Genomic DNA, 230,686 nt, shown 5'->3' with positions numbered 1-230,686 from the left:
TGAGAAATATAATATTTTCAATGCCCGCCGCGATGGCCTACAGGCCAGCTATGTCAGTACACTGAATAACCAACGGCAGCCGCTGGCCGGCCATATATTGCGTACCGTAGAAAGCCTGGCGTCGTTTACCCACAGCGATGAGGATAATTATGTTTTGCAATATATCGCCAAATACGTCAGGAAAGGCGTCAACGACTCGGACAGAATACGCCATATGATCAAGCGCGCGGTGGGTTTGAACACCGTGATGGAAAGGATGCGAAAAATGCTTTTATCCGCACCGAGGAATTACAAAAAATAACGTTTATCCAAGGGCCGAAGCCGGTTATTCGGCCCTTTTCTTTAACGGCGCATATGAACGGTCACGTTTTTAAATAATTATTTTCTACGGCTCGCAATAATTCCCTCCGCCACATTATGCGGCGCTTCTGCGTAATGATGGAACTCCATGTTATAAGTTGCGCGGCCCTGGGACATGGAACGCAACGTGGTGGAGTAGCCAAACATCTCGGAAAGCGGCACATCGGCGCGAATGACATGGCTACCCAGCCTTTCGTCCATGCCCTGAACCATGCCGCGCCGTGAGGCGAGATCCCCCATCACGTTACCGGCGTATTCTTCCGGCGTTTCCACCTCTACGTGCATGACCGGCTCCAGAATAACCGGGTCGGCCCGGCGGGCTCCCTCCTTAAAGCCAAAAATAGCCGCCATTCTGAAGGCCATTTCCGAGGAGTCCACGTCGTGATACGAGCCAAAAGTCAGCGTCACTTTGACGTCCACGACCGGATAACCCGCCAGCACGCCGCTGTTCAGCGCTTCGCGCACGCCTTTCTCAACGGAAGGGATAAACTCACGCGGCACCACGCCGCCTTTGGTTGCATCTTCAAAGAAGAAGCCTTTCCCCGCCTCAAGCGGTTCAATCGTTAACACGACGTGGCCATACTGACCTTTACCGCCCGACTGGCGAACAAATTTCCCTTCCACATCTTTCACCATTTTGCGCAGGGTTTCGCGATAGGTGACCTGCGGACGACCGATATTCGCCTCCACGCCAAACTCGCGCTTCATACGATCGACAATGATTTCCAGATGCAGCTCGCCCATGCCGGAAATAATGGTCTGCCCGGATTCCTCGTCGGTGTGTAAGTGGAACGACGGATCTTCCGCGGCCAGCCGTTGCAGAGCGATGCCCATTCTTTCCTGATCCGCCCTGGTCTTCGGCTCAATCGCCAGCGAAATCACCGGCTCAGGGAACTCCATACGTTCCAGCGAAACCACGGCGGTTGGATCGCAGAGCGTATCGCCCGTGGTGACATCTTTCAGCCCCACGCAGGCGGCAATATCACCGGCACACAGCTCATCCACCTCGTGCCTGTCGTTGGCATGCATCTGCACGATGCGTCCGATACGCTCTTTCTTTTCCTTCACCGGGTTGTAAACCGAGTCGCCTTTTTTTAGCACGCCAGAGTAAACGCGAATAAACGTCAGCTGTCCCACGTAAGGGTCGGTCATCAGTTTGAACGCCAGCGCAGAGAACGGCTCGCTGTCGTCGGGATGTCGCTCAACCGTTTGTCCTTTCTCATCGATACCCTGAATGGAAGGAATATCAAGGGGAGAAGGCATCAGTTCTACTATGGCGTCGAGCATGCGCTGCACGCCTTTATTTTTAAAAGCGCTGCCGCAGAGCATCGGCTGAATTTCACCGGCAACGGTGCGCGCACGCAGGCCTGCGACAATGTCCTCTTCGCTCAGCTCGCCTGCTTCCAGATAGTTGTCCATTAGCGTTTCGCTGGCTTCCGCCGCCGCCGACACCATTTTCTCGCGCCATTTTTGCGCGGTTGAAAGCAGTTCATCCGGTACGGGCACGTAGTTAAACGTCATTCCCTGCGTTGCGTCGTCCCACAAAATAGCGCGCATTTTGATGAGGTCCACCACGCCGGTGAAATGTTCTTCCGCACCAACAGGGATAACGATCGGCACCGGATTAGCTTTCAGCCGATCAATCATCATCTGCACCACGCGGAAGAAGTCTGCTCCCTGGCGATCCATTTTGTTAACGAAAGCCAGGCGCGGCACATGGTATTTGTTGGCCTGCCGCCAGACGGTTTCGGACTGCGGCTGAACGCCGCCTACGGAGTCGTACACCATCACCGCCCCGTCGAGCACGCGCATGGAACGTTCCACTTCTATCGTAAAATCGACGTGCCCTGGGGTATCGATAATGTTGATACGATGCGGCTCATAGCCGCGATCCATCCCCGACCAGAAGCAGCTTACCGCCGCCGAAGTAATGGTGATCCCGCGCTCCTGCTCCTGCGCCATCCAGTCCGTCGTTGCTGCGCCATCGTGAACTTCGCCCAGTTTATGGCTCATGCCGGTATAAAACAGGATGCGCTCGGTCGTCGTCGTTTTACCGGCATCGATGTGGGCGGAAATACCGATGTTGCGATAGCGTTCAAGAGGAATGGGTCGGGGCATGATGTATCCTTAGTCTCTTTGACGGTGAGCGGCAGGAATTGCCGCTGTTCGGTGACAGACCGGGCCGTAACGGCAACGGCCAGCACAGAAAGAGTATGATCGCCAATCATCCCAAAAGAGAACAAATCCGCCTGGAAAATGTGCTTTTTGCGCCAGGCAACCTTCTGCGGCTGGAAATAGTGAAAACGCTCGCGGGCGGCAGCGAGCTGTCCCGCGGCACGCTGCGTAAAGACGTGGCAAAAGCAACCATGACGCATCACTGGCAGGTGCTGAGAGACAGCGGAGTTATCTGGCAGCGCCCACCAGCACGGGAGAATCCGATCTCGCTAAGGCGTGAAGATCCGGATACGCGTTTTCCTGGGCTGCTGGCGGCGCTATTGCAGGTGATGCAGGAAGAAAATTGAAAACCGGTGGATGGCGCTGCGTTTACCACTCAACCTGAATCAGGAATTTTGTAGGGCGGGTAAGCGAAGCGTCACCCGCCGTTAATTTATTTCCCCGCTGGAAGCTCAATATTACTGCCCGCCAGCGTGCCCATATTGTTATGCATCGCGCAGGCGGCATCGACGATATGCATGGCCAGCGCCGCGCCGCTGCCTTCGCCTAAGCGCATGCCCATATGCAGATACGGTTCCAGATCCAGATGCTTCAGGGCAAGCTGTGCGCCCTTTTCTGCCGATAAATGCGAGGGGATGAGGTAGTCGCGCACGCCGGGCGCAATGCGGCAGGCTGCAAGCGCGGAGGCATAAGAGAGATAGCCATCGAGCACCACCGGCAGCCCAGCCGCTGCCGCACCCAGCATGACGCCGGTCATACCAACCAAATCAAATCCGCCTACTTTTGCCAGCACGTCGATACCCTCTTGCGCATCGGGCTGATTGACCTCCAGCGCCTGACGCACCACGGCGATTTTATGGCCGATTTTATCGCTGGGCAGATTTGCCCCCATTCCTACAGTATCGGTTGGGTCGCTGCCGGTAAACACGCTGACCATCGCTGCCGCTGGCGTGGTATTCGCCATGCCCAGTTCGCCCACGCCAAACAGCCGCACGCCTTCCGCTGCTTTGGCGATGGTCAGCTTTGCCGTCGCCAGAAGCAATTCTTCCGCCTGCTGGCGCGTCATCGCCGGGCCTTTGGCTATATTGCCGCTGCCGCGCGCCATCTTCATATTCAGCACGCCGGGCAGTGGATCGCTGTCAACGCCGACGTCTACAATCGTTACCTCCGCTCCGGCAAGCGCGCCCAGCACGCAGACGCCGGTATTGTGGCGCGTCATATTCATGGTCTGAATCGTCGTTACCACCTGCGGCGCAACCGCCACGCCTTCAGCGTAAACGCCGTGGTCAGCGCACATTACCAGAATTGCTTTGCGGCTCGTGTCCAGACCATCTTTTAAACCCGGCATTCCCGCAAGCTGTACAGCGAGCGACTCCAGCCTTCCCAGGCTGCCCGGCGATTTTAACAGGCCGTCGATATGCTGCTGCGCATTGTTCATTGCGTCACGATTGAGTGGGGCAATTGCCGCCAGAAGAGTAGCCAGTGCCTGCATTTATTTATTCTCTGAATGGTTAGTCTGACGCTACAAAAGCGCCAGCAAAAAAATAACTTCGCCCAGTTCGATAGCCGCGCCCAGCGTATCGCCGGTGTGTCCGCCAAGCGTGCGCTTCAACGTCCAGGCCAGCGCCATAACGACAACGAGCATCACCGCAAAGGCAAAAATGCCCGCCGCTGGCACCAGCAGCACGGAAAGTAACGCTCCGCCAGCCAGGGTCACCGCCGTCTGTTTCCCGTTTACCTTGCCGATAAACAGATTGCCCAGACCGCTTTGTCGGGCGTACTTCTGACGATACATCAGCAGCACGCAGGCGCTACGCCCGGCGACAGAAGCCGCGGCCAGTACGGCAAGCATGTTAGCGCCGCGCAGGGATAATTCGCTGACCACCAGCACTTTGGCGACGAGGACAAAAATCAACGCCAGCCCGCCGTGCGTGCCCAGGCGGCTGTCGCGCATAACTTCCAGCATGCGTTCGCGAGTGCGGGCCGAAAACACGCCGTCGCAGGTGTCCGCCAGGCCATCAAGGTGAAAGCCGCCCGTCAGCAAAGCCAGCGCCAGCACGTAGCCCAGCGCCGCCAGCGGCAGGCCGCACCATGGCTGCAACACAACGAAGACCAGCCCTGCAATGGCACCCAACAGCAGACCCACGAAAGGAAAGGTGATAACGCCGCGCACGTACTGATCCACTTCCAGCCCTTGCGACCAGCGGCCCGGCACCGGTAAACGGCTCATGAATTGCAGCGTGGCAAAGTACAAACGGAAGATCATTTTATTTTTACTCCAATTCCGGATACTACCAGCCAGACTCCCTGCGCCTGGGCCGCCAGGCGTTGATTCACGCGCCCGGCTATATCGCGAAAGTGCCGGGCCAGACGATTCTCCGGCACGATACCCATCCCTACTTCGTTGGTCACGAGATAAACCGGCGACGGGCAAACCGCGCAGGCGGCCAGCAGTCTGTCAATCTGCTGATTTACCTGCTGCTCGATTGCCACGAAATCCCATTCATCTTCAGGCGCATCGCCCGCTGCATCAAACATAATGTTGGTAATAAGCGTGGTGATACATTCCAGCAGTATCGCCTCCTGCGGGTCGTTCTCCGCGCCGATAATGCTATGCAAATCACGGTGCTGTTCTACGGTGCGCCAGTGCGTCGGACGGGAATCGCGGTGATGCTGAATGCGGGCCGCCATTTCCTCATCGAATATTTTCGAGGTGGCGATATACAACACGCGCTCGCTCGAGGCGGCCAGCCGTTCCGCATGGCGACTTTTGCCGCTGCGTGCCCCGCCGGTAATCAGATACATAATTGCTCCTGATGTTCACGCATAATCTGGTAAATACTTTCGATATCAATATGTTCACGCATGGCGCTGGCGAGGATATCGAACTGCTGATGTTTATGCTGCTGGTAATCAAACAGCTCGCCTTCCCAGGCTTTCAACCCTTTTCGTTCACGCAGGCCGTTGAGCAACGCACGGGTAAATTCACCGTTATCAAACACGCCGTGCAAATAGGTTCCCAGCGCGTTGCCGTCTGCGCTTACCGCGCCGTCAAGGCTGTCGTAAGGTTGAGCGTTGCATTCACTCAGGCGAACAAAAGGTTCAACGTGCGCGCCGCGCTGCGTTTCGCCCATATGAATTTCGTAGCCCTCCAGGCTGAGCACGGCGCAGGCATTGAAGAAGCCAGGCAATGCCGGCAGCGTTTTGCCCGCTACGCGGGTCGTGGTTTTTTCACTGGCGAAACGGGTTACCACGTCCAGCAGGCCGATACCCGGCATTTCATCCAGACCGGACTCCACCGCGTCGAAGATATGTTCACCAAGCATCTGGTAACCGCCGCAAATGCCCAGAACCGCACCGCCCTTCCGATGATGCGCCAGCAACGCTTTTTCAAAGCCGCTCTTACGGACCCAGAGCAGATCGCTTAACGTGTTTTTGCTGCCGGGCAGAATAACCAGGTCGCAGCCCTGGAGCTCATATGCCTGGCTGACATAACGCAGGCGAACGTCCGGCTGGGCAGCCAGCGCGTTAAAATCGGTGAAGTTGGACATGTAGGGCAACTGGATCACCGCGATATCCAGATCCTTCGGCGTGTCGGCATCGTATTTTCCGCGTTCTAAGACAACGCTGTCTTCGTCTTCCAGATCCACTTTAAGCCACGGCATTACGCCCAGTACCGGCACGCCGGTCAGGGCTTCGATTTGCTCAACGCCGGAGTAAAGCAGCGCTTTATCGCCGCGAAACTTGTTGATGATGACGCCTTTTACGCGCCGCTTTTCGTGTTCGGCCAGAAGCGCAATGGTGCCGTAAATCGCGGCGAATACGCCGCCACGGTCGATATCCGCCACCAGGATCACCGGACATTCTGCCAGTTCAGCCATGCCCATATTGACGATATCGCGGTCGCGAAGGTTAATTTCCGCCGGGCTTCCCGCCCCTTCCAGCACCATCACTTCGTGCCCGGCCGCAAGGCTGCGGTAGACTTCCTGAATCTGGCTGCGCAACCGGGGTTTGTAATTGTGAAAAGTGACCGCATCCATGTTGGTGGCCACCTTGCCCATCAATATCACCTGCGCTTTACAGTCGCTGGTGGGCTTTAACAGCACGGGATTCATGCGTACATCCGGCGCAATCCCGGCGGCTTCGGCCTGAAATATCTGCGCGCGTCCCATCTCTTTGCCGTCTGGCGTGATACCCGAATTGAGGGCCATATTCTGCGACTTAAACGGCGCGACGCTAAGCCCGTCCTGGGCAAAAATGCGGCACAGTCCGGCTACCAGCACGCTCTTTCCGACGTCTGAAGCGGTTCCCTGGATCATTACTGCAAGGGCCATCATGCCTCCTTATCGTTATGCCGCGCCAGAAGCTGGCAGGCGAAAAAAAACCGCCCTGGATCAAAGGCGGTTTTAGAAATATGCTGCGACCAAAGCTTATTCTGGCTTCAGTTCACCCATTGCTTTGAGTTTTTTGGAAATCTCGCGACGTTCTTTGGAAAGCTCGGCATTTTTGATGATGTAGTCATCAACGCGGTCTTCGTAGTCGGTCTTCATGCTGGCGATGATGCCCTGAATGGCTTCGATGCTCATGCCCGGCTTGATGTAATCGCTCAGGTTATCAAGCAGCAGAACGCGTTTTGAGTTGTCACGGATCTTTTTCTCTACGTCCTGGATTTCACGTTGCAGTTTGTTCTTACGACGGAACAGACGCACGAACTCCAGCACGTCCTGAAAAGAAGGCTTAGTATTTTCCATTTTTACACCCCTGCTAAATTCAAACTCGGATTCGTTAAGACAACTGCCCTAACCATAAAGGTAGCGGTTGCCGTTGACAATGATTTATCGGTCGCTTGTCCTATCTTAACCGCAAATAAGGCTGAATCGAAACCAGCATCGTAAAAGCCGACGCCCATCCGTCACTTACGCAGCGCCCGGCAGATAAGCTGTGACAGTAATTCCAACTGGCGGGCCAGCTCCAGACTTAGCCATACATAGCCGTAGATGGGCGTTTCCTGCGGCGCGCTACCCTGTCCCTCCTGCATCAACTGGCGCAGCTCGCTGACAATTTCGCTGAGCTTTTCGGTATTGGCAGAGATGGGTGACGGATTGCCCTCCTGCAAGGCAAGCGCAATGGCGCTGAGGGTTCTTTGTGTCATTTGCTGCGTATCGCGCAGCGTGCGCGCGTTAAGCATCAAAAAGTGGCTGGCCCGTGACGTCCAGTAAGCGTTAATTTGCAGCTCAAGCGTACACACCATATTGCGGCTCACTTTCTGAATCGCTTCAAAAATCGATTTCTGAATGCGCGTTTCTTTGCTGCCGGGGCCAATCAAGGCGCGCATTTTTACAACGTCGTTAAGGATGGTTTGCAGCGGTTTTTCCAAACGCGGACGCTCAAGCAGGTTTGGTGAAAACCCCGCGTTACAAAGGCGTCCAAATGCCGTCACGAAGCTTGCCATCTGGATCCGCCAGTGGATAAATGCCCGTTGAGGATAGATGCTGGTATACAGCATCGCCAGTAGCGATCCGAAAATGACGTCGCCGCTTCGCCACAGCGCGGTTTCCATATTTCCCGCAGGCGCTCCCACCACCACAGAAAGCGTGATGCCAATCAGCAAGGCCTGGTAAGGGCGTTTGCCAAGCGCCAGGAAACCGCATAAGAACATGGCGATAGCGCACCAGAGCAGCATAAGCGGCAGAGAATAAAGCTCTAATTTAAGGGCAATAAGCCCGAGCGCCGCGCCAAATATAGTCCCGCCGATGCGCTCAAAAGCACGGGGGATAACATTTCCCCAAAATGAGATAGGTCCCATGACCACCACGAGGGTGATCAGCGGCCAGGTGCCTTCCGGCACCTTGAGTATGCGAACAAGCATAAAGGTGAGAATAAAAGCCAGCGCGATACGGATGCCGTGTACCGTGCGGTAGTGGCTGTAAACACGCATTTCAAACGGGCTAAGTGATTTGTCGGGGCGCACACCCGTCTCCTGAAACCAAAAGCGCGATTGTAGCAGACTACTGCCAGACACCCGATAAACGAGCTCCCGAACGTTTGGCATAGATCAACACAAATGACAATATAATCATCGCCGTTTCTCTCCGATTTTAACGCTTGCCAACAACCGGAATGTACATATCAAGTTCCCAGACGCCGCTTTCTGAGCCGTCGTTAAGATAGCGTTCAAAGCAGGGCTTGCCGGTCATCTGATAACGTTCGTCAGCCGCCAGGCTACCGAGGAACTGCATCCAGGGTTCGGCAAAATCGTTGTCATCGACGCGCGCCCGCGCAACGGCATAGTCGCCGCCTTCAATACGGGTAACGATGACGCCTTCGCTGGTTTCCGGCACGACAAAATCTTCCGGCACACGAAGCACCGTATCGCAGCGCAGTTTCTGCGCGGGCACTTCATCGGGGTTGTCGTAATAAATCGCCAGCCATTCGGTCCCGGTAATGTTATGGGATTTTACCCACAGGGCGAGCTGCTCAAATCCCTGATGAACGGTTTGTTCCCAGGGACCAACCATATGGAAACCGGCAACTTTCTGTTCTGATACCTGCTGAATCTTGAATTCCATACCTTCTCCTGACTGGGTTAATAGCGTAGATGCCTGTCTGAAAAGTATATTTCTCTTTCTGGAGTATATTTGCCCTTCGTCGTTAGCAGTACCTCTTAGCCTTCAAATTGTGCACCCGGTTATCTATTTTCGCTCAGTTTTCTGCGGCATTGCTGCCGGCAATAACGGCTCATTCCCGCGTTAAAAACCAGCCCAGGAAACCTCTTAAAGCGGTGAGATTTATTTTACAGACAGCGCTGTTTCACCGATTGAACTACGCTTAATTACTGCTGCAGTATGAAGCAAATTTGCTATTTACTCTGGTTTAGTACCGGGAAACAAATAGCAATCAATGCCTTCTGAGCGCGGTTTAACACTCTCTTTTTGATGTTATCCGTATCGAGAATTTACTGGCGCAGGGCATTAGCGTTTTCGCTGACGTTGGGTGATTAAGCTGTACCAAATCCGCAACTTACGCCTGAGCCGTACTCTGCCGGGCATTTACCTACTAAGAGGTGACAAACATGACATACGAAGAAAACTATCTGGATTGGGTAAGAGACGCGTACGCCATGGAAAAGCAGGCGGAAAGCATGCTTGAAAAAATGGCCGACCGCCTTGAGCACTACCCGGATCTCAGAGCCCGCATCGTGCAACACATCGAAGAAACCCGTAGCCAGCAGGCGCTGGTGAAGTCCGTTATCGAGCGCTATGACACCTCAAGTTCGGTCTTTAAAGACGCCGTCGGCAAGCTAAGCGCCCTGGGCCAGGCGATGGGCGGCATGCTGGCTGAAGATGAAGTGGTGAAAGGCGCTATCAGCGGCTATGTCTTTGAGAACCTTGAGATAGCCAGCTATACCTCGCTGATTGCCGCCGCCGAACTGATAGGCGATCACGAGGGTGCCCGTATCTTTGGGCAGATCCTTGAGCAGGAAGTCGCGATGGCCGAATGGCTGTCAACCCATCTGCCGGAAGTAACCGAACAGTTTATGGTGCGATCTGCCGAACCGGGCGTTGAGGCAAAAAAATAATCAAATACCGGCGAGCGACCTGCCTCAGAGCAGGCGCTCACTTACTGTGTACTAAATGGAGTGAGCCATGTTCAGACACGTCAAACAACTGCAATACACCGTACGCGTCGCTGGTCCAAACCCGGGCCTTGCTAACCTTCTTCTTGAACAGTTCGGCGGCCCACAGGGCGAGCTTGCCGCAGCCTGTCGTTACTTTACTCAGGGTCTGGGTGATGACGATCCGGGGCGCAAGGATATGCTGATGGATATCGCCACCGAGGAGCTTAGCCACCTGGAAATCATTGGTTCGCTGGTGGGAATGCTCAACAAAGGCGCCAAAGGCGATCTCGCGGAAGGCACGGAGCAGGAAGGCGAACTGTATCGCACCATCACCGGCAACGGTAATGACAGCCACTTGACGGCCTTGCTTTATGGCGGCGGCCCGGCGCTTACCAATTCGGCGGGCGCTCCCTGGACTGCGGCTTACATTGATACCATCGGTGAAGTGACGGCCGATCTGCGTTCAAATATTGCGGCCGAAGCTCGCGCAAAAATTCTCTACGAACGCCTCATTAATATGACCGACGATCCGGGCGTAAAAGATGCTCTGGGCTTCCTGATGACGCGTGAAGTCGCGCACCAGATTTCTTTTGAGAAAGCGCTGTACTCCATCCGCAATAATTTCCCGCCGGGCAAACTTCCGCCTGTCGAGCAATATGCGAACGTGTACTACAACATGTCGCAGGGGGGCGATGTCCGGGGAAGCTGGAATTCGGATGAGAACTTCAACTTTGTGGCCGACCCGACGCCGGCTGTAGACGGCGGCGACGGCATGGCCAGCGTGTCACTGCCCAAACAGCAGCAGGTTACCCTGAAAAACCTCGTCACCCGTACCGCATCCGATCCGACGGTTAATCCGGTGACCGGTACCGATATCGGAGCCGTTCCGCCAATTGAAAATAAAACCGCGGCGGCGAAGAAACCGAAGGCTGCACCGAAGAACAAATAGCCAACGGGCAAAAAAACGGGAGAGGATCGCTCCCCTCCCGTATTCCTTCTCAGGGGAATTCAGAATTTTTGCTGCAGATAATCGCTAAAGCGCGACCACATCCCGCCTTTCTTCACTTCAGTAAGCGAAACCAGCGGCCAGTGAGCGATAAGCTTGTCACGGTCAAAAAGCTCGATTTCACCAACGCGTTGCCCGGTCTTTAAAGGCGCCGCCATATCCTGACGATCAAGCACGTATTTAGCTTTTATATTAGAGACTTCAGATTTTGGCAATGCCATATAAACATCCTGGTCGGTGCCGACGTCAAATTCATCCTTGTCGCCATACCAGACATGTTCCTTACCTATCTTTTTGCCCTTATGCAGGATTTGTACGGTGTCGAAGTTTTGCTGGCCCCAGTGCAGCAGTTTACGCGCCTGCTCTTCGCGCCCTTTCGGGCTTTCGGCCCCCATCACCACGGCAATCAGACGGCGCTGCCCTGACACGCTTGAAGCAATCAGGTTAAAGCCAGCCCCGGACGTGTGGCCCGTTTTCAGCCCGTCGACGTTAAGGTTTTTATCCCACAGCAGGCCATTACGATTTTGCTGGGTGATGCCGTTCCACGTCAGGCTGCGCTCGCTGTACATATGGTAGAACTCAGGTTCACCGTGGATTATCGCCCGCGAAAGTATGGCCAAATCATAAGCAGAACTGTGCTGGCCGGGCGCATCGAGGCCGTGAACGGTTTCGAAATGGCTATCACGCAGGCCAAGCTGCGAGGCGTATTTGTTCATCATCGCCACGAACTGTGGTTCGCCTCCGGCGACATAATCTGCGAGCGCCACGCAGGCATCGTTACCGGAATCGATAATCAGGCCACGACTCAGATCGCGCACCGTCAGCCTGTCGCCCGGTTTTAAAAACATCAGCGATGAACCTTTAAACACGGGATTTCCCTGCGCCCAGGCGTCTTTTCCTACGGTGACAACGTCATCGGCGCTTATACGCTTGCTGTCGATGGCGCGGTCTACAACATAGCCGGTCATCAGTTTGGTGAGGCTCGCCGGGTTGCGTCGCACATGTTCATCAAACGCGGTCAGAACTTGCCCGGTGGTGTAATCCATCAGCACCCAGGAGGCGGCCTGAATTTGCGGCGCAGGCGGTGCATTAACAAACAGATCGTCGGCAAAAGCGGAATGAGCGGAAAATGACAGGACAGCAAAAGCAATAAACTGGCGGATCTTCAACGAGGTACCCTCAACAACTTTATTTTCAGCCGCTCGTTTTACGGCAATTCATTGCTTTTTGCGCGGCAAAATTGCAAGGAAATATGACGTTTGTTGTTTTGTAATATTGCTGAGGTATTTTTGCGCAGTTATTTCCCGGCCTGACCTGCGTATTATCTGATAATACTCTTCGCGGCCAGCATTTTATTGCCAGAGCCCCGGTTCATTTATATTGTGCCTTTTTGTGTGAATTTTACTCTAAAGGTACCAGCATGGTGCAAAGTAAAAACTGGACGCCGGAACTTGAGGGTCTGCGGGGGTTTGCCTCGCTTTGGGTGCTGCTGGGGCATATCTGCCTGCTGACCCAGTGCCGTATTCCTCTGCTTTACGATCCCGGGCTGGGGGTCGATCTCTTTATTTTATTGTCCGGTTATTTGATGGCGAAAAATTATCAGGACCGGCAGGAGAAAGAGCCCTGGCACAGCGTTAATACATGGCGAATGTTCTGGTTAAGACGCTTTTTCAGGATCGCTCCCCTCTATTATTTACTGCTCATTTTTGCGCTTGTTTTTGGCGGCTGGTTTGGGGAAATGCGTACTATTATTGCCAGCGCGTGGCCTACGACCGCCACCCTCGCAAGCCGCTATGCCGATCATTCGTTAATGAACGTTGCCAGCCATCTGACTTTCGTTTTTGGCTTTATTCCTGACTATTCATACCGGACGGTCTTACCCGACTGGAGTATCGGCCTGGAAATGCAGTATTACCTGCTGTTCCCGTTTATCATGCTGATTATTATGCGCTTTGGGTTTGCTATCTCATCGGTGATGCTGATGCTGTTCTGCCTCGCCGCCCGCTGGCTGCTGCCGGATTATTTTGATGCGTTCCCGATGCCGTCGATGATCCTGATTAAGCTACCCTTTTTCATCGCCGGCATGCTGATATCCCAGGCAATACGTCACCAGAAGATCTATTACCTGGCGCTGGCGCTGCTTGCCCCTGTCATCGCCTGGCAAATGCGCATTGCGGAAAACCACCTGCGCCTGATTGTTGAATGCCTGCTGATTATCAGCATGACCGGGCTGCTCTGGAAGCCGGAAAAAAACACGCGTTTTAGCCAGCTTGCGCATTACCCGCGCTATCTCCTGACGCGCCCGATAAGCCTGTTTTTAGGCGATGTTTCCTATTCGGTTTACCTGCTGCACCTGATGATTGTGATCCCGGTCATTGGTCTGCTGGTTCACGCCACGGCCTTTAGCCACCTGCCTTCCCCGGTGCGCTTTCTGGTCGTCTCAGGCATATGCCTGCCGGTAACGTATCTCATTGCGTTCTTCCTGTACCACAGGGTTGAAAAGCCAGGGATCGCCTTGGGCAAGCGCGTAATCAGCCGCGAGCCCGTGCAGCCGCAAAGTCTGATGCCTTAACCACTGGTTTTCTTCTGCAGCCATAACAAATGAGTTACCATTAAGCCAGACCTTCATCAGCTTAATGGTAACCTCCGTGCCTGATACCGTACTGCAGCCCACCTTTATCTTCCACGATTATGAAACCTTCGGTAAGAGTCCGTCGCTTGACCGCCCTGCACAGTTTGCCGCCATCCGCACCGATGAGCAGTTCAATATTATCGGCGAGCCGGAAGTGTTTTACTGCAAGCCTGCGGACGACTATTTGCCCCAGCCGGAAGCGGTAATGATCACCGGCATTACGCCGCAGCAGGCGCTGGCGCGCGGCGAGAACGAAGCCGCGTTTGCAAAACGCATTCACGATATTTTCACCGTGCCGAAAACCTGCGTGGTGGGCTACAACAACGTGCGCTTTGATGATGAAGTGACGCGCAATATTTTCTATCGCAACTTTTACGACCCTTACGCCTGGAGCTGGCAGAACGATAACTCACGCTGGGACCTGCTGGATGTCATGCGCGCCTGCTATGCGCTGCGCCCGGAAGGCATTATCTGGCCGGAAAACGAAGACGGCCTGCCGAGCTTTCGGCTTGAGCATCTGACCAAAGCCAACGGTATTGAACACGCTAACGCGCATGATGCGATGTCTGACGTGTACGCCACCATTGCCATGGCGCAGCTGGTGAAAACCCGGCAGCCGCGTTTGTTTGATTATCTGTATAGCTATCGTTCTAAGCAGAAGCTGACGACGCTGATTGATATTCCGCAGATGAAACCGCTGGTGCACGTCTCCGGTATGTTTGGCGCCTGGCGCGGCAACACCAGCTGGATTGCGCCGCTTGCCTGGCATCCTGAAAACCGCAACGCGGTAATTATGGTAGACCTTGCCGGTGATATTACGCCGCTGCTGGAACTGGATGCCGATACGCTTCGCAGCCGTTTATACACGCCGAAAGCTGCGCTCGAAGATGCGGCAGCCGTGCCGGTCAAGCTTGTTCATCTCAATAAATGCCCCGTGCTGGCCGTCGCCAATACCCTGCGTCCTGAAGACGCGGAACGTTTAGGCATTAATCGTCAGCGGTGTCTGGAAAACCTGAAAGTCCTGCGGGCGCACCCTGGCGTGCGAGAAAAAGTGGTCGCCATTTTTGCCGAAGCCGAACCCTTTGTGCCGTCGGAAAATGTCGATGCGCAGATTTATAACGGTTTCTTTAGCGATGCCGATCGCGCGGCGATGCGTATTGTCCTGCAGACCGATCCGCAGAACCTTGCGGCGCTGGATATTTCGTTCGTTGATAAGCGCATTGAGAAGCTGCTGTTTAATTATCGGGCGCGCAACTTCCCCGGCACGCTGGATGAAGCCGAGCAACAGCGCTGGTTAGCGCATCGTCAGGAAGTGCTGTCGCAGGAAGCGTTGCAGGCTTACGCGCTGGAGCTCGAAGCGCTGTATAACCAGCATGAAGAGGATAAAGAGAAGACGGCGCTGCTCAAAGCACTGTTCGAATATGTACAGTTTCTGGTGAATTAAAGGCAAAAAAATGGCTCCCGCAGGAGCCATTTTTACTTCAGCGCTATTACGCTAAATCTTCGTTGAACTGCGGCACCGGGTTACGGAAGCGACGAGTAACAAAGGCAAGATAGGTCAGGCCAATGGCTGCCCAAATCAGACCAAGAATCATCGAGCTTTCTTCCAGGTTAATCCACAGCGCACCCACCGTCAGCGCACCGCAGATTGGCAGCACCAGATAGTGGAAGTGATCTTTGATGGACTTGTTGCGGCCTTCGCGGATCCAGAACTGGGAAATCACCGACAGGTTCACGAAGGTGAACGCCACCAGCGCACCAAAGTTAATCAGCGCCGTTGCGGTTACCAGGTCGAACTTCACGGCAAACAGCGCAATGATACCAACCAGAACCACGTTCAGCGCCGGGGTACGCCACTTCGGATGAATGTAACCGAAGAAACGCTCCGGGAACACGCCGTCACGGCCCATCACGTACATCAGACGGGATACGCCAGCGTGTGCAGCCATACCTGAAGCCAGTACGGTCACGCAGGAGAAAATCAGAATGCCAAACTGGAAGGCTTTGCCCGCCACGTAAAGCATGATTTCTGGCTGCGACGCATCCGGATCTTTAAAGCGAGAGATATCCGGGAAGTACAGTTGCAGGAAGTAAGAGACCACAACGAAGATCACGCCGCCGATCAGGGCAGTCAGGAAAATCGCTTTTGGAATAACACGGCCCGCGTCCTTGGTCTCTTCAGACAGCGAACTGATGCCGTCAAAGCCAAGGAACGAGAAGCACAGAATGGTAGCGCCGGTGATCATCGGCACGACGTTAGCCTGCTCTGACCAGAAGGGTTTGGAGCTGGTCAAGGTGCCGGCACCTTCGCCGTGAGCCACGCCGTAAATAACCAGGCCGGTAATAACCGCCATGACAACCATCTGCAACACAACAATCAGGCTGTTGAAGTTCGCTACGGTTTTAATGCCGCGCAGGTTGGAAATGGTCATAAAGCCAACCAGCAGCACGACGAAAATCCACGAAGGAATAGACGGCACCAGCGCTTCGAAATAGATTTTGGCCAGCAGGATGTTGATCATCGGCATAAACAGATAATCAAGCAAAGAGGACCAGCCCACCATAAAGCCGACCACCGGGTGGATAGCTTTCTGAGCATAGGTATAAGCGGAACCCGCTGACGGGAAACGGCGTACCAGCTTTCCGTAACTTAACGCGGTAAATAAAATTGCCACAAGGGCAAACGCGTAAGCCGTCGCGACATGTCCGTCGGTAAGGCCAGATACAATACCAAATGTATCGAACAGCGTCATAGGCTGCATATAAGCGAGGCCCATCATAACGACCGGAACGAGCGTCAGGCTCTTACGGAGTTCGATACGTGAATTTGCACCTGCGGTGACGTTAAGCGACATGGTCATTCTCCCAAACGGCGAATGCCTGCGCAAAAGCAAAAAACTGCCCCATCTTGTTTTCCTCGGCGACACGACTGTCGTTTTTTAAAAGCTAATATCTATCCGGTACGAAGCCCGGCCTCTTGGTTTTTTTGGCGAATGCCTGTTTGACTGCTTAGACTCAATGCAAAAAAATAACCGACGCGTTTAACGTCGGTTTTTTTATCTCATTTTGTGAGGCGCGTATTTTGCACCAATTCGAGGCAGGATGACAAGATGTTGAGGCCTTGATTAACAATTTCTTTTTCGGCGGTTAAAGGCACCAGGAATCTGATGACGTTACCGCGTACGCCGCAGGATAAAAGGACAAGCCCCTGACGGCCCGCCTCCTGCACCAGCGCGGCGGTAAATTCCTTATCCGGACGGTGGCTGTCGCGCCCTTCAACCAGCTCCATAGCGATCATCGCGCCGTATCCGCGCACGTCGCCAATGCAGTCGAACCGCTCGGCCAGCTGGTGCAGCCTTGTGGTAATTTGTTCGCCTATGGCCTGCGCACGTTGGTTGAGCTGTTCTTTTTCGATGATATCCACCACGGCCAGGGCTGCGGCGATAGCGACAGGCGACCCGGCGTAGGTGCCGCCAAGCCCGCCCGGCAGCGCCTTGTCAAACAGGGCTTTTTTCCCTACCAGCGCCGAAAGCGGGAAGCCGCCCGCCAGGCTTTTCGCCATGGTGATTAAGTCCGGCTCAACTTCGCTGTGCTCAATAGCGAAGGTTTTGCCAGTACGGCAGAAGCCGCTCTGGATTTCATCGACAATCAGCACGATGCCGTGTTTGTCGCAAATGGAACGCAGCTGCTTCATAAACTGCGGCGATGCCGCGTAAAAACCGCCTTCGCCCTGCACCGGCTCGATAATAATGGCGGCGACCTCGTCAGGTGAAACATCCGCGGCGAAAATACCCGCCAGCGATGCCAGCGCCTGGGTATCCGTAATGCCAAGATAGGCCGCCGGATAAGGTGCGTGATAAATACCTGCCGGGAACGGGCCGTAACCTTTTTTATACGGCTGCACTTTGCCGGTTAGCGCCATGCCTAATAAGGTGCGGCCATGAAACGCGCCACGAAAAGCAATTACCGCCGAACGGCCGGTCGCAATTCGCGCAACTTTGATTGCGTTCTCAACCGCTTCTGCTCCGGTAGTAAGAAACAAAGCCTGACAAGGTTCACTGATCGGGGCCAGTTTATTCAGACGTTCCGCCAGCTCAATATAGTTGCCATAAGGCGTGACCTGGAAACACGGGTGGGTGAAGTGGTCAAGCTGTTGACGAACCGCTTCTATAACGGCCGGATGGTTGTGTCCCGTATTCAGAACGGCGATACCTGATGCAAAATCGATGTAACGATTGCCCTCCACATCCCATAATTCGGCATTCTTTGCTTTATCTATATAGACGGGCAGCAGGTTCCCGACACCGTGCGGAACCGCCTGCTCGCGGCGCGACTGCCATTGCTGATTGGTTTGCTTCATACGAACTCCTTGCGCACAAAAAACCTCTGCAAAATTAGCAGGGGTGAAAATTTCATCGCGAAGACGCATTCAGAAGAGATAGCGATCCATTTTTAACAATAGATGCGGGGCCGGGGGTCCGCCACTCACCCGGAAGTATTATTTTGCGTCACGCCGTAGACGGTGGCGATTTCAGGACTGGCGACGATTTGCTCCCGCCACCACTCGCTGGCAAGGCCGGCGGTTTGCTCGTTCCAGCCGATCCAGACGGGCACAAAAGGCACGTGGGACACGACCTGTTTCTCTACCAGCACGCCGCTTTCGATAAAACGTTGTGCCATATAGCGCGGCATATAACCGCAGCCGATGCCGCTGATTTGCAGTTCAAGCTTGGTTTTAAAATCAAAGACGGTGATCGCCTCCTGATCTTCAAGCAGATGCATAGCCCTGGAAGGTTCAAGACGCGAGGTATCCCCAACGACGACCGCTCTGCTGCGTTTGATTGCTCGTCGGGTTAACGGTTCTTCCGCCTCTGCCAGCGGATGATGGGGAGCGACGACAAAAACAATCTCCAGCTGCCCGAGCAGCGTGAAACCGAATCCGCTCAGCGAAGGCGGATCGCTCATCGCGCCGACAATAATATCCGCCCGCCCTTCCGTCAGCGCCTCCCATGATCCACCCAGCACGCCATTGATAAATTTCAGGCGCGTCACGCTGTAGCTTTTATAGAAGGCTTCGATAAGCGGCGTCAGTAGTGAAAACGGAAAGGAGTCGTCCACGCCGATCACCAGTTCGTTTTCCCAGCCCTGATGGAGCTTGATGGCCTGCTGTTCAAGTTCGCGCACGGTATGCAGCACTTCGCGCCCTTTTTCCAGCAGAAGCTGGCCTGTTCGCGTAAAACGCGCCCGGTGGCCTGAACGGTCGAGGATCTGAATATGGAGATCGTTTTCGAGTTTTTGCACGGTGTAGCTGAGCGCGGAAGGCGTTTTAAAGAGCTTTGTCGCCGCCGCAGCAAAGCTCCCTTCTTTATCGAGGGCGTCAAGAATGATCAGCACGTCCAGCAACGGTTTCAAACTCGCCTCAACTTATCCCCTGAATAATTCGAGCTGCAGGAAGGCGGTAAGGAAGCCCATGCCAGGAGTTTACCTGGGTAAAAGACCGGGATGGGCAAATGCAGCCAACGCATCTGCGGCCTGAAGCATGACGGGTAGAACGAGCAATGCCATCCGCAGCGCTACTGCACAGGCATTACTAACGGATTGGGATACTGATATTCAAACCCCAGTTCATTACAAATACGGTTGCCATCCACCAGCTTTCCGTGGCCCGGTTTATCCGGCGCGCGAAACGTTGGCGCCGCCAGATTGAGCTGACGCGCCATCTGCGAATAAAACTCCTCGCGCGTGGGATGAACGGGCGCACATAAATTATAGATGTGTCCGCCTTTGGGAGCCTGCAACAACAGCGTAATTGCAGAAATGACATCTTCTAAATGCACAAGGTTGACGCCATGACCGCCGTTGGCGACGTCGGATTTACCGGCAAGAAAACGTCCCGGGTGCCGCTCAGGCCCAACCAGGCCCGCAAGACGCAGGATATCGACTGAGGTGCCGGGCAAATCGTGCAGCCACTGTTCCAGCTCTTTCAGCACGCGTCCGCTGGCGGTAACAGGGCTAAGCGGGAAGTCTTCCTTTATCCTGCCCTCGGCCTCGCCGTAAACGGATGTCGAACTGGTAAAAATAATGCGCGCCACCTGATGCGCCAATGCGCTGTCGACAATTTCCTGCACCGCCTGCAGGTAAAAATCATCGCCTTCGCCGGTCCGGCGCGCGGGAAGCGTGATGACAAGTGCGTCAACGTTTAGCAGCTCATCAAGATCGTCGCTCTCACAAGCCAGCTCAGGCGTCAGTTGCAGCTGATAACTGTCGATGCCGCACATGCGGGCTGCTTCAACGCCGTCGAGCGTAGTTTTGCTTCCTGTAACCTGCCAGCCCCGCGCTGATAATGACAGCGCCAGCGGCATGCCTAACCATCCTAACCCGACAATCGCAACCTTTTTCATGCCTTCTCTCCTGAGACGCAGCATTTTCTTCTGTGCTGCGTTAACTAGCCTGTCATAAGGCTACGCCACGTTAAGCGAACTGACAATTAGCGAGCGTAAACAGAATATTAAACATGGCGCTAAAAAGCCCTTGCGCTCAACGCTACATCTGGTTTACGTTAAAAGCACATCATGAATAACCATTCATACGAGAATTTTATGACACGCGTTCAGACTACAAGCCACCATCATCACCATCATCCTGACTAGTCTTTCAGGCGATGTGTGCTGGGAGACGAAAAGCTCTTCCAGAGGTGCATGAACGTGTGATGAAGCCCCCGGAAGAACTCTTTCGGGGGCTTTTTTTTGGACGTCAGACAGGAATGACTAAGGGGCAATTACCAATGTTAGACAACAACCGTTTACGCATAGCTATTCAAAAATCTGGCCGTTTAAGCGATGATTCCCGCGAATTACTGGCCCGTTGCGGCATAAAAATTAACCTGCACACCCAGCGCCTGATTGCGCTGGCAGAAAATATGCCGATTGATATTCTGCGCGTGCGTGACGACGACATTCCGGGACTGGTGATGGACGGCGTGGTAGACCTTGGCATTATCGGTGAAAACGTGCTGGAAGAAGAGCTGCTGACCCGTCGCGCTCAGGGCGAAGATCCACGTTACTTCACGCTGCGCCGCCTGGATTTCGGCGGCTGTCGTTTTTCACTGGCGATCTCCGTCGACGATCCCTGGGACGGCCCTGCTTCGCTGAACAATAAACGTATCGCAACCTCTTACCCGCACCTGCTGAAGCGCTATCTTGATGGCAAAGGCGTCCAGTTTAAATCCTGCTTATTAAACGGCTCCGTTGAAGTCGCCCCGCGCGCCGGCCTGGCCGATGCAATTTGCGACCTGGTTTCTACCGGCGCGACGCTTGAAGCTAACGGCCTGCGCGAAGTGGAGGTGATTTATCGCTCCAAAGCCTGCCTGATTCAGCGCGACGGCGAAATGCCCGAAGCCAAGCAGCAGCTCATCGACAAGCTGATGACCCGTATTCAGGGCGTGATTCAGGCCCGTGAATCCAAATACATCATGCTGCACGCGCCGAGCGAGCGTCTGGATGAGATTGTCTCCCTGCTGCCGGGCGCCGAGCGCCCAACTATTCTGCCGCTGGCAGGCGACCAGCAGCGCGTGGCGATGCACATGGTGAGCAGCGAAACCCTGTTCTGGGAAACCATGGAAAAGCTCAAAGCGCTGGGTGCCAGCTCCATTCTGGTGCTGCCAATTGAGAAGATGATGGAGTAAGCCAATGTCGAACTTCAACACGCCGATTTTCTGGAATGACTGTGATAAAGCCGCGCAAAACGCGCTGCTGATGCGCCCGGCTATTTCCGCCTCAGAAAGCATCACGCGTACCGTGGCGGAGATTCTGAATAATGTGCAGGCCAACGGCGATGCGGCGCTACGCGAATACAGCGCCAAATTTGATAAGACCGAAGTTCAGCAGTTAAAGGTTACCGGGCAGGAAATTGCCGCGGCGGTTGGGCGTCTTGGGACGGATATTAAAGAAGCGATGGCGGTTGCCGTCGCCAACATCGAAAAATTCCACGTTGCGCAGCAGCTGGCAACGGTGGATGTAGAAACCATGCCGGGCGTGTGCTGCCAGCAGGTTACCCGCCCGGTGGCGTCCGTCGGCCTTTATATTCCAGGCGGTTCCGCGCCGCTGTTTTCTACCGTGCTGATGCTGGCCACGCCGGCTCGCATCGCGGGCTGTAAGAAAGTGGTGCTGTGCTCGCCGCCGCCGATTGCCGATGAAATCCTCTATGCCGCACAGCTTTGTGGCGTGCAGGAAGTGTTTCAGGTTGGCGGAGCCCAGGCCATCGCCGCGCTGGCGCTGGGCACCGAAAGCATTCCCAAAGTGGATAAAATCTTCGGGCCGGGCAACGCCTTTGTGACCGAAGCAAAACGCCAGGTTAGCCAGCGCCTTGATGGCGCGGCAATTGATATGCCCGCCGGGCCTTCCGAAGTGCTGGTAATTGCCGACAGCGGCGCAACGGCAGATTTTGTGGCATCCGACCTGCTATCTCAGGCCGAACATGGCCCGGATTCCCAGGTAATTTTGCTGACGCCGGATGCCGGGATGGCGCAGGCCGTTGCGCAAGCCGTTGAGCGCCAGCTAGCCGCGTTGCCTCGTGCAGAAACGGCGCGCAAAGCGCTGGAAAGCAGCCGCCTGATTGTGGCGCGGGATCTGGAGCAATGCATTGAGATTTCCAACCAGTATGGTCCTGAGCATCTGATTATTCAGACGCGTAACGCCCGTGAACTGGTCGACAGCATTACCAGCGCCGGATCGGTATTCCTCGGTGACTGGTCCCCGGAATCCGCAGGCGATTATGCATCCGGCACCAACCATGTGTTGCCAACCTATGGCTACACGGCAACCTGTTCAAGCCTTGGGCTGGCCGATTTCCAGAAGCGTATGACCGTGCAGGAACTCACCCCGCAGGGTTTCGCAAGCCTTGCGAAAACGATTGAAACCCTGGCCGCCGCCGAGCTGCTGGACGCCCATAAAAACGCCGTTACCCTGCGCGTTGCGGCCCTGAGCCGCAATAAAAAGGAGGAGATGCAATGAGCATTGAAGAGTTAGCCCGCGAAAACGTTCGCGCCCTGACCCCCTACCAGTCGGCCCGCCGCCTGGGCGGCAACGGCGATGTGTGGCTGAACGCGAATGAATATCCGACCGCCGTTGAGTACGACCTGAGTCAACAGTCGCTGAACCGCTACCCGGAATGCCAGCCGAAGCTGGTGATTGAACGTTACGCCGCCTATGCGGGCGTGAAGCCGGAACAGGTGCTGGTGAGCCGCGGTGCCGACGAAGGCATTGAATTGCTGATTCGTGCGTTCTGCGAGCCGGGCAAGGACGCCGTGCTTTATTGCCCGCCAACCTACGGCATGTACACCGTGAGCGCAGAAACCTTCGGCGTGGAGTGCCGCACGGTGCAAACGCTGGAAAACTGGCAGCTCGATTTACCGGCCATCGCGGAAAACCTTGCAGGCGTAAAAGTGATTTACGTTTGCAGCCCGAATAACCCAACCGGGCAGCTCATCAACCCTCAGGATTTCCGTGTTCTGCTGGAAATGACGCGCGGTAAGGCGCTGGTTGTGGCTGACGAGGCCTATATCGAGTTTTGTCCGCAGGCGACGCTTGCCGGCTGGCTTGAGGAATATCCACACCTCGTCGTGCTGCGTACGCTATCCAAAGCCTTTGCCCTCGCCGGGCTGCGCTGCGGCTTTACGCTGGCTAACGAAGATGTCATCAACCTGCTGATGAAGGTGATTGCGCCTTATCCGCTCTCTACGCCCGTTGCGGATATCGCGGCACAGGCGTTAAGCACGCAGGGAATAAACGCCATGCGCGAACGTGTGGCGGAAGTGCTGGTTAACCGCCAATATCTGATTACGGCCCTGAAAGATGTTGCCTGCGTTGAAGAGGTTTTTGCATCCGAAACCAACTACGTGCTGGCCAGAATAACCGCCTCAAACGCGGTGTTTAAATCGCTGTGGGATCGGGGCATTATCTTGCGTGACCAGAATAAACAACCATCGTTAAGCGGCTGTCTGCGAATTACCGTGGGCACCATGAAAGAGTGCGAGCGCGCCATCGCTGCGCTGCGCCAACAACCCGGCCTGACGGCCACGGAGGGCGTGTGAGCCAGAAAATTCTTTTTATCGACCGTGACGGCACCTTAATTTCCGAGCCACCTGCTGATTTCCAGGTGGATCGCATGGACAAACTCGCTTTTGAACCGGCGGTGATCCCGGCCCTGCTGCAGTTGCAAAAGGCGGGTTATAAATTAGTGATGATCACCAATCAGGATGGGCTGGGCACCGCAAGCTTCCCGCAGGCTGATTTTGACGGGCCGCACAATCTGATGATGCAGGTATTCACCTCCCAGGGCGTGAATTTTGACGATATTCTGATCTGCCCGCATTTACCGGCGGATGACTGCGACTGCCGCAAGCCGAAAATCTCGATGGTCAAAGGGTATCTGGAAGAAGGCGTGCTGGATAAAGCAAACAGCTATGTGATTGGCGACCGCGCCACCGATATCGAGCTGGCGGAAAATATGGGCATTCAGGGGCTGCGCTATCACGGCGAATCCCTGACCTGGCCGATGATAAGCGACCGGCTGACCAAACGTGACCGCTATGCCCACGTTGAGCGCGCCACCAAAGAGACGCAGATTGACGTGCAGGTCTGGCTGGATCGCGAAGGCGGCAGCAAGATCAACACCGGCGTCGGCTTCTTCGATCACATGCTGGATCAGATAGCCACGCACGGCGGCTTCCGCATGGAAATCAGCGTAAAAGGCGATTTGTACATCGACGATCACCACACCGTGGAAGATACCGGACTTGCGCTGGGCGAAGCGCTGAAAATCGCGCTTGGCGACAAACGCGGCATCACCCGCTTCGGCTTTACTCTGCCGATGGATGAATGCCTGGCACGCTGCGCGCTGGATATCTCCGGCCGTCCGCACCTGGAATATAAAGCCGAGTACAACTTCCAGCGCGTGGGCGATCTCAGCACCGAGATGGTTGAGCACTTCTTCCGCTCGCTCTCCTATACCATGGGCGTCACGCTGCACCTGAAGACCAAAGGCAAAAACGACCATCACCGCGTCGAGAGCCTGTTTAAGGTCTTTGGCCGCACGCTGCGCCAGGCGATTCGCGTTGAGGGCGATACGCTGCCCTCCTCGAAAGGAGTGCTGTGATGAACGTGGTGATCCTGGATACCGGCTGCGCCAACCTGCTGTCGGTAAAATCATCTATTAAGCGTCTGGGCTATGACCCGGTTGTCAGCCGGGATGCGGATACGGTGCTGCGCGCAGACAAGCTATTTTTACCCGGCGTTGGCACAGCGCAGGCGGCGATGGATCAAATTCGCGAGCGCGATTTGCTTGAGCTGATCCAGGCCTGCACCCAGCCGGTGCTGGGCATTTGCCTCGGCATGCAGATCCTTGGCAGCCATAGCGACGAAAATCAGGGCGTTAAAACGCTCGGCATCATTGACGAACCCGTGCTGAAGATGACCGACCACGGTTTACCGCTGCCGCATATGGGCTGGAACCGTGTTTATCCAAAAGCGGGAGACCATTTGTTCCGTGATATTGAAGACGGCGCGTATTTCTATTTTGTTCACAGCTATGCAATGCCGGTATGCGCTAACACGGTCGCACAAGCAAGCTACGGTGAACCGTTCACGGCTGCCGTGCAAAAAGACAATTTCTACGGCGTGCAATTCCACCCTGAACGCTCGGGTGCCGCCGGGGCAAAATTGCTCAAGAACTTCCTGGAGATGTAAGCACGATGATTATTCCCGCTCTCGATTTAATTGATGGCAAAGTGGTGCGTCTCCATCAGGGAGATTACGGTCAGCAGCGCGATTACGGTAGCGATCCGCTGCCTCGCCTGCAGGATTACCAGGCGCAGGGCGCACAGGTGCTGCATCTGGTCGACTTAACCGGCGCTAAAGATCCTGCTAAGCGCCAGATCCCATTGCTCAAGAAACTGGTGGCCGGGGTTACTGTTCCGGTACAGGTTGGCGGCGGCGTGCGTACTGAAGAAGACGTTGCGGCTCTGCTGGAGGCAGGTGTTGCACGCGTGGTGGTTGGTTCCACGGCGGTGAAATCACCTGACGTGGTAAAAGGCTGGTTTACGCGTTTTGGTGCCGAAGCGTTAGTGCTGGCGCTGGACGTGCGCATTGATGAGCAAGGCAGTAAACAAGTTGCGGTCAGCGGCTGGCAGGAAAATTCCGGCGTTTCTCTGGAAGAACTGGTGGAAACCTATCTGCCGGTGGGGCTAAAACACGTGCTCTGCACGGATATTTCCCGTGACGGAACGCTCGCAGGCTCTAACGTGTCACTTTATGAAGAAGTCTGCGCGCGCTATCCGCAGATCGCGTTTCAGTCCTCGGGCGGAATTGGCGACATTAACGATATTGCAGCCCTGCGGGATACTGGCGTGAGCGGCGTAATCGTCGGTCGCGCTTTACTGGAAGGAAAATTCAACGTGGCGGAGGCGATCTCATGCTGGCAAAACGGATAATCCCCTGCCTGGACGTGCGTGACGGCCAGGTCGTAAAAGGCGTGCAGTTTCGCAATCATGAAATCATCGGCGACATCGTGCCGCTGGCAAGCCGCTATGCGCAGGAAGGCGCCGACGAACTGGTATTTTACGATATCACCGCTTCCAGCGACGGACGCGTTGTGGATAAAAGCTGGGTATCGCGCGTGGCGGAGGTTATCGATATTCCTTTCTGCGTGGCGGGCGGCATTAAATCAACAGACGATGCGGCAAAAATCCTCTCGTTTGGCGCGGACAAAATATCCATCAACTCCCCTGCGCTGGCCGATCCTGAACTCATTACTCGCCTGGCAGACCGCTTTGGCGTGCAGTGTATTGTGGTTGGCATTGATACCTGGTTCGATAATGAGACGGGGAAATATCACGTTAATCAGTACACCGGTGATGAAAACCGCACGCGGATAACGCAGTGGGAAACTCTGGACTGGGTGCAGGAAGTACAAAAGCGTGGCGCCGGGGAAATCGTGCTTAATATGATGAACCAGGACGGCGTACGTAATGGCTATGATCTGGAACAGCTACGCAAGGTGCGTGAAGTGTGCCACGTGCCGCTGATTGCTTCAGGTGGCGCAGGAACCATGGAGCATTTCCTGGAAGCCTTCCGCGATGCGGACGTGGACGGTGCGCTGGCAGCGTCAGTATTCCATAAGCAGATTATTAATATTGCTGAGCTGAAAATGTTTCTTGCTCAGCAAGGCGTGGAGATTCGAGTGTGTTAACAGAACAACAGCGTGACCAGCTTGACTGGGAAAAAACAGACGGCCTGATGCCGGTCATCGTACAACATGCCGTCTCCGGGGAAGTGTTGATGCTGGGATATATGAACCCTGCGGCGCTGGCTCAGACCGAACAAAGCGGCAAGGTCACCTTCTACTCGCGCACTAAACAGCGTCTGTGGACAAAAGGCGAAACCTCCGGCCACTTCCTGAACGTAGTGAGCATCGCCCCTGACTGCGATAACGACACGCTGCTGGTGCTGGCAAATCCGATTGGCCCGACCTGCCACCTCGGCAACTCAAGCTGCTTTGCTTCGGCTAAACATGACTGGCATTTCCTGTTTGAGCTGGAACAGCTGCTGGCATCGCGTAAAACCGCCGATCCGGAAAGCTCGTATACCGCAAAACTGTACGCCAGCGGCACCAAACGTATCGCGCAGAAAGTGGGCGAAGAAGGTGTGGAAACGGCTCTGGCCGCTACGGTTAATGACCGCCATGAACTGACTAACGAAGCTTCAGATTTGGTCTATCACCTGCTGGTGCTGCTGCAGGATCAGGATTTAGATTTGAGCGCGGTGATTGAGAATTTGCGTAAACGGCACAAGTAACTTTTGCTGGATGTAAAAAGGCCGCTGATGCGGCCTTTTTACATCATGTAGGATAGAGATAGGCGTCAGCGCCATCCACCGCATTGACCCGAAATATTGTGGCGAAGGGTACTTTGTCTATTCGTCCTACAAAAAAGCGTATTTACCAGAACTAAGCCGTGGTCTTGTAGTTACGAATGGCGTTACGCCCTAACACCACACCTGCGCCAATCATTCCGCCCAGCAATGTCGCCAGTATCAGCGTAATACCCTTTTTCGGACTATCGCGACGGATTGGTAACGTAGGTTTCATCACATACCGGTAAGCATGGATAGTTTTAGGATCGATTTTAAGACTCTGAATATCAAGCAGGTTTTGTTTGGTCTGATAATAAGTATCTGAGAAGACCAACGGTCGGGTTGCCTCGTTTTTAATCATTGAGGTTAGCGCTTCGCTGCCTAACAAAAACAGGGTATCCTGTGTGACATCCTCAGTTTGCTGCACCTGCGGTGAAGTAACTTTTGCTTCCGTAGCAAATTTCAGCGCCTCATCAATCTGCTTAATACGCAGATTTTTTTGCTCCTGAGCCACTTTTTCCTGAGATTTCAAAGAATCTTCAAGCGTGGCGGTTTGCAATTTAATGCTGTTGTTAAGGTCCAACCCTAACTCCTGACCAACCTGCTCATCAACCTGTTGAAGATATTGGGCAACCTTAGCTTGTGCATCTTTCGGGGTAGCGCCAACGTAGGTGATTTTCAACGGTAACGGCTGGCCTTTCACAGAAGGTTCAATGGTCAGTTTTTCTGGTTGTTCCTGATTATCCAGCGTTTCCGATAAGGCTGACATCGCCGAGCTTAAACGCCCCACAACCCGTAACTGGACGTCCGTGATATTCAGGACGGGACTCCCATTGATAACGTTTAAGGCGTTCATAACGTTTAACGCGTTATTATAGGTTGCAACTTGCGCAGCATCCGGTTGGGCGATAACCGCTGTGGAGGTCCATTTCTCTTTAGCGACAAAAAGATAGATGACTGCGATAATAATAGCCAGGACGACACAAGCGATGATAGTTATCTTTCCTCGCCATAGCTGTAAAAAAAGATCAATTAAATCAATAGACTCTGGATCGCGCCCAATGTGATTTTTCATCACATTATTGTTATCTTGACTCATGATTACCCTAAGAGAAATAGTTCATAAAATGTGATGATATTCACCGGGGTAAGTATAATCAGATAACAGTAAAATTCCATGGCAGAACTAAGAATTTTTCTAAGAATAGACCGGAAAATACTTATAAAATATACGCGTTAGTATAGCTGGGAGTGCTTTGAAATAGCCAAGGGCTCGTCAAAAATCAATCAGGCGTTCCAGATGAGCGCCTACAAAAAAATATATAATTGATTTTATGATAAATAGCAGAATGTGTGCTTAATTTCAGCTAAATAAACCGAACTGCCTCGCTCATTGGCGCAGTCATTTTATGACCAATTGCATCAAATATTGACCATAGGAAGTTTTTTCCATGGCCCTGGCACTATCAAGTACCTGCTCCGCAGACATCCATCCCTTGCGCCAGGCAATCTCTTCAAGACAGGCGACTTTGAAGCCTTGCCGCTTTTCAATGGTATGGACAAACTGCGAGGCCTCAATCAGGCTGTCATGCGTGCCGGTATCAAGCCAGGCAAAACCACGGCCAAGCAGTTCAACGGTGAGTTCATCCATCTCAAGATACATCTGGTTAATGCTCGTGATTTCAAGCTCATTACGTTCCGATGGTTTAACCTGTTTAGCTAGATCGACGACTTGATTATCGTAAAAATAGAGTCCGGTCACTGCCCAGTTAGATTTTGGTTCTGCTGGCTTCTCTTCAATAGAAAGCGCACGATAATTTTCGTCAAATTCGACAACCCCAAAGCGCTGCGGCGACATCACCTGGTATCCGAAAACGGTTGCACCATTTTGTCGACTGGCAACCGCCTCAAGCTTGCTGCCAAAGCCCTGGCCAAAGAAGATGTTGTCCCCCAATACCAGGGCGCAACTCCCACCATTAATGAACTCTTCACCAATAAGGAAAGCCTGCGCCAGGCCTTCCGGGCGAGCCTGGATTTCATAGCTAAGATTGATACCTAAATGGTTGCCGTCACCCAGCAAACGCTGGAATGAAGGGAGATCCTCAAGCGTCGTGATCAGTAAAATATCGCGGATCCCTGCCAGCATAAGCACAGAGATCGGATAGTAAATCATGGGCTTATCGTAAATGGGCAGCAGTTGCTTTGAGACCCCACGTGTAATTGGATAGAGCCGCGTGCCTGAACCACCTGCCAGAACAATCCCCTTCATATTAAATCCTTATTTTCTTAATTAACTGCTAAGGCCTAAACGTTCCCTGGAATACGAACCATTTTTAACTCGTTGCCACCATGACTCATTCGCCAGATACCATTCAACGGTTTTTCTGATCCCACTTTCAAAGGTTTCGCTCGGTTTCCAGCCAAGCTCTCGTTCGATTTTAGAGGCATCAATAGCATAGCGCAGATCGTGACCCGGACGATCTGTTACATACGTAATCAACTCTTCAAAACGATTAATTTGCGCAGGCTTAGTCGCCACTATTTCATCCAGCAGACGGCAAATAGTCTTCACGACATCAATATTCCTGCGCTCGTTATGCCCACCAATATTATAGGTTTCACCCGGTTTGCCTTCGGTGACTACTTTATAAAGCGCACGGGCATGATCTTCAACGTACAGCCAGTCACGGATTTGACAACCATTACCGTAGACAGGCAATGGCTTACCTTCCAGGGCGTTGAGAATAACTAAAGGAATCAGTTTCTCAGGGAAGTGATAAGGCCCGTAATTGTTGGAACAATTGGTCACTATAGTCGGCATGCCGTAGGTGCGCAGCCACGCGCGAACCAGATGGTCACTGGCAGCTTTTGATGCGGAGTATGGACTGCTCGGCGCATAGGGTGTCGTCTCGGTAAACAGCGACTCGGTATCGTGCAGGTCACCATAGACCTCATCAGTAGAAATATGGTGGAAGCGAAAGGCCTCTTTGGCTGGCGACGCCAGTTGGTTCCAGTAATGACGTGTTGCTTCCAGCATAACATAGGTTCCAACGATGTTTGTTTCAATAAAAGCCACAGGGCCATCAATTGAACGGTCAACATGGCTTTCAGCCGCAAGATGCATTACCGCATCCGGTTGAAACTCCTTAAATACTTTATCCAGTGCGGCCCTGTCGCAGATATCAATTTGGCGAAACGAGTAACGAGCGTTGTCGGCAACAGGCGCGAGGGATTCAATGTTTCCAGCATAGGTCAGTTTATCAATGACCAAAACGTCGTCACTGGTTGCGTCAATAATATGGCGAACTACGGCAGAACCGATGAAGCCAGCACCGCCCGTTACGATAATTTTCATAAAGCCCCAAACCATTCGAATCTGCGTACACTACCTTTATTACTATCGGCAGCGAGAAGGTAAAAGCAAATTTATACCTGTAGATTAAAAAGAAAAAACCAGCGGGAAGCAACTCCCACTGGTTTTAAAGCATGCTATAACCTGCTGAAAAGGTTATTTTTCCATCCACTCGGTATGGAATACGCCTTCTTTATCTGTACGCTTATAAGTGTGCGCACCAAAGTAGTCGCGCTGCGCCTGAATCAGGTTTGCAGGCAGAACCGCCGAGCGATAGCTATCGTAGTAAGAGATAGCCGCGGAGAAAGTAGGCGTAGGGATGCCATTCTGCACCGCATAAGAAACCACGTCGCGCAGCGCTTGCTGGTATTCGTCTGCAATCTTCTTGAAGTAAGGTGCCAGCAGCAGGTTAGCAATTGCTGGGTTTTCTGCGTAGGCATCAGTAATTTTCTGCAGGAACTGGGCACGGATGATGCAGCCCGCACGGAAGATTTTGGCAATCTCACCGTAGTTCAGATCCCAGTTATTCTCTTCTGATGCGGCGCGTAACTGGGAGAAGCCCTGTGCGTAGGAAACGATTTTGCCCAGATACAGTGCACGACGGACCTTTTCAGCGAACTCGGTTTTATCACCGGTAAACGGCTTAGCCTGAGGGCCGCTCAGCACTTTGGAGGCGGCAACGCGCTGCTCTTTCAAAGAAGAGATGTAGCGCGCGAAGACAGACTCGGTGATCAGAGACAGTGGTTCTCCCAGATCCAGCGAGCTCTGGCTTGTCCATTTGCCGGTACCTTTGTTGGCCGCTTCATCAAGAATCACATCGACCAGGTATTTACCTTCTTCATCTTTTTTAGTGAAGATGTCTTTGGTGATGTCGATGAGGTAGCTGCTCAACTCGCCTTTATTCCATTCGGTAAAGGTAGTTGCCAGCTCTTCGTTGGACAAATCCAGGCCATTTTTAAGCAGCGAATAAGCTTCGGCGATTAACTGCATGTCGCCGTATTCGATACCGTTGTGAACCATCTTCACATAGTGACCTGCGCCATCCGCACCAATATAAGTCACGCAAGGTTCACCATCTTCAGCAACCGCTGCGATTTGCTTAAGAATAGGCGCAACCAGTTCATAAGCTTCTTTCTGGCCGCCAGGCATGATAGATGGGCCTTTCAATGCGCCCTCTTCACCACCGGACACACCGGTACCGATAAAGTTGAAGCCTTCCGCAGACAGTTCACGGTTACGACGAATAGTATCCAGGAAGAAGGTGTTACCACCGTCGATCAGGATATCGCCCTTCTCAAGATATGGCTTGAGAGAATCGATAGTTTTATCGGTAGCCTCGCCCGCCTTAACCATCAACAGGATGCGGCGGGGAGTTTCCAAGGATTCCACAAACTCTTGTACCGTATAGTAAGGAACCAGCTTCTTGCCCGGGTTCTCAGCGATGACTTCTTCAGTCTTATCACCGGAGCGGTTGAACACGGAAACGGTATAGCCACGGCTTTCGATGTTTAGCGCCAGGTTGCGCCCCATCACGGCCATACCAACGACGCCGATCTGCTGTTTGGACATTACATACTCCTGTCAGGTGTGGTCACCGCAGCTTATGCGCGGCTTGAATGTAGACTAGATGGTAACTTACCGAATGTAGGTTTGGTAGCGGAACAGATAAGTAACCTTTTGATTTATATTAAATACATGTTTCATCTCGAAACAAACCATAAAATAAATAACGTCTGAAATTACTTAATTATATCCATTAGGATTTAAAGTTTGCCATTTCCATGTGTCTTTAAGCATATCATCTAAAGAAAGTTCAGCACGCCATTTCAATTCAGCCAATGCTAAAGAAGGATCAGACCAGCATTCAGCGACATCACCGTTTCTACGTGGGGCAACTTGATATTTTATACCTACCCCTGAAATTCTTTGAAAACTATTAATAACGTCGAGAACAGAATACCCATTCCCCGTGCCTAAATTATAAATTCTAATATTACCAAATTTTCCAATGTGATCTAATGCAGCCAAATGACCTTTTGCAAGGTCAGTAACATGTATATAATCTCTAATACCTGTGCCATCTTTAGTCTTGTAATCATTACCAAATATAGATACATATTCATATTTACCAACAGCAACTTTTGATACATAAGGAACAAGATTGTTAGGGACACCATTGGGATCTTCTCCTATCTTGCCACTAACATGAGCACCAACTGGATTAAAATATCTAAGTATAGTTATATTGAAATCTTTATTGGCAGCAGCATAATCTTGTAAAATCTTCTCAGCAAACAATTTTGAGGTGCCATATGGGTTTGTGGTACCGCCAGTTTTATTCAATTCAGAAATAGGTATAACCTCAGGATCACCATATACAGTAGCAGAAGAACTAAAAATAAAATTTTTTACATTTGCCTTTGCCGCTTCATCTACTATGTCCACCGTCGCCACGATATTATTTTCGTAATATTCCAGTGGTTTCTTTATCGATTCTGATACGGATTTTAAACCTGCAAAATGAATAATTGAGTCAATATGCTGTTCCGAGAAAATTCTACGCAAAAGTAGTTTATCTTTTACATCACCTTCATAGAAGACTGGTTTTCTTCCACATATTTCAGCAAGTCTTTTCAAAGCCACACAAGAAGAATTGGCAAAATTATCAATAATTACAACCTCATCTCCACGATTAAGTAATTCCAATGCAGTATGAGAACCAATATAGCCTGCTCCTCCAGTCACTAAAACTTTCATATTTCTCCCGATACGACTTATAAGATTATATACATAAAATTTATTCACCTTCTATTAGGTAAACATACTCATTATACTTATGATGTAAACTAAAATCGTTTTTTAAATTGCTTGCGGATTTTTGAAAAGCTGAATAGTTTTTAATAAGATTAACAACAGAATCGTGAAAGGACTGAAAATCATTTTTGTATAAAATGCCATTAGGATTAGCATCGTTAATAAGTTCCCAACACCCACCGACATTACTTAAAAGTAGAGGTAAACCCGCTGATGCGGCTTCAAGAGCCGACATTGGCAAGCCTTCACTATCTGATGTTAGAACCAATGCATCATATTTGTAAAATGAATCAAAATCTCTAATTTCTCCTAAGAAATGTATATTTTTTTGAGAAATATATTTTTCTTTAAGGCTAAATAACAATGGACCATCACCAATCAGATCAATATTAACATTGGGTAGTTTTGAAATAACTTTAAGTAATAAGTCAGGACGTTTAGGATGAGCCATCCGCCCTACAAAAACAAGTTTAATTGGCCCCGATAAATTATTATTATCTGGACGTAACCGCACTGGTTTTATTCCGGTAGTTATTGCTAGCAATTTTTTTGAAGAAATACCAATATGGTTTATTGCTTTATCATAATCTGTTTTAGAAACGCAGAGTATCTTATCAGAAAAAAATGACAATATTCTCTCTATTAAGCAAAGCATATAAGAAAATCTTCCACCATTATAAATACAAGACCATCCATGGGAAACATATATTGAACGATGATGGAAAAATAGCTTCGCTAAACGCCCATGTAATCCAGCGTTTGCTGAATTATTAATAACAACAGTTGCTTTAATGCTCTTTAATATTTTTGCGATTTTGTATGAGGCGGATATGGAACTGAGAGAGAGAATTTCTTTTACATAAAAAACATGATCAGCTGGAAATTGCTCAGCCAACCATCCGGGTTCAGAAGTAATAAGGTATATATCATAGTTAACAGACAAAAGTTCTCGTTGTTCTTTTATCCATTTCTGGGCACCACCAACTTCCGATTTTGTAATTATATATGCAATTTTTTTGTGCATTATATTGTGCTCTTATTAATTTTAGAGGTAAAAAAATATCTTTTAATTTTTAACGAAAACTTCTTTAACACAAATAAGCCAAATGCGTTCAATGCAACGAAAGCGTTCCATCCTAACAATCTGAAGCTGGCCAATATAGCTTTTAAAAAACGTTTTTCTTTAATAGATATAAAATATAAAACATTGCTTATATAACTAATTTTATTCTTATCACTAAGTATAAGTTCATTCTTAGATAACCAATTTATACAAAAATCGACATTAGCCCCTTTGACATGAGCATTAACTGAGCGATCTAATATGACCCAGCAAGAAAGCGGCTGTTTTATAAAATGAAAATACACTCCTTTTGCGAAAGCATCAAAACAGAATTGAACGTCCTGATGACGAGGGAGCGATTCATCGAAAAGCAAAATATTTGCCGCGTATTTGTTTATACTTATTGTAGAAGTCTGTATTACGCCGTGGTCGTTTAGTAAATAATCAACAATATTCTCTTCGACCGGCCCGTCATCCGGAACGATTATACCATTTCCATTCTCTAGATCTTCGTATGTCCCTCTGAAGGACTGATGAAAAACAAGGAATGGTTTGTTTCCATTCTTTTTTTGCTTAAAAAAATTAATTACCATTTCCAATTTATTTTCATACCAAATATCGTCAGCATCCAGAAAAGAAAGAACCTCTCCCTTCGCATTTCTCATTCCTACGTTTCGTGTACATGAGGCGTTTGTTTTATTGTTCTGTAAAATCAGATTGATTGGAAAAGATTCTGAATATTTGGATACGATTGTCTGTAGCCTATCAACATCAAAGCTTGCATCATCAACAATCAACACTTCAAAATTTTTATATGTCTGAGATAAAATTGCGTCTAATGTTTTTTCAATATAACCACTAGAGTTTCTTGTGGTTATAATTATACTTACTAACATATTTAACACCTTCAATTAATCCGACCATTGCAAAGAAATAGAAATAAGTAAAACTTTTCAAAAATAACTGTTGTGACAGAACAAACGCTATCACCGCGCTCAGATCAATATTTAAATTCCTTTTTATTTTTATATTATTATAAACACTAACGATTATTATCAACATAATAAACATAAACCCGATAAAACCGAATTGATCCCAATAAACAAAAATATTATGTGTATAAGCACCCCAGCGAACACCAAAACCGTCAATGTTATTACTAGCTTGGGAACCAAAATCCCCAAGTAGTGGATGTTCAAAAATAACGGAGAAAGAGTGCAAAAGCAGTTTCATTCTTCCCATAAACGATGCATCATCACTGAAATTCCCTGAAAAAATATTATATATACGGCTATTTGAATTTTCAAAAAATGCCAATACAATTTGGACATCAGGAATAATTAAAAAAATTATTACGAACAGAAATAATATACAACTTATTATAAAGACAGGTTTTTTTATCAGATTCTCTCTAATATTAAAAATGAAACATAATCCAAAAATAAAACCAACCAATCCAGACCTTGCATTCAAAATAAGCAAGAAAAACAAAGTTGTTGCTATAATTATAATTCTAAATAGCTTTGATAGTTTTGCCAAAGCTAATATAGATATTACTGTAAACGCGAGACTATCGCTTACTATTTGATATACACCAATAAATGATGGATCAATTAAATAAGAAAAATCGATCTTAAATGAACTTGGATCAAAATAAAGAATCGTTATAAAAAAAAGGACTGTATATATGGTTAATAAATAATATTTCACATTAGTGCTATAAAAGAAATCAGCTCCACATTTAAATATAAAATAACAACAGAAAGATACAATGAAAAACGGAAAATAATACCTTACAGAAGATATAAATCGGCCATCCTCAGTATATGAATAAATATTATTATTCAAAATAATCACTGAGAAATACCAAACAAAAGCAGTTATTACTAAACCATCAATTATCCCTATCTTCACCCGAATACCGGTGCAAATCCGAAGTAGCATACCTAATATAAGACACAAACCCAAACCAATTACTATAAAGTTATATGGATAAAATGGAATTAGCCCAAATAGAGAGAGTAAAGTTAACGAAGGATAAATAATCAGAAGAAAAAATATATAGTATTTTGCTAATATCCCAAACATTATAAAGCACCACGTTTTTTTATTACGCGAGCAGGTACACCCACAGCAACTGATAGGTCGGGTATTGGGAAAGTTACAACCGCCCCTGCTCCTATTGCTGTATTGTCACCAATATCGTTCATAATAATCGCATGGGTTCCAATCCATAAATTATTACCTAATTCTACAGTGCGATATTCAGCTTTACTTTCCCCAAAAATTTTTGATATATCATTTATATCATGGTGCTTTGAACCACTCATTATTGATACCCTCGCGGCCAAAATAACATCATTCCCAATTTTACATTTACTTATAATGCAGAATTCTTCAATAGTACAATTATTCCCTATTGTAACATCAGGATATACAATATACGCCCCCCAAAAAACCCTTAAATTATGACCGCATGAATTTAAAGAAATCTCATAATATAGCTGCCTAATCAAAAGGCCAGCGATCCCAGGTATAATAGCTATCATCTGTGATGCTGTTTTGTAATTTAAAATCTTTGCTATATAAAGTAAATACAGCAATAATGGAATTGGAGAAAATATATATTTTATAAACAAGGAAATTATTTTTTTCATTTATCCGTAACTCTAAAGATGATTAAAGATTTCATCTGCAAAAAGAAAAGTTCTCTTGTTGTTTTGTCAAAAATATTAAACAATAACCCCATGATAATTTGTGTACACACATAGCCCCATACTGCAGCCTCAATCCCATATATTGGTATTAAGATTAAATTCCAACAAATATTAAAGGCTAAACAAATGAGGGTCCTCCATAATCTTTTATTAGAATAATTATAGAAGAAAAGATACTGTGAATTAATTGCAGCCAATCCAGAAAAAAGCACAGAGAGCATACCCACATTAAGTATAGAAATCAATTGTGAAGATATTTCTGGAAATATTAATTTTATCGAAATTTTACCTATGATGATATAAATAATATAAACAAGAATGCCAATAAAAATAGAACCTCGATAAGCTTTTGTTAAAGCGACCCTAACACTAGAGATACATCCATTGTTTTTCGCATATCCTATCGCCGAGTACATGCTAGTTACATAAGCAGACTGAAGATACCCTGCGGCAAGTATCATACTTGCAGACAGTGCGTAAATACCAAGTATCTTCACCCCCAAAAAATGCTCTACAATCATCTGATCTAAGCGGTAAAAAAGCATTACTGATAATGATGATAAACCAATAGGAAAAGACAATTTAACTATTTTTATTATTGCTGAAAGTTGATATTTATTTGAGACAAATATATTGTTTACGTTAACATATAAAAAAAACGTGGTAACAAGAGTTTCAAAAAAAGTTATTAAAATAAAAAGCAAGAAGCCAAATTTTAATAAAAAAAACTTCAAACAAAGGAAAAATAATCCTATACTAATTAAAAAAATAATTGCTTTATGTTTATTAGCTTTATCCACTACTATCAATAATAAATAAAAACAATTCCATATATATGTTAAAGACAGAAATGCTATTATCCAGAAATCAATTTTTGCTTGATTCCTGTAAAGTATTATGCAGCAGAGGAAAAAGGCTATGCCACTTAATTTTATTCGTAAATGAAGCAAAAATTTTGGCAATTTATGCCCTTCCGCTGCACATTTAATAAAATAATCATCAAGTCCTAAAGAAAATGTCACGCCCAGTATATTAACAATTGCAAAATAATAAGCATATTCTCCATAAACTTCAATGCCATATGCTTTAGTAAGCATAATTGAGATTAAAAAACCAAGAGTAGTCCTGAATAATCTCTCGAAACTAAATAGCATTGTATTTTTAAAAAGATTCATTATTTTTTATTAAGTTGGTTATTTTTAAATTTGATATGATAACTGACCATTCGAGTGAAACATATTTATCGTTGTTTTTTATAAAAATAAATTCATTATCAATATCTTCATATGCTATCTTATTATCATTAAGGAATTTGAAAACCCACTCATATTTATTACTTATAACATCTTTACCTAAAGTAAGATATTCTATTAATTTCGTTGAGGTTTGTTGATTATAGGGATACTCATCTGGAATATAATTTATACACACTCTCACTTGGGCTAAATGATAGGGAATATCATCTTGTTCAACCCTTCCAATGAAGTTTATATTGCTTTTTTTTTCATATCTCTTTTTTAGATAACTTGGAGGATTTCCAAGCATCAATATTTTTTTTTCATTAAAAAGATCACAATCTAGAAAATTTTCTATCTTTCTCTCTGCAGCCATACTACCAACATAGGCAAAATCATATGTCTCTAATAATGCATTATTTACTTTATTACGGCTTTTAATAAATATATTAGAAACCCCCATATCTCTTAGCTCGCCATATACACCTCGGATTGCCATCCTTTTTTGTATGTATCCATTTAAGAATAATTGGTGATCAGGTTTATGGCTACATTTATGTTTGATCAGATCCTTTATTAACTTTATTAACTTATTCTTACCGGTTGATAAAGAAGCATACTCATGGATCAAAAAGCATTTCCCATCAATTTTATTTAAAAACTTAGGTTGATGTAAAAAATGCGTTCCCATTATATGCCACTCTATATATACAAGTGCTTCGTTTCTTATAAAAGCAATACTTTTTGAATTACAATAGCAGTTAATACCGATTTTTGAAAAATAATCGATATAATGTTTTATTTCAGGTAAATTTTCATGTTTCGGGAAAATAAAATTAATAACTGTCATATTTTAATGGAACTCATAGAATAGTTAAGCTACCGCCCCTGGCTCAACAGCTACCAGTACACTGAAAACTCATGGATGGCGGCAACACATTCGAACAGAAATTTAGGTTAATGCCTGCTCGAATGCATTACGAATCAAAAAAGTACATTCTTTAATTTATTAAGGGGTTAAATAAAAAACGGCAGATAAGTCCCAACAAAGCCGCCCAATCGCGACCCCATCGCCACTTTATCTGCCGTTTTTATCATAAGTGACTGTTTTTCATTGATTTAAAATCAACGTGCCAGCATCTTCTGGATGCTTTCCCGGAACTTCTGCCCTTCTTTATGGTTACGCAGGCCATAGTTAACGAACGCCTTCATATAGCCCATTTTCTTACCACAGTCGTAGCTGTCGCCCGTCATCAACGCGGCTTCTACCGGCTGTGTCTGGTTCAGCGCAGCGATGGCATCTGTCAACTGGATTCGGCCCCATGCGCCGGGCTCGGTTTTTTCCAGCTCGGCCCAGATATCGGCAGACAGGACATAGCGACCAACGGCGGCCAGGTCAGAATCCAGCGTCTGCGGCTGATCCGGTTTTTCAACAAAGTCGACGATGCGGCTCACCTGGCCGTCATTATCCAGAGACTCTTTCGTAGTGATAACGGAATATGCTGACAGATCTTCATTTGGCATATGCTTAGCCAGTACCTGGCTGCGTCCTGTGTCATTGAAACGCGCAACCATAGCAGCCAAATTATAGCGCAGTGGATCGGCGCTCGCATTGTCCAGCACCACATCTGGCAGCACAACGACAAACGGGTTATTGCCAACGACAGGTTGAGCGCAGAGGATGGAATGACCGAGACCGAGCGGTTGCGCCTGACGGACGTTCATGATGGTTACGCCCGGCGGGCAAATAGACTGCACTTCGGCCAGCAGCTGGCGCTTAACGCGCTGTTCCAGCAGTGCTTCAAGCTCGTATGAAGTATCGAAGTGGTTTTCGACCGCATTCTTGGATGAGTGGGTTACCAGGACAATTTCTTTGATACCCGCAGCCACGATTTCATCGACGATGTACTGGATCATCGGCTTATCGACAATCGGCAGCATCTCTTTTGGGATGGCTTTTGTTGCAGGCAACATATGCATACCAAGACCGGCTACCGGAATAACTGCTTTTAAATTAGTCATGTTTAGTCCCACCTCTTAAATGGTTGGAGGATTATAGCCTCTCGCAAGAGCATATCCATCTTAAAATCTCGATTTCAATAACGTGTGAAGACAAATGCCACGTTAATTCTTGCGTTGATTCATACGCAAACGGCCATCACGATACTGCTTACCGTCCGAGCGCTAAATCAGATAACTCTCCCAAAAACGATGATCGGCAGTTATTCAGAAACAAAAGTGATGTCGTCTTTTTTCGCCGTTACGAATTCATATTGTAACGTGCGATCAAGCCCCTGAGACAGCGTGTAGGGTGAGACGAAGCCAGAAGCATGAACTTTACTTGCATCAAACTGCGTGGTTGCACAGAATTTTTTCACTCGCACCGAGCTAATAGAATATTTTTTGCCGGTAAGCTTGCTCAGCACATCAAAACAGAAGCCACCGAGCATACCCACAGCATACGGCAAGTGAACGGATGGGATTTTTTTGTTGAGGCTTTTTTCAACTTCTGAGACAAGCTGATTCATATTGAGGTCAGGTTTATCGACATAATTGTAAACCTGATACCCCTTTTCGACGTTTTGAAGCTTGTATTTGATGAATTCTACAATGTTGCCAACGTAAGCCATGGACTTGTAGTTGTTACCCGCCCCCACCATCGCAAATTTACCGCTGGCAATCTGTTTGAGAAGGTTATAGACATTGCCGCGATTACGTTCACCGAAGATAACCGTAGGACGAATAATAGTAAGGGAGCGTTCTGCCGGTGCTTCGGCGTGCCAGGCGCGTAACACTTCTTCCGCCTGCCATTTGCTCTTGCCGTAATGATTGAAAGGATCGATTGGGTGAGTTTCGCCTGGATTGGTCTTATTCAGACCATAAACCGCTACGGAACTGGTAAAGATAATATTTTTAACACCGTTTTTATCCATCGCCGAGAGGATATTGCGGGTGCCCTGCACGTTTACATCATAGTAAAGCGAGGTAGGACTTACATCATCGCGGTGCTCCGCCGCAAGTAACACCACAGTTTGTTGATCAGCAAAATGCTCATCAAGTGAACTTTGGTCTCTGACATCCCCGTTCACGGTAATGTCTTGATAGAAGTGGCTGCTCTGCTTATCTAAATTTTTGATTTCGAATTCAGAAGTTGCTGTCTCGATAAGTCGGGTTCCAACAAAGCCAGATGCGCCAACAAAAATGACCTTCTCTTTCATACCATGCCCAGTGAGTAAAGTTTGATCCAATGAAACTGTAAGCGCAATAATTAGCTATTTTTCAATGGCGAATTTCAGATGCATACTCTCTTTTACATCTGATTTTGTTGAGGGATTATAAACTTTTCGTGCTCTGATGCCAGCATGAATTGATCCCCAAGTTTTGTACTTCATCTTATCCCCCGCCTCGGGGGATACAAAACAAAAAAGCCCTTATTGAAGTCAATAAGGGCTCAGAAAAATCGTAAAGTGACTTGATTGTTTATTTACGCAACGCGGGCAGGGCAAAATTAAGGTTGCTGGTGTTCACGTGCTGGTGATCCACCCGGTCAATATCCACCGAACTTTGCCCTTTCTCGTTCACCGCATGCACATTGGCAAGCGACAGCAGCGTGTCCTCTTTGGCCATAAAGCGGCCGCGCACGTCCTTGCGTAAATCAAAGCGTAGCTTCAGCGCAGGTCCCGTGGCTGCCCGTTGCATTACGTTGACATTCCTGAGGAAAAGATGCTGAGGCTTGTTATTCAGCTCAAGCGTCGCGCCCTTTGTGGTCACGTTCGTAATGGCAACAAACGAGGTGGCGTTACCGGAAGATATCTGGATGCCCCGGGCTTTATACGGCATGTTGGTGTTATCAAGCGTGATGTCATTAAGCCTGAAGTTTTGCGGAATAGATAAATAGTTGCCTTTTATAACACCGTAGCCAATCAGGAAGCCGGCGCTATTTACCATGTCTATATTATCAATGACGAAATTATCACAGCCATAAATTGCTACCGTGGCATTATCAATTCCGGCCTTTCTGCTAAAGGTATGATTAATATTGCGCGCCTTCACATTTCTGATAATGAAATGCTTACCGTTCTCCACGTGAACCAGCTGGCGACAATTGCTGCCGGTGATGTTGGCCACCACGAAATTTTTCACCGCCTGGTCTTCAGGATAGTCGTTATTGTAGGTGCTTCCCGCAAGCCCGATACCGATTCCCCAGTTTATCTTGCCGTTGGTGCAATCAATATTATCAATGACATGATCGGAGATAAGCAGATCCTGGTCGTTAATCGCCACGTTCCATTCGATGGCGTCGCCCTGCAGGTGGCTGAAACGACCATTGGTGATTTTCACATTCTCCATACGGTTGTGAAATCCCTGGCGCAGGATGCCGTAGTTCGCATCGTGGATGGTAATGTCGTCGATTACCAGGTTGCGCATAGTGCGCTTGTCCTTGCCGCCGATGTATATCTGCATCACCGGAACCAGGCCGCTCATATCAATTCCCTGGATGGTACAGTCCGAACCACGTATGTCGAGGATAATATTATTAAAACGTCCGCCCTTCTCGCCCAGAATTTTACAGCCGTCGCGCATGATAAAGCGTCCTTTGCCGTTGCCTTTCAGGCCGCCGGCTACCCGCAACGTTTTACCCTCGGGCATAAAAATAGCGGTGTGGATGTTGTCGCAAACTAAATCAGCGGGAACGGCAACCGTATCAGCAGAGGCAAAGGCCTGTTTGAAAGCGGCGGGCCAGTCGCCACTGTAGAATTGCTGGACGTTTACCGCGCCTTTGCTACCGGCAGCCAGAACCAGGCGAGGTAAAACTAAGGGCACCGCGGCCAGCACTGAACTGGTCCACAACAGCCTGCGGCGGGAAGGGGAAAACGAAAGGGAACTAGGTTCAAATCTTTTGCGCATACGTCCTCGTGAAGCTTCACCCGGTGGGTTTACAGCGTATGGAGCTGATGGGCTAATTTTTGGTAAATAATTTTCTGATTAAATTCGGTTTCAACTTTTGCGCGCGCCTGAGCCAGCATCGGCTTCAGCTCGCTTTCTTCTACGCCTGCAAAGGCCTGCAACCTGTCGGCAAGCGCGATGGCATCGTATTCCGGCACCAGCCAGCCTGAACGGCCCGCATCGATAAGCTCGGGAATGCCGCTGTGAACGGTAGATACCACCGGGATACCCACCGCCATCGCTTCCATTAGCGCGACAGGAATACCTTCCATATCGCCGTCCTCGCCCGTAACGGACGGGAGTAAAAACAGATCGGCCTTATCTAACATCGCTTTCACTTCGTGGTTCGGCTTAAAGCCCGGCATAAAGACCACGTCGTCCAGCTGATTCTGTTCGATTAGCGTGCGCAGGCGGATCTCCCACGGGCCGATGCCAAGAATGTTGTAACGAAACTCCACGCCGCGCGCTTTGAGCAGGCGGCAGGCTTCAATCGCTACGTGCAGCCCTTTTTTCTCGGTAAGCCGCGCTACGGAAATGATCTCCAGCGTTCTGGCGGGCGCCTTTACCGGGCGCAAAGAGAAGCGATCCATGTCCACGCCCATGCGCGACACGGCAATTTTTGCAGGCGGGCAGCCCATCGCTTTCAGACGAGCGGCCCATAAATCACTTATCGGCAACATCAGATCGCCACGCGCAAACAGCTTTTGATACTCCGGCGTGTAGTGCGCCAGCGCTTCGCGACCTGAAATATCGATGCCGTGGAAGACGGTAGCAATTTTTCCTTGCAGCAGGCCAAGCTCGCGCAGCTTGGCAGCCGTTACGCCAGCCGGGCCAAAGTGGGCGATATACACATCCACCTGCAGCGTTTGCGGGTTACGCCCGCAAATTGCAGAAAGGATCAGGTTTCGAGCTTCGTCCCCGTAACGCGAGGCGTTCAGCGCGCGCCAGGTACGGGAGCGGAGCGAACCGCGCAACGTATTCAAGGCGCGGGATTGCAGCTTAGCCACTTTACCGTCGGGTTCGTCCATCAGCCACGTGGTCTTCTGCGCAAGGTTGTACTCTTTGAACGCAGCGTGGGTGTTGGTTAGATCGCCCTTCTGCATCGCGACGATCTCCACTTCATATCCCATATCGATAAACGCAACGATCTGGTTGAGCACAAAGGTTTCAGAGGCGACCGGGAACTTGAGCAGGAAGAAGCCGACCTTCATTTCGCCTCCTTCACGCGGGTCAGCATATTCTGCACCATGCGCAGGCCTTGCTGACGCTCTGCCTGCACCGCCAGCACAAGACGTTTGTTGATTTCAGGTAGTTGATTCAGGGTTTCAGTCACTTTTTGCTGTAAGGAACCATCCAGCAAATGCTGGATCTCCACCGCCATTTCCGGCATACCGAGCTGTTTCATGATGCCGGCGGATTTGTGTTCGTAGTTGATGGCGATGGCTGGCGTACCAAAGTTCATCGAAATAATCGCGGAGTGCAGGCGCGTGCCAACGGTCAGTTCACATTCGCCCAGAATTTTGCCCATCTCCAGGTCGTTAAGCTCGTCCATCACCACATGATACTGGTCTGGATTGTCCACATACTGGCGCAGGTTCAGCGCCACCATGCGGTCATCTTTGTTGTAACTGCCGATACCGGTGCAAGTAGAGAGAGCCAATACCTGGTAGCCGCTGCTGATAAGCTGATTGACGATAGCTGCGAAGGCTTTTTCATAAGCCTGCTGCGTGGTGCCAAGACGCTTATCAAAAGGTGCCAGCTCGCGAAGCGTAATGGCGACAGTTTTGCGCTGACGAATAATGTCAAGCCAGTGTGTAACAGCATAATCCAGCATGATATCGTCCGCCTTGCGGTCAACCAGCCATGCGGTATCCACCCCCTGTTCAACTTTTTGCATGTCGATGCCAGCCTGCTCCATCAGATCGCGACTGACCCTTTCACGCAGTACCACCGCGTCAGCCTGGCTAAATACATGCTGCGCCAGTTCATTAAACTGCGAGTCATTAAAGGGACCTACGCTATGGCCAATCATGTATATGGGTTTATTCGCCATAAAACTGCACAGGGCATGTTCAAACTGCGATACACCATATAGATCGACAAAGAACGATCCACCCACTTGGATAATGGCGTCGTACTGCTCAAGGCGGTCAACGAAATCGGTAAAAGCTTTAGGTACAGAGACCATGCTCAGATGTTCGTTCTTCGTTGCCTTCGCCAGCAGTACGCGGTGCTGATATTTACGGCGCAGCACTTTCTTTATACGGCCTATGACGCCCGCTGCGTTATTGGCCTGTTTCATATGGTCATACAAACCATCTCTTATCACCGGGCGGCCGAGCAGGCTTGCAGAACTCACAGGGTAGCGACTCATTACATCTATCCGCACGCTCTTATCCAGCGTGTAAATGGCGTCAATCAGGCCGCGCAATATCGCGCTGTCGCCGCGGTTGCCGCAGGTATGATTACCCAAAATAAGAAATTTCATTGTGTCCTCGTTATATTTACTACAGCGTGTCAAAGGGTTAATTAACACGCATTAAGACTTTCAGTTTGTCGCTGCGGCACAGCTGACGCTTAATCTCAAGTACCAGCGGTTCGCGAGAAAAGATCAGCATCAGGACAAATGCTGCGACACCCGCAACCACCTGAAGAATGAGCAATGCTGTAAACGGCAAGCGTCCCGAAAAGAAATATCCCAGCCCGCCGCTCACCAACACTGTGGGTAGCGATAAGCGGAAAGGTAACCATATGCTGTAAATGTATTCCCGATAGCTTGAACCAAGGATCGGTTTAAGAAGGACGAAATAGGTCAATACCGTGTTGATTATCTGTATTGAGAGAAAACCGGCCGTTACGCCCATCACGCCATTTAGCTTGCCGCCAATAAAAATGGCCGGGATGAATAACACCGTTTTAAACAGGTTAAACTTTAAGCTGATATCCATACGTGCTTTAGCCATCAGTAGTGAGCCGACAGGATTACCGATGGCGCGTAGCAGCCCGACCACGCAAAGCAGTTGTAGTACCGGCGTGATAAATAGCCAGCGTTCGCCAAACACCAGGCGAACAAAAGCATCCGCTACCACCAGTAAACCGAGCAGTATTGGAAAGTTAATGATGCCAACCATGGAGACGAGCTTGTAGTAATTGACACGTAGCTTATTGGTATCATCCTGTATTTTGGCGAATGCCGGGAAAAGGACGCGGGTAATGATGGGATTAAGTTTAGCGGGCGGCACAACCGCAAGATTATAGGCAAGATTAAAGCCCCCGGCTGCTGCCGCTCCCAGAATGCGCGCCAGCACCAGGGTAGAAAGATTAGTATTCAGATAGTTAATAATACTGTCCGCCGTCAGCCAGGCGCCAAACTTCAGGTTTGATCCCACGGAGTTGAGCGAAAAATGGAAGCCGGGGCGGTAAATTTTGCGGCCGAAGAAGCTAAATAAAGAGGTGCGCACCAGGGTATTCACCAGGTAGCCAACGATGGCGGTCATGGCGAACGGGTAGTACATCGCGGTACTTACCGTTACCGTAAAGCCCGCCAGCACGGAAACCGTCTCGATAGATCCAATTTTTGAGAACTCCAGCTCCTTTTGCATTAAAGCGCGAAACTGCTGGCCGTGGGGAATAACGATAAAGGCGAAAGAGAGGGTTTTAATCAGCGGCGACAGCGCCGGGGTATGCAACAACCCGGCAATAAAGTCGCTCAGCAAAAACATCACCGCACAGACTACCAGTCCCAGGCCCACGTTCAGCCAGTAGAGCGTGGTCAGCTCAAGGCGGCTTATCTCTTTACGCTGGATAATGGAGTTGGCGATGCCAAAATCTGACAGCGTATCCGCCAGCGCGATAATCACCAGCGAAACGGTTAACAGCCCAAACTCGCTATTGTCGACAATACGCGCCAGCACGGTCATCTGCACCAGCCCCAGGCCGATAATAACGATGGTCGCAAGGGCTGACCATTTGGCGCCGCTGATGGTTTTTTCTCTCAGGCTCATGAGCATCTCGTTCAGTACGCGGCTTTGTTAACAAAGCCTTTGAAAATGGTGAGGAAGACGATTTTGATGTCGAACCACAGGCTCCACTCGCGGATATACTCCAGGTCGAACTCAACGCGCTTCTCCATTTTCTCCAGCGTGTCCGTTTCGCCGCGCCAGCCGTTAATCTGCGCCCAGCCCGTAATGCCCGGCTTCACCTTATGGCGCAGCATGTAGCCTTCAATCAGCGAACGATACTGCTCGTTATGCGCCACGGCATGAGGACGCGGGCCAACAATCGACATGCCGCCCAGCAGCACGTTGATAAACTGCGGCAGCTCGTCAAGCGAAGTGCGGCGCAGGAAGTTACCGACCGGGGTAATACGCTTATCCCCTTTCGTGGCCTGCACCACTACCGCGTCATTCTCCATCACCTTCATAGAGCGGAACTTCCACACCTTAATCGGCTTGCCGTCCATCCCGTAACGGGTCTGGCGGAAGATAACCGGTCCGGGGGAAGTGGCTTTCACCGCCACGCTGATGCACAGCAACACCGGGGAAATCAGCAGCAGAATCATCGATGCGAGGACGATATCTTCCAGGCGCTTAAGCACCCGATTAACCCCGTTGAGCGGCGTATCAAATAGCGGCACAACCGGCACACCGTTCACCTCTTCGGTACGTGCGTTAAGGATATTGAACGTGAAAACATCCGGGATCAGCAGCACCGAACAGGTGGTATCCGTCAACTCACGCACCAGATCCTTAATGCGCGCCTCCTCGCTCATCGCCATCGCGATATAGACGTTATCAATGCGGCCCGAACGCGCCTCTGCAACCAGGTCCGCGAAGCTACCGGCATAGTCGCCCAGATCGGTGGCAGGCTGCATATCGTCGTAAACTCCCGTCACTTCAAAACCTAACCAGGGTTCGTTACGGAAACTGCTGGCAAGCGTACGGCCAACGGGCAGGGAGCCGGCGATAGCAATACGGCGGGTGTTATAGCCCATATTACGCAGCCAGCCCGCGCCAAAGCGGATAAACGAACGGCAGACAACCATGCCGAAGCTGGTTAATACATACCAGGCAAAGTACACCCAGAAAGACCCGTCAAAATCAGGATTAAAGGCCAGCAGACCGGCACTAAAGATCAGGCTCATGGTCCAGTTCTGTAGCAGCAGAAGCAGTTCGCTGGAAATTTTCACGCCGCGCCAGGAGCGGTAAAAATCGGTAATGCCGCCAATCATCTGGAATACAACGAGAGTCAGCAGGGCCATCAGCAGATGCATGTACAAAAACGGCAACGCGTTGACCTTACACACCACCCATAACCCAACAAACATAATGGTTATATCTGAGAAACGTTGCACCATAGAGATTAACGATGCGTTCGTTTTTGGCAGCTCGCGCTTTTTTAGATTTGTCATCGTTTTACCTTTGTTCAAAGGGTCTCGGAACCCCTTCCTTTGCCGGGCGGATAAGCCTGCGCCATCCGCCACGCTTTCAGGCGACTTCGCGGTGGATGGCGCTTCGTTTAGCCACCCTACAGATGCAGGGCGATCCCGTACCTCCAGGTTACTGATTCAGCAGCGCCATAATTTCCTGCGTCCGGGCCTGCATCAGCCGTTCATCGCCACGCGACTCCACGTTCAGGCGCACCACCGGCTCGGTGTTGGAGCTGCGCAGGTTGAAGCGCCAGTCGCCGAACGCCATGCTCACGCCGTCGGTGTTGTCGATTTCCTCCGCGTGCGGCGCAAAATGCTGATGCACCCGTTCAATCGCCGCCTGCGGGTCCGCAAGCCTGCTGTTGATTTCGCCGCTTGCCGGCCACGCCGCCATGCGGTCACACACCAGCTCGCCAAGCCGTTTGCCTTTCAGGCACAGCAGCTCGGTCACCAGCAGCCACGGGATCATCCCGCTGTCGCAGTAAGCAAAATCGCGGAAATAGTGGTGGGCGCTCATTTCGCCGCCGTAGATAGCGTCTTCTTCGCGCATGCGCTCTTTGATAAACGCGTGACCGGTTTTCGACATCACCGGTTTACCGCCCGCGCGCTCAACGATATCCACCGTGTTCCACGACAGACGCGGGTCGTGAATAATTTTCGCGCCGGGCTGTTTTTCGAGGAATGCCGCCGCCAGCAGGCCAACGATGTAGTAGCCCTCGATGAACTGCCCTTTCTCATCGAACAGGAAGCAACGGTCGAAATCACCGTCAAACGCAATGCCCATGTCCGCGCCGTGCTCGATCACCGCGTTGCGGGTATCGTCGCGGCATTCCGGCAGCAGCGGGTTAGGAATACCGTTCGGGAAGCTGCCGTCCGGGGTGTTATGCACTTTGATGAAAGTCAGCGGCACGTTAAGCGCTTTAAACCTTGCTTCGATGGCGTCGACAATCGGGCCTGCCGCGCCGTTGCCGGAGTTAATCACCAGCTTCAGCGGCTTAATGTTCTTCACGTTGATATAGGAGAACAGGTGGTCGATGTACGCTTCAGCCACGGAAATCCGTTTGTAGCTGCCGCGTTTCGCTTCGTCCACCGGCGGGAAGTCGTTCGCTTCCGCCAGACGCTGCACGTCGCGCAGGCCGGTATCGCCGCTGACGGGACGCGCGCCCCTGCGCACCAGCTTCATGCCGTTGTAGTCCAGCGGATTATGGCTGGCGGTCACTTCGATGCCGCCGTCCACGCCCAGGTGGAAGGTGGCAAAATAGATTTCTTCGGTGCCGGAAAGACCAATATCCAGCACGTCCACGCCCGCATCCTGCAGGCCACGCGCCAGCGCCAGCTTCAGGGTTTCGCTGGTCAGGCGCACGTCGCCGCCCAGCACGATAGTTTTCGGCTTCAGGTACTCGCCATAGGCGCGGCCAATACGCCAGGCGATATCTTCGTTCAGCTCTTCACCCAGCCTGCCGCGAATGTCGTAGGCTTTAAAACAGGTCAGTTTTTGCATCGTTTTCGCTCCTTCGGGCAACAGTTACCCAACCCGCAGCGCCAGGCTGCGGGGAACAATGAATATTTACGCGTTAAATACGCCCGTAGCGGTCCTGAAAACGGACGATGTCGTCCTCTTCGAGATAAGTGCCGGAACGCACTTCAATCAGGTCGAGCGGAATTTTGCCGGGGTTTTCCAGACAGTGCGTCACGCCCAGCGGGATGTAGATAGATTCGTTTTCGCCCAGCAGTTTAACCTCATCGCCAAGGGTGACTTTTGCCGTGCCCGCCACCACAATCCAGTGTTCGGCGCGATGGTGATGCATCTGCAAAGAGAGACCTTCACCCGGCTTCACGGTGATGCGTTTTACCTGATAGCGTTCGCCGGAATCGATGGAGTCATATTTGCCCCACGGACGATAAACTTCGCGGTGATTGTGGTGCTCGTGGCGGCCATCGTGCTTGATTTGTTCAACCACCTTTTTCACGCTCTGCACATGATCGCGATCGGCAATCAGCACGGCGTCTTTGGTCTGCACCACCACTAAATCTTTTACGCCAACCGTGGTGACCAGGCCGGACTCCGCATAGATATAGCTGTTTTCGGTTTCATGGCTGATAACATCGCCGTGATGCACATTCCCTTCCGGGCTTTTGGCGCTGATTTCCCACAGGGAAGACCAGGAGCCCACGTCGCTCCAGCCTGCGTCCATCGGCACCACCACCGCGTCGGCGGTTTTTTCCATCACCGCGTAGTCGATTGACTCATCCGGGCAGGCCAGGAATGCCGCCTCGTCCACGCGCACAAAGTCCAGATCCGGGTCGACGTTGGCCATCGCTTTTTCGCAGGCTTCAAGGATATCCGGGCGGAATTTTTTCAGCTCTTCGAGGTAGCGCCCGGCGCGGAACAGGAACATGCCGCTGTTCCAGTAGTATTCCCCGCAGGCGACGTAAGCCTGGGCGGTTTCTATATCTGGCTTCTCGACAAACTGCGCCACGCTAAACGCCACGGCGTCCACACCGGCGGCCTCCGGCTGCCCACGGCGAATATAGCCGTAACCCGTTTCCGGCAGATCCGGCACGATGCCGAAGGTCACCAGCTTGCCCGCTTCGGCATACGGCAGCGCGTTACGCACCGCGTCACGGAAAGCGTCTTCATTCTGAATCACGTGGTCGGCGGCGAGGATCAGCATCAGCGGATCGGTATCCGGCCGGTGGCGAATTGCCGCCAGGGCGGCCAGCGCGATGGCCGGTGCGGTGTTGCGTCCGGCAGGCTCCAGCACGATATTTTCCGTCAGCTTGTTAAGCTGGCGAAGCTGCTCGGCGACGATAAAACGGTGTTCTTCGTTGCAAATTACCACCGGGCTTTCACACTGCACGCCGTTCAGACGACAAATGGTGGTTTGTAACATTGTCAGCTCCCCTTTCAGGCAGAGAAACTGTTTCGGGTAAAGCACGCGGGACAGCGGCCATAAACGGCTGCCGTTCCCGCCAGCCATAATGACCGGATAAAGCTGCGAATGACTCATGATTTAACCCCGACATCTTGTGGAGATATAGCTGCAATGAATTGACCCAGCACGTTCTCTTTTTCGAGCGTGCGTTCGGCATACTCACGTGCCACCGTGTTGTGCGCCGGCAACCGCAGGCAGCGTTCAATCCCGGCTGCCAGCGCGTCGGCAGACTCTGGTTCCACGCACACGGCGATGCCGGAATACTGCTCACAAAGCTGGCCGAGCTCGGTTTCCGGCTCGGCGGTAATCACCGCGTTGCCGCCAACGGCAAGAATATTGGTCAGCTTGGACGGCAGCACGGCGTCTGCGGCACCGCGACGCTGGATAACCAGATGGCAATCGGCAAGGCGCAATAGCGCAGGCAGCGCGTCGTAAGGCTGCAACGGGTGAAACGCCACGTTGTGCAGCTCCTTCTCCGCCACCAGCTTTTCCAGGCGCGCTTTCCCGCCGCCCTGGCCGACAATCACGAACAGATATGGCTGGTCAGCAAAACGCGCGGCGACGTCAATGACCGTCTCCAGCCCCTGTTTTTCCCCGATGTTGCCGGAATACAGAATGATTTTTTTATCCGCAGGCAGCCGCAGGCTTTCACGTAACGCCAGCGCCTCCTGCTCAGTGACGTCGCGAAAACGCTCCACTTCCGACCAGTTGGGGAAGAAGATCACACGCTTCGGGTCAACGCCCTTCTCGATGGCTTTGTTCATCATGGAACGAGAAATGGTCGAGACATTGTCGACGTTATGCAGGCAGCTTCGTTCAAAGCGGCTTGCCAGGCGGGCTACTTTGCCCTTTTCTTTACCCGCCATGCCCAGGCCGAGCATCGCGTCCACTTCGTAATCCTGAATATGCAGCAGCGTGCGCGCCCCGCTCAGTTTTGCGAGCAACCGCATGCCCGGTACGCAAAACAGGGTTGGCACCACGCCGATAATGCGATCCGGCTTCCAGCCACGTTGCGCCAGCAGCGGGAAGAATGAACTCACCGCAAAGCTGCCCAGATGGAGCAGGCGCTTTAAGGTGGAAGGCTGTTTCGGCACGTATAGCGGGCAGCGCCAGACGGTCGCCGCGCCCTGCTCTTTTTTATAAGTCCATGCCGAATAGTCCGGGCGTACGTTCCAGTCCGGATAGTAAGGAGGCGCGGTGATAACACGCACCTCATGGCCCTGGCTGGTCATCCACTCCACCATTTCCCCGGTGTATTTACCGATACCGGTCAGCTCCGGTGAGTAGTTAATGCCGTAGACCAGAATTTTCATAAACCGGGTACCTTCCCTTTGCCTTGTCTGATGAAGTAGGCGCGGCTGTTGTCGTGCACATCATCGCGACGCAGTAACGCTTCCGGCGTCAGCCAGCAGTAATCTTTGTGCTGTTCGGTCGGCAGCCGCAGCTGCTTGTCATCCACCCGCAGGCGGAAGCCGAGCACGATGTAGTGGGTGGAAAAATCCTGCCCGGAGAAATTGTCGTCGTAGAAGTGCTGCCATACGCCGTAAAATTCGCCCTCTTCAGGACTGAAGCGCTGACCCAGCTCTGCCACGGTTAAACGGGCAAAAGCATCGGCCAGGGTTTCATCTTTCTGCACGCGTCCGCCCGGCACGAACCAGAAGCCCCGGGCCGGGCGATTGGTGCGCAGGCCCAGCAGGTATTCACCTGCCAGGTTTTCAACGACGAGATCGATGGAGATTAGCGGCGTAGCGCGGACCACGGTGGCGAAATCTTCCTGACTCAGAAACATGCTTACCCCCGGAACCGGGACTGATTTTCGAGGAACCACTGGTAGGTGCTGGCAAGACCCGGCTCCAGGGCAATCTCGTGATACCAGCCAAGACGGCGCAGGCGGGTGACGTCCAGCAGTTTGCGCGGCGTACCGTCCGGTTTAGAGGCGTCGAACACCACGCGTCCCCGGTAGCCGGTGACTTTGGCGATAGTCTGCGCCAGCTCGCGGATGGTGCAGTCCACGCCGGTGCCGACGTTGATGTGCGACAGCATCGGCTCGGTGTTTTCCGCCCACACTTCCGGGTCCAGCTCCATCACGTGAATACTGGCTGCCGCCATATCATCCACATGCAGGAACTCGCGCATCGGCGTGCCGCTGCCCCACACCACCACGTCAGGCGTGTTCTGTTCGGTGGCCTCATGGAAGCGACGCAGCAGGGCCGGGATAACGTGGGAGTTGCTCGGGTGGAAGTTGTCGTTCGGCCCGTACAGGTTCGTTGGCATCACCGAGCGATAGTCGCGACCGAACTGGCGGTTATAGGACTCGCACAGCTTGATGCCGGCGATTTTGGCAATCGCATACGGCTCGTTGGTGGCTTCAAGCGTGCCCTGCAGCAGCTCGCTTTCGGCAATCGGCTGGCTGGCCATTTTCGGATAAATACAGGATGAGCCGAGGAACAGCAGCTTGTTCACGTTGTGCGTGTGCGCGGCGTGAATGATGTTGCTCTCGATCATCATGTTCTCGTAGATGAAATCCGCCGGGTAGGTATTGTTCGCCACAATACCCCCCACTTTTGCGGCGGCCAGGTAAACCTGGTCGATACTTTCTCCGGCAAAGAAGGCGTTAACCGCAGCGGCATCCAGCAGGTTCAGCTCATCACGACCGCGCAGCACGAGTTCGACGTCATCACGCTGCGCAAGCTGGCGGACGATGGCCGAACCGACCATCCCGCGGTGGCCGGCAACAAAGATACGTTTTTTGTTCATGCTCAGGACTCCAGCGCGATGGCGACCTCGTAACCGTGTGACTTAAGCAGGGAGTGCTTCTTCGCTGCTTCCAGGTCTTTTGCCACCATCTCGCCAACCATTTCCTGCAGCGTGATTTCTGGTTTCCAGCCCAGTTTTTCGTGCGCTTTGGTCGGGTCGCCCAGCAGGGTTTCCACTTCAGCAGGACGGAAGTAGCGCGGATCCACGGAGATAATCACGTCGCCCGGCTTCACGCCCGGCGCGTCGTGACCGGTGACGGAAACCACGATGCCTTTTTCATCCACGCCGGTGCCTTCAAAGCGCAGCTTGATACCCAGCTGGGCCGCGGCCATTTCCACGAACTGACGCACGGAATACTGCACGCCTGTGGCGATCACGAAATCGTCCGGCGTTTCCTGCTGCAGCATCATCCACTGCATTTTCACGTAGTCTTTGGCATGGCCCCAGTCACGCAGGGAGTCCATGTTGCCCAGGTACAGGCACTTCTCCAGGCCCTGAGCGATATTGGCAATCGCGCGGGTGATTTTGCGGGTAACGAAAGTTTCGCCGCGGCGTGGAGATTCGTGGTTGAACAGAATGCCGTTACAGGCGTACATGCCGTAGGATTCACGGTAGTTAACGGTTATCCAGTAGGCGTACAGTTTGGCTACGGCGTATGGAGAGCGCGGATAGAAAGGCGTGGTCTCTTTCTGCGGGATTTCCTGCACCAGGCCGTACAGCTCGGACGTGGAAGCCTGATAGAAGCGGGTTTTCTTCTCAAGGCCCAGGAAGCGGATGGCTTCCAGCAGACGCAGCGTACCCATGGCGTCCACATCAGCGGTGTATTCAGGGGATTCGAAGGAAACCGCCACGTGGCTCATCGCACCCAGGTTATACACTTCGTCCGGCTGCACTTCGGAAAGGATACGGGTCAGGTTGGAGCTGTCCGTCAGATCGCCGTAGTGCAGATGGAATTTAGGGTTGCTGGTATGCGGGTCCTGATAAATATGATCGACACGTTCGGTGTTGAAAGAAGAAGCGCGGCGCTTAATGCCGTGCACTTCGTAACCTTTTTCCAGCAGCAGTTCTGCCAGATAGGAGCCGTCTTGTCCGGTTACACCCGTAATGAGAGCTACTTTAGTCATAATGAATTTTTCCTCTGTTAATATTTCTACGCTCGATCGCGTATTTTTACTGCTGGGTTACCCCGGCAAACGGCATTCGCCGGTAATGATTTATAAACGCTGCTGCGGGCGCCTACGACGGTGCCATCACCAATCGTGACGCCGGGTGAAACAAAAACATCCGTTGCCAGCCAGCATTTTTCGCCAATCACCACGGGCGTGGCGGTAATATCAAAATGCTGGCTCATATAATCGTGACTGCCGGTGCACAAATAACACTTTTGTGACACCACGGAATTTGCACCGATGGAGATATCGCCCAGAGTATATAAAACGGCGTCATCGCCAACCCAGGCGTAATCACCAAGCGTTAATTTCCATGGGTAAGTAATTTTCACCGACGGGCGAATGACCACGCCTTTACCAATCCTTGCGCCAAATAAGCGTAATAAAAATGCGCGCCAGCGGTATAACACCTGCGGTGACCAGGCAAATAAGGTCGCCTGCACGGCCCACCATAGCTGAACCTTAATACCGTTGCCGCCCCGAAACCCTTTTGGTACGGAGAAGCCGCTTAATTCCTGCATAATATTTCCTTATGGCAATTACGCTTTGTTGTAGAGCGCTTTTGCTTTACCGGTCGTGCGCAGACGAAGCTGAAATGACAGTTCAGCGATAAAACCAGGTACGCCTAATATTTTGCGCTGAACGTTTTTTGCATCGCGGCACAATTCAATATTATTGGAGGTTGAAACGCCGCCCATAGAAAATTCGGAAACCAGACCATTGATGCGTTTAAATGCGTAGCCGTTTTTGTACATTTTGGCCGCCAGCGCATAATCAGAAGAGACTTTATATTGCAGATCGTAGGGATGTTTTCGCAGGCCCGCCAGCGGAAAGAATATTGCCTGATGGCTGGCCGGCAGGCTGTGATAAATATAGCAGCCGGGTTTTGCGCGGCGCTGCATTTTCGTTCCGTCACCAAAATCTAATAAGGCATCGCCCATGATCATCGCGTTATCTTTGGCAGGCATAGCGGCGAGCTGACGCGCGACCTGGGCAATGTCCTGGTGGAAAATATCACCGGAATTAAGGAACAAAGCGTAACGGCCACGGGCCATATCAATGCCTTTATTCATCGCATCATAGATGCCGTTATCCTTCTCGCTGACGAAGCGTAAGCCGTACTGCCCGTTGAGATTTTCCAGAAATTCTGCCGTGCCGTCCTGCGAGTTGCCGTCAACCACAATCCATTCAAAGGCGATGTCGGATGCCTGCGCCAGATGAGCCAGCGAGCGCCAGGTTTTTTCTACCCCGGCTAAATTTTTCCAGGCAACGGTGATTACACTTAATAACATGATTGTGGGCCTCATCAGCGGTTCGTTATCTTGAGTGCCTTACGTAAAATAAACGGACAAACAATCAAGAAAGCATATTCCGGACTAAAAATTGAACCGGTAAAAAACAGTGACACGGGAGTAAAAAGCCACAGCTGCACGCGGAAATTTTCATTATGGCCAAACGCCGTGCGCATCATTTTAATGACTTTCCACATGTACCAAATCGTCAACAACACTGCGAACCAGGAAAAATAAATAATCAGCAGATACAGACCATTGTCCACTGTTTTACCGACATCCGCACCGTTAAAGATTCCGAATGATGCGACATATTCATATAAAGAACCAAAACGCACGACGCCCTCAATATGCGTCAGAGAATATCCAACCATGGCCAGCGGGCCAATAATACGATAATAGGATGACGATCCTTCGGTGCCTAAATCGCCAAGACGCGTAGCGATATAGGGGAAAGCGAATATTAACCCTACTAAAAACACTGCTAAAGAAATAATCGCCAGCGGCAACTTTTTCTTTATGGCATTTTTATTAAGGTACTGGAATGCCCATTCAAGAAGGTAAAACAGGATGAAGGTCATCACCCCTGAAAACGATCCTGAAAGGATAATCCCTAAAAGAATCATACCATCAGTTTTTGGCGTTTTGATACCGAACTGTTTAATGCTGAGCCAAATTGAGATTAATGCCAGAGCAAAAAATGCGGGTTCAAAATAAAGGGCCGTAGTCCGCCGGCCGCCAAAGCTAATAAAGTTCAGCACGTAGCTGTTACTGTAAATAAGAAACTTCGAAATTTTCTCAAGCAGGCTGCTGCCACCGGTGAGAATAATCTGCGCCATTTCCGCCGCCGCCAGCGCCACAATAATGCCGACGACAATATAAAATAACCGCAATATTTTTCGGTGATTATGCGGCGAGATAGTTTTAAAGCGGCAGCTCCAGGTCATGGCCAGGATGAGCACGATATAAACAAACAGTAATGTCGAGGTGACATACTTGCCGGCATTCAGCGACTGGCCGAAGATATAGTTAAAAACGGTTAACCCGGCGCCGATGCCCAGCGCAATCATCAGTTTTTTGACGCTGATACGTTCAATGTACAAAAAGAGGATGGCGGGTAAGAAGGTCACTATCGTTATCGGGAAACTTTCTCCCAGCGAGGCCAGCTTGATGTTGACCACCAGATAGATGAACGGTAACAGCAGATAGCTACAGATTCTGATAGAACGAGACATATTCCTCCAGCATCTGTTGTCCGCTGTAAGCCCTGCGGCTTGTGGTTTTAAAGCCCGGCAAATCCATGCCGAACACCTGCTGAGCAAGGCTGGCTTTCGGCAATTTCACCAGCTCCAGCACCTGAGCCTCGCTGAACGTTTTGCCGCCCACCTTACTCAGCACTTCGTCTGCGGCTTCGCTTTGCGTCGCAATCACCGGCACGCCAATGGACAGCGCCTCGCACAGGATCAGCGGGTAGTTATCCACTTTTGAACTGAACACCAGCGAGTCCATTTCGTTAAGCTCGCTCATGAGCGCTTTCTTGTCGGTCATGTAGCCGTGGTTCACCACGTTCGGACCGTTAAACGGCGAGAATTTGCCGAAGGTGTGCAGTTCAATCTCGTTACCCAGCGCCATTATGGCCTGTACCAGCTTTTGATTAGTTTTGCCGTCGTAGCGCAGGTCGTGCGCCACTACCGCTACTTTTGGCTTTTCATGGCTTAGCTGGGTTAAAGGCAGCTCGGCGAGAATCGCCTCGGTTGCCACATCAATGCCGTTATTGATGATTTTGCAGCGCCCTGTCCCGTAGATCTGGTTAAAGGCATCGGCTACGTGCTGGCTTGGCGAGATAAAATGGCAGCCCAGCGCCAGCATTTCGCGGAATAACTGCCGTTTGGTGTCTACCAGCAGATGAGCGCGGTCAACCTTAACCGGCGGGTAGTTGTTCAGCGTCGGGCATTTTGCGCAGCCGGTTTTCCAGCCTTCACAGCCGTCGAGGAAGGCGCAGCGCCCGGTAATGCTCCAGTGGTCGTGCAGCGTCCAGACAAAAGTCACGTCCGGCTTATGGGATTTTACACGCAGGCAAAACGTCACCATCTCTTCAAGGTTCAGCCAGTAGCTGTGTACCACATGAAAATGCAGCACGACCGGACCGTCTGTACGGGTGACTTTGCGATAAAGCTTGTTCAGGTTGCCAAACGGATCGCGATTGAAGAAGCGGAACAGGATGATATTGGCAATCGACGTCAGACGCGGGGTATGTTTTTCCACGTCGGCAAACCTGTCGTGGCTGGCGCTTTTCTTACCGCCTTTTCCGTAGCCATAAATAAAGCGCGAAGAGAGTCCAGCTTCGCGGGCGCGCTGGTGCAGGTCAAGCGCCACTCCCGCGGCACCCCCTTCAGCGAGGCGCACATTAAATTGCATAATATTCATTTAATTACCTTAACTCGCGCTTTCTCACCCACCACCAGCGCGTTGTCCGGCACGCTATCCAATACCACGCTACCCGCACCCACGATGACGTTATTGCCAAGCGTAATATCGCCAATGATGATGACATTGGCGCCCAGTTCGACGCCGTTGCCAATCACCGGGCAGGCCAGGCTTTGCCCGCGGTTACCGATGGTTACGCCGTGACGGATAGTGAAATCATTCCCGGCGACCACGAACTTATTGATAACGACGGCGTAGCCGTGATGGATGGTAAAACGTCGCCCAATAGTGGCTGCGGCCTGGATTTCATAGCCAAACAGGCATTCGGTCACCAGGCGGTAGAGCAGCAGTACCGGCGCCGCCCAGATATTGTTCAGGACGTTTTTCTTGCGCCACACCGAACAAAAATGGGCGATGCGATAGGCCAGCACCATGCAGCACGGGCGAAGGCTCCAGGAGTTTGCGCGCAGATCTTCAAGCACGATTATTTCCCCCGCAGCCCATCGGCCAGACGCTTGGTATTGCGCACGGTCAACAGCGCCATCAGCGTACGTAAAGACATACGCTTGTTGCGGATCTGGTAGAGCGTAAAGAGCTGATATTTCTTGCTGCCGCGATCAAATTTATCCTTATGCTTGCGATAGAAGTGAAAATAACCCGCGAACTTTTTAGGCGATTTGGTGATCTGCATTTCGCCGTGATTGATATGCAGAATTTGCGTGGCTTCTTCCACTTTCCACGGCTGGCCGTACTCCACCACCATGCGCAGGAAAATATCGTAATCCTGCGCCGCCGCCAGCTGCGTATCAAACAGGCAGGTTTTAAAGCGATCGGCAAAGGTGAAAACCTGATTGCCAATAATGTTGCGCTTAAAAAACAGCCGCAGGGAATATGGCGATTTTGGGTAGAGCGGCAGGCTGGTCGGCTGCGAATAAACCTGCCCTTCGCAAACATAGTCGTTCGCATACAGGAAAGCGTGCGTTACCAGCTGATGCTTGTGTTCCAGAAATACTGACAGGCGATTCGGCGTCCATTCATCGTCGTCGTCAATACCGGTAATAAACTTACCCGTTGCCTGACGGATAGCCTGGTTGCGCACCGCACAGGCACCGGAGTTATAGTCGTTACGGATATAGCGCACGCGCTGGTCGTTAAGCTCTTCAACAAAAAGCTGAAGTTGCTCAAAGGAGGAGGAACAGTCATCAACGATGATCATTTCCCAGTTGGCAAAATCCTGGCGCAGCACGGATTTGATGGCGCGAATGGCCAACTGCTGACGATTCCAGGTAGGCATATAAATAGAAATCAGCGGGCGCAATGTAGTGTTATTCATGACATTCCCCAAAAAAGTCTCGTTGATGAGAAACAGCCCCTCGCCTTCTCCCTCTTCAGGGAGAGGGTGAGGGTCAATCATCTTATTTAGAATCAGATTTATATTCGTACTCGTAGTAGCCGTAATCCTCATACCCTGCCGCACGACGGAAGATGGAGTTGAGTATCACGCCGCGCACATGGATGCCGTTCTGCTCGAAGCGGCTGAGGCTGGTCTGCACCTCTTTCAACGTGTTTACCGCATAACGCGCCACCATTAGCGTGGTGCCTGCGTGACGGCCAACAATGGCGGCGTCGGTAACGGCAAGAATTGGCGGAGTATCAATCAGCACCAGGTCATAGTGTTCGCTTGCCCACTTCACCAGCTCGCCAAAGCGATCGCTCATCAGCAGCTCGGAAGGATTCGGTGGCACCTGCCCGCGCGGGACGAGGTCGACATCAGGCACCGACGTTTTCTGCGCGCAGCACGAGATATCCCCCTGGCCGGACAGCACATCGGAAAGGCCGTTTACGTTGGTGGTGCCCAACAGCTCGTGGGTATAGCCTTTGCGCATATCACAGTCGATAAGCAGCACGCGCTTGTTGGTCTGGCTAATCACCGCAGCAAGGTTGGCGCAGACGAATGTTTTACCGATGGACGGGCTTACCCCGGTCAGCATCAGAACGTTGTTGGGCGCCTGCAACATGGCAAAGTGCAGGCTGGTACGCAGGCTGCGGATGGCTTCAATCGCCAGATCCGTAGGATTCCCCACCGCCAGTAGCTGGCTTTGTTTATTGCGCTTCGCCCCTTTGACGTTACGCGCGGTGGCGTGGTCGCGGGATTTCTGCCATTCGGACAGCGGAATGCTGGCGTAAACGTTAAGCCCCGCATCTTCCAGCACCGCCGGGCTTTCGATACCGCGGTTGAACAGGGAACGCAGCAGCACCCCAACAATTGACAACATCAGGCCAAGAATAATGGCGCCCAGCACAATCAGGGCCTTCTGCGGCTTAACGATACCAGGCTGGGTAATTGCCGAATCAACGATGCGCACATCGCCCACGGTGCTGGCCTCGGTAATTTTCAGCTCCTGCTGTTTATTCAACAGCTGCATATAAACCTGCTGGCCGGATTCCACGTCGCGGGTTAAACGCACGATCTCCTGCTGCGTTTTCGGCATGGCGGTAACGCGACCGTTCAGACGGGCTTTTTCATCTTCCAGCGTCTGACGTTTTTCCAGCAGCGTGCGGTAAGCCGGGTGAGCTTTGGTATAGAGCTTAGAGATTTCCGCTTCTTTGAAGGTCAGCTCATTAAGCTGCGCATCAATGTTAACCATGGTGTCGAGGACAGATTTCGCTTCCAGCGACAAATCCACCGAGTCCTGCTGCTGGCGGTAGGCGTTCAGTTTGTTTTCTGCCGCGTCCAGACGGCTACGCACTTCCGGTAGCTGTTCAGCGAGGAATTTAAGGCTCTTCGCCGCCTCTTCCGATTTACGCTGAACGTTCTGCTCCAGGTAGTTACGGGTGATGCTGTCGAGGATGACGCGGATCCGATCTTTATCTTCACCGGTATAAGAGAGGCTCAGCACGCCGGTATCTTTACCGTTTTCCGCCACGGTGAGATTGCCCTGCAGCTGATTAATCATGCCGAGCGTGGAGTATTTGGTGACGGTAAAGGTATCGCCCACCTGCGCTTTAATGCCGTCCACCTTCATAGAAACGCCGTTTTTGTTCAGCGTCTGTCCAACCTGCCCTTTGGCGCTAAAACCGTTGTCGCTGGTCAGCAGGTACTGGGTTGGGCTAAGCACCTCAACGGTAAAGATGTCTTTGCCCGCGCCCGCAGGCAGAGTGAAATCGGAGACTTTTACCGTGTCATTCTGGCGTCCATGAAGGCGGTCCCAGCCGGCACCGAACAGCCAGAAGCTGTTTTTAGCCACGGCGATATCAAGATTGAGATCGTCAACGGTTTTCCCCAGCACCAGGCGAGACTGGATTAACTGCATCTCAGCGGCGGAAGCCGGTGGCTTATTTGTAAGCGCGGAGCTGATGTCGTTAACCAGCGAATTGCCCGCGTTTTGTTCGATTTGCACCAGCGCATCGGCTTTATAGATTGGCGTGGCAAACAGGGCGTAAACCAAGGCCAGCAGCGCGAAGACCGCCGTGATGCCAAGCACCCACCAGCGGGCTTCAAGAACGGTGCCGAACAGACGGCCAATATCGATTTCGTCATTGCCCTCGGTCGGGGCGCCCGAACGATGTACTTTGTCAGTCATTGTTATCCCTGATGAGCGTTGAGTGCGTTAGCCCACTTTTGGGCGGAAAGATCGAGAAGGTCGAAGACCGCTTCGAAAGCGTCGCGACTTTTGCGATAAGGATCGGGAATCTCCCGCTCCGCATCCCAGTGACCAAAGAGCATCACTTTGCCGCGCATCTCAGGCGCCATTTCGCAGATTGCGGAAATATGGCGTTTTTCCATCGTGAGGATGAGATCGTAATCGCGGCACATCCGGCCTGAAACCTGCTGTGCGCAATGACCATCCAGGGAAAGGTTGTGCTCCTGCGCCACGCGAGCAGCGCTGGCATCGGCCCCCTTCCCCACTAACGCCCCCAGTCCCGCTGAGTTAACCGTCAGCGCGGGATGGTAAGTTCTGAGCAGGCGTTCGCCGGTTGGCGATCGGCAAATATTCCCCACGCACACCACAAGAATTTTATTAAACATAGGGCGTTACCATGTATGGATATCTTTGGCTGTATCCGTCATATAACGAACACCGCTGATGGTTGGCAGCAGCTGGTTGATCAGGCGGTTCCAGCGCGTTACCGGTGCGGTTGTGACATACACCACGTCGTAAGGCTGCAGATGGAATTCAGTGCCCATCACCAGCGAGGTCGCATCGGACATATCGAGCTGGTAAATGTTGGCGATCTTGCCGCCCTGCTGCCCTTTCAACGGACGAATAACGAAGATGCCGCTGGCGTTAGACGAGGTCATATCCAGCCCTTCCGCCTGGCCAAGCGCTTCGGTCAGCGTCATGCCGCTGAAGTCCATTTTCAGGGTGGTTTGTTTCTTCACTTCGCCCATCACAAAGACTTTCAGGTCGTCGTTGCGCGGTACAAACAGAATGTCGCCCGGATACAGCAGATGGTTCTGGCTCAGATCGCCGTTCTGCATTAGCGCCTGCAATGAGATATGTTTTTCCTGGCCGTTGTGCGTCAGCACCACGTTGCGCCAGTCGGCAGCGTCGGTCAGGCCGCCTGCGGCGTTGATGGCATCAAGGATCGTCAGCGGAACGTTGGTAATCGCCTGCTGGCCGGATTTATTTACCTGGCCTGAGACATAGGCTTTTTGCGAGCGGAAGGCGGCGATATTAACGTCCACCTGCGGGTCAGCAATGTACTTCGCAAGGCGGCCGGTAATATCACTACGAATTTCGGCAAGGGTTTTGCCGGTCACTTTTATTTTGCCCACATAGGGATAGAACACGGTGCCATCAGACTGCACCCAGTTGCCGGCATCGCTTGAGCTACGATACTGGCCGGCCGGGGTGGTCAATTCTGGGTGATCCCAGACGGTGACGTTAAGCACATCTCCCGGCCCGACACGGTACTGGTAAGCTGATATCTCCTGGTCCAGAGACATATTTGGCTGCGCAACGGCGGGATGCACGCGTAATTGTTCAACCAGCCGCGGCGTTAACGGATAAACGTTAACCATACGATCCAGATCGAAATCTGCATCCTGCTGCTTGATAACATCTTTTCCCATCGTCGACATATTGCTACCGGGAAGGACTGTGCAACCGCTCATCAGGGTTACCGATACCAATAAAGGCATCAACTTAAGTTTGTATTTTATCATTGAGTATTTATCACTATGGCAGAGTAATTATCCTGTGCGAATAAAATAAGCGACCAATTACCGAATGGCCGCAGCAGAAAATTGCGCGTCCTGGCTTGCGCTAATAACTGGTATCAATCCTAAAATTTGCTTATTTCCCGACATCCTATTGACAGAATAATTGAGGCTTAAACTCTTGCCTTCAGGCATGCTACCGCCCTTGGCTTACAGGCACCAACCCACTGAAACAACAGCAGATAATAAGAGGACACCGCTCCTGAGATAAATCTGTATCTATTTATCCATAAGGCACAGTTACGAGTAATGAAGCGCTAAAGTGCCACACTAACTAATTATAAAAATACATTCATTGCCAGACACTGCGATTGATTGTTACAGCTAACCCAAATACAGGCAAGGCGCCTGCCGGGAATACAGATACTTTTAAGAATAATATTAACGCCGCAAAATTCTGGTTTTAGGATTTTCTTTATATTGACAAAAATTTCATTCAGAGTAGTGGCGGGAACATATACAGATATATCTCATATATATTCTGTCATAATAAATACATATCGCTGAACCATTTTGTTCCTTTTCTAATTATTAACCATGGCTATTCAATGGATATATACCGCAAAAAACGCTGGTCGCGGATATTAGCTAAGATTAATCTCAGGATGCCGTTGCGCTTTAGCGGATGATTATCCATCCTTTCACGGTGATTTTTGTCATACTTTACTGCTTAAACCTGCCATCAATAAAAGAAGGTGTATAAAGCTATATGGAATGGATTGCCGATCCATCAATTTGGGCCGGGCTGGTTACGCTGGTTGTTATCGAGCTGGTGCTGGGCATTGATAACCTGGTGTTTATCGCCATCCTTGCCGAGAAACTTCCCGCCGCACTTCGTGACCGCGCTCGCGTCACCGGGCTTATTCTTGCCATGCTCATGCGCCTGCTGCTGTTAGCGTCTATTTCCTGGCTTGTGACGCTCACCGCGCCCCTTTTTACCGCAGGAGGTTTTAGCTTTAGCGCCCGCGATTTGATCATGCTTTCAGGCGGGCTATTTCTGCTTTTCAAAGCGACGATGGAGCTTAACGAACGGCTGGAAGGAAAAGATCGCGAAGCGCAAACGCAGCGGCGCGGCGCTCGTTTCTGGCCCGTCGTCGCGCAGATTGTCGTTCTTGATGCGGTATTTTCTCTCGATTCGGTGATTACCGCCGTTGGGATGGTGGATAATCTTGCCGTGATGATGGCCGCGGTCATTATTGCCATCAGCCTGATGCTGCTTGCCAGCAAAGTCCTGACGCGTTTTGTGAACAGCCATCCGACTATCGTTATTTTGTGCCTGAGCTTTCTTTTGATGATTGGCTTTAGCCTGGTGGCGGACGGTTTTGGCTACCACATCCCGAAAGGCTACCTCTATGCCGCAATTGGTTTCTCGGTATTGATAGAGTCGCTAAACCAGCTGGCCATTTTCAACCGCCGCCGCTTTCTGTCGGCAAACCAGTCTTTGCGTCAGCGCACCGCCGAAGCCGTATTAAGGTTGCTCAACGGCAAAAAAGAAGCAGCGGAGCTTGGTGCTCAGACGTCATCGCTGATTGCCGATAACGATCGGCAGAGCGGGATTTTTAATCCGCAAGAGCGTCTGATGATTGAGCGCGTGCTGAATCTCAACCAGCGTACCGTCAGCAGCATCATGACTTCACGTCATGACGTGGAGCAGGTGAAGTTTACGGAGCCGGACGAGCATATACGCGAGATCGTCGAAAAAAATCAGCACACCCGCATAGTGATAACCGATGACGGCGATGAGGTGCTCGGCGTGGTGCACATCATCGATTTGCTTACGCAATCTCTGCGAGGCGAGCCGCTCAATCTCGAAACGTTAATTCGCCAGCCGCTCGTCTTCCCTGAAACGCTGCCGCTTCTGCAAGCGCTGGAACAGTTCCGCAACGCGCGTACGCACTTCGCATTTGTAGTGGATGAGTTTGGTTCGGTTGAAGGGGTTGTGACGTTAAGCGACGTCATGGAGACTATCGCCGGCAATCTGCCTAACGAAGCTGAAGATATTGATGCCCGTCACGACATTCAGAAAAACCCGGACGGCACCTGGACGGCAAATGGCCACATGCCGCTGGAGGATTTAGTGCAGTACATTCCGCTGCCGCTCGATGACAAGCGTAACTATCACACCATCGCTGGCCTGCTGATGGAATATCTTCAGCGAATACCTGTCGCCGGAGAAACCGTTCAGGTAGGTCACTATCAGCTGAAAACGTTACAGGTTGAAAGCCACCGCGTGCAGCGGGTACAGATTGTGCCGCTGGTGGAAGAGGAAGGGATGGATTACGAGGTGTAGTTTTGGGCAGGTCGGGGGCGCTAGCGCTTACCCGACCTGCGATGTTATCCGGCATTTGCAGAGTGCATAAGCGCAAGCCGCCATTCACCGCTTTCCTGAGCTAAAGCTTGTCCAGCAGCTTCTTCACATCTTTTGCCTTGCTGCTGTCTTTATTACGATCCACCCACTGTTGCAGGCGGCTCTTCGCCTCTTCCTGAAGCTGTTTTCGCAGCAGCTGGTCAACCTGCAGGCTGTAGTTCAGCTGCGCCCACGGGCCATAAACCCGCAGCGGGATCGGCGTCTCTTTTAGCATGGTGATAAGCTTGCTGTCTCCTTTCCAGCCTTCAGTCACCTTCACAGCAAAGCGGGTATCACACACCTCTTTTACGAGATCCATAGATCCTTCGCCTGTCAGCGTTAACAGCGAAGAGTTGCCGTTCATTTTATGCAGGGCCAGTTGGCCCTTGTCCAGCGTGGCCGCAGCGGTAAAATGATCCAGCATGGTTACGTTCTCGTAGCTTTGCTGCGCCTTCACGTCGCTATTGCTGCGTTCAACGGCCTGTTGAATCAGCTGCTGGAAGTTCATCCCCTGCAAACGAGAGTTGGTCATCGTAATGTTCGCCTCCCCCTGCCATGAACGACGAAATGCTTCGGCATCCAGCTTGTCGCCGCTGAATTCGCCCTGCATTGAAAGCTGGCCTGATAAGGTTATCGGGTAGTCGAAAGCGGTAAGCACAGGGGCAATTTCAATAGCGTCTATCTGCGGGCGGAAGGCCAGACGCGGTACGTCATCGCGCGCATCAAGCTCGCCCGGCAAGGACATACTTCCTTTGCCAAACTGCCCTGCCAGTTCGGTAATCTTAAGCAGGCCGTAATCATTGCTAATGGTGGAGCGAACGTTGGTAAACTCAAGCCCGCGCCAGCGCACGCTTTTCGCCGCGACGGAAACCTGCGCGCTGAAGTCGCGTAGATTGCGATAGGAAGTCTCTTGTCCGGCGGTGGCAATAACCGGGCGCGGCAATGTATTCTGCTGCTGGCCGCGCTGCGCCGCCGTGGTGTTTGTCGTCGCCGTTGCCGCTACCAGCTTGTCCAGATCCAGATTAACCGCGTTCAGATCTGCCGCCCACCGCGGTTTTTCTCCCAGAACCACGCTCGCCTTGCCCCGCAGATCGCTGTCATTAGCGGTGAGCTGCAGGTTGTTCAGATCGAGTTTTTTCTCTGCCCGATTCCAGTTCGCCTGTAGCGTGATGCCGCCTGTAATGCCCGCGTTGGGTAAATCGGCACCCTGAAGCTGATAATTAAGCTGAGAAATCGTTGCGTTCAGTTTCTGTGGGAAAGCGCTCGCGTCCAGATCGGCAACCAGCGACAAATACAGATCGCGCTGGTCGCGATTGATGCGGCTGCTGAACTCCACGTGGGCCTGTTTTTTATCATCCTGTTCCATTTCCAGGTTGATATTACGCACGGCGATCTGTTCGTCGTCGTCATGCTGGAAGACCAGCACGCTATCGGCAACTTTGAGCCTGGCGATAGCAAAAGACCAGCCGGGTTCGTTTTCCGGTACGGGAGGATTGTTCCCCGCAGGGCCTACCGGAGCATCTTCAGGCTTACGCTCTTCGCTAAGCGGAGTGAGCTGAATGACCGCGCCCTTGAGCATGACCTGGTGAACCTGAAGCTGGTGCGAAAGCAACGGCCAAAGCGCCACATCAAGGCGCATGTTATCTGAACTGACCAGCGGCTGGGACGCGCCGGGGGCCGTCAGCGACATTCGCCCGGACAAAATGCTGAGCTGCGGCCAGACATGCCAGCGCAAAGGCCCGTCTAAGGTGAGCTGGTAACCGCTACGCTGCTCTACCTGGCGTACCATATAAGCGCGAAAATCGTTGGGATTGACCAACAGGACCAACGCAGACAGGCCGACTACTATCACAACCAGCAAAATCATCAGCGCGGTTAACAATCGTCTCATAGCATCCTCTTACGGGCGTTAACTCAGTCTTTATCAATACGACTGGCTACGGCACCCTGCTGGTCGCGGTACTTCGCATCCTGGCGGCGATTATAAGGGCGTGCGGCGGGACCAGAAAGAGGTTCGAAGCTCAGCGCACCGATCATCATACCCGGGCGTAAAGCCAGGGGTAATTTACCGGAATTATAGAACTCAAGCACAATGCAGCCATGCCAGCCCGGATCGATACGATGCGCGGTAACGTGGACCATCAGCCCTAAGCGAGCCAGCGAGGAACGGCCATCCAGCCAGCCCACCAGATCGGCAGGTATCTTGACCGACTCAAGCGTAACCGCCAGCGCCAGCTCACCCGGATGCAGGAAGAACGCTTCGCCCTCGCCAAGCACGATTTCGTCGCTCATCACGCGTTCCAGCGCTTCGGTAACCTCATCTTTCGGACCGCTAAGGTCGATGAATGGCGCAGTATGCCCGCTGAAGGTGCGGAATTTATTTCCCAGGCGTACATCAACGGTCGCGCCGTTAATGCGCTCAACCGGTGGACGAGGAGTAATCGTTAAACGCCCGTCATCAAGCCAGGCTTCAATATCACGGTCACACAAACGCATCGCAGATTCTCCTTATCAGGCACAGTTATGTTTACCCTGCCACACCGGGCCACAGATATCCACGGAACGACAGATAATTACAGGAAATTCATTGCATTTTGCGAGCGTGTTCCGGACTCTCGTCCATAAAAGCACGCCCGCTGCGGGCCATCAGACGATGAGATTATTCAAAGAATTGGCTAATTTTCGCTTTCAGAATATCGATAGCAATGCGGTTCTTGCCCCCACGCGGTACGATGATATCGGCGTACTGTTTAGAAGGGTCAATAAACTGCAAAAACATGGGGCGAACGGTCTTTTGATACTGGGCCATCACCGAATCCATCGACCGGCCACGCTCGTTGACATCGCGCTTCATGCGGCGCATCAGGCAGATATCTAACGGCGTATCGACAAAAATAGAGAAGTTCATCTCTTCACGCAGCCGGGCATCCGTCAGTAACAAAATCCCTTCCAGAATAATGACTTTTTTCGGCACCAGGTGAACGGTGTTAGCGGTGCGGGTGTGCTCCACATAACTGTACACCGGCAGCTCAATGGCTTTGCCGGACTTCAGCATTTGCAGGTGCTGGAACAGCAGATTGTGGTCCATCGCGCTGGGGTGGTCATAGTTGGTTTTAACGCGTTCTTCCATCGACAGATGGCTTTGATCTTTGTAGTAACTATCTTCTGGAATAACACCAATGTGTTCGTCACCGACCTGATCGCGCAGTTCGCGATACAGGGTACTGGCAATGAGACTTTTTCCTGAAGCCGATGCGCCGGCTATCCCGATGATGACGCATTGATGGGACTTGTCAGTCATGTTGTTAACGAGCCTTGTAGACTTAATGTTAAGGAAGGGCGACGCGGGAAGCGTCAAACGCGGCAATTATAGGGTTAACCGCCGGGTGATACCAGAATAATGGTTATCCACGGAAGATTTTGCGCAAGCAACGCGCCAGCAGGGCCTGATAACGCTGGTTTGCAGCAGGGTTTTCACCGGGAAATAGCATGCCGACGGCATAAATGAAAATAAGCTCAGAACCACCGCATTTTTTATAACATGTTGATGTTAAATTATGAGCGGACGCCATAGGAATTGTAAATTGTTTGTACTAGCATAAACCGACCTATTCTATTTTTGCATCCGGGCATGCACCTGGCGGCATTGCCTTAACGGATTTCGCGGGAATGACCAAAAATAATATACATAAGCAGGGCACTACTTCACCCAGGTTGCTCCTGCCGGGTCTGGGGTTATTGAGCTTTATTTTTACTTTTTACTCACTCAAGCTAACCTCCGCAGGTAACCTGCTGGCACCGTTATGGTTTCCAACCTCGGTGATGGCAGTCGCTTTTTTTCGTAACCCGCCGCGTCTGTGGCCCCTGCTAGCCGTTTTTTGCTCAGCGGGCAGCGTGGCTGCCACGGCATTTTTGTCTCCTTTAAAAGAAATAAATCTATTTTTCACCGTCATCAATGTTATTCAGGCTTTGATGACGGCAACGCTCATGCGCCGCTTTTTGCCCGCGCAACAGCCTTTGCAGAACCTCAACGACTGGATGCGCCTTGCTTTTTATAGCGCGGTAGTGCCGCCCATTGTGAGCGGCTTGCTGGTCGTCTGGCTGGCTGGTCCTGAAGGCGACGGCGCGGCAAAAATGTTCTTCGTCTGGGTGCTTTCCGAGGCCATCGGGGCTTTGGCGTTGCTTCCGGCAGGTCTGCTCATTAAGCCTCGTTATTTCTGGCGACCTTATAACCAGAAACTGCTACTCGAGGCGGTGATTACCTTTATTATCACCCTGGCGCTGAGTTACCTCGTACTACGCTTTATCCCCTGGCCCTTCACCTTTATTATCGTTCTCCTGATGTGGAGCGCTATTCGGCTGCCGCGTCTGGAAGCCTTTATCATTTTTCTCGCCACGCTGATGGGCGTCTCTTTAATGATGACCACCAACGGCATTTCGATGGCGATGCCACAGCTGATGATGGTGGATAATTCTCAGTGGCTCCCCTTCCTGATGATTTTGCTCCCGCTCAACGTTATGACAATGGTGATGTATTCCTTTCGCGAAGAGCGCAAACATATCATCGGGAGCGAGGCACGTTTTCGTAATGCGATGGAGTATTCCGCCATCGGCATGGCGCTGGTGTCCATCGAAGGCCAGTGGATTCAGGTTAATAAATCCCTGAGCAACTTCCTGGGCTACACGGCAGATCAGCTACACGCGCTGACCTTCCAGCAGATAACCTATCCGGAAGACCTGCACGCCGATCTTCACCAGCTTGAGATGCTGCTCGCAGGCGATATCAACAGCTATTCAATGGAGAAGCGCTATTACACCAGCGAAGGAGATCTGGTGTGGGCCCTGCTGGCGGTTTCGGTGGTTCGCGATATCGACGGTTCTCCTCTTTATTTGATAGCCCAGATAGAAGATATCAACGATCTCAAACACACCGAATGGGTTAATAAGCGCCTGATGGAACGCATCACGTTGGCGAACGAAGCTGGCGGTATCGGCATCTGGGAATGGGATCTGGCAAGCGATGTGATTAGCTGGGACAAACGCATGTTTGATCTCTACGAGGTGCAGCCGCACGTGAAACCCAGCTACAAACTCTGGGCGGAGTGCATCATCGCTGAAGATCTGCCGCAAACTGAAAAAATTGTGCGTGAATCGTTGCGGGCGCGCATGCCGTTCAAGCTGGAATACCGCATAAAAGTTGCAGACGGCATTCGTCATATCCGTTCTCTGGCCAACCGGGTGCTGAATAAAAACGGCGATGTGGAGCGTCTGCTCGGTATCAATATTGATATGACCGAGGTCAAGCAGCTTAACGAAGCCCTGTATCAGGAAAAAGAGCGCCTGCATATCACGCTGGACTCTATCGGCGAGGCGGTGATTTGTACCGATATCGACATGAACGTCACCTTTATGAACCCGATAGCGGAGAAACTCAGCGGCTGGCCGCAGGATGAAGCGATTGGCCAGCATATCCTTACGATATTACGCATTACCTTTGGCGATGCCGGTCCTGCGCTGGAAAACATCCACAGCGGCGATTTTTCGCGGATGGCTATTGAACAGGATGTGGTGCTCCACTGCCGTAACGGCGGCAGCTATGACATTCATTACAACGTGACGCCGCTGACGACGTTAGACGGACAAAGTATCGGTTCGGTGCTCGTTATTCAGGATGTTACCGAGTCGCGCAAGATGCTCAAACAGCTTAGCTACAGCGCCTCGCACGACAGCCTGACGCACCTTGCCAACCGCGTAAGTTTTGAAAATCATCTCAAGCGCCTGTTGCAAAGCGCAGGCGAAAACCGTCAGCGCCATGCGCTGGTATTTATCGATCTCGACAGGTTCAAAGCGGTTAACGATACCGCCGGTCACGCCGCCGGGGATGCGCTGCTGCGTGAACTCTCCTCCCTGATGCTGAGCATGCTGCGCACCGGCGACTTCCTCGCAAGGCTTGGCGGCGATGAGTTCGGCCTGCTGCTGCCGGATTGCTCAACGGATAACGCTCGCTATATTTCTGAGCGTATTATCAATACCATCAACGACTATCACTTCGTCTGGGACGGCCATCTGCACCGCATCGGCGCCAGCGCCGGGATCACCCAGATTGATGCCGACAACAAAGTCGCCTCGGAAGTTTTATCCCAGGCGGATATCGCCTGCTATGCCTCGAAGAACAGCGGCCGCGGACGCGTTACCGTTTTTGAAGTGCAGCAGCATAATCTGCAGAAAAACCGCAGCGTGCTGGCTATAGATGAACAGTGGCGCATCATCAATGAAAACCCGATTCTGATGCTTGCCCAGGCCGTAGTGCCGCCGCGTGTGCCTGAATCCACCAGCTTCTGGCTGCTGTCGCTCAGGCTCTGGAATAGCGAAGGCGAAGCTATAGAAGAACAGAGCTTCCGCAGCGGGCTTGTTGAGAACGAGTTACAGCATGCGCTTGACCGGCGGATGTTCAACGAATTCTTCCGTCAATTTGCGGCGCAGTTTGCGCAGAAAGGTTTTGGCATTGCGCTTCCGCTCTCTCCTGCCGGGCTTGCAAGCGATGTTTTTATCGATGAACTGATTGCCATGCTGGATAGCAGCCCGCTCCCCGGTCGGCTGTTGCATCTGCAAATCAACAGCGATTCATTGCTGAGCGAACACGAACACGTACACAAAAATCTGCAGCGCCTTCGTGACCGGGGCTGCCATTTGATTCTGGCCGCCACGGGCCGGGATCTGCATATTTTTGACAACCTCAGCCGTCAGGTCTTCAGTTATCTCATTATCGATAGCGAGCTTATCAAGAACGTACATTGCAACCTGATGGACGAAATGATGGTGACCATTCTTCACGGCCATGCGCAGCGCCTGGCGCTACAAGCCATAGCAGGTCCGGCGGATTCGCCAATGGTGATGGATACCCTTTCCGGTATTGGTATCGATTTGATTTATGGGGAAACCATCAGCGCACCGCAGCCGCTGACCATGCTGCTGCATAGCGGTTATTTTGCGATTAACTGATTCAGCCTGGATTGAGCGGCAGCCAGCCGTCGCTGTACCAGATGTGCAACAGCGCATAAGAACGCCAGGGCTGCCAGCGCTCCGCGTAGCGGCGGATCCGGGCGGGGGTCATGCCAGGAAATCGCTGTTTAATCAGATAATCATCGGGTAAAAATACATCGCTTGCCTGCCAGCCGCGTAAGGCAAAATAGTTCGCCGTCCAGCGCCCAATTCCTGGCAGGGTAATCAGCTGCTTCACGCCCAGCTCAATATCCGCCGGCGCCGTCAGCGGAAACTTTCCGGCTTCGACCAGCCGCGCCAGATTAATAATCGACTCTGCCCGCTTTAACGGCATCCCTAACGGCTTTAGCTGCTCCGGCGCCAGCGCCGCAAGCACGCAGGGTTTGGGAAAAAGCCGCCATTGCGGAAAGCCATCAAGCGGTTCCCCAAAGCTCTGCGCGACTTTTCCCGCAAGTTTCGCCGCCATCGCCACGCTCACCAGCTGTCCCAGAATAGCCCGAACCGCCTGTTCAAAAGCGTCCATACAGCCCGGCAAACGCAGCCCCGGGCGCGCCTGAGCCAGTTCACCAAGGCTCTCCAGCAGCGGCTGAGGCTTGCGATCCAGATCGAGCAGTTGCCGTATCCTCACCAGCGCTTCTTGCGCCACCGGCAGCAATCCGGCGGATAGCGTTACCTTCAGCACGTGGCGCTTTTCATCAGGTTCGAGCGTGATGAGTCCCTGATGCAGGCCCAGGGCAAAGCTGCGGCAATAGCGCGTCGGCGTAACGGTTTCGATGCCGGAAACCGCACGCGCGGCCAGAAAACCGAACATCCAGTCCCAGTCATAAGGCGGGTGGTAACCAAGTTCAAACATAGCCTGTTCCCGTGTCATTTTATGGGGTTAGCATAATAGTAAATGCCAGATATTGCCTTGCTTTGATATTCAGTTGCCCACGGCGACGCATTCCGCTAAAGTCGCCCCCCTTCTCACCGGCATGGGGATATTATGCAATTTATCGGCTTTGATTATGGTACGGCAAACTGTTCAGTTGCGGTGATGCGCGATGGCGCGCCTCGGCTTCTGGAAATGGAAAATGGTTCTTCTCTGCTTCCCTCTATGCTGTGCGCGCCCACGCGCGAAGCGGTCAGCGAATGGCTTTACCGTCACCAACAGGTGCCGGCGAATGGCGACGAAACGCAGGCGCTGCTGCGTCGCGCTGTCTCATTTAACCGCGAAGAAGATATCGAGGTTCGGCCAGACAGCGTGCAGTTTGGCCTGAGTTCGCTGCGTCAGTATATGGAAGATCCTGAAGAGGTTTACTTCGTAAAATCACCGAAATCTTTCCTCGGCGCCAGCGGGCTGAAACCACAGCAGGTCGCATTATTCGAAGATTTAGTCTGCGCCATGATGGTGCATATTCGTCACCAGGCGCAAACTCAGGTCGCAGAGCCGATTAACCAGGCCGTGATTGGTCGTCCGGTTAACTTCCAGGGCCTGGGCGGCGAAGAGGCTAACCGGCAGGCGCAGGGCATCCTTGAACGTGCGGCGCATCGCGCCGGTTTCCAGGACGTGGTATTCCAGTTTGAACCCGTTGCCGCAGGGCTTGATTTTGAGGCCTCGCTAAGCGAAGAAAAACAGGTTCTGGTCGTTGATATCGGCGGCGGCACTACGGACTGTTCTGTGCTGCTGATGGGTCCGCAATGGCACGCGCGCCGCGATCGGGAGCAGAGTCTGCTCGGCCACAGCGGCTGCCGCGTTGGCGGAAACGATCTCGATATTATGCTGGCCTTCAGGCAGCTTTCGCCGCTTCTTGGCATGGGTGGACAAACGGAAAAAGGCATTGCCCTTCCCGTTTTGCCATGGTGGAACGCCGTTGCCATTAACGATGTTCCGGCGCAGAACGAATTTTACAGCACCGCCAACGGCAGAATGCTGGCTGAACTGGTACGCGACGCGCGCGAAGCAGACAAGGTAGCGTATCTGCAAAAGGTATGGCGTCAGCGCCTGAGCTATCGCCTGGTGCGGGCGGCGGAAGAGAGCAAAATAGCCCTCTCCGACAGCAAACAGGTTGCCACAATGCTGCCGTTTATCGCCAAAGAGCTGGGCTGCGACATCACGCAGGCAGAGCTTGCAAGCGCTATCAGCCAGCCGCTACAGCGCATTCTGGAGCAGGTTACGCTGGCGCTGGAAACCAGCGACGTGAAGCCGGAGGTGATTTATCTCACCGGCGGCAGCGCCCGATCTCCGCTGATCAAACATGCGCTGGCGCAGCAGCTGCCGGGCATAGCGTTTGCCGGGGGCGATGATTTCGGCTCGGTGACCGCAGGCCTTGCCCGCTGGGCTGAAGTGGTGTTTCGCGGCTAAGTAATAAGCCGTGAAGGGACCCACGGCTGTCTTCCTCCCGGCGCTTTGCCATATCTGCCTGAAAGATTTTTACGCCCGCACATAGCCTTAAGTCGCGATGCGAGACGGTCCCGCCTAACGTCCGCTATCGGATTTATCCATACAGTACTTCATATTTCCTTCATTTTTCAGCGCCCGGCGATCTCTACACTAGTATCATTAAGGCTAATCGTTTCAGGAAGAGAAGACGTATATCTATGAAAGGTACGTACAACATCCGTTGGTTGTTCATTGCGGGGATCGTTATTATTGCCGTCGCGGCCGTTTATTTCTGGCGCAGCGGCGCCACAAGCGATTCTGACGCGCAAAAATCTACCCAGCAGCAGGGAGCCGGCGGCGGGCGTCACGGCATGCGTGGCGGCGCGCTTGCTCCCGTTCAGGCAGCCACGGCGACCAGCGAATCCGTACCACGTTATCTGACCGGCCTTGGCACCATTACTGCGGCGAATACCGTTACCGTGCGAAGCCGCGTAGCTGGACAACTGCTGGCGATTCATTTCCAGGAAGGACAGCAGGTTAAGGCAGGCGATTTGCTGGCTGAGATCGATCCAAGCCAGTTCAAAGTCGCGCTGGCGCAGGCACAGGGGCAGCTGGCGAAAGATCGGGCAACGCTTGCCAATGCCCAGCGCGATCTGGCCCGCTATCAGCAACTGGTGAAAACCAACCTAGTTTCCCGTCAGGAACTGGACGCGCAGCAGGCGCTGGTGAGCGAATCCGCAGGTACGTTAAAAGCGGATGAAGCCTCCGTTGCCAGCGCCCAGCTACAGCTCGACTGGAGCCGCATTACCGCGCCGGTTGACGGTCGTGTCGGCCTGAAGCAGGTCGATGTCGGCAACCAGATTGCCAGCGGGGATACCACGGGCATTGTGGTACTGACCCAAACGCATCCTATTGACCTGGTCTTCACGCTGCCGGAAAGCGACATCGCCACCGTCGTAAAAGCGCAAAAAGCGGGTAGCGCTTTGAGCGTTGAAGCATGGGATCGGACTAACAAGCAAAAGCTCAGTACCGGCAGCCTGCTGAGCTTAGATAACCAGATTGACGCCACCACCGGCACCATCAAACTCAAAGCGCGTTTTAATAACGAAGATGACACGCTATTCCCAAATCAGTTCGTCAATGCCCGCATGCTGATTGATACCCAGCAAAACGCGGTCGTTATTCCAACGAGCGCGCTGCAAATGGGCAACGAAGGCAACTTCGTCTGGGTTTTGAACGCCGACAATAAAGTCAGCAAGCATCTGGTCACTACGGGTATTCAGGACAGCCAGAAAGTGGTGATTTCCGCCGGGCTTTCTGCTGGCGATCGCGTCGTCACTGACGGTATAGACCGCCTCACCGAAGGGGCAAAAGTGGAAGTGGTGGAAGCGCATTCGGCCACGGCCAGCGCAACGGATAGCAAAGCGGACGAGCAGTCTGCGCGCAAACGTAACGGAGCAAAATCCTGATGCAGGTCTTACCTCCCAGCGCAACGGGCGGGCCATCCCGCCTGTTTATTCTGCGTCCGGTTGCCACCACGCTGCTTATGCTGGCTATCCTGCTGGCGGGGATTATCGGTTATCGCTTCCTGCCGGTTTCCGCGCTGCCGGAGGTGGACTACCCAACCATTCAGGTTATTACTCTCTATCCGGGCGCCAGTCCGGACGTCGTTACCTCCGCGGTTACCGCGCCGCTGGAACGTCAGTTTGGGCAGATGTCCGGCTTAAAGCAGATGTCTTCGCAAAGCGCGGGCGGCGCCTCTGTTGTCACGCTCCAGTTCCAGCTCACTTTACCGCTGGACGTGGCCGAGCAGGAAGTACAGGCCGCGATCAATGCCGCCACTAACCTTCTGCCTTCCGACCTGCCAAACCCGCCGGTTTACAGCAAAGTGAATCCGGCGGATCCGCCCATTATGACGCTCGCCGTCACCTCCACCGCCATGCCAATGACCCAGGTTGAAGACATGGTGGAAACACGTGTGGCGCAGAAAATTTCTCAGGTTTCCGGCGTTGGGCTGGTTACGCTTTCCGGCGGGCAGCGTCCTGCGGTACGCGTGAAGCTGAACGCCTCTGCCCTGGCTTCACTGGGTTTAACCAGCGAAACCGTACGTACCGCGATTACCAGCGCAAACGTTAACTCCGCAAAAGGGAGTCTCGATGGCCCGGAGCGGGCCGTAACGCTTTCCGCCAACGACCAGATGCAGTCTGCGCAAGAGTATCGCAACCTGATTATTGCTTATCAGAACGGCGCGCCGATTCGCCTTGGCGATGTGGCAACCGTGGAACAGGGTGCCGAAAATACCTGGCTTGGCGCCTGGGCCAATAAACAACCGGCGATTGTGATGAACGTCCAGCGCCAGCCTGGCGCGAATATCATCGACACCGCCGACAGCATTCGCCGGATGCTGCCGACGCTCACCCAAAGCCTGCCGAAATCGGTTGAAGTAAAGCTGCTGAGCGACCGCACGACGAATATCAGCGCTTCCGTAACGGATACGCAGCATGAGCTGATGCTCGCCATCGCGCTGGTCGTCATGATCATCTATGTATTCCTGCGCAACGTGCCCGCGACGATTATTCCGGCCGTGGCGGTGCCGCTGTCGCTGGTCGGCACCTTTGCGGTGATGGTTTTCCTTGATTTTTCGATTAACAACCTGACGCTGATGGCGCTCACCATCGCCACCGGCTTTGTGGTGGACGATGCGATTGTGGTTATCGAGAACATCTCGCGCTACATCGAAAAAGGCGAAAAGCCGTTGGCCGCGGCGCTCAAGGGCGCAGGTGAGATTGGCTTTACGATTATCTCCCTCACCCTTTCGCTTATCGCCGTGCTGATCCCGCTGCTGTTTATGGGCGATATCGTTGGCCGCCTGTTCCGCGAGTTTGCCGTGACGCTCGCCGTGGCGATTTTAATCTCCGCTATTGTCTCACTTACGCTCACGCCCATGATGTGCGCACGCATGTTAAGCCATGAATCGCTGCGCAAACAGAACCGTTTCTCGCGCGCAAGCGAACGCTTTTTCGCACGCGTCATTGCCGCTTACGGGCGCATGCTGACTAAAGTGCTGCATCATCCGTGGCTCACGCTTGGCGTGGCGCTTGGCACGCTTGCCCTTACCATAATGCTGTGGATATTCATTCCCAAAGGCTTCTTCCCGATTCAGGACAACGGCATTATTCAGGGCACGCTTCAGGCTCCGCAATCCGTCTCGTTTGCCAGCATGTCCCAGCGTCAGCAGCAGGTTGCCGACGTAATCATGAAAGATCCGGCGGTGGAAAGCCTGACGTCGTTTGTCGGCGTCGACGGCACAAACCCGTCGCTGAACAGCGCCCGATTACAAATCAATCTTAAACCGCTTGCCGAGCGCGATGACCGTATCAAAGCGGTGATTGAACGCCTGCAAACCAGCGTGGCGAAAGTCCCTGGCGTACAGCTTTATCTGCAGCCGATTCAGGATCTCACCATTGATACCACGGTCAGCCGCACGCAGTATCAGTTCACGCTACAGGCCACCTCGCTGGACGCGCTGGGCACCCGCGTACCGCAGCTGATGGAAAAACTGCAAACGCTGCCGCAGCTTGCGGACGTCAGCAGCGACTGGCAGGATCGGGGGCTGGTGGCTTATGTGAATGTCGATCGCGCCAGCGCCAGCCGCCTGGGCATTTCTATGTCCGATGTGGACAACGCGCTGTATAACGCCTTCGGCCAGCGCCTGATTTCCACTATTTATACCCAGGCGAACCAGTACCGCGTGGTGCTTGAGCACGACACCGACACCACGCCGGGCCTGAGCGCGCTGGATAATATTCGACTGGCAGCGACCTCAGGCGGCACCGTGCCGCTCAGCGCTATCGCCAAAGTCGAACAGCGTTTCGCGCCGCTTTCGGTAAACCATCTCGATCAGTTCCCGTCGACGACGATTTCCTTTAACGTCCCGGACAGCTACTCGTTAGGCGAAGCGGTACAGGCGATTACCGATGCGGAACAAGCGCTTTCGTTCCCGTCGGATATCACTACCCAGTTCCAGGGCAGCACGCTGGCCTTCCAGGCGGCGCTGGGCAGCACCATCTGGCTGATAGTCGCCTCCGTAGTGGCGATGTACATTGTGCTGGGCGTGCTGTATGAAAGCTTTATCCATCCTATTACGATCCTGTCGACGCTGCCCACCGCAGGCGTTGGGGCGTTGCTTGCGCTGATGCTGGCCGGGGCGGAGCTGGATGTGATTGCAATTATCGGCATCATTCTGCTCATCGGTATCGTGAAGAAAAACGCCATCATGATGATCGACTTCGCCCTGGCGGCGGAGCGCGAACAGGGCATGGCGCCGTATGACGCTATTTATCAGGCGTGTCTGCTGCGTTTCCGTCCGATTCTGATGACCACGCTGGCCGCCCTGCTTGGCGCCTTGCCGCTGATGCTTTCTACCGGCGTAGGCGCCGAGCTGCGTCGTCCGCTGGGGATCGGCATGGTCGGCGGGCTGCTGGTCAGCCAGGTGTTAACGCTGTTTACCACGCCGGTTATCTACCTGCTGTTTGACCGTCTTTCGCTCTACACCCGTAGCCGATTCGGCAAGCGTGAGGAAGAAGCTCAGTGAAATTCTTCGCTCTCTTCATCTACCGGCCCGTCGCGACGATCCTGCTGACCCTCGCCATCACCCTGTGCGGCGTGCTGGGCTTTCGCCTGCTGCCGGTCGCCCCGCTGCCGGAGGTGGATTTCCCGGTGATCATGGTCAGCGCTTCGCTGCCGGGAGCCTCGCCGGAAACCATGGCTTCCTCGGTTGCTACTCCGCTTGAGCGCGCGCTGGGGCGAATCGCGGGCGTTAACGAAATGACCTCCTCCAGCTCGCTTGGCAGCACGCGCATCATCCTGGAATTTAATTTTGACCGCGATATCAACGGCGCGGCGCGCGACGTACAGGCCGCCATCAACGCGGCGCAAAGCCTGTTGCCGAGCGGGATGCCAGGCCGGCCAACCTATCGCAAAGCCAACCCGTCCGACGCGCCGATAATCATTCTGACGCTGACGTCGGATACGCTTTCGCAAGGGCAACTTTACGATTTCGCCTCCACGCAACTGGCGCAGACCGTCGCGCAAATTGACGGCGTGGGCGATGTCGACGTAGGCGGCAGTTCATTACCGGCCGTGCGCGTCGATCTCAATCCGCAGGCGCTGTTTAACCAGGGCGTTTCGCTGGACGCGGTGCGCACGGCGATAAGCAACGCCAACGTGCGTCGCCCGCAAGGCGCGGTGGAGGAAGATACCCGCCGCTGGCAGCTACAAACCAATGACGAACTGAAAACCGCAGCGGAATACCAGCCGCTGATCGTCCATTACCATAACGGCGGCGCGGTGCAGCTGCGCGATGTGGCAAACGTCACCGACTCGGTGCAGGATGTGCGAAACGCCGGGATGACCAACGCTAAGCCCGCTATTTTGCTGATGATCCGCAAATCGCAGGAAGCGAACATCATCGAGACGGTCGATCGCATTCGGGCTAAAATTCCGGAACTGCGGGAAACCATTCCCTCCTCCATTGACTTGCAGATCGCGCAGGACCGTTCGCCGACGATTCGCGCCTCGCTTGCCGAAGTTGAACAATCGCTGGTCATTTCCGTCGCGCTGGTGATTCTGGTGGTGTTCCTGTTCCTGCGTTCCGGACGCGCTACGCTTATCCCGGCCGTCGCCGTGCCGGTTTCCCTGATCGGCACCTTTATCGCCATGTACCTGTGCGGATTCAGCCTCAACAACCTGTCGCTGATGGCGCTTACCATCGCCACTGGCTTTGTGGTGGATGATGCAATTGTGGTGCTGGAGAACATTTCACGCCACCTTGAGGCTGGCGTAAAACCGCTGCAGGCGGCGCTGCAGGGCGTGCGCGAGGTCGGATTCACGGTGCTTTCCATGAGCCTTTCGCTGATTGCCGTTTTTCTGCCGTTGCTGCTGATGGGCGGCTTGCCCGGGCGTTTATTCAAGGAGTTTGCCGTCACGCTTTCGGTGGCGATTGGTATTTCACTGGTCGTATCGCTCACCTTAACGCCGATGATGTGCGGCTGGCTACTGAAGCACAAACCGCAGCATAAGCCGAATCGCAACCGTGGCTTTGGCCGCGTGCTGGTGTCGATGCAGCAAGGATATGGCCGTTCGCTTAAGTGGGTGCTGAACCACGCGAAGCTGGTCGGACTGGTGCTGATAGCCACTATCGCGCTCAACGTCTGGCTGTATATCGCCATTCCGAAAACCTTCTTCCCGGAGCAGGACACCGGGCGACTGATGGGCAATATTCAGGCCGACCAGAGCATCTCTTTCCAGGCCATGCGCGGCAAATTACAGGACTTCATGAAAATCATTCGTGAAGATCCGGCGGTGGATAATGTCACCGGCTTCACCGGCGGCTCGCGGGTGAACAGCGGGATGATGTTTATCTCCCTCAAGCCGCTTAGTGAACGTAAAGAGACGGCGCAGCAGGTCATCGATCGGTTACGCAAGCGGCTTGCAAAAGAACCGGGCGCCAGCCTGTTCCTGATGGCCGTGCAGGATATTCGTGTCGGCGGACGCTCTGCCAACGCCAGCTATCAGTACACGCTGCTGTCCGATAACCTCGCCGACCTGCGCGAATGGGAGCCGAAAATCCGTCAGGCGTTGGCAAAACTGCCGCAGCTTGCCGATGTAAACTCTGACAGCCAGAACAACGGCGCGGAAATGGATCTGATTTACGACCGTGAAACCATGTCGCGGCTGGGTATCAGCGTAAGCGATGCTAACAGCCTGCTGAATAACGCCTTCGGTCAGCGGCAGATTTCGACCATCTATCAGCCGCTCAACCAGTACAAAGTGGTGATGGAAGTCGATCCGCGTTATACCCAGGATATCAGCGCGCTGGACCAGATGTTCGTCACCAACGGCGAGGGCAAGCCGATTCCGCTGTCCTATTTCGCGAAGTGGCAGCCGGCAAACGCGCCGCTTTCGGTAAACCATCAGGGCCTGTCGGCGGCCTCGACGGTTTCCTTTAACCTGCCAACGGGCGTGTCCTTAAGCGAGGCCAGCGAGGCCATTGACCGCACCATGACTTCCCTTGGCGTGCCGTCGACGGTGCGCGGCAGCTATGCGGGCACGGCGCAGGTTTTCCAGGACACGATGAAATCGCAGGTGATGTTAATTCTCGCGGCTATTGCCACCGTCTACATCGTGCTGGGCATTCTGTATGAAAGCTATGTTCATCCGCTGACTATTCTCTCAACGCTGCCTTCGGCGGGCGTCGGAGCGCTGCTTGCGCTGGAGCTGTTCGGCGCGCCTTTCAGCTTAATCGCGCTGATAGGCATTATGCTGTTGATTGGCATCGTGAAGAAAAATGCCATCATGATGGTGGACTTCGCGATCGACGCACAGCGTAACGGCAACCTGTCGCCGGTCGATGCCATTTTCCAGGCCTGCCTGTTACGCTTCCGCCCGATAATGATGACGACGCTGGCCGCTCTGTTCGGCGCCCTGCCGCTGGTGTTGACCAGCGGAGACGGCGCCGAGCTGCGCCAGCCGCTGGGAATAACCATCGTCGGCGGCCTGATAGTCAGCCAGTTGCTGACGTTATATACCACGCCGGTTGTCTATTTGTTCTTTGAGAGTCTACGTTTACGTTTTACCCGCAAAAAACGTGAAGATGAGGTGCTGAGCTAAATGACCGACCTGCCCGCAGCCGTTCGCTGGCAATTGTGGATCGTTGCTTTCGGCTTCTTTATGCAGTCGCTGGACACCACCATTGTTAATACCGCCTTGCCCGCCATGGCGGCAAGCCTTGGAGAAAGCCCGCTGCATATGCATTCGGTCATCGTCTCCTACGTACTGACCGTGGCGGTCATGCTGCCCGCCAGCGGCTGGCTCGCGGACCGGGTCGGCGTACGCAATATTTTCTTCACCGCCATCGTGCTGTTTACCACAGGCTCCCTGCTTTGCGCCCACGCCTCGACGCTCAACGAGTTAGTTATGGCCCGCGTCGTACAAGGCATCGGTGGCGCAATGATGGTGCCGGTGGGCAGGCTAACGGTGATGAAAATTGTCCCGCGCGAGCAGTACATGGCGGCGATGACCTTTGTGGCCCTCCCCGGCCAGATTGGGCCGCTGCTTGGCCCGGCGCTGGGCGGTATACTGGTGGAGTATGCTTCCTGGCACTGGATTTTCCTCATAAACCTGCCCGTGGGGATTATTGGCGCTATCGCCACGCTCTGGCTGATGCCAAATTACACCATGCAAACCCGCCGCTTTGATATGCCGGGTTTTTTGCTGCTGGCTTTTGGCATGGCGGCGCTCACTATTGCCCTCGACGGGCAAAAAGGACTGGGGATTTCCCCTCTCGCGCTTGGCCTGCTGGTAGGCAGCGGCGTGATAGCCATCATGCTCTACCTGTGGCACGCCCGCGGTAACGACAGGGCTTTATTCAAACCCGGCCTGTTTAAGACGCGCACCTTTTCACTCGGCCTGTTCGGCAGCTTCTGCGGACGCGTCGGCAGCGGCATGCTGCCCTTTATGACGCCGGTCTTTCTGCAAATCGGGCTCGGTTTTTCGCCCTTCCATGCCGGTTTGATGATGATCCCGATGGTGCTGGGCAGCATGGGTATGAAGCGGATCGTGGTGCAGGTCGTCAACCGCTTTGGCTATCGCCACGTGCTGGTTGCCTCAACGCTTGGGCTGGCGCTGATTAGCCTGCTGTTTATGGCAACCGCCCTGCTGGGCTGGTACTACCTGTTGCCGGTGGTGCTGGTTATTCAGGGGATGGTTAACTCGGTACGCTTTTCCTCCATGAACACCCTGACACTGAAAGATTTGCCGGACGAAATGGCCAGTTCCGGCAACAGCCTGCTGTCAATGGTGATGCAGCTTTCTATGAGCATTGGCGTTACCGTCGCCGGGATGCTGCTTGGCATGTACGGGCATCACCAGATAGCCCCGGACAGCCCGGTGGTGCACAACGTCTTTCTTTATACCTATTTGAGTATGGCGGTAATCATCGCCCTGCCCGCTCTGGTTTTCACCCGTGTACCCAAGGACACCACAAAAAACGTCATCATCTCGCGGCGTAAAAGGAGCTAATCATGAAATTCTGGCGGCCAGGCATTACCGGCAAGCTGTTTCTCGCCATCTTTTCCACCTGCCTGCTGGTGCTGGCGATCATGCACTGGGGCGTGCGGCTGAGCTTCGAGCGCGGCTTTATCGACTACATCAAGCACGGCAACGAACAGCGCCTTGAAATGCTGGGCGAGGCGCTGGGCGAGCAGTACACGCTGCACGGGAACTGGCAATTTTTACGTCATAACGACCGCTTTATGTTTCAGATCCTGAAGTCATTTGAACACGATGATGACGGCCGCAACCTGAACATGCCGCCGCACGGCTGGCGCACGCAGTTCTGGGTAGTGGATCAGAATAACAAAGTGCTGGTCGGCCCACACGGGCCGGTGCCACCAGATGGAATGCGTCGCGCCATCAACGTTAACGGACGCGACGTGGGCTGGGTTGTCGCCTCCCCCGTTGAGCGGTTAACGCGGAGTACGGATATTAACTTTGACCGCCAACAGCGGCGTACCAGCTGGATTATCGTCGCGCTCTCCACTCTGCTGGCCGCTGCGGCAACCTTTTTGCTGGCGCGTGGCCTCCTTGCGCCGGTTAAACGGCTGGTCGAGGGGACGCACCGGCTGGCCGCGGGCGATTTTACCGCTCGCGTAGATTCCACCAGCCAGGATGAACTGGGCAAACTGGGGCAGGATTTTAACCAGCTTGCGAGCACGCTCGAAAAAAACCACAACATGCGCCGCGCCTATATGGCCGATATTTCCCACGAACTGCGCACTCCGCTGGCGATTTTGCGCGGTGAGCTGGAGGCGATTCAGGATGGCGTACGCAAGTTTACGCCGGAGTCGGTGGCTTCGTTGCAAATGGAAGTCGCCACGCTCACCAAGCTGGTAGACGATTTGCACCAGCTGTCGCTCTCGGATGAAGGCGCGCTGGCCTACCAGAAAAAATCTCTTGATATCATTACCCTGCTGGAAGTGGTGGCGGGCGCGTTTCGCCAGCGCTTTGATTCCCGTGGGCTGACTATCCGCCTCGCTTTACCCGATCGCGTCACTATTTTTGGCGACAGCGACAGGCTGATGCAGTTGTTTAACAACCTGCTGGAAAACAGCCTGCGCTATACCGACGCGGGCGGCCAGCTATCGATTTCTGGCGAAATAATACAGCAGCGTTTCGTCATGACGTTTGCCGACAGCGCGCCCGGCGTAAACGACGAGCAACTGCCTATGCTTTTCGATCGCTTTTACCGCACGGAAGGCTCGCGAAACCGCGCAAGCGGCGGCTCCGGCCTTGGGTTATCCATCTGCCAGAACATTGTCAGCGCCCACGGCGGCACTCTGAAAGCCAGCCATTCGCCTTTCGGCGGCGTTAGCATTACAGTAGAGTTACCGCTGGATCCAGAACCTTTGAGAAACGTATGACCGATTTCCCGATTGATGCCAATGCGCCACGCATTTTGATTGTTGAAGACGAGCCGAAACTCGGACAGTTGCTGATCGATTACCTGAAGGCCGCAAGCTACGCCCCGACGTTGCTTACCCACGGCGACCAGGTGCTGCCTTATGTCCGCCAGACGCCGCCTGATTTAATTCTGCTGGATTTAATGCTGCCGGGCACCGATGGCCTGACTCTGTGTCGCGAAATTCGGCGCTTCTCAGAGCTGCCCATCGTTATGGTGACCGCCAAAATCGAGGAGATAGACCGTCTGCTGGGTCTGGAAATTGGCGCTGACGACTATATCTGCAAGCCTTACAGCCCGCGGGAAGTGGTCGCTCGCGTTAAAACCATTTTGCGCCGCTGCAAGCGTCAACAGGACTCCAAAGCGCTGGGCGAAAAAAGCCCGCTGATTATTGATGAAGGCCGCTTCCAGGCAAGCTGGCGCGACAAAGCGCTGGATTTAACGCCCGCGGAGTTTCGCCTGCTAAAAACCCTGTCTCACGAACCGGGTAAGGTATTTTCACGCGAAATGCTGTTGAACCACCTTTACGACGATTACCGCGTCGTGACGGACAGAACCATCGACAGCCATATCAAAAATCTGCGCCGCAAGCTCGAAGCCCTGGACGAAGAGCAGTCGTTTATCCGCGCGGTGTATGGCGTGGGTTATCGCTGGGAGACGGACGCCTGCCGCATGGTTTAAATCCTCGCAATGCCTCAGCCAGAGGCATTTTATTGGAAAGTCAGCTCCAGAAATTATTTTATCCGGCCTGATACGCACTTCATTGCATCCATTTTTCACAGTAAAATGAATCGAATCACATAAGTGTATTTTTTTCATCCAACCCCTTTCATTTCCCAAAGATTCCAGTAAACATAAACCGTGCTCAATTTTTCATCCGATCCGGCACGGTCAGGAAGTCACACTTTAAAAAGGAAAAGAAATGAAAGAGATAGCAACAAGTCAGTACCATACGATTGCAGGCGGCTATGGGGAACAATGCGGTCGCGGTCCTTCCAACGCCAACTCAAAAGGATGCTCATCGGGCGGCTCTTCCGGCGGCAGTAGTGGAAACGCGGGAAACCGAGCTCCGCAAATTACTAACGGCAAAGGCAAGGCAGGAAGCGGGGTGATGGCCGGAGGCTTCTTCTCAAACAATCCGGGTGCGTCAGGCGCCGGCTCTCGTGGCTGTACCGGCGGAAGAAGAGAAGTGGGTCATAACCGCTAAGTTTCAGCAGGCCCTACCGGACAGAAATTATTCTGTTCGGTTTAACGATGAAAGGAATCTACCGTGAAAGTTTATATCTTCTATTCCAACGATATTGCCGTTAATGTCTATGAGAAAAGCGCGCTGTCTGCCGAAGATAAAAAGCAGCTAAAAAGCGAGGGCTTCATAAAAATCCCTTTTGAAACAAAGGCCTTGAGCGAAGCCGCCGCCATCGATATGATGCTGGAGCATTTCAGGGAAAATACCGCCGCGCTGGAAGAATTTACCAAAGATTACAGCATATCGGCAGCTATCTTTAGCCTGATCTACATTTCATGAAAGCGCCATTGGTATGCATGCAATCCGCGTTGAAAGAAGCCTGGAAAAACCAGGAAAAGAATGGCGCTACCCACTCCCCCTACGGCAGTAAGGCCGCAGCGCTGCAAACCCTGGCTGCTTTAAAAAAGCCGCTGCCAAATGTGCTTCACTTTGTCTGGATTGGCGATCTGCGAACTTTGGATTGCGAATATATTAATCTCTGGCTGAGCGTAAACAAGGACAGCAGCATTAACCTTTGGCACGACGATGATTGCTCTCTTAGCCAGCGCTTTCACCGCGAGCTTGTTCATTACGCAAAAACAGCCGCGCCATACGACATGAACCAACGGTTAATCGGCCTGCAAAACGAGGCATTCCATTATATTTACGCAAGGTTAGATAAAGACCACACGTTTAATAGCTTAGCCGTACAGTTTTTACAGCGCCTGAATATCGAACTAACGGGCTCGCAGCCTGCGCCCAACGCTATATTGACTAAGCTGTCCGGGCAAGTAACGTTACAAAGCATCCCTTCGCTTTTTTCGGGCAGATTCGCCAGATTCAAAAAATATTATTATTACGAGATTATTCTTCGCGCTAACTTTGCCTGCGCCAGCGATATAGCAAGACTGCTAATACTTTATCATCATGGCGGTATTTATATCGATACCGATACGCTACCTGCGATTGACGCTTGTTTTCCAAAAACAAAAGCGCTCCTTAAACGCTATGGCGCTGACAATGATGAATACGCCACCGCAGCCATGGCAGAAGCCGTCCTGCAACAAACAAGAAAGAGCATCGGGATTAACAATAATATTTACCCCTACCTCGATAAACTCGCCGGTATTTCTTCATCTGTAAGGAAGACGCTTTATTCCAGCATCAAGGAAGAAGCAGGGAAAATTGACCTCTCCTCCCTTCAACCGCTGGGAGAAGTATTCTGCTATACGAACTTGCTTGTGCAGAGCGCAATCCCTTCACTTGTTGGCGTTTACTTCAGTAATGTACTCGGCGCATGCCCTTATTCTAAAACCGTATCAATATTGTTACGTAGCATAGACAAAAGGTATCGCTTCCTTGAAAAGAATGATGCTATTTTCGCCCGGGCTCAGGAAGACCGTCCTCATCACTATCTTGCACGCTTATTAACCTATCGGCATGAAAGCATCACGGGTTCCGGAGAAGTGACGCTTGCTTTAACCGGCCCGGGCCTCATTGTCGAAGTATTATTAGGGTTGTGTTACCACATTCTGAAACTTAATGAGGATGTTCCCCCCGACTTTCTGACTATTTTCATGCAAAACGATCGTTACGGCATCGCTTTTTTCGACCATACGCTACACACACCGGCAGGCTTAATTTCTTCATGGATGAAACAATCTTAGAAGCCGCAGAAATCAGCGCGGTAATCCTTTGCTTCAACGAGCAAAAGACCATTACTTCTACTCTCGATTCGCTACACGGACTGGTTGATGAAATAATCATCGTTGATACCGGTTCTACCGATAACACGGTGAGGCTGATATTACAGCATCCGGCCAGGGTTAAGCTTTATTTCCGCGACTGGAATAATGATTTTTCAGCAATGCGAAACTTTGCCATTTCTTTGACCAGCAACGCCTGGTGTCTGGTGATTGATGCCGATGAATGTATCGCGACGGAAACAAGGCACGTCTTCCGAAATACGCTACGTAAAATTAGCCACGACGACATAAACGCACTCTATGCACCGCTGATCGATAATCTCGACGGCAGCAGCCTTATCAATAATGCCAGAATCTTCAGAAAAAGAACCTCGCTTCGCTATCATGGTAAAGTTCATGAATATCTCGAGGCAGAAGACTACAAGCTTATTTGCCTCCCTGACATTAAAATTCTTCACTATGGGTACATTAACAGTGCCTACGAGGAAAAAAACAAGCATTTAAGAAACAAAAGCTTACTCGCTGAGCAAATGCGGACAGAACCGGATAACCTGAGGTGGAAATATTTTGCTCTGCGTTACTTAACGCCTTGCGAACCAGAATATGAAGCGATTCTTCAGCACTTTGGGGCGCTTCCTTTGCCTTATGCTGATAGCTGGGAAGTTTATGCCTTCAACGTTAAATCAAAACTTATTATGTATTTGCTGGAAAAACACGAATATAAACATGCCAGGCAGCATGCAAAAGCGCTTTATAAACACTACAGAGATAAAAACACCTGTTTGCTGTACCTGCTGGCTAATTATCTACAGGCACGAACTAATTTTCTTATGGCGACCCGGACAAGCCTCGGCCTTTTAGGTGAAACAGAAAATTTGCCCACTGATGAATATCTGAGCGAGAAATTAAACCCCGACGGCTATAAACATATACTCGCTGAAATGGCAATGTATATACAAAGACACGAATCTGAAAATGGCGCTGTTAAATCATGATATTCAGAAAGGAAGCGTTAGAACATCGTGTCACTTCATGGCGCGGCAAAGCCGTCATGCGCGGCGGGTTTCCCGCCTGGCTGCTGGCCATTATTACCTTCTCGTTTTTCACGCTGATAGCGGCGTTTCTTATCCTGGGCTCCTGGCATCGCCGGGTGGTGGTCACCGGGGAACTGGTCTCGGTGCCGCGCGCCATCACGTTATTCTCCAGCTGGCAGGGCATTATCGAGCGCAGCTTTGTGCTGCCCGGAACGGTTGTCAAAAAAGGGACGCCGCTCTATGAGATTAATATCGACCGCACCATTAACGCTGGCGTGTTCAGTACCATACAAAAAGAGAATATCGAAAAGCAGATTTCGGCGTTAGACAGCATTATTTTGCGGGTTAAGCAAAATAAGCTTGTCACCCTCGACACGCTGAGAAAACAAAAAGTCAGCTATGAATCCGCTCTGGCACATTCGCAAAAGATAGTAGCCAGCGCCCGAGCCGGGCTCGAAAATACGCAGGCGAATATGGAGAGCTATCAGCAACACCTGCGCAGAGGCCTGATAACCAAAGATCAGCTAACCAACCAGATTTCACTGCATCACCAGCAACAAATTAACCTGTTAAATATCAGCACCCAGCATGAGCAAAATAATCTGCAAACTATGCTGCTGACCAGCACGTTGCAGACCCAGGCGACTGACTTTGACAACCAGCTTTTTGAGCTTGAAATCCAAAGAGGCGAGTTATTAAGCCAGCGCGCCAGCGTCGAGGCAAACGGTACTGTGGTTATCACCTCACCCGTTGAGGGTAAAATTGAAACGACAGGCGTTGTCGTCGGACAGACGATTAACAATGGCGACAGCCTGGCGCAGATTATTCCGGGCAACGTTAGTCATTACGCGCTGGTGTTCTGGGTTCCCGCCTATGCCGTCCCTTACATTGCACCGGGGGATATCGTAAACGTTCGCTACGCGGCCTTCCCGGCCGAGAAGTTTGGCCAGTTTTTTAGCACCATTCAGTCAGTTTCTGAACTTCCCACGCCCGTACAGGAAATGGCAATCTGGCCGTCCGCCAAAACAAAAATGGCCGATCCCTCTGAGACCTGGTTCAAGCTCATCGTCAAACCGCAGAACGCCCTCTTCCGTTATCGCGATAAAACCTTCCTGCCGCAAAACGGCATGCGCGCCAGCGGCGTTTTATTCCTGGAAAAAAGAAGCCTTATCGAGTGGGTGCTCTCCCCGCTTTCCCGCATCAGGAACGATACTTCGGGGCCCGTAGATGGAAAATAATAATGCCCCTTCCGGTATCGGGGGGCTGAATATAAAGCTGCGCCGTAAGGTGCCGGTTATGCTGCAAAGCGAGTCGAGCGAGTGCGGGCTGGCCTGCCTGGCGATGGTGGCCTCGTGGCATGGTAAGCAGACAAACATACTGTCTCTGAGGCAGGAACACGGTATTTCCCTGCATGGCTGTACGCTCGATACGCTTGCGCAAATTTCCGGGGAGCTGGAAATGGCCTCGCGGGCGCTTTTCGTTGAACCCGACGAGCTTCATAAGCTTTCGCTTCCCTGCATTTTGCACTGGGAGTTCAACCATTTTGTCGTGCTCACCCGCATCAAGGGCAATAAAATCACCCTACACGATCCCGCCGTGGGAGTGAAAACGCTGAAATTAGATGCGCTTTCGAAAAGCTTTACCGGCGTTGCCTTTGAACTGTGGCCAAAGGTTGCGTTTACCCGGCAGAGTAAACCGCAAAGGATGAAAACCCTCGATCTGCTGCGCAATATCAGCGGATTGAAAGGCGTACTCAGCAAACTTTTTTTGCTGTCACTAATGATTGAATTTATTGGCCTGCTGCTTCCCGTTGGCACCCAGCTCATTATGGACCACGCGATCCCTGAAAACGATCGAAGCCTGTTGACGGTTATCTGTTCTGGACTGATGCTGATAACCCTGCTGCAAACCGCCGTCAGCCTATGGCGCCACTGGGCGATCGTTATGATCGGCGCCACCACGGATTTACAGTGGAAGGACGGGCTTTTCCGTCATCTGGTGCGTCTTCCGTTGGCCTGGTTTGAAAAACGCAAGCTTGGCGATATCCAGTCACGCTATTTCTCCATCGATACCATTCGCGAAACGTTCATCACCGAAATTACCGGCGGCATGGTGAGCTTTCTTATCATCAGCGGTTCGCTTGCGCTTTTATTCTTTTATGGCGGCGCATTAAGCTTTATCGCCATGGCCTTTACGCTGATTTATATCCTCATTCGGCTAATGACCTGGCCGGTTTACCGGCAGATGTCGGAAGAACAGCTGGTCAAAGATGCCAGCGCAAATTCGTATCTGACCGAGACGCTTTTTAGCATCGCCACTATCCGTTCTCAGGGCCTGGAGGACCGCCGCTGCCGTAATATGATGAATCTGAACGTCAACACGACCAACTCCGGCATCATGCTGGCGAAATTCGACATGACCTTCACCCTGATCGGGACGCTAATTGGCACCTGCGAGTATATTCTGATCCTCTGGTTTGGCGTCACACGCGTGCTGGACAATCAGATGACGCTGGGAGCCTGGATAGCTTTTGGCACCTTTCGCGCGCTGTTTTCCGAGAGCGCTCTGGCCTTTACCGATACTTTGCTCCAGCTACGGATGCTCTCTTTACACAACGAGCGGGTATCAGACATCGCCTTATCGCCTACTGAACCTGAAACGCCCACCCGCAAGCTTTTTCCGACGGGAAAGGCGCTGGAGCTTGCAACGCAAAAGTTGACCTTTCGCTACGACAAATACGCCTCGTCGGTGATAAACGAGCTGAATTTATCCGTTAAGGCGGGCGAAAGCGTTGCCATCATCGGCCCGTCCGGCTGCGGAAAGACCACGCTGATGAAGCTGCTTTGCGGCCTGACGGCGCCACAGAGCGGCAGAATTATGGTTGATGGCCTGGATGTTTATCAGGCAGGCGTGCATAACTACCGCCGCGCCATCGCCAGCATCCTTCAGGATGACAAACTGCTTTCCGGTTCACTGCGCGGCAACATTTCCGCATTCAGCCAAAACGTAGATGAAGCGTGGATGGTGGAGTGCGCAAAGCTCAGCAATATCCACGACGATATTTCAGCGTTGCCGATGGGCTATGACACGCTGGTTGGCGAACTGGGCGAGGGTTTGTCCGGCGGACAAAAACAGCGTTTGTTTATCGCCCGCGCGCTCTATAGCCGCCCGGGCATTCTTTTTATGGACGAGGCCACCAGCCATCTGGACGAAGAAAACGAGCGGCTAATCAATGAGGCCATCGCCGGGCTCGGCATGACGCGAGTCCTTGTTGCCCACCGCCCTTCCACTATCGCCTCAGCCCATCGGGTGATTAGGCTGGGCGTTTAATCTCCCTGCGCATGAGGTGGTTTCTGGCGTTAATAAGCGCTACAATTCCCGCCCTAAAATTGGGGTAATGCCAAAGCCTTGCTATCACCGCTTCATCAGGTGAAGCGGTTCTGACCTGACATCAGACCGGGAACATCATGTTTAAACCAGAACTTTTATCGCCAGCGGGAACGCTGAAAAATATGCGTTACGCTTTCGCCTATGGTGCAGATGCCGTTTACGCAGGCCAGCCGCGTTACAGCCTGCGCGTGCGTAATAACGAGTTTAACCACGAAAATTTGCAGCTCGGCATCAACGAAGCCCATGCGCTGGGTAAAAAATTCTACGTCGTGGTTAACATCGCCCCGCACAACGCCAAGCTGAAAACCTTTATCCGCGATCTGAAGCCGGTCGTCGAGATGGGGCCGGACGCGCTGATTATGTCCGATCCGGGCCTGATCATGCTGGTACGCGAAGCCTTCCCTGAAACAGACATTCATCTGTCGGTACAGGCCAACGCCGTTAACTGGGCGACGGTGAAGTTCTGGAAGCAGATGGGATTGACCCGCGTCATCCTCTCACGCGAACTGTCGTTAGAAGAAATCGCGGAAATTCGTGAGCAGGTGCCGGAGATGGAGCTGGAAATTTTTGTTCACGGCGCGCTGTGCATGGCCTACTCCGGCCGTTGCCTGCTTTCGGGGTATATCAACAAACGCGATCCAAACCAGGGAACCTGCACCAACGCCTGCCGCTGGGAATACAAAGTAGAAGAAGGCAAAGAAGATGCGGTGGGCAATATCGTCCACGTTCATGAGCCTATCCCGGTACAGAATATCGTGCCAACGCTTGGCGTGGGCGCGCCGACCGATAAAGTTTTTATGATGGAAGAGGCTAAACGCCCGGGCGAGTATATGACCGCGTTTGAAGATGAACACGGCACCTACATCATGAATTCCAGGGATCTACGGGCCATTGAACACGTGGAACGCCTGACGAAAATGGGCGTGCATTCGTTAAAAATCGAAGGCCGGACTAAATCCTATTACTACTGCGCGCGTACCGCCCAGGTTTATCGCCGGGCAATTGATGACGCTGCGGCAGGCAAACCTTTCGATCCAACGCTTCTGCAAACGCTGGAAGGACTGGCGCACCGTGGCTATACCGAAGGGTTCCTGCGCCGTCACACGCACGAAAGCCATCAGAACTACGAATATGGCCATTCTATTTCCGAGCGCCAGCAGTTTGTCGGTGAATTCACGGGCGAGCGTCGGGGCGATCTGGCAGCCGTTGCGGTGAAAAATAAATTCCTGCTCGGCGACAGCCTTGAGTTAATGACCCCGCAGGGCAATGTAACGTTCACGCTGGAACTATTAGAAAACGGCAAAGCGCAGCCGATTGACGTGGCGCCCGGCGATGGCCACACCGTATGGTTGCCTGTGCCGCAGGATGTGTTGCTGGATTATGCACTGCTAATGCGCAACCTGGCAGGTCAGACCACCCAGAATCCGCACGCTAACTAGTTAATTTGGATTATTTTTTCCCGGTGAGAGGATTCTTAGAAATCGATCACACACCGCCCCGCCTGAGTTAGTTATTATTTGCGGGCTGAAAAACATAACCCATAAATGCTAGTTGTACTAGGAACCACCTCCTTGGCCTGCACAATCTCCCTTGCGCAGGCCTTCTTTTTTCTGCTAATTCGTCTCGTTCTTACCCGCCCGCGTCTTTCATGCGATACACTTTCTTATCATTGATCTTCCTGAGGTAAACCATGGAAAAGCTTCCGGTAACGCTTGTTATCCTCAACGGCAAGGGTGCCAATATTCCAGAGCTGCGTAGCGCGATCGGCGTGATGCGAGAAGAAGGTTACAGGCTGCACGTTCGCGTTACCTGGGAACAGGGCGATGCCGCCCGCTATGTTGATGAGGCAATCGATCTGGGCGTGGAAACCGTGGTGGCAGGCGGAGGTGACGGCACCATCAATGAAGTAGCGACGGCGCTGGCGCAACGCGATCCCGCTAACCGCCCTGCGCTGGGCATTTTACCGTTGGGAACGGCAAACGATTTTGCCACCAGCATTGGCATTCCCGTCGAGCTGGATAAAGCCCTGCAGCTGGCTATGGTCGGCCACGCTTTTGATATCGATCTGGTGGAGGTCAATAAAACGGCTTTCTTTATGAATATGGCGACAGGCGGTTTTGGTACCCGCATTACGACCGAAACGCCGGAAAAGCTCAAAGCCGCGCTTGGCGGCGTCTCTTATTTAATCCACGGATTGTTGCGTCTCGACACGCTAAAGCCCGACCGCTGTGAAATTCGCGGCGAGAATTTTGCCTGGGAAGGTGACGCGCTGGTGATAGGTATCGGTAACGGTCGCCAGGCCGGCGGCGGACAGCAGCTTTGCCCGCAGGCTCTCATTAATGATGGGCTGCTGGATCTGCGGATTTTTACCGGCGAAGAATTACTGCCGGCTTTGTTAACCACCCTGACCCGCCCGGAGGAAAGCCCGAATATCATTGACGGACAATCCTCATGGTTTGAAATCAGCGCGCCGCACGAGATAACCTTTAACCTCGACGGCGAGCCGTTAAAGGGACGCGAGTTTCGCATCGACGTTCATCCAAGCGCCCTGCGCTGCCGTTTACCGCCAAATTGCCCGCTGCTGGGCTAAGCGCAAACAGCCGTGCAGGACGAACAGACAGCTACGCGATGCTCACCTTCGTATCCAGGTAAACATCCTGCACGGCGTTAATCAGCTTCACGCCTTCGGGCATGGATTTTTTGAACGCTTTACGGCCCAGAATCAGCCCCATACCGCCTGCACGTTTATTGATAACGGCGGTACGTACCGCGTCAGTAAGGTCAGTTTCTCCGCCCGCAGCTCCCCCGGAATTGATCAATCCGGCACGACCCATATAGCAGTTGGCGAGCTGATAACGAACCAGATCGATTGGGTTATCGGTGGTCAGTTTGGTATATACGCGATCGTCGGTATAGCCGAAGTTAACCGCTTTGTAGCCGCCGTTATTTTCGGCCATTTTCTGCTTAACGATGTCCGCGCCAATAGTGGCGGCCAGATGGTTCGCCTGTCCGGTGAGATCGGCGCTGAGGTGGTAATCCACGCCGTCTTTTTTGAAGTCCGGGTTACGTAAATAGGCCCACAGCACGGTGACCATACCCAGCTCATGGGCTCGTTCAAACGCGCTGGAAATCTCTTCAAGCTGGCGACGCGACTCAGGTGAACCGAAGTAAATCGTCGCCCCCACCGCCACGGCGCCCATATTGAACGCCTGCTCAACGCTTGCATAGAGCGTTTGATCGTAAGTGGTTGGATAGCTTAACGTTTCGTTATGGTTAAGCTTAACGAGGAAAGGAATACGGTGTGCATAGCGGCGGGAAACGGAGGCCAGCACGCCATAAGTAGACGCCACACAGTTACAGCCCGCTTCAATGGCCAGCTCAACGATGTTTTTTGGATCGAAATAAAGCGGGTTTGCGGCGAAGGACGCGCCCGCCGAGTGCTCGACGCCCTGGTCAACCGGCAAAATAGAAAGATAACCCGTCCCCGCCAGACGCCCGGTATTATATAGCGTCTGCATATTTCGTAGCACCGCAGGCGGGCGGTTATTGTCCACCATCACACGATCGACATAATCCGAACCAGGCAGATATAACTGGTCCGCCGGAATTGTCATACAACGATGCTGTAATAAGCCTTCGGCGTCTTTGCCAAGCAACTGCGCAATATCAGTCATAATACGCTCCCGTAAGGTCAGCGAGCCTCTGCCCGCTGAGGATAAGATTTCTGGCCTCTGCACCTGTCGTGCTAAGGGCAGACATAATCCTGGTCGCGACTCGCCGCCTTTGCCACCTGAAGGAGCACTTTCGGCCTAATCCGTTTTGTAACGCCGGGCAGCCACTGCGTACAAAACCCGTGTCACCACCATTCATGAAAATGATGCACCGGACCGATTCCCTGCCCTACTTCCAGCGAATCAGCCTGTTCTAAAGCCTGAGTTAACCATTTTTTCGCCGCCAGTATGGTTTGCGGCCAGTCGCCGTAACGTGGGCGAAGCGCGGCAAGCGCCGCAGAAAGCGTGCAACCCGTACCATGAGTATGTCGCGTCTGTACACGCGGCGCGGTAAAACGCTGTGCACCTTCGCGGGTAAATAACCAGTCGGGACTCTCGGCATCGTCCAGATGTCCGCCTTTCATCAACACGGCCTGGCATCCCATCCCCAGCAGGGCATCTCCCTGCTCTTTCATTTCTCGCTCATTACGGGCGTGCGGCGCATCAAGCAGGGCCGCCGCCTCAGGAAGATTTGGTGTAATCAGCGCTACCTGCGGTAATAGACGTTGGCGCAGGCTTTCTACCGCAGAAGATGCCAGCAGCGGATCGCCGCTTTTTGCCAGCATCACCGTGTCCAGCACCACGTTTTGCGCTTTGTAGAAGAAAAGACGTTCCGCGACCGCCTCAACGATATCCGTTTCCGCCAGCATACCGATTTTGATGGTATCGATACGCACATCGCTCAGCACCGAGTCGAGCTGGGCGGCAACAAAATCGGGCTCGAGGCGATAAACCGACTGCACGCCTCGTGTGTTTTGCGCCACCAGGGCGGTGATTACGCTGGTGCCGTAAGCGCCTAATGCTGAGAAAGTTTTCAGATCGGCCTGGATACCGGCGCCACCGCTTGGGTCGGTTCCGGCAATGGTTAAGGCGTTAATTCGTTTCATACTCTTCATGCCAGCGCCTCCCCGTTCATAAGATAAAGCGCATCCAGAAATGCCGGGCTAAAACTGCCGGGACCACGACTGACGGCGATCGCCTGTTCGCCCGCTAATTTCATAAAGCGACAGGCGGAAGCGACGTTATCCAGCCGGGAACCCGGCAGCGAACAGCAAGCCGCAACTACAGCGGAAAGCGCGCATCCGGTGCCGACCACGCGAGTCATCAATGCGCCCCCACCGGCAATCGCCCAGGCGTTATTGCCGTCCGTCACGTAATCAATTTCGCCGGTAACGGCCACAATCGCACCGGTAAGCTGAGCGAGATGCTGCGCTGCTGGTAAAGCGCTTAATGCGTCGGCGGTGCTGTCCACTCCTCGCCCGCCCGCCGTTTCACCTGCCAGCGCAAGGATTTCAGAAGCGTTGCCACGAACGGCGGCTGGACACAAAGCGAGAATGTCACGCGCGAACTGCGTGCGGAAGGCAAGGCCGCCAACGGCAACAGGGTCGAATACCCACGGCGTGGAAGAAGCATTTGCCGCATGGATGGCGACAAGCATTGCGCGACTGCGATCCGCCGTGAGCGTACCAACATTAATAAGTAGCGAGTCGGCCAGGGGACTAAACTGCGCGGCTTCTTCAGGCTCAATCACCATGGCTGGCGCAGCGCCGAGAGCGAGCAGAACGTTGGCGGTAAAATTTTGCACCACGTCGTTTGTCATGCAGTGCACTAAAGGGGAAGAAAGGCGCAAATTTTGTAAAACAGACGCGGCGCGATGGCAGGGCAGCAGGTCAGGTTGCATAGCAGGCTCCTGTCCGGCGTGAAGAAGGGATGCGGACAGGCATCTGACTTCCCTACGCTGGCATTATCCAGATCAGGTGGTACGGGTATTTCTCAGCCTTCACGTGGAAGGGCACCCCGAGTCATTTAGTACAAATTAGCTTACTTTTTGCCAGCTTAGGGGAAGTGGCTTGCTGTTGCAAGCTCGCCCTCGCAGGGGATCGCTTCCTCACGCATTATCTCATGTTGTACTTCTTTTTTGTCCCCTTTACTTTACGCACAAAAATAGCAACTGCGTTATATCTTATATCTCCTAGCCTTAAGTGTTGTATGTGTGTTCGAATAACGCTCACAAAAACAAACTCATATGCCGCAGCCAGCGCTTCCCCAAAACAGACAGGATATATCATAAAAACGCTCATGAGACGCGGCTACTTTTTACCAGTCTGATGGGATATAAGCCACAGGAGATAGTGAAAATTGACAGCCGCCGGATGTAGATGAAACAGAACTTCCGGGATGAAAAAATGAGCGTTATGGTCCGGAACTTCGGGCACGCAAGAGCCGGGGAGTAAAGCGGATATTTGTGCTGTGCGTTGTTGCGACACTGTATAGAATCATTATGTGGTTAACGGGACATTTCCTTGCAAGCAAAAGGATAAACCGATGGTTTCAGGCAAACCGTGAGAAATCACGCAGTTTATTGCCATATCTGACTTTGAGTGAAAATGACATTCGGCAATCACCAAGGATATTGCCGGGAATGAATCCCGATAGGTTTTATGCTGATATGGCGAAGACCTACCGAAACTTCATATGGTGTACTGATGATGTTTCGGGGAGTCCCTCAGGACGCAAGCCCCTTATTTTTCAAACTTTGTAGTAAAAGTGTTATTTTGCGGTTTAAGTTGAAACATTAGCCACCTGTAGACGACTGTCCAGATGTCACCTGTAAAGTCCATAGATTTTATAAATATCCCTGTAACGCTTTAGCGGTGAAATCCAATATGATCCCCAACCTGTCTTGCTCACTCGCAATGGTGAGCGATACAGATACTTCAAGATTGAAGTTAAACAGTGACGTAAGGTTGTACGCTGCTGTGCAAGCGTTGCCACCACTACCAAAAATAGCAGGGTGTTCATTTGCCGCTTGAAGCACAGTCAGAAGATCTAATACTATCAACCGATACAATATTAATAAAATAATAGCGGCAAGCTGGGGCATTTATGTGGACAGTGATCGGGGTGCTTTTTGTTTTAGCTGTTATCGGTAATATTCTCAATAAAAATAAAGCGCCACCTGCTTCGCCGCAGAAAAGGCCTCCAGCCCCATCATATGACGTGCTAAAACATAATGTTACGAGCCGTCGGACGTCGTCGCAAACACGTCTTTTATTCGCTGATTTACCACTGACTATTCCATCTATTGTTGCCCCTCCTGTTGTCGTTCCTCCGACGATAGATGGAGAGTCGTTAAGTATCCGCGATGCATCTGCGCTGTTGAACCGAGTTGACGGCTTTCGTGACTTTCTATTGACGCGATATGCGATAACCGGGCTGACGCATCTATCACCCGCCTATACATCCGACCTGCACTACGCTTTTATGCATGAAGTAGGACATTTGCACTTTTATGCAATCCAACAGTTTGACTGGAAGCACTTAGTAGATTTTAGAAGTGTGGCGCGTAAATCTGTGCCCGCGTTATATCACTTTACCCATATCTCAAATTTAAAGAGTATCCTTGAGCACGGTATACTTACACGTCAAATCCTTGAATCTTCCGGTAAATCATTTAGATATAATGATGGCCTGCGTCTGGACGGGGTTCGTAATTCGATTTCGCTGTCGGTAGGACACGTGAATAACAAAATGCTCTATAAATATACGCAGGGGTTACGGGATCATGAATGGGCGATACTTAAAATAAAACCGGAACTTATTTCTGGTCCAACATCGCCGTCCTTTGATCATGCTAATCTCTTACAACATAATATTTTCTGCCGAAATAACGCAGCCTCCTCTGAAATGACGGCAGTCAGTATTGCTGAGCGTCAGACATGCCGTGCGTTTCAAAGTTTGTTCGTTGATGTGAATGGTGAGAATAGCGGGGAACGGCCTTACGACGTTCAGGCGGAGATCCTGCATCAGGCTTCTATTCCGGTGCATTTTATCAGCGACATCATTTTTTACGCGACAGAGAATATACCGTCCTGGCTAACCCATCCAAAAGCCAATATTGTTGTTGATCCTGCCCGTTTCTCATTCAGGTAATTTTATGGCCAACCGCCCGATATTTATTCCCAAAATACATGGCCCGACATTGGTTGAGATTGTTAACGTGGACTTCTCATGGTCTCCAGGTCTGTCGATTAGCCAGAAACGAAGATCAATTGCTTCCCTGCACGGCAGTTTCAGTAAGCGCTTTCCTGAAGCAAAATTACTTGAGATCTCCAGCAAATCAGAAGATGAACTGGGACGTAAGCTCAGTGCTTTTAATATGGGAATAACCAGTAAGAATGGACAGTTTATCAATGTAGAATCTCTGTTTCAGTCTTCCAAAGTGTTTACATCATCTGGTGGGATCCAAGGCCCCTTTCGCGAATTGATGTTGGCACCACCAAAAGAAGCCAAACAGTCTGAGAAGTTGAAAAACTCCGGGAAGCTGAAACATTTCTCATTTCGTCCCAATGAGCAGCGTGATGAGGAGGTCTGGGAATTAGAGCCAAAGACCGCCTTTTATGACTGGTTGTATCTCAATGCACTGAATATCGTTCCCTGGAATAAAGAGGTTTTGGCATATACGGCGTTCACAGATATTGAATTTAACCCCAGTAAGTCAATCAACTGTCAGGCCTATTCAGTAGCCCTGTGGTGCGCGCTTCGCTTACGTGGTTTGCTCGACGGGACTATCCCGCCACGTGATGCGTTTATAAGCCTGATTTCGCGTTTTGACATTCATAACACTAGTGATGGTGACAAGAAAAATATGAGCCTGTTTTAAGGGGAATAGTGAATATGACCAGACGTGCTACAGTCGGTATTGTCAGCCCTGATTTTGTTGAAAATGATAATTTTTCGACAATTCCTCTGGCACGACGTAAAGCAATACAGGACGAAGTCCAGCAAGAATATTTTGCGCGGCTCAATACAATCAAAGCTCAGATAGATACGCTGACGACGCAACAGCGTGAGCAATTCCATCAGACTCTGACAAAACTGCTGGCTGAAACGTCGTTTAAAAGGATGACTGATGAGCGAAAATAAAATTCTTGCGCAGGTGGCGGCCTCTCTTAAAAGCATCCATAACGGCGTGAACACGCTGAATGAAAATGTGGGGATCCGGGCGGAAGAATTTCGCTACCGAATGTATGTGGAATATCCCCTCAAAATAGAATTAATGGTTATGGAAGCGGCGCTGAAAACGGTGCTCAATAAAGCAAAATTCGAAGAGGAATACCGAAAGATCCTTGAAGAAATAGAGTCGCAAACACGAGCGAAGCCTGGGTGACCCTGGCCCCAATATAAGCTAAAAGTAACGAGATCCTCTTCTGCCAGCCTCCAGGCCGCTTAAGCGCCCGACCCACAAACTTTTTCATCGCTACCATGCTAAAACCTCGCCTTCGCAGGAATAGCGCCTATACCATCGCCTGGCGCCTTCTTAGGCGAAAGTTGACGTAGCAGATGCCGTTACTGGTGACGATGTGATTGACAGATGTTTGTCATTTTATTTCTGTGAGTGACAATATAAAAATGAAGAGGAAAACTCGTGCAAGCCTTTGATTTGTCTCTTGGATAATTGCCATGACTACGCTGGCATTATCCAGATCAGGTGATACGGGTGTTTCTCAGCCTTCACGTGGAAGGGCACCCCGAGTCATTTAAAATTAACCAATTACGATTAACATTCTGTTAACCGCTGTTCAGCGGTAATGCCAGCGAGCAGCCTTGTAAACGGACTTTTGGCCTGCTGCCGTCTCCATTTGTACCCCGATTGCTTCTTGTCGTCATTTTTTTGAACGCCTTAGGTCACCAGCGTAGAAGTAATGAACGTTGCACCCAGCCAATAAATCAGTTTTTTCCTTAAGATTTTAATCGAAGCCTTTAATCAGATCTTATTAAACTATTAAAGAGATCTCAAAGAAAACCAAAATCTATATTTATTTTTCTTAACCTTTTACTCTGCAAACAAATAAAACTATAACGAGCTTTGTTCGTTTATGAAAAAATCCTAAACTGCATTAACCTGATTGACACCGATTAATTGAAAAACGTAAATTGGGGCAAGTTTACCTGTTCATGTAAAAGGCATTTTGCAAAGTATGGATACTTTAAACCGTATCGTCACGGAATTCTTTCCTGATAAATCTTTTTCCCCTCTCCAGCTCTGGCTGGTGAAACTGGCGTTCGGAAAGCCTAAATTTTTAGCCATATTACAAGAAGAGGTTGAAAAAAGTGGTTTGGATTGGGTGCAGCATTTAGTGGAAACACTCCGGCTTAAGTTTGAAGTTCAGCGCGATGATTATGATAATATTCCCCAAAAGGGTCCGGCGATTGTAATCTCTAATCATCCCACGATAATGGATGGGGCAGCGTTGGTAAATACTGTCTCGAAGGTAAGAAAAGACATTAAAATCGTAGCAAATCATGTGTTACCGATGATATTCCCCGCCGTAAAAGACATTACTATTGGCATAAAAAATATGGCCGGGAAAATGAGCCACAGGCAGTTTGCAGAAATGAATACGCACCTTAAAAACGGCGGCGTATTAATTATTTGCCCCGCCGGTAAACTGGCAACTATTTCCCTGACCGGTTTGCAGGAACAGCCATGGAACGTGGGGTTTGTACAGCTTGCCCTAAGAAATAATGCTGCATTGATACCCGTTCACATTAAAGGCCGCAACAGCGCACGATATTATTTAACCGCAGCGCTGTGGCGTAAGCTATCTAACCTGATGATCATCCGGGAAGGCAAGCGACATCAAGGAAAGACGCTGGGGGTTAAAATAGGAGAGCAGATTAAATTGCCCTCAGCTAGTTCCAGCAAAGAACTTTACCCCCAGTTTGCCGAGCGGTGTCAGCGCCATCTTCTGCTGACCGGGAAAAATGAGCCTGGCATCTTGCCTACGCTTCCTGCCGTAGCAAGGCCGGAAAATAAGCGTGAGTTAATCAATGCCGTAAAGCTGTGTGAGGTATTAAAAACCTTCAGGGATGGTAAAGTTATTTTGGTTTATCGTTATCAGGGAGAAGCCCTTTCCCCTATTATTAACGAACTGGGCCGCTTAAGAGAACTTTGCTTCCGTGAGTATGGTGCCGGTAGCGGGAAAAAACGTGATAATGATGGTTACGATCTTTATTATTATCATATTATTTTATGGCAACCTCAGGACGGTGAAATTGTCGGGGCTTACCGTGTTATGCCTGCGGGAGAATCAATAACCAGTGGAGAAAGAAGTAGTGAAACAATAAATGGCGCAGGAATAAAAGGGCTTTATAGCAATAGACTTTTTACCTATCATGACAACGCCTTGCCCTACCTCGAAAAAAGCCTTGAAATCGGTCGCGGTTTTGTTCAATCACATCATCAGAAAACTAATGCACTCGACTGCTTATGGCGGGGGATTTTCTGTTTTACTAAGCTACGCCCGGAATATACTTATTTTTTGGGCGTGTTGACCATTCCGAATTCCTGTACTGACGCTGCTCAACGGCTTATTGTAAACTTCTATCAGCTGTATTTTTCTACTGACGAGCAGATATGTATGCCGGTCAACCCGTATTCGATGGAGAATACCGCGTTATGCCATGTTTTTTCAGGTGATAACTTCTTCCTTGACTGGGAAAGACTCAAAGAAGGCCTTAAAGCACAGGGTTGCACGCTTCCCTGGCCTTATAAGCAAGCGGCAAAATGGTATCGGCCAGGCGGTTCAAAGATTTTATCATTCGCTAAAGACGACAGTTTCAATTCTATTGTTGGGTTAAATCTTTGTGAAATTAACAGCCTGAAAGAGATGTATTTTAAACATTATTACGAACTCAAAGATAGCGAATGTCGTTAGCATGATTATGTTTGCAATATGCTTCTGGTGACGCATCTTTTACTTCGTGCAAAAGAACTGCCGATGCTTCGTTCGCCTATTTTTCATACGGATATATATTTTAATGAAGCCCATTAATAAGCAGATGCTTATTCTCATATTTGTCCTGGGTACAGGAGGTTGCGATTCTAAAGATACGCGTCTTTATTCTGGCTATTCCCACGGGGATTTCATCTATCTTTCTGCTTCCAGTACGGAAAAAATCGATCGCCTGCTGGTCAAAAAAGGGGAGAGAGTCGTTGCAGGCCAGGCTTTAGTTGAAATGGAAAAGTTCACGGCAGCAAATGCACGCCAGCGCGCAGAAAAAAATTATCAGGCTGAAAAAGCCCTGCTGGTGAATCTGAATTCTGGCGATAGGCCTCAGGAGCTGGACGTTATCCGCTCGCAGCTTGAACGCGCCCACTCTGCGGCAGATCGGGCCCAACGTCAGCTTGAACGCTATCGAAAACTTTATGCGGCGCGTATGGTTTCTGCGGCCGAATGGGAAAATATCAAAGACGATCATGCTCAAAAGAACGCGCAGGTAAAAGAGCTGGCCAATCAGCTGAAGGCGAAGCAGCTGCCTGCCCGGCAGGCGGAGATAAAGCATCAGGCATCACGCGTTGCAGCCGCAAAATTACAGTGGGATCAAGCCGAATGGGATCTCCAGCAAAGTACGTTAATCGCACCTCAGGACGCGTACGTTTATGACGTTCTGTATCGCCAGGGCGAACGCCCTGTGGGCGGGAAACCAATAATCAGTTTGCTGCCAGACGATAATATTAAAATTCGTTTTTTTGTTCCTGAAAGCCAGCTGGGGAACCTGTACCCAGGTATGAAAGCGCAGTTGTCATGTGATAACTGCAACGAAAATATTTTGGCCGCTATTAATTACATTAGCCCTGAAGCGGAATACTCCCCTCCCGTTATTTACAGCACCAGGCGGCGTGAGAAATTGCTCTTCATGGTTGAAGCCGTTCCCGCAAGCGCACAGGCTGGCCTGATAAAAATCGGGCAACCCTTTAATGTGGAAATCCTTACCGATGAATGATCTTTGTATTGACGTTCATCATCTCAATAAACATTTCGGCCATCATCATGCGGTGAAAGATTTTTCTCTTCAGGTGGCACGCGGAGAGATTTATGGTTTTCTTGGGCCAAACGGCAGCGGAAAAACCACCTCTATTCGAATGATGTGCGGCCTGATTACACCAGACTCGGGCAGCGGCCATTGTCTGGGGATGGATATCTTCACCCAGCGTGAGGCCATAAAAAGACGTATCGGCTATATGACCCAGCATTTCTCAATGTGGGAAAATCTGACCATCCGTGAAAATTTACTGTTTATTGCCCGACTGCATAATCTGCAACAGCGCCGGGAACGAGTTGCGCGAACGCTTGCCGAACTGGGGCTGGAGTCCCGGCAGCATCAGCTGGCTGGAGCGCTCTCCGGCGGCTGGAAGCAGAGAATGGCCCTCGCTGCCTGCATGCTGCACCAGCCCTCTTTGCTTTTCCTTGATGAGCCGACGGCAGGCGTGGATCCCAAAGCCCGTCGGGAATTCTGGCATACGCTGCATCAGCTATCTGAGGAAGGCGTGTCCATTCTGGTCAGTACGCACTATATGGATGAAGCGGAACGCTGTCATAAAGTGGCTTACCTCTCATACGGTCATTTATTGGCTAATGGGACTATTCCATCCATTATTCAGGCGCTTAATCTGACCACCATGAGAATCACTGGCGCTGGCCTGCCGGCCTTAGAAAATCGGTTACAGCCGTTTCCGGTAGTCGAGCAGACGGTTATTTTTGGCAATAATCTCTTTGTTACCTCGCGGGATGAAGCGCAGTTAACTGCGCTTATTACAGCGGTAACGGGTGGAAGTTACGCTATTGCTAAGGTGGATACCAATCTTGAAGATGCGTTTACCTGGCTGATGAAAAATCATGATGAAAAAATTAACAATTAATTTTTCTTTTACTCGCTGGATTGGCGTTGTAATTAAAGAGATGCATGAGCTTCGCCGGGATAAAATCAGCATTTGCATGGTGGTGCTGACGCCGATAGTTCAGCTTATTATCCTGGGTTATGCGGTAAATATGGACCCAAGGCATGTTCCCACGGCATTGCTGAACTATGACACCGAGCGCATGAGCCAGGTTTTTGTCACCGCTGCGCAAAATACCAGCTATTTTTCTATGCGGCAGATGGCGTCTGAAGAGGAAGCTAATAACGCTTTTGTCAGAGGGGATGTCATCTTTATTGTTACTATTCCGCAGGGTTTTACGGAAAAACTTTTGCGTGGGGAAAAGCCGCAGATTTTAATTCAGGGGGATGCTATCGATCCTATGACAATCGGCAATGCCCTGAGCGCTATTGTGCAGGCAGCTAAGACGATGTTTTTGCACGATCTCCCGCAGGCATTGCGGAGCGAGGAGGCAAGCGATAATTTTGAGCTGGTTATTCATCGTATGTTTAATCCAGAAGGCATTACTCAATACAACACTATTCCTGGCATTATTGGTTCCATCCTCAGCACCACGCTTATTTTGATGACCGCGTTATCCATCACCCGGGAACGGGAAAATGGGGCGATAGAAAACTTACTGATTTCGCCGTTAACCAGTCTGGAAGTCATCGTTGGCAAAATTACGCCTTTTGTACTTATCGGTATGTTTCAGTCTTTACTGATCCTGATATCCGCCGTCTTTCTGTTTAACATTCCGCTGCTTGGCAACTTCTTCCTGCTCTTTATGATTCTGGTGGTGTACGTCTTTCTTTGCCTCTCAATAGGCATTGCCATTTCAAGCGTGGCGCAAAGCCAGCTGCAGGCGCTGCAGATGTCTTCATTTTATTTTATTCCCTCCATTATGCTTTCCGGGTTTATCAGCCCTTTTATCAGCATGCCCGGCTGGGCGCAGGCGATTGGCTCCTGTTTACCGCTGACCTATTTTATCCGGCTGGTAAAGGGAGTCATGTTGAAGGGATATTCGGCGATGGAATTACTGCCATCGCTTCTGCCGCTGATTGCCATCGCCATTATTGTTATCGGGATAGGGTTAAAGACCTACCGTAAAACACTTGACTGAAGCGTTATGCTTGTCCATTGAAAAAGGATTACCGCTGTCGGAGCTTATTGTACGAGGCAGCCCATTCGGTAAGAGGCCAGACAGAAGGTAATCGCTCGCCTGAGTCAGACAAACGGAACTATTTTTCCTGCAAATTACGCGTATCCTTAGCCGGTTGCTTTCAAATCGTCATTTTTCGGATCTTCGGGTACATTCTGCTATGCAAAAAATGTTAAGAGTGCCGTTATTACTGGCATTGTTGTCCTGTTTGATGCTCACCCCCTTTCTGGCTCAGGCAGATGAAAGTACCGGGCAAACCGGCGCTGAACAGCCGGTGAAAATTAACGTCAGCACCGAGCTACCGGCGCTGCAAAAACGTCTGGATTCGCTGAAGCAGCGGGTCTCTGCGGCGAAAGCCGATAAACAGTTCACCCAGCTCAATGACGATGCACAGAAGCTCGTTAGCGATGCCGATAAGCTGTCCGTGGCGCTGGCACCGCAGTTGACGCAGGTTCAGGCCCAGCTGGATGTCCTTGGCCCGGCACCCGCGCCGGGCACGCTGACTGAAACCCCGCAGGTGATCGGCCAGCGTAAACAGTTAAATAACAGCAAAACGCTTCTCACCACGCAAATCGAGCAAACCAAAGCCGTTTTCCTGGGCGCGCAAAACCTGTCGGCGCAAATCTCCGGGCTGCGCCGCGACGCGTTGAAAACCCAGATAGCCCTTAACACCGGCAGTATTTTGAGCGAGAAATTCTGGACGCCGCTTCTTGATCCGAGCGACAAAGACGCTAACCGCTTTAGCAACTTTGGTGCTCAGATTAGCGACGCCTGGGCTCAGGCATGGGAAGAAGAGTGGCGTTTCGGCACCGGTTTCTATCTGCTTCTGGCGCTGGGCATTGGTTTGTTCGGTCGCAGAGCGCTGGATGTGCCGATTAACTGGATCCTGCCGCGCTGGCTGCCGCAGGGGCGTTTTCGCCGCAGCTTCCTCGCCTGTTTCACCACCCTGAGTACCATGCTGACACTGGGCATCAGCATGCAGTTAATCTGCTATATTTTTACGCGCCTGCCGGATACCGCTGAGCAGGTGGGTGAATTTGCGGAGCAGCTTGTTGGGCTCACCTATTTCTCAGCGATAATCGCCGGTCTGGGGATGGCGTTACTGTCCAATCGCCACCCTTCCTGGCGTCTGCCGGGCATTGCCGATCCGCTGGCTAAAACGCTGGCCACGTTCCCTATCCTGTTGGCGACGTTTATCTTTATCTTCGGCACCATTGAACAGTTGAACGCGCTGGTCGGCGCAAGCATTGACGCAACCCTGTTCGGTAACGGCTTGTCGGCCCTGCTGATTGCCCTTAACTGCCTCGTGGCCCCATTTCGCGTCAACCGTATGCGCCGAAAAATGCGCGCTGAGGGAGAGCAAACCGAAGCCCGCTCCACGCTTGCCGGCATTATTCACCTGATTATCAGCCTGACGGCTTTCGTGATCCTGCTGGCATTGCTGATAGGCTACATCCCGCTGGCGCGCTTTGTGACCTTCGAACTGCTGTGGATTGGCCTGGTGCTTAGCTGCCTGTATTTGCTTATTCACTTCGTGGTGGATTTGTGCGAAAGCGTATTTTCCCCTACGACCCACAGCGGCAAAATCCTTAAAAGCACGCTGAGCCTTAATGACCGGCATCTGTCGCTCGCTTCCACTTTGTTATCCGCGGTAGGCAAAACGTCCCTGCTGCTGATGGCCGCCGTTGCGCTGCTTAACGGTACGTTCGGGACCACCACGCCGCTGGAGTTGCTGAGCAAAATTGTGGATATCTGGGGCGGTAAGGGCCTCGAAGGGTTGAACATTATCCCGGCGCATGCGGTGAACGCCGTGCTGTGCCTGGGGATTGGCTGGTATGTACTGCGCTCCACGCGTCGTTGGCTGGATAACGATTTCCTGCCGAAAACCATGATGGACAGGGGCCTGCGCGCCTCGCTGGTAACGCTGTTCACCAACGTAGGCTACGTGCTTATCATCATGCTGACGCTCTCGATGCTGGGCATTGAATGGAACAAGCTGGCATGGATTGTCAGCGCCCTGTCGGTAGGGATTGGTTTTGGTTTACAGGAGATTGTAAAAAACTTTATCTCCGGCCTTATTCTGCTCACTGAACGACCGGTAAAAGTAGGCGATCTGGTTAGCATCAGCGGCGTGGAAGGCGATATTCGGCGCATCAACGTGCGCGCCACTGAAATTCAGCTTGGGGATAAATCCACGGTAATCGTGCCGAACTCGCAGCTTATTTCGCAGAACGTACGAAACGCCACAATGGGCAATGCGCAAGGTGTAGCGACTATCGCGCTGACCTTCCCGCTGGATATCGATCCGGAGCAGGTGCGCAATTTACTGCTCGAGGCCTATACCCTGCATGAATCCATTCTGGAAAACCCACCGCCATCGGTGAGCTTTAAAGAACTGGGACCAACCGGGATTGTGCTGAGCGTAACCGGCTATGTGAACAGTCCGCGCATGGTCAGCTCAACGCGCAGCGACCTGCTGTATGAAATTCTCAAAATGCTTCGTACCGCAGGTATCAGCCTCAGCCAGACACAAACCATGATCCTTGAACAACCTGCAAACAAGCAGGCGGTCAGGGAATGATAGCCCGGGTCACGGTCGGATTCAGTTCGTGACCCGCTTTTTCCGTACAGATCTAAGCACCCGGCGGTCAGAAAACGCGAGCGCGGTTTACGCCTGAGAAACAAATAATTAAACCGGCGGTGCAGATATAATTCTGAACGTTATTTATAACCCGATGAAATTCCCATCGATTTTAAAATCTTTTAACGTTATATCTCGTGCTCCTTCTTTTATATATACCGCCTCGCTCGCGGTAACAGGAGTAAATAACTATACTTCGAGAGTAGCAAAATGCTACTTATCCTACCGGAGTGTGTGATGAAAAACATTATCTTACAGGTTTCGAAAGCGCAACCTAAGAACCCGGAAAAAATGCCTAAAAACGATGAAAAGAAACCTAAACAAAACCAGAAATGAGTTTTGAATAGCCTATTTAACGTAGGTTTAGTTGGAGGTTAAAATGTCCGAACGCCCTGATTTGGTTGATCCGCTTCCTGATGACGAGCCTGTTCCCCGCGTCCCTGACGAGGAACCTTTACCGGATGATGATGATATCGATCCTGAAGACCCGGACAGGATTATTGAACCCACGGATCCTGCAAGGCCATTATAGTTAATTTGATAAGCCGCATTGGTAAAATGCTCTTTTGAAAGTAGAGCACTACTCCGGCGGCTTTTTCTATTAATTTACTCGCCTGTCCTTCACAGAATTTAAATTAAGAGCTAGATTTTAATTTTATCGTTCCTTTCTCATCTCACTTTCAACGCTGAAAATAGGGAGAGCTTCCATGATAGATCCTCAAGCGCCTGATAATAGAGATTACGACCTTGCCTATGCCAGACGTAATTATTTACCGCTGAAACGTATTTCCTGGAGTGCTATTTTTGCTGGCGTCGTTATTTCCATGGTTGTTTATTTATTGCTCGCTATTCTGGGTACGGCGATTGGCACCACCACAATAGATCCTTTGCAAGAACAGCATCCCATGGACGGAATTGCCACCGGTGCCGCCATCTGGACCGGCATAAGCATGTTAATCGCCATTGCTGCGGGTGGGTTTATTAGCGGACGACTGGCCCATCGTGAAGGTGCGCTGCATGGCGTTTTAATGTTTGGCGTCAATACCCTGATTTGTACCTGGTTTGTAATTTCACTGGCTAACAGCGCGATGAGCGGCGCCGCGAACGTTGCCGGCGCGGGTCTGCAAGCGTTGGGCAGCGGAATTTCTGCGGTAGCGCCGTCGGTCACACAAATGACGAAAGACAAACTTCAGGAAAACAATATTAATCTTGATAACCTGCAAAATGAGCTTGAAACGACATTGCGGCAAACGGGTAAACCGGAGCTGCAGCCTGAGGCGTTGCAAAGCCAGGCGCAAAATGAAGGCGACCGGGCTCAGAATCAGCTAAATCAGGGGGGCGATATAAGCAGCTTTATTAAAGGCCTGGCCCAGAGGAATGAAAGCACCTTCCAGGCGGCCGATCGTGAGGCGCTGAAAAATATCATTATCGCCAGAACGGGTAAATCGGATGCGGAAGCCGAGCAGATCGTGGATCAGACTGAGAAAAACTATCAGGCGGCACGAGCTAAATATGAGGAACTGAAGAAAGAGGCCGAGCAAAAAGCCCGTGAAGCAGCAGATAAAGCCGCCGCTGCCACGGCGAAAGCTAGCTGGTTTGCCTTCTTCATGTTTATTATTGAAGCGGTTCTTGCCGGTGCAATGGGGATGTTTGGTCGGCGTTCACAGCCAGAAGTGGTGGTAACAACCGATCGTCCTTTATAAGTACCTGATGCAAAGCTGGTTTCAGGCGCGGGTGGCGTTTCGCTTACCCGCCCTGCTATTGGCCGCAAAAAGATTTACTTTTTCTGCACGCGTGCAGTTAAGCCACGCAGGAAGTAGCGCAGGAACTGGTCACCGCACTCACGGTAATTCTTATGCTCTGGCGCACGCATCATAGCGGTAATTTCCGGCATGGAGATGCGGAATTCCTGTGAAGTCAGGATGTCCAGCACGTCGTCACTCTTGAGATCAAACGCGATACGCAGCTTTTTCAGAATGATGTTATTGGTCATCTTGCGTTCAATTTTTGGCGCCGGTTTGCTTTCATCTTTGCCGCGTCGAAAGTAAATCAGACCGTTTAAGAAGTTTGCCATCAGGATATCCGGGCAGAGCTTAAACTTCTCTTCGTCTTCCTTTTTGGTCCAGACAACGATTTGCTCATTGGTAACCGCAGTATCTGTCAGGGCGAAAATTTTCACCATGTCATCATTGTTCAGGTTCAGCATGTAGCGCACGCTGCGTAATACGTCGTTATTCATCATGGTGAGGATCTCTCGTTCAAGCTTTCGAAAAGCGGGCAGTATATAGAGAAGCGGGGATATTGTAATAAAAACTACGCCGCTTTACCCCCGGCGGCTCCCTCAGAGATTATAGTTTCGTTAAAAACGCAAGGAATATGCCGTGGTAATACGCCCCTGGAGTGAGAACGATCGTCCATTTTTAAGAACCTTATATTTGCATGCCCGGCGTGAAGCCTGGCCGTGGCTGGACGGCAGCGTCTGGCAACTGGAAGATTTCGATGAAGCGACGAAAGATGAGCAAATCTGGGTGGCGGAAGAAGACGGGCACCGGCTGGGTTTTGCCTCGGTATGGGTGAATGACAATTTTCTGCATAACCTGTTTGTGGCGCCTGAGCATAAAGGTCGCGGGGTAGGCCATGCCTTACTGGAAAAAGTGCAGTCGGAATTCAGCAGCACGGGTGCGCTGAAATGTCTGGTGAAGAATAAACGTGCGGTAGCGTTTTATCAGCGACACGGCTGGCATATTGAAGCCCGTGGCGAAGGGCCGGACGGAGAATATTTTTTGATGCACTTGGTGGTTTAAACGGCGGATGACGCTTTTACTTATCCACCCTACGGATTAAAAAGCAAATATTGTAGGGCGGGTAAGCCTGCGCCACCCGCCACAAAAGATCAAACGGCCCTGAAGGCGATATCCGCAGGGATCACTTCACCCTGCCAGTAAAGCTGAGCCGCTACGCGTCCCGCCAGCTGGCGATAAATAGCGGCAAACTCGCTATCCGGCCGGCTGATTACCGTTGGCTTACCGGCATCCAGATCCTCACGCAGCGTGATATGCAGCGGCATCTGGCCCAGCAGAGCAATATGATACTGGTCCGCCAGTTTCTGCGCGCCGCCGGTGCCGAAAATTGGCTCATGGTGGCCGCAGTTACTGCAGATATGCATGCTCATGTTCTCAACGATGCCCAGCACCGGCACATCAACTTTTTCGAACATCACAATCCCCTTGCGGGCATCGATCAGCGCGATGTCCTGCGGCGTGGTGACGACCACCGCGCCCGTAACGGGGATATTTTGCGCAAGGGTGAGCTGAATGTCCCCGGTGCCCGGCGGCATATCCAACACCAGATAATCCAGGTCCGGCCACATTGTTTCCTGCAGCATCTGCATCAACGCCTTGCTTGCCATCGGGCCGCGCCACACCATGGCGTTTTCATCGGTAACCAGATAACCAATGGAGTTGGTCGCAAGGCCATGCGCGGAAATTGGCGTCATGTGCGTGCCGTCCGGGGAAGTTGGACGCTCATGTTCGGCTCCCAGCATATTTGGAATCGACGGGCCGTAGATGTCCGCATCCAGAATACCGACTTTCGCCCCTTCGGCTGCCAGCGCCAGCGCCAGGTTAACCGCAGTGCTCGACTTCCCTACTCCGCCTTTACCGGAGCTTACGGCGATAATATTTTTTACGCCGTTAATGCCCGGGTGGTTTTTCACCCGTTTTAAGGTGGCGACGTTATGGCTGAGCTTCCAGTCCACGGCCTTCGCGCCGGTGATACGCAGCAAATCTGAACTGCATTGCTCCTGTAGCGCTTCAAAGCCGCTTTTCCATACGAAAGGCATTAAAAGCTCAACGTGCAGCGTATCGTCAAGCATAGCAACGTGATGCAGGGCTTTAAGCACGGTGAGATTGTGCTTTAAGGTTGGGTGCTGAAAATTGGCCAGCGTCCCGGCGACCATGGCGCGTAGCTGCTCCGGGGACTTGCTTGCCTGGGATTGAGAACTCATCCCGACTCCTTATGTTTTTATCGTACATTGCAGTGTGCTAAGCATACCAGATGCCGCAAGGCACGATAAAATTTCCTTGTGCGCCTTGTGTGGTTTACCGCAGGGCGGGCTTTCGGTTAACATCAAAGCCCTTTTCTCTTTAGAAGATGCAATTCCTACTATGGCTCATGTCGCGAAAAAATTATTGGTAACGTGCGCACTTCCGTACGCTAACGGCTCAATCCACCTCGGTCACATGCTGGAGCATATTCAGGCTGATGTCTGGGTCCGTTACCAACGAATGCGCGGCAACACGGTCAACTTCATCTGCGCGGACGACGCACACGGTACGCCTATCATGTTGAAAGCACAGCAGTTAGGTATTACCCCGGAGCAGATGATTGGCGAAATGAGCCAGGAACATCAGACTGATTTCGCCGGCTTCAATATCAGCTACGACAACTATCATTCCACGCACAGCGATGAAAACCGCGAGCTGGCATCGGTGATTTATGGTCGTCTGAAGGAGAACGGTTTCATTAAAAACCGCACTATCTCCCAGCTTTACGATCCGGAAAAAGGCATGTTCCTGCCGGACCGTTTCGTGAAAGGCACCTGCCCGAAATGCAAATCACCGGATCAGTACGGCGATAACTGCGAAGTGTGCGGCGCAACCTACAGCCCAACCGAGCTTATCGAGCCGAAATCCGTGGTTTCCGGCGCGACGCCTGAAATGCGTGACTCCGAGCACTTCTTCTTTGATTTGCCGTCGTTTAGCGAAATGCTGCAGGCCTGGACCCGAAGCGGTGCGTTGCAGGAGCAGGTGGCGAACAAAATGCAGGAGTGGTTCGAGTCAGGCCTGCAACAGTGGGATATCTCCCGCGACGCGCCTTACTTCGGCTTCGAAATTCCGGACGCGCCGGGCAAATATTTCTACGTCTGGCTGGACGCGCCAATCGGCTATATGGGTTCATTTAAAAACCTGTGTGACAAGCGCGGCGATACGGCAAGCTTTGACGAATACTGGCAGAAAGATTCCACCGCCGAGCTGTATCACTTCATCGGTAAAGATATCGTTTACTTCCACAGTCTGTTCTGGCCTGCAATGCTTGAAGGCAGCGGCTTCCGCAAGCCAACTAATCTCTTCGTGCACGGCTATGTGACGGTAAACGGCGCGAAAATGTCCAAGTCGCGCGGCACCTTCATTAAAGCCAGCACCTGGCTGAAACACTTTGATGCCGACAGCCTGCGCTATTACTACACCGCGAAGCTTTCCTCGCGCATAGATGACATCGACCTGAATCTGGAAGATTTCGTGCAGCGCGTGAACAGCGATATCGTCAACAAAGTGGTTAACCTCGCCTCCCGTAACGCGGGTTTTATCACCAAGCGGTTCGACGGCCAGCTGTCTGCGGAAATTACCGACCCGGCGCTGTACAAAACCTTTACCGATGCCGCAGCCAGCATTGGCGAAGCGTGGGAAAGCCGCGAGTTTGGCCGCGCGGTGCGCGAAATCATGGCGCTTGCCGACGTGGCAAACCGCTACGTTGATGAACAGGCTCCGTGGGTGGTGGCAAAACAGGAAGGCCGCGATGCCGACCTGCAAAGCATCTGCACCATGGGTATTAACATGTTCCGCGTGCTGATGACCTGGCTGAAACCCGTTCTGCCAACGCTTGCCGAACGCGCCGAAGCTTTCCTGAATACCGAACTGACCTGGGATGCCATTCAGCAGCCGTTGCTAAACCACAAGGTGAACAACTTTAAAGCGCTGTATAACCGCGTCGATTTGAAGCAGGTTGAAGCGCTGGTTGAAGCCTCGAAAGAAGAGGTGAAAGCGGCGGCCGCACCGGCAACCGGCCCGCTGGCGGACGACCCGATCGCTGAAACCATCGCTTTTGACGATTTCGCCAAAGTGGACCTGCGTATTGCGCTGATTCAGAAAGCGGAATTTGTGGAGGGCTCCGACAAGCTGCTGCGCCTGACGCTGGATCTTGGCGGTGAAACCCGCAACGTCTTCTCCGGTATCCGTTCTGCATACCCGGAGCCTGAGAAACTCGAAGGCCGTCTGACGGTAATGGTGGCAAACCTGGCGCCGCGTAAAATGCGCTTCGGCATCTCGGAAGGAATGGTGATGGCGGCAGGCCCAGGCGGAAAAGACATCTTCCTGTTAAGCCCGGACAGCGGTGCGCAGCCCGGCATGGCGGTGAAATAATAAAAATACCCTGGCAAGCCGGGGTATTTTTTTAAACGTCCGTAGCGTTACCCACCGACTTATCTTTTAAGAACACAAACATCAGTCCCAGCCACAGCACTCCGCCCAGCAGGTTAAACAAGCTGAACAAACCGCTGCCGCCGTACAGATAAGCGTGCTTGCTCACTTCGATACCGACGATGAAAATCAGCATCTGTAACATCCCCATCGCCGCCGATACCGTGCCCTTGCTCATCTCGCTTGCGAACAGCGTCAGACGCACCAGGCCCGCATTCGCAAGGCCGATGCCGAAGGCATACAGGCTCAGACCGACGGTCATCCACAGGTACGCATGAGCCGAAACAACCGTTGCCGCCGCGGCTACCGCCAGGCCAGGTACAATCCACCAGCCGCCAAGGATAATCAGCGAGCGGATGCTGCGACGCGAGGTTAAGCGCGCCAGCACAAGATTACCCACAATCAGCGCGCCGAAAATCGGAACCTGCAACAGACCATATTCGTAGGTGCTGAGGTGCTCGCCGCTAATGATAATCACCGGCGACTGCGCAATCCACGCCAGCAGCGGCAGGCTAACAAAACCTATCGCCAGCGAGCCCGCCACAAAACGGATATTTTTCAGCACCAGTTTGTAGTCGCGGCCGAGATCTTTTAACGACAGCTTCTCGCCCAGACGCGTCGCCGTTTCCGGCATCGCACGATGCAACCCAACGAAGGAGAACGCCGCCAGCAGCGCGAACAGAATAAACATGGTTTCCCATGGCGCATATTGCACCCAGGCCGCGCCCACCAGAGGCCCAAGCAGCGGCGCAATCAGCGCGACGTTCGCCATCAACGCGGTGATTTTGATACACACCGCCTCCTCGAACGATTCCTGAATCGCTGCATATCCCACCGCGCCAATAAAGCACAGGCTAATGCCCTGCAAAAAACGCAGGATGGTAAACTGCTCGATGTTCTGCGCAAGCAGAGTGGCAAGGCAGGTGACGATAAACCACATCACGCCGGTGAGCATCACCGGACGGCGGCCGATTCGGTCAGAGAGCGGCCCTAACAGCCACTGTAAAAACATCCCGCCTGCCAGATAGGCCGTCATCGACGTCGGCACCCATTCGATGCCCGCGTTGTACTGCTCGACAACCGCCAGCATGCCCGGCTGGATCATGTCGTTGCCGATATAGGTTGAGAACTCATAAAGTACCAGACACAGCGGGAAAAGCAGTGCCTGGCGACCCAGTCGTTTATTATGTTGCATTAGCTGCTCGGGAGGATAATGGCCAGAGGAAACGGAAATCACGCGCAGTTTAATAAATTGCCCGCGCGGTAGATAGTGAATTATGGACGACGCCTGCGGATATCGCGCGGCCTTCATTTTATTTAAGGTTTTCTTAATATCGCCTGCGTATGCTGCATTTTTTCCCTAAAAAATAGCGCCATGGCTACTCAGGATAATATCCCTTTATCAGATAAGGGTTTGGTAATTAAGATAAACCCGCTTTACCGTCTGTCGGTACGCTTTTATCTTTACCAGTTCGCAAGCCTCGCGATGCTGGCCGTCATATTTACGTGGCTGTCGCGCAATGAAGGTCTGGACAGGCTGCTTACGGGTTACTGGTATGACGCAGCAAGCCATGGTTTTCCGCTGCAAAAGAATCACCTGCTCGATCTGCTTAATCACCGGCTGCTGAAAGATATTGTCATCGCCGGGGGCGCTATCGCCCTGATTTATGGTCTGATTCGCCGCCAGCCGCGCCTGATAACGGTCGCCGTACTGTTTGGCCTGGGCGCCCTGACGGTGGGCATTCTGAAGGCCACCAGCCACCACTCCTGTCCGTGGGATCTGCTGGAGTACGGCGGCAAAGCGGTTTCTTATCCGCTGTTCGGCCAGGTGCCGGCAGGGAGCGGGCCCGGACGCTGCTTCCCGGGTGGACACGCTACCAGCGGGTTTGCCGTGATGGCGCTGTTCTTTTTGTTTTACCGCGAACGCCCGGCGCTCGCATGGTGCTGCCTGGCGGGCGGCATCGCGCTTGGGCTTATCATGGGCTACGGCCAGGTAATGCGCGGCGCACACTTTTTCAGCCACAACCTGTGGGCAGGTTGGTGGGTGTGGTTAACGCAGCTGGTGATGTACGGCATCGTCTCCACCTGGACAGTCAAGGAACCAAAATCGTTATGATGGAACAACTCAATCAGACGCTCTTTTTACTGATTAACGCCACGCCGCTCTCGCCGGAATGGGCTATCAGGCTGGCCATTTTTATTGCCAAAGATCTGATAAACATAGTCCCGCTGTTGATTGCCATTCTGTGGCTGTGGGGTCAGCGTAAACAGATCGCGGCCCAGCGCGAGATGGTGATTAAAACCGCGATGGCAATTATTATCAGCGTTTCTCTTTCCTGGGTTGTCGGTCATCTGTTTCCGCACGATCGTCCGTTTGTCGACGGCATTGGCTATAACTTCCTGCATCACGCCGCGGATGATTCCTATCCAAGCGACCACGGCACGGTGATTTTCACCTTCGCGCTGGCTTTCTGGTTCTGGCATCGGGTGTGGTCCGGCGCGGTGATATTTGCCCTCGCCTGCGCCATAGCCTGGTCACGGATATATCTGGGCGTGCACTGGCCGCTGGATATGCTGGGCGGATTGCTGGTGGGCCTCTGTTCCTGTGGGATTGCGCAAATGCTGTGGAACGCCTGGGGAGCGCAGATTTACAGGCGCTTGCATCAGGCACACCGCTTCTGCTTCGCGCTGTTTATCCGTAAGGGCTGGGTGCGTGACTAAGCGTTTTGGCGCAGGTAATATGCATTATCGAATAACGCCTCTCTCCCTCTTCTCTGTGGGGCGAGGGAATGGAATGTGCAGATTACATGATGGAAACCCGGCGCGACGAACGCATCAATCGCCTGATTCAGGCGTTAAAACGCAGCGATAAAATTCATCTCAAGGATGCGGCCAGCCTGCTGGGCGTGTCAGAGATGACCATCCGTCGCGATCTGAACAGCGAATCCGGGCCCGTGGTGCTGTTGGGCGGCTATGTGGTGCTTGAACCGCGTAGCGCAACCGCCAGCCACTATTTGCTCAGCGACCAGAAGACGCGCCATACTGAAGAAAAGCGTCAGGCTGCGCGCCTGGCGGCGGCGATGATCCGCCCGCATCAGACGGTATTTTTTGATTGCGGCACCACCACGCCTTATATCATTGAAGCTGTGGATGACGAACTGGCATTCACCGGCGTTTGCTACTCCCTGAATACCTTTCTCGCCTTACAGGACAAACCTAACTGCCGCGTTATTTTAAGCGGCGGTGAGTTCCACGCCAGCAATGCGATTTTCAAGCCGATTAATTTTCAGGAATGTTTGCGCAATCTTTGCCCGGATATCGCCTTTTTCTCGGCGGCGGGCCTGCACACGCGTCACGGCGCCACCTGTTTTAACCTTGATGAACTGCCGGTAAAATGCTGGGCGCTTTCGATGTCGCAGCTTTGCGTGCTGGTGGCAGACAGCAGTAAGTTTGGCAGGGTGCGTCCAGCCTGTATGGGGCCGCTGTCTTCATTCCATACCATTATCAGCAATGAAGAACCCGCCGCGGAGTTTATGGATTACGCCACGGCGGAGCGTATCAAACTGCTGTGGTAATCAGGAGAACCAGCTGCCGAACCAGCTGTGGAATTTCATCAGTACGAAATCCCACATCCGACTGAAGAAGCCGCCCTCTTTGACATCCTCCATCACCATCAGCGGGCGCTGTTCGATGGATTTACCGTTTAGCTGGAAGTCGATAGCGCCGACAACCTGGTCTTTTTTCAGCGGCGCGGTGAGCTGCGGCTCGGTCAGCGTGAAGCTTGCCTTCAGGTTTTTCAACTGCCCACGTGGAATAGTGACTGAGCCAGCGTCGCCCGCGCCAAGCTTCACTTCGCTACTGTCCCCAAACCATACGCGCTGCGTCACGAAGGTGGCGTCTGGCTTGATTGGCGTAACGGTTTCATAGAAGCGGAAACCCCACGTCAGCAGCTTTTCACTTTCGTTAAAGCGGATGCGGTCGGTTTTGGTGCCCAGCACCACGGAAATCAGACGCATATCACCCTGCGTCGCCGAAGCCACCAGGTTGTATCCCGCCCCTGCCGTAGTGCCGGTTTTCATGCCGTCCACGTTGATATTTGAGCTCCACAGCAGGCGGTTGCGGTTTGGCTGTTTGATTTTATTGAAGGTGAACTCTTTCTCTTTGTGGATAGCGTACTCTTCCGGCACGTCGTGAATCAGGGCTTTGCCTAACAGCGCCATATCGCGCGCGGTGCTGAACTGCCCCGGCGCGTCCAGGCCGTGTACCGTTTTAAACGTGGTATTGGTGAGTTTGAGTTTTTGCGCGTAGTTATTCATCAGGCTCACGAAGGAGTCCTGGCTGCCCGCCACAAAATCCGCGATAGCGATGCTCGCGTCGTTACCTGACTGGATGATGACTCCTTTGTTCAGGTCTTCCACCGAGACTAAATCTCCCGGCTTCAGGAACATCAGCGAGGACCCGCGCAGCACCGGGTTACCGGTTGCCCACGCGTCCTTACCGATGGTCACCATATCGGTGAGATGAATTTTTTCTGCTTTCAGTGCCTGGCCAACCACGTAGCTGGTCATTAATTTAGTCAGGCTTGCCGGATCGAGCTTTTCGTCAGCGTTGCCTTCTGCCAGCACTTTACCGCTGGCGTAATCCATTAAAATCCAGGCTCTGGCGTCAACCTGTGGGGCATTTGCCGTTGTCGGTTCAGCCGCGACCGCCGGAGCCGCCAGAAACAGAAGGGTTGTCCCTGCAAGCAGGGCTCGTAACGTCGCAGGAAGTAGCAAGCTCTTCATAAAACCACCCGAGTATCCATTCAAAAAAGTCACGGCTTACGCCGCCATAGGTATTTCAAGTTGTAAGTAAGCTAGCGTGCGAATCTACTTAAAGAAATAAGGCGTTGGTAAAGTTTGTTAAGTTTATTCGAAATTTGCCGTACCTGCCGCCGTCTGGCTTATTTTTTATGGTTTGTTGCGGTGATAAGGTGTTTTCTTAAACGACCGATAGACTGAATATGCACGCACTCATCCATCAGGAGCAAATATGATAACCGTTTGGGGCAGAGATAATTCGACCAATGTAAAGAAGGTGCTGTGGTGTCTGGAAGAGCTGGGCCAGGCGTACCGTTCCATTCCTGCGGGCGGAAAATTTGGTAAAACGCACGATGCAGAGTATCTGGCGATGAATCCTAACGCGCTGGTACCCTGCATCCGTGATGACGCAACAAATCTGACGCTGTGGGAATCCAATACCATCGTGCGCTATCTCGCCGCGCAGTACGGGAAGAATGCATTGTGGATTGAGGAACCGGCCGCGCGTGCGCAGGGCGAAAAATGGATGGACTGGGCGGCAACAACGCTGGTTATTCCTTACCGCGGCGTGTTTATGGGCCTTGTACGAACCGCCCCGGAACAGCGCGACCAGAAGCTGATTGAAGAAAGCATTGTGCAGTGCGACGAGTTGCTTAGCCTTCTGGATGCCGAGCTGGCGAAGCAGCCGTGGTTTGACGGGGCAGAATTTGGATCGGCAGATATCGCGCTGGGGCCAACGATTTACGCATTGCTGAACCTTGACGTGAAATGGGGAGCGCACGTCAACCTGCGGCGCTGGTATCAGCAGCTTACCCAGCGCCCGGCGTTCCGGAAAGTGGTAATGATTCCGTTAAGTTAAACGTTAGCCCTGCGGGCTGAGCTTCAGCAATTGCCCGTCAGATTCGTCGGTCAGGACGTAGAGATAACCGTCCGGGCCGACACGCACATCCCTGATACGTTGTTTACGCGAGCCCAGCAGACGCTGCTGCCCGGTTACCTTATCGCCATCAAGCGTCAGCTCAATCAGGTTTTTTTCCTTGAGCGCGCCGATAAACAGCTTCCCTTTCCACGACGGGAATTTATCCGCGTTATAGAACGCCATGCCGCTTATCGCCGGTGATACTTTCCAGTAATAATTCGGCTGCTCGGTCCCTTTGACGATTTCCCCCTTCGCTTCCGGGATCTTCATTCCGCTGTAGTTAATGCCCCATGTTGCAAGCGGCCAGCCGTAATTTTTGCCCGCCTGCGGGATGTTAATTTCGTCGCCGCCGCGCGGGCCATGCTCGGTCAGCCACAGCTCGCCATTCGCAGGATTGATTGCCAGTCCCTGTGGGTTACGGTGCCCGTAAGACCAAATTTCAGCACGCGCGCCCTGCTTGCCGGCAAACGGATTATCTTTGGGAACCGTACCGTCTTCGTTAAGACGCACCACTTTGCCTTGCAGCTTGTCGAGATCCTGCGCGGTGGGCCGCCGGTTGTTTTCCCCAAGCGCTATAAACAGATGCCCTTTGCCATCGAAAGCCATTCGCCCGCCAAAGTGGTTGCCGGTGGAGAGTTTAGGCTGCTGGCGGAAGACAACTTTAAAATCTTCCAGCCGTTTCAGGTTGGCGCTGAGCGTGCCGTAGCCCACGGCGGTTCCCGCTTTATCGTCATCGCCTGCTTCCGCAAAGCTAAGCCATACTTTGCGGCTGCGTTCAAAATCAGGCGCCAGCACCACGTCGAACAGCCCGCCCTGGCCGTGCGCCCAGACGTCGGGCACGCCGATAATCGGATCGCCCAGCCCGGCGCCCGGCTGCCAGTGGCGTAGCTGCCCGTCACGCAGCGTAATCAGCATGCCTTTGTTATCCGGCAAAAATGCCAGCGACCAGGGATTCGCGAGTTTGCTTTGCAGCACCTCGACTTTTACCTCTGCGGCCTGAACAACGGCCGAGCAGAATATAAGCGCTGCGCAGATAAGTAAGCGGGATGAAGGCCAGCACATACAGCATCTCCTTTTGTGTTAACAGCATAAGGGTAGCCGCCTGCATTTACCGGGAGAGGATTTTTACACAACCTTAAATGCAGTTGGGGGAGTTACCTCCCCCGTGGTTACGCCTCGATGGCCTGTCGGCTGACAAGCAGGCCGTTCAGGCTGTGCGACAGCTTCTCCAGAGAAGCTTCCAGCTTATCGGCATCTATGGCGACGTAGTGCGGGCAGTCATGCTGTCCGGTCATCAGACAGACGGCGGCAGAAGAAATTGCCGCAATGCCGTTGTCGAAGGAGGCAATTTCCTGCGGCAAAAATATTATTTTTACATCGGGTAAGTTCCGGCGATACTCGGTGCACAACTCGAACAGATTATCGCGCAGATGTTCACTCTCAACGACCGTCATATAACCTTTCGCCCGCCGCAAAGAGAGATAAGCTGCGAGGTCTATTTTTGCAACAATCAACTTTTGCAAAAGATCGCGCCTGAGCGTACTCCTGGACATGCATTTATCCTCCCTATGAATTGAACCCATAACATTCATATAGAGTATGGTCACTTTTTAGCCAGTGAGGGTTTTATTACGGCAGATATTGATCCGCCACAATAATCTTGCATAACGTAAAATTGCCCGGGGAGCTACTTCAGATGACGGCGTTTTTGCCACAGGTCGATGCCATATTTTGCTCGCGCCATAGCTGAAGCAGCACGCTGTGACCCAGATTGTTCTGCCAGGTAAAACTGTTTTGCAACACCACTACCGCGAAGTGATGCTGTCGGTCGATGCCAATATAGCTGGAATAACCGCCGATGTAGCCTACCTGATAAGTGATGGTCTGTTCACCATAGGTATCGCTCACCCAGGCAATATTCGCGGCTTCTTTTTCACGGGGATAATAAACCCGCATGGCATCGCGCATGGCGCTGTCCAGCAGGCTGTTTCCCGTGCTGCCAAGGTGCGCGGCGGCAAAGGTAAGCAAATCGGCCGTATCGGCATATAACCCACCTGCGCCAAGCATATTGCCTGTGAACTGCCAGTCCGGCACAACCTGCCCGGCCGGGACAAATTTCGGCTGGCTGCCAGCGTGGCCAATCGCTCGTAGCGGCCATGCTCTTAGCTTCTGCGGCGTGAAGCTGGCGTGATGAATGCCCAGCGGGGCAAACAGCAAGGTATCCACAAGCTGGTCCGCACGCTGCCCGGTCTGGTAGTTCAGCACATAGTCCAGCACCGCGTAGCCGAGGTTTGAATAGCGCGGCTCATCGCTTGCAGGCTTGACGAAGTGCGCCAGATCGTCAACAACCCGGTCGCTGTCGAGATGGGCATAAAAGTTTTCCCCATTCCACAGATAGCGGACGAACGCGGTCAGCATCGGCAAATCCATATTCTGACGTGGCAGGCCGGAAGTATGGGTGACAAGCTGCAACAGCGTGATTTTCTTCGCGTCATCGCTCAGAGCAACCGTCGGCGGCAGCAGCGTTTCAAGCGTATCAGACCAGCGCAGACGGCCCTGCGCCACCAGCACCGCCGTGGCCTCTGCGGTCATTCCTTTGCTGAGTGACCCCACCGCAAAAAGCGTGTTTTCATTAACCGGATTGCGATGTTCAAGGTCCGTCACGCCATAGCGCCAGTAATGGCGCTGATTCTGCGCATCAATAACGCCCACTACCATGCCGGGGGAATGCTGCTCAACCATCAGCGGCAGCCAGTCGTCAATATTGCGCGGCTGGGGATCGCCGCAGGCGCGTTGCGCCCGCTGTGGCGCTTCCGCCACGGGTGCCACGTTCGAGAGCGTGCCGCATCCTGCCAACAGGCAACTTAACGTCAGTATTAGCGTCTGGTAAGTATTCACGCGCGGCGGCATCGCATTAGCGAGGGGCGGGATTAATTTGCGGCAACGCAAGGCTTTGAACTCAGCTCGACGATTAGCGTACGGTTATTGCCTTCTTTTTTCACCGCAAGCTGGCTGCTGTGGTAGCGATACAGCGCCTGACCGCCGCTCATTTGCTGATAGGAGTAGCGCCTGCCGTTATAAAAGGCGTAATCACCGTCCAGCGCCAGTTTTTCCCCTCCGCAAACAAATTTTTGCGCCGTCTCTGACGGTGTGTTTAGCGGCGTAGGAATAACGTTACAGGCGGACAGCAACAGCGTGGCCGCAACCATGCCGGTTAAAACGAGGATCTTGCGCATTAAAGGGTCCTTGTGGGTGAGGTCATTATCATTGGATGAAACGGCAGTGATAATAAAGCCTGGCGCTGCGGCAAGCAAAACAAGAGATGTCGTAACGGGCAGGAAAAGGCCGAAAAGTTACCGGCGATAACATCTGCTAGAGGGTTACCACAAACCCGTGTAAAATCGCCCGGTTTTTATTTCTTGTTTACTTTGTGAGCGTACACCCATGCATCAACCCCGTATTGGCTTTGTCTCCCTCGGCTGCCCAAAAAACCTTGTCGATTCAGAACGCATTCTCACCGAACTGCGCACCGAAGGGTACGATGTCGTGCCCAGCTATGACGATGCCGATATGGTTATCGTGAACACCTGCGGTTTTATTGATAGCGCGGTACAAGAATCGCTGGAAGCGATCGGTGAAGCGCTGAACGAAAATGGCAAAGTCATTGTGACCGGCTGCCTGGGTGCCAAAGAAGATCAAATTCGCGAAGTGCATCCGAAGGTGCTGGAAATCACCGGGCCGCACAGCTATGAACAGGTTTTACAGCACGTTCATCACTATGTGCCGAAACCTAAGCACAATCCGTTCCTGAGCCTGGTGCCGGAACAGGGCGTGAAGCTGACGCCGCGTCATTATGCCTATTTGAAAATTTCCGAAGGCTGTAACCACCGCTGCACCTTCTGCATCATCCCTTCCATGCGTGGCGATCTCGACAGCCGTCCGGTAGGCGATGTGCTGGCCGAAGCCAAACGTCTGGTGGATGCGGGCGTGAAAGAGCTGCTGGTTATCTCGCAGGATACTTCCGCTTACGGCGTGGACGTTAAACACCGCACCGGCTTCTACAACGGCGAACCGGTCAAAACCAGCATGGTCAGCCTGTGCGAGCAGCTTTCTAAGCTCGGCGTGTGGACGCGTTTGCACTACGTTTACCCGTATCCGCACGTTGACGATGTGATCCCGCTGATGGCCGAAGGCAAGATCCTGCCGTATCTGGATATTCCTTTGCAGCACGCCAGCCCGCGCATCCTCAAGCTGATGAAGCGCCCGGGCAGCGTGGACAGGCAACTTGCGCGCATTAAGCAATGGCGCGAGATTTGCCCGGACCTGACCCTGCGCTCCACCTTCATCGTCGGCTTCCCTGGCGAAACCGAAGAAGACTTCCAGATGCTGCTCGACTTCCTTAAAGAAGCCCGTCTCGATCGCGTAGGCTGCTTCAAATACAGCCCTGTCGAAGGCGCTACCGCTAATGAACTGGCGGACCAGGTGCCGGAAGAGGTGAAAGAGGAACGCTGGAACCGCTTTATGCAGTTACAGCAGCGGATCTCCGCCGAACGCCTGCAGGAAAAGGTAGGCCGTGAGATTCTGGTTATCGTTGACGAAGTGGATGAAGAAGGCGCGATTGGCCGCAGCATGGCAGACGCCCCGGAAATCGACGGCGCGGTTTACCTCAACGGCGAAACCAAACTGAAACCGGGCGACGTGGTACGCGTGAAAGTAGATAACGCGGACGAATACGACCTGTGGGGTGCTTTGGTTTAAGTTAGCTGGCGGCGGGTGGCGCTCACGCTTACCCGCCCTACAAAACCGCATTTCGTAGAACGGGTAAGCGCCATCCCTCTTTTCGAAACTATCCCTTAATCTTCGGGTCCAGCGCGTCCCGCAGCCCGTCCCCTAAAAGATTAAACGCCAGCACCGTCAGGAAGATTGCAAGGCTTGGGAAGATAGCCACATGCGGGGCCATTACCATATCCGCTCGCGCTTCGTTGAGCATGGCGCCCCACTCCGGCGTGGGCGGCTGTGCGCCTAAACCTAAAAACGACAGGCTTGCCGCCGAAATAATCGACGTGCCGATGCGCATGGTGAAATAGACCACGATGGACGACACCGTACCGGGCAAAATATGGCGGAAGATAATCGTCCAGTCCGAGGCGCCGATGCTGCGTGCCGATTCGATAAAGGTTTGATGTTTCAGCACCAGCGTATTGCCACGTACCAGACGAGCAAATGCCGGGATGCTGAAAATCGCCACCGCGATAATCACGTTTGCCATCCCGCTGCCCATGACCGCCACCACGGCGATAGCAAGCAGGATGCCGGGAAAAGCAAACAGCACGTCACAGATGCGCATGATTATGCGATCCCACCAGCCTTCGTAATACCCGGCCAGAAGGCCGAAGAAGGTGCCGATAAGCGCGCCGATAAGCACCGAGAAAACGCCCGCCGCCAGCGAGATTTGCGCGCCAACCAGCACGCGGCTGAAGATATCCCGCCCCAGCGAGTCCACGCCGAACCAGTGCAACGCAGAAGGACCATCGTTTAATCTGTCGTAATCGAAGTAGTTTTCCGCATCAAACGGGGCAATCCAGGGAGCAACGAGCGCTATCGCTATCAGCAGCAGCACAAACGCGCCCGCGACCAGTGCGACAGGCTGCTTACGCAGCCGCCGCAGAAATTCGCGCCACGGCGTGCGCACGGCTGCGGGCCGCACTACCGGCATTGCATCGAGTACCGCCTGGCGTCGCCAGTTAAAAAGTCGCATCCTTACTTGTACCTGATTGCAGGGTTAATGGTCGCGTAGAGCATATCCACTACCAGATTGATGACAATAAATTCCAGCGAGAAAAGCAGCACTTCCGCCTGAATTACCGGATAATCACGCATTTCGACCGAATCCACCAGCAGGCGGCCAAGCCCCGGCCAGTTAAAGACTTTCTCTACCACAATCGAACCACCGAGCAGGAAACCAAACTGCAGGCCCATCATGGTGACGACCGGGATCATAGCGTTACGCAGCCCGTGTTTAATTACTATCAGCGTCTCGCTCACCCCTTTGGCGCGGGCGGTACGCATGTAGTCTTCCTGGAGCACGTCAACAAACGACGCGCGGGTAAAGCGGGCCATCACGGCCGCCACCGCAGCCCCTAACGTGATGGAGGGTAAAACGTAGTGCTGCCAGCTATCGGCCCCGACGGTCGGCAACCAGCCCAGCTCGACGGAAAACACCTGCATCAGCAACATGCCCAGCGCGAACGCCGGAAACGAAATCCCCGATACGGCAATCGTCATGCCGATCCGGTCCGGCCAGCGGTTACGCCACACGGCGGAGACAATGCCGGTAAACAAACCGAAAATTACCGCCCAGCCCATGCTGGTCAGGGTGAGCCATAGCGTTGGCATAAAGCGGCTGGCTATCTCTTCAGAAACCGGACGGCGCGATACCATTGAGGTGCCAAAATCGCCCTGCACAACGTTGATAATAAAGTGCCAGAACTGCTGCCAGAGCGGTAAATCCAGCCCTAACTGTTTGCGCACCATCTCAATAACCTGGGCGTCCGCTTCCGGCCCGGCAATAAGGCGTGCGGGATCGCCCGGCAGCAGATGGACGAACAGGAATACCAGCACCGCCACGATGAGCAGCGTTGGAATAAGGCCCAGCAGGCGTTTAAGGAAATAGTTAAACATGGTCGCCCTTTACGTTTCCCCTCACCCTAATCCTCTCCCCAAAGGAGAGAGGGAACAAACAGAAAATAACGCTTTCCCCAAAGGGAAGTGGGAGCTGGATCGAGACGGGTTTTCTCCCTCTCCCTTTCAGGAAGAGGGCCGGGATGAGGGTAAAATCCACCACCTTACTTCAAATCCGCGTCATCAAAACTAAAGCCGGTATCCGGCATCACATAGAAGCCGGTCAGATTTTTGCTGTGCGCTGAGACCAGTTTTTCCACCACCAGCGGCACCCACGGAGACTCTTGCCAGATAATGTCCTGCGCGTCTTTATAAAGCTTCGCTTTTTCATCGCGGTTAGTGGTTTTCAGCGCTTCGCTCAGGTCTTTATCCACCTGCGGATTGCTGTAAAACGCGGTATTAAACAGCGTTGGCGGCCAGTTCTGGGAAGCAAACAGCGGCGACAGCGCCCAGTCAGCTTCGCCCGTAGAGGCAGACCAGCCGGTGTAGAACATTCTCACGCCGCTTTCCGCCTGCCCTTTGCCTTCCACTTCCGCAGCACGCTGCCCGGCGTCCATCGCCGTCACTTTTACCTTGATGCCTACCTGCGCCAGCTGCTGCTGGGTGAATTGCAGGACCTTTTGCGCGGTGCTGTGGTTATGCGACGACCAGAGCGTGGTTTCAAAGCCGTTCGGGAAACCAGCCTCTTTCAGTAATTCGCGTGCTTTAGCCGGATCGTACGGCCACGGCTTATATTTCTGCGCGAAGTCGATAGACGGTGGCACAACGCCCTCCGCCGGAGTCGCATAACCGGCGAACGCCACTTTCACCAGCGCCTGACGGTTGATGGCATAGTTAATCGCTTCGCGCACTTTTGGATTGTCGAGCGGTTTCTGCGTGACGTTCATGCTGATGTAGCGCTGCATGATGGATGGCGAGGCCACCAGCTCCAGCTTGCCGTTTTTCTCAAGCCGACCCGCCTGCTCGTAAGGAATAGGGAACGCGAACTGCGCTTCGCCGGTTTGCAGCATTGCCGCGCGGGTATTGTTATCCACAACCGGGCGCCAGGTGATGGTATCCAGTTTTGGCAGCCCCTGTTTCCAGTAGCCGGCGAATTTCTTCACCTTCACAAAATCCGTCTGGTTCCAGGTATCAAGCTGATACGGGCCGGTGCCGACCGGATGGAAGCCTATATCCTTGCCATATTTTTGCAGCGCGGCCGGGGAAATCATCGCCGTTGCCGGGTGGGCGAGAATATTAATAAACGCCGAGAACGGCTGTTTGAGGGTGATTTTCACGGTAGTTGCATCCACCGCTTCGGTTTTGGCAATCGCCTTGTAGAGGTTATAGCGTTTGAGATGGTTATCCGGGTTGCTGGCGCGGTCGAGGTTGACCTTCACCGCTTCGGCATTGAAATCCGTACCGTCCTGGAATTTTACGCCCGGACGCAGTTTGATGGTGTAGACCAGGCCGTCGTCGGAGACGGTATAGCTTTCCGCCAGCACGTTTTGCAGCTTCATGTCCTTATCAAGGCCAAACAGCCCCTGGTAAAACGATTTTGCCACCGCCTGCGAGAGCGTGTCGTTGGCGTCGTACGGGTCGAGCGTAGTGAAGTTGGAAGCCACGGCCACCACGACATCTTTGGCAGCAAAGGCCGGTGCGGCGAGTACGGAAGATGCGAGGCCTGCCGCAACCAGCCATTTTTTAGTGTTATTTGTCATATTGCTATTCTCCTGATTATCCCTGCCTAAATACGGTTTTCATGGCTTCCGATCGGGTGTCGGGCAACGAAGTGCCCGGGGCCAACGGCCACCAGCGGAGCAACTTGCGGTTCATCCCCAAGCCTGCGCGTGGCGCCTGGGATCTCATCAGAAAGTAAAACGGGGTGCGGGCGACGGTGCGCCGGATCGGCAACCGGAACGGCGGCCATTAGCTTACGGGTATAGGGATGCTGTGGATTTTCAAATACCGCACGGCGCGGGCCGATTTCGACAATCTGCCCCAGATACATCACCGCCACGCGATGGCTGATCCTTTCCACAACCGCCATATCGTGAGAAATAAACAAAAATGCGATACCAAACTCGCGCTGTAAATCGAGCAGCAAGTTGATGATTTGCGCGCGAATGGAAACGTCCAGCGCGGAGACGGACTCATCGGCAATCACCACCTTCGGATTTAGCGCCAGCGCGCGGGCGATGCAGATACGCTGACGCTGGCCGCCGGAAAACTCGTGTGGATAGCGCCAGGCGTGTTCCGGCAGCAGGCCCACACGCTCCAGCAGCCACGCAACGCGTTGTTGCGCCTGCGCTTTTGGCATCATGCTATGCACCAGCAGCGGCTCCATAATCGAATAGCCGACCGTCAGACGCGGGTCCAGCGAAGCATAAGGGTCCTGGAAGATAAACTGGATATCTTTGCGCACATGCTGCATCTGCGCATTCGGCAGATTGTCGATACGCTGGCCGTTAAAGTTAATGCTGCCGCCCTGGGTTTCCACCAGCCGCAGCAGCGAACGCCCGGTGGTTGATTTACCGCTGCCGGATTCGCCAACCAGGCCAAGCGTTTCACCGGGCCACAAATCAAAACTCACCTTCTCTACCGCGTGAACCTGTTTAGTGACGCGGTTGAAAATGCCGCTGCGAATGGCGAACCGGGTTACTAAATCACGCACCTGTAAAACCGGCGTTGCGCCTTGCGGGATGGTATCTTGCTCGATTTCCGGCTCGTGTTTATCGGGATCGTTCGGATCGACCAGCGGAAATTTACGCGGCAGGTCTGAACCGCTCATCGAGCCCAGACGCGGCACCGCGGCCAGCAGCGCTTTGGTATAAGGATGAGCAGGCGCGCGAAAAATCTGTTCCACGCTACCGGTTTCCACCGCTTCGCCGCGGTACATCACCAGCACCCGATCCGCTATGTCCGCCACTACGCCCATATCGTGCGTAATAAAGATGACGCCCATTTCCATTTCGTCCTGCAGGACGCGGATAAGCTGAAGGATTTGCGCCTGAATGGTGACATCCAGCGCCGTGGTAGGTTCGTCGGCAATCAGTACCGCCGGACGGCAGGAGAGCGCCATCGCAATCATGACGCGCTGGCGCATACCGCCAGAAAGCTGGTGCGGATAGTTGCCCAGAATGGCCTTCGCTTCGGGAATGCGCACGCGTTCAAGCATGCGCTGCGCTTCAAGCATCGCCGCCTTGCTGTCAAGGCCCTGATGTAAACGAATGGATTCTGCAATTTGCTCGCCCACCGGGAAGACGGGATTAAGCGAGGTCATCGGCTCCTGAAAAATCATCGCGATATCCGCGCCGCGCACGTTGCGCATCTGCGAGGAACTTAATTTATAGGGTTCGATAACCTGCTTATTGCGGCGACGTAGCAGAATTTTTTCACCATCAACCAGGCCGCCGGACTGTTCCAGCAGGCGCATTAGCGCCAGCGCGGTAACGGACTTACCTGAGCCAGACTCGCCGACAATCGCCAGCGTTTCACCGCGTTTGAGATCGAACGAAAGGTGGCGCACCGCTTCGCTGTACGCTTTTTCCTGACGAAAACGAATGTTCAGGTCTTTAACGCTGAGCACCCGGTCTTCTGGCAGTTCATCACTGTGCGGCATCAACGCTCCTGGTCGCGATAAATTCCTACGCTGGGCGCATCGCCGACATAACCATAGCCGCGATACATCCCCTCACTGTTAAATGGCAGCGCCACGTTGCCTTCGCTGTCGATGGCGATAACGCCGCCGCTGCCCTCAAGCGCGGGCAGTTTTTCCATCACTACGCGTTCCGTCGCCTGATGCAGGCTCAGGCCGCCGTACTCCATTAAGGCGGCAATATCATAAGCGGCCAGGGTGCGTATAAAGACTTCGCCCGTGCCGGTGCAGGAGACGGCAACGTTTGCGTTATTGGCATAGCAACCCGCGCCGACGAGGGGCGAATCCCCTACCCGACCGGGCATTTTATTTGTCATGCCGCCGGTTGAGGTCGCCGCCGCGAGATTGCCAGATTGGTCGCGCGCCACGGCGCCGACGGTACCAAATTTAGTGTCTGGATCTATTGGCTCATCGCCGTCATGGTCCAGCACGGTTTTGTGAGTAAGCTGCGCGTGCGCTAGCTGTTCCCGGCGTTCCGGCGTAGAGAAAATTTCAGGCGAAACGGGCTCAAGCCCCTGCGCCTGCGCAAATGCCTCGGCGCCCTCAGCTATCAGTAACACATGCGGGCTGTATTCCAGCACCTTTCGCGCAGCGATAATCGGATTGCGGATATGGCTGACGCCCGCAACGGCCCCGGCATCCAGCGTATTGCCGTCCATAATGCAGGCATCGAGTTCATGTGTACCCGCATGGGTAAAGACGGAGCCAATCCCGGCGTTAAACAACGGGCACTCTTCAAGCATGCGCACGGCTTCGGTCACCGCATCCAGCGCGCTACCGCCCGCTGCCAGAATAGCCTGTCCGGCTTCAACAATTTCTGACAACGCCTGAATATAAAGCTGCTCCTTCTCAGCGCTTAACCGCGCGCGAGTGATGGCGCCCGCTCCACCGTGAATCGCAATTACCGCTTTGTTCATAACAACATGGCCTTGTCCTGATTATCATCCGGCAACTTTTTCTATAAATATCAGAATCGTTACCGTTAACTAATTCAATTTTTGAATATAGAAAGATGTAAATGTGTTGTAAAGGAAATTGACTATGCGCCTTACCCCTAATGGAACATTCAGTGACGGGGCTTTATCTGCCATACTATGCCCCTTACTTTGCCCCCGCCGCAGGAGTTTTACATGGAATTTACCGCCGGGCTGATCCCCCTTGCAACCGCTCTGGAACAGATGCTTTCACGCATTGTTCCCGTCACCGAAGCGCAGACTGTCCCGCTATTACAGGCCGCCGGGCGCATTACCGCCAACCCTGTCACTTCCCCGATTGATGTGCCTGGCTTTGATAACTCAGCCATGGACGGTTACGCCGTGCGCATGGCCGATATTGCCGCGGGCGGCGCTCTGCCCGTTGCGGGGAAGGCTTTTGCCGGGCAGCCGTTTAGCGACGAATGGCCAGCGGGGACCTGCATAAGAATTATGACCGGCGCTCCCTTACCGGCGGGCGCTGAAGCTGTCGTTATGCAGGAAGAGACGGAAGTGACCGAAAGCGGCGTGCGTTTTAATGCGTCGGTGAAAAAGGGCCAGAACATCCGCCTGCGCGGGGAGGATATCCGCAGCGGCGCCAGCGTGCTGCCCGCGGGTAAAAAATTATCCGCCGCCGAGCTGCCGCTTATCGCCTCGTTGGGTATTGCTGAAGTCGCGGTGCAGCGCAAACTGCGCACCGCCGTATTCTCAACGGGCGATGAGCTTCGGTTGCCGGGCCAGCCGCTGGGCGACGGGCAAATCTACGACACCAACCGTCTCGCGGTTCATCTGATGCTCGACCAGCTCGGCTGCGAGGTTATCGACTTAGGCATTATCAAAGACGACCCGGAAGCCCTGCGCGCCGCCTTTATCGAGGCAGACAGTCAGGCGGATGTGGTGATCAGCAGCGGCGGCGTTTCCGTGGGCGAAGCGGATTACACCAAACAGCTTCTCGAAGAGCTGGGAGAAGTCGGCTTCTGGAAGCTGGCCATCAAGCCTGGTAAACCGTTCGCTTTTGGTCGCCTGCAAAATAGCTGGTTCTGCGGCCTGCCGGGTAATCCGGTGTCGGCGGCGCTAACCTTCTATCAGCTCGTGCAGCCGTTGCTGGCCAGGCTGAACGGTCAGCAGGGTAACGTGCTGCCGCCACGCCAGCGTGCACGCACGGTCGGCAGGCTCAAAAAATCGCCGGGGCGCCTGGATTTCCAGCGCGGCATTATGCGCACCGCTGAAGACGGCCAGCTTGAGGTGCTCAGCACCGGGCACCAGGGTTCGCATATTTTCAGCTCGTTCAGCCAGGCCAACTGCTTTATCGTGCTGGAGCGCGAACGCGGCAACGTTGAAGCGGGCGAATGGGTCGAGATCGAGCCGTTTAATATGCTGTTTGGAGGCTAAGATGACAGCCGAGCTGAGCGATACAGAAATGCTGCGCTACAACCGCCAGATTATCCTGCGCGGTTTTGATTTCGACGGGCAGGAAGCGTTGAAAGCCGCGCGTGTGCTGGTTGTCGGGCTTGGCGGCCTCGGCTGCGCCGCCGCGCAGTATCTTGCCGCAGCGGGCGTGGGGCACCTCACGCTGCTGGATTTCGATACCGTTGCGCTATCTAACCTGCAACGCCAGACGCTGCATCGCGACGCGGCTATCGGGCAGCCGAAAGTGGCTTCCGCACGGGATGCGCTGGCCGTCATCAATCCCCACATTTCGCTCGCCGTTATAGATGCGCTACTGGATGAGCCGCAGCTTGCGCAAGCAGTGCTGGCGCACGATCTGGTGCTGGACTGTACCGATAACGTTACCATCCGCAATCAGCTCAATCGGTGCTGCTTTAAGGCGAAGAAACCGCTGGTCAGCGGGGCGGCAATTCGCATGGAGGGCCAAATCAGCGTCTTCACGTATCAGGAAGGGGAACCCTGTTATCGCTGCCTGAGCCGCCTGTTTGGGGAAAACGCCCTGACCTGTGTCGAAGCGGGCGTGATGGCTCCGCTGGTCGGCGTAATAGGTTCGTTGCAGGCGATGGAGGCCATCAAACTGCTGGCGCATTACGGTACGCCCGCGAGCGGGAAAATCGTTATGTACGACGCCATGGCCTGCCAGTTCCGCGAAATGAAGCTCACGCGTTTTGCGCAGTGCGAGGTATGCGGAACTCACTCGTCGTAAAGGCCGTCGCTCTTTACCGCCGTATGACTCTTGTCAGAGCGTATACGGCGCACTGATTCCCGCACCGCCAGCGTACCGTTTAGCAGCAGATTCCCGACGGGCGCCTCAGGACGAATAAGCCGCTGCTGGAGAATATGCACGGCTTCCTCTCCCAGCTCATCGCGTGGTACGTGCAGCGAGGTGAGCGGGACGTCGTGAATCGCCGCAAGGTTAAAACCGTCAATGCTCATTACCGAAATATCATGGGGTACCCGCAGCCCCGTCTTTTGCAGGGCGCTGACCGCACCCGCAGCCATAAAATCACCGCCCACCAGCAGCGCTGTCGGCAGCATGTGCCGCGGCGTGGCTGCGAGAAAATCTTCGATAATCTGCTCGCTTTCTTTGGCGCTGAAGCTTTGCGCCGTCATCAAATGCCGTCCATCCTCAAACTGAAGGTTGTGCGCTTCCCACGCATCGCGTATGCCCGCCAGGCGCAGCTCCATGGTGTAGCGGCGCAGGCAAAGTAAATTTACCACCGATTTATGCCCCTGTTCGAACAGGTAGCTTGCCGCGAACTCGCCGATTAGCTGGTGGTCGGGTGCCACGCCCGGCAGGCGCATTTTGCGATCGCGGCAGTTGATCAGCACGCAGGGTTTAGCGAGATCCGCAGCCAGATCGTGAATATGCGGATCGTCAATGCCCAGCAGGATCGCCGCTTCCGTTTCCGCTTCGTTCATTTTGCTCAGAAACAGATTGGCGTCGCTGTCATGCTCTTCGAGGGCGCAGTAGCGTAGCCGGACTTCATGGGGGCTAAGCGCCTTGCTGACGCCCTGAATCACGCGGTAATAGAACACATCCAGCCGCTCTTCAAACGCCCGCTGCGGCGCGAATACCACCAGGCTATTAAGCAGTAATCTCCCCGCCGCCAGCCCTTTGAGCACGCCGTTTTGCTGCGCGCAGTGCAATACCTGCTGCTTTGCCGCTTCGCTGGTGTTGGCTTTGCCTGCCAGCACGCGGGAAACGGTGCTGATCGAAAGCCCGGTTTGCGCCGCAATTTCGGCGATTTTTAGCTTTTTACTCATTCTGTGATCTGCGCCCATTTTGCCGATGAAAAAATTTTCACCGGCCAGAGATTAGCTGATTCACTGATAATTTGGCTGATTCTGACCGGCTGACAGCGCCTTCATGAAAATTATTGCATCAAATCTGCTGTTGACCTTTTTATAACTGATTTAGGCTCAATTTGTCGAACAGCTTTTCTCGCGTCGATTTCGCAAATAGCATTTAAAAACAATATTAATCAATGCGTTATTAATTTATTACGGCCAGAAGGCTGTTATACCAATTCCGACAGACGCTCTGCTACGTGGAGAACATCATGAGTCATGGCATACAACAGGATGTAACGACGGTAAAGGCTAAACGTACTATCCGCAATTTACGTTGGTGGGTACTGGTACTGTTTTTACTGGGCGTTACCGTCAACTACATCACGCGTAACTCGCTGGGTATTCTTGCTCCTGAACTGAAGACTTCCCTTGGCATTACCACCGAACAATATTCCTGGATAGTCGGTGCTTTTCAGCTGGCCTATACCCTCTTCCAGCCTGTTTGCGGCTGGCTTATCGACGTGATTGGCCTGAAGCTCGGCTTTCTGGTTTGCGCAGGCGTCTGGGCGGTGGTTTGCATCATGCATGCGGGCGCCGGTAGCTGGCTACAGCTGGCAATACTGCGCTTCTTTATGGGCGGCGCGGAAGCTGCCGCAACGCCTGCCAACGCCAAAACCATTGGTGAATGGTTCCCGAAAAAGGAACGCCCTGTTGCCGCAGGCTGGGCGGGCGTTGGCTTCTCCATTGGCGCGATGCTTGCGCCACCCATTATTTATTTCGCTCACGCCTCTTTTGGCTGGCAGGGCGCCTTTATGTTTACCGGCGTGCTTGCGCTGCTGTGGGTCTTACTGTGGTGGCTGTTCTACCATAACCCTGAACAGCATCCCAACCTAAGCAAGGACGAGCTGGCGTTTATCAAGCAGGATAACGAACCGCCAGCCGTGAGGTTACCGTTCTTCACCGCCCTGAAAACCGTTTCTAAAAATAAACGTTTTTACGGTATCGCTATCCCTGCGTTTATGGCCGAGCCGGCCTGGGCCGTGCTGAGTTTCTGGGTGCCGCTGTACCTTGCCAGCGAACGCGGTATGGACCTGAAGCAGATAGCCATGTTCGCCTGGCTGCCGTTTCTCGCCGCCGATCTGGGCAGCGTGGCGAGCGGCTATCTGACAAAAGTTTATACCCGCTGGTTCGGCTGCACGCGCACTAATTCTATCGTCGCCAGCTCCGTAACCGGCGCTTTCCTGATGATCTCCCTGGCGCTGGTCGCTATCACTAAAGACCCTTATATCACCATCGCGCTGATTTCCGTGGGCGGCTTCGGGCACCAGATTATCTCCTGCATGCTAAGCGCGCTGGTCGTCGACTCTTTCGATAAGGGCCAGATGGCAACGGTCAACGGCATGCGCGGCTCTGCGGCGTGGATCGCCAGCTTCCTCTTCTCGCTGTTGATTGGCGTTACCGCCGACAAAATTGGCTATAACCCGCTATTTATCGCCATGGGCTTCTTTGACCTGATTGGCGCCGTATTCCTGGTTTCCTTTATTGCTGAACGCCGCGCTAAGCGTGCCTGATATGGATTGTGAACGATGAAAACTTTAAAGAACTGGACGCTGTTGAAATCCGATGCCCACCACGTTGAACTGAGCGTGGACGGCAAACATCGGCTCTGTCTGTTCGTACTGGAGCAGGGCATGTTCCGCGTGCTGATTAAACGCGAGAACAGGCTGGCGTTAAATCGCACCTGGAGCATCGCCCCACAAAGCGACGTGCCGTGGGAAGGACGCGCGCGTGAAAGTCTCGCAGGGTTTGCCCTTCCTGGCTTTGCCGTGGAAGAGCAGGAGGACACGTTGCGCATCAGTACCGACAAACTGCGCGTCACCGTCCATCAGCCGCTGTGGCTGGAATGGGAGTATAAAAGCGAAGGCGGCGAATGGCTGCTGCTGGCAAGCGACCGCCCGACCAGCGCTTACCTGCTGAACGCCCACGGCGACGGCGTGGCGCACTACCAGCGTCGTTATAAAGAAGAAAACTATTACGGACTGGGTGAAAAAGCCGGTCCGTTAGCGCGCACCGGTAAACGCTATGAAATGCGTAATCTTGACGCGATGGGCTATAACGCCGAATCAACCGATCCGCTGTATAAGCATATTCCATTTACCATCACCAAGCGCCCGGATGTCAGCTTCGGCATGTTTTACGACAACCTCAGCAACTGCTGGCTGGATTTGGGCAACGAGATCGATAACTATCACCTGCCCTACCGCCGCTGGCAGGCGGAATCCGGCGACGTGGATTATTACCTGTTCCTCGGCCCTAAAATGCTGGACGTCACCAAAGCATTTGTACGCCTGACCGGTAAAACGCTGTTCGGCCCAAAATGGAGCCTCGGATACAGCGGTTCAACCATGCATTACACCGATGCGCCGGACGCCCAGCAGCAGCTGTTAAACTTTATCCGCCTGTGCGAAGAGCATGCCATTCCTTGTGATTCGTTCCAGCTGTCATCGGGCTATACCTCCATCAACAACAAGCGCTACGTGTTTAACTGGAACTATGACAAGGTGCCGCAGCCGAAGATGATGAGCCAGGCGTTTCTGGATGCCGGCATTAAACTGGCGGCGAACATCAAACCATGTTTGTTGCAGGATCATCCGCGCTATGCCGAAGTGGCGGAATGCGGGCTGTTTATTCAGGATTCAGAGCAGGACAGGCCGGAACGTTCGAGCTTCTGGGACGACGAAGGTTCACACCTCGACTTTACCAATCCGCAAACGGTGAAGTGGTGGCAGAACGGCGTTACCACGCAGCTGCTGGAAATGGGCATAGGGTCAACGTGGAACGACAATAACGAATTTGAGGTGTGGGACGGCGAAGCGCGCTGCCACGGCTTTGGTGAACAGATTGCCATTAAGCATATCCGCCCGCTTATGCCGCTGCTGATGATGCGCGCCTCGCTGGAGGCGCAACAGGCCTTCGCGCCGGAAAAACGCCCTTACCTGATTTCACGATCCGGCTGCGCCGGCATGCAGCGTTACGTACAAACCTGGAGCGGCGATAACCGCACCAACTGGACAACGCTGCGCTACAACACCCGCATGGGCGTGGGAATGAGCCTTTCCGGACTGTACAACGTCGGACACGATGTAGGCGGTTTCTCCGGCGACAAACCGGATGCGGAACTGTTTGTGCGCTGGGTACAAAACGGCGTGATGCACCCGCGCTTTACCATCCACTCGTGGAACGACGACCAGACGGTGAACGAGCCCTGGATGTATCCGGCGATCGCTCCGGCTATCCGCAGCGCTATCGAAACGCGTTATCGCCTGCTGCCATATTTCTACACGCTGCTGTGGCAGGCCCATAAAGACGACGAGCCGATGCTGCGCCCGACATTCCTCGACCATGAGCACGACGCGAAAACCTTCGAGGAGTGCGATGATTTCATGCTGGGCCGCGATTTGCTGGTGGCAAGCGTAGTTGAAGCGGGAAGCCGCGAGCGCGAAGTGTGGCTCCCGGCAAACGGTGAAGGCTGGTACGACTATTACACCGGCCAGTGGTACAGCGGCGGCCAGAGCATCGTTCTTGATGCCCCGCTGGAACGTTTGCCGCTGCTGGTACGCGCCGGTGCCGCCCTGCCGCACTCCGCACGTATTACGCATGTCGATGCAAAGGCCGATAACGTGCGCGAGCTGAAGGTGTATCCGCTGCGTGGAACGGGCGTATCTAAAGGCAGCCTGTTTGAAGATGACGGCGAATCCTGGGGCTATCAGCAAGGCAACGCGCTGTGGCTGGACTGGGAGATTCATTGCAATGCCGAAGAGATTCACGTCACGTTTAACCGTAAAGGCGACTATCTACCGGCATGGAAGGAGCTGAAGCTGACGCTGCCCACGGGCGAAACTCGCCGTCTGGTAGTCGAAGGGAACGAGGGAAATAGCTGGACTCTGTAAACTAAAAAACCCCGCCGGGGCGGGGTTTTTACTATCAGGAATCAATCCCTTTACTGCGCAGGTAATCTTCATACCCGCCGGTAAAGTCGATGACGCGTTCCGGGGTAATTTCAATCACGCGCGTTGCCAGCGAGCTGACAAATTCACGGTCATGAGAAACGAAGATTAACGTGCCCGGATACATTTCCAGCGCCATGTTCAGCGATTCAATGGATTCCATGTCCAGGTGGTTGGTTGGTTCGTCCATCACCAGCACGTTCGGGCGCTCCATCATTAACTTACCAAACAGCATGCGGCCTTTTTCACCGCCGGACAGCACTTTGGCAGGCTTTTTGATGTCGTCATGGCTGAACAGCAAACGGCCCAGGATACTGCGCACCGCCTGCTCGTCATCGCCTTCCTGTTTCCACTGGCTCATCCAGTCGAATACGGTGAGATCGTTTTCGAATTCATATTCATGATCCTGCGCATAGTAGCCGATCTGCGCGTTTTCGGACCATTTCACGGTGCCTGCGTCCGCTTCAAGCTCGCCGACCAGGGTTTTCAGCAGGGTAGATTTACCCACGCCGTTAGTCCCCAGCACCGCGAGTTTTTCACCGACTTCAAGCAGCAGATTAACGCCTTTGAACAGCGGGCCTTCATCAAAGCCTTTGGTCAGCGCCTCGACTTCCAGCGCGTTACGGAACAGTTTCTTGTCCTGCTCGAAACGGATGAACGGGTTCTGACGGCTGGACGCTTTCACTTCGTCGAGTTTGATTTTATCAATCTGACGGGCGCGAGAGGTTGCCTGACGCGATTTAGAGGCGTTGGCGCTAAAGCGGCTGACGAAGGATTGCAGGTCAGCAATCTGCGCTTTTTTCTTCGCGTTGTCGGCAAGCAGGCGCTCACGAGCCTGGGTTGCCGCCGTCATGTATTCATCATAGTTGCCCGGATAAACGCGCAGCTCGCCGTAATCCAGATCCGCCATGTGGGTACAGACCATATTCAGGAAGTGACGGTCGTGCGAAATAATAATCATGGTGCTGTTGCGCTCGTTGAGCACGGTTTCCAGCCAGCGAATAGTGTCGATGTCCAGGTTGTTCGTCGGTTCATCGAGTAGCAGGATGTCTGGATTGGAGAACAGCGCCTGTGCCAGCAGCACACGCAGTTTCCAGCCCGGTGCGACTTCGCTCATCGGGCCATAATGCTGTTCTACAGGAATGCCTACGCCCAGCAATAGCTCGCCCGCGCGCGCTTCGGCGGTGTAGCCATCCATTTCGCCGTATCTTACTTCGAGGTCGGCAACCTTGTAGCCGTCTTCTTCGCTCATCTCTGGCTGCGCGTAAATGCGGTCGCGCTCTTCTTTAACTTCCCAGAGTTCAGCGTGGCCCATGATCACCGTGTCGAGAACGGTGAATTTTTCAAAGGCGAACTGGTCCTGACGCAGCTTACCGATGCGCTCGTTCGGATCGAGAGAAACGTTGCCCAGGGTCGGTTCTAAATCGCCGCCCAGGATCTTCATAAAGGTGGACTTACCGCTACCGTTAGCGCCAATCAGGCCGTAGCGATTGCCGCCGCCAAATTTGACGGAAATGTTTTCAAACAGCGGCTTACTGCCAAACTGCATAGTGACGTTACTGGAAACTAGCACAGAGATGTCCTGATAAAAGAAGTGATGTATTTGTGATATCAGACACAGTATGCCATAAGTACGTTTATGGATCGCGCTGCTTGTGCACCGTCTATAATTCAATCGATGTGAAAAAAGTGTGATTTAATCCACATCTGATTTCCCAGACTGCGGGAATGCACATATAATGCGCGGCTACCCCATCTGATTTTCAACTAACTAGCCTGCATGGCCATAAATATTTCGCATAACATGAATATAAAATTACGCTCGATTTTACTGGCATTTGTGGCTGTAGCGTCTTTTTGCAAAACAGCTTCCGCCGTGACTTATCCTCTGCCAACCGACGGCAGCCGCCTGATTGGCCAGAACCAGGTCATCACCATTCCTGAAGGTAGCACCGCGCCGCTGGAAGAATTTGCCGCGCGTTACCAGATGGGGCTTTCCAATATGCTGGAAGCCAACCCTGGCGTTGACCCTTATCTGCCAAAAGCTGGCACCATTCTGAATATTCCTCAGCAGCTTATCCTGCCGGATACCGTTCATGAAGGCATCGTTATCAACAGCGCTGAAATGCGTCTCTACTATTACCCGAAGGACACCAACACCGTTATCGTGTTGCCAATCGGCATCGGCCAGTTGGGTAAAGACACCCCGATTAACTGGACCACGAAAGTAGAACGCAAGAAAGCAGGCCCAACCTGGACGCCAACTGCCAAAATGCACGCCGAGTACGCGGCTGCCGGGACGCCTCTGCCGACCGTTGTGCCAGCAGGCCCGGACAACCCTATGGGTCTGTACGCGCTCTATATTGGCCGCCTGTATGCGATTCACGGTACTAACGCTAATTTCGGTATCGGCCTGCGCGTAAGCCACGGCTGCGTGCGTCTGCGTAACGAAGACATCAAGTTCCTGTTCGAGAACGTGCCGGTCGGCACTCGCGTACAGTTTATTGATGAGCCGGTGAAAGCGACGGTGGAGCCGGACGGCACGCGCTACATTGAAGTTCATAACCCGCTGTCCACCACCGAAGCGCAGTTCAACTCTGGCGAAATCGTGCCAATCACGCTGAAAAACAACGTGACGGCGATTACCGCTCAGCCAGACGTTGATACCAGCGTTGTGGACCAGGCCGTTCAGAGCCGCTCCGGTATGCCGGTACGTCTGAACTAATCTTTACGCATGGCTATGAGGCAGCCTTCGGGTCGCCTGAAACTGATGACAATCCTCCCGGCGTTAAAAAACTAAAGGGTGGCGTCATTTAAAAAACAAGGAAAATCAACTTATTGATTTTCAGCTGATAACTATAAAGATGGAAAAACCACGCTTTTTCCTTGTTTATCAGCAATCTGAGGCGGCCTTCGGGTCGCCTTTTTTATGCCCGCCTGATAGATTGCCCAAAGGATTCTGGAACCTTCGCCGCAGGAATGTTTGGTATGCTCATAATTCATGTTGTGATCGGTAGCACAATTTTAAGTTTAATTGTATGATGAATGCGTTTCCTGAGGGGTCATTTCCATGCGCAATTCGCTCACCGTTATCTGGCATTATCTGCGATCTTTTGCCTTGATTTACCTGTGCTTATACGCAGGTGTCGCCGTTGCTTCGCTGCTGCCGATTACTATTCCCGGCAGCATTATCGGTATGCTGATTTTGTTTGTGCTGCTTGCGCTGCAAATCCTGCCGGCGAAGTGGGTTAAGCCAGCTTCTCACCTGCTGATTCGCTATATGGCCCTGCTGTTTGTCCCTATTGGCGTGGGCGTGATGCAGTATTACGAAGTGCTGAAGGCGCAGTTTGGTCCGCTGGTAGTATCCTGTTTTGTCAGTACCCTGATCGTGCTGATTGTTGTGAGCTGGAGTTCTCATCTGGTTCATGGCGAACGCAAAATTGTCGGTAAAAGCGAGGCTGGCAAAAAATGATGCACTTTATATGGTGGTCTTTACCGCTGTCGCTGCTGGTCTTTTTTGGCGCCCGTAAGCTCGGCGGGCGGCTTAAATCTCCGCTGTTAAATCCGCTGCTGGTTTCCATGGTAGTGATTATTCCGCTGCTGGTTTTCACCGGCACGCCCTACGAACATTATTTTAAAGGCAGCAAGGTGCTTAACGATTTGTTGCAGCCCGCCGTTGTCGCCCTTGCCTTCCCGCTCTATGAACAGTTACACCAGATCCGCGCTCGCTGGAAGTCCATCATTACTATCTGTTTTATCGGCAGCATGGTCGCGATGATAAGCGGCACCGCCATTGCGCTATATATGGGTGCTACGCCGGAAATTGCCGCCTCCGTATTGCCAAAATCCGTCACTACGCCGATTGCGATGGCCGTGGGCGGCAGCATCGGCGGGATACCCGCTATCAGCGCGGTTTGTGTGATTTTTGTAGGGATACTCGGGGCCGTCTTTGGTCACGCGCTGCTCAATATCATGCGCATTTCGACCAAAGCTTCACGTGGTCTGGCGATAGGCACGGCTGCCCATGCCCTCGGCACGGCGCGCTGCGCTGAACTGGATTTCCAGGAAGGAGCCTTTAGTTCGCTGGCGCTGGTGCTTTGCGGGATCATAACGTCGCTTATCGCCCCGTTCCTGTTCCCACTTATCCTGGCGCTGTGTGGTTAAAACTTGCGAGAGATCGCGCATTTTCGTTTTTTATTTCATCTGTTGCATTTGCAATTAGATATCGATCACATATAAAGCCTCCGTAGCGCCGTACACTACGGCTCCATTACCTATTTGAGGCTAAAGACACATGCGCTCTCGTTTTCATGCTGCTTTCGCGCAGCTCCCGGCTTCCCTGCAGGCTGCCCTGCAACCTCTGCTTACCGATGACCACTTCCCGGCCATGTTTAGCGCACAGGAAGTGGAAGCGCTGGAACGCCAGACCGGTCTGGATGATGATGCGCTGGCTTTCGCCCTGCTCCCGCTGGCCGCCTCCTGTGCCCGCACAGACTTATCGCATTTTAACGTGGGCGCCGTAGCTCGCGGCATCAGCGGCAATCTCTATTTTGGCGCCAATATGGAATTCGCAGGCACCACCATGCAGCAAACCGTTCATGCGGAACAAAGCGCCATCACTCATGCATGGATGCGCGGCGAAAAGGGCCTGGTTTCCATTACGGTGAACTACACGCCGTGCGGCCATTGCCGCCAGTTTATGAACGAGTTAAACAGCGGTGTGAAACTGCAAATTAATCTGCCAGGCCGCAAGCCCGCCACGCTCGGCGACTACCTGCCGGACGCTTTCGGCCCGCGCGATTTGGACATCACCACGCTGCTGCTGGACGAAAGGGATCACGGTTTTGCCCCGCAGGGTGATGAGTTAAACCAGGCCGCCATCGCTGCGGCAAACCGTAGCCATGCGCCATACAGCAACGCGCCTGCGGGCGTTGCGCTGGCATTGCGCGACGGCAAAATTATCTGTGGAAGCTATGCGGAGAACGCCGCCTTCAACCCGTCACTGCCTCCGTTGCAGGCCGCGCTGAATGTGCTGAGCCTTTCTGGCTATGATTACAGCGATATTCAGCGGGCTGTTCTGGCCGAACGTGCCGATGCCCCGCTGACACAGTGGGATGCAACCGCCGCCACGCTTAACGCGCTGGGCTGTCAGAACCTCGATCGTACCCTGCTGGATTAACCTTTCCGCTGCGGGTGGCTCCCACCCGCTTTGTTGAAATTTAGCTCAACCAAATCCGCATATCTTGCTCTTCCTTCCCGGGTAAAGTAGCCTTGGATAAAATTTCATCCTATTCATGAGTCCGCAAGTCCATGTTGAAGCGCGTGTTTTACAGCCTGTTAGTCATCATCGGCTTGACTCTTTTGGCAGCGCTGAGCCTCGACCGCTGGATGAGCTGGAAAACGGCGCCCTACGTTTACGACGAATTGCAGGACCTGCCCTATCGCCAGGTAGGCGTTGTGCTCGGCACCGCCAAGTATTACCGCACCGGCGTCATTAATCAGTACTACCGCTACCGTATTCAGGGTGCGCTTAACGCCTATAACAGCGGCAAGGTTAATTACCTGCTGTTGAGCGGCGATAACGCGCAGACCAGCTACAACGAACCGATGACCATGCGCAAAGACCTGATCGCAGGCGGCGTCGATCCTGCCGATATCGTGCTGGACTACGCCGGTTTCCGCACGCTGGATTCCATCGTTCGTACCCGCAAAGTTTTCGATACCAACGACTTCATAGTCATTACGCAACGCTTCCACTGCGAACGCGCGCTGTTTATCGCCCTGCATATGGGGATTCAGGCACAGTGCTACGCCGTCCCTTCGCCTAAAAACATGATGACGGTGAGAATACGTGAGTTTGGCGCTCGTCTGGGAGCGCTTGCGGACGTGTATATTTTTAAACGTGAGCCGCGTTTTCTCGGCCCGTTAGTGCCGATCCCGGCCCTGCATGAAGTCCCGGAAGATGCGCAGGCTTACCCGGCGGTGACGCCAGAGCAGCTGCTGGAAATACAGAAGAAAGAGAAGAAGTAGAAGAGAATTTACCCTCACCCTAACCCTCTTCCGGGAAGGAAGAGGGAATAAATCAGGCCAGACTTCCAACCTCACTCCTTTGGGGCGGGGATAAATCAGGCCAGTCTTTCTCTCTTGCCCCTTGGGGTGAGAGTCAGGATGAGGGTATAGCTTATTTCTTACGAGCGTACTTCAGGGAATCCAGAGCAACCGCGAAGATAATAATCGCGCCCTTGATGATGTACTGCCAGTAAGGGTTCACGCCGATATAGGTCAGGCCGTAGTTGATAACGGTGAAGATGATAACACCGGTTACCACGCCGACAACCGTACCTACGCCGCCGCTGAACGACACGCCGCCCACCACGCAAGCCGCAATCGCATCCAGTTCGTACATAAAGCCGAGGTTGTTAGTCGCCGAGCCGATACGGCCAGCTTCGAGCATCCCACCGAAGGCGTAGAACACGCCGGACAGCGCGTAAATCATAAGCAGGTTCAGCGCAACGTTCACGCCGGATACTTTAGCAGCTTCCGGATTACCGCCGATGGCGAAAATGTTTTTACCGAAGCGGGTTTTGTTCCACAGAATCCAGACAAAGCCAATAGCAATCAACGCATAGAAGGTAATGTACGACAGCTTAAAGTTGCCCATCTTGATAAAGCCCTGGGCAAAGGTTGAGAAGCCGCTGTCGAACCCCGCAATCGGTGATGCACCCACGAAGTCGTAGTACAAAGAGTTAATACCGTAAACGATGATCATGGTGCCCAAAGTGGTGATAAACGGCGTCACGTTCAGGTAAGCGATGATAATACCGTTCAACAGGCCGATGATGGCGCCAATAACGCAGACAATCAGGATAACCACCGGGATTGGCATGGTTTGCATGTCAGGGAAAACTTTGTTGACGTTTTCCATGGACTGCAGGAGCGTTGCTGCGACAACCGCCGCAAGGCCAACCTGACGACCGGCAGAAAGGTCGGTACCCTGAGTCACAATCAGCCCTGCCACGCCCAGCGCAATAATAATACGCACGGAAGACTGGGTCAGAATGTTACTTAAGTTCATCAGGCTTAAAAACGTCGGATCCTGGAAAATAATGATCGCCAGCAACACCAGCAAAACGACATAAATGCCGCCTTCTTTCAGATAAGTTAGAAAGTTTTTCTTATTTAACGCACTCATTTTTCAATAGCCCCTAAATTATCAAAGGTGCACAGACGCAAGACGTAATATTTCGTTCTGCGTGGTTGTTTTAGTGTCTACAATTCCCGCGACGAGGCCATTGCTCATCACCAGAATACGATCTGTAATCCCTAACAACTCCGGCATTTCGGACGAAATAATAATGATTCCTTTCCCTTTTTTGGCAAGCTCAGCCATTAGCTGATAAATTTCAAATTTTGCGCCTACGTCGATACCGCGAGTAGGTTCATCAAGCATTAAAATTTCCGGCTGCGTTAACAACCAGCGACCAATAATAACTTTCTGTTGGTTACCGCCGGACAGCGAACCAATTGCCGTACGGTGCCCTGGTGTTTTAACGCGCATGGAATCGATAACCCACTGGGTATCGCTTTTCATACGGGTGTTATCCAGCAGGCCAACTTTGTTTTTATATTTGCGAATATTCGAAATCAGCGAGTTAAAACCGATATCCAGATAAGCATAAATCCCGGTCGAGCGACGCTCTTCGGTGACTAAGGCAAAACCGTGGTTAATAGCTTCATTCGCCGTGTGGTTATTGATTTTTTTACCGTGCAACATAATGGTTCCGGAAGACTTCTCACGAATACCAAATAATGTTTCCACAATATCAGTACGTTTCGCGCCTACCAGACCGGCAATCCCAAGGATCTCTCCTTTATGCAAGTCAAAGGAAACGTCGCGAATGGACGGCTGACGCAAAGAGGTGAGGTTGCGTACTTCCATGATCACTTCGCCCGGCACGTTGGACTTGTCCGGGAAGCGCTGGTTCAGGGAACGGCCAACCATCATGGAAATAATTTTATCCATGTCCAGCCCTTCAAGCGGCTGGGTAACAATCCACTGTCCGTCACGTAAAATAGTGATTTCATCACATAGCTGGAATATCTCTTCCATTTTATGGGAGATATAAACGATACCGCAGCCGCGCTCTTTTAATTTACGTATAATTTTAAACAGGTGGTTAACTTCTTTTTCCGTCAGCGATGAGGTGGGCTCATCCATAATGACGATTTTAGCATTGTAGGAAAATGCCTTGGCAATTTCGATCATCTGCATTTGTGATACGGACAGCGTGCCTACGCGGGCGCGCGGATCGATATCAATATCCAGTTCATCAAAAATATCTTTGGTGTCGCGATACATTTTATCCTGATCGACAAACATGCCTTTGGTTGGGTAACGCCCCAGCCACATGTTGTCCATCACGGTACGCTGTAAAACCAGATTAAGTTCCTGGTGCACCATAGAAATACCATTTTCCAGCGCCTCTTTGGTGCTGGTAAAATTCACTTCTTGTCCCTGAAAAAGAATGCTGCCGGAATCTTTACTGTAGATCCCAAAAAGGCATTTTAATAACGTGGATTTACCCGCGCCGTTCTCTCCCATTAATGCGTGAATGGAATGAGGACGCACCTTTAAATTCACATTATCCAGTGCCTTAACGCCGGGGAATGACTTGTTTATGTTGGTCATTTCCAACAAGTATTCAGGCGAAGATGTCTGATTGCTGACCATAGTTATACCTGGCTGCGATAGTGTCACTGAGCGTAAGATCTGAATCGGGCGCACTTGCGTACGCCCGTTGCAGTCTGTCTGTCTTATTTACCGACGAACTCCGCCAGGTTGTCTTTATCAACGCCGACGTATGGAACACGTACGATTTTTTTGTCAATTTTCCAGTTAGTGCCTTCTGCCGCAGGTTTACCGTCGGCCAGGTTTTTCGCCAGATCGAAGGTTGCTTTCGCCTGGTTGTTGGCATCGTTCAGTACGGTACCGGCCATTGCGCCAGATTTAACCATCGCCAGCGCTTCTGGCAGGGCATCCACGCCGAAGACCGGAATAGAAGATTTGTTGTGTGCTTTCAGCGCTTCTACCGCGCCCATTGCCATCGCATCGTTGTTGGCGATAACCACTTCGATTTTGTTAGCGTTCGGGCCAGACAGCCACGCATCCATCTTATCTTTCGCCTGAGCGGTGTCCCACATTGCGGTATCTAACTGCAGCTGCTGGGTTTTCAGGCCCTTGTCGTTCAGCTCTTTGATAACGTAGGTGGTGCGCGCTTCAGCATCCGGGTGGCCTGGTTCGCCTTTCAGCAGCACGAACTGAACCTGACCATCTTTGTTCAGATCCCATGTCGGGTTTGCCGCCCAGTGTTTAGCAATCAGATCGCCCTGAATGATGCCGGACTCTTTAGAGTCAGTACCCACGTAGTAAGCTTTGTCGTAGCTATCCAGCGCTTTACGAGAAGGTTCTTTGTTATAGAAGACAATAGGGATATCCTGGCCACGGGCTTTTTCGATAACCGTGCCTGCTGCTGCCGGGTCAACCAGGTTGATGGCCAGGGCTTTTACGCCTTTAGCCAACAGCACGTCAATCTGATCGTTCTGTTTGGACTGGTCGTTCTGGGAGTCGTTCATCAGCAGCTCAACGTCCGGGCTGGCCTTTGCATCTTTCTCAAGAGCTTTGCGCACGACGGACATGAAGTTATCGTCGTATTTGTAGATGGTCACGCCGATACGGGTATCAGCAGCGTGAGCAGCGGCGCCAAACAGCATGCAAGACATAACGGCGGACAGGGTCAAAACCTTCTTATTCATGGTATCTCCGGTTTTTTTGCAGGGTAGTTCTGGTTAAATTCATGGCAGGGCAGTAATGTTATGAAGACGTTACTGAATGCCGAAAAGTATCCTAAAATAATTGCTCTTCCGTGTTCTGTAACGATCCTGAACTGCATTTTATGAGACGTTTTTCGCTCAATATCCGTGGTGAAACTATTGCATCACCGTTACATAGAGTTTCAGCGTTTAAAACGCTGACATCATAGACAGCGTGATGTTAATTAACTGTGAATTTACTCACAAATTGAAACCGGTTACATCAAGGACTTTAATCAGAGAGTGATCGACGCCACAATTTGCTTTGGCGCGACCGAATGACGACGAACTAAAGTCGGCATAAAACAGTGCGTTGCATCGCGGTCCAGCGTCCCTGCCGCGCCCTGTAACGCCAGCTCGGTGGCAAGCCGAGCCATTGAAACAACGGGATAGCGCACGGTAGTTAGCTGCGGATCGGTGTAACGGGCGATAGGAATATCGTCAAAACCGATAACGGAAACGTGGTGGGGAACGACGATCCCATTATCTTTCAACGCGGTAAGCGCTCCTGCGGCCATGCTGTCATTGTAAGAAAATACCGCGCTGAGCTGCAGGTTCCGCCCCAGCAGCTCAACCATTGCCGCTTCCCCGCCCTGCATATCCGGCGAGCCAACGCCAACCCAGCTTTCCGGCTGCGTGATGCCGTGCTCTGTTAAGGCACGTAGCCACCCTTCCCGGCGCTGTTCGTTATCTTCAATATTGTGGCTGGAAGCCAGATAGCCGATACGTTGATGCCCCTGATTCAGCAGCATCCGCGTTGCCATCACCGCGCCGCTGACGTTGTCGAGACAGACGCAGCGATGGGCGTAGCCGGGCACGATGCGGTTTATCAGCACCATGCCGGGAATATTTTCGAGGAAATCGCCCAGTTCGGCATCGCCCAGTGCTTTCGCATGAACAATAAGCGCGTTGCAGCGCTGGCGAATCAGCACTTCGATGGCGTGGCGCTCTTTTTCTTCCTGATGGTAGCTGTTGCCGATCAGCACATATTTATTGTGCTGCTGTGCCACGACATCCACCGCTTTTACCAGCGCGCCAAAGAAGGGATCGGAAACGTCCATCACCACCACGCCAATGGTATCGCTGACCTGGGTGGCAAGCGCCTGCGCATTTGCGTTAGGGCGATATCCTGTCTGGGAGACGGCTCGCATCACGCTTTCGCGGGTTTCAGCACTGACCAGCGCGCTGTTATTTAGCACGCGGGATACCGTCGCCACTGAAACGCCGGCGATACGGGCAACGTCACGAATGGTGATCATAATGAACACCTGGCCGTTGGAAGAGTCGGTCTCATAGCTGCACCCTGTTTTTGACAAGGTGACTATTCTGCGGGGAGAAGGGAAGGGTTTACGTGAAGACGATCACAGTCATGAAAACGTTTACATACAATTTATTAACCTTTGTGATGTATATCATTATCTTGCCGAATGTCGCCGCGTGCCGCCCGCCGCCCGGGCGGTTAACCGTCGCCATAACCATTCGAGTGGTCCCTGGCGGAAGTAGCGCAGCCAGAGCACCGAGAAAAGAATATTCACGGCCCACACCGCCGGGACAAAGGCCAGCAGCTGCAGACGGTCAAATTTCATGAACAGGTTGAAACGGAAGAACAGCGTGGTGCAAATCAGCGTTTGTAGCAGATAATTCGAAAGCGCCATGCGGCCAACGCAGGCAATAGCCGCCACCAGACGCAGCTTTGCGAGCCACGGCCAGTAGCCAAACGCCAGCGCGGCATAGCCAATCGACTGAAACGGCGCGCTCAGTTCACGCGGAGCCTGGAGTCCAAACGCGCACCAGCGGTAGTCCCAGTTGACGTGCCACTGGGCGTAAATGCCAGGCAGGTTTATCACCATCCCCACCGCAATCAGCCATGCGCCAAGGCGGCGGTAATGCGGCAGGCTATACTGGCCTTTCAGCCAGCCGCTGCGCATCAGGGCGGCGCCCAGCAGCATCATGCCCGCCAGCTGCCAGCCATACTGCGCGCCCAGCGCCAGCAGGTTTGACGAGAGCAGATCGACGCGGTTGCTGATAGCTTCCACGCCGCCGTTAAGCTTCCAGAACCGTTCATACTGGAGATTTGCCGCATCCGGAACCCACGAGCGATTGGGCGCATCGCCGGAGATAAAACCAAGCAGCAGCAAAACGCCTACGCCCGTGAGATACAGCAGCGCACCGGTGTTGAACAGTTGGCGTGTGCCCGGCGCGTCACGAATCAAGCGCCAGCAAATCAGCCCGACCAGGCCGTAAGCCAGCAGGATATCGCCATCCCACAGCAATAAAGCGTGCATGAAACCGAGCAGAACAAGCAGTGTCAGGCGTGACTGGATCCAGCGTTTGCCGCGATGTAACAGCATCTGCAGGCCCGCGCCGAACAGCAAAGCGAATAAGGTGAGGAATTTGACCTGGGCAAATAAGTCGAGCACAGCCCAGGACCAGGCGTCGCTCAGAGAAACAGATCCCGACCAGGCGGGATTAATATACGCCGCCTTCGGTAGACCGAAGGCCACGATATTCAGCAGCAGGATGCCGAGAACAGCGACGCCCCGGACAAAATCCAGCGTAACGTTTCTCTCCATGTTTCCTGCCTGCTTAAGGGTTAGCTATGACGAACGGCGCGCAGGAACTCCTGGCGTGTATTCTGGCTGGATTTGAACAAGCCGCCGAGCGACGTGGTGGTGGTGGCGCTGGTCGCATCCTGCACACCGCGTGCTTTCACACAATAATGGACCGCATCAATAGAAACCGCCACATTGTTGGTGCCGAGCAGCGTTTGCAGCGCAATCAGGATTTGCTGCGTCAGACGCTCCTGAACCTGCGGACGCTGGGCAAAGAACTGCACGATGCGGTTAATTTTAGACAGGCCAATCACGGTATCTTTCGGGATATAGGCCACCGTTGCTTTGCCATCAATAGTCACGAAATGGTGCTCGCAGGTGCTGGTCAGCGTGATATCGCGCACCGTTACCATTTCATCGACCTTCATTTTATTTTCAATGACGGTGATTTTTGGGAAGTTAGCGTAATCCAGGCCGGAGAAAATCTCATCGACATACATTTTAGCGATGCGATGCGGCGTTTCCATCAGGCTATCGTCGCTCAGATCGAGGTTCAGCAACTGCATGATTTCCGACATATGTTCGGCGATCTCGCGTTTGCGGGTTTCATTATCCAGTTCACGCAACGGCGGACGCAATGGCGTTTCCAGGCCGCGCGCAACCAAAGCCTCGTGAACCAGAGCGGCTTCTTTACTGAGTGTAGACATGCTGTTTTCTCCTGCAGGTGTGGCTGACCTCTGCCCTACGTGGGACAAAGTGTGCGCTCATTGTGCGGGAGCGCGCCCGCATAATCCAGTAGTGCAAAGATAATTATTGAAATCGGCACAGACTGGCGACAAACCCTATACTGATGAAGCCCTGAAATAGATTGCCCCTAAAATTAACCGTAAAATCAAGTGATTGATTTTCGGCTGCTAAGCACAAAGAAGGAAAACCACGCTTTTCCCTTCTTTGTCAGCAAAATCGTTAATACCTTTTCCAGACCAGGCCGCCGCCAACGATTAACGCGGCTCCGGCGACATAAAGCGCGGGTTCAAGCTGATGCGTTAAGCGGGTTGATAGCGCCGACAGCGCAGGGCCAATCAATTGCCCGACGGCGTAGCCGGTGGTCAACAATCCGGCCAGATAGCGCGTGTGTTGCGGCGCCATTTCACGCCCATACTGCAAGGAAAGCTGCACGGCACATAAAAAACCGCCGCCGACCAGCAGCGCGCCCAGCACCAGGCCCGTCATGCCTGTAACAAGCGTCGGGGCGAAAACCCCCAGCGCCTGGAGCCACAGTACCAGTGCCAGCCGCTGATTGCTGTGCAGCATCTGACGCGTGGCGATGCCGAGCAATATTCCCACCACCGCCGCACCGCCGAACACCGGCCAGACAAACTGGGCAAATAAGCTGCCGGGGAAACGAGCATTCGCCATTTGCGATAAAAAGGTGGCGGGCAGGATATAGCCGAAACCCGCCAGGCTGTAGCTCCATACCAGCCGTTTAAGCGCCGCGTTCAGCACCAACGGTTCCGGTGCCGTTTCCGGGCGATGTAATTCCCCTTTGCGCGGTAGATTGCGGGCGATCGGCAGTACAAAAATAAGCGCCAGCATTCCGTAAACCAGCCAGGCCTCGCTCGCTTCCAGCCGCAGGCTGTGAATGCCGACCGCCAGCAATCCGCTGATAAATATTCCGGCTCCCGGCCCTGCAAACACCGCGGCGCTCAGGCCGGGTTTACCGAGACACGCCAGTTGTTCGTTACTCCAGGCCGCGATCAGCACCATTGCCCAGCCGCTCGCCCAGCCAATCAGAAAGCGAATGAGCGCATGCCAGAGCGCTGAATCAACGGTGGCCGAAAGCAGCGTAAGGATGACGGCTCCCCAGACGCCAGCCAGCAAACGCAGCTCTACGCGATGGCGGGCGCGCATTGCATCCCATGCGCCAACCAGATAGCCCAGGTAATTGATGGCGGCTACCAGTCCGGCACTCGTTAACGTGAGCTGGCCTTCGCCGATCATCAGCGGCACCTGCGGAGTGAAGGCAAAGCGGCCAATACCCATCGCCACCACCAGCACCAGGAAACCTGTTAATGCGATACGTACCGCCACATCAACCTCAACTGTTACAATATCGTTGTCAGCATGATGCAGCATGACTAGACTGGGGTGAAGTGAAAGTTGTTCATTGATAATGAAGATAATTAAGGAAACGTCCTGATGGAACTCCTCGAAGAACACCGATGTTTTGAAGGCTGGCAGCAGCGCTGGCGTCATGATTCCGCGGTGCTTAACTGCCCCATGACCTTCAGTATTTTTTTGCCCCCGCCGCGTACCACTCCCCCACCCGTTCTGTACTGGCTGTCCGGATTGACCTGTAACGATGAGAATTTCACCACTAAAGCCTGCGCACAGCGCGTAGCGGCGGAGCTGGGCCTGGTCCTGGTAATGCCGGATACCAGTCCGCGCGGCGAGACCGTGCCGAATGACGAAAGTTACGATTTGGGCCAGGGCGCAGGGTTCTATCTCAACGCGACCCAGCAGCCATGGGCCGGCCATTTCCGCATGTACGACTACATTCGCGACGAGCTACCCGCCTTAATTGCCGACAATTTCAGCATCAGCGACAAAGCGTCTATCTTCGGGCATTCGATGGGCGGACACGGCGCGTTAAGCATCGCGTTGAAAAATCCCGGCCGCTTCCGCTCCGTTTCCGCCTTTGCGCCGATTGTGAATCCAACCCGCGTGCCGTGGGGGAAAAAAGCGTTTACCGCCTATCTGGGGACGGATGAAAGCCAGTGGCAGGCCTGGGATAGCTGCTGTTTATTGATGGTGGCAGACCCGGCAAACGCGCTGCCAACGCTTATCGATCAGGGCGATGCGGACCAGTTCCTGGCCGATCAACTGCAACCCGCGCAGTTTGCAGAAGCGGCGAGGCAAAAAAACTGGCCGTTAACCCTGCGCGTGCAGCCGGGCTACGACCACAGCTATTACTTTATCGCCTCGTTTGTAGAAGACCATCTGCGGTTCCACGCGCAACACCTGCTGAAATAGCATCAGGCGGGGCTCGCCCCCGCCGTTTATATCCCTTCTTATCCCATCCAGTAATAGCCACGCCCACCCAGAAAAGAAAATGATAATTAATATCATTCGTGTTTACAAAATATAATTTTTTTGTACAATTCTCCACGGTTCTCCATCGCTAAGAAAATTTAGAAGACAATGATATACACAATTATTACCGGGTCATTTTTGATGGAGCCTTTTTTCAACACATGGAGTGGAAAGCATGACTATACCTCGCCTTAAACTTATCGCCGCACTTGTTTGTACAGCAACTGCGCCTTCACTTGTTCTGGCCGATACGCAAGACACGCTGGTTGTGACTGCAACAGGCTTTGAACAAAAAATCCAGAATGCTCCAGCCTCGATCTCGGTTATCACCAAACAGCAAATTGAAGATAAGGCCTGGCGTGATGTTACCGACGCGCTAAAAGACGTACCCGGCGTTGTGGTGACCGGCGGAGGCAGCAGCAGCGATATCAGCATTCGCGGCATGTCTTCCCAGTACACGCTGTTTTTAATCGACGGTAAGCGTATCAGTACACGCGGCACCCGCCCCAATAGCGATAATGCCGGGATTGAGCAGGGCTGGATGCCTGCGCTCGAATCCATCGAACGTATTGAGGTTATTCGTGGCCCTATGTCTTCCCTGTACGGCTCCGATGCCATGGGCGGCGTGATTAACGTTATTACCAAAAAAACGTCCACTACCCGCGACTGGACAGCGTCCCTGCATGGCGAAACAACGTTCCAGGAAAATCATGATTCCGGTGATATATTCCAGACGGACTTATATGCCGCAGGCCCTCTTATTGAAGGCTTGCTGGGCGCTAAAGTGAGCGGGTTACTTTCACGCCGGGCGGAAGATAAAATCCTTAACGGCTATAACGAGCAGAAAATGCGTAATGGCTCACTAGGATTCAACCTTACGCCGGATGATAAAAACGATTTTGACCTTGATATCTCAAGAGAGTTACAGGATCGCAACAGCACGCCGGGTGAATCAAAGGCGCTCAGCAATAGCAAAAGCGAAAGTCGTTATGAGCATACGACCTACGCCCTGACCCACCACGGTTACTATGAGGCTTTTAATACCACAACCTATGCGCAGCAGGAAAAAACTAACAACCCCGGCCGTGACATGGAGTCTTACAACACGGTACTGAATAACCAGAATCAAATTTTCCTCGATAACCATACGCTAACGCTCGGCGCGCAGTATCGTTATGAAAAGCTCAAGGACGAGGGTAATCAGCTTGAAGCCGCGCAAGGCCTCAATAAATTAACGCGCTGGAGCTGGGCATTATTCAGCGAAGACGAGTGGGCAATGACCGACAGCTTCACGCTGACGGGCGGTCTGCGCATGGATAAAGACCAAAACTACGGCACTCACTGGACGCCGCGCGGCTACGGCGTCTGGCACTTCACCGACCAGTGGACGCTGAAAGGCGGCGTGTCCGCGGGTTACCGCTCGCCGGATTTACGCCAGTCCTCGGCCAGCTGGGGACAGGTGACCGGTGGCGGTCGTCAGGATGGTATCATCGTGGGCAACCCGGATCTGAAGCCTGAAAAAAGCCTCAGCGAGGAAATTGCGCTCTTATGGGATAACAGGGATAACCTCAACGCGGGAATTACCCTGTTTAACACTGATTTTAAGGACAAAATTACTGAGGTGCGCCGCTGTACCCGCAGAACGGATCCGGCTTGTCGTATCGGCGATCGTGTCTATGATTTCGTCAGCGACAGGGTAAACGTGGATAAAGCCAACATGCGCGGCGTGGAATCCACATTTGGCTGGCAGATAACGCAAACGCTTAATCTTACCAGCAACTATACCTATACGGCGTCAGAGCAGAAGAGCGGGCGGTTCTCCGGCAAGCCGCTGAACAAAATGCCTAAACATATGTTCAACTCAACGCTTGACTGGCAGGCCACGCCGGACGTGGGTTTCTGGAGCCGTTTAAACCTGCGCGGGAAAACCTCGGAATACCTGAGCAGAACCTCTATATCGCAGGGGACGCCTTCCTACACGCTGGTAGACGTCGGTCTCCGTTATAACGCAAATAAAGATATGATGGTGTCGGCTGGGGTTTATAACGTCTTTGATAAAACTATCGATTACGCTAACTACAACACCATTCTTGACGGGCGTCGTTATACCGTAGGCTTAACCTATAACTTCTGATGGCCGAACGTACGGTTAATAACAGGCAAAGTAAAAGGGCGCGATAATCGCGCCCTTATTCTATCTTCAGCTTATTTCTTACTGCTTGCCGGGAAAGTCATTTCGCTGTACTTCACGAAACGGCTGCCTCTTGTCAGCTTGTAGCCGAACCAGATGACCAGGAACAGCGGAATACCGATATAGGTTGCGGTAACGCCGCCCCAGTCGATGGTATCGGTCAGGAATGCTTCGTAGTTCTGACCCAGCGTGATGATTAAACACAGCACGAAAGCAAAAATCGGCCCAAGCGGGAAAAAGCCTGAAACATACGGCAGGTCTTTAATATCGAAGCCCTGCTTCACATAGCCACGACGGAAACGGTAATGGCTGATGGCGATACCCAGCCAGGCGATAAAGCCGGTCATACCTGAAGTATTGAGCAGCCACAGGTAAACGGTCTGGTTACCAAACATAGAGGTCAGAAAGCACAGCGCCGCAATCACGGTCGTTGCATACAGCGCGTTACGCGGCACGCCGCCTTTAGAAAGCTTCGAGAAAATACGCGGCGCTTTGCCATCGCAGGCCAGCGTGTAAAGCATACGGGTGGACGCATACATGCCGGAGTTACCCGCCGACAGCACCGCGGTCAGGATAACCGCATTCATCACCGCCGCGGCAGACAGCAACCCCGCGTGCTGGAAGACCAGCGTGAACGGGCTGACGCCGATATCTTTCACGTCGTTGCGCAGCAGGCTCGGATCGGTATAAGGAATGATCAGGCTGATAATCAGAATCGCGAAGACATAGAACAGCAGGATACGCCAGAAAACCTGACGCACGGCACGCGGAATGTTCTTACCGGGATCTTCAGATTCGCCCGCCGCCACGCCGATAAGCTCGGTGCCCTGGAAAGAGAAGCCGACGATCATCGCCACGCCTATCATCGCGGAGAACCCGCCGGCAAACGGCGCATCGCCAATCGTCCAGTTGCTCCAGCCCGCAGGCTCAACCCCTTTAAAGATGCCAACAATCATCATCACGCCAACGATGATAAAGATAATAACGGTGGTCACTTTAATCAGCGAGAACCAGTACTCCGCTTCACCAAAACCTTTTACGGAGATGTAGTTAAGCAGGAACATGACGCCAAGGAACAGCGCGCTCCAGATCCAGCCCGGGGTGTCCGGGAACCAGTAGTTCATCACCAGCTGTGAGGCGACGAGGTCAACGGCGATGGTCACCGCCCAGTTGTACCAGTAGTTCCAGCCCAGCGCGAAACCAAAGCCTTCTTCAACATATTGCTGGCCGTAGGTGGCAAAAGAGCCGGAAACGGGCATATAAGCGGCGAGTTCGCCCAGGCTTGTCATCAGGAAGTACACCATCAGACCAATCAGCATGTATGACAACAGCGCGCCGCCCGGGCCCGCCTGAGAAATAGTCGCACCGGATGCGACAAAAAGCCCCGTACCGATAGAACCGCCAATGGCGATCATCGTCAGGTGGCGCGCTTTCAGCTCACGCCGTAAGCCAGGCGCTTGTGTGGTTTTATCTTGAGAAACCATAGAAAATTGCGGTCCTTCGAAAAAATGAGGCGCGATTGTAACAAAACCGCCCCGTTCATATAGCAGAAATGCCGGGTTATAAGAGACCTTCATGATCGCGGCTGGATTATAAGTAAAGCGCTTATGATTCAGCGTTGCTGGCGATTCAAGCCGGATATTCCCTACTCTTCGCAGTACCCCAGAAAACGCTGCAAGGATTTAGAGATATGCTTTTGCCGATGATGAATACGGTACAACGTGCGTACCAGGCGCGGTAGCGGCACGGCAACTTCTACCAGCGAACCGGTTTCAAGCTGCTCCTCAATAACCCTGCGCGACAGGCAGCTGATCCCCAGTCCGTGACGAACGGCATGTTTAATCGCTTCTGAGTTGCCTAATTCCATACCCAGATGGAACTGCGGCAGATGCGAAAGCAGGAGATAGTCGACGATTTCACGCGTGCCCGACCCTTTTTCGCGCAGGATCCACTGCTGGGCGGCGAGCGACTCAAGCGTAACGGGCTGCGCGAGCAGCGGCGCTGAAGGCGAAGCGAACACCACCAGTTCGTCTTCCAGCCAGGGTTCGGTTACCAGCTCCGTCATGTGGCTTGGGCCTTCGATAAGCCCGATATCCACGCGAAAATCGGCCACGGCGTTTATCACATCCTGGCTGTTGCCAACGCTCATCTCCAGCGGCAAATGCGGGAAATCACGGCGGTAGCGGGCAATCATCTCAGGCAAGATGTAATTACCGATGGTGCTGCTGGCATAAACGCGGATAGCGCCGTTATCCTCCCGAAATAGCTGTTCTATTTCACCCGCCTGCTCCAGCAACGCAACCACGCGCGGATAAAGCAAACGCCCGTGTTCATTGATCACCAGCCTCTTACCAACGCGGTCAAAAAGCTGAACGCCAAGCTGGCCTTCAAGATCCGCAAGCGCGGCGCTTACCGCCGACTGCGACAGCGCAAGCATCTGCGAGGCCTGGGTAGTGGAACCGCTCTTTAAGACCTCGGCAAAGACTTCAAGTTGTCGCAGCGTGATGTGCATAAGTTTTCATACTCACAGTTGTTAGCCGGTAGCCAAAATACCTGGCGCGGTAGCAAGGCGGCCCGGGAGCTCGTCCCGATGAGCTTATATTAAGCAATGCGATTCGGGTAAGCGAATGCCGCCAACGCAGCTATAGCGCCAGGGAGGAAGCCTATATTACTTATTCAGATTGGTTATAAATATATAATCAATTTTATTTTTAAACCAGCCGACCTTAACCTTTAGCCAACGCAAAGGAGAAGGCTATGACTGAATTTACTGTTCCCGTACACCGACACACCCCGCGGCATTTCCTGCCAGGGCTGGCGCTCGCAGGCGCCATCACCGCATTTGCGCTGTGGGTGGGGAATATTCCTGCCGTTGCCGGACTCGGCCTGGGCGCGCTGACGCTCGCTATCCTGTGCGGGATGGTCCTGGGCAATACTTTGTATCCTAAAATCTGGCAGCAGTGCGACGGCGGCGTGCTGTTTGCGAAACAGCATTTATTAAGGCTGGGCATTATCCTTTATGGCTTCCGCCTGACGTTTACGCAAATTACGGAAGTGGGTGCCAGCGGCCTCATCATCGACATCCTGACCCTGACCAGCACCTTTGCCCTCGCCTGCTGGCTTGGTCAGAAAGCGTTTGGTCTGGATAAACAAACCAGCTGGTTGATCGGCGCAGGCAGCAGTATCTGCGGCGCGGCGGCAATTCTGGCGACCGCGCCGGTTGTCAAAGCAGAAGCCAGCAAAGTTACCGTGGCGGTGGCTACCGTGGTTATCTTTGGTACGCTGGCGATCTTTATCTATCCGATGATTTATCCGTTTGTTGCCCACTGGTTCACGCCTGAATCCTTCGGCATCTATACGGGCTCAACCATGCACGAAGTAGCGCAGGTTGTGGCGGCGGGACATGCTATCAGCCCGGAAAGCGAAAACGCTGCGGTGATTGCCAAAATGCTGCGCGTGATGATGCTGGCGCCGTTCCTTATCTTGCTGGCAGCAAGAGTCAAACGGCTTGCTCCGGCAGGCGCCGCCCAGGCGAGCAAAATCACTATCCCCTGGTTTGCGGTGTTGTTTATCCTGGTGGCGATGTTTAATTCATTCCAGCTGCTGCCGAACTGGCTGGTGAATACGCTGGTGGCGCTGGATACTTTCCTGCTGGCGATGGCGATGGCGGCGCTGGGTTTAACCACCCATATCAGCGCGCTGAGAAAAGCTGGCGCGCGCCCGCTGCTGATGGCGCTGGCGCTGTTTGTCTGGCTGATTGTCGGCGGGGGCATGATTAACCTGGGGGTTCATCGCCTGTTTGCATAATTTGGCACGGAAATCTCCCTGCTAACCCGCTATCATTGTCGCTTTCCCGCAAGCGGGTTTTGACCGGAGACAAAGATGAAGTTTATTGGAGCGCACGTTAGCGCCTCGGGCGGGTTAGAAAACGCCGCCATTCGCGCCCACGAACTGGAAGCCACCGCGTTTGCCCTGTTCACTAAAAACCAGCGTCAGTGGCGAGCCGCTCCGCTTACTGACGACATTATCAGCAATTTCAAACGCGCCTGTGAAAAGTACAACTACGGGCCAGGCCAGATCCTGCCCCACGACAGCTTCCTGATTAACCTCGGGCATCCGGATGAGGACGCGCTGGAAAAATCCCGCAAGGCCTTTATCGATGAGCTGCAACGCTGCGAGCAGCTTGGGCTGACGCTGCTGAACTTCCATCCCGGCAGCCATCTGAAACAAATTTCAGAAGATGAATGCCTGGCAAAGATCGCGCAGTCCATCAACATTGCGCTGGATAAAACCCAGGGCGTAACGGCGGTGATCGAGAATACGGCTGGTCAGGGCAGCAACCTGGGCTTCCGTTTTGAGCATCTGGCGGCGATTATCGACGGTGTGGAAGACAAATCCCGCGTCGGCGTTTGCATTGATACCTGCCACGCGTTTGCGGCGGGATATGATTTACGTACCGTTGCCGACTGCGAAAAAACGTTCGACGAATTCGAAAAAATTGTCGGCTTCGAATACCTGCGCGGCATGCACCTCAACGATGCCAAAAGCACGTTCGCCAGCCGCGTGGACCGCCATCACAGCCTCGGTAAGGGTAATATCGGCCACACGCCGTTTAGCTGGATCATGCGCGACAGCCGGTTTGACGGGATTCCATTAATTCTGGAAACCATTAATCCGGATATCTGGGCGGAAGAAATAGCCTGGCTGAAAGCTCAGCAGGACCAGCAAGCCGTGGCGTAATATTTTACGGCGGATAGCGTTATCGCTTATCCGCCAACGTTCTGGTCAGGCAGGTTTTCCCAGCTGTTCTTCAAGCCGTTGCAACGAACGAAATCCCGCCAGCGCCGTTTCGCCCGCGGGTGCCGCCTGATATGCATCGTTGAAGATCTCAAGCGACCAGGGCCCGCGATAGCCTTTATCCACCAATGTCCTGGCAAACCCGAGCACCGGGAGATCCCCCGTTCCAGGGAAACAACGAAAATGCCGGCTCCACTCCTGCACATCGAGGTTTTTGCGCGGCGCATCTGCCAGCTGCACAAAAAAGATTTTCTCCAGCGGTATTCCGCAGAGCTTTAACTCATCGCCCAGCGACAGCACGTGGAAACTGTCCAGCACCAGGCCGAACGCCGGATTATCAACGGCTTTTACCCGCTCCCAGGCCGCAGAGTAACGGTGAATGTGCCTGCCCCACGCCAGCGCTTCAAAACCTATTTTTATGCCGTGCTGCTGCGCGAGCGCGGCCATTTTCGCCAGATCGCTAATCTGCCTGTCAGGGTCTGCAAAACTGAGCTTATCGACATTGCTACACAGCAGGAGCTGTTCACAGTCAAGCTGGTGCATGACGTCAAACGTTCGGCGAGCGCGCTCCAGGTTTGCCGCGGTATTTTCTGCTGGCATCCCCTCAAAATTACGAAACGGCTGATAGAGCAGAATTTGCAGGTCAAGGCTGGCGGCAAGCCGCGCGATATCGCGAGCGTTGCCTTTATACTTCTCCAGGTCGGGCTCGAAGATTTCCACTCCCCGAAACCCCGCATCGGCTATGGCGTGAAGTTTTTCAGGTAACGTACCGGCAACGGAAACTGTGGCTATTGAACGCTGCATATTTTCCTCGACAGCAGTCTGACAATACCCTAAGTCTTGAACCACATGGTTCATCTGGCAATCTTCGGGTGATAATTGAGGATGTAACCGGGGCTTTCCGGAGCTGGAAAGTAAAACGCCCCCGGCATCTGCCGGAGGCGCTTAAGCAGTCACATCAGCCGTTAGGCGATTTTTGCGGCCAGCTCCGCTTCCGGACGCTTCAGGAAGGCATAAGACAGGCCGGTCAGCAGCATACCTGCCACAATCGCAAACAGGTAACCCAGCACCGGCGTGATTGCACCCGGGATCAGCAGTACGAACAAGCCGCCGTGCGGTGCCATCAGTTTTGCGCCAACCGCCATGGAGATTGCGCCCGTCACCGCACCGCCAACGATACAGCAAGGCAGAACGCGCATCGGGTCGCGAGCCGCGAACGGAATCGCCCCTTCGGTGATAAAGCACAGACCGAGCACCAGCGCCGCCTTGCCGCCTTCCTGTTGCGCTTTGTCGAATTTACGACGCGCAATAAGCGTGGCCAGACCCAGACCCAGCGGAGGAACCATACCTGCCGCCATGATTGCCGCCATTGGTGCATACGTCTGGGTGCTGAGCAGGCCGACGCCAAAGGCGTATGCCGCTTTGTTCAACGGGCCGCCCATATCGGTGCACATCATGCCGCCGAGGATAGCGCCAAGCAGTACCGCGTTCGCGGTGCCCATGGTTTGCAGCCAGTGGGTCAGGGCTTCAAGGATTTTCGCAACCGGCGTACCGATCAGGTAGATCATCGCAAGGCCAACGATCAGGCTGGAAAGCAGCGGGATTATCAGAATAGGCTTCAGCGCTTCCATGCTGTTCGGCAGCTTAAGCTTAGTGCTGATAGCCTTCGCCACGTAGCCCGCAAGGAAACCGGCAATAATACCGCCGATAAAACCAGAACCGGTGCTCACGGCCAGCATACCGCCGATAAGACCCGGCGTCAGACCCGGACGGTCAGCAATAGAGAAAGCGATATAACCCGCCAGAACCGGCACCATCAGCGCAAAGGCAGAGCCGCCGCCAATTTGCATCAGCGCCGCCGCAAGCGTACCCGGCTCTTTAAACGCTTCGATACCGAATGCGAAAGAAAGCGCAATGCACAAACCGCCCGCGACCACCATCGGCAGCATATAAGAGACGCCGGTCAACAGGTGACGATAAGCGCCAGCGCCCTCTTTTTTACCCTCTTTCGCGGAAGCGGTGCTTTGCCCTGTCGCTTCATAAGGTTTGGCTTGCGCGACCGCTTTATCCAGCTCCTGCGCGGTTTTCTTCAGCGCCAGACCGGTAGAAGTACGGTACATCGGCTTACCGGCAAACTTCGCCAGATCCACTTCGATATCTGCCGCGACAATCACCAGATCCGCTTCGGCAACCTCTTCCGGCGTGATGGCGTTACCGGCACCTACGGAACCGCGCGTTTCAACCTTCACCCACCAGCCGCGTTTTTTCGCTTCGGTTTCAATGGCTTCAGCAGCCATAAAGGTATGCGCTACGCCAGTCGGACAAGCGGTGACCGCTACAACACGTTTCGGGCCTTGCGCTACGCCAGCCGGTGCCGCTGCGCTGACTGGCGCGGTATAGGGTTTTGCCTTGCCTTTTGCTTCGCTTAAGAACAGCTCCGGATGCAGCACCGCGCGGTCAATATCGCCGAGAAAAACATTTTTGCCGTTCAGCGCGCTATCCGCCGGGATGGCGGTGCCCACAACAATCGCCAGTTCAGCTTCGTTTGGGTTGTCGGTAATAGTCAGATGCGCTTTGTTAGTCGCAGAACCCAACAGGGTTTTTGCGAGGTATGCACGCGCCTGTCCAAGCGCGGGGTCGATAATCAGCAGCGTTTTCATGGTTCCTCTCCTGAATCAGTTAAATGGTTTCAGGTCGACACGGGCCATCATGGCGGCCAGCTGCGTACGATCTGTAATTCCAACGTTGCTCTGGCTCACCGCCAGGGCAGCTACCGCCGTTGCCAGACGCAGGGTGTGCTCGCTGGATTCACGCATCAGCAGGCCGTAAATCAGGCCACCGACCATAGAATCTCCGGCGCCGACGGTGCTGACAACTTCACACAGCGGCGGTTTCGCAATCCATTCACCGGAAGCGTTCACCCACAGCGCGCCTTCCGCACCCAGGGAGATAACCACGTGGGCGATGCCCTGCTCGCGTAATGCGTGAGCGGCTTCAATCACATCTTTCATTTCCGGCAGCTTGCGCCCGGCCCAGATTTCCAGCTCGCGGCGGTTCGGCTTCACCAGCCACGGCGCGGCTTTCAGACCCGCTACCAGCGCCTCGCGGCTGCTGTCGAAAATAATGCACGGGCACTGGCTGCGCAGACGCGTCATCCAGTCGGTGAAGGCTTCCGGCGTCACGCCCACAGGCAGGCTGCCGCTGACGCAGACCATATCGAACTGGCCAAGCCAGCTCAGGGAATCGGCAACAAAACGCTCCCAGTCTGCCGGGGTCACTTCAAAGCCGGAGAAGTTAAAGTCGGTGACCTCACCGTCTTTCTCGGTCAGCTTGACGTTAATGCGGGTACGCCCCTGAACCACCTGAAAACGGTTGGCGATGCCCAGCTCGCTGAACAGCTGCTGGAAACCGTCCTGGTTATCTTTACCCAGGAAGCCGCCTACCGTGACGTCGATACCCAGATCCTTAAGAACTTTGGCGACATTAATGCCTTTACCCGCCGCGTGCAGGCCGCTGGTTCGCACCAGGTTAACTTCACCCCGTTCAACTTCCGGCGTGTAACCGACTAAATCGTAAGCCGGATTCAAAGTAATTGTTGCTACACGTCTGCTCATGCTGCCCCCTCGCCAAGACCGGCGGCGATGGCTTCGCCAATGGCTGCCAGCGCCTGCTGCGCATCCTCACCCTGAGCGGTAAAGCGCAGGCGATGGCCTTTTTTCACGCCGAGCGCGACCACTTTCATCAGGCTGCGTCCGTTGGCTGGCTTGCCGGAACCGTCGAGGTTTGTCACGGTTATCTCACTGGTAAATTGTTTGATGGTATTCACCAGAACGGTACCCGGACGCGCATGCAGGCCATGTTCGTTACGGACGGTGAATTCTTCTGTCAGCAGGTTTTCAGCCGGAACGTCGTCGCTGGTCAGCAGCGTCAGCAAAGTCGGCGCATCGGCGTTCAGCAGACGTTCAGCTTTGTTAGTAATCAGCATGTCGCTCAGGCGGTTAAGCACCCGCAGCGGCTGTTCGTCGGCCACAGCGACGGTTATCAGCAGGGAGACCGGCTCGCCATCAGCTTCAAAAGCACAAGCCGGACGACTAATGGCTACCGCGCTTGCGAGATTGCCTTCGGTACTGTCGTTCAGCCAGATGCCCTGACCAAGGTACAGCGGCTTACCGGAAACGACCTGGCTTACGAAAGAGGCGTCGGCGGCGCCGGCCTGCTTGATGCGGCCTGCGTTTAGCGCCTGCAGGGTCATCAGGTCGCTGGCGGTCACATCCAGCGCCAGAAGAGAATTATCAAACAGCAGCGCTGAGCTTTGCTTTTCGCCCATCAGCAGCGCGCGCAGCTCTTCAGCGGTGGTTGCGGTTTTTAACTGTTCCGCCACCGCGTCGTCGCTCAGCACATGAGTCAGCTGGCGCAGCAGGCCGAGGTGTTCGTCAGAACTGGCCGCAATGCCGATGGCGACCCAGGCTTTCTGGCCGTCGGCCCATTCCACCCCTTGCGGAAACTGATACACCTGAACGCCGGTTTTTAGCACCAGAGCGCGGGTGTCGGTAGTGCCGTGTGGAATGGCAATCCCGTTACCAAGGTAAGTCGCGGTTTGCTGCTCACGAGCAAGCATCCCGTCAACATAGCCTTCGCTTACGTTACCCGCCTTTGTCAGCGCAGCGGCAACCTGACGAATGGCCTCTTCTTTGTTCCCGGCGCTTTGGCCCGGATGAATATCCTGCACAGATAACTGAAACATGGTTCCCTCTCCCGCCGAATTGAAACGATTCAGCCTGTATGAGAAAAAAAGCGCCACCCCGCTCCTGACTTCACGGAAGAGGACGCTGAAACGTTTCAAGGAGTGTGTATTTTTCCCCTTATCCAGGCAAGTATTGTAGTAATTTTGTTGCCGGAATTTTGAGGTCACGCACATTTTCCCGTTAATCGAAACGGTGAAGCTGAACCTGTTAAGGCAACATCCCTGACGATAAGCATTAAAATCAGAACGCTGTTTTGACTTTTTGTGTCACTTTTGATTTGAACAACTGTTTATTTTGTGACGAGGCGCGTAAACTCCGCGCGTTCCCCGTTAACCGATTCTGACTCCATGCAAAACACACCCGTTGCCGCAGCGCGTAAACCTCTCGATCTGACCTCTTCCGCCTTCTTGATTGTAGCTTTTTTAACCGGCATTGCTGGCGCCTTACAAACGCCGACGCTAAGCCTGTTTTTAACAGAGGAAGTACGGGTTCGTCCGGCGATGGTAGGCTTCTTTTTTACAGGCAGTGCGGTCATCGGCATTCTGGTCAGCCAGTTGCTGGCGGGACGCTCGGATCGCAAAGGCGACCGCAAGTCGCTGATTTTCGTCTGCTGTCTGCTCGGCGCGCTGGCCTGCGTGCTGTTTGCGTGGAATCGTAACTATTTTATTTTACTGTTTGTTGGCGTATTTCTTAGCAGCTTTGGATCCACCGCCAACCCGCAAATGTTCGCCCTTGCCCGTGAACACGCCGACCGCACCGGGCGCGAAGCCGTTATGTTCAGCTCCATCTTGCGTGCTCAGGTCTCGCTTGCCTGGGTAATCGGCCCGCCAATCGCCTACGCGCTGGCGCTGGGCTTCGGCTTTACCACGATGTACCTCTGCGCGACCTTCGCATTTGTGGTTTGTGGCCTGATGGTGTGGCTATTTCTGCCTTCTATGCGCAAAGAACCTGTGCCAACCACCACCAGGCTTGAAGCGCCCCGCCGCAACCGTCGCGATGCCCTGTTGCTGTTTATCGCCTGTACCATGATGTGGGGCTGTAACAGCCTGTACATTATTAATATGCCGCTCTATATCATTGGTGAACTGCATCTGCCGGAGAAGCTGGCGGGAGTGATGATGGGAGCGGCTGCCGGGCTGGAGATCCCCACCATGCTGATTGCGGGCTATTACGCTAAACGTTTTGGTAAACGCTTCCTGATGCGTATCGCCGCCGTTGCGGGCCTGCTTTTTTACCTCGGCATGCTGACGCTGCACAATGAAATTGCGCTGCTTGCTTTACAGTTGCTGAACGCTATTTTCATCGGCATTCTGGCCGGGATCGGCATGCTTTATTTCCAGGATTTGATGCCGGGCCAGGCGGGAGCCGCCACCACGCTCTATACCAATACCACACGCGTGGGCTGGATTATCGCCGGCTCGCTGGCGGGGGTAGTTGCTGAAATCTGGAGCTATCACACCGTCTTTTTTATCGCGCTGGGCATGATAGCCGTTACCGCGTACTGCATGGCGCGCATTAAGGATGTTTAAGGCGCGGTAGCCGCTTCGAGATAGATAAGATAATCCATAGCCTGCTGACGCGTAGTGCCGCACATTTCACGCGAGGGCTGTAAGCCTGCGCAAACCTTCGGACGCAGCGGCGAGCGAAACAGCTTACAGAGGTTTCGTTCATCAAGCTGAACGCAGGGGGTGTTTGCCGGTTTGCCGTTGGGCATGCCCGGTATCGGACTTGAAACAGAAGGCGCGGTGCAGCAGGCGCCGCAATCAGGACGACAGTCCATCAGCGATTCTCCGGTGGGCTGGCAGGTACGCGGACTGTAACAGTAGCGCACGGGCTTTACTACGTTCATTTATACTTTGTCTTACAGGTGATGAAATCCGCTTGCCTGAAATGCACCTCGCGAGTAATTTGTCGCAATATTTTCGCCCTTCAATTTTTACAGGAAACATCGATGGCAAGAGCTAACGAAGTCAAAAAAGGCATGGTACTGAACTACAACGGCAAGCTGCTGATTGTGAAAGATATCGATATTCAGTCCCCAAGCGCGCGCGGCGCGGCAACCCTTTATAAGATGCGTTTTTCCGATGTCCGTACCGGGCAGAAGGTGGAAGAACGTTTCAAAGGTGACGATATCGTCGATACCGTTACCCTGACCCGTCGTTTCGTTGATTTTTCTTATATCGATGGCAACGAATATGTGTTCATGGATAAAGAAGATTACACCCCGTACATCTTCACCAAGGATCAGATTGCAGACGAATTACAGTTTATTCCTGAAGGCGGCATGCCGGACATGCAGGTTCTGACCTGGGATGGCCAACTGCTGGCGCTGGAACTGCCGCAAACGGTGGATCTGGAAATCATTGAAACGGCTCCGGGTATTAAAGGCGCGTCCGCAAGCTCCCGCACCAAGCCTGCCACTATGTCCACCGGCCTGGTGATTCAGGTGCCGGAATATATGGTGACCGGCGAGAAGATCCGCATTCATATCGCCGAGAAGCGCTCTATGGGTCGCGCAGATTAAAAAAGAAAAACCCGCTTCACGCAGCGGGTTAGTTTGCCGACAAAGAAGGAAAAAACGTGGTTCTTCCTTCTTTGTGGCGAGCAGCAGAAAATCAAACGTTTGATTTTAATGCTGCTTTTTTAGGTTACTTATTTCAGAGCCTTTTCAGCATGAGGTTTGTCGCCGGTCTGAACCCGCTTCACGAAGCGGTTTTTTTGGTGCAGTATTTTATTGCAGCAAATCCGGGAACAGAGTCTGCTTCAGCGCAAGCTCCACGCCGCGCACTTCCGCAAGCCCCTTCAGACGGCCAATCGCCGAATAGCCAGGGTTGGTTTTTTTATGCAGGTCATCGAGCATCTGATGGCCGTGATCCGGACGCATCGGAATCGGACGTAAATCACCGCTCGCCTTACGGCGCTGCTCTTCAGCCAGAATCGCTTTTACCACCGCAACCATATTCACATCGCCCTGAAGATGCGCGCCTTCATGGAAGGTTTTTGGGTTATCTTCGCGGCAGGTAGCGCGCAGGTGGGTAAAGTGAATGCGGTCGCCAAAGGTTTCGATCATTCGCACCAGGTCATTGTCCGCACGCACGCCGTACGAGCCGGTACACATGGTGAAACCGTTGTTAATGCTGTTGACCGTTTCTTTCAGCCACTGCATGTCTTCCATAGTGGAAACAATGCGCGGCAGGCCGAGGATTGGACGCGGCGGATCGTCCGGATGCACCGCCAGGCGCACGCCGACTTCTTCAGCCACGGCAACGATAGCGCGCAGGAAGTAGGCCATGTTTTCACGCAGCTGCTCTTTGTTGATACCGTCATATTCCGCCAGGCGCGCACGGAATTGATCTAAGGTGTAACCCTCTTCCGCTCCCGGCAGGCCCGCAATAATATTGCGCGTCAGCTTCTCTTTTTCGGCATCGGACATGTTATGGAAGTAGTTCAGCGCCTGACGCTGCTCTTCTTCACCGTAATCGGCCTGCGCGCCGGGGCGTTTCAGAATATGCAGCTCAAAAGCGGCAAAGGCTATCTGGTCAAAACGCAGGGCCTTAGAGCCGTCCGGCAGTTCATATTCCAGGTCAGTACGCGTCCAGTCGAGGATTGGCATGAAGTTGTAGCATACGGTATCGATGCCGCATTCCGCCAGGTTGCGGATGCTCTGCTGATAGTTAGCGATATGCCTGTCGTAATCACCCGAGTGGGTTTTGATCTCTTCGTGCACCGGAATGCTTTCTACCACTGACCAGCTTAGCCCTTTGGCAGCAAGCTCAGCCTGACGCTGTTTAATTTCAGCAACCGGCCAGACTTCGCCGTTCGGAATGTGATGTAAGGCGGTGACTACGCCGGTTGCGCCTGCCTGACGCACATCGTCCAGTGACACCGGGTCTTTTGGGCCATACCAACGCCAGGTTTGTTCCATTATCAGCTCCTCAATCAATAAGTTGTTATACCAATCTTAAAATACCGTTCTGGCGACTACCCTACCGCAATGCCGCAAACGTTCAACTTTCTCCCCAATATTGGTTGATCCAGCTCACATTAAAACGATAAAGCCAGCACACCAATTCAATTTGCTGTCATATAACTTTAGACTGGGAATGTTACTAATTCGTTAATCAGGATTTGCATTCTATGAACACAATTGCTTCAGCCAGCCTGCCGGACAGCGTTCAGCAGCCTCGTTATGACCGGAGCGCGTTAAAGACGCGCATTGTGCATTTTGGTTTTGGCGCGTTTCACCGTGCACACCAGGCGCTGCTGACCGACCGGGTGCTTAACGCGCTGGGAGGCGACTGGGGTATCTGTGAGATTAGCCTCTTTAGCGGCGATAGGTTAATGAGCGCCCTGCGTGCTCAGGATCACCTGTATACCGTGCTGGAAAAAGGCCGTGACGGCAACCAGGCCATTATCGTTGGCGCCGTTAATGAATGCCTGAATGCAAAACTTGACGGGATGGAGGCCATTATCGAGAAGTTTTGCGAGCCGCAGGTAGCTATTGTTTCGCTTACCGTGACTGAAAAGGGCTACTGCATCGATCCCGCAACAGGCAAGCTGGATAACGCAAACGCTCGCATTATTCACGATCTGCAAAACCCGAACGAACCGCATTCCGCACCGGGGATTCTGGTTGAAGCCCTGAATCGCCGCCGCGAGCGTGGCCTGCTGCCTTTTACCGTGCTTTCCTGCGACAACATTCCTGATAACGGCCACGTGGTGCGTAATGCGATTATCGGCATGGCGGAAAAACGCAGCCAGCAACTCGCCGACTGGATACGGGAGCACGTAACGTTCCCGAGCACCATGGTCGATCGCATCGTGCCCGCCGCCACGCCGGAATCCTTACGGGAAATTACCGATACGTTAGGCGTTGAAGATCCCTGCGCGATTTCTGGCGAGCCATTTATCCAGTGGGTTATCGAAGATAATTTCGTCGCAGGCCGCCCGCGGTGGGAAGAAGTCGGCGTTGAAATGGTGGATGACGTAATGCCGTGGGAGCAAATGAAGCTGCGCATGCTCAACGGCAGCCACTCTTTTCTCGCCTGGCTTGGCTATCTGGCGGGTTATCAGCACATTAACGATTGCATGGCGGACGAAAATTTCTACCGCGCGACGCATCGGTTAATGATGCAGGAGCAAGCTCCAACCCTGCGCGTAACGGGCGTCGATCTGCGCCAGTACGCACATAATCTTTTAGAACGTTTTAGCAACCCCGCGTTGCAGCACCGTACCTGGCAAATCGCTATGGATAGCAGTCAGAAATTGCCGCAGCGTATGCTGGAAAGCGTGCGCTGGCATTTGCAACAGGAAGATGAGTGGCCTTGTCTGGCGCTGGGCATCGCGGCGTGGATGCGCTATGTCAGCGGGATTGACGATGCTGGTAACGCTATCGACATTCGCGACCCGCTGGCGCAAAAAATTAAAGGTCTGGTAGAAAAGAGTTCGGAAGAGGAGCGCGTGTTGGCCCTGTTGAGCCTTACTGAAATCTTCGGCAACGATCTGCCGGGCAACGACGTTTTTGTGCAGCGCGTCAGTGCCGCCTGGGAAGAGTTGTGCAATAAAGGCGCAAAACAGGCCGTGATGAATCTTCTGTAATTAACAATCTATACCCTATCCACGGCCTTGTTTTGCCACAGGCCGTGTTTACCCTTCATTTTTTCGCAAATGTTGTTCAGGATATTGGTTAACCCTAACGCCAATTCGGAGCGACTGTGACTAAAACTAACCTGATTACCGGTTTCCTCGGCAGCGGAAAAACCACCACTATTCTTCATTTACTGGCCAACAAACCCGACGATGAGCAGTGGGCCGTGCTGGTTAATGAGTTTGGCGAAGTGGGCATTGACGGTGCTTTGCTGGCCGACAGCGGCGCGCTGCTCAAGGAGATCCCCGGCGGCTGTATGTGCTGTGTCAACGGGTTGCCGATGCAGGTAGGATTGAATACCCTGCTGCGCCAGGGAAAACCTGACCGTTTGCTCATCGAACCCACGGGTTTAGGACACCCAAAACAGATCCTCGACATGCTTACCGCAGACGTTTACCAGCCGTGGATCGATCTTAAAGCCACGCTTTGCCTGCTGGATGCTCGCCAGTTATTAGATCAGCGCGCCGTTAATAACGACAATTTCCGCGATCAGCTTGCCGCCGCCGATATTATCGTCGCCAATAAAAATGACCGTGCGACCGATGACAGCCGTCAGGCTCTGGCTAACTGGCAGCAACAGCACGCTGCCGGAAGAGAAGTTGTGCCGGCGCAAAAGGGGCAAATCGATGTCGGCCTGTTGGACCATCCGCGTCAAAATCTTCGCGAACTGCCGCGCAGCGCCGAACATAGCCACAGTCATGCAGCCAGTCGTGGCCTTGCGGCGCTGAATTTGCCAGAAAACCAGCGCTGGAGACGCAGCATTAATAGCGGACAGGGTTACGTTGCCTGCGGCTGGATCTTCGATGCGGAGACTGTTTTTGACACCGTGGGCATTCTGGAATGGGCACGCCTTGCGCCGGTTGGCAGGGTAAAAGGCGTATTACGCATTGCTGAAGGGCTGGTGCGCATTAATCGTCAGGGGAACGATCTGCATATCGAGACACAAAGCGTCGCACCGCCTGATAGCCGTATCGAATTGATAAACAGCGAAGAAACGGACTGGAACAGCTTGCAAAGCACCCTATTGAAGCTACGTTTAACCTTGTAAGTCTACTCTCCCTCGACTTGCCAGGAAGAAGATAACGAAAGCTTGCATGATGAAAATTCGCTTAGTACCGATCCTGTTACTGAACGCTCTGGGCCTGACGCTGTTCTTTAGCTGGTATCTGCCTGAAAACCATGGTTTCTGGTTCACGCTGGACGCCGGCATTTTCCATTTTTTTAATGCGGCACTGGTAAAAAGCCACGTTTTCCTGGTGCTGGTAGCCATAACCAATAACCGCATATTTGACGGTGTGTCTTTGCTGGCTATGGGTTCGCTGCTCTCCTGGTTCTGGCGGCAAGAAACGCCTGCCGGACGTCGGCGCCTGGTTATCATGGGCGTTGTGATGCTGCTAAGCGCCGCGGTGATTAATCAGCTGGGCCATTTGATTCCTGTCGCTCACACCAGCCCAACGCTCTATTTCACGGATATTCACCGCGTCAGCGAGCTGCTGCACTTCCCTACCAAAGATGCCTCGAAAGACAGTTTTCCTGGCGATCACGGTTTAATGCTGTTTATTTTCACCGGCTTTATGCTGCGTTATTTTGGACAACGTGCGTTCTTTATTGCGGTGCTTATTTCCGTGATATGTATTCTTCCACGCATAATGATTGGCGCGCATTGGTTTACCGATGTATATGTCGGATCGTTATCCACCGCGCTGGTAGGTTTACCATGGGTGCTATTAACCCCACTCAGCGATGGGTTAATTAAGGCGCTTAACCGCACGCTTCCTGGCAAAAATAAAACAAGTTCATAACATAAAATAAACATTCCTTAACGCAAATTTCCAGGGATCCGCAAAGGATCCCTGTTGCTTTTGTCAGCAACCGCTACATTGCTTATTTATCGTCCTATCCGATTTCCCAGATTTTTGAACGGGCTGCACGGATAAACCGCACTTTTGGCTGATTTTTACACAAATTTATTTTTGTTCTTTTAATATCACAATTTCTTATAAAAAAGCGGTGAAAACCCCTCGCCATGCCAGTGGTGATAGGGTACTCTCAGATGCGTTTTGTGCCGTTAACCTGATTCATTCCCGATGTGAATAAAATTGTGGGTCAAGCCACATTTCCGTTCAAAGGTAATTGTTTCACAGCGCTCAGATAATTAGTCTCGTCACGTTGGTATTTTTGTATAACGATTCGCATCGTTAAGGACATCAAGGGAAAAGAAATAAAATGGTCAAATCTCAGCCTATTTTGAGATATATCTTGCGGGCGATTCCCGCTGTTGCTGTGGCAGTAATGCTCTCAGCATGTAGCTCGACAAACACGGCAAATATGCATCCTGAGACGCATGCAGTTGGTAATAAAGATGGTTTTTTACTGCAAGCCTCTCAGGATGAATTCGAAGAAATGGTCCGTAACGTAGATGTAAAGTCACGTCTCATGGATCAATATGCTAGCTGGAAAGGCGTGCGTTACCGCCTTGGCGGCAGCAGCAAAAAAGGCATCGATTGTTCTGCTTTCGTGCAGCAAACTTTCCGTGACCAATTCGGCTTAGAGCTGCCTCGTTCAACTTATGAACAACAGGAAATGGGTAAATCCGTTTCACGCAGCAAACTGCGCACCGGGGATTTAGTTCTGTTCCGTGCGGGCTCTACAGGTCGTCACGTTGGCATTTATATTGGTAATAACCAGTTCGTACATGCCTCCACCAGCAGCGGCGTAATGATCTCCAATATGAGCGAGCCGTACTGGAATAAGCGCTACAACGAAGCGCGTCGCGTGTTAAGCCGTAGCTGATTCTCCTGACCGGCAGTTATCCCCTTGGCTGCCAGCCAGACGAGACAAAGAAGGCGTTGCCACGGCAGCGTCTTTTTAACGTTTTTAAAAGAAGCCCATCACTTCTCTCCACGCCTTGCTGTTAACTATAATTCCTGTACGAAACGCTTTAACACCGCTATGTATTTTGCGCTATAGTCGAAAAAGTTCAGCAATCATGCCTCTCTTGCGTTAGCAGGAACAATTTTTTCATGTCTTCAAAGAATATTTTTTCGCGCTGCTTTTTCACCCCGAGGCAAATTGCTTATTTCAGCATATTGTTTGGCCTGGTGGGCGCTTTACTGTTTAGCGGATTAACCGGCCTGCTACTGCATAACAAGCGCGAAGCGGAATATGACCTGCTGACGAAAGACATTCGCCACTACCTGAGCACCTTCTTCCAGGAACTCCATGTCGCCGTAGACAGCGTTCAGCCGTTAACGGTTGCAGATTGCCGCCTCGTCAGTGGAGAGCTGACCTCCAGAGCGGCGTTCAACGTTAACGTCCGCGCTTTTGTCTTAATTCGCCATGGCGTTGCCTATTGTTCATCCGCCACCGGGCGGCTGCATATGCCGATGAACAGCTTAATCCCCGGTATCGATTTAAATAAAAATAACGATCTGTTTATTATGAACGGCACGCCGATGATGCCCGGCAAGCCAACGATAGCGGCCTGGTTTAAAAATCAGGAGGTGGGCGAACGGGGAGTTTTTATCACGCTGAACGCGAATTTGATCCCCTACTTATTATTTACCGCGCGCCAAAGCGACGTACTGTCCATGGCGATTGTGATTGAAGGCAAAGCGTTAACGACGCTTTCCCCCGGCGTCGTTAACACAGATTCTTTACCGCCGCACCCTACCCGCATCGCCGCGCTTACTGATTATCCCATAAAGATTTACCTTTACGGCTCGCTCTGGCCGCTGGAAGATATCCAGTTCTCGATCCTGGCGGGCCTTATCTTCGGTTTGTTCAGCGGCGTGTTAGGCAGCTATTTTCTCTTCGCTCGTATGCGTTCGGGAAAAGAGATCCTCACCGGTATTAAACGTGGGCAGTTTCATGTGGTGTATCAGCCGGTCGTTGACGCGCAGAAATTAGAGATGCAGGGAGTTGAAGCCTTATTGCGTTGGGAACATCCAACCGCAGGCGCTATTCCACCCGATGCGTTTATCGCTTTTGCCGAAGCGCAGCAGCTTATCGTGCCGTTAACGCGCCATTTGTTTGCCCTGGTTGCCCGTGATGCCCGGCAGTTGCAAAATATACTGCCGCCGGGGGCAAAGCTTGGCATCAACCTGGCGCCAGGCCATCTGCACGCCCCGATGTTTAAAGAAGATATCATGGCCTTTGCCGCCTCCCTGCCTCCACAACATTTCAAGCTTGTATTTGAAATTACCGAACGGGATATGCTTAAAGAAAAGGAAGCCATGGGCCTGTTTTGCTGGCTGCACAAGCGGGGATTTGAAATCGCCATAGATGACTTCGGTACCGGACACAGCGCGCTGATCTACCTGCAACGCTTCACGCTGGACTATCTGAAGATTGATCGGGGCTTCGTAAACTCCATCGGTATGGAAACGGTCACAACGCCGGTGCTCGACGCGGTCCTGACGTTAGCTAAACGTCTGGATATGACGACCGTGGCGGAAGGCGTTGAAACGCGAGAACAGGCAAAATGGCTGATTGAGCGCGGAGTGAATTACTTACAAGGTTACTATTTCAGCCGTCCGCTGACGCTAACGCAACTTATGAACTGGAATCAGCCGCAAGGTAGCCATAATGTTCTGAAAGACAGCCATTAAGTTCACAATCATCGTCGCCTGATTTATGATTTACCATCGTAGTGTTATAAAGCGGTGGGTTGTTGGCCTGTTTAGCGTTTCGGGAATGAAACCATCGGGGTTGCCCCTTCAATAAGGACTGAGCGGATTGATGCTTGCGCGCGCGGTTATTCTACTTTGTCTTAGCCTGTTTGCTGTCGGAAGCCTGGCGGAAAACATCAAAGAAAGCTACTCCTTCGCCGTCTTAGGAGAGCCTAAATACGCTATTAATTTCAACCACTTCGATTACGTGAACGCTGCGGCCCCGAAGGGCGGTGATATCACGCTCTCGGCGATTGGTACTTTTGATAACTTCAACCGTTACGCGCTGCGTGGCAACCCCGGCGTGCGCACGGAAACGCTTTACGATCCGCTGTTTACCACCTCAGATGACGAACCCGGCAGCTATTACCCGCTCGTGGGGGAAATGGCGCGCTATACGGAAAACTTCGCCTGGGCAGAAATAGAACTTAATCCGCGCGCGCGTTTTCACGACGGGTCCCGCATTACTGCCAAAGACGTGGCTTTCACCTTTAATAAGTTTATGACCGAAGGCGTGCCGCAGTTCCGGCTGATCTACAAAGGCGCCAAAGTCAAAGCCATCGCCCCGCTGACGGTGCGCATTGAACTGGCCCAGCCGAGCAAAGAGCGCATGCTGGGTTTATTCTCCCTGCCGGTGTTTCCGCAAAAATTCTGGCAGAATCACAGGCTGAGCGACCCGCTTTCCGCGCCGCCGCTGGCCAGCGGCCCGTACAAAATCACCGCCTGGCGCATGGGGCAGTACATCACCTATTCACGGGTTCGCGATTACTGGGCCGCAAATCTGCCGGTCAACCGCGGACGCTGGAATTTCGATTCTGTGCGCTACGACTATTATCTGGACGACAACGTCGCCTTTGAGGCATTCAAAGCCGGAGCCTTTGATTTCCGGGCCGAAAGCTCGGCAAAAAACTGGGCTACGCGCTATACCGGCAAGAACTTCGCTAATCGCTTCATCGTCAAAGAAGAGCAGGAAAATAATGCCGCTCAGGACGCCCGCTGGCTGGCGTTCAATATTCAGCGGCCGATATTTGCCGATCGCAAAGTCCGTGAAGCCGTTGGGCTGGCGTTTGATTTCGAGTGGATGAACAAAGCCTTGTTTTACGGCGCTTACAGTCGCGCAAACAGCTATTTTCAGAATACGGAATATGCGGCGCGATCTTATCCGGATGCCGATGAGCTCACGCTGCTGGCCCCGCTGAAAAAGGATCTGCCAGCGGAAGTATTTACTACCATTTACAACCCACCAACCTCCAGCGGCGACGGCTTTGACCGCGATAACCTCCTGAAAGCGCTGGCGCTGCTCAAAGAGGCCGGTTGGGAGCTAAAAAACCAGAAGCTGATTAACGTTAAGAATGGAAAGCCCTTTGTTTTTGAATTGCTAATCGGCACCACCGGGAACACCCAGTGGGTGCTGCCGTTCCAGCATAATCTGCGGCGGCTGGGCATCACGATGGAAATCCGCCAGGTGGATAATTCGCAGCTCACCAACCGTCTGCGCAGCCGTGATTACGATATGATGCCAACCCTCTACAGCGCCATGCCTTATCCAAGCGCCGATGTGCAGATTGCCTGGGCCTCGGAATACGTTGATTCCACCTACAACGCACCCGGCGTCAAAAGCTCGGTGGTGGATAACCTGGTGAATCAGATAATCGCCAACCAGGGTGATAAGAAAAAGCTGCTGCCGCTGGGCCGGGCGCTCGACCGCGTTCTCACCTGGAACTTTTACATGATCCCAATGTGGTACATGACGGCAGACCGTTTCGCCTGGTGGAATAAGTTCTCCAAACCTGCGATCCACCCGTTATACACGTCCGGGTTTGATACCTGGTGGTATGACGTTAACAAAGCCGCGCAGCTGCCGGCGCTGCGGCGCTAAGGGGAAACCGTGGGAAGCTATCTGCTCAGGCGTTTATTGCTCATCATTCCGACCTTGTGGGCCATCATCACCATCAACTTTTTTATCGTGCAAATCGCGCCCGGCGGCCCGGTGGATCAGGCTATTGCTAACATTCAGTTTGGTCATGGCTCAGGGATACCCGGCGTCAGCGCTGATACGATGGGCAGCGGACATGCGCGAGTTGGCGTAGGCAACGGCACGGATAACCAGTATCGCGGCTCGCGCGGGCTGGATCCGGAGGTGATCGCTGAAATCACCCACCGCTATGGCTTCGATAAGCCTCTTCACGAGCGCTATTTCAATATGCTGTGGAATTATGTGCGGTTTGATTTTGGCGACAGCCTGTTTCGCAGCGCGTCCGTGCTGCATCTGATTAAAGAAAGCCTGCCGGTGTCCATTTCCCTTGGTCTGTGGAGCACGCTGATTATCTATCTGGTCTCTATTCCACTGGGGATCCGCAAAGCCGTCAGCAACGGCAGCGGCTTTGATATCTGGAGCAGCACGTTCATTATTATCGGCTATGCCATTCCGGCCTTTTTATTCGCGATATTATTGATTGTGCTGTTTGCCGGAGGCAGCTATCTGGACTGGTTCCCGCTGCGCGGTCTGGTATCGACAAACTTTGACTCCCTGCCGTGGTACGGGAAGGTGACCGATTACCTCTGGCATATTACGCTGCCGGTGCTCGCCACCGTCGTCGGCGGCTTCGCCACGTTAACGATGCTGACCAAGAATTCCTTCCTCGATGAAATCCGCAAACAGTATGTGGTCACCGCCCGTGCAAAAGGTCTGGACGAGAAGAAAATTCTCTACCGCCACGTGTTCCGCAACGCCATGTTGCTGGTTATTGCCGGTTTCCCGGCCACCTTTATCAGCATGTTCTTTACCGGTTCGGTGCTGATTGAGGTTATCTTCTCGCTCAACGGACTTGGCCTGCTGGGCTATGACTCAACCCTGTCACGCGATTACCCGGTGATGTTCGGCACGCTTTATATTTTCACCCTGATTGGCCTGCTATTGAATATCCTCAGCGATATTACCTATACCTTTGTGGACCCACGTATCGACTTTGAGGGGCGCGGATGAACCGTTTAAGCCCGATGAACCAGGCCCGCTGGGCACGCTTTCGCCAGAACCGACGCGGCTACTGGTCCCTGTGGATTTTTGCCGTTGTATTTGTTCTGAGTCTGGGCTCGGAGCTGGTAGCCAACGATCGTCCTCTGATCGTGCATTATCAGGATCGCTTTTACTTCCCGGTCATCGTCAATTACAGCGAAAGCGATTTCGGCGGCCCGCTGGCTACCGCTGCGGATTATCAGGATCCGTGGCTTGCCGGACGCCTGGGCCGCGATGGCTGGGCGCTCTGGGCGCCGATTCGCTTTGGGGATAACGCCATTAACTATGCGACCAAAGTCCCCTTCCCGTCGCCACCGAGCAGCCAGAACTGGCTGGGTACGGACGCCAACGGCGGCGACGTGCTGGCGCGTTTGCTTTACGGCACGCGCATCTCAATTCTTTTCGGTCTGATGCTGACGCTATTCTCCAGCATCATCGGTATTCTGGCTGGCGCAGCGCAGGGCTATTACGGCGGAAAGACTGACCTCTGGGGGCAACGCTTTATTGAAGTGTGGTCCGGTATGCCCACGCTTTTCCTGATTATCCTTCTTTCAAGCGTGGTGCAGCCCAACTTCTGGTGGCTGCTGGGAATAACCGTGCTGTTTGGCTGGATGAGCCTGGTAAGCGTGGTGCGCGCGGAGTTTTTACGCACGCGTAACTTTGATTATATTCGTGCCGCCCAGGCGATGGGCGTGGGCGACTGGGCAATCATGACTCGCCATATGCTGCCCAATGCCATGGTCGCCACGCTGACATTTTTGCCGTTTATTCTCTGCGGGTCGATAACGACGTTAACTTCCCTGGATTTTCTCGGCTTCGGCTTACCGCTTGGTTCACCTTCCCTCGGCGAGCTTCTGCTGCAGGGTAAAAATAATTTGCAGGCTCCGTGGCTGGGTATTACCGCCTTTGTTTATCTGGCTATCCTGCTGACGCTATTAATCTTTATTGGCGAAGCGGTGCGTGACGCCTTCGATCCTTCTAAGGCACGCTGACATGACTACTCCGCTACTTGCCATTAATAATCTCGCCATTGCTTTCCGTCAGGGTGACGTTACCCACCAGGTGGTGGAAGACCTGTCGTTGCAGATTGAAGCGGGAGAAACGCTGGCGCTGGTTGGTGAATCAGGTTCAGGAAAAAGCGTTACCGCCCTTTCGGTGCTGCGCCTGCTGCCCTCGCCGCCGGTTTTTTATCCTCGGGGTGAGATTTACTTCAAAGGTCAGGAGCTGCTGCACGCGCCGGAACGCGTGCTACGCGGCGTTCGCGGCAACAAAATCGCCATGATTTTCCAGGAGCCGATGGTATCGCTCAATCCCCTGCACAGTATTGAGAAGCAGCTTTATGAAGTTTTGTCTCTGCACCGCGGCATGCGTCGTGAGGCCGCGCGAGCCGAAATGCTGACCTGCCTGGACAGGGTTGGCATTCGTAACGCGGCAACGCGCCTGACAGATTTTCCCCATCAGCTGTCCGGCGGAGAGCGCCAGCGCGTGATGATAGCCATGGCGCTGCTTACCCGCCCCGAGCTGCTGATTGCCGATGAACCAACGACGGCGCTCGACGTCACCGTGCAGGCGCAAATCCTGCAGCTGCTGAAGGAGTTGCAGCAGGAGCTGAATATGGGGCTGCTGTTTATTACCCATAACCTCGGCATTGTAAGGCAGCTTGCGGATAATATTGCGGTCATGCACAACGGAAAATGCGTGGAGCAGAACAGAGCCGCCACGCTGCTGAGCGCGCCGCAGCACCCTTACACACAACAGCTTTTAGCCGCTGAACCGAGTGGCGATCCCTGGCCGCTGGATGAAAATCAGCCTCCGTTATTAAAAGTGGAAGCGTTAGAAGTTGCCTTCCCTGTTCGCCGTGGCCTGCTTAAGAAAACGGTCAGCTATCACTACGGTATAAAAGGCTTAAGTTTTTCGCTGCGGCCGGGCGAATGCGTTGGCCTGGTCGGCGAATCCGGTTCCGGGAAAAGCACCACCGGGATGGCGCTGCTGCGCTTAATACATTCCAGCGGCAGTATCTGGTTCGACGGGCATCCGCTGCACGTCTTAAACCGCAAAAAGCTTCTTCCGCTTCGCCACCGTATCCAGGTGGTGTTCCAGGATCCCAATTCGGCGCTTAACCCGCGGCTGGACGTTTTGCAGATCGTTGAAGAAGGTTTGCGGGTTCATCATCCAGCCCTGAGCGCGGCCGAACGCGAACAACGCGTAATGGCGGCTTTAGAAGAGGTGGGGCTCGATGCCGAAACCCGCCATCGTTATCCGGCGGAGTTTTCCGGTGGGCAACGCCAGCGCATTGCTATCGCACGCGCGCTTATCCTGCAGCCGCAGCTGATCGTTCTGGATGAGCCAACGTCCTCGCTGGATAGATCCGTACAGGCGCAGATCCTGGCGCTGCTGAAGTCGCTCCAGGAAAAGCACCGGCTGGCGTACATTTTCATCAGCCATGACTTAAAAATCGTCAGGTCGCTGTGTCACCAGATAATCGTGTTACGGCAGGGGAAAGTTGTCGAGCAGGGTGAATGTCAGAAAATATTTGCGGCGCCGCAGACGGAGTATACGCGCCAGCTGCTGACGCTGGCCTGAATTTCACAGCAATCAGAAAGGATGGGTAACTGAAAATGATTCGGCAATCGCCACGCCAAAATTCTTCAGGCGGCAGGTTGCTGCCGGTTCGTCCTGACGATTAACAAACAGGCACGGCTCGCCTTCACATTCCACCACCGAGCAATCCACTTCAATATCGCTAAGCGCCTGGCTAAGTGTATGCATGATCGGCCACGCTTTTTCACCGTCTTCGCTGAGCAGTTTCAGGCCGATAAGACAGTTCTCTGCATTCTGGAGATGCTGCGGAATCGGTTCAACCTTCAGACCAGCAAAACCTGCCGACCAGCGATAGCTTTGCGGTAAGCGATGAACGATAGAAAGTTGTAACGTATTCAAAATGGTATCCCCGAAGAAATTCATACAAAAGTGTTACATGAATAGTTTACACAAAGGTTAACACAATGTTGATAAATTGCGCGTAAAGAACCTGTAAACCGTTTACATCCGCTGTAGTAAGTCAATTATTTTTAGATGGATAACGCTTGTTTGTGCGGCTGTGCACGCGTTTCGGCGCTATATGTAACGCTTTCTGTGATCTAACTCAACCTTTTTAACTACAAAGCTGTGACTTTTCGTTTTTGTAACGTTTACATTTCAGAAACAAATTGTAGGAGCTGACGCAGAAATTTCGTTGATTTGGATTAACAAACGGGTACATGACGTACCCGTTTCGTATTAGGCTGCGGACTTGCGGGGACGACTTGCGTAGAGATAAAAGAGTAGCGAGCTGGTAGCGCATACGGCAATTGACCAGATCATCGGCCAGGCGGTATTAAAAGTAGCGATAGAAAGCAGCGCGCCCGTCAGGGCACCGATACCAAAACGGAAAGTCCCGGCCAGAGACGATGCCGTACCCGCCATGTGAGGAAATTCGTCAAGGATAACGGCCATGCCGTTAGACGACACCATCGAAACGCAGCCCACAAAGGCCGCCACGCCAAGCACCAGCGCCCAGAAGCCAAAATCAAACTGGGCGCTGATAACCAGCCAGATAGCCATCGCAAACTGCACATACAGACCGAAGCGGAACATATTTAGCGCCCCAACACGACGCACAAAGCGGCTGTTAATCATCGTCATAATGAACAGGAAGGCGATGTTGAGCGCAAAGTAATAGCCGAAATGCTGCGGCGAGACGTGGTTCAGTTCGATATAAACAAACGGCCCGGCGCTAAGAAACGAAAACATTCCCGCAAAGCTGAAGCCGCTCGCCAGCATATAGCTGAGCACTCGCTTATGGCGGAACAGCGTAGCAAAGTTGCCAATGGTGGTACGAAAATGAAATTTCTGACGACGTTCAGCCGGCAGCGTTTCATGGATCAGGAAGAATATCATCGCTGACGCCAGCAGCGCGGCCAGCGCCAGGATCCAGAAAATCGCATGCCAGCTAAACCATACCAGTACCGCCCCGCCCACCATCGGCGCAACCAGCGGCGCGATAGTGGTAATCAGCATGACAAACGACATCATGCGTGAGAACTCTTCCTTTGGATAGATATCGCGCATTAAGGCGTTAATCACCACGCTTGCCGCCGCAGCCGAAAGGCCGTGCAGAAAACGCATTGCGATCAGGTGATCGATCGTCTGGGACAGCGCGCAGGCGATGGCCGCCGCCGCAAAGACCAGCGTGCCACCGAGCACCACCGGTTTACGCCCGATGCTGTCCGCCATTGGGCCATAAAACAGCTGGCCGATAGCAAAGCCGAGAATATAGGTACTCAGCGTCATCTGCGCGCTGCCGGCAGGCACGCCAAATTCGGCAGCGATAACCGGCAAAGCCGGCAGGTACATATCAATCGACAACGGCATTAACATGGCCAGCAGGCCAAGGATCACCACGATGCCGACTGACGAATTCTGCTTGGTACTCAACGGTAACTCCTGAAGTTAGCTTTTTGGCATGCCGACGCTGGCAATTTCCTGTTCCGTTAACGGACGGTATTCGCCCGGCTCCAGATCCTGGTCCAGTTCGATCTCACCGATGCGCTCACGATGCAGAGCAATCACGCGGTTGCCCACGGCGGCAAACATGCGTTTGACCTGGTGGTAACGCCCTTCGCTGATGGTCAGACGAACTTCCGTCGGGGTGATGATGTTAAGGATGGCCGGTTTAGTAAGATCTTTTTCATTATGCAGCTGTACGCCGTGCGCAAACTGCTCGGCGGTGTCATCGGCAACCGGCGATTCCAGCGTCACCAGATAAGTTTTCTCGCAGTGGTGGCGCGGCGAAGTGATGCGGTGAGACCACTGGCCATCGTCCGTCATCAGCACCAGACCTGTGGTGTCGATATCCAGACGCCCGGCGGCGTGCAGCTTGTGCGCCACCGGCACATCGAGGAAATAGAGCACGGTTGGGTGATCCGGATCTTCGGTTGAGCACACATAGCCTTGCGGCTTATTCAGCATAAAGTAGCGTGGGCCATTCTGCTGATTCAGGGGATTGCCATCGAACTCAACCTGGTGGTCCGGCTGGAGCTTAAAGGAAGCATCACGCACTACTTCTCCGTCGATGGTGATACGTTGAGCACGAATTTCACGGCCAGCAATGGCACGGCTCACGCCGAGCTGCTGAGAAATAAATTTGTCGAGTCGCATTAAGTCTTGCCTGTTTCAAAGAGGAACCAGCTTAAAGCTAAGCTGGCCGGACATCTGAGTCCGCTTTTGCAGCGTAAATCGTTTGCCTGGTAATTAACTTGCCAGTATAGCGACATCAAAAACTCTCTCAAGTTAAAACCCTGTTTCGTGGCATAATCACCGCTTTCCTTATCACATATGAAAACCTTATATATCCTTTAGATTTCGAGCTACAGGCAGGCGGCAAGGGAGATACAAATTCGTCGGAAACGAACTTGTGCAGCCGAAGGCTAGCCTCCGGTGAGGTGAGTGACATCCCCAGCAGCTTACTACAGCAAGTGGCTGGGGTAAGGGAATGCAGCCAGCACCACGGTAGTTCGAAAGATGAAGGACAGGAATGCCGATGTCTTTTACCTTACGCCCTTATCAACAGGAAGCGGTGGATGCCACCCTCGCCCACTTCCGCAAACACCCTGAACCCGCCGTGATTGTGTTGCCAACCGGCGCCGGCAAGAGCCTGGTGATTGCCGAGCTGGCACGCATTGCCCGTGGGCGCGTGCTGGTGCTTGCTCACGTAAAAGAACTTGTTGCCCAGAACCATGCTAAATACCGCGCGCTGGAGCTTGAAGCCGATATTTTCGCGGCGGGCCTGCAACGCAAGGAAAGCCACGGCAAGGTCGTCTTCGGCAGCGTTCAGTCGGTCGCCCGCAACCTTGAGCAGTTTCACGGTGAGTTTTCACTGTTGATTGTCGATGAGTGCCACCGTATCGGCGAAGCGGATGAAAGCCAGTATCAGCAAATTCTTGCTCATCTGCGTTCTGCGAATCCCGGGCTGCGTCTGTTGGGGCTTACCGCCACGCCATACCGCCTGGGCAAAGGCTGGATTTACCATTATCACTACCACGGCATGGTGCGCGGCGATGAAAAAGCGCTGTTCCGCGACTGCATTTACGAGCTGCCGCTGCGCTATATGATTAAGCACGGCTATCTCACCCCGCCGGAAAGGTTAGATATGCCGGTTGTGCAGTATGATTTCAGCCGCTTGCAGGCTCAACCTAACGGCTTGTTTAGCGAGGCCGACCTCAACCGCGAGCTGAAGCAGCAAAAGCGCATTACGCCGCATATCATCAGCCAGATTGTGGAATTTGCCGCCCAGCGACGCGGCGTGATGATTTTTGCCGCGACCGTAGAGCATGCAAAAGAAGTCACCGCCCTTCTGCCTTCTGGCGATGCCGCGCTGATTACGGCGGATACGCCAGGGACGGTACGCGATACCTTAATCGACGCCTTTAAAAATCAGCAGTTCCGCTTTTTGGTCAACGTAGCCGTGCTGACGACGGGCTTTGACGCGCCGCATGTCGATTTGATTGCCATCCTGCGTCCGACGGAATCAGTAAGCCTTTACCAACAAATTGTTGGCCGCGGATTACGTCTCGCCCCCGGCAAGAGCGACTGTTTAATTCTTGATTACGCCGGTAACCCGCACGACCTGTTTACGCCGGAAGTGGGTAACGCAAAGGGGAAAAGTGACAACGTTCCGGTGCAGGTTTTCTGCCCGTCGTGCGGATTCGCCAACACGTTCTGGGGTAAAACCACCGGCGATGGCACCATCATCGAACATTTTGGCCGCCGCTGTCAGGGCTGGTTCGAGGATGATGAGGGGCACCGGGAGCAGTGTGATTACCGCTTCCGCTTTAAAAACTGCCCGCAGTGTAATGCGGAAAACGATATCGCCGCCCGCCGCTGCCACCAGTGCGATCACGTGCTGGTCGATCCGGACGATATGCTGAAAGCGGCCCTGAAGCTTAAAGATGCGCTGGTGCTGCGTTGTAGCGGAATGACATTACAGCAAGGCAGCGACGCCAAGGGTGACTGGCTAAAAGTCACTTATTACGACGAAGACGGTGCCGATGTGAGTGAGCGCTTCCGCCTGCATACGCCAGCCCAGCGAACGGCCTTCGAGCAGCTGTTTATCCGCCCGCATAGCCGGGCACCCGGCGTACCGCTGCGCTGGATAACAATCGCGGACGTTGTCGCGCAGCAGCCGCTGCTTCGTCACCCTGATTTTGTAGTCGCGCGCAAGAACGGCCAATTCTGGAACGTGCGCGAAAAAGTGTTCGACTACGAAGGACGCTTTCGCCGTGCGAATGAATTACGCGGCTAATGGCGTTTCCATTGCCAATACTCGTTGCCGACACGGCCAGATATGGCTATAATGCGCCCGCTTTTGCATCCGCAAAGCAGAAAACTTTTCCTGTTGCTGGGTCGCCTGTAACAGGAGTATTTAAGAGAGAAACAGTTAATGTTTACTATCAACGCAGAAAAACGCAAAGAGCAGGGCAAGGGTGCGAGCCGCCGCCTGCGTGCAGCTAACAAATTCCCGGCAATCATCTACGGTGGTTCCGAAGCTGCAATCTCTATCGAACTGGACCATGACTCCGTAATGAACCTGCAGGCAAAACCTGGCTTCTACGAAGAAGTTCTGACTCTGGTTGTTGACGGTACAGAAGTAAAAGCGAAGGTTCAGGCTGTTCAGCGTCACCCGTTCAAGCCTAAACTGGCTCACATCGACTTCGTTCGCGCTTAATCGCGAATGTAGCTCGAAAAAAACCCGCTCACGCGGGTTTTTTGCTTTCTGGCTGGCGGTAAACGCCGGATGGCGCTCATGCTTATCCGGCCTGTGGCAGTTGTAGGGTGGGTAAGCGCAAGCGTCACCCACCGGATACTTTTTACTTACTGGAAGTTCGGCGCTGTAGCTGGTCACGCAGGTTCGGCGGCGTGCCTTTGATGGTCAGGGTATCCGTCGCCGGATCCCAGAAAATACGCTCGCCCAGCAGCATCGCGTCGAAGTTAATCGTCAACCCGCCGCCGCTGCCTGCATATTTAGTTAGCTGACGCAGCGTGCTGCGGTCCGCCGGGAAGCTGTCTTCCAGCTCATAACCTTTCTCCGCGGTAAACTGTTGGAAATTCTTATCATCCACGGCCCACGGCAGTTCGTCTGCCAGTGAAGAAAGCTCGATCTCTTCTCCGGCCTGCAGCTGTTCGTTACAGTAGGCATATACCTGCTGACGCGCTTCCTGGCGCTCGTTTTTATCCAGCTGCGCTTCGTTAGTGAAATCGTCCAGCGCCTGCAATAAGCCCTTGTTTTGCGCTTTGGCGTTGAGCCCTTCGCTGGCGCCGAGGAAATCCATAAAGAAATCAGAAACCTTGCGGCCAACGCGCCCTCTGAGGAACGTCAGATAACGGGTCGATTCCGGGTTGGTTTCCCATTCGGTCAGATCGATACGCGCCACGATATCCGCGTGGTTGATATCCAGATGGTGGGTTGAGCTGATATCCAGCTCTTCGTTGACGCGCATGCTGCTCAGATTATTAAGTACCGCCACCATCAGATACTCAACGGCCAGATAGCGGTAATGGCAGAACAGCACGATACCGCCGTCAGCAAAGGGATATTTCCCCAGTTCGTCACGCAGACGACCTGTTGCCGCACGGCTGAAGGCGAGGAAATCCTCCTCACCTTTGCGTTGTGAACGCAGCGCCTGCGCTAGTTCGCTCTCTTCGCTGAACAACCCGTATGCTTTATTTTTTGCGCTATAAACACGGTGAAGCTCAGCCATCATCTCTTCTACGGCACCGTTAGTTGCCAGCAGGGAATCGCGCAGCACCACTTCAAGCGTCTCTTCGCCGCGCTTGATAAGCTGATGCAGGGCAATCTGGTTGATATCCAGACTCATGATAAACTCTCCTTTTAGACCGGGCGGTATTCAACCACTGCCGCAAGCTATGTGCAACAGAAGATAAAAAAGCAGAAAAAAAGGTCTTCCTACGGTAAGATAACGCCCTTTCCTGAACCTGATTGATTGTTAATTTATGCCACAAATATCCCGCTATAGTGATGAACAAGTAGAAGAACTGCTGACCGAGCTGGCTGGCGTGCTGGAAAAGCATCACGCGCCTACCGATCTTTCCCTGATGGTGCTGGGAAATATGGTCACTAACCTGATTAATACCAGCGTGGCCACTGCACAACGCCAGACGCTGGCTCGCTCCTTCGCGCAGGCGCTGCAAGCCTCCGTGAGCGAAGATCAAGCTCATTAAGGAATTGTAGCTACGAGTTATGGTGACTAACCGTCAGCGCTACCGCGAAAAAGTTTCCCAGATGGTCAGTTGGGGACACTGGTTCGCCCTGTTTAATATCCTGCTGGCCACTCTGCTGGGTAGCCGCTACCTGTTTGTCGCCGACTGGCCGACAACGCTCACCGGGCGTATCTACTCTTACCTGAGCGTTATCGGCCACTTCAGCTTTTTAGTGTTTGCCGCCTATCTGCTGATTCTTTTCCCGCTGACCTTTGTCGTGATGTCCCAGCGCCTGATGCGCTTTTTATCGGCGGCCTTCGCCACCGCGGGCATAACGCTACTGCTTATTGATAGCGAAGTTTTTACCCGTTTCCACCTTCATCTCAACCCTATCGTCTGGGAACTGGTGATTAACCCGGACCAGAGCGAAATGGCGCGCGACTGGCAGCTGATGTTTATCAGCGTGCCCGTGATCCTGCTGGTTGAGATGCTATTTGCGACCTGGAGCTGGCAGAAACTGCGCAGCCTCGGGCGGCGCAGATATTTTGCCCGGCCCGTTGTCGCGCTGTTCTTTGTCGCCTTTTTCAGCAGCCACATTATGTATATCTGGGCAGATGCGAATTTCTACCGTCCCATTACCATGCAACGTGCCAACCTGCCGCTGGCCTATCCGATGACGGCGCGTCGTTTCCTTGAGAAACACGGCCTGCTGGATGCGGAGGAATATCAGCGCCGTCTCGTTGAACAGGGTAACCCGGAAGCGGTGTCGGTACAGTATCCGCTGAGCGACCTGCGATTTAGCGATATGGGCACGGGTCATAACGTCCTGCTGATAACCGTGGACGGCCTGAACGCTTCTCGCTTTGCTAAAGATCTGCCTGCCCTCAATGCGTTTGCGCGCAGCAACGTTAACTTTACGCAGCATATGAGCGTGGGGAACAGCACCGATAACGGTATCTTCGGGTTGTTCTATGGAATTTCACCGGCTTATATGGACGGCGTGCTTTCCGCTCGCATCCCGGCGGCGTTGATTACCGCGTTAAACCAGCAGGGCTACCAGCTGGGCCTGTTTGCTTCCGATGGCTTTAATTCGTCTATGTACCGCCAGGCGCTGCTCTCCGACTTCTCTTTGCCGTCGGCCAAAAGCCAGTCAGATAGCCAGACCGCCTCGCAGTGGATGAACTGGCTAACGCAATATGCTTCCGAAGATAACCGCTGGTTCTCCTGGATTGCCTTTAACGGCACCAGCATCAGCGAGGATAGCAACAAACAAGACTTCACCCGTCGCTATGCCCGCGCTGCGCACAACGTGGATGACAGGATTCAGGAAGTGCTGGACGCCCTGAAAGCCTCCGGCAAGCTGGATGATACCGTTGTTATTGTGACGGCAGGCCACGGCGTTCCGCTGGGTGATGAGCAGGATTCGTTCGGCTGGTCACGCTCGCGTATCCAGGTACCTTTGGTTATCCACTGGCCGGGCACGCCCGCCCAGACCATCAGTAAGCTGACCGACCATCAGGATGTAATGACTACCCTGATGCAGCGCCTGCTGCACGTTAAAACAGCGGCGAATGAATATTCGCAGGGTGAAGATCTGTTTGCCGCCACACGCCGTAACAACTGGGTTGTGGGTGCGGATAACAACAGTCTGGCAATCACCATGCCGCACATGACGCTGGTGCTTGATAACAACGGCAACTATCGCATCTATGACTTGCAGGGCGAACGCGTGGAAGAAACCAAACCGCAGCTCGGCTTATTGCTCCAGGTTTTGACCGATGAGAAACGCTTCATCGCTAACTGATTGTATATTTATAAACCACTTAGCGAGCGGCATCCTTGCAATAGGCGCTAAAAAAGGTAATATTTTTACCCAGTTGTCGGCACGTAGCGCAGCCTGGTAGCGCACCGTCATGGGGTGTCGGGGGTCGGAGGTTCAAATCCTCTCGTGCCGACCAGAATCCCCTTAAAAAGCAGCCTGTTATGGCTGCTTTTTTATATCTGAATTTTGAAACTGCCTAAAGCAGAAAAATAGTCGCTAACCCGAGGAAGATAAAGAATCCGCCGGTATCGGTTAACGCGGTGATCATTACGCTTGATCCCACAGCCGGATCTTTACCCAGGCGTGTCATAATCATCGGGATCAGCACGCCCATCAACGCGGCGACTAACAGATTGAGCACCATCGCGAGCGTCATGACGCCGCCAAGTGCCGGATCGTCGTACAGCAGCCAGGTTACTACGCCCATCACCCCGCCCCAGACGATGCCGTTTATGAAAGCCACGCCCAGTTCACGCAGCACTAAAAACGAGTAGTTTCCAGCCTGCAAATGTTGCAGCGCCAGCGCGCGAACGATCATGGTAATGGTTTGGTTGCCGGTATTGCCGCCAATGCCCGCAACAATCGGCATTAACGAAGCCAGAGCCACCAGCTGTGAGATGGTATGTTCGAACATGCCAATCACGCGCGATGCGATAAATGCGGTACACAGGTTGATAGCAAGCCATGCCCAACGCGCTTTAACGGCCTTGCTTACCGGGGCAAATACGTCCTCTTCCGCGCTCAGGCCACCCATGCGGCGGAGATCGTTATCCGTCTCTTCGTACACAACGTCAACGATCTCATCAACGGTCAGACGCCCCATCAGCTTCCCGCTGCTGTCGATGACGGCGGCGCTTACCAGGTTATCTCTCTCAAACGTTCTCGCCGCGATTTCGTCGTCATCTTCTGGCGCAAAACAGGTGGGGTTATCGTCCATAACTTTCAGAACGGGAGTTTCAGGCGGATGGAGCAGGATTGTCGTCAGCCCCAGCTCTCCCAGCAGGGTTTCATTCCGGGTAGTAACAAAAAGTTTGTCGGTATTCTGCGGAATTTTTCCGCGAAGGCGCAGAAAACGTTGGACGACAGCAAGAGTGACGTCCGCACGGACGGTAATCACCTCAAAATCCATAATGGCGCCGACGCTATGCTTGTCGTAATGCAATATCTTACGAACCTGCGCGCGCTCCTCCTGCGGGAGCGTGGCCAGCAGTCGTCCCATCAAATCGCGCGGTAAATATTGTGCGAGGTAAATCTGGTCATCTATATCGAGCGGGCGCAGCGCCCTGAGCAACTCTTTATCGCTCATATTTTCGATCAGGTCGTCCCAGACGGTTTCCGCAGCCTCGATCAATACATGCCCGCGCTTATCCTCTTTTACCAGGCTCCACAGCGCATGCCGCTCTTCCGTAGGAAGCGCTTCGAGCACGTCCGCAAGGTCCGGGGCGGGAAGCCTTGCCGCCAGCGAGACGATTTCAGCGATATCCTGCTCTGGCGTGTGCGCATCGGGCGCAGGCAGACGCCCAAGTATGCCGCCAGCAACGGCTCTGTTAGTGAGAAGAATTTGAAGGATTCGCGCGCGATCCTGGGCTCGCTGTCTGAGGTTGTACTTCACGGAGGCTGACATCTGGCGTTTATTCCCTGGTAACGACGAGCTTAGTTATAGCCTGAAGCCGCCCGAAAAACAAAAAACCAGCCAAACGGCTGGTTTATATTGCTGACAGAGAAGGGAAAAGCGTGGTTTTTTCTTCTCTGTGGTTAGCAGCCGAAAATCAACGGCTTGATTTTCTTGGTAATTTTTCAGGCGATATAATTCAATACTTCGCAAGCCATGAGGGTTGTCATCAGCAGAAAACCAGCCAAACGGCTGATTTTTACTGTTTAGCTACCCGTTCGCGCTACGGCGTCTCGCGACGCGCTTTCGCGTTCATGGCCCGTCAGCTCGGTCAAATGTCCCTGACGCATTTCGAGCAGCCTGTCGGCATGAATAAAGTAGTGGTCATCATGGCTGATAGCGAAAATCGTTTTGCCCATCTGCTGCATCAGCGGCAGCAGCTCCTGGTAAAACTCACGGCGGAAATGAGGATCCTGATCCGCGGCCCACTCGTCCAGCAGGATAATGTCCCTTTCTTCCGCAAGGGCAAGCAGCAGCGCCACGCGTTTGCGCTGCCCCTTGGAAAGTTTCAGGTTGAGGATGGTGCCGTTGTCCAGCTCCAGCTTTTCGCTCATTTTCAGACGCTTAAGCCAGGTTGCTACCAGCTCCGGATTGGCCTGCCTGCCCTGCTGACCCAGCAGACGGTCGAATAGCCAGACGTCGGTAAAGACCGCTGAGAAAAGCTTGCGATAATCATCCAGATTGCCCGCGTCAATTTGCTTGCCGTCTAAATAAATCGCCCCGGAAACCGGATGGTACAGGCCGGTCAGCAGCATCGCCATGGTGGATTTACCGCTGCCGTTGCCGCCAATCAGAAATATCAGCTCACCGCGTTCAATTTTCAGATTTAACGGGCCGACGGTGAAAGCGTTATCGCCGTATTTGAACACCACGTCGCGCATCTCAAGGGTTTGCCATCTACCCGCTTCTTCAGAGCGTGGGAAAGCCGCCTCGAAGGGCGCCAGCTCAAACTTTCTCAGTTTGTTGAAGGCGACCTGCGCGCTAAGCAGCGTTGGCAAAGCCCCGACCGCCGAAAGCAAAGGCGTGCGCAGGAAAAGCAGCGTCAGGGAATACGTTGCCGCAACGTTGGTATCAGCCCAGCCGAGGCTGTTTGCCATCCAGAATACCAGGCCAATCACGCCCAGCATCATAATATTTGACCAGTTCACCGCGCTCAGGTGGAAAGTATCAGCGCGAATAATATGGCGGCGATAATCGCTGGCGTGAGGAATATAGGTATCTTCATACACTCGCTCAGCTCGTTCACGGTTAAGCGCCAGCTCTTTGCGCCCTTCGATAACCGTCTGGTAATCGTTATAGAGCTGGTCTTCTATTTCACGCAGATGCGCCATATGTTTATAGACGCGCGCCACCAGCAGATAACCGCCCAGAATGGTTATCACCACCCAGATTGCCGTGACGCCAAGCATTTTTGGTGAAAGCCAGGCCAGATAAGCCGCGGAACCAAACGTCAGAATAATGCCCTGCACCAGCTCCGGCAGGCGAACAAAGGCGATGGTAATGTTACGCACATCGCTGGTCAGGCCCGCCAGCAGCGCAGCGCTGCCGAGCTGTTCAACGCGTTCGACGTGGGTATCCATTAACCGTTTGATGAATTCACTGCGCAGGCGAAACACAAAATGGTGGCCAAGCGTGGTGAGCGCCAGCTGCGAGCCAAGCGTCACGGCCATTAACAATAACAGCAGGCCGAGGAATTCAGGCAGCACCCTTAGCGAAATGTCCGGCGTTTCAATCAACCGCAGGTTAATAAAGGCGATAAGGCCAATACCCAACGCCGCACTGGCGAGGCTTAACGCCATTACCATCAGAAAAGGCCAGCGATACTGCCGGTAAACCACTCGTAAAAGTTCCATCGCTCATTACCCGCTAACAAAAACAGCGAGCAGTTTAAACGGCAATCTTTCAACGGCAAGAATAATTCTTATTTTTATTCGCTTTTTCCGGTGCGGCGAAAGGTGAGGTTATAGCGTATGTCGCCGGTGGCAGGATGGTGGCCGGGTTTTAGCGGCAAAATACCGTGATAGAACAGACGGGAAGCCCCGCCCCATACCACAACATCGCCGTGCTCGAGCATAATCCGCACCAGCGGATCGTTACGTTTCAGGCCGCCGAACTGGAAAACGGCCGGCAGCCCCAGCGAAACAGAAACGATCGGCTGGTGCAAATCAGGCTCGTCTTTGTCCTGATGAAGCGAGAGTTTTGCGCCCGGTACGTAGCGGTTGATGAGGCACGCGTCCGGACAAAAATCGCGATAGCCCGCAGCGGCTGAAGCCGCATCGGACAAGTGGCGAAAAGCCTGCGGCATCGCGGGCCACGGCTTCCCCGTCAGGGGATCGTCCGGCGAGTAAAGATAGCCGTGCTGCCTGGTCGTCCAGCCTCGTTCACCGCAGTTGGTCATCGCCACCGACATGGTATAGCCGCCCGGCGTCACCATCTGGCGGAACGGTGAACGCTGCGCCACGTTCTCAATCTGCTTAATTAACTCGTCGGCAGCGGCACGGGCAAAGCGCCGTAGTATAACGGCGCCGTCTGCCAGCGGTTCCTGCCAGGGGGTTTCATCCGCAAAGAGATCGAGCATTATTCTTTCCTCTGTCCCGCCTCAATGTTCAGAAGCTGTTGTTTACGCTCAACGCCCCAGCGGTAGCCGGAAAGCGCCCCATCATTGCGTACTACGCGATGGCAAGGAACGAGCACCGCAAGCCGGTTGGCCGCACAGGCGCCGGCCACCGCCCTTACCGCCGCAGGTTTGCCAATACGTACGGCGATCTCCTGATAGCTTGCGGTTTCACCCGGCGGGATGGCACGCAGCGCCTGCCAGACCTGCTGCTGGAAAGCCGTGCCCTGAATGTCGAGCGGCAGTTCGAACTGCCGGGCGGGATGTTCCATAAAGCTCACCACCCGCGCGACGCGCTCGGCAAATCCGTCATCATCAGAAACTAATTTAGCATTCGGGAACAGGGTCTCCAGTTCAGCAATTAATTTTTCCGACGTGTTGCCCAACAAAACGGCACAAATCCCGCGTTCACTTTCCGCAACCAGAAATTCGCCAAGCTGGCAGGTGCCGACCACAAAGCGGATCGCTACCCGCTCGCCGCCCTGGCGATACTGGCGCGCGGTCATGCCAAGTGCGGCGTCCGCCTGTTGATAAAACTGGCTGCCCGACTGGTAACCGGCATCATAGGCGGCACGAGTCACCGGTTCGCCTTGCGCTAGCTGGTCGCGCAATCTTTGTGTCCGCAACGCTTTCTGCCAGGCGTTAGGGGTCAGGCCGGTCACGCTTTTAAACAGCCGATGAAAATGGAAAGGACTCATTGCAACCCGGGCAGAAAGTGCTGCGAGCGTAAGCGGCTGCGCACTTTCCTCAATGATACGACAGGCCCGTGTGATGCGTTCTACGCGCTGTTGTTCGGGGGCGAGCTTATCCGGCTGACAGCGCTTGCAGGGACGGAACCCTGCCCGCATAGCAGCATCCGGATCGGCAAAGAAAAGCACGTTTTTACGCAGCGGACGCCGTGCGGTGCAGGAAGGACGGCAAAAGATACCCGTCGTCTTCACGGCAAACACAAACTCCCCGTCTGCGCGGCTGTTCCGGGTTTCCACGGCCTGCCAGCGGCAGTTGTCAGCGGCAATGTCATTGATAGTTTTCATGACTGGCTCCTGGTCTTGCTGTCACAGATCCACTTTGACAGTTGTACCGTTTCAGGAAACCCACATTCTTGCTTTCTAATTTTACTCGCTCAGCAGGAAAGTTTTAAACTGCGGCGACATCCACGTTGTAAAGCCCTCGCCTTCTTTGGCGATCAGGTACACCGCCAGTCCCTCTTTTTGAGCGACCTGTTTGGCTTTTTCCGTGCCGAGCACCATCAGGCCTGTATCCCAGCCGTCGGCCTCCATCGCCGTGGGAGCAATCACCGTCGCAGAAACCAGCTTATGCTCGATAGGTGCGCCCGTAGTGGGATCGATGACGTGCGAAAGCCGCTTGCCTTCAAGCTCGTAATAATTGCGATAGCTACCGGAGGTGCTGATACCGTGTCCATTTAAATCGACAACGGCCTGTACCGCCGTTTCCCGGTCGGTCGGTTTTTGAATCGCCACGCGCCAGGCTTTACCGTCGGAGTTTGTTCCGCGCGTGACGACGGCCCCGCCCACAGAGACCAGGTATCGGCTAATACCGTTTTGCTCCATCAGTCGCGCCAGACGATCCGCAGCATAGCCTTCGCCAATAGTAGAGAGATCGACATACAGCCCCGGAAGATCTTTTTGTAACCATTGCTGTCCGGCTTTATTGATAACCGTCAGATGCTGCAAACCCGTTAGCGCTTTTGCCGCATCGATTTGCGCCTGGTCCGGCGTTTTTACCGGCTGCTTATCCGGGCCGAATCCCCATAAATTGACCAGCGGTCCGACGGTGATATCCATAGCGCCTCCGGTTTTGGCGCCTATTCTTAAGGATGTTGTAACTATATCGCTCATGGCTTCCGGCACCGGATAAGGATCGGTGCTGCGGGACTGGTTAAAGCGCGACAGCGTAGAATCAGATTTGTACGTTGAAAGCAGACGATCGTCGCCATCAAGCTGCGCCTGTACCTTTTTGCGCAATTCATCCTGCCGGGTATTGTCCACGCCGGCCAGGCTTACGCGCCAGAAGGTCCCCATGGTTTTGCCTTCCAGCACTAAACCTGTACTTTCTTTCGCGGTCTGGCTGTCGCATCCGGCCAGTATCAGAAGCGCCAGCGCAAACAAGCCGCGTTGAATAAAGTGTCGTTCCATTGTTTGAGATCTCCCGTTAAGAGGCGCAAGAGTATATCAAAGGAAGACATAAGGCGGGACAAGCAAGCTGCTGTTGAATATACAGAGATAAAAAAGGCGCCCGCAGGCGCCTTTTGCAACGAAGTCGGAATTAGAACTGGTAAACCAGACCAAGGGCAACGATGTCGTCGGTACTGACGCCCGCGGCATCAGTGAAGGTATTAGAGTCAACCAGGTTGATTTTGTAATCAACGTAGGTGGACATGTTTTTGTTGAAGTAGTAAGTCGCGCCAACATCAACATATTTCATCAGATCCTGGTCGCCGTAACCTTCGATGTCTTTACCTTTGGACTGCAGGTAAGCCACGGATGGACGCAGGCCGAAGTCGAACTGGTACTGAGCGACCACTTCGAAGTTCTGTGCTTTGTTAGCATAACCGTAAGCCGCTGAATCGTGGTCGCCGCCAAAACGGGTAGCGTTGTATGACTGGGTATACTGGGCAGCCAGGTATACATTGTTAGCGTCATATTTCAGACCACCGGTGTACGCTTCAGCGCGGTCACCGTCACCCAGAGCTGCGGTGTTGTTCTGATCCCAGGTACGTTTGGAAGAAGACATCGCGCCACCTACGCTGAAACCTTCGCCCAGATCGTAAGTCAGGGACAGACCGTAACCGTCGCCGTTCTGCTTCAGAACGCCACGGCCCGTTTCATCTTCGCCGCTGATGCTGCCGTTTTTGCCCTGGTACTGAGCCGCAAAGTTCAGGCCATCAACCAGACCAAAGAAGTCGGTGTTACGGTAAGTTGCAACGCCATTTGCACGGCTGAACAGGAAGTTATCAGCGCCGTAGGTATCGCCGCCGAACTCAGGCAGAACGTCGGTCCATGCAGCTATGTCGTAGATTACGCCGTAGTTACGGCCGTAGTCGAAGGAACCAGCATCACCCACGCGCAGACCAGCGAACGCTACACGAGTCCATGCATCGTTTTCGCTTTCGGCGCTGTTGCCCTGAATCTGGTATTCCCACTGACCGTAGCCGGTAATTTGGTCATTTACCTGCGTTTCGCCTTTGAAGCCCAGACGCATATAAGTCTGATCGCCATCCGCGCTCTTATCATCAGAGAAGTAGTGCAGACCATCAACTTTGCCATACAAATCTAATTTGTTGCCGTCTTTGTTATAAACTTCAGCCGCGTGAGCGGTGCCTGCTACCAGCAAAGCTGGAACCAGGAGGGACAGTACTTTAACTTTCATTTTATTAACCCTCTGTTATGCCTTTTTATATGCCACTGCTTACTGATTACCCTCTAATCAGTCGGCGAACTCATTGTCCAAAACAAATACAGAATAATCCAATGCGAATATGATACTAAAACTATAGAGATGTTTCATTTTCGCGTACAGATGTATCAAAATGTATATTTGACGGAACTTTTTTTCGCACGAATAGCTAAAACTATAGGCATTTATAATCAGAAAAAATATCCTAGCTAATAAAATCAAAGGGTTAAAGAGAGGAATTCTGTAGCACTGAATGGTAAAATATTTTTCATATTATTCTATAAAATACATCTCGCTATCATCATTAACTTTATTTATTACCGTCATTCAGTTCTGAATGTCTGTTTACCCCTATTAGCGCCGGATGCTTGCATCCGGCTTTTTTTTTACGACATTGCGCTATTTTTATGCTATGTCGCACGAATAAATAACGTTTATTAAATAAACACCCTTCATATTCCGCCGCTATGTCGCTGAGCACTAAGAACTTTCTTAAGTCTATTTCTTTACCAAGCAAGCTTTCAAAATTAATAGCTATACAGGCGCGTCAAAATTGCACACAAATTATGCCGTATAGATCGCAGCCTGTTGGCTTCGCGAGCCGCCATTTCAACTAATTATCAACAGCCTGGAAATGCCGCAATTTATCCTTATACTTCTTGTGAATATAAGAGAGTCGATGACGGCAGCGCCTGATGCAGGTATTCTTAGCTCGGGTGCGTTTAATGCATCGCTCACAGCCACGGCGCCTGCAGACGCAGGTAGCGTGGTAATTTCTCCAGAGTGGCGAGTATTCGCCGGGTTACGCGCTTATAATGAGTCAGTCAGACGGCATGATCCCAAATAAATTTTCCCTTATTCCCGGCAATATCACACGCTTCTTTCTGCTGCTGATCGTCGTGCTGTTAGTCGCCATGGGTGTGATGGTACAAAGCGCCGTTAACGCCTGGCTAAAAGATAAAAGCTATCAGATAGTCGACATCACGCATGCGCTGCATAAACGTGTCGATACCTACCGTTACGCCACGTGGCAAATCTACGACAACGTTGCCGCAGCGTCTGGCACCGCCAGCGATGGTTTGCAGGAAACACGCCTGCGCCAGGATGTTTATTATCTCGAAAAGCCGCGCCGCAAGACCGAAGCGCTGATTTTCGGCTCCCATGACAGTTCCACGCTTGAGATGACACAGCGCATCTCAACCTGGCTGGATACGCTCTGGGGCGCGGAAAGCAGCCCGTGGTCAATGTATTACCTGAATGGCCAGGACAACAGCATGATCCTGGTTTCAACGCTGCCCTTAAAAGATCTCTCGTCCGGATTTAAAGAGACGGGCGTCGGATCAATTGTTGATTCCCGCCGCGCTGAAATGTTGCAGCAGGCGAACGCGCTGGATGAACGGGAAAGCTTCTCCCCTCTGCGCCGGCTGGCATGGCAAAACGGCCATTATTTTACGCTGCGTACCACTTTCAATCAGCCCGGCCATCTGGCCACGGTTGTCGCATTTGATTTGCCGATTAACGATCTTATCCCGCCGTCCATGGCGCTGGATAGCTTTCAGCTGGAGCCAGACGACACCCTTAACGCTGTGCAGGCAGGCAATAAAGAAGATCCGGACAGCGTCACCATTAACTTTAATAGCGCGCGCATTGAGATAGCCTCGCCGTTAGCCAGCACGCATCTGCGCCTGGTGTGGCAGGTTCCTTTCGGCACGCTGCTGATGGATACCCTGCAAAATATCCTGCTGCCGCTGCTGCTTAACATCGGCCTGCTGGCGCTGGCGCTGTTCGGTTACTCCACGTTCCGCCAGCAGGCTCCGCGCGCCTCAGAAGTGCCGAACGGCAACGGCGAATTGCAGGTGCTGCGCGCGCTGAACGAAGAAATCGTCGCCCTGCTGCCGCTGGGCCTGCTGGTACACGATCTTGACGCCAACAGAACGGTTATCAGCAATAAGATCGCCGATCATCTGCTGCCTCATCTGAACCTGCAAAATATCATTGCGATGGCCGATCAGCATCAGGGCGTGATTCAGGCCACCATTAATAATGAACTCTACGAGATCCGTCAGTTTCGCAGCCAGATTGCTCCGCGTACGCAGATTTTCGTTATCCGCGATCAGGATCGCGAAATTCTGGTAAACAAAAAGCTGAAGCAGGCACAGCGCCTGTATGAGAAAAACCAGCAGGGCCGCGTGGCATTCATGCAACATATCGGTGAAGCTTTGCAGCTGCCGGTGAAAAATCTTGCTGAAAGAGCGGCTGCGTTTAACTCTGCTGAATATAAACAGCTGGCAAACGAGGCCCAGACTATCACCCGGCTCGTTGATGAAATTCAGCTACTGAATATGCTGGAAGCCGACAGCTGGAAAACAACCGTCACCCCGTTTACTGTCCAGGCGCTAATTGATGAAGTGGCGCTGGAAATGCTGCCGATTATCAAGCGTAAGGGGCTGCAACTGCTGATTAATAACCAGCTACCGGCTGATGAAGAACGCCACGGCGACCGCGAGGCGCTGCGTAAAATCCTGCAGCTGCTGCTGCACTATTCCGTCACCACAACGCAGATAGGCAAGATCACGCTTGAAATAAGCGAAGAAGAGTCAGCCCCGGATCGCCTCCTGTTCCGCATGCTGGATACCGGCGAAGGGATCGGTAATGATGAAATCGACAATCTGCATTTCCCGTTCCTCAACGAAACCAGCGAAGACCGCTATGGTAAAGCCGATGGCCTGACGTTCTATCTCTGCGATCGGCTTTCACGCAAGCTGGGCGGCCATCTGAACATTAAAACCCGCCCCGATATCGGCACACGTTACAATCTGCACATTAAGATGGCCGCTGAGCCGCAGCCGGAAGAGCAGGATGAAAAGCTGCTTGATGAAGTCATAGCGATGCTGGATATCACCTCTAACGAAGTGCGTAACATCGTGACCCGCCAGCTTGAAAACTGGGGGGCGAACTGCATCACGCCTGATGAAAGATTTGCCAGTCAAGAGTTTGATATCTTCCTGACCGATAATCCGTCTAATCTTACATCTTCCGGATTGCTTTTAAGCGATGATGAAAATGGAATGCGGAAACTGGGTCCGGGTCAGTTCCGCGTTAACTTTAATATCAGCAACGCGATGCAGGATGCTGTCCTTCAGTTGATAGAAGAGCAGCTGGCGCGCGAAGAGATACTCGAGTCGCCTTTGGGCGGCGACGAAAATGCGCAGCTTCACGCCAGCGGCTATTATTCTCTCTTTGTCGACACGGTACCGGAAGATGTAAGGAGATTGTATACTGAATCAGCGAACAGCGATTTTGCTGCGCTGGCACAGACGGCGCACCGTTTAAAAGGGGTGTTTGCCATGCTCAATCTGGTATCCGGCAAGCAGTTATGCGAAACGTTAGAGCATCACATTCGCGAAAGTGATGCTGCCAACATACAAAAATATACCAGCGATATTGACGCTTACGTCAAGAGTCTGCTGTAGCAAGGTAGCCTATTACATGAACAATATGAACGTAATTATTGCCGACGACCATCCGATTGTTCTGTTCGGCATTCGTAAGTCCCTCGAGCAGATCGAGTGGGTGAATGTTGTCGGTGAGTTTGAAGATTCCACAGCGCTTATTAATAATCTTCCGAAATTAGATGCGCACGTGCTGATTACCGATCTCTCCATGCCGGGAGATAAATACGGTGACGGTATTACGCTGATTAAATACATCAAACGTCATTTCCCGAATATCTCTGTCATCGTGCTGACGATGAATAATAACCCGGCCATTCTGAGCGCCGTGTTGGATCTGGATATCGAAGGGATCGTGCTCAAACAGGGCGCACCAACAGACTTGCCTAAGGCGCTGGCCGCGCTGCAAAAGGGCAAAAAATTCACGCCGGAAAGCGTTTCACGCCTGCTGGAGAAAATCAGCGCCGGCGGTTACGGCGACAAACGCCTGTCGCCAAAAGAGAGCGAAGTGCTGCGCCTGTTTGCTGAAGGCTTCCTGGTCACAGAAATTGCCCGCAAGCTGAACCGCAGCATTAAAACCATCAGTAGCCAGAAGAAATCAGCCATGATGAAACTGGGTGTTGAGAACGATATCGCGCTGCTGAATTACCTTTCTTCCGTTAGCCTGTCGCCAGCTGACAAAGAGTAATCACTCTGCCCTCACCTCTACTCGGGGTGAGGGCATCCTGCTTATTTCCTGGTGTTTCTTACACGTGCCGCATAAACGGCCAGCGTTTGCTTAATCACATCCAGCGTCACCGGTTTCGACAGACAGCTATCCATACCCGACTCGATACAGCGTTGTTTCTCTTCCGCAAGGGCGTTCGCCGTCACGCCGATAACCGGTAACGTGAGCCCCAGCTGACGAATGCGCTGCGTCAGACGATAGCCGTCCATATTCGGCATATTCACATCGCTGAGTACGATATCAATGTGATTTTTGCTCAGCACATTGAGCGCATCCACGCCGTCATTCGCCGTTTTGCACTGGTAACCCAGCGATCCAAGCTGATCGGCCAGCAAACGCCGGTTAATGGGATGATCGTCCACCACCAGGATCATCATGTCGTCATTTTGCTCGCTGGCTTCACCTGGCGAAGGCAGAACCGTCGTGCTGCCCGGCACGTCAACGTCAATGCTGTAGATCCGTCCCAGCAGGTTCAGCAGGTCATGAGGCGCAGCCACGCTGTGCGTCCAGTAGCCCGGCGATAGCTCCTGCGGGATACCGATATGGCGGCGACAGAAGGTAATTGCCGCCCGCCCGCCCCACGAGGCTTCCAGCGCATCGTCCGTTATCAGCACGTCCTCGCTGTCCGGCACTTCGCCATAGTAAGGCTGGGTAAGAATATTGTTTTGCTTAAGCAGCGATTCAAGGTAGTCGCTCAGCGAGGCATTCCGCACCGCCAGCCAGCATCGTTTGTTTGCCAGGCCATCAACCTGAGCAAGCGGCGTGGACTGCGCCGCATAAAGAGGAATGCGGATGGTAAACTGGCTGCCCATCCCCGCTTCCGTATCGACCGAGATATCGCCGTCCATCATGTTGATCAATTTTTCACAGATAGCGAGCCCAAGGCCGGTGCCCTGGAAGTTGCGCTGCACGCCCGTTCCTACCTGGAAGAACGGGTCGAATAGCCGCGTTACCTCTTTGGCAGGAATGCCCACGCCGGTGTCACGCACCCGGAAACGGAGATAATCACCGTCCACCGAGACGTGCAAAATAATGCAGCCTACATCGGTAAATTTGATCGCGTTGCTTAGCAAATTAGAAATCACCTGCTGCAAACGCATGGGATCGCCCAGCAGCGTCAGCGGCACGTCCGGTTCAATAAAGCAGTAAAGGCCGAGCTGTTTACGCACCACCAGCGGCAAATAGTTTGCCGTGATGTGGCTCATCACCTCACGCGGGGAAAACTCGCGCGGCTCGATTTTCAGTTGTTCAGATTCAATTTTTGAGAAATCAAGGATATCGCTGATGATTTTCAGCAGCAGACTCGAGGAGTTGTTCATCGCCGTCACCAGCCTGTCGACCCCTTTCGGCAGCGCTTTCGTTTGCAGCAAATCGAGGTTGCCGATAATGCCGTAAAGCGGGGTACGAAGCTCGTGGCTGACGGTGGCGAGGAACATTGATTTCGACTGGCTGGCCTGCTCTGAAGCCTGCGCCATCTCCTGCAACGACTCTTCCATCTTCACGCGCGCGCTGACGTCCACCAGCACGCAAATCGCTACGTTTTCATTGCGATACCGCGAGTGGACGAAGCTAATTTGCAGATTGGTATGGTTGCTGGTCACCACGTCAACAAAGTTTACCTGCTGCCCGCAGATAATCTGCGTAAGCCGCTGCCTGTCCTCATGCGTGAGCATATTCAGGTAATTATGCGCCAGCTCGTTACTCAGTATGTTGGTGCCGTCCTGGGTTCGCAGGATACATATGCCCACCGGTGCGGAAGCGACGATTTTACGGTTGAACTGTTCGTGTTCTTCCAGGCGCTGCGCGTCGTTTTCCGCCGGGATAAATATCCTTCGCTCGTACATGCGCGCAAGCGTAAACAGCACGATACCCACCAGCACGTTTAGCAGCACCGCGTTCAGGATCAACATACGGATGCGCTCCAGCACGATATCGACCGGCACGGAGTAAATAATGCTTAACGATGACGGTGGGAGATTTTTCTTCAGCACCAGCTCCCTGAAACCGGAGGTATAGCCGAACCACGAGCGTTCCTGCATCCAGCGTGCGTCAGATCCTATTTTTGTTTCAGGACCGGCGAGCGAGATCAGCGGATGGCTGTTTTCGTCCAGAATAGTGACGCCGACCGGCAGCGTGCCGGGCGTCAGGAAGTTTTCCATGCGCACGGTTTGCTCCACGCCAAGCAGCGCCTGCAGGCGGTTTGCCAGATAAACAGGCGTTAGCGTGTAGAAATAACCGATACCGGGACGCGGCCCCTGACCAATCCAGTAAATACTGTTGCTGCGCTCATCCTGCGGCGCATTGCGATATTTAAGGATACGTTCATGCAGCGTTTTCAGCGCTTTTTCCCGCTCAAGCGGCATTTCACGCAGGCCGAAATCCGCCATACAAAGGTTGTCGCCGCCGATCAGGAAGACACGGTTAAGGTCGTAAGCCGCAGAGAAATTTTCGCGCCAGTAGCGCAGGAACCAGGCGAGCGACTGCAGCGAGCTGCGCCAGGAGGCGCTCACGGCCGAACAGTCTGAATCCGGGAACAAAGGCATGAAGCCGGGAGTTTCAACTTTGCTGTCGTCTCGCTCAATCACAGGCAGCACGCCGTTGGCGGCGCTGAGCCGGTTTTCCGCAATATACTTCAGCTCCTTGACCACGTCCGAGGTACGCTGAACATAGCGTTGCGCCTGCTCAAAGCTGACATTAAATTCCTGACGGATATCCGCTTCTTTTTCATGCAGCGCATTAACGATATAGAACACCGAAAAGAGGGCTATCAGCAGCCATAGCAGCAGCGCCAGCGCCCGTAAAAGATAGCGGGAAATTTTTAACGTGGTGCGAAAAGAGACGAGATATTTCAAATTAAACCTGGTTGCGCAATAACGATACGTTGAATGCCGATAAGGTAGCCGCAAAAGCCGCAGCCCGCAACGGCAAAGAAATCAGGTTCATCGCTATCAATATTTATCCGTTATCGGGGTGGCTTAGCCCGACGTAAATGGCACCGACCACGAAACGTTAATCAGAACTTTTCGATAACCCTGAAGTGCATCAGCACCAGGGTCATATCAGATGAGAATAGATCGTATGCTTCAAAAAAGCGCTTATGCTCGTTGCGCCAGTAGGCCAGCGTTCGATCGCCTTCACCTTCTGCCCTGGCATGGGCTTCATCCACCCGATCAAAAGTGCTCATCTCTACCGTGGTCAGCTCTATCGCGCAAACGGGTTCATTTTTGCCATCGACCACCACAAAGACATCGCCAGGCTGTGGAATGCCTTCTGCGTCCAGGTTGGAACAGGTGGCCGTTTTCACGCCGTCAAGCACCAGCTTAACCAGCTCATCCGCCTGTCGTTCCGTATCACCAAATGCCCAGCGTTCTACATTTTTATACTTTTCAGGGATAGCCATCGCTTTACCTTATTAATTGCGTCATGAATGCCAGGAAGGATAGTACAGCCTATTGCTTCGTGCCTGGATACAGCGTATTGCCTTATTGGCAATACGTGAATAGGTCATCGTCACATCCACTCCAGTAGGGAGCCGGCGGTAAGAATATAAAACGCCCGATGCTATGCATCAGGCGTTTTAGGGGTTGAAAAGCGTCAACCTGCACCAGGAAGAGCCGTTTCAGACGACAGAATTTGGATTATTCGTCCGCGTCGTCCGCTACATCATCGTCACTTTCTGCAAGCGGTGCGATTTCATCATCACCTTCCGCCACGGTGCCGTCGATGGTATCCAGCTCTTCTTCATCCACCGGCTCAGCAACGCGTTGCAGGCCAACAACGTTTTCATCTTCCGCCGTGCGGATGAGAATAACGCCCTGGGTGTTACGACCGACCACGCTCACCTCAGATACGCGGGTACGAACCAGCGTGCCTGCATCGGTGATCATCATGATCTGGTCGGTATCCTCCACCTGCACCGCGCCAACGACGCTGCCGTTACGCTCGGTCACTTTGATGGAGATAACGCCCTGAGTCGCGCGCGACTTGGTTGGATACTCATCCGCCGCGGTACGTTTACCGTAGCCATTCTGCGTAACGGTAAGGATTGACCCTTCGCCACGCGGAATAATCAGAGAAACAACCTTATCAACGCCTGCAAGCTTAATACCGCGAACGCCTGTTGCGGTACGGCCCATGGTACGAACGGCGTCTTCCTTGAAGCGCACCACTTTACCGGCGGCAGAGAACAGCATGGCTTCATTATTGCCGTCCGTCAGGTCGACGCCAATCAGCTCGTCACCCTCGTTGAGATTAACGGCGATGATGCCCGCAGAACGCGGACGGCTGAAGTCCGTTAACGCGGTCTTCTTCACGGTACCGCTCGCGGTCGCCATAAAGACGTTAATGCCTTCAGCGTACTCGCGTACCGGCAGGATGGCGGTGATACGTTCGTCAGCTTCCAGCGGCAGAAGGTTAACAATCGGACGACCGCGGGCGCCACGGCTCGCTTCCGGCAATTGGTAAACCTTCATCCAGTACAGGCGACCACGGCTGGAGAACAGCAGAATCGTATCGTGGGTGTTGGCGACCAGCAGACGGTCGATAAAGTCTTCTTCTTTAATACGTGCGGCAGATTTACCTTTACCACCGCGACGTTGCGCTTCGTAATCGGTCAGCGGCTGATACTTCACATAGCCCTGGTGAGACAGGGTGACCACCACATCTTCCTGGTTGATCAGATCTTCAATGTTGATATCGGCGGTGTTGGCCGTGATTTCGGTGCGACGGTTATCCCCGAACTGGTCGCGCATGGCTTCCAGCTCTTCGCGGATGACTTCCATCAGGCGCTCTGCGCTGCCCAGAATGTGCAGCAGCTCAGCGATTTGCTCCAGCAGATCTTTGTACTCGTCGAGCAGTTTTTCGTGCTCAAGGCCGGTCAGCTTCTGCAAACGCAGATCCAAAATGGCCTGCGCCTGCTGTTCGGTCAGGTAATACTGACCGTCGCGAATACCGAATTCTGGCTCCAGCCATTCAGGGCGCGCGGCGTCGCCACCGGCACGTTCCAGCATGGCGGAAACGTTGCCCAGCTCCCACGAACGGGCAATAAGGCCAGCTTTTGCTTCGGCAGGCGTTGGCGCACGACGAATCAGTTCGATGATTGGATCGATGTTCGCCAGCGCCACGGCCAGTGCTTCAAGGATATGAGCACGATCGCGGGCTTTACGCAGTTCGAAAATAGTACGGCGAGTCACCACTTCACGACGGTGACGCACGAACGCGGAAAGGATCTCTTTCAGGTTCATGATCTTCGGCTGGCCATGGTGCAGGGCAACCATGTTGATACCGAACGAGGTTTGTAGCTGAGTCTGGGAGTAGAGGTTATTCAGCACCACTTCGCCCACCGCATCGCGTTTAATTTCGATAACGATGCGCATCCCGTCTTTATCTGACTCATCGCGCAGGGCGCTAATACCCTCAACGCGCTTGTCTTTCACCAGCTCGGCGATTTTTTCGATAAGACGCGCTTTGTTAACCTGATACGGAATTTCGTGAACGATAATAGTTTCACGACCCGTTTTGGCGTCGGCTTCTACTTCCGCGCGCGCGCGGATATAAATTTTGCCGCGCCCGGTACGGTAAGCTTCTTCAATGCCACGACGACCGTTGATGATGGCGGCCGTTGGGAAGTCAGGCCCCGGAATGTGTTCCATCAGCCCTTCTACGCTGATGTTTTCATCTTCGATGTAGGCCAGACAGCCGTTGATGACTTCGGTGATGTTATGTGGCGGGATGTTCGTCGCCATCCCCACCGCGATGCCGGACGAACCGTTAACCAGCAGGTTCGGGATCTTGGTTGGCATAACATCCGGAATTTTCTCGGTGCCGTCATAGTTATCGACGAAATCCACCGTGTCTTTTTCAAGGTCGGCCATCAGTTCGTGGGCGATTTTCGACATACGGATTTCCGTATAACGCATCGCTGCGGCGGAGTCGCCATCTACGGAACCGAAGTTACCCTGGCCGTCGACCAGCATATAACGTAAGGAGAATGGCTGCGCCATACGGACGATCGTGTCATAAACGGCGGTATCACCATGAGGGTGGTATTTACCGATTACGTCACCAACGACACGGGCGGATTTTTTGTATGCTTTGTTCCAGTCATTGCCCAATACGTTCATGGCGTATAGTACGCGACGGTGTACCGGCTTGAGTCCATCGCGGACATCTGGCAGTGCGCGGCCGACAATAACCGACATCGCATAATCCAGATACGAGCTCTTTAGCTCTTCCTCAATGTTGACCGGTGTAATTTCTCTGGCAAGGTCGCTCATGTAACCGCTATCCCTCTACTGTGTCCCGGATTCAAAGGTCGCAAATTATAACACAAGCGCCGCGTGGGGGGGAAACCTGAACGCGTTTCCACAGCGCTTTATTCGTCGCCGCAGGCTGATATACTTCCCGCTCGTAACGAGCAAGGAGTGAGAGTCCCTATGAATGCCGAAAACCAACCGGTAATCCACAGTCAATCGATGCCCCAGAATGTCGACCATGACGAAATCGCCAAATTCGAAGCCGTTGCGTCACGCTGGTGGGATTTAGAAGGCGAATTTAAACCGCTGCACCGGATTAACCCGCTGCGCCTGGGCTATATCAATCAACGCGCAGGCGGCCTGTTTGGCAAAAAGGTGCTTGATGTAGGCTGCGGCGGAGGCATTCTCGCTGAAAGTATGGCGCGTGAAGGGGCAAACGTCACCGGGCTGGACATGGGTTTCGAACCGCTTCAGGTTGCGCGCCTGCATGCGCTGGAAAGCGGTATTCAGGTAGATTACGTACAGGAGACGGTTGAGCAACATGCCGATGAGCACGCCGGACTTTATGACGTTGTCACCTGCATGGAAATGCTTGAGCATGTGCCCGACCCGCAATCCGTGGTGAAGGCCTGTGCAAAACTGGTGAAACCCGGCGGGCATGTATTCTTCTCCACGCTTAACCGCAACGGTAAATCCTGGCTGATGGCTATAGTCGGTGCCGAATACATCCTGCGCATGGTGCCAAAGGGCACGCACGACGTTAAAAAATTCATCAAGCCTGCCGAGCTTCTGGCCTGGGTTGATGAAACGCAGCTGCGCGAGCGCCACATGACCGGGCTGCACTTCAACCCGCTGTCTAATAAATTCAGCCTCGGTCCCGGCGTGGATGTTAACTATATGTTGCATACAGAAAGCTGATTCTTCCACGGGTCATAAGCTAAGGCTATGGATTTTGCGCAGCATCAGGCTGCGCAATTATCCATTAAGTTTAAGAAATCAGCACTCGATCAAAAATATCATTTTTTTTGCATCCCATTGACAATTGATACAGGCCTTATGTGCCGTGGACTTAGCGAAATCCCGCCCGCCACAACCTCAAATCCCCGCCAAAATCAATACTTGTTCTCAGCCGATTAGTTACTAGAATACTCACCATATAGCGGTCAATTATTCCCAAACCCCCTACATATAGTATTTATCCACAAAGTTAGCCACAAGCCGACGACTGTGGATAAACGGGGGAAAACTCATTTCACGGACAGGTACAACTCACATGAATCAGAGTCTGCTGGTTACAAAACGTGACGGTCGAACCGAGCGCATTAATCTGGATAAAATCCATCGTGTTCTCGATTGGGCCGCCGAAGGACTGAACAATGTCTCCGTTTCACAGGTCGAGCTTCGTTCTCATATCCAGTTTTATGACGGTATTAAAACCTCTGATATTCATGAGACTATCATCAAGGCTGCCGCCGATTTAATTTCCCGTGAAGCACCGGACTACCAATATCTTGCCGCCCGTCTGGCCATCTTCCACCTGCGTAAAAAAGCCTATGGCCAGTTTGAGCCGCCGAAGCTGCACGATCACGTGGTGAGAATGACCGGGCTGGGCAAATACGACAGGCATCTGCTGGAAGACTACACGGAAGAAGAGTTCGGGCAGATGGACGATTTTATCGACCATGAACGTGACATGAGCTTCTCCTACGCGGCGGTTAAGCAGCTGGAAGGGAAATACCTGGTCCAGAACCGCGTCACCGGCGAAATCTACGAAAGCGCGCAGTTCCTTTATATTCTGGTCGCCGCCTGCCTGTTCTCCGGCTACCCGCGTGAAACCCGTCTAAGCTACGTGAAGCGTTTCTACGATGCGATTTCGACGTTCAAGATTTCGCTGCCAACGCCAATTATGTCCGGCGTGCGCACCCCGACTCGCCAGTTCAGCTCCTGCGTGCTAATCGAGTGTGGCGACAGCCTGGATTCCATCAACGCTACCTCCAGCGCGATTGTGAAATATGTTTCTCAGCGTGCCGGTATCGGTATCAACGCCGGTCGTATCCGTGCGCTGGGCAGCCCGATTCGCGGCGGTGAAGCGTTCCACACGGGTTGTATCCCGTTCTATAAGCACTTCCAGACGGCGGTAAAATCCTGCTCTCAGGGCGGCGTGCGCGGCGGTGCTGCAACGCTGTTCTATCCGATGTGGCATCTGGAAGTTGAAAGCCTGCTGGTGCTGAAAAACAACCGTGGCGTTGAGGGCAACCGCGTCCGTCACATGGATTACGGCGTACAGATCAACAAGCTGATGTATACCCGTCTGCTGAAAGGGGAAGACATCACGCTGTTCAGCCCGTCCGACACGCCAGGGCTGTACGATGCGTTCTTCGCCGATCAGGAAGAGTTCGAACGCCTGTACACCAAATACGAAAAAGACGACAGCATCCGTAAACAGCGCGTAAAAGCGGTCGATCTGTTCTCCCTGATGATGCAGGAACGCGCTTCCACCGGCCGTATCTATATTCAGAACGTTGACCACTGCAACACCCACAGCCCGTTCGATCCGGCTGTCGCACCGGTGCGCCAGTCCAACCTGTGTCTGGAAATCGCGCTGCCGACTAAACCGTTGAATGACGTGAACGACGAAAACGGCGAAATCGCGCTGTGCACACTGTCGGCTTTCAACCTTGGCGCAATCAAGAGTCTGGACGAGCTGGAAGAGCTGGCGGTGCTGGCGGTGCGTGCGCTTGATGCGCTGCTGGATTACCAGGACTACCCAATTCTGGCCGCCCAACGCGGTGCAATGGGCCGTCGTACCTTGGGTATCGGCGTGATTAACTTCGCTTACTACCTGGCGAAACACGGCGTGCGTTACTCCGACGGCAGCGCAAACAACCTGACGCATAAAACCTTCGAAGCCATTCAGTTCTACCTGCTGAAAGCCTCCAACGAACTGGCGAAAGAGCAAGGCGCCTGCCCGTGGTTCAACGAAACCACCTACGCGAAAGGCATTTTGCCTATCGACACCTACAAGAAAGACCTGGATGCGATCGGCAATGAACCGCTGCACCTCGACTGGGAAGGGCTGCGTGAGTCCATCAAAACCCACGGCCTGCGTAACTCCACGCTGTCCGCGCTGATGCCGTCTGAAACCTCTTCGCAGATTTCAAACGCCACCAACGGGATTGAACCACCGCGCGGGCATATCAGTATCAAAGCGTCCAAAGACGGTATCCTGCGTCAGGTCGTGCCGGATTACGAAGAGCTGAAAAACAGCTACGAGCTGCTGTGGGATCTGCCGAACAACGACGGCTACCTGCAGTTAGTCGGTCTGATGCAGAAATTTATCGACCAGTCGATTTCCGCCAATACCAACTACGATCCGTCACGCTTCCCGTCAGGAAAAGTGCCGATGCAGCAGCTGCTCAAAGACCTGCTTACCGCCTATAAATTTGGCGTAAAAACGCTGTACTATCAGAACACCCGTGACGGTGCGGAAGATTCCCAGGATGACCTGGCGCCTTCAATCCAGGACGATGGCTGCGAAAGCGGCGCATGTAAAATCTGATCTTTACCCGTTCCCTCTCCCTTGCGGGAGAGGGTTTTCTCGATCCAGTTCCCTTGCCCCTTTGGGGAGAGGGTTAGGGTGAGGGGAATATCAGCACAACAGGACTCAACTCATGGCTTACACCACTTTTTCACAGACGAAAAACAACCAGCTTGCTGAACCCATGTTCTTTGGCCAGCCGGTGAACGTGGCACGCTACGACCAGCAAAAATATGACATCTTCGAAAAGCTGATCGAAAAGCAACTCTCCTTCTTCTGGCGTCCGGAAGAGGTGGATGTGTCCCGCGATCGCATCGACTACCAGGCCCTGCCGGAACATGAAAAGCATATTTTTATCAGCAACCTGAAATACCAGACGCTGCTCGACTCCATTCAGGGCCGTAGCCCAAACGTTGCCCTGCTGCCGCTGATTTCTATTCCGGAGCTGGAAACCTGGGTTGAAACCTGGGCGTTTTCCGAAACGATTCATTCGCGTTCATACACGCATATCATCCGTAACATCGTCAACGATCCGGCGATTGTGTTTGACGATATCGTCACCAACGAAGAGATCAAGAAGCGCGCCAAAGATATCTCTGGCTACTACGACGATCTCATTGAGATGACCAACTACTGGCATCTGCTGGGCGAAGGCACGCACAGCGTTAATGGTAAAACCGTCACCGTTAACCTGCGCGCGCTGAAAAAACAGCTTTATCTTTGCTTGATGAGCGTCAACGCGCTGGAAGCGATTCGCTTCTACGTAAGCTTTGCCTGCTCTTTCGCCTTCGCTGAACGCGAGCTGATGGAAGGCAATGCCAAAATCATCAAGCTAATTGCCCGTGACGAAGCGCTGCACCTGACCGGTACTCAGCACATGCTGAACCTGATGCGTTCCGGTGAAGACGATGCGGAAATGGCGGAAATCGCCATCGAATGTCGTCAGCAATGCTACGACCTGTTCGTGCTGGCGGCTGAACAAGAGAAAGAATGGGCAAGCTACCTGTTCCGCGACGGTTCGATGATTGGCCTGAACAAAGACATCCTGTGTCAGTACGTGGATTACATCACCAATATCCGCATGCAGGCCGTTGGTCTGGATCTGCCTTTTAAAACCCGCTCGAACCCAATTCCATGGATCAACGCGTGGCTGGTGTCGGACAACGTGCAGGTGGCGCCGCAGGAAGTGGAAGTCAGCTCCTATCTGGTTGGTCAGATTGATTCCAATATCGATGCTGACGATCTGAGCAATTTCCAGCTCTAAGATGAGCCGGATTACGCTTCGCATCACCGGCGCACGGTTAACGTGCCGGAAAGAACACCCTTCCCTGCTGGCGGCGCTGGAACATCACCAGATCGCCGTCGAATACCAGTGCAGAGAAGGTTACTGCGGCTCCTGTCGTACGCGCCTGATTGCAGGCCAGGTCAGGTGGCTTACCGAGCCGCTGGCGTTTATCCAGCCCGATGAGATTTTGCCCTGCTGCTGCCAGGCGCAGGGCGATATTGAAATCGAAATGTAAAAACCTCCTGCGGGAGGTTTTTAATTTATGTCGCTTACCTGCCTTTCATTTTTAGCCGTTGGTGATGTTGCTTTTTACCCATCATTACCGCCAGCACGCTGCCGCCGATCGTTACCATAAAGCCGCCGTCCCAGCCGAAGAAGCCCACGATAGCGCTTGCCGGATCTTTAGATTTCAACGGCCTCGACGATATTAATCCAGCCGTGTTCGGCAGCCACGTCCCAGCCGTTGAGCCAGCGGCGTAGCATATTGAGCGCCATCATGGCGCAGACTTCCTGGCGGGTACGCAAACCGTGGCGATTAACGTTAAATTTCACGCATAAACCGTGCGTGCCCGTTGGGGTATGCAACGCGAAGTTAAGCCGATCGCCCTGCATGGAACCGACCACCAGCGCCAAATCACAGCCCGTTTGTGCAGCCAAACCTTTCGCCCGGCTGGCTATTTCAGAAAGCGATTCAGACACAGGCGACAGCACGCCGCTGTCGCCAGGCTGGACGCCGGCGCCGCAGAGCTGTAGGCAAAGCAGACCAGCGGTGAACTGCTCGCTAACGGCGATGCTCAGCCCTTTTGCTTTTAAGCGCCCGGCAAGCTGCGCGGGCAGACCTTCCGTTCCCTCAAAAATGACGCTTTCACCCGCCACGCGCTGCACCTGCGGCCAGACGGCTTCCATTTCTTTGCGCAGGCTGGCAGGCCCGGTCAGCTTTAGCTCAATAATTGGCATAGATGAGCGATAGCCCATCACCACGCCTGCGGGCAGCGTAAGCGGCTCAAGACTCTGCGCAAGTTCGCTTTCTGAACGTCCGAACGTTGTCAGACGCAGGCAAACCGGCGGTTCGGGCAGCGTAAAGCGCTCGCGCAGGCGCGGCATAATTTGTTTTTCTACCATCACCTTAAATTCAGACGGTACGCCGGGCGTGAAGAACATCAGGCAGCGATTCAGCTGCAAGGCAAATCCGCAGGCCGTGCCGACAGGGTTGTCCACCATTTCGCTGTTCGCCGGGATCTGCGCCTGCTTACGGTTGCTCGGCGCCATCACGCGCCCGCGTTCGGAGAAGAATGTCTCCATATATGTAAGCCATTCTTTATGCTCGATAAGCTCAACGCCTGCGGCAGTTGCTGCCGCCAGCGCGCTCAGGTCATCGCTGGTTGGCCCAAGCCCGCCGTTAACGATAAGAATATCCGCCTGCTCGCTGCGTTCTTTTAATACCGAAACCAGATCGTCGAGACTGTCGCCTACCGTGTTGCGGCGCGACATGGGCAAACCCTGGTTGAAAAGGTAATCGGCAAGCCAGGCGGCGTTGGTATCAATAATTTGCCCGTACAGCACTTCATCGCCGGTAGAGAGCATTTCCACTTTTATCATCGTTTTACTCCGTGGGAAGGGAACGATTTACTATACCTCAAGCGGAAAGAGATGGAGGGGGAAATACAAAGGCCACGACAGGGCGCCGTGGCCAGAGGAGTTAGAACGCGGCGCTTACGCCTACGTACGGGCCGTCTGCAACCGTATTATCACGATCGCCATCTTTGCCTTTCAGACCGATATAACGGTAGCCGCCGCGAAGGGTGACCGGACGCATGATTGTCCAGCTCACGCCTGCGCTTGCTTCCTGATAATCTTTTACGCCGCTGGACAATGAATCCGGGGAGTAATAGTAGTCGCCAAAGATTGCGAAACTGTCAGAAACAGGCCATTTCAGACCGCCGCCGACGGCTATCGCGTAACCTTCATCGCCATCTTTTGGATTCAGATAAATACCCTTCCCGCCCACGGTGCCCATAAACGGACCCAGCGGAACATTCAGGCCTAAGCCCAGGCCCGCGACGTCGCCGTCATCATCGTTATGCGCATAGTTGCCCGTTACCGCAAGACCGCTCGTTTCGGTGCCGAAGCCCACGCCCACGTTGGTGTATTTTTCACCCGCTTCACCGCTGATGCTGATAGCGTCGGCGGCGGTGGAAACCAATGCTAAGCCGGCAATACCAGCCATGATTACTTTATTCATTCCTTGGATCCTGACAAAAGAAAAAGGGTCGTCGCGAAAAAAAGCTGATTGTACAGACAGGCGTTATGTAATCAACGTTCTGAAAAGGCGCTTCGCCCCTTGTTTGTAAGAAATTGAAAAAGATCGCTATTTTCATGACAGGATCAAGGAATAGCAGCGATAGAAAGCGCCAGATTGCTCTTAGATCGTCTCTTGCTGAACAATAGCCGCAGTTTCAGACACGCAGTTATGGCCCCCTTTTCCTTCGTTACGGAGATAACAATGACTAAGAAAGGATTAACTACCGCAGCCGGGGCGCCCGTCGCCCATAATAACAATGTTGCTACCGCTGGCCCTCGCGGCCCTATGTTGTTACAGGACGTCTGGTTTCTCGAAAAACTGGCGCACTTCGATCGTGAAGTGATCCCTGAGCGACGTATGCATGCCAAAGGTTCAGGCGCATACGGCACTTTTACCGTCACCCGTGATATTACTCAGTACACCCGGGCAAAGCTGTTCTCGGATATCGGCAAGAAAACCGACCTGTTTATCCGTTTTTCAACCGTGGCTGGCGAGCGCGGTGCCGCCGACGCGGAACGCGATATTCGCGGCTTCTCCATCAAATTCTACACCGAAGAAGGCAACTGGGATTTGGTCGGCAATAACACGCCTGTTTTCTATCTGCGCGACCCGCTGAAGTTCCCGGACCTTAATCACGTGGTTAAACGCGACCCGCGCACCAATCTGCGTAACCCAACCTACAAGTGGGATTTCTTCTCTCTTCAGCCGGAATCACTGCATCAGCTCACCATCGACTTCAGCGACCGCGGCCTGCCGCGCTCGTATCGTCACATTCACGGTTTTGGCAGCCATACCTTCAGCTTTATCAACCACGATAACCAGCGCTTCTGGGTGAAATTCCACCTGAAAACCCAGCAGGAAATCGCCAACATGATGGATGACGAAGCGGCAAGCCTGGTTGCCAGCGACCGCGAAAGCGCCCAGCGCGATCTGTTTGAAGCCATTGAAGGCGGCAATTTCCCGCGCTGGAAGTTTTACGTTCAGGTTATGCCGGAAGCGGATGCCTCTAAAACGCCTTATAACCCGTTTGACCTGACCAAAGTCTGGCCGCACGGCGACTATCCGCTGATTGAAGTGGGTGAGCTGGAGCTGAACCGCAACCCGGACAACTACTTCGCAGAAGTTGAGCAGGCGGCAATGTCGCCGGCGAACGTGGTGCCGGGAATTGGCTTCTCTCCGGACCGTATGTTGCAGGGCCGCCTGTTCTCTTACGGCGACGCGCAACGCTACCGTTTAGGCGTCAACCATCACCAGATCCCTGTTAATGCACCGAAATGCCCGTTCCATAACTACCATCGCGATGGCGCAATGCGAATCGACGGCAACAGCGGCAACGGCCCAACCTATGAGCCAAACAGCTTTAGCGTTTTCCAGGAACAGCCTGATTTCAGCGAGCCGCCGCTGAGTATTGAAGGTGCAGCCGACCACTGGAATCACCGCGAAGATACCGACTACTTCAGCCAGCCGCGTGCGCTGTTTAACCTGCTGAGCGACGAAGAGCATCAGCGTATGTTTAGCCGTATCGCCGGGGACATACAGGACGTGCCTGAATTTATTCAGGAACGCCAGATTGGCCTGTTTAGCGAGGTTCATCCTGCCTACGGCGCAGGCGTTGCCAATGCGCTGAAAGCATTAAAAGAAGCGAAGTAACTTACATCGCGGGGAGTCAGCTCCCCGCAACCCAGACCTGTACGGCTTTACGTGAAATTTTAATTCCGCCCTGTTTTACCGCAGCAGGTAAACGCAGCCAGCGCACAGGCTGCTGAAAACGGGCCAGTTTTCCCTGCACCCAGTTTTCAAGCCGGGCCATATCAAAATCAGCATCCGCCTCAATCACCGCAACGGGGCGATGTCCAAATTCAGCATCTTCAACGGGCACCACAAACGCCTGTTCCACGGCCGGATGCGCCGCCAGCACGCGCTCGATTTCTTCAGGCTGGATACCTTCGCCGCCGCTGAAGAACTGATTATCAAGACGCCCGACGATGGTTAAACGCCGGTCGTTTAACACGCCTCGATCCCGGGTGCTGAACCAGCCATGTTCATTGAGTAAGGGAACCAGTTTACCTTCCTGCCAGTAGCCGCTGGCAAGGCTTGATGCTCGTATCCACACTTCCCGATCGACTATTTTTACTTCCCGTCCGGGCAGCGCTTCGCCGACGTCCGGCAGCCCGTCGGCACGCTTGGCGCATACCGTAGACGCCAGCTCGGTTAAACCGTAGCCGCACCAGCAGTTCACCCCGCGCGCCTGCGCCGCCTCGGTTAGCGCAACCGGAATTGCCGCGCCGCCAAGCAGCACTTCACGCAGGGTCAGAGGCTGAGATTGTTCAAGCAGGCGCCACAGCTGGGTCGGCACAAGGGAAGCATGAGTACAGCCCTGAAGCGCCTCGCTAAGGGTATGCAGATCGCGCACCACCATGCATCCACCGGCAAGCAGCCAGCGCCACAAAATTCCCTGCCCGGAAACGTGATACAGCGGCAGCGATAAAAGCCAGCTATCGTCTTGCCCATAATTCATCACGGACAAAACGCCCGCAGCGCTGGCAAGATGCGCTTCGCCGGTATGCACCGCGGCCTTGGGTAAGCCGCTGGAGCCGGAGGTTAAGGTCATCGAAACCGGCCGCTGCGCCAGCCAGTCAACCTGCCAGGCGTCGCCTGGAGTGACGTTCAGAGAGCTATAACCGGGAACGGGTGACGCAGAACCAAGCACCAGCGTATGACTGAGGGTTAAACCGGGCAGCAATTGTGCGAGCAAACTATCCGGTAACTGCGGATTGAGCGGCAGAACGCGGGCCCCGCATTGCAGCAATGCCAGCCAGCAGAGCACGGCTTCTGCGCTGTTTTTCGCCCTTAGGGCAACGCCCTGTCCTTCGCAAACGCCCTGCTGCCGGAACCCATCGGCCAGCGCATCAACACGCTGGCAAAGCGTTTGCCAGTCGAGAGTTTCATCCGTAAGCGTCAGAGCCGGTGACGTTCCACAATTAGTTGCCCACTGCTGCCAGGGCCAGGTAACAAAATTCATATAACGCGCTCAAGGCTGGTAACTTGCCAGCAGGGTAAAGTGCTGCCCGGCCACTCGCGTACCAGCTGCGCCTGCATCAACGAAAGCGTATCCAGGCCCGGAATGGTCTGTGGCGTGAGCCATGCGGCGATTCGCGCCAGTTGAGTCAGCCCAAGGCTGGATTCAACGGACGAGCTGATTACCGCCGTTAATCCCAGGACGTGGGCCGTTTCAACCTGCTCGCGTACTTTGGCCAGGCTGCCGGTAAGGGTTGGCTTAATCACCACGGCGCTCAAACCCGCGTCGGCAGCGAATTCAAAATCTGCCTCACGCAGGCTTTCATCCCAGGCGATGGCAATACCTGTTTCACGAGCGAATTCGCGGGACTGCGCGCGGGTTTTGCACGGCTCCTCGATAAATGCGATGCGCGGGCGCAAGGCCGGATTAACGTATCTGGCAAACTGCTGCGCTTTTAGCGGCGTCCAGCCTCGATTGGCGTCTAACCGCAATCGCAAATCGGGCACGGCTTCCAGCAGTAAATTAACGACCATGCCGTCGCGTACGGCTTCGTACAGGCCAACTTTCACCTTCGCCACTTTTTCGCCGGGCATCGCTGCCAGCATGGCAAACAGTTCGTCCGGGTCGCCGGTACAAAGCGGTGCGGCACGATAATCGGCTTTCGTTGGCAGCTCGCCGCTGATTTCCGCCAGCGCACAGCTAAGTCCAAATGCGACGGACGGCATTTCAGGCAGCGCAGCGTCGGATCCCGCTTGCCAGGCGGCGAGCCATTCCAGCGCCACGGCCGTTGTCTCTGCCACCGTTTCGACGCTAAAGCCCGGCAAGGGAGATATCTCGCCCCAGCCTTCTTTATCGTCCCGCGTCAGACGCACCAGCAGACCATCGCGCGTTTTCAGGCGCTGCTCGCGCAGCACCACGCCCGCATCCATTGGCACCTGAAAGCGCCACAGCCCTGCGCTTCGCATTATGGATTCCGTTTAAATTTGCTGAAGTCCGGCTGGCGCTTCTGGTTAAACGCGTTGCGTCCTTCCTGGCCCTCTTCGGTCATATAGAACAGCATGGTGGCGTTACCCGCCAGTTCCTGAAGGCCTGCCTGACCGTCGCAGTCCGCGTTCAGCGCGGCTTTCAGGCAACGCAGCGCCATCGGGCTGTTTTGCAGCATTTCGCGACACCAGCGCACGGTTTCTTTTTCCAGCTCAGCGACCGGCACCACGGTATTGACCAGGCCCATTTCCAGCGCTGCTTCCGCGTCGTACTGACGGCACAGGAACCAGATTTCACGCGCTTTTTTCTGGCCAACGATGCGGGCCATATAAGACGCGCCCCAGCCGCCGTCAAAGGAACCCACTTTTGGGCCGGTCTGGCCGAAGATGGCGTTTTCCGCCGCAATGGTCAGGTCGCACATCATATGCAGCACGTGTCCGCCGCCGATAGAATAACCGGCAACCATTGCAACAACAGGCTTAGGACAGGTGCGGATCTGACGCTGGAAATCCAGCACGTTCAGATGGTGCGTGCCGCTCGCATCCTGATAGCCGCCGTAGTCGCCGCGCACTTTTTGATCGCCGCCGGAGCAGAAAGCTTTCTCGCCTTCGCCGGTCAGAATAATGACGCCGATATTGTCGTCATAGCGGGCATCGGCCAGCGCGCCGATCATCTCTTTAACGGTTAAAGGACGGAAAGCGTTGCGCACTTCCGGGCGGTTAATGGTGATTTTGGCGATGCCGTCAGAGGATTTGTGGTAACGAATATCGCTGTAACCTTCCGAGCAGTCCTGCCACTCAACGGGTGCGTAAAGCATTTGTTCATCAGGATAAATCATGGAGTTTCCTCAACAGGTTGACGCAATAAAGTCAGCAGGCAGGCACGGAATGCGGCAGGATTTTCCCTGTGCGCGTTGTGCCCGGCCGCGGGAATAAGATGTGGTGAGAGATTCAGGCTTTCCGCCACGGTGCGGAATTTTTCATCCCGCGCGCCACAAATATAATGAAAAGGAACGCGTAGCTTCTGTAAGCTCGCATGCAGGTCGGGCTGGACGCCAAGGGAGGTGGATTCAAGCATCACGGCGAGCGACGCGGGGTTATTCTGGCTACGCAGTGTGATTAGCTCTTCCCGCTCTTTATGGGTCAGCGAACTGAATACCGGCTGCTGATACCAGTCCAGCAATGCTTCCCTGAGCGGTGCCTGAAGGAAGCGCTGCGCCCAGCGGCGGTCCGATGCCTGCCGGTTTTTGCGGGCATCATCATCGGCAAGACCGGGATGACCGCCTTCGATAATCAGCCCAAGCAAACCTGCGTTTTCGCTCTGGCAGGCGTGATACATCGCTACGCGCCCGCCGAGGGAGTAGCCCACCAGCCAGTATTTTAGTATGTTGTAACTAATGAGCGTTTTACGCAGTAAATTATCAACGCCAGCAAACCCGTCCGCAGTAATATCGGCTGACCCGCCATGGCCGGGCAAGTCCACACGTAGCTGCGGCCAGTCAGCAAAGGCTTCGTGAAAGCCGGTCCATTCCTGCCCGCTGCCCAAAAAACCGTGCAGCCAGACCAGGCACGGTAAATCAGCCCGGCGGCCAGAAGCGGCTACGGCGTGCAGAATCATGCCTGGCTAACCTGCGCAAGCAAGTTTTGCAGCGTCCGCGCGCCGTCCGTTTCCGGCACGGTGATTTCGACGATGGTGGCCTGCGGCCAAAGCCATGCCCTGCTCACCACCTCCTGTAGTTCGCTCCACGAGCCCGGATGGTAATAAGCCAGGCTGAACATCGCCGCCGCATGGGAGAAATTCACATCCTGCGGCATGCAGTAGAAACGTTCACGCTCTTGCTCGGGCGTCGGAAGGAGCGAGAAAATTTGTCCACCGTTGTTGTTTACGATAAGCAGGACAAAGGGCGCGGAAACCTTGCGCAGCAACGCCAGGGAATTCATGTCGTACAGCGCGGAGAGATCGCCAACAATCGCCAGCGTGGAACGGGCAGTGGCGCGCTGTACGCCAGCGGCAGTGGATAACAGTCCGTCGATGCCGCTCGCCCCCCGGTTGCTGTAGACCGGATAACCCGCCGGTAACTGCGCAAACGCATCGACAAGCCGCACCACCAGGCTGTTACCGACAAACAGTTGCCCCGCCTCCGGCAGCAGTTGAGGCAGGCGGGCAGCCACCTGCGTCTCACCAAATTCAGCGGTGCCGAGGGCGACGGCGTCCTGAGCAAGACGCGCCAGCGGCGCCAGCTTTTCTGCCCAGGAAGGACGTTTTTCGGCGGGATGCAGCTCCAGCCAGTCCGCAATATTACAGGATAAACGGCGGCCGCGATGGTTAGCGGGATCGAGCCTGCCGGGAAGCGGGTCGATTAACCAGTACTCTTCCGGCGTGCAGGTTGCCTGCCACTGTAATAAGCGCTTGCCCGTCAGGCTGCTGCCAAACTGGATAATGATTTGCGCGCGCGCCAGTTCCGTCGTCGCCTGGCCGTTACTCAGCCAGAGATCGGCGCAGGGTAAAGGCTGTCCGGTTTGCGAGAGCACATCGCCTATCAGCGGCCAGCCGAGCATTTTTGCCCATGCTGCTACCCGCTCGCCCTCTTCCGCGCTCATGCGGCCGGCAACGACAACGCCACGTTTCTGCCGCCAGAAAAACCAGTCGCGCTGTTTGACGCTCTCACGACCGTAGGTTTCTCGCAGCCAGGGCTTATCGCTCTGCCACCAGTCTGCCAGCGCTTTTTGCCAGCTAATCCCGGCGTCATCCGGCGCGCCGTAAAGCGGCTCCGCAAAGGGGCAATTGATATGCACGCCGCCGGTTTGCTGGCCCAGAGCGCTGTCGATGGTGGAAACCAGCCAGCGCGCGGGGATATCCTGCGTGGGACGAGGCAGGTTCACGCTGACGGTTGGATGCGAGCCAAACATACCCGGCTGACGGATAGCCTGGTTGGCACCGCAATCGATAAGTTCCGGCGGACGGTCTGCCGTTAACAGGATGAGTTTTTCACCGGTAAGTCCCGCTTCAATCAGCGCAGGATACAGATTAGCTACCGCCGTGCCGGAGGTGACGATCGCCGCGACAGGCTGGCCGCTGGCTTTCGCCAGGCCTAATGCGAGGTGCCCTAATCCGCGCTCATCAAAATGGGTATGGCAAACAAAAGCCGGATTCTCAGCGGCCGTTAAGGTCAGCGGCGTAGAGCGCGAGCCTGGGGCGATGCAAACGTGGCGCACGCTGTGGCGGGTGAGCGCTTCAAGGATCACCTGCGCCCAACGGCGGTTAAAAGAGCTTATCGACATATTCAGGTCCTGAGTCAATTTTGCTGACTCATTATAATTATTGCTGGAGTGAATATATTGATATGAACCAGTAATGTGTCATTCAGAAGGCTGTTCTGGTCAATAAGGTGCGCAGTCCGGCGGCTTTATTTTCTATTTCCTGCCACTCCTGAGCCGCATCCGAACCCGCGACAATGCCCGCTCCGGCATACAGCCTGACCGTAGCGCCGGTAATTTTTGCCGAGCGCAGCGCGACACAAAACTCCGTTTGATGACGGGAAAGGTATCCCGCCGATCCCGCGTACCATTCACGCTCGAATGGTTCAAAGTCATTAATGAATGACCTGGCCGCCTCGCGCGGCAGACCAGCTACGGCCGCCGTGGGTTGCAGTTGTTCGAGGCAAACGGCGTCGTCCGCCTTAAGCAGTTCTGTCCAGATACAACGACGCAGGTGCTGTACTTTACGCAGGCGAACCACCTGCGCAGGCAGCACGTCCAGCACGCCTACTGTCTGTTTCAGGCGCTGGCAGATATCTTCCACAACCAGCATATTTTCGCGCTGATTTTTGTCATCTTTTAGCAGCCACTGGCCTAAAGACCAGGCGTGGTAATCCTCAACGTGGTTAGCGACGGTTCCGGCTAAGGCTTCCGTACGCAGGGCGGAATCAATGCGCCGCCATAGCCGCTCCGGGCTTGAGCCAAGAAAAGCGCTATGGGCATCAAACACCATGAGGAAGTGGTAGCAGTGGAAATTGACCCGCCGGCTGGCGGCCATAAATCCCGCAGCGGAAACCGGCGCGGAAAAGTGCAGATCGGTGGCGCGCGCCAGCACTACTTTTTCCATCTCACCGCGGCCAATCGCGACCGTAGCCTTGCCAATCAACGCGTGCCATTCATCCTGGCCTGGCTGATGATGTTCGCTCAGGCATTGCAGATGAAGAGGAAGCAGGGGCTTAGCCGCAAGGATTTGCTCAAGAAAAGCCGCGGCTTCTCGCGCGTCATCCCTTAAGGATGTTTCGCTGTAAAGATGAAGCCACAGGCAGGCCTCGCCCCCTTTTCGCCGCCACTCAAGGCGCGACAAAAACAAAAAGCCCTGCGCCGGATCGAAGGCATTAAGCCCCCAGATACGCAGCGAGGGCGTTTGCGGCCAGGTATTCAGAAAGGCCTGCGCATCGGCCAGAGCGTTAAACTGACGTACGGCGCCAAGCGCGGCAACTTCGTCATTGCCATCTCTTTGCTGCCAGTAAAATTGCGGATAAAGACGCTGGCAGGCAAGCCAGGCTAGCGGATCGGAATCATCGCTTAAGGTGACGTCGACACCCAGGCGCTTAAGGCCGGGTTCGTCCGCAAATTCTTCTGTCAATGCAAGCTGGAGCCGTTGCAGCGCGACGGTCACTGAATTCACGTTTACCTCACCTTCCCTGAAAAACCCCTGATTATACGTGGTTATGACAATAAAAAAAAATCCCACCCGGTGGGTAAGATTTCATTTTATCCGGCGCACGCTGTAAAGTGCGCCAGCGTTGCCTTAGCGACGGGCTAACAGCAGCCCAAGCACCAGCCCTGCGGCGGCACCTACGCCAATCCCCTGCCAGGGTTTTTCACGGACGTAATCATCGGCACGGTAAACGGCTTGTTTGGCGCGATAATAGTACGTGTCGGAAGCGTTACTGACGCGCGCTTTGACATCGTTAAGCGCCTGCTCGGCACGTTCTTTTAGTTCGATATACTTTTGATCCGCCGGATCGCCGGAAGAACGCAGGACTTCCTCAAGCGTTTCACTAAGCAGGGTCAGATCATCATCAAGACGAGATTCATACGGTTGCATTATTTTTCTCCGTGTTATTTCCACAAAAAGGAAAGGAAATGTGCTCGTCCGCTAACTATAGACAATGGCGCTCATTTTCGCCTCTTGTCAGGCCTTAACGATTTGCCATGCCAACGTGGGGGATGCCGTCCTCATCATAAACTTCGGTCACGGGCTTAAAACCAAAGTGAGCATAGAACGATTGCAGATGCGCCTGCGCCCCGAGATAAATCGTGCTGTCCGGCCAGTGCTGCTGGCATGAAGCCAGCGCCTGCTCCATCAGCTTATAGCCCAATTTTTCGCCGCGCATACCCGGATCAACGATCACGCGACCAATCACCACCGGCTCCAGTTCGTTATCGCTTTTCAGCATTCTGGCATAGGCCACCAGCTTGCCGTCACGCCAGCCCAACAGATGCCGGTTTTCTCCCGCCAGGTCTTCGCCGTCAAGGTCCTGATACGGGCAGTTTTGTTCAACGATAAAGACCGCGTTGCGCAGCGCCAGCACGGTGTACAAAGAAGGGACATCAAGCTCGGAATGATGCAGGTCCTGCCAGTGGATCATGGTTGCGCTCCTGATTGCGGCATAATAGATGGCTTATACTAAAGGTTTTTTAGCGGTTGCCGGAGCAAAAGGAAACCATGGAGTTAACTTTTTTAGGTACTTCAGCGGGCGTGCCTTGCAAAACGCGCAACGTCAGCGCGATAGTTTTTAATCCGATGAATAATCAGCCTCATCTCTGGCTGTTTGACTGCGGTGAAGGAACGCAACACCAGATGCTGAACACCGTGTTTAACCCCGGTAAATTCAGCAAGATCTTTATTACGCATCTGCACGGCGACCATATTTTTGGCCTGCCGGGCCTGCTGTGCAGCCGGTCGATGGCGGGTAACGATGCGCCTTTAACGATTTATGGTCCGCAAGGCATACGCCAGTTTATTGAGATGGCTTTGCAGCTTAGCGGTTCCTGGACAGCCTTCCCTCTTCAGGTGACAGAAATTAGCGCAGGCGAAATTTTTTGTGACGACGAGTTTCGCGTTATCGCCTTCCCGTTAACCCATCCAGTTGAATGTTATGGCTATCGTATTGAGCAACACGACAAACCCGGCGCGCTTGATGCGCCGCGTCTAATGGCGCAGGGCGTGCGTCCGGGGCCAATTTTTCAACGTCTCAAGCGCGGTGAAACGGTTACTCTTGAGGATGGACGTATTCTGAATGGTATGGATTATCTGGGTGCGCCCCGGAAAGGGAAAACGCTGGCTATCTTCGGGGATACCGGCCCGACGCCAGCAGGACTGGCGCTGGCAAACGGCGTGGATGTCATGGTGCATGAAACAACGCTTGAAGCCTCGATGGAAGAAAAGGCCAACAGCCGCGGCCACTCCACCTCCGTACAGGCTGCGGCACTGGCGAAAGCCGCAGGCGTCGGCCAACTGGTGATAACCCATTTCAGTTCCCGCTACGACCAGACAGGGTGTGAAGCTTTACTCAACGAATGCAGAAATATTTTCCCGGCTACCGTGGCGGCTGAGGATTTTCTGACCGTCAAAATCTGAGCGAAAAAAAACCGCCGACAAGCGGCGGTTTAGAGCTTTGTGGCTCAGCTTACATTAACGGCTTCGCCAACTGTACCAGGTCGATAAGCGGCTGCGGATAAACGCCCAGCAGCAGTACCAGCACGGCAGAGATCAGCACTACCACGCCGCCTGCGGTAAGCGCCCAGTTTCCTGGAGTATCGCGGTTGAGCTGCTGAGGCGCGCTCAGATACAGGCTCACCGTCACACGGAGGTAGTAGTAAAGGCCGATGGCGCTGCCCAGCACAACTGCGCCGGTCAGCCACCACAGGTGCGCCTGCACGCCTACCGCGATGATGTAGAACTTACCGATAAAGCCCAGCGTCATTGGGATACCGGCCAGAGAAAGCATCATCACCGTCATCACCGCAGACAGGATTGGCTTATGCCAGAACAGACCACGGTAGGAGTACAGGGAATCTGCATCCGGGCCACGGTACGGGCTGGACATCAGGCTAACCACGCCGAATGCGCCGAGGCTGCTGAACAGGTAACCTGCCAGATAAACGCCCACGGATTCCATCGACATGCCGCCGCTTTGCAGAGCAATCAGCGCCACCATCAGATAACCCAGGTGGGCGATGGAGGAGTAGCCGAGCAGACGTTTGATATTGGTCTGGCTCAGCGCCATCAGGTTACCGAAGATGATGGAGACGAAGGCGATAAGGCCCAGCACCACGCGTAC

193 protein-coding genes, 1 tRNA gene, 3 pseudogenes, 2 riboswitches and 1 other annotated feature (2 of these 200 cut by a window edge) are annotated in these 230,686 nt (G+C 53.1%); of the genes and pseudogenes, 88 read left to right on the top strand and 109 right to left on the bottom strand.

The window, feature by feature from the left end:
• Positions 1-301 carry the 3' end of a YbdK family carboxylate-amine ligase gene (locus tag E2L00_RS01510; protein ID WP_167606049.1) on the top strand. Its footprint begins 824 nt before the window's first position, so only the last 301 of its 1,125 coding nucleotides appear in the window; its start codon lies off the left edge, out of view; the stop codon is at positions 299-301.
• Positions 302-378: 77 nt separating this feature from the next.
• Here E2L00_RS01510 and fusA read toward each other — a convergent pair whose 3' ends face one another.
• The gene (fusA, locus tag E2L00_RS01505; protein ID WP_167606046.1) at positions 379-2,478 is read right to left on the bottom strand and encodes an elongation factor G; all 2,100 of its coding nucleotides are present in this window, start codon (positions 2,476-2,478) and stop codon (positions 379-381) included.
• A gap of 95 nt (positions 2,479-2,573) precedes the next feature.
• Between fusA and E2L00_RS01500 the strand changes: the two genes are divergently transcribed.
• On the top strand, positions 2,574-2,882 hold the full coding sequence (locus tag E2L00_RS01500; protein WP_167606043.1) for an ArsR/SmtB family transcription factor: 309 nt from the start codon (positions 2,574-2,576) through the stop codon (positions 2,880-2,882).
• A gap of 86 nt (positions 2,883-2,968) precedes the next feature.
• Here the strand turns inward: E2L00_RS01500 and cobT are convergent, their stop codons facing one another.
• From cobT to sbmC, 7 genes are all read right to left on the bottom strand, one after another.
• Positions 2,969-4,027: a nicotinate-nucleotide--dimethylbenzimidazole phosphoribosyltransferase gene (gene cobT / locus E2L00_RS01495; protein WP_167606040.1), complete on the bottom strand. Its 1,059-nt coding sequence runs from the start codon at positions 4,025-4,027 to the stop codon at positions 2,969-2,971.
• 30 nt (positions 4,028-4,057) lie between these two features.
• Entirely contained in the window at positions 4,058-4,801 is a 744-nt protein-coding gene (cobS, locus tag E2L00_RS01490) for an adenosylcobinamide-GDP ribazoletransferase (protein ID WP_201279252.1), read from the bottom strand.
• Complete coding sequence (cobU, locus tag E2L00_RS01485) at positions 4,798-5,343, bottom strand: bifunctional adenosylcobinamide kinase/adenosylcobinamide-phosphate guanylyltransferase (RefSeq protein WP_167607506.1); 546 nt, start codon at positions 5,341-5,343, stop codon at positions 4,798-4,800. The genes cobS and cobU overlap by 4 nt, the downstream gene beginning before the upstream one ends.
• On the bottom strand, positions 5,331-6,869 hold the full coding sequence (locus E2L00_RS01480; RefSeq protein ID WP_167607504.1) for a cobyric acid synthase: 1,539 nt from the start codon (positions 6,867-6,869) through the stop codon (positions 5,331-5,333). Before E2L00_RS01480 ends, cobU begins: the two co-directional genes overlap by 13 nt.
• 96 nt (positions 6,870-6,965) lie before the next feature.
• A complete protein-coding gene (locus tag E2L00_RS01475) occupies positions 6,966-7,286 on the bottom strand; it encodes a DUF496 family protein (protein WP_147402970.1) in 321 nt (106 codons plus the stop codon).
• A 161-nt stretch (positions 7,287-7,447) separates the two neighbouring features.
• Positions 7,448-8,506 (bottom strand): FUSC family protein, encoded by a 1,059-nt coding sequence (locus E2L00_RS01470; protein WP_167606037.1) that lies wholly within the window; start codon positions 8,504-8,506, stop codon positions 7,448-7,450.
• A 127-nt stretch (positions 8,507-8,633) separates the two neighbouring features.
• On the bottom strand, positions 8,634-9,104 hold the full coding sequence (gene sbmC / locus E2L00_RS01465) for a DNA gyrase inhibitor SbmC (protein ID WP_167606034.1): 471 nt from the start codon (positions 9,102-9,104) through the stop codon (positions 8,634-8,636).
• A gap of 503 nt (positions 9,105-9,607) precedes the next feature.
• Here sbmC and E2L00_RS01460 point away from each other — a divergent pair.
• Together E2L00_RS01460 and E2L00_RS01455 are read left to right on the top strand one after the other, a co-directional pair.
• Positions 9,608-10,114, top strand: coding sequence for a ferritin-like domain-containing protein (locus E2L00_RS01460; protein WP_167606031.1), 507 nt, complete (start codon positions 9,608-9,610; stop codon positions 10,112-10,114).
• Between the two features lie 67 nt (positions 10,115-10,181).
• Complete coding sequence (locus tag E2L00_RS01455; RefSeq protein ID WP_167606028.1) at positions 10,182-11,102, top strand: manganese catalase family protein; 921 nt, start codon at positions 10,182-10,184, stop codon at positions 11,100-11,102.
• A gap of 59 nt (positions 11,103-11,161) precedes the next feature.
• Here the strand turns inward: E2L00_RS01455 and dacD are convergent, their stop codons facing one another.
• Complete coding sequence (gene dacD / locus E2L00_RS01450; protein ID WP_167606025.1) at positions 11,162-12,328, bottom strand: serine-type D-Ala-D-Ala carboxypeptidase DacD; 1,167 nt, start codon at positions 12,326-12,328, stop codon at positions 11,162-11,164.
• 251 nt (positions 12,329-12,579) lie between these two features.
• On the opposite strand from dacD, the gene E2L00_RS01445 reads away from it, so the two are divergent.
• Both E2L00_RS01445 and sbcB read left to right on the top strand, forming a co-directional pair.
• Entirely contained in the window at positions 12,580-13,731 is a 1,152-nt protein-coding gene (locus E2L00_RS01445; protein ID WP_167606022.1) for an acyltransferase family protein, read from the top strand.
• A gap of 64 nt (positions 13,732-13,795) precedes the next feature.
• Positions 13,796-15,235 (top strand): exodeoxyribonuclease I, encoded by a 1,440-nt coding sequence (gene sbcB, locus E2L00_RS01440; RefSeq protein WP_167606020.1) that lies wholly within the window; start codon positions 13,796-13,798, stop codon positions 15,233-15,235.
• A gap of 46 nt (positions 15,236-15,281) precedes the next feature.
• Here sbcB and E2L00_RS01435 read toward each other — a convergent pair whose 3' ends face one another.
• From E2L00_RS01435 to E2L00_RS01415, 5 genes are all read right to left on the bottom strand, one after another.
• On the bottom strand, positions 15,282-16,646 hold the full coding sequence (locus tag E2L00_RS01435; protein ID WP_167606018.1) for an APC family permease: 1,365 nt from the start codon (positions 16,644-16,646) through the stop codon (positions 15,282-15,284).
• Positions 16,636-16,698, bottom strand: coding sequence for a membrane protein YoeI (gene yoeI / locus E2L00_RS21890; RefSeq protein ID WP_167607501.1), 63 nt, complete (start codon positions 16,696-16,698; stop codon positions 16,636-16,638). The genes E2L00_RS01435 and yoeI overlap by 11 nt, the downstream gene beginning before the upstream one ends.
• Before the next feature lie 154 nt (positions 16,699-16,852).
• A complete protein-coding gene (gene gabT / locus E2L00_RS01425; protein WP_167606015.1) occupies positions 16,853-18,151 on the bottom strand; it encodes a 4-aminobutyrate--2-oxoglutarate transaminase in 1,299 nt (432 codons plus the stop codon).
• Between the two features lie 125 nt (positions 18,152-18,276).
• The gene (locus E2L00_RS01420) at positions 18,277-19,203 is read right to left on the bottom strand and encodes a LysR substrate-binding domain-containing protein (RefSeq protein WP_167606012.1); all 927 of its coding nucleotides are present in this window, start codon (positions 19,201-19,203) and stop codon (positions 18,277-18,279) included.
• A 161-nt stretch (positions 19,204-19,364) separates the two neighbouring features.
• The gene (locus E2L00_RS01415) at positions 19,365-20,192 is read right to left on the bottom strand and encodes an SDR family oxidoreductase (protein ID WP_167606009.1); all 828 of its coding nucleotides are present in this window, start codon (positions 20,190-20,192) and stop codon (positions 19,365-19,367) included.
• A 198-nt stretch (positions 20,193-20,390) separates the two neighbouring features.
• Between E2L00_RS01415 and hisL the strand changes: the two genes are divergently transcribed.
• The 9 genes from hisL (at position 20,391) to hisIE (ending at position 27,641) form a co-directional block, all read left to right on the top strand.
• Positions 20,391-20,441 carry a his operon leader peptide gene (gene hisL / locus E2L00_RS01410; RefSeq protein ID WP_201279285.1) on the top strand — a complete coding sequence of 17 codons (51 nt, stop codon included), beginning with the start codon at positions 20,391-20,393 and terminating at the stop codon, positions 20,439-20,441.
• Positions 20,417-20,539, top strand: a sequence feature (His leader region). (Overlaps the previous gene by 25 nt.)
• Before the next feature lie 36 nt (positions 20,540-20,575).
• The gene (hisG, locus tag E2L00_RS01405; protein ID WP_167606006.1) at positions 20,576-21,475 is read left to right on the top strand and encodes an ATP phosphoribosyltransferase; all 900 of its coding nucleotides are present in this window, start codon (positions 20,576-20,578) and stop codon (positions 21,473-21,475) included.
• A gap of 4 nt (positions 21,476-21,479) precedes the next feature.
• On the top strand, positions 21,480-22,802 hold the full coding sequence (hisD, locus tag E2L00_RS01400; RefSeq protein ID WP_167606003.1) for a histidinol dehydrogenase: 1,323 nt from the start codon (positions 21,480-21,482) through the stop codon (positions 22,800-22,802).
• Entirely contained in the window at positions 22,799-23,881 is a 1,083-nt protein-coding gene (hisC, locus tag E2L00_RS01395; protein ID WP_167606000.1) for a histidinol-phosphate transaminase, read from the top strand. The genes hisD and hisC overlap by 4 nt, the downstream gene beginning before the upstream one ends.
• Entirely contained in the window at positions 23,878-24,945 is a 1,068-nt protein-coding gene (hisB, locus tag E2L00_RS01390) for a bifunctional histidinol-phosphatase/imidazoleglycerol-phosphate dehydratase HisB (RefSeq protein WP_167605997.1), read from the top strand. Before hisC ends, hisB begins: the two co-directional genes overlap by 4 nt.
• On the top strand, positions 24,945-25,535 hold the full coding sequence (hisH, locus tag E2L00_RS01385; protein ID WP_167605994.1) for an imidazole glycerol phosphate synthase subunit HisH: 591 nt from the start codon (positions 24,945-24,947) through the stop codon (positions 25,533-25,535). Before hisB ends, hisH begins: the two co-directional genes overlap by 1 nt.
• A gap of 5 nt (positions 25,536-25,540) precedes the next feature.
• The gene (gene hisA / locus E2L00_RS01380) at positions 25,541-26,278 is read left to right on the top strand and encodes a 1-(5-phosphoribosyl)-5-[(5-phosphoribosylamino)methylideneamino]imidazole-4-carboxamide isomerase (protein WP_167605991.1); all 738 of its coding nucleotides are present in this window, start codon (positions 25,541-25,543) and stop codon (positions 26,276-26,278) included.
• Complete coding sequence (gene hisF, locus E2L00_RS01375; RefSeq protein ID WP_167605988.1) at positions 26,260-27,036, top strand: imidazole glycerol phosphate synthase subunit HisF; 777 nt, start codon at positions 26,260-26,262, stop codon at positions 27,034-27,036. The genes hisA and hisF overlap by 19 nt, the downstream gene beginning before the upstream one ends.
• Positions 27,030-27,641 carry a bifunctional phosphoribosyl-AMP cyclohydrolase/phosphoribosyl-ATP diphosphatase HisIE gene (hisIE, locus tag E2L00_RS01370; protein WP_167605985.1) on the top strand — a complete coding sequence of 204 codons (612 nt, stop codon included), beginning with the start codon at positions 27,030-27,032 and terminating at the stop codon, positions 27,639-27,641. The genes hisF and hisIE overlap by 7 nt, the downstream gene beginning before the upstream one ends.
• A 151-nt stretch (positions 27,642-27,792) precedes the next feature.
• On the opposite strand, the gene wzzB is transcribed toward hisIE, so the two are convergent.
• The 33 genes from wzzB to E2L00_RS01205 all read right to left on the bottom strand — a co-directional run bounded on the left by wzzB (position 27,793) and on the right by E2L00_RS01205 (position 65,005).
• On the bottom strand, positions 27,793-28,797 hold the full coding sequence (gene wzzB, locus E2L00_RS01365) for an LPS O-antigen chain length determinant protein WzzB (RefSeq protein WP_167605982.1): 1,005 nt from the start codon (positions 28,795-28,797) through the stop codon (positions 27,793-27,795).
• 303 nt (positions 28,798-29,100) lie between these two features.
• Positions 29,101-29,967, bottom strand: coding sequence for a glucose-1-phosphate thymidylyltransferase RfbA (rfbA, locus tag E2L00_RS01360; RefSeq protein ID WP_167605979.1), 867 nt, complete (start codon positions 29,965-29,967; stop codon positions 29,101-29,103).
• 21 nt (positions 29,968-29,988) lie between these two features.
• Positions 29,989-31,053 (bottom strand): dTDP-glucose 4,6-dehydratase, encoded by a 1,065-nt coding sequence (gene rfbB, locus E2L00_RS01355; protein ID WP_167605976.1) that lies wholly within the window; start codon positions 31,051-31,053, stop codon positions 29,989-29,991.
• A gap of 153 nt (positions 31,054-31,206) precedes the next feature.
• On the bottom strand, positions 31,207-32,619 hold the full coding sequence (gene gndA, locus E2L00_RS01350; RefSeq protein WP_167605972.1) for an NADP-dependent phosphogluconate dehydrogenase: 1,413 nt from the start codon (positions 32,617-32,619) through the stop codon (positions 31,207-31,209).
• Between the two features lie 174 nt (positions 32,620-32,793).
• Positions 32,794-33,807, bottom strand: a complete 1,014-nt coding sequence (galE, locus tag E2L00_RS01345; protein ID WP_167605969.1) for a UDP-glucose 4-epimerase GalE — start codon at positions 33,805-33,807, stop codon at positions 32,794-32,796.
• Between the two features lie 40 nt (positions 33,808-33,847).
• Entirely contained in the window at positions 33,848-34,888 is a 1,041-nt protein-coding gene (locus E2L00_RS01340) for a glycosyltransferase (RefSeq protein WP_167605966.1), read from the bottom strand.
• A complete protein-coding gene (locus tag E2L00_RS01335; RefSeq protein WP_167605963.1) occupies positions 34,888-35,823 on the bottom strand; it encodes a glycosyltransferase family 2 protein in 936 nt (311 codons plus the stop codon). Before E2L00_RS01335 ends, E2L00_RS01340 begins: the two co-directional genes overlap by 1 nt.
• Positions 35,786-37,015: an O-antigen ligase family protein gene (locus E2L00_RS01330; protein WP_167605960.1), complete on the bottom strand. Its 1,230-nt coding sequence runs from the start codon at positions 37,013-37,015 to the stop codon at positions 35,786-35,788. The genes E2L00_RS01335 and E2L00_RS01330 overlap by 38 nt, the downstream gene beginning before the upstream one ends.
• Positions 37,015-37,584, bottom strand: a complete 570-nt coding sequence (locus E2L00_RS21785) for an acyltransferase (protein ID WP_167605957.1) — start codon at positions 37,582-37,584, stop codon at positions 37,015-37,017. The genes E2L00_RS01330 and E2L00_RS21785 overlap by 1 nt, the downstream gene beginning before the upstream one ends.
• The gene (locus E2L00_RS01320) at positions 37,581-38,819 is read right to left on the bottom strand and encodes an MATE family efflux transporter (protein ID WP_167605954.1); all 1,239 of its coding nucleotides are present in this window, start codon (positions 38,817-38,819) and stop codon (positions 37,581-37,583) included. The genes E2L00_RS21785 and E2L00_RS01320 overlap by 4 nt, the downstream gene beginning before the upstream one ends.
• The gene (locus E2L00_RS01315) at positions 38,806-39,729 is read right to left on the bottom strand and encodes a glycosyltransferase family 1 protein (protein ID WP_167605950.1); all 924 of its coding nucleotides are present in this window, start codon (positions 39,727-39,729) and stop codon (positions 38,806-38,808) included. Before E2L00_RS01315 ends, E2L00_RS01320 begins: the two co-directional genes overlap by 14 nt.
• Before the next feature lie 275 nt (positions 39,730-40,004).
• Entirely contained in the window at positions 40,005-40,901 is an 897-nt protein-coding gene (gene galF / locus E2L00_RS01310) for a UTP--glucose-1-phosphate uridylyltransferase GalF (protein WP_167605947.1), read from the bottom strand.
• A 200-nt stretch (positions 40,902-41,101) separates the two neighbouring features.
• Entirely contained in the window at positions 41,102-42,097 is a 996-nt protein-coding gene (locus E2L00_RS01305) for an NAD-dependent epimerase/dehydratase family protein (RefSeq protein ID WP_167605944.1), read from the bottom strand.
• A 262-nt stretch (positions 42,098-42,359) separates the two neighbouring features.
• Positions 42,360-43,787, bottom strand: a complete 1,428-nt coding sequence (gene wcaM, locus E2L00_RS01300; RefSeq protein WP_167605941.1) for a colanic acid biosynthesis protein WcaM — start codon at positions 43,785-43,787, stop codon at positions 42,360-42,362.
• Positions 43,788-43,816: 29 nt separating this feature from the next.
• Positions 43,817-45,037: a colanic acid biosynthesis glycosyltransferase WcaL gene (gene wcaL, locus E2L00_RS01295; RefSeq protein ID WP_167605938.1), complete on the bottom strand. Its 1,221-nt coding sequence runs from the start codon at positions 45,035-45,037 to the stop codon at positions 43,817-43,819.
• The gene (gene wcaK / locus E2L00_RS01290) at positions 45,034-46,314 is read right to left on the bottom strand and encodes a colanic acid biosynthesis pyruvyl transferase WcaK (RefSeq protein WP_167605935.1); all 1,281 of its coding nucleotides are present in this window, start codon (positions 46,312-46,314) and stop codon (positions 45,034-45,036) included. The genes wcaL and wcaK overlap by 4 nt, the downstream gene beginning before the upstream one ends.
• A 37-nt stretch (positions 46,315-46,351) precedes the next feature.
• The gene (locus tag E2L00_RS01285) at positions 46,352-47,830 is read right to left on the bottom strand and encodes an MOP flippase family protein (RefSeq protein ID WP_167605932.1); all 1,479 of its coding nucleotides are present in this window, start codon (positions 47,828-47,830) and stop codon (positions 46,352-46,354) included.
• An 11-nt stretch (positions 47,831-47,841) separates the two neighbouring features.
• The gene (gene wcaJ, locus E2L00_RS01280; RefSeq protein ID WP_167605929.1) at positions 47,842-49,236 is read right to left on the bottom strand and encodes an undecaprenyl-phosphate glucose phosphotransferase; all 1,395 of its coding nucleotides are present in this window, start codon (positions 49,234-49,236) and stop codon (positions 47,842-47,844) included.
• A gap of 148 nt (positions 49,237-49,384) precedes the next feature.
• Positions 49,385-50,755 carry a colanic acid biosynthesis phosphomannomutase CpsG gene (gene cpsG, locus E2L00_RS01275; RefSeq protein ID WP_167605926.1) on the bottom strand — a complete coding sequence of 457 codons (1,371 nt, stop codon included), beginning with the start codon at positions 50,753-50,755 and terminating at the stop codon, positions 49,385-49,387.
• Between the two features lie 73 nt (positions 50,756-50,828).
• Positions 50,829-52,265, bottom strand: a complete 1,437-nt coding sequence (gene cpsB / locus E2L00_RS01270; protein ID WP_167605923.1) for a mannose-1-phosphate guanyltransferase — start codon at positions 52,263-52,265, stop codon at positions 50,829-50,831.
• Positions 52,262-53,503 (bottom strand): colanic acid biosynthesis fucosyltransferase WcaI, encoded by a 1,242-nt coding sequence (wcaI, locus tag E2L00_RS01265; RefSeq protein ID WP_167605920.1) that lies wholly within the window; start codon positions 53,501-53,503, stop codon positions 52,262-52,264. The genes cpsB and wcaI overlap by 4 nt, the downstream gene beginning before the upstream one ends.
• Positions 53,500-53,979 carry a GDP-mannose mannosyl hydrolase gene (locus E2L00_RS01260; RefSeq protein ID WP_167605918.1) on the bottom strand — a complete coding sequence of 160 codons (480 nt, stop codon included), beginning with the start codon at positions 53,977-53,979 and terminating at the stop codon, positions 53,500-53,502. Before E2L00_RS01260 ends, wcaI begins: the two co-directional genes overlap by 4 nt.
• Before the next feature lie 2 nt (positions 53,980-53,981).
• A complete protein-coding gene (gene fcl, locus E2L00_RS01255) occupies positions 53,982-54,947 on the bottom strand; it encodes a GDP-L-fucose synthase (protein WP_167605915.1) in 966 nt (321 codons plus the stop codon).
• 2 nt (positions 54,948-54,949) lie between these two features.
• The gene (gene gmd, locus E2L00_RS01250) at positions 54,950-56,071 is read right to left on the bottom strand and encodes a GDP-mannose 4,6-dehydratase (protein ID WP_167605912.1); all 1,122 of its coding nucleotides are present in this window, start codon (positions 56,069-56,071) and stop codon (positions 54,950-54,952) included.
• A 26-nt stretch (positions 56,072-56,097) separates the two neighbouring features.
• Complete coding sequence (wcaF, locus tag E2L00_RS01245) at positions 56,098-56,637, bottom strand: colanic acid biosynthesis acetyltransferase WcaF (RefSeq protein ID WP_167605909.1); 540 nt, start codon at positions 56,635-56,637, stop codon at positions 56,098-56,100.
• An 18-nt stretch (positions 56,638-56,655) separates the two neighbouring features.
• Complete coding sequence (gene wcaE, locus E2L00_RS01240; RefSeq protein WP_167605907.1) at positions 56,656-57,408, bottom strand: colanic acid biosynthesis glycosyltransferase WcaE; 753 nt, start codon at positions 57,406-57,408, stop codon at positions 56,656-56,658.
• 14 nt (positions 57,409-57,422) lie between these two features.
• A complete protein-coding gene (gene wcaD, locus E2L00_RS01235) occupies positions 57,423-58,643 on the bottom strand; it encodes a colanic acid polymerase WcaD (protein ID WP_167605904.1) in 1,221 nt (406 codons plus the stop codon).
• On the bottom strand, positions 58,618-59,835 hold the full coding sequence (wcaC, locus tag E2L00_RS01230; protein ID WP_167605902.1) for a colanic acid biosynthesis glycosyltransferase WcaC: 1,218 nt from the start codon (positions 59,833-59,835) through the stop codon (positions 58,618-58,620). The genes wcaD and wcaC overlap by 26 nt, the downstream gene beginning before the upstream one ends.
• Positions 59,832-60,317 carry a colanic acid biosynthesis acetyltransferase WcaB gene (wcaB, locus tag E2L00_RS01225; protein ID WP_167605899.1) on the bottom strand — a complete coding sequence of 162 codons (486 nt, stop codon included), beginning with the start codon at positions 60,315-60,317 and terminating at the stop codon, positions 59,832-59,834. The genes wcaC and wcaB overlap by 4 nt, the downstream gene beginning before the upstream one ends.
• A gap of 2 nt (positions 60,318-60,319) precedes the next feature.
• Positions 60,320-61,168, bottom strand: coding sequence for a colanic acid biosynthesis glycosyltransferase WcaA (wcaA, locus tag E2L00_RS01220; RefSeq protein ID WP_167605896.1), 849 nt, complete (start codon positions 61,166-61,168; stop codon positions 60,320-60,322).
• 82 nt (positions 61,169-61,250) lie between these two features.
• Positions 61,251-63,419, bottom strand: coding sequence for a tyrosine-protein kinase Wzc (wzc, locus tag E2L00_RS01215; protein WP_167605893.1), 2,169 nt, complete (start codon positions 63,417-63,419; stop codon positions 61,251-61,253).
• 2 nt (positions 63,420-63,421) lie between these two features.
• A complete protein-coding gene (gene wzb, locus E2L00_RS01210) occupies positions 63,422-63,865 on the bottom strand; it encodes a low molecular weight protein-tyrosine-phosphatase Wzb (protein ID WP_167605890.1) in 444 nt (147 codons plus the stop codon).
• Positions 63,866-63,871: 6 nt separating this feature from the next.
• The gene (locus E2L00_RS01205; RefSeq protein WP_167605886.1) at positions 63,872-65,005 is read right to left on the bottom strand and encodes a polysaccharide export protein; all 1,134 of its coding nucleotides are present in this window, start codon (positions 65,003-65,005) and stop codon (positions 63,872-63,874) included.
• A gap of 763 nt (positions 65,006-65,768) precedes the next feature.
• On the opposite strand from E2L00_RS01205, the gene E2L00_RS01200 reads away from it, so the two are divergent.
• Complete coding sequence (locus E2L00_RS01200) at positions 65,769-67,349, top strand: TerC family protein (RefSeq protein ID WP_167605883.1); 1,581 nt, start codon at positions 65,769-65,771, stop codon at positions 67,347-67,349.
• 100 nt (positions 67,350-67,449) lie between these two features.
• On the opposite strand, the gene asmA is transcribed toward E2L00_RS01200, so the two are convergent.
• From asmA to udk, 3 genes are all read right to left on the bottom strand, one after another.
• On the bottom strand, positions 67,450-69,297 hold the full coding sequence (gene asmA / locus E2L00_RS01195; protein ID WP_167605880.1) for an outer membrane assembly protein AsmA: 1,848 nt from the start codon (positions 69,295-69,297) through the stop codon (positions 67,450-67,452).
• 23 nt (positions 69,298-69,320) lie between these two features.
• Positions 69,321-69,902, bottom strand: a complete 582-nt coding sequence (gene dcd, locus E2L00_RS01190; protein ID WP_167605877.1) for a dCTP deaminase — start codon at positions 69,900-69,902, stop codon at positions 69,321-69,323.
• Positions 69,903-70,065: 163 nt separating this feature from the next.
• A complete protein-coding gene (udk, locus tag E2L00_RS01185; RefSeq protein ID WP_167605874.1) occupies positions 70,066-70,707 on the bottom strand; it encodes a uridine kinase in 642 nt (213 codons plus the stop codon).
• Between the two features lie 368 nt (positions 70,708-71,075).
• On the opposite strand from udk, the gene E2L00_RS01180 reads away from it, so the two are divergent.
• Positions 71,076-74,408 carry a diguanylate cyclase gene (locus tag E2L00_RS01180; protein ID WP_167605871.1) on the top strand — a complete coding sequence of 1,111 codons (3,333 nt, stop codon included), beginning with the start codon at positions 71,076-71,078 and terminating at the stop codon, positions 74,406-74,408.
• Between the two features lies 1 nt (position 74,409).
• Here E2L00_RS01180 and alkA read toward each other — a convergent pair whose 3' ends face one another.
• Positions 74,410-75,261, bottom strand: a complete 852-nt coding sequence (alkA, locus tag E2L00_RS01175; protein ID WP_167605868.1) for a DNA-3-methyladenine glycosylase 2 — start codon at positions 75,259-75,261, stop codon at positions 74,410-74,412.
• 132 nt (positions 75,262-75,393) lie between these two features.
• Here alkA and yegD point away from each other — a divergent pair, with 132 nt between their 5' ends.
• The 15 genes from yegD (at position 75,394) to yegS (ending at position 97,234) form a co-directional block, all read left to right on the top strand.
• Entirely contained in the window at positions 75,394-76,752 is a 1,359-nt protein-coding gene (gene yegD / locus E2L00_RS01170; protein ID WP_167605865.1) for a molecular chaperone, read from the top strand.
• A 236-nt stretch (positions 76,753-76,988) separates the two neighbouring features.
• Entirely contained in the window at positions 76,989-78,239 is a 1,251-nt protein-coding gene (locus E2L00_RS01165; RefSeq protein ID WP_167605862.1) for an MdtA/MuxA family multidrug efflux RND transporter periplasmic adaptor subunit, read from the top strand.
• Positions 78,239-81,364, top strand: a complete 3,126-nt coding sequence (locus tag E2L00_RS01160; protein ID WP_167605859.1) for an MdtB/MuxB family multidrug efflux RND transporter permease subunit — start codon at positions 78,239-78,241, stop codon at positions 81,362-81,364. Before E2L00_RS01165 ends, E2L00_RS01160 begins: the two co-directional genes overlap by 1 nt.
• Positions 81,361-84,441 carry a multidrug efflux RND transporter permease subunit MdtC gene (gene mdtC / locus E2L00_RS01155; protein WP_167605856.1) on the top strand — a complete coding sequence of 1,027 codons (3,081 nt, stop codon included), beginning with the start codon at positions 81,361-81,363 and terminating at the stop codon, positions 84,439-84,441. Before E2L00_RS01160 ends, mdtC begins: the two co-directional genes overlap by 4 nt.
• The gene (mdtD, locus tag E2L00_RS01150; protein ID WP_167605853.1) at positions 84,442-85,851 is read left to right on the top strand and encodes an MFS transporter; all 1,410 of its coding nucleotides are present in this window, start codon (positions 84,442-84,444) and stop codon (positions 85,849-85,851) included.
• Positions 85,852-85,853: 2 nt separating this feature from the next.
• On the top strand, positions 85,854-87,251 hold the full coding sequence (baeS, locus tag E2L00_RS01145) for an envelope stress sensor histidine kinase BaeS (protein WP_167605850.1): 1,398 nt from the start codon (positions 85,854-85,856) through the stop codon (positions 87,249-87,251).
• Positions 87,248-87,970, top strand: coding sequence for an envelope stress response regulator BaeR (gene baeR, locus E2L00_RS01140; protein WP_167605847.1), 723 nt, complete (start codon positions 87,248-87,250; stop codon positions 87,968-87,970). The genes baeS and baeR overlap by 4 nt, the downstream gene beginning before the upstream one ends.
• A gap of 241 nt (positions 87,971-88,211) precedes the next feature.
• Positions 88,212-88,496, top strand: a complete 285-nt coding sequence (locus tag E2L00_RS01135) for a hypothetical protein (protein WP_167605844.1) — start codon at positions 88,212-88,214, stop codon at positions 88,494-88,496.
• A 63-nt stretch (positions 88,497-88,559) separates the two neighbouring features.
• On the top strand, positions 88,560-88,814 hold the full coding sequence (locus E2L00_RS01130) for a hypothetical protein (protein WP_167605841.1): 255 nt from the start codon (positions 88,560-88,562) through the stop codon (positions 88,812-88,814).
• The gene (locus E2L00_RS01125; RefSeq protein WP_167605838.1) at positions 88,811-90,181 is read left to right on the top strand and encodes a TcdA/TcdB catalytic glycosyltransferase domain-containing protein; all 1,371 of its coding nucleotides are present in this window, start codon (positions 88,811-88,813) and stop codon (positions 90,179-90,181) included. The genes E2L00_RS01130 and E2L00_RS01125 overlap by 4 nt, the downstream gene beginning before the upstream one ends.
• Positions 90,163-91,215: a glycosyltransferase family 2 protein gene (locus E2L00_RS01120; protein ID WP_167605835.1), complete on the top strand. Its 1,053-nt coding sequence runs from the start codon at positions 90,163-90,165 to the stop codon at positions 91,213-91,215. The genes E2L00_RS01125 and E2L00_RS01120 overlap by 19 nt, the downstream gene beginning before the upstream one ends.
• Positions 91,212-92,492, top strand: coding sequence for an efflux RND transporter periplasmic adaptor subunit (locus tag E2L00_RS01115; RefSeq protein WP_236127646.1), 1,281 nt, complete (start codon positions 91,212-91,214; stop codon positions 92,490-92,492). Before E2L00_RS01120 ends, E2L00_RS01115 begins: the two co-directional genes overlap by 4 nt.
• Positions 92,482-94,584: a peptidase domain-containing ABC transporter gene (locus E2L00_RS01110; protein WP_167605832.1), complete on the top strand. Its 2,103-nt coding sequence runs from the start codon at positions 92,482-92,484 to the stop codon at positions 94,582-94,584. Before E2L00_RS01115 ends, E2L00_RS01110 begins: the two co-directional genes overlap by 11 nt.
• 137 nt (positions 94,585-94,721) lie before the next feature.
• Positions 94,722-96,083 carry a prephenate-dependent tRNA uridine(34) hydroxylase TrhP gene (gene trhP / locus E2L00_RS01105; RefSeq protein ID WP_167605829.1) on the top strand — a complete coding sequence of 454 codons (1,362 nt, stop codon included), beginning with the start codon at positions 94,722-94,724 and terminating at the stop codon, positions 96,081-96,083.
• 251 nt (positions 96,084-96,334) lie between these two features.
• Positions 96,335-97,234, top strand: a complete 900-nt coding sequence (yegS, locus tag E2L00_RS01100) for a lipid kinase YegS (RefSeq protein WP_167605826.1) — start codon at positions 96,335-96,337, stop codon at positions 97,232-97,234.
• Between the two features lie 31 nt (positions 97,235-97,265).
• On the opposite strand, the gene fbaB is transcribed toward yegS, so the two are convergent.
• The 3 genes from fbaB to thiM form a co-directional block, all read right to left on the bottom strand.
• Positions 97,266-98,318 carry a class I fructose-bisphosphate aldolase gene (gene fbaB, locus E2L00_RS01095; protein WP_167605823.1) on the bottom strand — a complete coding sequence of 351 codons (1,053 nt, stop codon included), beginning with the start codon at positions 98,316-98,318 and terminating at the stop codon, positions 97,266-97,268.
• Positions 98,319-98,500: 182 nt separating this feature from the next.
• On the bottom strand, positions 98,501-99,301 hold the full coding sequence (thiD, locus tag E2L00_RS01090) for a bifunctional hydroxymethylpyrimidine kinase/phosphomethylpyrimidine kinase (RefSeq protein ID WP_167607492.1): 801 nt from the start codon (positions 99,299-99,301) through the stop codon (positions 98,501-98,503).
• 5 nt (positions 99,302-99,306) lie between these two features.
• Entirely contained in the window at positions 99,307-100,095 is a 789-nt protein-coding gene (gene thiM / locus E2L00_RS01085) for a hydroxyethylthiazole kinase (RefSeq protein ID WP_167605819.1), read from the bottom strand.
• Positions 100,096-100,127: 32 nt separating this feature from the next.
• Positions 100,128-100,224, bottom strand: a riboswitch (TPP riboswitch).
• Positions 100,225-100,447: 223 nt separating this feature from the next.
• Between thiM and E2L00_RS21460 the strand changes: the two are divergent.
• From E2L00_RS21460 to E2L00_RS01030, 12 genes and pseudogenes are all read left to right on the top strand, one after another.
• Positions 100,448-100,956, top strand: a pseudogene (locus E2L00_RS21460) (transposase family protein); the annotation flags it as partial.
• 344 nt (positions 100,957-101,300) lie between these two features.
• Positions 101,301-102,347 carry a DarT ssDNA thymidine ADP-ribosyltransferase family protein gene (locus tag E2L00_RS01080; protein ID WP_167605816.1) on the top strand — a complete coding sequence of 349 codons (1,047 nt, stop codon included), beginning with the start codon at positions 101,301-101,303 and terminating at the stop codon, positions 102,345-102,347.
• Between the two features lie 4 nt (positions 102,348-102,351).
• Positions 102,352-103,077, top strand: a complete 726-nt coding sequence (locus tag E2L00_RS01075) for a DarT1-associated NADAR antitoxin family protein (RefSeq protein ID WP_167605814.1) — start codon at positions 102,352-102,354, stop codon at positions 103,075-103,077.
• A 14-nt stretch (positions 103,078-103,091) separates the two neighbouring features.
• Entirely contained in the window at positions 103,092-103,340 is a 249-nt protein-coding gene (locus E2L00_RS01070) for a hypothetical protein (RefSeq protein ID WP_167605811.1), read from the top strand.
• Complete coding sequence (locus tag E2L00_RS01065; RefSeq protein ID WP_167605808.1) at positions 103,327-103,584, top strand: hypothetical protein; 258 nt, start codon at positions 103,327-103,329, stop codon at positions 103,582-103,584. Before E2L00_RS01070 ends, E2L00_RS01065 begins: the two co-directional genes overlap by 14 nt.
• Positions 103,585-103,861: 277 nt before the next feature.
• Positions 103,862-103,958: riboswitch (TPP riboswitch) on the bottom strand.
• A 437-nt stretch (positions 103,959-104,395) separates the two neighbouring features.
• Positions 104,396-106,135 carry a lysophospholipid acyltransferase family protein gene (locus tag E2L00_RS01060; protein WP_167605805.1) on the top strand — a complete coding sequence of 580 codons (1,740 nt, stop codon included), beginning with the start codon at positions 104,396-104,398 and terminating at the stop codon, positions 106,133-106,135.
• Between the two features lie 103 nt (positions 106,136-106,238).
• Complete coding sequence (locus E2L00_RS01055) at positions 106,239-107,204, top strand: HlyD family secretion protein (protein WP_167605802.1); 966 nt, start codon at positions 106,239-106,241, stop codon at positions 107,202-107,204.
• Positions 107,197-108,120, top strand: a complete 924-nt coding sequence (locus E2L00_RS01050) for an ABC transporter ATP-binding protein (protein ID WP_167605799.1) — start codon at positions 107,197-107,199, stop codon at positions 108,118-108,120. Before E2L00_RS01055 ends, E2L00_RS01050 begins: the two co-directional genes overlap by 8 nt.
• Entirely contained in the window at positions 108,101-109,240 is a 1,140-nt protein-coding gene (locus E2L00_RS01045; RefSeq protein WP_167607489.1) for an ABC transporter permease, read from the top strand. Before E2L00_RS01050 ends, E2L00_RS01045 begins: the two co-directional genes overlap by 20 nt.
• Before the next feature lie 199 nt (positions 109,241-109,439).
• On the top strand, positions 109,440-111,860 hold the full coding sequence (locus tag E2L00_RS01040; protein ID WP_167605796.1) for a DUF3772 domain-containing protein: 2,421 nt from the start codon (positions 109,440-109,442) through the stop codon (positions 111,858-111,860).
• A gap of 439 nt (positions 111,861-112,299) precedes the next feature.
• Positions 112,300-112,452, top strand: coding sequence for a hypothetical protein (locus E2L00_RS01035; RefSeq protein ID WP_167605793.1), 153 nt, complete (start codon positions 112,300-112,302; stop codon positions 112,450-112,452).
• A gap of 175 nt (positions 112,453-112,627) precedes the next feature.
• Positions 112,628-113,623, top strand: coding sequence for a YrzE family protein (locus E2L00_RS01030; protein ID WP_236127645.1), 996 nt, complete (start codon positions 112,628-112,630; stop codon positions 113,621-113,623).
• A 74-nt stretch (positions 113,624-113,697) separates the two neighbouring features.
• Here the strand turns inward: E2L00_RS01030 and E2L00_RS01025 are convergent, their stop codons facing one another.
• On the bottom strand, positions 113,698-114,162 hold the full coding sequence (locus tag E2L00_RS01025; RefSeq protein WP_167605790.1) for a YehS family protein: 465 nt from the start codon (positions 114,160-114,162) through the stop codon (positions 113,698-113,700).
• Positions 114,163-114,301: 139 nt separating this feature from the next.
• Here E2L00_RS01025 and E2L00_RS01020 point away from each other — a divergent pair, with 139 nt between their 5' ends.
• Entirely contained in the window at positions 114,302-114,724 is a 423-nt protein-coding gene (locus tag E2L00_RS01020) for a GNAT family N-acetyltransferase (RefSeq protein ID WP_167605787.1), read from the top strand.
• A gap of 89 nt (positions 114,725-114,813) precedes the next feature.
• On the opposite strand, the gene apbC is transcribed toward E2L00_RS01020, so the two are convergent.
• Positions 114,814-115,926 (bottom strand): iron-sulfur cluster carrier protein ApbC, encoded by a 1,113-nt coding sequence (gene apbC, locus E2L00_RS01015; RefSeq protein WP_167605784.1) that lies wholly within the window; start codon positions 115,924-115,926, stop codon positions 114,814-114,816.
• 160 nt (positions 115,927-116,086) lie between these two features.
• On the opposite strand from apbC, the gene metG reads away from it, so the two are divergent.
• Positions 116,087-118,120, top strand: a complete 2,034-nt coding sequence (gene metG, locus E2L00_RS01010) for a methionine--tRNA ligase (protein WP_167605781.1) — start codon at positions 116,087-116,089, stop codon at positions 118,118-118,120.
• 31 nt (positions 118,121-118,151) lie between these two features.
• Here metG and E2L00_RS01005 read toward each other — a convergent pair whose 3' ends face one another.
• The gene (locus tag E2L00_RS01005) at positions 118,152-119,372 is read right to left on the bottom strand and encodes an MFS transporter (protein ID WP_167605778.1); all 1,221 of its coding nucleotides are present in this window, start codon (positions 119,370-119,372) and stop codon (positions 118,152-118,154) included.
• A gap of 180 nt (positions 119,373-119,552) precedes the next feature.
• Between E2L00_RS01005 and E2L00_RS01000 the strand changes: the two genes are divergently transcribed.
• The 3 genes from E2L00_RS01000 to deoR all read left to right on the top strand — a co-directional run bounded on the left by E2L00_RS01000 (position 119,553) and on the right by deoR (position 121,752).
• On the top strand, positions 119,553-120,293 hold the full coding sequence (locus E2L00_RS01000; RefSeq protein ID WP_167605775.1) for a phosphatase PAP2 family protein: 741 nt from the start codon (positions 119,553-119,555) through the stop codon (positions 120,291-120,293).
• The gene (ybjG, locus tag E2L00_RS00995; protein WP_167605772.1) at positions 120,290-120,898 is read left to right on the top strand and encodes an undecaprenyl-diphosphate phosphatase; all 609 of its coding nucleotides are present in this window, start codon (positions 120,290-120,292) and stop codon (positions 120,896-120,898) included. Before E2L00_RS01000 ends, ybjG begins: the two co-directional genes overlap by 4 nt.
• Positions 120,899-120,987: 89 nt before the next feature.
• The gene (deoR, locus tag E2L00_RS00990; RefSeq protein WP_167607483.1) at positions 120,988-121,752 is read left to right on the top strand and encodes a DNA-binding transcriptional repressor DeoR; all 765 of its coding nucleotides are present in this window, start codon (positions 120,988-120,990) and stop codon (positions 121,750-121,752) included.
• Here the strand turns inward: deoR and dacC are convergent, their stop codons facing one another.
• On the bottom strand, positions 121,753-122,961 hold the full coding sequence (gene dacC, locus E2L00_RS00985; protein WP_167605769.1) for a serine-type D-Ala-D-Ala carboxypeptidase: 1,209 nt from the start codon (positions 122,959-122,961) through the stop codon (positions 121,753-121,755).
• A 247-nt stretch (positions 122,962-123,208) separates the two neighbouring features.
• On the opposite strand from dacC, the gene E2L00_RS00980 reads away from it, so the two are divergent.
• Positions 123,209-123,835: a glutathione S-transferase family protein gene (locus E2L00_RS00980; RefSeq protein WP_167605766.1), complete on the top strand. Its 627-nt coding sequence runs from the start codon at positions 123,209-123,211 to the stop codon at positions 123,833-123,835.
• 3 nt (positions 123,836-123,838) lie between these two features.
• Here E2L00_RS00980 and E2L00_RS00975 read toward each other — a convergent pair whose 3' ends face one another.
• The 4 genes from E2L00_RS00975 to E2L00_RS00960 all read right to left on the bottom strand — a co-directional run bounded on the left by E2L00_RS00975 (position 123,839) and on the right by E2L00_RS00960 (position 127,131).
• Positions 123,839-124,957 (bottom strand): PQQ-dependent sugar dehydrogenase, encoded by a 1,119-nt coding sequence (locus E2L00_RS00975; protein WP_167605763.1) that lies wholly within the window; start codon positions 124,955-124,957, stop codon positions 123,839-123,841.
• Between the two features lie 107 nt (positions 124,958-125,064).
• Positions 125,065-125,448 (bottom strand): biofilm formation regulator BssR, encoded by a 384-nt coding sequence (locus E2L00_RS00970; protein ID WP_167605760.1) that lies wholly within the window; start codon positions 125,446-125,448, stop codon positions 125,065-125,067.
• A 139-nt stretch (positions 125,449-125,587) separates the two neighbouring features.
• The gene (locus tag E2L00_RS00965) at positions 125,588-126,793 is read right to left on the bottom strand and encodes a serine hydrolase domain-containing protein (protein ID WP_338031868.1); all 1,206 of its coding nucleotides are present in this window, start codon (positions 126,791-126,793) and stop codon (positions 125,588-125,590) included.
• A 32-nt stretch (positions 126,794-126,825) separates the two neighbouring features.
• The gene (locus E2L00_RS00960) at positions 126,826-127,131 is read right to left on the bottom strand and encodes a hypothetical protein (protein WP_167605754.1); all 306 of its coding nucleotides are present in this window, start codon (positions 127,129-127,131) and stop codon (positions 126,826-126,828) included.
• A 208-nt stretch (positions 127,132-127,339) separates the two neighbouring features.
• Here E2L00_RS00960 and rimO point away from each other — a divergent pair, with 208 nt between their 5' ends.
• Positions 127,340-128,653 (top strand): 30S ribosomal protein S12 methylthiotransferase RimO, encoded by a 1,314-nt coding sequence (gene rimO, locus E2L00_RS00955; RefSeq protein ID WP_167605751.1) that lies wholly within the window; start codon positions 127,340-127,342, stop codon positions 128,651-128,653.
• 88 nt (positions 128,654-128,741) lie between these two features.
• On the opposite strand, the gene gsiD is transcribed toward rimO, so the two are convergent.
• The 5 genes from gsiD to iaaA form a co-directional block, all read right to left on the bottom strand.
• Complete coding sequence (gsiD, locus tag E2L00_RS00950) at positions 128,742-129,653, bottom strand: glutathione ABC transporter permease GsiD (RefSeq protein WP_167605748.1); 912 nt, start codon at positions 129,651-129,653, stop codon at positions 128,742-128,744.
• Between the two features lie 2 nt (positions 129,654-129,655).
• On the bottom strand, positions 129,656-130,576 hold the full coding sequence (gsiC, locus tag E2L00_RS00945; protein ID WP_167605745.1) for a glutathione ABC transporter permease GsiC: 921 nt from the start codon (positions 130,574-130,576) through the stop codon (positions 129,656-129,658).
• Positions 130,577-130,740: 164 nt separating this feature from the next.
• Positions 130,741-132,276 carry a glutathione ABC transporter substrate-binding protein GsiB gene (gene gsiB, locus E2L00_RS00940; protein WP_167605742.1) on the bottom strand — a complete coding sequence of 512 codons (1,536 nt, stop codon included), beginning with the start codon at positions 132,274-132,276 and terminating at the stop codon, positions 130,741-130,743.
• 26 nt (positions 132,277-132,302) lie between these two features.
• Entirely contained in the window at positions 132,303-134,177 is a 1,875-nt protein-coding gene (gene gsiA, locus E2L00_RS00935) for a glutathione ABC transporter ATP-binding protein GsiA (protein ID WP_167605739.1), read from the bottom strand.
• Positions 134,177-135,130, bottom strand: coding sequence for a beta-aspartyl-peptidase (iaaA, locus tag E2L00_RS00930; RefSeq protein WP_167605736.1), 954 nt, complete (start codon positions 135,128-135,130; stop codon positions 134,177-134,179). The genes gsiA and iaaA overlap by 1 nt, the downstream gene beginning before the upstream one ends.
• Positions 135,131-135,343: 213 nt before the next feature.
• Between iaaA and moeA the strand changes: the two genes are divergently transcribed.
• Both moeA and moeB read left to right on the top strand, forming a co-directional pair.
• A complete protein-coding gene (gene moeA / locus E2L00_RS00925; RefSeq protein ID WP_167605733.1) occupies positions 135,344-136,576 on the top strand; it encodes a molybdopterin molybdotransferase MoeA in 1,233 nt (410 codons plus the stop codon).
• A 1-nt stretch (position 136,577) separates the two neighbouring features.
• The gene (moeB, locus tag E2L00_RS00920) at positions 136,578-137,339 is read left to right on the top strand and encodes a molybdopterin-synthase adenylyltransferase MoeB (RefSeq protein ID WP_167605730.1); all 762 of its coding nucleotides are present in this window, start codon (positions 136,578-136,580) and stop codon (positions 137,337-137,339) included.
• Here the strand turns inward: moeB and E2L00_RS00915 are convergent.
• A complete protein-coding gene (locus E2L00_RS00915) occupies positions 137,327-138,400 on the bottom strand; it encodes a LacI family DNA-binding transcriptional regulator (RefSeq protein ID WP_236127644.1) in 1,074 nt (357 codons plus the stop codon). The two genes, moeB and E2L00_RS00915, sit on opposite strands and share 13 nt — an antisense overlap.
• A gap of 296 nt (positions 138,401-138,696) precedes the next feature.
• Between E2L00_RS00915 and E2L00_RS00910 the strand changes: the two genes are divergently transcribed.
• Entirely contained in the window at positions 138,697-139,998 is a 1,302-nt protein-coding gene (locus E2L00_RS00910) for an MFS transporter (RefSeq protein WP_167605724.1), read from the top strand.
• Positions 139,999-140,013: 15 nt separating this feature from the next.
• Positions 140,014-142,377: a glycoside hydrolase family 31 protein gene (locus E2L00_RS00905; protein WP_167605721.1), complete on the top strand. Its 2,364-nt coding sequence runs from the start codon at positions 140,014-140,016 to the stop codon at positions 142,375-142,377.
• Positions 142,378-142,411: 34 nt separating this feature from the next.
• Here E2L00_RS00905 and E2L00_RS00900 read toward each other — a convergent pair whose 3' ends face one another.
• Entirely contained in the window at positions 142,412-144,007 is a 1,596-nt protein-coding gene (locus tag E2L00_RS00900) for an ABC-F family ATPase (RefSeq protein ID WP_167605718.1), read from the bottom strand.
• Between the two features lie 231 nt (positions 144,008-144,238).
• Here E2L00_RS00900 and ldtB point away from each other — a divergent pair, with 231 nt between their 5' ends.
• From ldtB to sanA, 5 genes are all read left to right on the top strand, one after another.
• Complete coding sequence (gene ldtB, locus E2L00_RS00895; protein ID WP_167605715.1) at positions 144,239-145,159, top strand: L,D-transpeptidase; 921 nt, start codon at positions 144,239-144,241, stop codon at positions 145,157-145,159.
• A gap of 345 nt (positions 145,160-145,504) precedes the next feature.
• Positions 145,505-145,906, top strand: coding sequence for a CidA/LrgA family protein (locus E2L00_RS00890; RefSeq protein ID WP_167605712.1), 402 nt, complete (start codon positions 145,505-145,507; stop codon positions 145,904-145,906).
• Complete coding sequence (locus tag E2L00_RS00885; RefSeq protein WP_167605709.1) at positions 145,903-146,598, top strand: CidB/LrgB family autolysis modulator; 696 nt, start codon at positions 145,903-145,905, stop codon at positions 146,596-146,598. Before E2L00_RS00890 ends, E2L00_RS00885 begins: the two co-directional genes overlap by 4 nt.
• A gap of 130 nt (positions 146,599-146,728) precedes the next feature.
• Entirely contained in the window at positions 146,729-147,613 is an 885-nt protein-coding gene (gene cdd / locus E2L00_RS00880; RefSeq protein ID WP_167605706.1) for a cytidine deaminase, read from the top strand.
• A 131-nt stretch (positions 147,614-147,744) separates the two neighbouring features.
• Positions 147,745-148,464 (top strand): outer membrane permeability protein SanA, encoded by a 720-nt coding sequence (sanA, locus tag E2L00_RS00875; protein ID WP_167605703.1) that lies wholly within the window; start codon positions 147,745-147,747, stop codon positions 148,462-148,464.
• 151 nt (positions 148,465-148,615) lie between these two features.
• Here the strand turns inward: sanA and mglC are convergent, their stop codons facing one another.
• From mglC to E2L00_RS00840, 7 genes are all read right to left on the bottom strand, one after another.
• Positions 148,616-149,626: a galactose/methyl galactoside ABC transporter permease MglC gene (gene mglC, locus E2L00_RS00870; protein WP_167605700.1), complete on the bottom strand. Its 1,011-nt coding sequence runs from the start codon at positions 149,624-149,626 to the stop codon at positions 148,616-148,618.
• Between the two features lie 21 nt (positions 149,627-149,647).
• Complete coding sequence (mglA, locus tag E2L00_RS00865) at positions 149,648-151,165, bottom strand: galactose/methyl galactoside ABC transporter ATP-binding protein MglA (RefSeq protein ID WP_167605697.1); 1,518 nt, start codon at positions 151,163-151,165, stop codon at positions 149,648-149,650.
• Between the two features lie 83 nt (positions 151,166-151,248).
• Positions 151,249-152,247, bottom strand: coding sequence for a galactose/glucose ABC transporter substrate-binding protein MglB (gene mglB, locus E2L00_RS00860; protein ID WP_167605694.1), 999 nt, complete (start codon positions 152,245-152,247; stop codon positions 151,249-151,251).
• A 293-nt stretch (positions 152,248-152,540) separates the two neighbouring features.
• The gene (gene galS, locus E2L00_RS00855) at positions 152,541-153,563 is read right to left on the bottom strand and encodes an HTH-type transcriptional regulator GalS (protein WP_167605691.1); all 1,023 of its coding nucleotides are present in this window, start codon (positions 153,561-153,563) and stop codon (positions 152,541-152,543) included.
• Positions 153,564-153,719: 156 nt separating this feature from the next.
• On the bottom strand, positions 153,720-154,877 hold the full coding sequence (gene yeiB, locus E2L00_RS00850) for a DUF418 domain-containing protein YeiB (RefSeq protein ID WP_167605688.1): 1,158 nt from the start codon (positions 154,875-154,877) through the stop codon (positions 153,720-153,722).
• A 20-nt stretch (positions 154,878-154,897) separates the two neighbouring features.
• Positions 154,898-155,563, bottom strand: coding sequence for a GTP cyclohydrolase I FolE (folE, locus tag E2L00_RS00845; RefSeq protein ID WP_167605685.1), 666 nt, complete (start codon positions 155,561-155,563; stop codon positions 154,898-154,900).
• Between the two features lie 259 nt (positions 155,564-155,822).
• Entirely contained in the window at positions 155,823-156,947 is a 1,125-nt protein-coding gene (locus E2L00_RS00840; protein ID WP_167607480.1) for a YbfB/YjiJ family MFS transporter, read from the bottom strand.
• Between the two features lie 108 nt (positions 156,948-157,055).
• Here E2L00_RS00840 and fghA point away from each other — a divergent pair, with 108 nt between their 5' ends.
• Both fghA and E2L00_RS00830 read left to right on the top strand, forming a co-directional pair.
• Positions 157,056-157,889 carry an S-formylglutathione hydrolase gene (gene fghA / locus E2L00_RS00835; RefSeq protein ID WP_167605682.1) on the top strand — a complete coding sequence of 278 codons (834 nt, stop codon included), beginning with the start codon at positions 157,056-157,058 and terminating at the stop codon, positions 157,887-157,889.
• 235 nt (positions 157,890-158,124) lie between these two features.
• Positions 158,125-160,083 carry a ligand-gated channel protein gene (locus tag E2L00_RS00830; protein WP_167605679.1) on the top strand — a complete coding sequence of 653 codons (1,959 nt, stop codon included), beginning with the start codon at positions 158,125-158,127 and terminating at the stop codon, positions 160,081-160,083.
• A 71-nt stretch (positions 160,084-160,154) separates the two neighbouring features.
• Here E2L00_RS00830 and E2L00_RS00825 read toward each other — a convergent pair whose 3' ends face one another.
• Together E2L00_RS00825 and yieE are read right to left on the bottom strand one after the other, a co-directional pair.
• The gene (locus tag E2L00_RS00825; protein WP_167605676.1) at positions 160,155-161,624 is read right to left on the bottom strand and encodes an amino acid permease; all 1,470 of its coding nucleotides are present in this window, start codon (positions 161,622-161,624) and stop codon (positions 160,155-160,157) included.
• Positions 161,625-161,785: 161 nt separating this feature from the next.
• Entirely contained in the window at positions 161,786-162,652 is an 867-nt protein-coding gene (gene yieE / locus E2L00_RS00820; protein ID WP_167605673.1) for a DNA-binding transcriptional regulator YeiE, read from the bottom strand.
• A gap of 245 nt (positions 162,653-162,897) precedes the next feature.
• On the opposite strand from yieE, the gene E2L00_RS00815 reads away from it, so the two are divergent.
• The gene (locus tag E2L00_RS00815; RefSeq protein WP_167605670.1) at positions 162,898-163,947 is read left to right on the top strand and encodes a YeiH family putative sulfate export transporter; all 1,050 of its coding nucleotides are present in this window, start codon (positions 162,898-162,900) and stop codon (positions 163,945-163,947) included.
• A gap of 75 nt (positions 163,948-164,022) precedes the next feature.
• Complete coding sequence (gene nfo, locus E2L00_RS00810; protein WP_167605667.1) at positions 164,023-164,880, top strand: deoxyribonuclease IV; 858 nt, start codon at positions 164,023-164,025, stop codon at positions 164,878-164,880.
• 60 nt (positions 164,881-164,940) lie between these two features.
• Here nfo and E2L00_RS00805 read toward each other — a convergent pair.
• From E2L00_RS00805 to fruB, 4 genes and pseudogenes are all read right to left on the bottom strand, one after another.
• Positions 164,941-165,741 (bottom strand): annotated as a pseudogene (locus E2L00_RS00805) (sugar phosphate isomerase/epimerase family protein); the annotation flags it as partial.
• Positions 165,742-165,902: 161 nt separating this feature from the next.
• Positions 165,903-167,597 (bottom strand): PTS fructose transporter subunit IIBC, encoded by a 1,695-nt coding sequence (fruA, locus tag E2L00_RS00800; protein ID WP_167605662.1) that lies wholly within the window; start codon positions 167,595-167,597, stop codon positions 165,903-165,905.
• A gap of 15 nt (positions 167,598-167,612) precedes the next feature.
• Positions 167,613-168,551 carry a 1-phosphofructokinase gene (gene fruK, locus E2L00_RS00795; RefSeq protein WP_167605659.1) on the bottom strand — a complete coding sequence of 313 codons (939 nt, stop codon included), beginning with the start codon at positions 168,549-168,551 and terminating at the stop codon, positions 167,613-167,615.
• Complete coding sequence (gene fruB / locus E2L00_RS00790; RefSeq protein WP_167605656.1) at positions 168,548-169,681, bottom strand: fused PTS fructose transporter subunit IIA/HPr protein; 1,134 nt, start codon at positions 169,679-169,681, stop codon at positions 168,548-168,550. The genes fruK and fruB overlap by 4 nt, the downstream gene beginning before the upstream one ends.
• A gap of 348 nt (positions 169,682-170,029) precedes the next feature.
• Between fruB and setB the strand changes: the two genes are divergently transcribed.
• Positions 170,030-171,211, top strand: coding sequence for a sugar efflux transporter SetB (gene setB / locus E2L00_RS00785; protein WP_167605653.1), 1,182 nt, complete (start codon positions 170,030-170,032; stop codon positions 171,209-171,211).
• Here setB and E2L00_RS00780 read toward each other — a convergent pair.
• On the bottom strand, positions 171,208-171,462 hold the full coding sequence (locus tag E2L00_RS00780) for a YkgJ family cysteine cluster protein (RefSeq protein ID WP_167607477.1): 255 nt from the start codon (positions 171,460-171,462) through the stop codon (positions 171,208-171,210). The two genes, setB and E2L00_RS00780, sit on opposite strands and share 4 nt — an antisense overlap.
• A gap of 171 nt (positions 171,463-171,633) precedes the next feature.
• Between E2L00_RS00780 and yeiP the strand changes: the two genes are divergently transcribed.
• Positions 171,634-172,206, top strand: a complete 573-nt coding sequence (yeiP, locus tag E2L00_RS00775) for an elongation factor P-like protein YeiP (protein WP_167605651.1) — start codon at positions 171,634-171,636, stop codon at positions 172,204-172,206.
• A 207-nt stretch (positions 172,207-172,413) separates the two neighbouring features.
• Here the strand turns inward: yeiP and uxuA are convergent, their stop codons facing one another.
• Positions 172,414-173,607 carry a mannonate dehydratase gene (gene uxuA / locus E2L00_RS00770; protein WP_167605649.1) on the bottom strand — a complete coding sequence of 398 codons (1,194 nt, stop codon included), beginning with the start codon at positions 173,605-173,607 and terminating at the stop codon, positions 172,414-172,416.
• Positions 173,608-173,819: 212 nt separating this feature from the next.
• Between uxuA and E2L00_RS00765 the strand changes: the two genes are divergently transcribed.
• The 9 genes from E2L00_RS00765 to yejF all read left to right on the top strand — a co-directional run bounded on the left by E2L00_RS00765 (position 173,820) and on the right by yejF (position 185,598).
• Positions 173,820-175,280 (top strand): mannitol dehydrogenase family protein, encoded by a 1,461-nt coding sequence (locus E2L00_RS00765; RefSeq protein ID WP_167605647.1) that lies wholly within the window; start codon positions 173,820-173,822, stop codon positions 175,278-175,280.
• 116 nt (positions 175,281-175,396) lie between these two features.
• Complete coding sequence (locus E2L00_RS00760) at positions 175,397-176,377, top strand: GTP-binding protein (RefSeq protein ID WP_167605645.1); 981 nt, start codon at positions 175,397-175,399, stop codon at positions 176,375-176,377.
• 49 nt (positions 176,378-176,426) lie between these two features.
• A complete protein-coding gene (locus E2L00_RS00755; protein ID WP_275940752.1) occupies positions 176,427-177,131 on the top strand; it encodes a phosphatase PAP2 family protein in 705 nt (234 codons plus the stop codon).
• 424 nt (positions 177,132-177,555) lie between these two features.
• Complete coding sequence (gene mepS, locus E2L00_RS00750) at positions 177,556-178,122, top strand: bifunctional murein DD-endopeptidase/murein LD-carboxypeptidase (RefSeq protein WP_167605641.1); 567 nt, start codon at positions 177,556-177,558, stop codon at positions 178,120-178,122.
• A 230-nt stretch (positions 178,123-178,352) separates the two neighbouring features.
• Positions 178,353-179,939, top strand: a complete 1,587-nt coding sequence (locus E2L00_RS00745; RefSeq protein ID WP_167605639.1) for a cyclic di-GMP phosphodiesterase — start codon at positions 178,353-178,355, stop codon at positions 179,937-179,939.
• 130 nt (positions 179,940-180,069) lie between these two features.
• Positions 180,070-181,878: an extracellular solute-binding protein gene (locus E2L00_RS00740; protein ID WP_167605637.1), complete on the top strand. Its 1,809-nt coding sequence runs from the start codon at positions 180,070-180,072 to the stop codon at positions 181,876-181,878.
• Positions 181,879-181,887: 9 nt separating this feature from the next.
• Positions 181,888-182,985: a microcin C ABC transporter permease YejB gene (locus E2L00_RS00735; protein ID WP_167605635.1), complete on the top strand. Its 1,098-nt coding sequence runs from the start codon at positions 181,888-181,890 to the stop codon at positions 182,983-182,985.
• Positions 182,982-184,007: a microcin C ABC transporter permease gene (locus E2L00_RS00730; protein ID WP_167605633.1), complete on the top strand. Its 1,026-nt coding sequence runs from the start codon at positions 182,982-182,984 to the stop codon at positions 184,005-184,007. Before E2L00_RS00735 ends, E2L00_RS00730 begins: the two co-directional genes overlap by 4 nt.
• A gap of 1 nt (position 184,008) precedes the next feature.
• Positions 184,009-185,598, top strand: coding sequence for a microcin C ABC transporter ATP-binding protein YejF (gene yejF / locus E2L00_RS00725; protein ID WP_167605631.1), 1,590 nt, complete (start codon positions 184,009-184,011; stop codon positions 185,596-185,598).
• Between the two features lie 12 nt (positions 185,599-185,610).
• On the opposite strand, the gene E2L00_RS00720 is transcribed toward yejF, so the two are convergent.
• The 3 genes from E2L00_RS00720 to rsuA all read right to left on the bottom strand — a co-directional run bounded on the left by E2L00_RS00720 (position 185,611) and on the right by rsuA (position 188,214).
• Positions 185,611-185,955, bottom strand: a complete 345-nt coding sequence (locus E2L00_RS00720; RefSeq protein ID WP_167605629.1) for a YejG family protein — start codon at positions 185,953-185,955, stop codon at positions 185,611-185,613.
• 339 nt (positions 185,956-186,294) lie between these two features.
• Entirely contained in the window at positions 186,295-187,491 is a 1,197-nt protein-coding gene (locus tag E2L00_RS00715; RefSeq protein WP_167605627.1) for a Bcr/CflA family multidrug efflux MFS transporter, read from the bottom strand.
• A 15-nt stretch (positions 187,492-187,506) separates the two neighbouring features.
• A complete protein-coding gene (rsuA, locus tag E2L00_RS00710; protein WP_167605625.1) occupies positions 187,507-188,214 on the bottom strand; it encodes a 16S rRNA pseudouridine(516) synthase RsuA in 708 nt (235 codons plus the stop codon).
• A gap of 382 nt (positions 188,215-188,596) precedes the next feature.
• Between rsuA and radD the strand changes: the two genes are divergently transcribed.
• Positions 188,597-190,357 (top strand): DNA repair helicase RadD, encoded by a 1,761-nt coding sequence (radD, locus tag E2L00_RS00705; protein WP_167605623.1) that lies wholly within the window; start codon positions 188,597-188,599, stop codon positions 190,355-190,357.
• Positions 190,358-190,495: 138 nt separating this feature from the next.
• Entirely contained in the window at positions 190,496-190,780 is a 285-nt protein-coding gene (rplY, locus tag E2L00_RS00700) for a 50S ribosomal protein L25 (protein ID WP_167605621.1), read from the top strand.
• Positions 190,781-190,922: 142 nt separating this feature from the next.
• Here the strand turns inward: rplY and yejK are convergent, their stop codons facing one another.
• Positions 190,923-191,930 carry a nucleoid-associated protein YejK gene (gene yejK / locus E2L00_RS00695; RefSeq protein WP_167605619.1) on the bottom strand — a complete coding sequence of 336 codons (1,008 nt, stop codon included), beginning with the start codon at positions 191,928-191,930 and terminating at the stop codon, positions 190,923-190,925.
• Between the two features lie 136 nt (positions 191,931-192,066).
• On the opposite strand from yejK, the gene E2L00_RS00690 reads away from it, so the two are divergent.
• The 3 genes from E2L00_RS00690 to E2L00_RS00680 all read left to right on the top strand — a co-directional run bounded on the left by E2L00_RS00690 (position 192,067) and on the right by E2L00_RS00680 (position 194,231).
• Positions 192,067-192,294: a YejL family protein gene (locus E2L00_RS00690; protein ID WP_167605617.1), complete on the top strand. Its 228-nt coding sequence runs from the start codon at positions 192,067-192,069 to the stop codon at positions 192,292-192,294.
• A gap of 19 nt (positions 192,295-192,313) precedes the next feature.
• Positions 192,314-194,077 (top strand): LPS biosynthesis-modulating metalloenzyme YejM, encoded by a 1,764-nt coding sequence (gene yejM, locus E2L00_RS00685; RefSeq protein ID WP_167605615.1) that lies wholly within the window; start codon positions 192,314-192,316, stop codon positions 194,075-194,077.
• 77 nt (positions 194,078-194,154) lie between these two features.
• Positions 194,155-194,231 (top strand) — tRNA-Pro (locus E2L00_RS00680).
• A gap of 60 nt (positions 194,232-194,291) precedes the next feature.
• Here E2L00_RS00680 and mgtE read toward each other — a convergent pair.
• The 6 genes from mgtE to E2L00_RS00650 form a co-directional block, all read right to left on the bottom strand.
• Positions 194,292-195,719, bottom strand: a complete 1,428-nt coding sequence (gene mgtE / locus E2L00_RS00675) for a magnesium transporter (RefSeq protein WP_167605613.1) — start codon at positions 195,717-195,719, stop codon at positions 194,292-194,294.
• A 254-nt stretch (positions 195,720-195,973) separates the two neighbouring features.
• Positions 195,974-197,620 carry a multidrug ABC transporter permease/ATP-binding protein gene (locus E2L00_RS00670; protein WP_167605611.1) on the bottom strand — a complete coding sequence of 549 codons (1,647 nt, stop codon included), beginning with the start codon at positions 197,618-197,620 and terminating at the stop codon, positions 195,974-195,976.
• Between the two features lie 74 nt (positions 197,621-197,694).
• Complete coding sequence (gene alkB, locus E2L00_RS00665) at positions 197,695-198,345, bottom strand: DNA oxidative demethylase AlkB (RefSeq protein ID WP_167605609.1); 651 nt, start codon at positions 198,343-198,345, stop codon at positions 197,695-197,697.
• A complete protein-coding gene (gene ada, locus E2L00_RS00660; RefSeq protein WP_167605607.1) occupies positions 198,345-199,415 on the bottom strand; it encodes a bifunctional DNA-binding transcriptional regulator/O6-methylguanine-DNA methyltransferase Ada in 1,071 nt (356 codons plus the stop codon). Before ada ends, alkB begins: the two co-directional genes overlap by 1 nt.
• A gap of 81 nt (positions 199,416-199,496) precedes the next feature.
• Positions 199,497-200,537: an FAD:protein FMN transferase ApbE gene (gene apbE, locus E2L00_RS00655; protein ID WP_167605605.1), complete on the bottom strand. Its 1,041-nt coding sequence runs from the start codon at positions 200,535-200,537 to the stop codon at positions 199,497-199,499.
• Between the two features lie 130 nt (positions 200,538-200,667).
• On the bottom strand, positions 200,668-201,771 hold the full coding sequence (locus E2L00_RS00650; protein ID WP_167605603.1) for a porin OmpC: 1,104 nt from the start codon (positions 201,769-201,771) through the stop codon (positions 200,668-200,670).
• An 842-nt stretch (positions 201,772-202,613) separates the two neighbouring features.
• Between E2L00_RS00650 and rcsD the strand changes: the two genes are divergently transcribed.
• Positions 202,614-205,271: a phosphotransferase RcsD gene (rcsD, locus tag E2L00_RS00645; RefSeq protein ID WP_167605602.1), complete on the top strand. Its 2,658-nt coding sequence runs from the start codon at positions 202,614-202,616 to the stop codon at positions 205,269-205,271.
• A gap of 16 nt (positions 205,272-205,287) precedes the next feature.
• On the top strand, positions 205,288-205,938 hold the full coding sequence (gene rcsB, locus E2L00_RS00640) for a response regulator transcription factor RcsB (RefSeq protein WP_167605600.1): 651 nt from the start codon (positions 205,288-205,290) through the stop codon (positions 205,936-205,938).
• A 41-nt stretch (positions 205,939-205,979) separates the two neighbouring features.
• Here rcsB and rcsC read toward each other — a convergent pair whose 3' ends face one another.
• The 3 genes from rcsC to gyrA all read right to left on the bottom strand — a co-directional run bounded on the left by rcsC (position 205,980) and on the right by gyrA (position 212,252).
• Complete coding sequence (gene rcsC / locus E2L00_RS00635) at positions 205,980-208,829, bottom strand: two-component system sensor histidine kinase RcsC (RefSeq protein WP_167605598.1); 2,850 nt, start codon at positions 208,827-208,829, stop codon at positions 205,980-205,982.
• 161 nt (positions 208,830-208,990) lie between these two features.
• The gene (locus E2L00_RS00630; protein WP_167605596.1) at positions 208,991-209,377 is read right to left on the bottom strand and encodes an ASCH domain-containing protein; all 387 of its coding nucleotides are present in this window, start codon (positions 209,375-209,377) and stop codon (positions 208,991-208,993) included.
• Positions 209,378-209,615: 238 nt separating this feature from the next.
• The gene (gene gyrA, locus E2L00_RS00625) at positions 209,616-212,252 is read right to left on the bottom strand and encodes a DNA topoisomerase (ATP-hydrolyzing) subunit A (protein WP_167605594.1); all 2,637 of its coding nucleotides are present in this window, start codon (positions 212,250-212,252) and stop codon (positions 209,616-209,618) included.
• Positions 212,253-212,411: 159 nt separating this feature from the next.
• On the opposite strand from gyrA, the gene ubiG reads away from it, so the two are divergent.
• The 4 genes from ubiG to yfaE all read left to right on the top strand — a co-directional run bounded on the left by ubiG (position 212,412) and on the right by yfaE (position 217,289).
• Positions 212,412-213,149: a bifunctional 2-polyprenyl-6-hydroxyphenol methylase/3-demethylubiquinol 3-O-methyltransferase UbiG gene (ubiG, locus tag E2L00_RS00620; protein ID WP_167605592.1), complete on the top strand. Its 738-nt coding sequence runs from the start codon at positions 212,412-212,414 to the stop codon at positions 213,147-213,149.
• A gap of 355 nt (positions 213,150-213,504) precedes the next feature.
• Complete coding sequence (nrdA, locus tag E2L00_RS00615; RefSeq protein ID WP_167605590.1) at positions 213,505-215,790, top strand: class 1a ribonucleoside-diphosphate reductase subunit alpha; 2,286 nt, start codon at positions 213,505-213,507, stop codon at positions 215,788-215,790.
• Positions 215,791-215,902: 112 nt separating this feature from the next.
• Positions 215,903-217,033 (top strand): class Ia ribonucleoside-diphosphate reductase subunit beta, encoded by a 1,131-nt coding sequence (gene nrdB, locus E2L00_RS00610; RefSeq protein ID WP_167605588.1) that lies wholly within the window; start codon positions 215,903-215,905, stop codon positions 217,031-217,033.
• Position 217,034: 1 nt separating this feature from the next.
• A complete protein-coding gene (gene yfaE, locus E2L00_RS00605) occupies positions 217,035-217,289 on the top strand; it encodes a class I ribonucleotide reductase maintenance protein YfaE (protein WP_167605586.1) in 255 nt (84 codons plus the stop codon).
• Between the two features lie 34 nt (positions 217,290-217,323).
• Here yfaE and E2L00_RS00600 read toward each other — a convergent pair.
• From E2L00_RS00600 to E2L00_RS00590, 3 genes and pseudogenes are all read right to left on the bottom strand, one after another.
• Positions 217,324-217,449 (bottom strand): annotated as a pseudogene (locus tag E2L00_RS00600) (hypothetical protein); the annotation flags it as partial.
• Between the two features lie 7 nt (positions 217,450-217,456).
• A complete protein-coding gene (locus E2L00_RS00595) occupies positions 217,457-218,653 on the bottom strand; it encodes a nicotinamide mononucleotide deamidase-related protein YfaY (protein WP_167605584.1) in 1,197 nt (398 codons plus the stop codon).
• A 100-nt stretch (positions 218,654-218,753) separates the two neighbouring features.
• Entirely contained in the window at positions 218,754-219,296 is a 543-nt protein-coding gene (locus E2L00_RS00590; protein WP_167605582.1) for a YfaZ family outer membrane protein, read from the bottom strand.
• Between the two features lie 261 nt (positions 219,297-219,557).
• Between E2L00_RS00590 and katA the strand changes: the two genes are divergently transcribed.
• Positions 219,558-221,006 carry a catalase KatA gene (katA, locus tag E2L00_RS00585; protein ID WP_167605580.1) on the top strand — a complete coding sequence of 483 codons (1,449 nt, stop codon included), beginning with the start codon at positions 219,558-219,560 and terminating at the stop codon, positions 221,004-221,006.
• A gap of 16 nt (positions 221,007-221,022) precedes the next feature.
• Here katA and menE read toward each other — a convergent pair whose 3' ends face one another.
• The 8 genes from menE to E2L00_RS00545 all read right to left on the bottom strand — a co-directional run bounded on the left by menE (position 221,023) and on the right by E2L00_RS00545 (position 228,991).
• On the bottom strand, positions 221,023-222,378 hold the full coding sequence (menE, locus tag E2L00_RS00580; protein ID WP_167605578.1) for an o-succinylbenzoate--CoA ligase: 1,356 nt from the start codon (positions 222,376-222,378) through the stop codon (positions 221,023-221,025).
• A complete protein-coding gene (gene menC / locus E2L00_RS00575) occupies positions 222,375-223,340 on the bottom strand; it encodes an o-succinylbenzoate synthase (RefSeq protein ID WP_167605576.1) in 966 nt (321 codons plus the stop codon). Before menC ends, menE begins: the two co-directional genes overlap by 4 nt.
• Positions 223,340-224,197, bottom strand: a complete 858-nt coding sequence (gene menB / locus E2L00_RS00570) for a 1,4-dihydroxy-2-naphthoyl-CoA synthase (RefSeq protein ID WP_167605574.1) — start codon at positions 224,195-224,197, stop codon at positions 223,340-223,342. The genes menC and menB overlap by 1 nt, the downstream gene beginning before the upstream one ends.
• Positions 224,194-224,976: a 2-succinyl-6-hydroxy-2,4-cyclohexadiene-1-carboxylate synthase gene (gene menH, locus E2L00_RS00565; RefSeq protein ID WP_167605572.1), complete on the bottom strand. Its 783-nt coding sequence runs from the start codon at positions 224,974-224,976 to the stop codon at positions 224,194-224,196. The genes menB and menH overlap by 4 nt, the downstream gene beginning before the upstream one ends.
• The gene (menD, locus tag E2L00_RS00560) at positions 224,973-226,640 is read right to left on the bottom strand and encodes a 2-succinyl-5-enolpyruvyl-6-hydroxy-3-cyclohexene-1-carboxylic-acid synthase (protein ID WP_167605570.1); all 1,668 of its coding nucleotides are present in this window, start codon (positions 226,638-226,640) and stop codon (positions 224,973-224,975) included. Before menD ends, menH begins: the two co-directional genes overlap by 4 nt.
• 82 nt (positions 226,641-226,722) lie before the next feature.
• Positions 226,723-228,024, bottom strand: coding sequence for an isochorismate synthase MenF (gene menF, locus E2L00_RS00555; RefSeq protein WP_167605568.1), 1,302 nt, complete (start codon positions 228,022-228,024; stop codon positions 226,723-226,725).
• Between the two features lie 123 nt (positions 228,025-228,147).
• On the bottom strand, positions 228,148-228,447 hold the full coding sequence (gene elaB / locus E2L00_RS00550; protein ID WP_167605566.1) for a stress response protein ElaB: 300 nt from the start codon (positions 228,445-228,447) through the stop codon (positions 228,148-228,150).
• Between the two features lie 94 nt (positions 228,448-228,541).
• The gene (locus E2L00_RS00545; protein ID WP_167605564.1) at positions 228,542-228,991 is read right to left on the bottom strand and encodes a GNAT family N-acetyltransferase; all 450 of its coding nucleotides are present in this window, start codon (positions 228,989-228,991) and stop codon (positions 228,542-228,544) included.
• 77 nt (positions 228,992-229,068) lie between these two features.
• Between E2L00_RS00545 and rnz the strand changes: the two genes are divergently transcribed.
• Positions 229,069-229,983, top strand: coding sequence for a ribonuclease Z (gene rnz, locus E2L00_RS00540; RefSeq protein ID WP_167605562.1), 915 nt, complete (start codon positions 229,069-229,071; stop codon positions 229,981-229,983).
• A gap of 49 nt (positions 229,984-230,032) precedes the next feature.
• On the opposite strand, the gene nuoN is transcribed toward rnz, so the two are convergent.
• Positions 230,033-230,686, bottom strand: partial view of an NADH-quinone oxidoreductase subunit NuoN gene (nuoN, locus tag E2L00_RS00535; RefSeq protein ID WP_167605561.1) — the final stretch only. Its footprint extends 804 nt past the window's final position; 654 of the gene's 1,458 nt are visible here — the last part of the coding sequence; the start codon falls outside the window, past its right edge; its stop codon occupies positions 230,033-230,035.

This window comes from Cedecea colo, from assembly GCF_011808225.1.
In the GTDB taxonomy this organism is placed as follows: Bacteria; Pseudomonadota; Gammaproteobacteria; order Enterobacterales; family Enterobacteriaceae; genus Dryocola; species Dryocola colo.
This window is presented reverse-complemented; position numbering and strand designations above follow the sequence as displayed.

Excerpts from the sequence above, each read along its gene's own strand:
- fusA (WP_167606046.1), bottom strand. The coding sequence starts at position 2,478 with ATGCCCCGACCCATTCCTCTTGAACGCTATCGCAACATCGGTATTTCC.
- E2L00_RS01500 (WP_167606043.1), top strand. The coding sequence starts at position 2,574 with ATGATCGCCAATCATCCCAAAAGAGAACAAATCCGCCTGGAAAATGTG.
- cobT (WP_167606040.1), bottom strand. The coding sequence starts at position 4,027 with ATGCAGGCACTGGCTACTCTTCTGGCGGCAATTGCCCCACTCAATCGT.
- cobS (WP_201279252.1), bottom strand. The coding sequence starts at position 4,801 with ATGATCTTCCGTTTGTACTTTGCCACGCTGCAATTCATGAGCCGTTTA.
- E2L00_RS01480 (WP_167607504.1), bottom strand. The coding sequence starts at position 6,869 with ATGGCCCTTGCAGTAATGATCCAGGGAACCGCTTCAGACGTCGGAAAG.
- E2L00_RS01475 (WP_147402970.1), bottom strand. The coding sequence starts at position 7,286 with ATGGAAAATACTAAGCCTTCTTTTCAGGACGTGCTGGAGTTCGTGCGT.
- sbmC (WP_167606034.1), bottom strand. The coding sequence starts at position 9,104 with ATGGAATTCAAGATTCAGCAGGTATCAGAACAGAAAGTTGCCGGTTTC.
- E2L00_RS01460 (WP_167606031.1), top strand. The coding sequence starts at position 9,608 with ATGACATACGAAGAAAACTATCTGGATTGGGTAAGAGACGCGTACGCC.
- E2L00_RS01455 (WP_167606028.1), top strand. The coding sequence starts at position 10,182 with ATGTTCAGACACGTCAAACAACTGCAATACACCGTACGCGTCGCTGGT.
- E2L00_RS01445 (WP_167606022.1), top strand. The coding sequence starts at position 12,580 with ATGGTGCAAAGTAAAAACTGGACGCCGGAACTTGAGGGTCTGCGGGGG.
- sbcB (WP_167606020.1), top strand. The coding sequence starts at position 13,796 with ATGGTAACCTCCGTGCCTGATACCGTACTGCAGCCCACCTTTATCTTC.
- E2L00_RS01435 (WP_167606018.1), bottom strand. The coding sequence starts at position 16,646 with ATGTCGCTTAACGTCACCGCAGGTGCAAATTCACGTATCGAACTCCGT.
- gabT (WP_167606015.1), bottom strand. The coding sequence starts at position 18,151 with ATGAAGCAAACCAATCAGCAATGGCAGTCGCGCCGCGAGCAGGCGGTT.
- E2L00_RS01415 (WP_167606009.1), bottom strand. The coding sequence starts at position 20,192 with ATGAAAAAGGTTGCGATTGTCGGGTTAGGATGGTTAGGCATGCCGCTG.
- hisG (WP_167606006.1), top strand. The coding sequence starts at position 20,576 with ATGTTAGACAACAACCGTTTACGCATAGCTATTCAAAAATCTGGCCGT.
- hisD (WP_167606003.1), top strand. The coding sequence starts at position 21,480 with ATGTCGAACTTCAACACGCCGATTTTCTGGAATGACTGTGATAAAGCC.
- hisC (WP_167606000.1), top strand. The coding sequence starts at position 22,799 with ATGAGCATTGAAGAGTTAGCCCGCGAAAACGTTCGCGCCCTGACCCCC.
- hisH (WP_167605994.1), top strand. The coding sequence starts at position 24,945 with ATGAACGTGGTGATCCTGGATACCGGCTGCGCCAACCTGCTGTCGGTA.
- hisA (WP_167605991.1), top strand. The coding sequence starts at position 25,541 with ATGATTATTCCCGCTCTCGATTTAATTGATGGCAAAGTGGTGCGTCTC.
- hisF (WP_167605988.1), top strand. The coding sequence starts at position 26,260 with ATGCTGGCAAAACGGATAATCCCCTGCCTGGACGTGCGTGACGGCCAG.
- wzzB (WP_167605982.1), bottom strand. The coding sequence starts at position 28,797 with ATGAGTCAAGATAACAATAATGTGATGAAAAATCACATTGGGCGCGAT.
- rfbA (WP_167605979.1), bottom strand. The coding sequence starts at position 29,967 with ATGAAGGGGATTGTTCTGGCAGGTGGTTCAGGCACGCGGCTCTATCCA.
- rfbB (WP_167605976.1), bottom strand. The coding sequence starts at position 31,053 with ATGAAAATTATCGTAACGGGCGGTGCTGGCTTCATCGGTTCTGCCGTA.
- gndA (WP_167605972.1), bottom strand. The coding sequence starts at position 32,619 with ATGTCCAAACAGCAGATCGGCGTCGTTGGTATGGCCGTGATGGGGCGC.
- galE (WP_167605969.1), bottom strand. The coding sequence starts at position 33,807 with ATGAAAGTTTTAGTGACTGGAGGAGCAGGCTATATTGGTTCTCATACT.
- E2L00_RS01340 (WP_167605966.1), bottom strand. The coding sequence starts at position 34,888 with ATGCACAAAAAAATTGCATATATAATTACAAAATCGGAAGTTGGTGGT.
- E2L00_RS01335 (WP_167605963.1), bottom strand. The coding sequence starts at position 35,823 with ATGTTAGTAAGTATAATTATAACCACAAGAAACTCTAGTGGTTATATT.
- E2L00_RS01330 (WP_167605960.1), bottom strand. The coding sequence starts at position 37,015 with ATGTTTGGGATATTAGCAAAATACTATATATTTTTTCTTCTGATTATT.
- E2L00_RS21785 (WP_167605957.1), bottom strand. The coding sequence starts at position 37,584 with ATGAAAAAAATAATTTCCTTGTTTATAAAATATATATTTTCTCCAATT.
- E2L00_RS01320 (WP_167605954.1), bottom strand. The coding sequence starts at position 38,819 with ATGAATCTTTTTAAAAATACAATGCTATTTAGTTTCGAGAGATTATTC.
- E2L00_RS01315 (WP_167605950.1), bottom strand. The coding sequence starts at position 39,729 with ATGACAGTTATTAATTTTATTTTCCCGAAACATGAAAATTTACCTGAA.
- galF (WP_167605947.1), bottom strand. The coding sequence starts at position 40,901 with ATGACTAATTTAAAAGCAGTTATTCCGGTAGCCGGTCTTGGTATGCAT.
- E2L00_RS01305 (WP_167605944.1), bottom strand. The coding sequence starts at position 42,097 with ATGAAAGAGAAGGTCATTTTTGTTGGCGCATCTGGCTTTGTTGGAACC.
- wcaM (WP_167605941.1), bottom strand. The coding sequence starts at position 43,787 with ATGCGCAAAAGATTTGAACCTAGTTCCCTTTCGTTTTCCCCTTCCCGC.
- wcaL (WP_167605938.1), bottom strand. The coding sequence starts at position 45,037 with ATGAAGGTCGGCTTCTTCCTGCTCAAGTTCCCGGTCGCCTCTGAAACC.
- wcaK (WP_167605935.1), bottom strand. The coding sequence starts at position 46,314 with ATGAAATTTCTTATTTTGGGTAATCATACCTGCGGCAACCGCGGCGAC.
- E2L00_RS01285 (WP_167605932.1), bottom strand. The coding sequence starts at position 47,830 with ATGAGCCTGAGAGAAAAAACCATCAGCGGCGCCAAATGGTCAGCCCTT.
- wcaJ (WP_167605929.1), bottom strand. The coding sequence starts at position 49,236 with ATGACAAATCTAAAAAAGCGCGAGCTGCCAAAAACGAACGCATCGTTA.
- cpsG (WP_167605926.1), bottom strand. The coding sequence starts at position 50,755 with ATGCAAAAACTGACCTGTTTTAAAGCCTACGACATTCGCGGCAGGCTG.
- cpsB (WP_167605923.1), bottom strand. The coding sequence starts at position 52,265 with ATGAGTCATTCGCAGCTTTATCCGGTCATTATGGCTGGCGGGAACGGC.
- wcaI (WP_167605920.1), bottom strand. The coding sequence starts at position 53,503 with ATGAAAATTCTGGTCTACGGCATTAACTACTCACCGGAGCTGACCGGT.
- E2L00_RS01260 (WP_167605918.1), bottom strand. The coding sequence starts at position 53,979 with ATGTTTCTGAGTCAGGAAGATTTCGCCACCGTGGTCCGCGCTACGCCG.
- fcl (WP_167605915.1), bottom strand. The coding sequence starts at position 54,947 with ATGAACAAAAAACGTATCTTTGTTGCCGGCCACCGCGGGATGGTCGGT.
- gmd (WP_167605912.1), bottom strand. The coding sequence starts at position 56,071 with ATGACTAAAGTAGCTCTCATTACGGGTGTAACCGGACAAGACGGCTCC.
- wcaF (WP_167605909.1), bottom strand. The coding sequence starts at position 56,637 with ATGCAGGAATTAAGCGGCTTCTCCGTACCAAAAGGGTTTCGGGGCGGC.
- wcaE (WP_167605907.1), bottom strand. The coding sequence starts at position 57,408 with ATGTTATTAAGTGTAATCACCGTTGCCTGGAAAAATTTAGCCGGGGTA.
- wcaD (WP_167605904.1), bottom strand. The coding sequence starts at position 58,643 with ATGTCTCGTTCTATCAGAATCTGTAGCTATCTGCTGTTACCGTTCATC.
- wcaC (WP_167605902.1), bottom strand. The coding sequence starts at position 59,835 with ATGAATATTATGCAATTTAATGTGCGCCTCGCTGAAGGGGGTGCCGCG.
- wcaA (WP_167605896.1), bottom strand. The coding sequence starts at position 61,168 with ATGAATAACACTACATTGCGCCCGCTGATTTCTATTTATATGCCTACC.
- wzc (WP_167605893.1), bottom strand. The coding sequence starts at position 63,419 with ATGACTGACAAAGTACATCGTTCGGGCGCCCCGACCGAGGGCAATGAC.
- wzb (WP_167605890.1), bottom strand. The coding sequence starts at position 63,865 with ATGTTTAATAAAATTCTTGTGGTGTGCGTGGGGAATATTTGCCGATCG.
- E2L00_RS01205 (WP_167605886.1), bottom strand. The coding sequence starts at position 65,005 with ATGATAAAATACAAACTTAAGTTGATGCCTTTATTGGTATCGGTAACC.
- E2L00_RS01200 (WP_167605883.1), top strand. The coding sequence starts at position 65,769 with ATGGAATGGATTGCCGATCCATCAATTTGGGCCGGGCTGGTTACGCTG.
- asmA (WP_167605880.1), bottom strand. The coding sequence starts at position 69,297 with ATGAGACGATTGTTAACCGCGCTGATGATTTTGCTGGTTGTGATAGTA.
- dcd (WP_167605877.1), bottom strand. The coding sequence starts at position 69,902 with ATGCGTTTGTGTGACCGTGATATTGAAGCCTGGCTTGATGACGGGCGT.
- udk (WP_167605874.1), bottom strand. The coding sequence starts at position 70,707 with ATGACTGACAAGTCCCATCAATGCGTCATCATCGGGATAGCCGGCGCA.
- E2L00_RS01180 (WP_167605871.1), top strand. The coding sequence starts at position 71,076 with ATGACCAAAAATAATATACATAAGCAGGGCACTACTTCACCCAGGTTG.
- alkA (WP_167605868.1), bottom strand. The coding sequence starts at position 75,261 with ATGTTTGAACTTGGTTACCACCCGCCTTATGACTGGGACTGGATGTTC.
- yegD (WP_167605865.1), top strand. The coding sequence starts at position 75,394 with ATGCAATTTATCGGCTTTGATTATGGTACGGCAAACTGTTCAGTTGCG.
- E2L00_RS01165 (WP_167605862.1), top strand. The coding sequence starts at position 76,989 with ATGAAAGGTACGTACAACATCCGTTGGTTGTTCATTGCGGGGATCGTT.
- E2L00_RS01160 (WP_167605859.1), top strand. The coding sequence starts at position 78,239 with ATGCAGGTCTTACCTCCCAGCGCAACGGGCGGGCCATCCCGCCTGTTT.
- mdtD (WP_167605853.1), top strand. The coding sequence starts at position 84,442 with ATGACCGACCTGCCCGCAGCCGTTCGCTGGCAATTGTGGATCGTTGCT.
- baeS (WP_167605850.1), top strand. The coding sequence starts at position 85,854 with ATGAAATTCTGGCGGCCAGGCATTACCGGCAAGCTGTTTCTCGCCATC.
- baeR (WP_167605847.1), top strand. The coding sequence starts at position 87,248 with ATGACCGATTTCCCGATTGATGCCAATGCGCCACGCATTTTGATTGTT.
- E2L00_RS01135 (WP_167605844.1), top strand. The coding sequence starts at position 88,212 with ATGAAAGAGATAGCAACAAGTCAGTACCATACGATTGCAGGCGGCTAT.
- E2L00_RS01125 (WP_167605838.1), top strand. The coding sequence starts at position 88,811 with ATGAAAGCGCCATTGGTATGCATGCAATCCGCGTTGAAAGAAGCCTGG.
- E2L00_RS01120 (WP_167605835.1), top strand. The coding sequence starts at position 90,163 with ATGGATGAAACAATCTTAGAAGCCGCAGAAATCAGCGCGGTAATCCTT.
- E2L00_RS01115 (WP_236127646.1), top strand. The coding sequence starts at position 91,212 with ATGATATTCAGAAAGGAAGCGTTAGAACATCGTGTCACTTCATGGCGC.
- E2L00_RS01110 (WP_167605832.1), top strand. The coding sequence starts at position 92,482 with ATGGAAAATAATAATGCCCCTTCCGGTATCGGGGGGCTGAATATAAAG.
- trhP (WP_167605829.1), top strand. The coding sequence starts at position 94,722 with ATGTTTAAACCAGAACTTTTATCGCCAGCGGGAACGCTGAAAAATATG.
- yegS (WP_167605826.1), top strand. The coding sequence starts at position 96,335 with ATGGAAAAGCTTCCGGTAACGCTTGTTATCCTCAACGGCAAGGGTGCC.
- fbaB (WP_167605823.1), bottom strand. The coding sequence starts at position 98,318 with ATGACTGATATTGCGCAGTTGCTTGGCAAAGACGCCGAAGGCTTATTA.
- thiD (WP_167607492.1), bottom strand. The coding sequence starts at position 99,301 with ATGAAACGAATTAACGCCTTAACCATTGCCGGAACCGACCCAAGCGGT.
- thiM (WP_167605819.1), bottom strand. The coding sequence starts at position 100,095 with ATGCAACCTGACCTGCTGCCCTGCCATCGCGCCGCGTCTGTTTTACAA.
- E2L00_RS01080 (WP_167605816.1), top strand. The coding sequence starts at position 101,301 with ATGTGGACAGTGATCGGGGTGCTTTTTGTTTTAGCTGTTATCGGTAAT.
- E2L00_RS01075 (WP_167605814.1), top strand. The coding sequence starts at position 102,352 with ATGGCCAACCGCCCGATATTTATTCCCAAAATACATGGCCCGACATTG.
- E2L00_RS01070 (WP_167605811.1), top strand. The coding sequence starts at position 103,092 with ATGACCAGACGTGCTACAGTCGGTATTGTCAGCCCTGATTTTGTTGAA.
- E2L00_RS01065 (WP_167605808.1), top strand. The coding sequence starts at position 103,327 with ATGAGCGAAAATAAAATTCTTGCGCAGGTGGCGGCCTCTCTTAAAAGC.
- E2L00_RS01060 (WP_167605805.1), top strand. The coding sequence starts at position 104,396 with ATGGATACTTTAAACCGTATCGTCACGGAATTCTTTCCTGATAAATCT.
- E2L00_RS01055 (WP_167605802.1), top strand. The coding sequence starts at position 106,239 with ATGAAGCCCATTAATAAGCAGATGCTTATTCTCATATTTGTCCTGGGT.
- E2L00_RS01050 (WP_167605799.1), top strand. The coding sequence starts at position 107,197 with ATGAATGATCTTTGTATTGACGTTCATCATCTCAATAAACATTTCGGC.
- E2L00_RS01045 (WP_167607489.1), top strand. The coding sequence starts at position 108,101 with ATGAAAAAATTAACAATTAATTTTTCTTTTACTCGCTGGATTGGCGTT.
- E2L00_RS01040 (WP_167605796.1), top strand. The coding sequence starts at position 109,440 with ATGCAAAAAATGTTAAGAGTGCCGTTATTACTGGCATTGTTGTCCTGT.
- E2L00_RS01035 (WP_167605793.1), top strand. The coding sequence starts at position 112,300 with ATGTCCGAACGCCCTGATTTGGTTGATCCGCTTCCTGATGACGAGCCT.
- E2L00_RS01030 (WP_236127645.1), top strand. The coding sequence starts at position 112,628 with ATGATAGATCCTCAAGCGCCTGATAATAGAGATTACGACCTTGCCTAT.
- E2L00_RS01025 (WP_167605790.1), bottom strand. The coding sequence starts at position 114,162 with ATGATGAATAACGACGTATTACGCAGCGTGCGCTACATGCTGAACCTG.
- apbC (WP_167605784.1), bottom strand. The coding sequence starts at position 115,926 with ATGAGTTCTCAATCCCAGGCAAGCAAGTCCCCGGAGCAGCTACGCGCC.
- metG (WP_167605781.1), top strand. The coding sequence starts at position 116,087 with ATGGCTCATGTCGCGAAAAAATTATTGGTAACGTGCGCACTTCCGTAC.
- E2L00_RS01005 (WP_167605778.1), bottom strand. The coding sequence starts at position 119,372 with ATGCAACATAATAAACGACTGGGTCGCCAGGCACTGCTTTTCCCGCTG.
- E2L00_RS01000 (WP_167605775.1), top strand. The coding sequence starts at position 119,553 with ATGGCTACTCAGGATAATATCCCTTTATCAGATAAGGGTTTGGTAATT.
- ybjG (WP_167605772.1), top strand. The coding sequence starts at position 120,290 with ATGATGGAACAACTCAATCAGACGCTCTTTTTACTGATTAACGCCACG.
- deoR (WP_167607483.1), top strand. The coding sequence starts at position 120,988 with ATGGAAACCCGGCGCGACGAACGCATCAATCGCCTGATTCAGGCGTTA.
- dacC (WP_167605769.1), bottom strand. The coding sequence starts at position 122,961 with ATGAAGAGCTTGCTACTTCCTGCGACGTTACGAGCCCTGCTTGCAGGG.
- E2L00_RS00980 (WP_167605766.1), top strand. The coding sequence starts at position 123,209 with ATGATAACCGTTTGGGGCAGAGATAATTCGACCAATGTAAAGAAGGTG.
- E2L00_RS00975 (WP_167605763.1), bottom strand. The coding sequence starts at position 124,957 with ATGTGCTGGCCTTCATCCCGCTTACTTATCTGCGCAGCGCTTATATTC.
- E2L00_RS00970 (WP_167605760.1), bottom strand. The coding sequence starts at position 125,448 with ATGTCCAGGAGTACGCTCAGGCGCGATCTTTTGCAAAAGTTGATTGTT.
- E2L00_RS00960 (WP_167605754.1), bottom strand. The coding sequence starts at position 127,131 with ATGCGCAAGATCCTCGTTTTAACCGGCATGGTTGCGGCCACGCTGTTG.
- rimO (WP_167605751.1), top strand. The coding sequence starts at position 127,340 with ATGCATCAACCCCGTATTGGCTTTGTCTCCCTCGGCTGCCCAAAAAAC.
- gsiD (WP_167605748.1), bottom strand. The coding sequence starts at position 129,653 with ATGCGACTTTTTAACTGGCGACGCCAGGCGGTACTCGATGCAATGCCG.
- gsiC (WP_167605745.1), bottom strand. The coding sequence starts at position 130,576 with ATGTTTAACTATTTCCTTAAACGCCTGCTGGGCCTTATTCCAACGCTG.
- gsiB (WP_167605742.1), bottom strand. The coding sequence starts at position 132,276 with ATGACAAATAACACTAAAAAATGGCTGGTTGCGGCAGGCCTCGCATCT.
- gsiA (WP_167605739.1), bottom strand. The coding sequence starts at position 134,177 with ATGCCGCACAGTGATGAACTGCCAGAAGACCGGGTGCTCAGCGTTAAA.
- iaaA (WP_167605736.1), bottom strand. The coding sequence starts at position 135,130 with ATGAACAAAGCGGTAATTGCGATTCACGGTGGAGCGGGCGCCATCACT.
- moeA (WP_167605733.1), top strand. The coding sequence starts at position 135,344 with ATGGAATTTACCGCCGGGCTGATCCCCCTTGCAACCGCTCTGGAACAG.
- moeB (WP_167605730.1), top strand. The coding sequence starts at position 136,578 with ATGACAGCCGAGCTGAGCGATACAGAAATGCTGCGCTACAACCGCCAG.
- E2L00_RS00915 (WP_236127644.1), bottom strand. The coding sequence starts at position 138,400 with ATGAGTAAAAAGCTAAAAATCGCCGAAATTGCGGCGCAAACCGGGCTT.
- E2L00_RS00910 (WP_167605724.1), top strand. The coding sequence starts at position 138,697 with ATGAGTCATGGCATACAACAGGATGTAACGACGGTAAAGGCTAAACGT.
- E2L00_RS00905 (WP_167605721.1), top strand. The coding sequence starts at position 140,014 with ATGAAAACTTTAAAGAACTGGACGCTGTTGAAATCCGATGCCCACCAC.
- ldtB (WP_167605715.1), top strand. The coding sequence starts at position 144,239 with ATGAATATAAAATTACGCTCGATTTTACTGGCATTTGTGGCTGTAGCG.
- E2L00_RS00890 (WP_167605712.1), top strand. The coding sequence starts at position 145,505 with ATGCGCAATTCGCTCACCGTTATCTGGCATTATCTGCGATCTTTTGCC.
- E2L00_RS00885 (WP_167605709.1), top strand. The coding sequence starts at position 145,903 with ATGATGCACTTTATATGGTGGTCTTTACCGCTGTCGCTGCTGGTCTTT.
- cdd (WP_167605706.1), top strand. The coding sequence starts at position 146,729 with ATGCGCTCTCGTTTTCATGCTGCTTTCGCGCAGCTCCCGGCTTCCCTG.
- sanA (WP_167605703.1), top strand. The coding sequence starts at position 147,745 with ATGTTGAAGCGCGTGTTTTACAGCCTGTTAGTCATCATCGGCTTGACT.
- mglC (WP_167605700.1), bottom strand. The coding sequence starts at position 149,626 with ATGAGTGCGTTAAATAAGAAAAACTTTCTAACTTATCTGAAAGAAGGC.
- mglA (WP_167605697.1), bottom strand. The coding sequence starts at position 151,165 with ATGGTCAGCAATCAGACATCTTCGCCTGAATACTTGTTGGAAATGACC.
- mglB (WP_167605694.1), bottom strand. The coding sequence starts at position 152,247 with ATGAATAAGAAGGTTTTGACCCTGTCCGCCGTTATGTCTTGCATGCTG.
- galS (WP_167605691.1), bottom strand. The coding sequence starts at position 153,563 with ATGATCACCATTCGTGACGTTGCCCGTATCGCCGGCGTTTCAGTGGCG.
- yeiB (WP_167605688.1), bottom strand. The coding sequence starts at position 154,877 with ATGGAGAGAAACGTTACGCTGGATTTTGTCCGGGGCGTCGCTGTTCTC.
- folE (WP_167605685.1), bottom strand. The coding sequence starts at position 155,563 with ATGTCTACACTCAGTAAAGAAGCCGCTCTGGTTCACGAGGCTTTGGTT.
- fghA (WP_167605682.1), top strand. The coding sequence starts at position 157,056 with ATGGAACTCCTCGAAGAACACCGATGTTTTGAAGGCTGGCAGCAGCGC.
- E2L00_RS00830 (WP_167605679.1), top strand. The coding sequence starts at position 158,125 with ATGACTATACCTCGCCTTAAACTTATCGCCGCACTTGTTTGTACAGCA.
- E2L00_RS00825 (WP_167605676.1), bottom strand. The coding sequence starts at position 161,624 with ATGGTTTCTCAAGATAAAACCACACAAGCGCCTGGCTTACGGCGTGAG.
- yieE (WP_167605673.1), bottom strand. The coding sequence starts at position 162,652 with ATGCACATCACGCTGCGACAACTTGAAGTCTTTGCCGAGGTCTTAAAG.
- E2L00_RS00815 (WP_167605670.1), top strand. The coding sequence starts at position 162,898 with ATGACTGAATTTACTGTTCCCGTACACCGACACACCCCGCGGCATTTC.
- nfo (WP_167605667.1), top strand. The coding sequence starts at position 164,023 with ATGAAGTTTATTGGAGCGCACGTTAGCGCCTCGGGCGGGTTAGAAAAC.
- fruA (WP_167605662.1), bottom strand. The coding sequence starts at position 167,597 with ATGAAAACGCTGCTGATTATCGACCCCGCGCTTGGACAGGCGCGTGCA.
- fruK (WP_167605659.1), bottom strand. The coding sequence starts at position 168,551 with ATGAGCAGACGTGTAGCAACAATTACTTTGAATCCGGCTTACGATTTA.
- fruB (WP_167605656.1), bottom strand. The coding sequence starts at position 169,681 with ATGTTTCAGTTATCTGTGCAGGATATTCATCCGGGCCAAAGCGCCGGG.
- setB (WP_167605653.1), top strand. The coding sequence starts at position 170,030 with ATGCAAAACACACCCGTTGCCGCAGCGCGTAAACCTCTCGATCTGACC.
- E2L00_RS00780 (WP_167607477.1), bottom strand. The coding sequence starts at position 171,462 with ATGGACTGTCGTCCTGATTGCGGCGCCTGCTGCACCGCGCCTTCTGTT.
- yeiP (WP_167605651.1), top strand. The coding sequence starts at position 171,634 with ATGGCAAGAGCTAACGAAGTCAAAAAAGGCATGGTACTGAACTACAAC.
- uxuA (WP_167605649.1), bottom strand. The coding sequence starts at position 173,607 with ATGGAACAAACCTGGCGTTGGTATGGCCCAAAAGACCCGGTGTCACTG.
- E2L00_RS00765 (WP_167605647.1), top strand. The coding sequence starts at position 173,820 with ATGAACACAATTGCTTCAGCCAGCCTGCCGGACAGCGTTCAGCAGCCT.
- E2L00_RS00755 (WP_275940752.1), top strand. The coding sequence starts at position 176,427 with ATGAAAATTCGCTTAGTACCGATCCTGTTACTGAACGCTCTGGGCCTG.
- mepS (WP_167605641.1), top strand. The coding sequence starts at position 177,556 with ATGGTCAAATCTCAGCCTATTTTGAGATATATCTTGCGGGCGATTCCC.
- E2L00_RS00745 (WP_167605639.1), top strand. The coding sequence starts at position 178,353 with ATGTCTTCAAAGAATATTTTTTCGCGCTGCTTTTTCACCCCGAGGCAA.
- E2L00_RS00740 (WP_167605637.1), top strand. The coding sequence starts at position 180,070 with ATGCTTGCGCGCGCGGTTATTCTACTTTGTCTTAGCCTGTTTGCTGTC.
- E2L00_RS00730 (WP_167605633.1), top strand. The coding sequence starts at position 182,982 with ATGAACCGTTTAAGCCCGATGAACCAGGCCCGCTGGGCACGCTTTCGC.
- yejF (WP_167605631.1), top strand. The coding sequence starts at position 184,009 with ATGACTACTCCGCTACTTGCCATTAATAATCTCGCCATTGCTTTCCGT.
- rsuA (WP_167605625.1), bottom strand. The coding sequence starts at position 188,214 with ATGCGACTCGACAAATTTATTTCTCAGCAGCTCGGCGTGAGCCGTGCC.
- radD (WP_167605623.1), top strand. The coding sequence starts at position 188,597 with ATGTCTTTTACCTTACGCCCTTATCAACAGGAAGCGGTGGATGCCACC.
- rplY (WP_167605621.1), top strand. The coding sequence starts at position 190,496 with ATGTTTACTATCAACGCAGAAAAACGCAAAGAGCAGGGCAAGGGTGCG.
- yejK (WP_167605619.1), bottom strand. The coding sequence starts at position 191,930 with ATGAGTCTGGATATCAACCAGATTGCCCTGCATCAGCTTATCAAGCGC.
- E2L00_RS00690 (WP_167605617.1), top strand. The coding sequence starts at position 192,067 with ATGCCACAAATATCCCGCTATAGTGATGAACAAGTAGAAGAACTGCTG.
- yejM (WP_167605615.1), top strand. The coding sequence starts at position 192,314 with ATGGTGACTAACCGTCAGCGCTACCGCGAAAAAGTTTCCCAGATGGTC.
- mgtE (WP_167605613.1), bottom strand. The coding sequence starts at position 195,719 with ATGTCAGCCTCCGTGAAGTACAACCTCAGACAGCGAGCCCAGGATCGC.
- E2L00_RS00670 (WP_167605611.1), bottom strand. The coding sequence starts at position 197,620 with ATGGAACTTTTACGAGTGGTTTACCGGCAGTATCGCTGGCCTTTTCTG.
- alkB (WP_167605609.1), bottom strand. The coding sequence starts at position 198,345 with ATGCTCGATCTCTTTGCGGATGAAACCCCCTGGCAGGAACCGCTGGCA.
- ada (WP_167605607.1), bottom strand. The coding sequence starts at position 199,415 with ATGAAAACTATCAATGACATTGCCGCTGACAACTGCCGCTGGCAGGCC.
- apbE (WP_167605605.1), bottom strand. The coding sequence starts at position 200,537 with ATGGAACGACACTTTATTCAACGCGGCTTGTTTGCGCTGGCGCTTCTG.
- E2L00_RS00650 (WP_167605603.1), bottom strand. The coding sequence starts at position 201,771 with ATGAAAGTTAAAGTACTGTCCCTCCTGGTTCCAGCTTTGCTGGTAGCA.
- rcsD (WP_167605602.1), top strand. The coding sequence starts at position 202,614 with ATGAGTCAGTCAGACGGCATGATCCCAAATAAATTTTCCCTTATTCCC.
- rcsB (WP_167605600.1), top strand. The coding sequence starts at position 205,288 with ATGAACAATATGAACGTAATTATTGCCGACGACCATCCGATTGTTCTG.
- E2L00_RS00630 (WP_167605596.1), bottom strand. The coding sequence starts at position 209,377 with ATGGCTATCCCTGAAAAGTATAAAAATGTAGAACGCTGGGCATTTGGT.
- gyrA (WP_167605594.1), bottom strand. The coding sequence starts at position 212,252 with ATGAGCGACCTTGCCAGAGAAATTACACCGGTCAACATTGAGGAAGAG.
- ubiG (WP_167605592.1), top strand. The coding sequence starts at position 212,412 with ATGAATGCCGAAAACCAACCGGTAATCCACAGTCAATCGATGCCCCAG.
- nrdA (WP_167605590.1), top strand. The coding sequence starts at position 213,505 with ATGAATCAGAGTCTGCTGGTTACAAAACGTGACGGTCGAACCGAGCGC.
- nrdB (WP_167605588.1), top strand. The coding sequence starts at position 215,903 with ATGGCTTACACCACTTTTTCACAGACGAAAAACAACCAGCTTGCTGAA.
- yfaE (WP_167605586.1), top strand. The coding sequence starts at position 217,035 with ATGAGCCGGATTACGCTTCGCATCACCGGCGCACGGTTAACGTGCCGG.
- E2L00_RS00595 (WP_167605584.1), bottom strand. The coding sequence starts at position 218,653 with ATGATAAAAGTGGAAATGCTCTCTACCGGCGATGAAGTGCTGTACGGG.
- E2L00_RS00590 (WP_167605582.1), bottom strand. The coding sequence starts at position 219,296 with ATGAATAAAGTAATCATGGCTGGTATTGCCGGCTTAGCATTGGTTTCC.
- katA (WP_167605580.1), top strand. The coding sequence starts at position 219,558 with ATGACTAAGAAAGGATTAACTACCGCAGCCGGGGCGCCCGTCGCCCAT.
- menE (WP_167605578.1), bottom strand. The coding sequence starts at position 222,378 with ATGAATTTTGTTACCTGGCCCTGGCAGCAGTGGGCAACTAATTGTGGA.
- menC (WP_167605576.1), bottom strand. The coding sequence starts at position 223,340 with ATGCGAAGCGCAGGGCTGTGGCGCTTTCAGGTGCCAATGGATGCGGGC.
- menB (WP_167605574.1), bottom strand. The coding sequence starts at position 224,197 with ATGATTTATCCTGATGAACAAATGCTTTACGCACCCGTTGAGTGGCAG.
- menH (WP_167605572.1), bottom strand. The coding sequence starts at position 224,976 with ATGATTCTGCACGCCGTAGCCGCTTCTGGCCGCCGGGCTGATTTACCG.
- menD (WP_167605570.1), bottom strand. The coding sequence starts at position 226,640 with ATGTCGATAAGCTCTTTTAACCGCCGTTGGGCGCAGGTGATCCTTGAA.
- elaB (WP_167605566.1), bottom strand. The coding sequence starts at position 228,447 with ATGCAACCGTATGAATCTCGTCTTGATGATGATCTGACCCTGCTTAGT.
- E2L00_RS00545 (WP_167605564.1), bottom strand. The coding sequence starts at position 228,991 with ATGATCCACTGGCAGGACCTGCATCATTCCGAGCTTGATGTCCCTTCT.
- rnz (WP_167605562.1), top strand. The coding sequence starts at position 229,069 with ATGGAGTTAACTTTTTTAGGTACTTCAGCGGGCGTGCCTTGCAAAACG.